We start from the raw sequence: 230,686 nt of genomic DNA, 5'->3' as shown, positions 1-230,686 counted from the left end.
TAGCCGGTCAGCGCTCATTCATTCAGGGCAGGGTCTCGACGCCATAGTGCATGCCGGCGGGCAGAGGAACGACTTCGCCATTGGGCAGACGCCCGACCCAGAAAGGGCCGCGCAGACGCGCCTGACGCACCAGCGGCGCCGGCGGAATATTGTACAGGGTGAAGCTGCGCATGCCAGAGAGCATGGCCTCCGGCAGGTCAGCGGCATTCAGAAAGAAGTCGACAACGTACTCTTGCTCCTGCGGCTCCTGGGTAAGCAGCTGCAGTGGTTGCCAGTCGAGGCGGGCCTTACTCTGAAACTTGCCCAGACGGATGTAGCGCGGCAGTGCGGGAGCCAGCTCTTCCGGCAACAGTGCGTAGAAACGTGCCTGGCTCTCGGCGGCGAGCAGACGGATCTTGCCAGCCTGGGGGAAGTTCATGGCCCGGGCCTTGCGAGAGCGTTCCAGCGCAATGGCATTCTGATCGAAGCGGAAGTAGTAGCTGTCTGACTGGGCGTTGAACTGGCTGAACGCGAAGCGCAGGCGACCAGGCAGAAAAGTCGCCGGCGTCACATAGCGGCCCTGGTGGTTCAGCGGCAGCAGGTCTACTTTATAGCGTGGCGGGCCATTCCAGTTGTAGGGAGAGGCACACCAGCCCAGGGCATAGGTCAGGGCGTAGTTGCCGATCACGGGCTCGGTCTCGTAGAGCTGGCCCACCTCGCGACTGGCAAAAAAGGTATGTTCCAGCAGTGTCAGTTCAACCTGATAGATCGCCAGCGTTGTCATATCATGATTCCTCCTGGGGTGCAGGGGGAAAGGAAGGCGCAGCCAGGCCAGGGTTCCTCTGTCGAGTCGTGTCGCTCAGCTGGGCCGAGCTACATTCCTGGCCGCTATCCTCTTCTTGCGTTTCTGTCCCTTTCCTTCCTTTCCCGCTTCTTATCGAGACTTCAGCCTGTTTCCTGGCGTGCGGAACCCAGAATCTCAGGGAAGAGCCTGGTAGCTCGCTGTGGTCTCCTGAAGGAGCGCCTTGAGACGCTCTGGCTCGCGATAGAGCGTCAGAGTCTCTTCTAGCAATCGCGCCAGAGCTTCCCCGCGCACGACCAGTGGCGGGCGCCCGACCAGGTCGCGCAGCAGGGTATCGGTGGCCTGCTGCACAGCATGCTCGACAAGAGCGTCAGAGAGCGGCACATCCAGCTCCGTACTCCCCTGCGTCTCCAACAGCAGATCATAGACCTCCTGGGTCAGTTCGAGATTCGAAAAGATCTCTGTATCGCTAAATATCATGGCCACGATCATATTGCGTACGCGCCCCTGACGGCTGCTGATTGCCCCGTAGCGGGTGCTGCGCAGGATGTTGCCAAGCACGTATTGGAACTCTCCTGGCGTGAGATCCTTGAGCGTCTCGATATCGAGAAAATGGGTCTCGGGCAAGACGTACTCATCCTCGTTGATGGAGGTCGAGGGCTTCCCATCAAAGGGGTTGCGCATCGTCCCGTTGTCGAAGGTAGCGTTGAAAGTGCGCTTGCTGGTGACCTGGTGGGCCGGAGCCAGGGAGTAGGCATCGTCGGTCATGACGCGACTCTTCTGGGCACCGCCACCGCCAGCGGCGTAGCCATAGACCATGCAGTCGATGCACTTGCCACAGGGGGCATTGGTATTCAGCGCGCACGGGCGCTGCTCTCGCCCCACTGTCACTGCCCCCAACAGCTCGTACTCGCGCAGCAGCTCGCGCCCAACACGGCGCTCCACCGCGGTCTGTTTGCGCTTGCTGATGACCACGCGCTGGATCGGTTCGCGTGTGCTCTCCCGGCGACCAGCAGTCACCAGCTCCTTGACAAGACCCTCTCCACTGCCTTCCGTGCGGAAGATGGTCTCTGACTCAGTCTTGCGGATCAGGATCACGCTGATATAGCGGCCATGCGGGAAGTTATCATAGCGCTCCAGCAGATAGTCACGGTACTGATTGAGGACGGTGAACGTTGTAGTGACACTCATGGATACGCAACATCCTTTCTTATGAAATGTATCTTATGGATTGTATCTCTACTCTTGCACTCTTCTGGCTGTTCAAGGGGTGAGGGCGCTGAGGGAAGCGCTCAGGCCTGGCCTGGCCTGCTGGACCCTGTGCGAGCTAGTCCGCGAGGGAGCCGGTTGCCGCTTCTTCCTCGGACTCCTCCATTTCAGCAGCCTCAAGCTGCGCAAACGCCTCATCCTCTGAGGCTGCCCGCTTCCTCTCCATGAAGACGCGCGCCAGCTCCTGACGCACATAAACCAGGTAGGCGCTGCGCAGCGAGCGCTCACGCTGGAGCAGTTTCCCTGTATGGTTGTCAAGGGCCTGCTTGAGCACTTTCTCAAAAAACAGGTCGACGTACTCATAGATCGCTGCCTCCGAGACCCGGGCTCGAATGCGCTTGAGGTGGTCGAAGATCAGGCCTTTGCTGCTATCGCGGGCAAACTCCAGCTCCTTTGGATAGCGTCCCAGTTCGGCCAGAATGATGTCCAGGGGTTTCAGGAGCGAATTGCGCTTGAATGAACGGCTACGAATGGCTTGCCTGGCCGCGTGGACGGCCACCTCTTTGAGTGCCTGGGCCAGAAGGTCCCCTCCGGCCTGATGAGGGCTTGCCTGGGAAGGTGTGGACGTCACAATGAACCTCCTCTTGTTGTAATCTGGGCTATGAACAAGCGACAGACAGACGGGTGCGTTAGCCGATCGCCTCCGCAGCCCCGAGCAGCTGCTCCAGCAGCGGGGCGACCTGATAGCTGAGCTTTAAGACATACCGCTCCTTGCCGGCTTTCTCCTCGATCAGGCGGTCAACCTCGTGGTAGAGCATCAGAGGGTCATGAGCTGCCGCCGCAACGAGGTCGTAGAGCACCGCCACGGTCGACGGAGCATGCGGTTGCAGGACAAGAATCAGCTTGTGCAGCAAGGCAAGACGACGACAGAGGGCCTGGACCTGGGGACGAGTCAATACCTGCTCTGGTAGCAGCCAGGTGAGGGCCTGGGGCACTCCCTCAGCCATGAACGCTACCGGCTCCGACCCGATTGTTTCCTGTTCCAGGTTAAGCAGCGGCGTCGGCAGGCGCGAAAGGAGTACGCGGCAATCAAACCAGGCGGCCAGCAAGAGAGCTTTCTCCAGAGCGACCAGGTATTGGCGACCATATCCTTGCTGGTTGATCGTCAGCGGCAGCACTGGTGTGGGACTGAGAGCCTCTTCGTAGCGCGGAATAACCAGTCCTTCGCGTCCAGCTACGCGATAGCGTAGCTGTTGCAGAAATCGGCCATCAGCCAGCCGCTGCCACTGCTCCGCGTCGCGCGTGTCTGGGTCGATTGCTCCCAGGTCTTCCTCCCTGACACTCTCGATGGTCTGCCACCAGGCTTGCAGCAGCGGCCCAGGGAAGAAGCTGTACGGGAACAGGTGGAGATAGAACGTTTGAAACTCACTCCCTTGCTTATCGCGGTGCGACGGCCAGGCCAGCTTTTCCAGGAGGAACTGCAGCCGGCAGATGGGACAAATATTGCGCTTCGGTTCGCGCGGGCTTCCGCCCTCCAGCCGGTTCGAGAACTGCTGCACCCCGATACTGGGCGGCACCTGCAGGGCCATCCATTCCTCGGCGGGCAAGGGACTGCTACAATAGCTGCATTGCCGGTTGGCGTGGCGCGGGTCGGCATAGTGGCGTAGATTTGCCTGAAAGTCGACTGGCTGCTGCAGCTCGCCGCTGACCAGGTCCCAGAAACTCAGATGGCGATCCAGGTAGTCGAGTAGCGCCTCCTCCTGGGACGCCAGCGACAGGTCCCCCCCCTCTGCAGTCCCTGCTGGGTCCTGCTGGTCCCTGCTCTCCACTGACTGGGAGGAGGCGGGCTGTCTCTGCTCCCGTTTGCCACGGCCTGCGCGTGGTGGTGCAGCTTGCTGAGCCTGCTTTTCCAGACGGGCGAGATCGGCGAGGGCCGCGGCCTCCATCTCAGGAAGCTCGAAGGCCGGCAGGTCGCGAGCCATGACATAGCCTCGCCGATAGGAATTGACCAGCGCGTAGAGATCCTGTCGCTCTTCAGGCACTCCAAAGAGACGTGCCGCGCGCTGCCAGGCGTCATCGTGCAGGCGCTTCAGCTCTTCTCCTCGATGGGCTTCAAGAAAGTTCCGGTAGGCCATGAGGAACTCGCCCCGCTTGAATGCCTCGGAATCGACAGGCAACAGATGCTGCTCTGCCAGCAACGCTTGACACTGGGCTTGCAACAGCGGCTTCGCCGCTGCCTGCGGAGAGGCGAGGAAGGTTTGCAGGTCCTCACGCGCCGCCGCTTCGCGCTCCTGGCGCCAGTCTTCCCGGTATTGCTTGCGCATGACCACCTTGGTGATACACCCAAAGATCCGCTCGATAGAGGCCCCACTGTCGAGCGCTGCCTTGTCGACGTTGATCCCCGAGGGCCGCGCCTTGATGAACTCTGTCAGGCCTTCCTGCTGCATCTCTGCCAGCCTGCCAATCACTCGCCGGGTCAGCTCACGCTGCTGCTTGCGCGTCCAGGTAAAAGGGATGGCGCGGTTGAGCAGGTAGTCGACGCCCTCGGCATGGAAGAGCAGGGGAATGCAGCTTTGCGGCCCATACTGTTCCTGGAGGAAATGGACGACCTGGTTATGGATCGTATTGGAAAGCAGGCCACGCTGTTCGGCCAGGCGATGGCTAATAAAGCGGTACCGCTGCTGGCCCCCGCTGAGGTGAAGGCCCTCGTTCAGCCGCTCAAGAGCCTTCTGATGAATATGGCGCTCCTGATGGCTGGTCTGGTCTGAGCTGTGAGACAGATCCAGTACATCCGCTGTGCGCAGCAGCGCTCTGAGCGGCCCTTCAAGACGGGACCGGGGAAGACGACATTGTTGCGCAAAGGAGAAAGAGAACTGGGAATTCTGAGGCGCCTGGTCCTGATGGCTATCGACCAGGAATTTGATGTCCCGCAGATAGTCCCGCCACTGTGGGAAAAAGCGGTCCGCTTGCAGGGCCTCTAGCTCGCTGGCCAGGTGCTCCAGTGTAGCCGCGTTGGCATAGCGGATAGCTTTTCCACTGCTGTCCTTACTGTAAGCTGGCAGCTTATTGATGTCATGGAGAGTCATGGCCAGGAGAAGACAGCGCAGCTCAGTGGCATTCAACCCAAAGAGAGGCTGGAGTCGCTCAATGATTGCTGCTCCATTGAGCACATGCAGCCAGAGACTTTCCCCTTGCTTACTGCCCGTCTGGATGATCTCCTGGTAGTGGCGTAGTCCTTCGTCAGCGATGCACTGCAGGTACTGCTGAAAGACCTGCTCTGGGTCATCGCCCCGGTAGGTCAGGCCCAGTACCGACCAGGATGGAGAGGTGTCAGAGGCCGGAGCCATCTCAATTCATCCCCCTTTCCAGAGAAAGATTTCAATACAGGAGAGTCGACCATCGCTCCCACAAGGGCAGCCTCTCCCTCACTGCTCGTCAGAGGTGAGAGGTGGTTATATAGTAACAGGTCGATACGACATATTCTGTCGTATCAATCTGTTGCTGTACAACAACATAGATGGAAGGTGAAGGGACCGGAGGCGAAGGAGATTGGGGCGGGAGAACGGGCCTTCCTTATCGCACCTCCTCTGGCTCGTGCAAGCCGAGTCCATAGAGCTTGCCCATCTTGCTGACGACCCTGCGCATCTCCTCTCGCAGCGACGCTGGCTCAACCAGCTCCGCTCTCTCCCCGTAGCGTAACAACTGCTGGATCACCCGCCACCCGCTGTACGCTGTGGCCCGGATGAGTATCCAGCGTTCCTCTTGCCCTTGCTCGTTCATGCGCATCTCCTCTCGCTCAACCATTTGCGACAGCCAGCGCTGGCTCAGGCCAGGCTCAGCGATCCTCGCGTCCAGCCAGAAGCGGAAGGTCAGCACGTGGCGAGGCCGTGTCCTGCCAGTGAGCTGCGGCTCAATCTGCAGCGACTGCTCCTGAATGCGATCGATGCGGAACTCCAGAAATCGCCCGCGCTCGGGATGATAGGCAACCAGATAGAAATGCCCCTCCATCTGGATCACATAGGCGGGTTCAAGATGCTGATGGGTGACCTCTTTGCCCGAGAGAGGCCGATAGGTAAAGCGGATGTGCTGGCGCTGCTGTATCGCTCGCGTAATCTTCCTGATCAGCTCCTGATAGGGCAGATAGTCCATCACAGGGGCCAGATTAAAGTAGACATAGGGGGTGCGGGCCCACTGTTGGAAGCGCTGCTGCTGCCGTGGTGGCAGTTGCTGGGCGAGCCGCTCGATGAGTGCCTGCACCTCATCCGCAAACGGGTGGCGCGGCTGGGGCTGTGGCAGCGCTTGCGTCGGGTCTGGAGGAGCCAGGCGATAGGGGTCCGTGAACATCGAGGCCAGGAAAGCTAGACATTCCACCTCTGTATCCGACAGGGACCAGAAGGGAGCCAAGCCCTGATCATCCTTGAGGACATAGCGTGCCGGGAGCCTCCCCCGCCGCTCCCGAACCAGCACCACGCCAACCGCTTCCAGGATCGCCAGATCTCGCTCTAGCATGCGATGGGCCCCGCGGAGCCGTGCATCATCACTGGCCTCCTCCCGATCTATGCCATAGTGCTGCCCCAGGCTGGAGAAAATTTGCTCGCGTGTGCAAGGCCCTTGTCGCAGCAGTGCCAGCAGGCGCAGAAGCCGCTCGAACCGGAGGACGGCAAGCCTTTCCTCTGATGAAAAAGGTTCAGCGTGTTGGAAACCGGCCATGCACTGCTTTCCCTCCATCAAGGCAAGAAAGATGTTTTTTACCATAGGGCTTTTGTGCGCCCGCTGTCAAGGTGTCGGGTCACTCTTCTGTCTTATGAGCAATGCTGCTGCTGCCGCTGGTGCCGTTCGCTTTGTGGATCTTGGTACCCGGCTTCTCATGCGGCGATCCTCGCAAGGCTTCCCTGGTCGTAGGAAGACCACAGTGGCTGGTATCAAAGCCGCATAGAAGGAAGCGGTCACTAATGACTGCTTTGCAAGCCCGCTGAGGGATTGGAACGGATCGACAGTGGCATCAAACAGGGGAGTGGCTGTAGCTTCAAACTGTCACTCAAACTGTCACAGAGCAAACAGACCACTCCGAAGGCAGCTCAGGAGTGGTCTGAGAATGGTGGAGATGGGGGAGAGTCGAACTCCCCGTCCAGGCAACCCTGTTAAAGGATATCCTACAGGCTTAGTCGGTGTATTGCTATGCGCAGAGGACTCCCACCGACAGGATTCCTCAGCGCTGGCCCTCTGGTCTTAGATGCCGCTTAGAGGGCGATCACCGGCACCGCAGCCCGTGTCGTCGGCGCCCACATCTGACCCCACAGGCGAAAGTCAGAGGGACGACGCTCGCCTAATTAAGCGGCGAGAGCGTAGGAGTAATTTGCCTTGTTGGCAGTTATTTTTTTGCCGGTTGTTTAACGAGAGAGCACACCGGCACCTCGGCCTGCAATCCTTTCAACAGCTTGTCTGTCGAAACCCGTCATCCCCATGATATGGTCGATTGCCCAGGGTAAGGGCAACCACCCCTGATCGCCAGCGCCAGACAGGTCTGGCCAGTCCAAGGCAATCAAGGGCAGGATCAGATGAGCTGCCACTCTCTTGTGGCCTTCTTATCTTACCACACCATATAACGTCCAGCAAGGGGAGAATTATTTCAGGCGCTCCAAGAAACGTTGGAGATGGACAATAAAACGCTCGTGGATGCCTTCCCCGATTTTCTTCTCCTCGTCATAAGCCTCAACCCTGAACACCAGGCGCCGCCCGTCCACCTCAATCAGCTCGGCAGTAGCATGAACACGCTGGCCGATCGGCGTCGCCGCCAGATGTCGCACATCAACACGTGTCCCCACCGAAACATAACCCTCCTCTAGAAAATCAGCTACCGCCCGCCAGGCTGCATTCTCCATCAAGGCGATCATCATTGGCGTTGCAAAAACCTCGACACCTCCCGCTCCAACAGCGGCAGCCGTGTTCTCATGAACAACCGTCGTGCTCGCCTCACCTTTCAGCCCTGGTTGTAAGCTCATAACGCTCCCATCCCTTTCTTGTAGTCTTTAATGAGAAGCACCAATGCAGACGACCCTTTCCATGTGGCTGGTGCCTCTCATTGATGTTTGTCTGCGGGCTGCCTGCTGGATAAGGCAAAGGCAGTCCGCAGTTCTTCTCGCACACTAGTTGGAAACGACTGCTCTCCCTGGAGCAGCTCCTGTCCCGGCCTGGCCTATTGACAGGCTCTGTGCCTGCCGTGCCTGGATCTCCCGGGCACGGGCACGCAGCTCAAGCGCTCGACTGACCTGGCGCGTCTGCTGCAGAAGCAAGGCGTAGTTTTCCAGAAAACGCGCGTACGTCGGATGATTCTTTCCGAAGACCCGTTCGCCAATCTCCAACGCCCGCTTGAAGAGCGCCCGCGCCGGACCGTACTTGTGCAAAGCTGTATAGAGAGTCGCCAGATTATTGAGATTGATCGCTAAGGCCGGATGGTCAGCCCCCAACATCCTCTCGCGAATCTGCAGAGCGCTCTGATAGAGTGGCTCCGCCCGCTCATACTCGCCGCGATCATGGTAGAGCATCGCCAGATTTTCCAGGCAACTCGCCGTATAGGGATGCTCATCGCCGACCAGCTGCCGATAGATCGCCAGCGCTCGCTGATAGAGCAGCTCGGCCTGCCCATAACGCCCAGTCTCGCGATAGAGCAAAGCTAGATTATTCAATGTCGTCGCCAGGTCTAACTGCTCGGCGAGCGGCAGACCCTCATGAATCGCCAGCGCCTTGAGATAGCACTGCTCAGCCTGCTCGTGATGCCTCTGGGCATGATAGAGGCTGCCCAGAGCGCTCAGCGTCTGCGCCACTGCTGGATGCTCGCCCCCCAGCAGATGCTCCCGCATGCGCAACGCCCGTTGATAGAGCAACTCAGCCTGCTCATAGCGTCCCTGTGCCCGGTAGAGTGTTGCCAACTCGTGGTACAGCGTGGCCAGCAGAGGATGCTCAGGCGCCAGCTCTTGCTGCCAGCTCTCCAACACTTGCAGGAAAAGCGATTCGGCTCGCTCGAAATCACGCCGATCCCGGTAGAGCAAGGCCAGCCGATAGAGAGCACGGGTCAGTCCCTGGTGGTCGTTCCCTGCCTGCCGCTCTTCAATAGCGACTACTCGCCAATACAGCGCTTCAGCCTCGGGAGATCGTCCCTGCTCCTCGTAGAAAAGCCCAAGGTTGTAGAGGCTGGCACTCAACTCAGGGTGTTCTGGCCCAAGCTGCTGCTCACGGATGAGTAGGGCCCGACGTAAGAGCGGCTCTGCCTCGCGGTAGGCTACACAACGCTGCAGGTAATAACCGGTCTGCTCCAGGAGACGCGCAGCGTCAGGACTGACCAGCTGCCACTCAGCGACCCAACGAGCACAGGTAAGCAAGTGCGGCAGATAGGCCCGGCAGAGAGCCATAGGGGTTGCTGTCTCGCTCTGACAGGCGCTCTCTACCAGGCGAATAGTCTGCTCCGCCCACAGTAGACACGATTCTCTACTCAGACGCTGACGAACAAAGGCGCTGACCAGGCGATGAAGAACCAGTGACCCTCGGCTGTAGTCGACCAGCGCGAAACGACGTAACTCATGGATCAGTCTGAGCAGGTCGAAGTGCTCCAGGAGAAGCTGACCCAGGCTCTCCCCTAATTCACTGCCGCCGCTCACCAACAGCTCAAGGGGGAGATGATCGGGCTGCAGGAAGGAGCAGAGACGCAATAACTCAGCGGCGCTTGGACTGATGCGTTCGGCCCGTGAGAGACTGATATGCAACACGGCTGCCAGCGGCTCAAAGAGACTGTCGACCTGATGAGTGGCCGACCGGATACTCCGCTGAAGCTCAACACTGGCCTGCTTGTAGAGGTTCAGATAACTGCTGAGGCTACATTGCTCTGTCTCGATATAAGCTCCCGCCAGAGCAAGAGCCAGTGGATAAGCCCGGAGCACAGCCACCACCTCGTCGGCCCGGCTGGCCTCTGCTGGAGGAGCCTGCTCCAGCGTTGCCTCCACCGGCAGCAAGCCAGCGGCGCGCAACAAGAGAAGGGCAGCTTCCTCCGCCGTCAGCACAGGGAGCGTCACTTGCATAGCCTTGGGCAGAGCTAGTGGCTGACGAGCCAGCAGAATCTGATGACCACGGGCTCCCACGGGCAGCAAATCGCGGATCGTCTCACCATCCGCCACATTATCCAGAATGAGCAGCCAGCCTGACTGCTTTTCTAGCCAGCGGCGCACCGCCAGAGCGACCAGATATTGATTAGGAAGCACTCGCTCTGGCAACTCGAGCACCTCAGCAATACGTGCCAACTCATGAATGAGTAGCTGACGACTGGCAGCATTGACCCAGAGCACAGCCTCATACTCGTGGCCGTACCGATAAGCATATTCAAGAGCCAACTGCGTCTTCCCGCTGCCGGCTGGTCCGCTCACCACTTGTGGTGGAGTAACCGCGCTGGCCTTGTTGCTAATAGGCATGTCGTGCAGATAGGCTAACAACGAGGAGCGACCAGTGAAGAGCGGGTTCCGTCGATAGGGTACCAGCCAGAGTGAGGGCGAAGAAGAGGAAGAGGCCGCTATCGCTGGCTCAACTGGCGGGGTCGGTGGTGGAGGTAGCGGAATGGCCGCAGTAGAGATGGCGCTCGCACTCGCAGCAGCAGCGAGCCAGGTCCCTAACTCCGCAATCACCTGCTGCCAGGCCGCTTCACGGTCCTCCCAGGCGCTAATGGCCACGCCATTCGTCGGCAGAACCGCTAAATCGGCCAGTGGCGTGTCCTCTCGCTCGGTTGGCCGCACGAGCACGGGAATCACCCGTGCCAGGCCAGCGTTATGACGTTGGAGAGCCACTTTCAGCTCTGCACTGTAGCAGTAGGCAGAGTGCACAAAGTCGGGGCTTACTAACAGGAGAATGAGTTGCGCTCGTTCCAGGGCAGAACTGATCTCACCGCTTTCTTGCCAGGAAAGACCCTGGCCCGTAGCACGCTCCTCCCAATCAGCAATGAGACCTTGCCAGCGGAGTTGGTAGAGATGATTGATAAGTTCGTTACGCGCGGCTTCGTCTTTGAAGGTGTAGGCCAGGAAGACCTTCACTGCCATGTTCTGGCTCCTTGCGTATGAGTGAGACAAGGGCAGTTCCTTGCCCTACCGCCGGGAAGCACAAGGTTCTTCGCTGTCTGGCGAACGGATCAAAAGGATGAACGCCCCTTCGAGCGAAACACGAAGGTAACGTGCATCTTGTACAGTGGCTACGCATCTAGTATACACTCAGTGAGAGCAAGGTCGCAATAAATGAGGCGAGGAATCCGACATGTTCCATGCTCGCTATCGGCTTCAGAGCTGATACAGCCTATCTGCTTCGCAAGAGAAATTTATTTAAACAGAGTGTAACACTTTATATGGAGTGCTGTATGGTAAGTGCAGTTCAACGTATTGCCCATCGTGGTGGGGCGCAGCTGGCGCCCGAGAACACCCTGGCGGCCTTCCGACAGGCCTTAGTCTTGCCTGTGGATGCCATTGAGTTGGACGTGCAGATGAGCCGCGATGGCCATCTTATCGTCTTCCATGACGCCACAGTCGAGCGACTCACTGATGGTCGAGGAAACATTCTTGATCTAGACTTTGCCTATCTGCGCAGTCTCAACGCTGCGGCTCACTTTCCGGGGGGCTGGCCGGAGCCGCAACGGATTCCCACCCTGCGCGAGGTCCTTGACCTCGTCAAAGGACAACGACGCGTCTGGATTGAAATCAAGCCGAGCCAGCGTGGAAGCGTCTATGGACGCTACCCGGGCATTGCCGAAGCGGTCGTCGAAGAGCTACGGCGTGCGGACATGGTCGGCCAGGCCGTAGTAATCTCCTTTGACTGGTATCTCTTGCCAGAAGTGAAGCGACGAGAGCCGAGACTAGAGACGGGAGCGGTCCTCTCCGAAGACATCTGGGACCCCCAGGCTGGGCAGGCCCTTGATACCCTGGTAGAGCAGGTCCGTGAGTTGGGCTGTAGCTGGCTGGATGCGGATGAGACCCTTTTCCTGCCGCAACTGCCTGCCCTTGTCCATGGTTGCGGCCTCAAACTTGGCGTCTGGACAGTGAACAGTCTCGAACGCTTGCGGGAGCTGGCGGCGAGCGGTGTTGATGCTTTGACCAGTGATCGGCCCACTCTCTTCTCTGCTTTATCGTAGCCCCACGCCGTGCACGGGTTGTCGAGCACGGCGCAGCTATGTGCCCTCCAGGGGGGAGGCGTGTCCTTTCTTAACAGCCATTCGTTCTAGATCCCTAGAATGAGATGGTTCCCCCACACGTAAAGGTACCATCGGCTACTGTCAGGGAAGGACAGTATGCTATAATAGGCCGGCGCACGGAGAGCAGGCATCAGCCTAAACTCAGGGTTTTGTGGAGTCCCAAGAGTATGCAGCAGATGGAAATGTCATCGCTAGCTATTCCCCAACGAGCGGATACCGCTGTCACTGCCACTGCTGACAGGGAGAAGAGGCAGGGCGTGGGGATCTCGGTCGTGATCCCGGTCATGAACGAGCAGGAGAATATTCGACCCCTCTTCGAGCGACTGATCGCCCAGCTTGAAGAGCTCGGTCAGTCTTATGAGGTGATCTTTGTCGATGATGGCAGTACCGATAATACCTTTGGCGAGGTGAAGGCCCTGCACGATGAGCATCCCGGTATCGTGCGTGTCATTCGCTTCCGCAAGAATTTCGGCAAAACGCCAGCGCTGGTGGCGGGCTTTAGCCGCTGTCGGGGAAAGATTGTCTTTACGATGGATGGCGATCTCCAGGACGACCCTGCCGAGATCCCGCGCTTCCTGGAGAAACTTGAGGAGGGCTATGATCTGGTCTCCGGTTGGAAGTATCCGCGCCTCGATCCGATTACTAAAACCTTCCCCTCGCGCGTCTTCAATGCTCTGGTCAGAACGCTGACTGGTGTCCCGCTGCACGATATCAATAATGGCTTTAAGGCCTATCGGCGCGAGGTCATCGATGATGCCCATCTCAAGCTCTATGGCGAGTTCCACCGCTTTGTCCCAGTCATGGCCCAGTGGCGCGGCTACCGCGTGACCGAGATCAAAGTTCGCCATCACCCCCGTCGCTTCGGCGTCTCGAAGTTTGGGGCCCGACGCTTCGCTCGCGGGTTGATCGATCTGCTCAATGTGCTCTTCCTGACCACCTTTCTGCGTACGCCTTTACGCTTCTTTGGCCCCTTCGGTTTCTGGACGTTCCTGCTCGGGCTGCTGATCGATGCCTGGGTGGTGATTCGTAGCCGCCTGCTCGAGAATCAGCCTATTCATACGCAGCCAATGCTCTTCGTTGGCATTCTGCTCATGATCTTCGGGGTCCAGTTCGTTCTGGTGGGCCTGCAGAGCGAGATGATCCGCCATTATGCCTTCCAACCAGGGGAGGAGTATAGTATTAAGCAGGAAATCGATGTCCAATGAGCAGAGCGGTCCTTATACGCTGGGTCAAGGTCCTGGTGCGCTTCGGTCTACCAGCGTTGGTGCTGGTCTTCTTCGCTCTCCAGGTGAAGAATAACTGGAGCGCCCTGGCCTCCCATCACTTTGAGTGGAATCCGGTCCTCCTGGGCCTGGCCTTCCTGGGCTTTGTGCTACAGGAGCTGTCTTTCGGGCTGATCTGGAAAAATGTCCTGGCTCGCCTCGGCTACCGCTTGCCCCTGGGCGCCAGCCTGCGCATCTATCTGGGTTCCGAGTTTGTACGCTATATCCCCGGCAACGTCTGGCATGTGCTGACACGGATTCTCTGGGTCGGTAAGTATGGCGTGCCGCGTTCACTGGCCTTCACTAGCATGGTGGTTGAGCTGGTGACGAAGCTGGCAACCGCCGCTTTCATCTTCGCGCTCAGCCTGCTTTTCTGGCGCGATGTCCATGCACTAGGCTCAACCCAGGGCCTCTTCTTTCTAACCTTCAGTGCCGTCGCTATGCTGGCGGTGCTGATTGGACTGCATCCGCGTATCCTCGGGGGTCTGCTCAATCTGGCTCTACGTCTACTCAGACGAGAGCCGGTGAGACTGGCTCTGCGCTACCGTGATATTTTGTTGGTCTCCTTCTTCTGGTGCCTGAGCTGGTTGATCGCCGGCCTGGCTTTCTATGGACTGGTGCTGGCCTTGTGGCCGACGACCCCTCTGGGGGCCCTGCCGATCTGCATCGGCATATACGCGCTCGGTTGGGATATCGGCTTCATCTCCTTTATCACGCCTAGCGGCTTAGGCTTCCGCGAGGGGGCCATTGCTCTGCTCTTCGCTTTCTCACTGCCCGCTTTGCCTGCGGCCCTCGGCTATGTAATAGCCCTGCTCTCGCGCCTGGTCTCAACGCTGGCCGAGCTACTCTGCGTCAGCGTGGCTTATCTCGGCGGCCTGCGCCAGATACGCCAGATTCGTGCTGAGCAGGCGGCAGAGCAGGCAGAGAGGCAAGGTGCAGAACCATTTGGCGAGCACCTGGCCGCCCCAAAGGATGAGACAGTATCTCCGCCTTTGACAGTGACAGTCGGTTATGAAGAGCAGAGAGAGCGAGAGGCTCAGATCCCACAGGCGGCAGTCTCTGAGGAGACGGTCGCTTCCCATGATGGAGGGAGGGGATATGAAAACTAGCTCTGCCCTGCGTAAGTGGCTGGCTGTCTGCTGGAATCGCCTCTATCTCTATCCTCCACCTGAGCCGCTGCCGCGTCGACGCTCCTTCTGGGTAGCGATGGCTTTGGTGGCTGGGGCGACTCTCCTCTTTTCTGCCTTCTTCATCTGGTATTTGACGATCCGTCAGGATGCTTTCCAGACCAACGCCGAAGATCTGGGGATTATGGATCAGGCGGTCTGGTCGATTTTGCATAGCGGGATTCCCCACCAAACGATTTGCAATATTGTCAGTGATACAAATTGCTATAGCAGCAACGGGATTAGTCGCTTCGCCATCCACTTTGAGCCGATCCTCTTTCCTGTAGCTCTGTTCTATCTACTCTGGGCGACGCCGAAGACGCTGCTCGTGCTGCAGACACTGGTGGTGGCCACCGGCGCCTTCCCCGCTTTTTGGCTGGCGCGCCTGCGCTTGCGCAACGAATGGATCGCTGTCGGTTTTGCTCTGCTTTATCTGTTGCACCCTCTCCAGAACCTGGCCTTGCTCAATGACTTCCATGCCGTTACCTTCACCTCCGCCCTGCTGCTGTTTGTGCTCTATTTTATGTACACAGGGCAGACGGTATGGACCTTCGTCTTCGCGGTTCTGGCGATGGCCTGTAAGGAGGAAATTCCTGTCCTGGTGGCCCTCTTCGGCCTGTGGTCGCTCCCCTTCCAGCGGCGCTGGCGCTCTGGCCTCGGTCTGGTGCTGCTGGCTCTCGTCTGGATCGGGCTGGAGCTGGTGATTACGCGCCTCGCTGGGGGGCCGTTGTTGGCCTCGCGCTACGCTCATCTCGGCAATGGGCCGCTCGATATTGCGAAGAATATCTTGCTTCACCCGCTCACTATTCTGAAACAATATGTCTTCGAGCAACAGCATTTCTTCTATTTACGTCAGGTGCTTAGCCCCACTGGCTATTTGCCGCTGCTGGCCCCCTGGGTATTGGTGCTGGCTGTGCCGACGCTGGCGCTCAATTTGCTCAGCTCGAAGCCCGATATGTATAGCGGTCTTTATCACTACAATGCCGAGATTGTCCCCGTGCTGATCTTCGCGAGTATCGAGGCGGTAGTGGTTATTGGTTGGGCAGCTCAGTGGCTGCTGCGCTGGGGGCGCGCCCTCTGGAAGGGAGCGCCGGCTGCCTGGGAGAGCCGGCGCTCGCGCCTGCCCACTCGTGGAATGCTGACAGGTCTGTCGCGCTTGCCTGGTTCTCTCAGCTGGGGCCAGCTCATCTTGCTGACGTTGCTCATGATCTATTTGCTTGCCTCGGTGACGCGGGCCGATGATGCTCATGGGACGATGCCCTTCTCGCCAGGTTTCAAATGGCCAGTGATCAATGCCCACACCCAGCTCGCTGAGCGCTTCATTCAGATGATCCCGCCCTCGGCCTCCGTCTCGGCCCAGTCGGCTCTGGTCCCTCATATCAGCCATCGGCAGCGCATCTATCTCTTCCCTTATCAGGATCAAGAGGCCGATTATATCTTTCTTGATGTGACGAGCGATATGTATCCGCTCTTCCTGAACAGCTATAGCGCTGAGGTCAAGAAGGTTCTCTTCAGTGGGCAATACGGTATTGTGGCCGCTCAGGATGGCTATCTACTGCTAAAACGCGGCCTTCCGGCTCCGGGCATCTCGCCCGTCTCCCCAGTGCAGAGCGGACCAGAGGCTCTACCCGCTCTGCCCACCGCTTTCTGCTCCTTCCAGTGGGTTACGGAGCAGCAGGTAGAGCACCCGATCACGGCAACCTTCAGGAAGAGTAACAGTGCTCAGCCTTTGGTTGATGTGGTTGGTTACAGTACGCCGACACCAGCGACAATCGATGGCGGAACCTATCTGCAGTTCACGTTCTATCTGCGGGCCAGAAGCACCTCGCTGCCCGCGCTCAATCCCCTGGTCTTGCTCAGAGATAGCGCTGGTCATGAGCACCTGTTGTCGCAGGATTTCCCTGGCTTCGCTTTTTGCCCAACAACGACCTGGCGGCCTGGCCAAATCTACATGCTGAAGACTCTGGCTTTCAGCCTGGGCTCTGTCCACGTCGCTCCCGGGCTAGCCCATATTTCTATTGCGCTTGTACCTGTGAGCCGTTCGGGCAGTACAATGATGGATGTGCAGGCCAGACTGCCTGTGCAGCTGCAAAGTGCATCCGGGGCAGTGAGGGCGATACCGGATGCACGGGAGCTACAGTTGACGAGCGTGTTTGTTCGCTAACTTCAGAGGCGCCGCTGAGTGCGCGTAGAAAGGGTTTGTGGCATGGGAGTTTTGCTTGGTCAACTCCCGCTAGCAGAGCTGGGACGCTTAAAAGCTGAGCTGGCGGAGACCTTGATCGCTAACTTCTGCTACCCGCGATTTTACGATTATCGAACCGAGTCCCTGCGCATGCGCCCGGTCGATAGCGCGAAGCGCAAGGAGGTCTGGCTCTATTTGAGCGCGGTCGATTTCACGGCCTGGAACCGCGTGGACGTGATGTCGCCGGAGCTGCAGACCTATATTGAGCGCCTCTTTATCCATTTCGTCCAGCGGAATCGGGCGTTTTTTGGTAATCAGGGGCGGAAGCGCATGGCCGATGTGCGCATGCTAATTACGACCTCTGCTCAGGCAGTGGCCGAAGGACTCCGCGCCCATCTGGCCAGTCCCCAGAAGAAACGGTCGACCTTTGGCAGCCCACGGCCAGTCCCTTCTTGGGCCACGACCCACGCCACTCCTCTTCCCGAGTTGGGTTGGGAGCAGATTAGTCAATCAACGCTCTTGTTGCAGCAACAGCTGCAGGAGCTGCGCGGAGAGGCAGGCAGCTATGAAGGCCGCCAGGTGGGCGCCAGCTTGCCCCCAGGCCCAGGGAGACCGGCTATACCTCTGCCAGCGACTCCCACCGCCTCGGGAGCATTGGCCCCTGGCCGCGCGCCAGCCCCAGCTGAGGAGCGCTCGTCCGCTGCCGCCTCCGCCGCGCCTGTTTCGGCACCTCCGACGCGGCGTGTTCCTCCTATTCCCTCGCGCGCGCTGCCCGGCTCCCCTTCCACTCCTGCGGCAGCAGGCCCCCAGGCCGCGCCCGTGCGTCGTCCTTCCGGGAAGCTTCCTCAACCTGGGCCTGCTCCTCAGCCGGCAGAGACCTCCTCAGCCCAGGCTGCTGCCTCGTCAACCGCTCCGGTGCCGGTCCAGCCTCGCTCACCCGCAGGCTCTCAGGCTGGCGGACGCGCTCCCGCTCCAGCAGAGGGAACGCCGCTGCCGGCCAATGAGGATGTGACCATCTTTGAAGAGATGCGCCAGCAGCTGGTGCTCTGGTTGCGCCTGGAGGCGGTGCGCTTGGGTTTGGATATTTCTGGACAAAGTCCTTCTCAGTTGATCGAATTGCTGCGGCGCCAGGATGGCTTTGAACAGACGCGCCTGCAGGTTATTTCTAGCTTGCTGAATTTGATCACTCAAGTGCTTAAAAATGGCAAGGCCAGCCCGATGGATTATAAGCAGGGACTGATGTTCTTCCTCATGCATACACGCCAATTGCGCCCCTGATATCTCTACTGTCTGTGCATTGCCTCTGGAGTCCTGTCCCCTCTCTAGAGGCAATGCATTCTTCTGCTTGAAGCTCTATTTATGCTAGGGTGCTGCCTTTCTCCTTGTTTTAGGGGAAAATGCTCCTTCTTCTGAAAACAGGGCCTCCATAAAAATTTCGTTAAGAATCTTCCCTACAGGAATATTTATGTTTTTTACACCTTCCCGCTCCCATGAGGCTATGGTATAACACGTATAGTAATACGGGGATTTTTATGGCCTGGAGATACATCTTCTTGAGCGCGTACGCGCTCTGCTAACTGGCAAGAGGAACGAACGCTTCCTGAAATGGAGGCGGGTGGCTCTTGTTAGGAGGGACCCTGGAGGGAGTGTTATGCCTCATGGCTAAAGGTCGTGACAAGACTGCTGATAGCCTTCTACCTGTGTTGGAATTCTTCCGGACGAGGCAGCAGACTGGGCTGCTGAGCGTGGAGCGCCTGCGCAATGGACAGCTGGAGGAAGGGGAGATCTATTTGCGCGCTGGCCGTCCCGTCTATGCCGCTGCCGGTCAACTCGCCGGCCAGGATGCGCTCAATCTCCTGCTGACCTGGAGCCCTATCCGCTTCGCCTTTTTCCCGGATGCTCCTTATCCGATGCGCTCCGATAGCTCCTCTCTGCCCGCAGCGCGCCTCACTCCTTTGCTACCCGGGGTGGCGCGCAGCGAGAGCGATCCTCAGCTCCCTCTGGCGCCGGAGAAGGTCAACGACGATGCGGCTGGCTATATTGGTATATCTACATATGGTAGCAGCTATAAGCCCGGCCTCGAATGGCTGGTGCCGCGGCGCCTGAGCAACGATCTGAGCGTCTTATCGCTGCTGAGTCGGCGACAGCGCTCGGTCTATCTGCTTGTCGATGGACGGCGCACGGTTGCTGATCTTGCCCGTTGTACCAAGAAGAGCGTGCAGGAGATTGAACGTATCCTTATCGAGCTTCAAGAGCAAGGTCTCGTGGCTATCTGAGCCAGCGGAGAGCGAACGAGCAAGCTCACCTGAGACAAGGCTGCAGTTGCCTTGCCTGGGCGTTGTCCAGCGACTGCCTGATCCGCCCGCCGGTTCACTGCCTGGCGAGGCGGTCAGGTCTGGTCAGGCTGCTGTGGTCATCATCGGTAGTAGTTCGCTCAGCTGCTGCAGCCAATTGGTACCCAGCAGGCGGCGTGGAATGCGGATAACCCCTTGCTGGACGCGAGCCTCGTTACGGAAGCGATGGTAGAGGGCCACGCGGTTCGGAATCACCGAACGTCTGACGGTAACTACCAGCTCATTGTTTTTGAGCGAGATGGCCTCAATGCCCTGGTGGGCTGCCTCGATCTTGAGCCGGATGAGGGTGAGCAAGTTCTGTACTGGGGGCGGGGGGGCCCCAAAGCGGTCGGTCAACTCGGCAGCGATGGCCTCCACCTGCTCATGGGTGGTGAGATTGGCCAGGCGCTGGTAGAAATTGACCTTCAGGGTGCGGTCCCCAATATACTCATCCGGCAAATAGGCATCGAGCGGCAGGTCAATGGTGACCCCGGGCATGCTCGTCTCCTCTTTCTGACCCTGCAGTTCCTGCACCGCCTCAGCCAGCAACTTGCAATAGAGATCGAAGCCCACTGAGTTCATGAAGCCCGACTGTTCTGCCCCGAGCAGATTGCCCGCGCCGCGCAGCTCCAGGTCCTTCATGGCGATGCGGAAGCCGGCTCCCAGTTCTGTGGCTTCAAAGATGGCGCGGAGCCGCTTCTCCTGCAGCGGTGTCAGGCGGGCTTCCTTGTTGTAGAGAAAGTAGGCATACGCCTGCTGGGCTGAACGCCCCACGCGACCTCGCAGCTGGTAGAGCTGTGCCAGCCCGAAATGGGCGGCGTTGTTGACAATGATGGTGTTAGCATTGGGAATATCCAGCCCGTTTTCGATGATAGTTGTGGAGACCAACACGTCGTACTCGCCGTTAGCGAAGCCCAGCATGATCCGCTCCAACTGCTCCTCGTTCATCTGCCCATGAGCTACGGCGATACGGGCTTCGGGCACAAGCTGCTGCAGCTTTTGCGCCAGCATTTGAATACCAGCGACGCGATTATGCACGAAGAAGACCTGACCTCCGCGGTCAAGCTCGCGCAGGATGACCTCGCGGATCAGCCCTTCGTCATATTCCCGAATGGCTGTTCGGATGGGCAGGCGTTCCTGGGGGGGGGTCTCGATGACGCTCATATCGCGCAGGTTAACCAGGGCCATGTGCAGTGTGCGAGGAATCGGCGTGGCCGTCATGGTCAACACATCGACCTCGGTGCGTAGCTGCTTGAGTCGCTCCTTGTGCATGACCCCGAAGCGCTGCTCCTCGTCGATGATGAGCAGCCCGAGCTGGAAGAAGACAACGTCCTTCTGCAGTAAGCGGTGGGTGCCGATAATGATGTCGATCTTCCCCAGGGCAAGGTCTTCCAGAATCCGCTTCTGCTCCTTCTCGGAGCGGAAACGGCTTAGTAGCTCGACGCGCACAGGATAGGGCTTGAGCCGCTCTTTGAAGGTATTGTAGTGCTGGAGGGCGAGGACGGTAGTGGGCACAAGAACTGCCACCTGGCGCTGATCCAGCACGGCCTTGAAGGCGGCTCGCAGCGCAACTTCGGTCTTCCCATAACCCACATCGCCGCACACCAGGCGATCCATCGGCCTGGGACGCTCCATATCGGCCTTAACTTCTTCAATGGCGCGCGCCTGGTCAAGCGTCTCCTCGTAAGGGAAGGCATCCTCCAGCTCTTTCAACCACGGCTGTTCAGAGTCGGGAGGAAAGGCATGGCCCTCGGTGGTCTCGCGCAGACTGTAAAGACGCAGTAGCTCACGCGCAACGTCCTGGACGCTCTCTTTGACCCGCGCTTTGGCCCGCGTCCATTCGGTGCTGCCTAGCTTGCTGAGAGCCGGCACAGCCTCTCCCATACCGATATAGCGTGTCACACGGTCAAGCTGGTCCGTAGGGATGTAGAGCTTGTCGTTGCCGGCGTAGCGGATGAGCAGATACTCGCGCTCGACGCCGGTCAGGTTCATTCTGACCAGGCCTTCGAAGCGCCCGATGCCGTGCTCCTGGTGGACGACATAGTCGCCGGGATTCAGCTCGGTCAGGAAAGAGGCTGGCGTGACGGGTCGGCGTCGCTGGGCCGGGCGGCGCTTGGACCAGCCAAAGACCTCCGCGTCAGAGTAGACATTGAGGCCCAAAGCGCGCGACTGCCAACCCTCTGCCAGATGCCCCTGGATGAGGGTAAGACTGCCCTCGGCGGGCAGCTCTTTGATGCTGCTGCCGGGACTGACGTGAATCGGCCCCTCTTCGTCGGTGCTGGCCTCGTCGGCAAAGACCTCAGCGAGGCGACGTGCCTGGGCTGTGACGATCACAACGCGCTCGCGCCTGGCCAGCGCTTTACGGCAGTCGTGGACGAAGGCCCGGATGCGTCCACCGTAGGAATTCGCGCTGCTGCACGTCGGCAACAGCGGCTCTTGACCGGGCGCAGAGGCTCCATCGGGATCGTGCTCCCCTGTGGCGGCAAGGATGCCAGCGAAATGGAGCTGACGGCGCTGCTGCAGACGTGGACTCAGCTCCTCCCAGGAGAAGTGCGCCGGTCGCAGATGGGCCGGGTTCTCGCGCTCCGCTTCCAGGCGCGCCTTCATCTCCTGAGCCTGGGCATCGAGGTCGCGGATACGATTCTGAATATGCTCAGGCTCGTTGAGGATAACAAGGGCATCCTTGGGAAGGTAGTCGAGCAGCGTCACCGGCTCGTGTAAGTAGGGCAGATAGAAAGCGATGTCCTCGAAAGAACGACTCTGGCGCAGCAGTTCCAGGTCACGGCGCCAGCGTTCCTCTGCGTCGCGATGGAGGATGCGCAGATCGAGCTTCTCTAGCTCGCGGGCCGCCTGTGCTCCGCGCGTTGGCAGAGCCTCGCGTGCTGGCCCAATCAGACAGCTCATGAGTGGATTGAGCGAGCGCTGGGTCTCTGGGTCGAAGGTCCGCAGCGACTCGACTTGATCGCCAAAGAACTCGACACGCACCGGTCGGCTCAGCGTGGGAGGGAAAAGGTCAACAATACCCCCACGATGACTGAATTGACCCGGCTCCTCAACCTCGGCTACTGGCTCATAGCCTAGATTATAGAGGTGCTCCAGCAACAGCGGGAGATCCAGTTCCTCGCCCTGCTGCAGCTCATAGAGGGTGCGACTCAGCTCATGAGGCGGCATCAGCGGCTGTGTCAAAGCCCTCGCTGCGCAGACGAGCAACTGTTGCGGCTCGCGTCGCAGCAGGCCGATGAGGGCTTGCATGCGTTTCTGAAGCGTCTCGGCGTCGCTAAGCAAACGCTCGTATGGCAGGGCGGTGCGCCCCGGAAAGTAGAGGACCTGGCTACCCTCCGGGGCGAACATGGCCAGACTCTCTGCCATCTGCCGCGCCCCTTCTTCTTCGTCTGTGACGATCAGCAGCGGCTGCTCGTATGCTGCCGCCAGCGCAGCGATAACGAAAGGACGAGCCGGTTCTGTAATTGCGTCAAGAACCGGCAGCCCTTCAGCAGCACGCAGCCTTCTGAGTAGTCGTTTGAAATCGGTTCTCTGGGTGAGCAGTGATAATAAGCCTTGGAGTGTCAATCTTGCCTCACAACACCAGCTAAGATTTCTTGGTGTGACTGGTTTCTTCTGCTATGCTGTTGTACTATTGCTGTACTCTATCAGATTTGCTTGTTTGCTGGCTGGCTGAGGGCTTAGCTCAGCGGGTGCGGCATACTGAGGTGTCCTGCTCCTCTGGCACTGGCTGGCCCGACAAAGGGAGCAGGCCCATGCGGCGATCCTCAGTCTAGCACAGCGGGCCTCTCCTGTCGAGAGAGCAGGTCTTCCCATCAGAGTTAGCTGTGTGGGCCGAGAAGCATTGCTACCCCACTGAGCCTGTGATCCCTCGTGACCTGACGACTGCCGGCGCCGGCCAGCCTCTTCCCCACCGTCCCGGCAGACACGACGTGCCAACCCAGGCCGAGGTCTGGCTTGGCAATGAGGATTGATCGCTCCTGTCTTTCTTATAGTTTATCTTATCATAAGCAGGCTCAGCCTGGCAAAAAGGAGTGGAGGCGCTTACTGAGCCTTGGGTGCCTCTGGTTGGCGGCTGCGCACGCGGGCATAGGCCCGTCCAATGGCGGCACGCAGGCGTTGGGCCGAAGCTTGCAGCGCCTCATCGCTATCGTGGCCAAAGCCACCGGAGCGGGGGGTCCCTCCGATTTCCAGGATAGCAGGGCCAGCAAAGCCGCGTGCGAGCAGCTCTTCGCAGTAGCCCTCAATATCCAGGGTTCCCAGACCCAAAGGCAGGTGATAATTCAACTGTGGCAATGGCGTATCCGAGACATGGATCAGGATCATCCGTGGAGTCAGCGCCAGGTAGTCAGGCAGGGCTTCAGGAAGGGTATGATTGATGTCCCAGACAAAGCCCAGCTCGGGCACTTGCTCCAGCAACCAGGCGCAACGATCCGGTCTGGCGAAGGGAGCAGCCGCAGGCTCGTTGTGCTCGATTCCCAGCAAGAAAGGTGGAGACTGAGAGGTAGCCAGGGCCAGGGCCTCCTGGAGAGCGGGGGCAAGACGTTCTTCCAGAGCCTGGAGGGCATCAGGGTTGGCGGGCGAGGCCGTCAGATGAAAATGGACGCGACTACAGGGTAAACGGCGGATCGCTGGGAGATTGGCCGCCAGTACTGTGGCCAGGGTTGCCCCGCTTGGCGTGGTTCCTGCTGCAGTCAGCGAGAGAGTGATCTCCAAGGCACAGGCCAGGCCAGACCCCTGTAGGGCCGCCGCGACTGTCTCAAAGGAATCTCCCAGCGTCTGCTCGCTAAGCCCTGTTTCTGAACCACGGAGCTGCAGCCACTGGAAGCCACAGGAGCGAGCAAAGGCGATCTCCTCGCGCAGTGGACGCCAGTGGCTGGGGAAAAGGCGGGCTACCATGCCGATCTGGATCGGAGGACGGCGGGTTTGTTGGCGCTGACGTTGTTCCTCTGCGCGGCGCCGGGCCTCTGGGTCACTGTTCACCACGCTCATGGCGGTCTCCAGGCCGCGCATGAGCACCAGCTCGATAGCTGCCACGGCCTCGTCTTCCGCTCGTTCCAGCTGGCCGCGCTCTGCGGCAGGAGGAACCCCCAGCACATAATCGATCACACTCATCCGTGGGTGGGTCGGGCGTCCGATACCAACGCGCAGGCGTGGGAACTGATCACTATGCAAATGATGAACGATGCTCTCCAGGCCATTGTGACCGCCAGTGCTGCCCCGGGCGCGCAGGCGCAATCGTCCGACGGGGAGATCGAGATCATCGCAGACGACCAGGATATCCTGGGGAGAAAGCCGATACCAGCGGGCAAGCCCACCCACGGCCTCGCCGCTGAGATTCATATAGGTCAGGGGCTTCACCAGAACGACCTTCTCTCCCCCAAACGAGCCGCTAGCCAACAAGGCCCGATTGCGCTCTTCGCTCCAGCGCCAACCCAGCTTCTGAGCCAGCTTCTCAACGACACGGAAGCCGACGTTGTGACGCGTCGGCGCATATTGAGGGCCAGGGTTGCCCAGTCCAACAATCAACTTCATTTATTGCTGATTCAGAGACCTGTTATCTATTTTTAGGGAAAAGACGAAAAGAGATCTATAGCCGAGCTAACGACCGTAGGCCAGACGTATAGCCAGATACTGAGGCAAGCCGGCCCTAATGATTTTCTCCTGTGTCTTCTTGATATCGTAGGGCACTCGGTAGAACTCAAAGCCGGCTTCTGTGTCATAGATCATGAAAGCGGCGCGTGGATCACCATCGCGTGGCTGTCCCACTCCGCCGGGATTAATAATCGCCCGATAGCCGGCAGGCGGGTCCCAGTGGCCTTCTGGCGGAGTCAGCATTTCGTTGGTGACCTTGATCATGCTCTGGCTGAGGCCAAGCAAAGCCAGCAATTCCTCGATCTCACTGTTGAGGCGATCCTCGGCGCTGAGGATCTCCTCCTCGGAAGTCCGCGCTTCGATCGCCTCAAGCGCTGCCACAATATCGGCGTACTCACCTTCCTGCTCCGGCTCGTTGGCCTCGGTTCTGGGCGTCTCTTCGTCGGCAGAGACCTGCTCGACATTGGCAGCTTCTCTGGTTGTCGCTGGGGCAACCGTCTTTGTCGCTGCTCCTTGCAGCTCTTCAGCGGCCTCCTCCGTCGGTTCAGGACGCTCGCCTTCGCCCAGACTGGCAGAAGCAGACTGCTCTGAGCCTGAATCACCCATGCTGCCCTCATCGGCCTCGGCGGCAGTCGCTGCAAAAGCCGTTTCCTGCGCGCGTTCCCCAGAAGCGCCGGAGCTGCTGGCCTTGTTAACGCCCATCGGCTGCTGGAAGATCACTGGAATATGGGTATGGCCCACAAAGCAAAAGCGGCTGCTAAAATACTGGAAGCTACGCTCAGCCAGCACCTCGGAGGTCAGGTACTCCCAGAGGGGACCGTAAGGACTCCCGTGCACGAGTGTCACGTCGCCGATATCAAGACGCTCGGGGAGGTTAGCCAAAAACTCACGATGCTCTTCCGTCAGCTGCTGAGCAGTCCACTCGGCGGAGATGCGCGCGGCGGCGCTAAAGTCGTCAAGATCGATCTTGTTGACCGCCGCCCAGTCGTGGTTGCCCGCGATGATCACATCAGTACGCTCGCGCAGCAAAGAGATACAGGCATTGGGGTCGGGGCCATAGCCAACCAGGTCCCCCAGGAACCAGATCTGATCGATGGGTTTCTCTTTAGAGATCTCATCGATCTTGGCGAGCACTGCTTCCAGTGCTTCCAGGTTCGCATGTATATCGCTGAAAACGGCGTAACGCATTGCTGTCCTTTGTGCCAAAGGTTAGTGCGAGCATGGTCAGGTCGTAAAGCTTATTCTATCATGTTTACGTCCACCTGACCAGTACGTCTTGCCGCCAAGATGGGCCAGAATCCGGCATCATATAACGGACCTGGCAGAAGCTACCAGATGCGCACAAGATCTGCCGTGGCCAGCCTCGCCGGGCATCCTCAAAGCTAGATAGGAGGTGGGGCCGAGGGGCCGGGAGGCGCGACGGGAAGCGAGAAACCCCAGTCGAGCAGGCGGCGGGCGTCCTGAAAGCGAGCTTCAGGGCTAGGGGTATCGAGCACGACGCCGATCAGGTGATGGCCGTTGCGCGTAGCCGAAAAGACCAGGCAGTAGCCGGCCTCTCCCGTAAAACCCGTCTTGATGCCTGTCGCTCCTGAATACGTGCTCAGCAACTCGTTCGTCGAGGTCCAGACGTGGGCCGCATGAGTAGCGGTTGCTGGCACGGAATAGACGCGGGTGCCCACAATCTGGGCGAAGAGCGGGATGCTCATGGCATAGCGGGCCAGGCGCACCAGGTCGAAAGCCGTAGTGTAGTGGCCTGGCGCCGGTAGCCCATCCGGGTTTGCGTAATGTGTCTGGAACAGGTGCAGTCGCAGGGCATAGAGGTTCATGAGGGCCACAAACTTCGCCGTTGAGCCGGACAGCCCATCGGCAATCGCAATGGCCGCGTCATCGCCCGAAGGTAGAAGCAGCGCGTAGAGCAGGTCGCGCAGCGTCAACTGTTCTCCCACCTGTAAGCCTGCGTTGCTCCCATCATTATCGCGGGCCTCATTTACTGCGTCGGCGCCGACCGTAATCTCCTGATCGAGGTTGCCGATTTGCAAAGCGATGACCGCTGTCATAATCTTCGTTGTGCTGGCCATAGGGCGCGGCACCTCACCGTTGATATCGGCCAGAATGCGATCGCTATCGGCGTCCAGCAGCATAGCCTCGGCGGCGGTCAGCGAGGGGGGTGAGCCGCGAGGAGTCAACACGGGGGCCAGGGTTGGCCGTGGTGTTGGCGAGAGCGAAGACGACCCTACAGTTGGGGTCTCCGTCATGCTGGGACCGCCTGCCAGCCCGGTCCCCCAAGGGGTAAAAACCAGCAAAGAAGCCCCGATAGCGATGAAGGCGGCCAGGGCCAGAAGTAGCGCTGCCAGCATACGGCTGACCAGCGGTGGCAGGCTTGGAAAAGCAGAGCGGGGACGATGCTGCTCTTGTGGCAAGGACAGACTCTCCTTCCTCGGTTCCGTCCACAGCAGGTAGAGGGATAGCCAGATGAGAGGCAGACAGACAGTCGCTTGCCCGGCCCGACTTGTTCAGGCGAAGCAAGCTCTCTGGGCTGCTCTCTTCCTCTACACTACAGGGCCGGGCGCTGGATATGATAGTCCGTTACACGCTGGAAAGCATCAGCCACGCGCAGAATCGTCGCCTCGGCAAAGGCGTTGCCGAGAATCTGCAGCCCTACGGGCAGGCCCTCGCTGAAGCCACTGGGAATCGAAATGCCGCAGATCCCGGCCAGATTCGCCGGGATAGTGAAGACATCGTTCAGGTACATCTGGTAGGGATCTGATAGCTTCTCCCCCAGCCTAAAAGCCACCGTTGGTGAGGCGGGGCTGACCAGCACGTCGCACTGCTCGAAAGCACGCTCGAAGTCCTGTGCGATGAGCGCCCGCACCTTCTGAGCCTGTTTATAGTAGGCATCGTAGTAGCCGGCGGAGAGCACATATGTTCCCAGCATGATACGGCGCTTGACCTCTGGCCCAAAGCCATATTGACGTGTCTTATCAAGAGCCTCCCACATATCGCTGGTGTCGCGATAGGAGTAGCCGTACTTTACGCCATCGTAGCGAGCCAGATTGGCGCTTGCCTCGGCTGGGGCGATGATGTAGTAGGCGGCGACCCCATAGCGGGTATGAGGCAGTGAGACCTCGCGGATCTCGGCCCCCAGCTCGCGCAAACGATTGACCGCCTCCTGGCCAACGCGCGCCACGCCTGGGTCCATACCAGGAGCTTCCCAGTACTCGACAGGCACACCGATACGGAGGCCGCGGATCTCGCCCGTTAGCTCCGCCGTATAGTCCGGTACAGGAGTGGCTGAGCAGGTGGAATCACGTGGATCGGGGCCGGCGATGGCCTGCAGTAGCAGAGCGGCATCGCGGGCTGTACGCGCGAAGGGGCCGATCTGGTCCAGCGAGGAAGCGAAAGCAACCAGGCCAAAGCGGGAGACGCGACCGTACGTTGGCTTCAGCCCTACCACGTTGCAGAGCGCTGCTGGCTGACGAATCGAGCCGCCAGTGTCGCTGCCCAGCGCTCCCGGAGCCATGCCCGCGGCCACGGCAGCAGCCGAGCCGCCGCTGCTGCCGCCGGGAGTGCGTTCCAGGTCCCAGGGGTTATGCGTGGGGAAAAAAGCCGAGTGCTCGGTCGAAGATCCCATGGCGAACTCGTCCATATTGGTTTTCCCAAGCATCACCGCTCCTGCGGCCTGGAGGCGCTCCATCACCGTTGCATTAAAAGGAGGGCGGAAATGCTCCAGCATGCGTGAGCTGCAGGTTGTTGGGATATCCTTGGTGCAGATCACGTCCTTAATGGCCAGCGGGATGCCTGTGAGAGGGGTCACCTGCTCGCCGCGCTGCAGGCGCTGGTCGGCCTCCTGGGCTTGCTGGAGCGCCAGGTCTGCTGTCACCAGAGTAAAGGCCCGGATGCGCCCATCGAGGGCCTCAATCCGCTCCAAAAAAGCGCGTGTCAGCTCAACAGAAGAAATCTGGCGCTGGCGCAGCAGCGTCGCCGCTTCACTCAGCGTTAGCTCATGCAAAGCGCTCATCGGCTAGGACTCCTCCAACACAGCGTTCACCTTCAGACATTGCTCCTCCTGGTCGGGGGCATTGGCCAGGAGCACTTGCGGGGGATAGGAGGGAGCAGGCTCATCCTCACGCATCACGTTCGTGAGACGTGAAGCATGGGCCAGGGGAGAGACTCCGCTCACGTCTGCCTCGCGCAGAATAGCCATATGCTCCAGAATGCTGGAGAGCTGTTGGCGAAAAAGCTCAACCTCCTCGTCGCTCAGGCCGAGTCGTGCCAGCTGGGCAATGTGGAGTACCGTTTCTCGATCGATCAAAACCCCGAGCCTCCTTCACTCTGACTAACCTGTTGATCGCTGTTGTCCTCTCTTTTTATACAGTGGAAGCTCAAATGAGCCAGAATAGAGACGCTTGACGAACCAGAATCTGCAATAAGCGTCAAAAACGCTCTCAGCAAGACAGTGCAGGGTGAAACTGCGCTGCCAATGGAACAGCAGAGTAGCAAATAAGTGAGCTACCAGCGGATATGGAAGCCACTCAGTGGCTCACTGGGCTGGCGCCAGTCGACGCGGACCTCATGGACCTCAGCGGCGGAAGGACCACGGTGCAGCAGAGTCAGCAACCGTTCCAGAGCGGCGCGTGGCCCTTGCGCCAGCACCTCCACGCTGCCATCGGCCAGGTTGCGCACGTAGCCGCGCAGACCCAGGGCCGTAGCGTGATGCATGACAAACTGGCGGAAGCCAACCCCCTGGACATATCCCAGGACGCGGGCGTAGAGTTCTTGCCTCTCGTTGTCCTGTTGCATGGCTTTCATGATACCATACTCACCCTTGTGAGGATAGTCCTTTCTTTTAGGAGCAGGACGGATGGCTTAGCTCGGACTGGCTGGAGGGCAGCGGCGAACAGAGGGGAACCTCCTGATGCTCTCGCCTGCCTCCCGTCTCCTCTGCCAGACGAAGGAGGAGGGGCCATTCCTTCAGCCAAAATTCAGCAATCTTTGCTAGACTGGCAGCAGATTGCGATCGTTGCTCCACTGTCAACGTTATTATAGAAGAAAAACGGAGGCAGACGCTGTAGCGATCACCAGTGCTCAGCCCGCGCCATAGGAGAAGGGTAGGAGAGGCTGGCGTCCAGGGCAAACTGGTATCATCCAGGCGGGCAGTGTGGTACACTAAAGCAGGTTGAGCTGTTCCTGGATTCGGGCCTCCGCGACCTGATCGGAGAGTAGAGCATGCAGTCTGTACAGGATCTCGCTGCTGCTGTTCAGCGAGTGATTCGCAACGTTGAGAGCGTCATTGTTGGTAAAGCCGAAGCTGTCACCTTCACCCTGATCGCCGTCATCTGTCGGGGCCATGTCTTGATTGAAGATGTGCCGGGCGTGGGCAAAACGGTCCTGACCAAGTCCATTGCGCGCTCGATTGGCTGTAGCTTTAAGCGCATCCAGTTTACCCCTGATCTTCTGCCAAGCGATATCACCGGTGTCTCAATCTACAACCAGAAGACGGGCAATTTCGAGTTTCGCCCTGGGCCGATTATGGCGCAGATTGTGCTGGCCGACGAGGTGAACCGCGCAACACCCAAGACCCAGTCGGCTCTGCTGGAAGCGATGGAGGAGTCGCAAGTCACCGTCGATGGCCGGAGCTATCCCTTGCCTGAGCCATTCATGGTCATGGCTACCCAGAACCCCATCGAATACGAAGGAACTTTCCCCTTGCCCGAGGCCCAGCTCGATCGCTTTATGATGAATATCAGCCTGGGCTATCCTTCCCCTGCCGATGAGATCAATATCCTCAATAGCCAGCAAGACCATCATCCTCTTGAGGATCTGCAGCAGATCATGACGGCGGAGGAACTGCTAGAGATACAGAAGCAGATTCGAGCTATTCATGTTGACCAGTCTATTCGTGAGTACATTGTGGCCATCACCAACGCCACGCGCCATCATGGTAACATTTATCTCGGAGCCAGCCCGCGCGGCTCGCTAGCGCTCTTCCGCGCTGCGCAAGCGCTGGCGGCCATTCGCGGGCGTAGCTACGTGATCCCTGACGATGTCAAGATGATGGTCAAACCAACGCTGGCGCATCGAATCATCGTCACCCCGGCGGCCCGCGTGCGCTCGGTCACCTCCTCGGCCATTCTGGACGAGATTCTGCAGACGGTGCCGGTCCCGGGCGCCTGGGTCGGAGGAGGAAAGGCGCGCTGAGCCATGCGGAGCTGGCAGACCGTTTTTCTGGTGCTCTTGATTGTGGTGACGGGCTTTCTGGCCATCAGTAGCGGCTGGAAGGCGCTCTATGTGGTCACCTATGTATTGCTGGCCGTCTTTCTGCTCTCACTGCTGTGGGCCCATTACAGTCTGCGCGGATTGGTCTTTCATCGCGCGGCCCCTTTTGGGCGCGTCCAGGTGGGTGATACCTTCGACGAGCGCCTGATGTTAGATAATGTCAGCATCTTTCCCAAACTCTGGGTGCAGATCGTCGATGGCTCCACGCTGCCTGGCCATCGCGCCGGTTATGTCGCCAGCATGGGCGGACGCAAGCGCGCGCTCTGGCGGGCCCGTACGGTCTGTCGGCGCCGGGGTCGCTACCAGCTTGGCCCCGTGATCGCCAGCAGTGGCGATCCCTTCGGCCTCTTCCGGCGTCATCGTCTGCTCTCGCCGGCCTATGAGATTCTCGTTCTGCCGCGCGTCATTCCTCTGGCAGGCTTTGCCTTTTTTACTGGTGGTCTGCCTGGTAAAGGGCGCAGTACCCGTCGCGCGCTCCATACGACAACGAACGCTACCACTATCCGCGAATACGCCAGCGGCGATTCGCTCAACCGCATTCACTGGCCTTCAACGGCACATTATAATAAACTGATGGTCAAGGAATTCGATCTTGATCCAGCAATGGATGCCTGGATCTTCCTTGATCTCCATCAGGCAGTGCAGGCGGGCGAGGGAGAAGAATCGACAGAAGAATATGGCATTACGATCGCAGCCTCGCTCGCCGTCTATCTGCTGCGTCAGGACCTGTCTCTGGGCCTGATTGTCAACGGCGAGCGTCGAGAGTTTCTGGCACTGGATCGCGGCGAGCGCCAGATCGAGCGTGTGCTGGAGCTGCTGGCGGTGGTCAGAGCAGGATCTGGACCGGACTTGAAGGAGGCGTTGGCGCTGGATGCCCTGCATTTTGGTCGCAATACAGCGGCCATTGTGATTACCCCGTCAACCTCACGCGACTGGCACGAAGGGTTAAGGCATTTGCGCCGCCGTGGGGTCCAGGTGGCGGTAATCGGACTGGAGGCCGCTTCTTTTGATGGACGACCCGTCGATGAAGATACGTGGGCCTTGCTGGAAGGCGAGGGCGTTCCCGTGCTGCGCGTCAGGCGGGGCGACTCGCTAGCAGAGGCGCTCGAACGCGGCCCGAGCGTGCGCTCTCTCCAATGGAGGTCTTGATATGGGCCAGGCCACTGCTGATCGTTTCTCTCGGCTGTTCTCGGAGCCTGAACTCCGCCCCAAGGGGGCAGGTTCACCAGCCCCAAACCCGGATAAGCCAGGGCTGAGCTGGTCCTCGCTCAAGGAGTTGTTCCATCTCGAAGAAGGCTACTTCTCGCTCGTGCTGGTGACCATCGTCGTCTATAGCACCATCTGGTCGGTGCAGGTGGCTGGCTGGGTAGCCCATCTGGAGGTGCTCACCCTGACGACCGCACTTGGCCTGCTGCTCGGCTTGTTGGCCGGGCGCCAACGTTGGCTCCCTCCCTGGCTCGTTCTGCCGCTGGCCCTGGTGCTCGGTCTGCTCATCGCCTACTGGCAGACCGCAACTGCCGACTTCAACGGTAGCTTTCCTCTCTTCTTCAGCGCCCTGCGGGCCTGGGTGGCGATCGCTCTGGCTGGGGGTACGAGTAGTGACGATTCGATCTTTCTCTTCCTGATCACCGCTCTCAGCTTCTGGCTGGCCTACGCCAGTGTCTGGCTGGTCTATCGCACTCGTGTGCCACTGCTGATGATCCTGCTCAACGGAGCGGTGTTGCTCATTAATCTCAGCAATGTACCTGTTGGCTATCTGATCTTTCTCTTTGTCTTTTTGTGTGCCTCACTGCTGCTCCTGCTCCGCTTTTCGCTCTTTGAGTCGATGCGCCGCTGGAAGCGACTGGGTCTGCGCTGCGCCGACGACTTGGGCTGGGACTTCATGCAGGCCGGCCTGCTGGTTTCGCTGGCGGTGGTGATTCTCTCCTGGATTCTGCCGGGCAGCTATGTCAATGCTGATGCCGCTCAGATCTGGGATCTTGACAGCAATCCCTGGGTGCAGGTTGAGAATGCCTGGGACCGTCTTGTCGCTGTCAATGGGGGAGTAATTCCATCGAATCGCGGCAACTTCACTAATTCGCTGGTGCTGGGTGGTAATCCGCATCTGAACAATGACATCGTTTTCCGCATCACGAGCAGCGAGGGAGGGCAATATATTGCCTCGCTCGCCTATGACACCTACGATGGGCGTGGCTGGTCGACCAGTCCCACCTACAGTATCTCGCTGCCGAAGGGCCAGCAGATTCCGCCCGAGGGCACGCCTGTCCATGCCGTGACGCTGCAGATCACCGTCGTCAATCCTCCGGGTGAGCAGCAGCCCTACCTCTTCACGCCCTGGCAGGCGGGCCAGCTTGACCAGCCTGCGGTTGTGCTCGTGAGCAAAAGCACTACCAGCATCGTGGCCGTGCTGCGCAAAGGGTCCAAGCTGGCGGCAGGTGATCATTACACGGTCCAGTCGTATGTCTCCTCAGCGGATGTCAAGACCCTGGAGTCGGTCCCTTTCCCTTCCGCAGCTCCCAAGCTGCCGCCCAACTATGAGGGCCCTCTCCCCACCGATTATTATGATCCCGCCATCCTGCAGACCTATCTGCAGTTGCCTCCCCATCTTGATCCCAATATTCGCATCCTGGCCGAGCGACTGACCGCCGGCGCTCACACGATGTACGACAAGGCAGTGGCTTTAGAAAACTACTTCCGTGGCTATACCTACTCAGTCGATGTCCAGCTGCCTCCCGGCGATGAGCCGGTCTCCTGGCTGCTCTTCCGCAGCGGTCACCGGGCGTTCTGTAATTACTTTGCGACGGCGATGGCGGTAATGGCGCGCGAACTTGGGATGCCGGCGCGAGTGGTGACTGGCTATGCGCCGGGCACCTACGATCCTTCTACCCATCAATGGGTGGTGCGTGGTACTCAGGCCCATGCCTGGACGCAGATCTACTTCGCTGGCTATGGCTGGATCAATTTCGAGCCTTCTCCGGGATTTCCGGCCTTCACCCGCCCGCTTCCCAATCAGTACAGCTCGTCAGATAGTGGCTCGACGATCACCCCTGGTCAGGGCATTTCGCCCAGCGCCACGACGCCACGGCGTCTCCCGCTGCCGAATGATGAAACCGGGGCAACGGGGGGCAGCTCCCAGGGGAGCGGTCTGAGCTGGCAGCAGTCATTGAGCTACTTCACTCTGAGCGTGATCTTTGCTCTCGCCTGCCTGTTGATGCTCTTCGCCATCTGGTGGCGGCGGCTCTTCCGTCACTTGCGTCTGACAGCCCAAATCTACGGACGCATCTGTCTATTGGCGAGCTGGGCCGGCTTCACTCCCCGTCGCGCCGAGACGCCTCACGAATATATCCAGCGTCTCAGTGACGTGGCTCCCGAGCAGGCGCCGCTCTTGCAGCGTCTGGGGGATCTCTACGTGCGCGATCTGTGGGCGCCCCCGGGTAGCCCTGAGCACCCAGCCAGCTCGGGCGAAATGCGCGAAGCGCCAGCCCTCTGGCGGCAGATTGAGCCGCGTCTCTTCCTTTACCTCCTGCGTCATCCCTATGTGCTGGTCAGGGCGCCTGTGCACTTTATCCGTTGGCTCTGGGAACACCTGCGCCGTCTATGGCGCAGAGGTCGCTCATTCGATTTGCCAGCGCCAACCGCCCTGGAAGATCTCTGACGCTTGTGAACGAAGTGAGAGAGAAGGCTCAGTCGGAGCCAGGGAGCACTTGACCTGCTCTCCCTCTTCCGTTAAACTGTACTATGCCACCTTGGAACTTTCCCAGGCCAGGGTGGCATGTGCCCTTTAAGCTGATCCTTATGGAGTGATGCGATGATTGATCGTGTTGTGCTGGAACAGGATCGGGAGATGCTGGCCAGCATCCGGGAACGGCCTCTGGAGATCCCCGATGCCTATCCGGTGAAGCTGCAGGTGCTCGACCTGGCTCGCCACGTGGTCGTCGCCCCGGATGGAAAGCGCTACGTGCTGGCGACCTTCGATGATCGCCGCCTGGGCCGCGGCTTTGTTACAGCTGTCTATCCTCAGCAGAACGGTTATCTCACCCTCTATCGGTTGGTGATCTACGAGCATAGTAGCAATACCCCGCAAGAGGCGATTGAGTGCCATAAACGGCTGGCAAAGATCATCCAGCAAGGGCAACTGATACAGTTTGTGAAACAGGCGAAAGCCGAGACTAAAACCGAAGTGAAGGCCGGGCTGGGTAGTCGTTAGCCCGGCCTTCGCTCCTCTTAAGCTGATCTTCCCTCGCTCTATTGACCAGCGTTGATCTTCCCTTGACAAAGGAGTTTTTTTACCGTATACTCGTTCTAGACCTTTTCTAAAAAGTAATCATTCACTTGAGGTCCTGTGGCCCCGTGCCGCTGCTTCGGGGCCTTTGGTGTCCCCATCTGGGGCGAAAAAACAGTCGCTGCGCTTAGCGCAAGCCCAAGGATAGGGAGGTGAGCTAATGGTAAGCAATCGTGTGCTCCTGGCCTCTTGGCCTCTCCAGCAGGAGAGGAGCAGGGGGATTGTTTTGCCATTCGCTATCTCTGCCCTTTCCAAAGGCTACGCTGGCCTTTCTTCGCTGTTACTCACTACTCCATGCCTGGTTGACTCGGGGATCAGTGGGCCCATTTGCGGGGAGTCGCCGCCTGTTTTACACCTGGCGCCTGATGTGTGACAAAAGCGCCAGGTGCTGAAGAGCGATCTCTCGACCGTGGGCACTGAGACAGCAACCTTCAGTCCCACGGTTTTTTGTCGCCTTTTTCCTGGTCGGGCGATGACATCCATTCTGTTCCCTGGGTTGCAGCAGCCTTGGAGTACTGAGACTGAGAAGCCTCGGAAAAACCGGGCCGAGTTCGCTTCCGTCGGCCAAGAAACTCCACTATTCACCTGCTCGACATGCCTGTCCGCTCATCTGACCCGGCGCTAGCTAACGGGCTGGCTGGCTGACCTGCCCGGTTTGAAGCCTGTCATGGCCTTGTCATACGACTCGCCCTGAACTGTGTGCTTCCAAGGCGGGTGGAGCTGTTCTTTAGGGCAGATGGAAGACCGGTCGAGTGATCGTGGTAAGAGGCCCCGGCTGGTAGTATCTTTCCGATCGACCGTTCTGGTTTCTCTCCACGCTGGAGAGCAGCGTGGACCGGACGGGGACAGCCAAGACGATGCTCACAAGCAAAGGAGGTTTACTGCATGGCGATACAGCGCCTGCTCCCAACATTATCTACACCGACGTTGGCAGATCACCAAGAGGAGCAAGATGCTGTTCTTGTTGAGGAGGTCACGAAAGTCTTTATGAAGTCTCGTCCGTGGCTGCCCTGGCAGAAGGGAAAAGATGCGCGCACGGTGCGGGCGGTGGATCGGGTGAGCTTGCGGGTTAAGCGTCGCGAAATCATCGGCATTCTCGGCTCAAATGGCTCGGGCAAATCCACACTGATTCGCATTCTCTCCACGCTGCTCATTCCTGATAGCGGGCGGGTCACGATCTTTGGCTACGACGTCGTGCGGGACGAGGCCATCGTGCGCCGCCTGATCAACCGCGTAAGTGTTGAGGCTTCCTTCTTCAAGAAGCTCTCACCGATGGAGAACCTGATCTATGCGGCGCGTCTCTACAACCTGCCAGGGCGTCTGGCGCGCGAGCGAATTGTCTCTATCCTGGAGCGCCTGGGAATCGGGGCCGCGCGCATTAGACAGCCGCTGGAAGATATGTCGCGCGGTATGCAGCAAAAAGTCGCTATTGCCCGCGCTTTTCTGACGGCTCCCGTGCTGCTGCTCCTGGATGAACCGACGACCGGCCTTGATCCTCGCTCAAAACTGGATGTGCAAACCTTTGTTCGCGAGCTTCGTGAGGTTCACGATGCAACAATCCTTCTGACGACCCATGATCTGGAAGAGGCTGAGGCTCTCTGCGATCGTGTCGCGATTATCGATCAGGGACGTATTGTGGCGCTAGGTTCGGTTGACGAGCTGAAACAGGAAGTGATGCGCCAGCTGGGACTGTCCGTACCCGCGAGCATGCATCAGGTGTTCATGCACTATACAGCCAGCCATCGTATCACGGAAGAGGATATTCTTCGCTACGGCAGTTGGGAAAAAGCCTTTGAGGCTTTGGAAGCTATGCGTGAAGAGGAGGAATAAAAAGGACGTTATGATGTTTACTGCTTTAGTGCACCGAGGACGGGCAACCTACGCTTTCTTTGAGCGCAACTGGAACCTGACCAGGCGCTACTGGGCCTGGGAAATTGTTTGGTTGCTCTACAACATCGTCAACGCTCTCAGCGTGACCTTCATCGGAGCCGCTGCTGAGCAGATTACCGGGGCAAAGGTCAAGTTCGACACCAACTCACTGCTGTTGGTACTCGTGATCGGCACCTCGGTCTGGTCCTATCTCAGTGTAACCTTCGACGGCGTAACTGACATTATCAATATGGAGCGCTGGGAGGGCACTATCGAATATACCTTTATGGCTCCCATCTCGCGCTTTACCCATATGGTCGGGAGCTGTCTTTACGCTGTTGCTCATGGACTACTCTTTACGCTGATACAGCTGCTGGTCATTGCAGCTTTCTTCCATATCGATCTAAGCCATGCTAATTACCTGACGGCACTCTTTTTGCTGTTGCTGGGTAGCATCTCATTTATCGGCTTTGGCATCGGAGCAGCGATTCTACCGCTGTTGTACACGGAGAAGGGCATGCAGATGTCGTTCATCGTCAAAGCCGTTCTGTTGCTGGTCTCGGGGGTCTACTATCCTATCTCAGTGCTGCCGGGCTGGATGCAGCCGCTGGCGCGTATTTCGCCAGCTACTTATGTGCTGGAGGGCCTGCGCGAAGCGATCATGCAGGGCCGGCCTCTCTGGTCTCCTGAGATCTGGAGCTGTACCTGGCCCCTGATCCTGACGGGTCTGATTAGTGTGCCAGCGAGTGTCTACGCTTTTAGCCTGGCGGAACGCTATGCTAAGCGAACGGGGAAGCTGAAAAGGAATGGCTGAGGCCCAGGCCCCGGCCCTGGCTGCTCTGGTGAAGGTCTGTCGCGTGGCTGACAGGCCGGAGAGCTAACCGGCGAACGGGCTGGGGCTGGGCCGTTTATTGCCGTGGTTTCCCCTTCCAGAGGAGGACAACGGATGGCTGTTTACTTGCGCGATCTCTCGGCGCGCTCTCCGACAGCCGCGGACCTGCCGGCTGTCAAAGAACTGTTTGCCATCTGTGCACGGGTTGAAGGGGAGCAGGAGGGTCATGAGGAAGATGGAGATCTCAGTGCAAGCTGGCAGCGGATGGATTTCCTGCTGAGCAGTGATGCCTGGTTAATTCTGACGCGTCAGGGCCAGGTAGTGGGCTATGGCGCTGTTTGGGCTGTCGCCGTCGCCGGGGCTGAGTTGGCGCAAGGGAGCAATTGGGCTTTCTGCGTCCGCGTTCACCCGGCCTATCGAGGCCGAGGCATTGGCACGCTCTTGCTGCGCCTGGCGGAACAGCGTGCGCGTGCCGCCCTGGAGAACGTTGTCGTCAGAGAGCGCGGCTGCGCCCTGCTCACAACGACGGTGGCCTATAGCAACCGATCCGCCCGAGCCTTGTTGGAACGTGAAGGCTACCAGTTAGAGAGGAGCTTTTGGTACATTGTCATTGAGGGTCAGACGCAAACAGCCTGGTCTGAGCGAGGGCGCCTGACGCTGGAACTGGAGTTGGAAGAGGAGGAACGCTCAGCTCCCGGTTCCAGAGGCCCGGCGCGGCTGTTAGCACCTGCTGGGAGAACGATGGTGCGCCACTACTGCTGCTATGAAAAACAGCTATTGCCGGGAGCGCTCAGTCTTCAGCAGGCAGAGCAGCATAAAGCCTAATACTGCTTCTAACTGATAGCCAGGGTCAGCCTCTTTTACCTTGCTCGTCTGGGACTCCACCGCGCGTGGCGAGTGAGGACTGAGGCTGACCTGCTTGGTTTCTGGAGGGATAGAGGGAGGGGGGAGTGCGTTACTTTCTTTCTGCCTCTCCCGTCCTGATGATAGAGAGCTGTTCGGGGGAACTATTTCATCAGGGAGAGAGAGGATTATCATTGATGCCACTACTGGCTCTTTCTCTGAGCAGTGCTTCTGATCATCAAGGATTGCGTATATTGTTGCTGGTGCTCCTTATTGTTGCAGTCGTCCTGCTGATCGTTGGAGGGATTATTGCCGTTTGGACCTTGCGCAGCTATCGCAAGGCCACAGCAGCAGGCCACTATGGCCTCTCAGGCGAAGGTGAGGGTCAGGCAGCGCGCTTCTAGGCATGGAGGAGGCTGAACAGGTCAGGCTGGCTGTGAAGACTAACGGCGACCTCGCTGAGGAAGAGGGGGCAAAGCAGGCGGTGAGGAAGCTGACCTACGTGCGACGATCTGGCGAGATAGGCAGGTAGGTTGGCTGGAACTTGAGGGGGCGATATGGTGCGGCGATCGGCCATCCCGCTTATTGTGGGAACCTTTCTCTTGCGCGTCAATACTGGTGCTGGGGGAATCGTCCTGGGGCTATTCCTGGCCCGCCTGGCTATTCATGCAGGGCATCACATTACGGCTATTCAGGTGGGGCTGCTGGCTGTCGTCTATTATGCTACTGAGCTGACGCTCGCGCCGTTCATGGGAGCGTTGAGCGATCGCTGGGGACGGCGCCTTTTTATGGTCCTGGGCCCCCTACTGGGCGTGCTGGGGATGCTGCTGATACCGCTGACACCTATGGCCTCGCCGTTGCCCTTCTTGCTGACCTTGCAGGTGCTTGCGGGCCTGGCGACAGCGATGATCACCCCGTCAGTCTTGGGCTATCTGGCCGATTTGACCAGGCGGAATGAGCAAGGACGCATGCGGGTCATGGGCTTCTATGAGCTGGCGACCAGTGGCGGGATAGCAGCCGGGGTCGTCGTAGGCGGCTTTGCCTGGGACCGCTTTGGTTCCTGGGCTTTTGCTCTGTTAGCCCTCTTCTATGCCTTGGTGACGCTCTGCATGTTCCTGGCTCCTCGTGTTACCCAGGTGACTGAACACACTGGCCCGGCGCTGCTGATGAGACGTTATCTGGCAATCTTGCACAAGCCGCGCCTCTTTATCTTTATTCCAGCCTGGATCTGTATTAGTGCCCTGCTGGGTATCTGGGTCAGCTCACAGCTGCCTTTCTTACTCTCCCGCCCTGGACGCATGGGTGATCAGCTCTTAATGGGCATCATGAGCGGACCTGGTGGCGGTGGGCGCCTGAGCCTGGTCCTGGGTAGCTATGTCCTCTTCTTCGGTCTCTCACTGCTCTTCTGGGCCTGTTTCCTTGCCCATCTGCCCCGCCTGATGATGATGCTCACTTCCGTAGCGGGTCTCTATGTGGGCGTGATGGCCCTCTGGGGCATGAATCACCGTCTCGGAGGTGATTTGGCTCCAGGGATCTGGATTCCTGTGCTCCTGCTAGGAATCTTTGCTGAAAGCAGCTTTGCCCCTTCTGCCCTGGCCTATCTGGCCGATCTCACTGAGGAGAGCGCGATGGATCGCGGTCTGCTGATGGGCCTCTATTCGGTCTTTCTTGGCCTGGGCCAGTTGCTAGGCAATGGCCTGGCTGGTCTCTTCGCCCATCGTCTTGGCTTTGATGGCCTGATTTGCCTGACAGCCATCCTTGGCCTGGTCGCACTGCTCTCACTCCTGACGCTCCTCCGTCTCGAACAACATTACGCTGCTAAGGCCAGAGAGACAGGCGAAGCCTCAGTGGCCGAGCGCTCACACATCGCTTCTTTTTAGTTTTAGTTAGTCCGAGAGGCGAGCTGGCAAACTAGCCAGTATGCTCGTCGTGGGTGCCCTTCTCCTCGCTTGGGAAGATATAGAAGGTGCTCAAGACGCGGGCCACCGCGCGCTGTTCCTGCCTTTCGTCGCTCTGATGATAGACCGTAGCCTCCAGCACCGCCGTGGTCCGGCCCTGATGGATGATGGCAGCCTCCGCCAGCAATTGCCCATTGCGCACGGCGCGGAGATAGTTGATCTTGGCCTCGATCGTCCCGGTATGTGTCCCTGGCGGATAGGAGGCCAGGAGGGCCATAGCCATAGCTGTATCGGCCAATGAAAAGATCACGCCGCCGTGCACCAATCCCTGGGGGTGCATCAGCCGCTCATCGACTGTCAGGCGCACTCGCCCACGCCCTGGCTCCGCCGCCTCTACGCGCATGCCCAGAAGCTGGCCGAAGCCCGGGCGCTGGTTGATCTGTTCTACAAAATGATGAATTTGCTCCACTTGCTTTTCCTGGTCCATTGGCGACTTGTTCCTCTACTTACGAAGAAAGCGAGATGAGGATCAGCTTGTGATTGCGCCGCTCGCCTGGGTTGGGCGGCGAAGCATCAGCTTCAGCGGCGACGCAGAGCGCGCTCCATCTCGCGACGGGCATCGCGCTCGGCAATGGCCTCCCGCTTGTCGTAGAGCTTGCGCCCGCGGCAAAGGCCCAGCTCAATCTTGGCGAGACCGTCTTTGAGATAGAGCTTCAGAGGGATCAGTGTCATCCCTTTCTGGCTGACCTTGCCGAGAAGCTGGTTGATCTCGCGGCGGTGCAGCAGCAGCTTGCGAGGGCGCAGCGGGTCATGGTTGTGGATGTTTCCATGCTCGTAGGGAGAGATATGCATATTTTCCAACCACAGCTCGCCGTTTCTGCCGATGGCGTACGCGCCGCGGAGATTGACCTTGCCAGCGCGAATCGACTTAATCTCGGTGCCAGCCAGGGCGATCCCGGCCTCTACCGTGCGCTCCACATCGTAGTCATGGTAAGCCTGGCGATTGACAGCGATGACCTGAATTGGCTGGCCGTCGCCCTGTACCGGCTTTTTCGTTGTCGCCTGCTTTGCTAGCTGCTTCGTCATAGGACCTCCTCCGAGTGCCAGCTCCCCTTGACACACAGACAAAAGCTGTCTACTAGTATAACAGCAATGTCGTTCAGGAACATCTTCACAGCGACCCCGCACGGAGATGAACGCGGAGTGAGGGGCGAGCGGCTCGGCTGCCTTGACTGAGCCGTCAGAGAGCCAGCAGCACAGCCGGTCTGCCGGGCGCGGCCCCCAGGTGAGGAAGAGTATACATGCAGAAACCGAGAAGGTCAATTTTTTATGCGCTAGGCCAGGTGACCGTTCGGGCACGCTGGCTGATCCTCCTGCTCTGGTTACTTCTGGCTCTCGTGGCTCTACCCTTTGCACCACGGGCCAGCCAGGTGCTTCAGCCGGGGGGATTGCTCAGCCCTGATGCTGAGTCGCAGCGAGCGCTCGATCTGCTCACCAGCAAGCTCCATCTCAATCCGACGGTTGTCCAAGTGATTTTCACTAGCCAGCGCTATCGTGTGGACAGCCCGCAATTCGTCCAGCAGATGCAGCAAGCACTCGCCGAGGTACGGAGCTGGTCTGAAGTGGCGAGCGTTGTCACCTACCTGGATAATCCGCGGCAGATCTCGCTCGATCGTCATGGCGCCTATGCCAATGTCATGCTCAAGACTGATCCCGACAGCGCGCCGCGCCTCTTGCCCGAGCTGGAGCGCAGGCTGAGGGCGCAGCCGGATCTGGAAATTCACGTTGGCGGCAGCCCCGTCTTCTACGAAGATATTCAGTTTGTCAGCGAGCGTGATCTGCGACGAGCCGAGCTGCTGGCCTTTCCTTTTGCTCTCATTGCCCTGCTCCTGGTCTTCCGCTCTGTCATTGCCGCGCTCTTACCCACCATCATTGGTGGCGGAGCGGTGGTCGTGGCGCTGGCCATTATCTTTGGGCTGGGGCATGTCACCCCGCTGTCGATCTTTGTTTTGAACATTACCACTCTGTTCGGCCTCGGGCTGGGGGTTGACTATTCCCTCTTCATGGTCAGCCGCTTTCGCGAAGAGTTAGCGCGTGGTCGGAAGCCAGGTGAGGCGGTGGCCGTTACCGTGGCCACCGCTGGGCGAGCTGTAACCTTCTCCGGTTTTACCGTCTCCATTGGCCTCTTCGGACTGACGTTCTTCCGCATTAACATGCTGCGCTCGGTTGGTCTGGGGGGTATGCTGGTGGTCATGCTCTGCGTAGTGGCGGCCCTGACCCTGCTGCCGGCCATGCTGGCCATTCTGGGGACGCGCGTCAACGCTCTGCCCGTGCGCCTCTCCTGGCTGTGGGGCTGGTGGCGTCAGCGGCGGGCTGCTCATGTAGATGCAGCGACAGAAGAAGTGGCTCTGGCTGGGGCACGCAGCGCCCTCATTCAGCCACATCAGGGATTCTGGTATCGGCTATCGCATCTGGTCATGCGCTATCCGCTACGCTTCTTCTTCCCGGTCTTAGTGCTGCTGGTGGCCCTCGGGTTACCCTTCCTGGCGGTCCGCTTTTCGGCGCCGGGGGCCTCGATCCTGCCCCAAGATGTCCCGTCGCGCGTCTCCTATGATCTCTTGATCTCGCGTTTCAACGCGCGCGAGACGACGCCCATTCTACTGGCCGTTCAGATGCAAGGCGACGTGCTGACGCCCAACAATATTGCCTTGCTCTATCGCTATGTCCAGCGGCTAGAAGCTGATCCGCGCGTGGCCCGCGTCGACAGTATCGTGAGCGCTGATCCTCGTCTGACTTTACAGGAATATGAGCTACTCTATACCCACCCACAACTCATTGCTGATCCCTATTTATCCGGTCTGCTCAAATCCTCGGTCGCGGGCAACCTGGCAATGGTCACTGTCATCAGTAAGTATGACATGCTCTCGGAGCAGTCAGAGGAGCTGGTGCTGACCATTCGTAACACGCCTCCGGGGCCGGGCATGCATGTGCTTGTTGCCGGAGGGAGCGCCAGCAACATCGACTACGTCGAGGCCCTCTATGGGGATTTCCCGAAGGCGGCGCTGATTGTAGCGGGCATCACCTATGTCGTGCTCCTGCTGCTCTTCCGCTCGCTGCTGCTGCCGCTCAAGGCCATTCTTATGAATACACTATCGATCCTGGCTAGCTATGGAGCGCTGGTTGTCATCTTCCAGGAGGGCTTCTTGCATCAGCTGCTGGGCTTCACACCCCTGGGCTTCGTCGAAGCTTCCAGTCCCATTCTCCTCTTCTGCTCGCTCTTTGGCCTCTCGATGGATTATGAGGTCTTTCTACTCTCCCGGGTGCAAGAAGCCTACTGGGAGAGCGGAGACAATACCCAGGCGGTGGCCCTTGGCCTGCAACGCAGTGGGGGAATCATCACCAGCGCAGCTGCCATTGTTGTGGTGGTCAGTGCCTGCTTTGCCACTGCCGATATGATCCTCGTGAAGGCTCTCGGGTTGGGCATGGCCCTGGCTGTCATCTGCGATGCCACGCTCGTGCGAGGTTTGCTTGTGCCAGCGACCATGCGGCTCTTGGGCAATCTCAACTGGTGGCTGCCATTTGTCGGGGTCCAACGCCGGCCTACCCTCCTGGCTGAGGAGGAAGCAGGCCGCCACGAGGTCAGCAGTGAGGGAGGGACGTTAGTGAGCAGTGAGGGAGAGCAGCCTGCTCATCCCCGGTCCCAGCAAGGAGGAAGGCTATAATGAGCACGCTGCATAGGAGAGGCTGCCGTCTTGGACAGCTGCTCTATCTTCTGCTGGCGCTGCTGGCCGGACTGAGCGGCTTGAGCGCCTGCGCCTTTCCGGGCATTCCGGCTACCTCAGCGCAGCTGCCGCTGGTGCCTGTCACCGCCCAGGCGACGCCTTTGCCTCCCATTCGTCTACCCCAGGACGAGGCCCCGCATAAGGACCTCACCGAGTGGTGGTACTATACTGGCCACCTCCAGGCCCGCGCCAACGACGGGCGTCTCCTGCACTATGGCTTCGAGCTGGTCTTTTTCCAAGTACTGCGTAGCGACTTGCCGCCTGTCTACGCAGCTCATTTCGCCATCAGCGACATCTCCCGTGGTCAGTTTCACTTTGCGCAGCAGCGCGTGCTGCAACTTGATCCTTCATCTGCAGGAGCGAGCAGCCAGGGAGGCTTCCAGCTCCAGGTCGGCCCCTGGCACATGCAGGGGCGCAATGGGAAAGATCAACTGGCAGCTGTCATGCCAGACTATGCCCTGCAGTTGCAGCTCCAGGCGCTCAAATCAGCTGTCTTGCATAATGGCAACGGGCTGATCACCTATGGTCTGGCAGGCTTCTCCTACTATTACTCGCGCACTCGTTTAGCCGTCAGCGGCCTCCTGGTTGATCATGGCCAGACCCTGACTGTCACGGGATTGGCCTGGATGGACCACCAATGGGGAAACTTCCTCACTCTGGCCGGCGGCGGCTGGGACTGGTTCAGTTTGCAGCTCAATGATAATAGCGAGCTGATGCTCTATCTGATCCGTGATGCTAGCAAGCGGGTTATCTCCACCTATGTGAGCTTCATCGATCCCAGTGGTCAGGACCACCTCTTGCCGGCCAGTGCGCTGCGCGTTCAAACCCTGGCAACCTGGCTGAGTCCGGTGACCCATGCCCGCTATCCTTCTGGCTGGCGGATCGTCATCAGCGATGGACGCTTCTCTGCCCAGCTCACTCTTCAGCCAGAGCTGAAAGATCAAGAGCTGGTGACCTACCAGTCGACTGGCAACGCCTATTGGGAGGGGGCCGTGAGCATTCAGGGTCAGAGCGCAGGCCATGCCGTCGACGGAGAAGGCTATGTTGAACTGACCGGCTATGCTGCTGCGTAATCCCTTGGGGAGGCGAGAGTGCGCCTGTCTTGACGGACGGTGCGATGGTCGAGCGGATCGATCGATCCGCTTAACCGCGCCTGTTGGTGGTCTTGCCGCCCGTCTGATAATAGAGTAGACTTCTGCGGAGAGCCGGAGCCGGGCCAGAATGCTCTATAAAAAACCGTTCGGTCGGCTTGAAAACAGTTCCGGTAGTACCTTCGGGCCAGAGGGGGCCGCATCACCAGCTCAACAGAAGCAGAGTAAGGCGATCAATGCGGATGAATTTGCCGACTACTTGTGTCATCCTTTTGTGTTATACTGCTGATGATTGTGTAGAGAAAAAACTCCAGGCTAACTGTTCAAGAGGTGGTAGCCCGGTTCATTGTTGGGGGGAACAATGAAAGCAGGGACGCGCGTCTCCACGCTAGATGAATCTGCTATCGTCGAGCGTGTGTTTCGCATTATTGCGAGCGTGCGTGGCTCGAAACCCGACTATACCAGGCTTGCGGCAGAGCTGACGCCGACCATCCCATTTGACGTTTTTGGCGTAGTCCTTCTAAGGCATGACCGTCAAGCTGTGCGCGTGACAGTCTGCTGGCGAGGAGAGGGCGATGCTTGGCAGGCGCGCCATCATCAGCACCCGTTACCCGAATCGCGGGCGGAGCAGGTGCTGAGACACCCCATTATGCTCGTCGAGAACTATCCGCAGGGAGCGGATGGACCGCCGGCGAAGGTAGGGGATGCCCTCAGCGGCCACCCGCAGCTGCGCTCGGCTGCCATTGTGCCATTAGTAGTCGAAGATCGTGTGCTGGGCACTTTGGAGCTGGGAAGCTGTCAGCTGGGTACCTATGATGATCCCTCGCTGCGTCGTCTGCTGGAAGCGGTAGGGCGGGTCCTGGCGGCTGCGATCGAAGGGGTGCAGGTAGGCGGCAGCGCCCAGATTCAGGACCGGCAGCGGGAAGCGCTCAAAGCCGTCTCCAATGCGCTGGCTTCGACGATGGATCTGGCCACCATCTTTCAGCGCATCGTCAACGGTATTGCCGAGGCGCTGCGCGTCTGGTCAGCGATTGTCACCCTCGACCGCCCGGGCCAGAGGGGGGGCTTACGCCTCGAAGCTCAGGCTGGTCTGGAGGCCCACACCCTCGCGCGTATTATCGAGAAAGGGCAGGCTCTCAGCGAGCAGTGCATCATTGGCTACAGCCTGCTTCATCGCCAGCCGCAGTTTTCGAATGACATCGGCAATGACTCGCGTTTCCCAGCCAGCCAGCCTCTCTATAGCCAGCTCAAGATTCGCTCTATCTTTGTCCATCCGCTGGTCACTGACTCCACCGTTTACGGAGCCTTACTGCTCTGCTCTGAAGAACCGGGTGGTTTTACACCACTCAAAGTAGACATCCTCTCACTCTTTGCGAGTCAGGCCACTATCGCCATTCACAATGGTATGCTGCTCGAAGCGGTACGGCGGCAGCAACGCTTTCGAGAGATCATTGCGCGACTCGAAGCGACTCAAAGACAATGGGGCAAAGAAGAGGAGGAGCAGCTACTGGAGCAGGTACGTAGCGAATTTGAGCAGACCTTTGGCATCAGCTTTATGAGCCTTCTGCGCTTCATTGCCGACTATCTGCTGACCTGTCCTGAGCAGAACCTGCAGACTCTGATGAACGCCGTGCGTCAGCGCAGGCAGGCTGTTGGGACTCCCCAGGCGTTGTCTGATAAGCAGATTGTAGATGTGGCAGAGACAAAGGTCGTTACTCCGGCGCAAGATTCCAGCGCCGCCCTACTCACGCGCGGCGCCGAGGAAGCGCTTGAGCGGGCCAGCATACTGAGTGAACTGAGCCGCCTGGTCCAGCTTCATGAGCACCTGCCGGGTCATCTTACTGATGCCTGGTTTGCTGTGGATCTCAGCGGGCGCTGCATCTACATGAATCCAGCGGCGGAGAGCCTGTGTGGCGTTCGCCTGCAAGCCGGAGATAGTCGGCGACTCGCTGAAATTTTCTCAACCCTGCTCATCCTTGCGCGCAATCGTGAGCAACTGGAGCAATACCTCGGCCAGTTTACCCAGGAACAGGCACGGACCTGGGAGCTACGCTGTGCCTTTGCCAGCGAACCACTCCATGGGCAGGCGGCCACCAGAGCGGCAGACGGTGACGAGAACAGGCGACACGAGCGGCGAGGGGGGGCCGGCCAGGACGACACGAGCCTCGATCGCCATTATCTCTTCACCCGTCATCCTGTCAAAGACCAGCATGGCCAGCTCAAAGCCTACGCGCTCCAAGCCCACGATATCACCGAGCAGGTGCGCGACGAAAAGAACAAATTGGCCCTGCTCTCCTCGGTCTCGCACGACCTGCGCACGCCCCTCACATCCATCAAAGCGGCCATCACCGGGCTACTGGAGCCAGGCATTGTCTGGGATGAAGAGACGCGGCGTGAAATTCTGCGCGAGGTTGATACCGAGACCGATCATCTGACCGTGCTCATCAACGCGCTGATCGAGATGTCGCGTATTGAGATGGGGGCTCTCACCCTTGAGAAAGAGTGGTGCGACATGGGTGAGCTGCTCAACAGCGCCCTCCTGCGCCTAGAGCGCAGCTTGGGAAGAAAGCTCAACATTCGCCCATATCTGCAGCCTCCATTGCCGCTGCTTGTCCACGCTGATTACGCACAGATGGAGCGCGTCTTTTATAATCTGTTGGAGAACGCTCTGCGTCATAACCGATCGAACGAGGAGATTGCTGTCAAACTCGAGATCGTTGACGGCGTACTGCACGGTCGCCTCCTCGCTCATGGCTATCAGCTGCCGGAAGGAGAACGTGAGCGTATCTTCAAAACCTTTTATAGTGTTGACCCCCAGGGAAATGGCCTGAGTCTGGCCATCTGCCGAGGCATCATCGAGGCGCATGGAGGGCGGATCTGGATAGAGTCCTCCGTGGGAGGAGGAGCCATCTTTGTCTTTGCCCTGCCAGTCTGCTCCTGTGGGCCCGCTCCCGGCCCGGCCCACAGCCTGCCTTCGCCCGCTGCACGGTTGTCGGAGGAACAAGAATGAGATCCCGAGGCAAGCGCATCTTAGTTGTCGATGACGAACTCTCAATTCAGCGTATTTTGCGCAGAAACCTGCTCATGAGCGGCTATGAAGTGTTAGTGGCCGACAACGGAGAAGAAGCGCTCAATGCTGTGCGCCAGCATGAACCTGACCTGATCCTACTCGACCTCTGCCTGCCGGGGAGCATCGACGGCCTGGAAGTCTGTGAGCAAGTTCGCCGCCAGAGTCAGGTGCCCATCATTGTCCTCTCAGCCAGGACTGAAGAGAAGCAGAAAGTCCGCGCCCTGGATCTGGGGGCGGATGATTATCTGACCAAGCCCTTTAGTAACGCCGAGCTGTTAGCGCGCGTGCGGGCTTGCCTGCGCCGTGCTGCCAGTGGTGGAGGGGGCAGGCAGCAAGAAGAAGCGCAGGTCTTGCGCAGCAGCGATGGCTATTTGGTTATGGACGTCGAGCGCCGTTATGTGCGGGCGGGTGATCGTGAGGTTCGCCTCACCCCAACAGAATTTGAGCTATTGCGGCAACTGATGCTGCACGCTGGCAAGGTCCTGACCCATCGCACCTTGCTGCGAGCGGTATGGGGGCCTGAGTACGGAGAAGAGGCGGACTATCTGCGCGTCTATGTGCGGCAACTACGGCGCAAAGTCGAGCAAGAACCCTCGCGCCCGCGCTATATCCTCACCGAGCCTGGGGTTGGCTATGTTTTCCAGGCGGATGGGAGGCGTGATCAACAGCCGACTGCTGCCTCTAGCGTGAGCAACGTTGCCCCGGCAGAGGAATAATTAATGGGATTTTAATGCTAACAAGGCTGTCCTATATGGCGAATTGAGCCGGCTTGCTGTACACTGTTATTCGGAAGAATGGGAGTTCTTTACTATATTACCGGTATTTCTTGACAGAGGCAAAGCGAGCAGGCATGCTATGGCTAGAGCGATGGTGCGGCCAAGGCCGCTCAGAGTCCTCATTGTGGGGCAGCAGGAAAGTCTGAACACCATCTTAGAAAGGCATCTGCGCCAGCGCGGCTATGAAGTCCGAGTCCTGCTGCGTGGGGGAGAGATAGACCTGGGGAGTTGGGTAGGAGACGTCCTGTTATATGACATGGATGGAGATAGGGAGGGAGCGGGGGAGAGAGAGGGGGAGAAGCTGCTGCAGCCTCCAAGAAGCTGGCCGGAAGCTCGCTTTACTGTGATCATGGGAAGCAGCTCCGTCTCGCGAGATCGGCTAGAGGAGCTAGGCGTTGTAGCCTTTTTGCTCAAGCCCTTTGACGTAGGACGGCTGTTACGCTACCTCGGTACCCTGCAGCGGCTGGTTCAGACGAGCGAAGAACGAGGCGAGTCTTTCATCAGGGGCAGGCAAGGAGCTGAGGGCAACCGGGCACGGGTGCTGATTGTCGACGACGACGTTGACGTTGCTCAGACGATTCAGCAATCCCTCAAGGCCGTTGCTGACTACGAGCTAGCGGTGGCCCACGATGGATTAGAGGCGCTGGAGCGTTGTGTTGAGTGGCGACCGCATTGCGTAGTTGCTGACCTGATCATGCCCTGGATGAATGGCTATCAAATGATGCGCTGTCTGAAGCGCAGTGCGCTGCCCAGTCCGCCGGCCTTTGTGCTGATGAGTGCCCTGACGCCGCGGCAACTGGAGCGCAGACCCTATCTACGAGAAGAGAAGTCGGTGGTCTACGTCGAGAAGCCCTTCTTTGTCGAGCACCTGCAGGCAGCGATTGAGCAGGCGCTGCAGAAACTGGCACCGGCAACGCGACCACTTGCATAGAGAAGAAAAGGAAGAAGAGAAGAATGGAGCAGCAAGATCGTATTATGGATGGTGACCTGCAGACGCTGGGTCTGCAGTCCATTCTCAAGATGCTTGCCCTCAGCGGTAAGACAGGCACGCTGTTTGTCCATTCCGGTCCTGAGACACTTTCGATCGCCCTGCGCAAGGGCCAGATTGTGGCTTTGCGCGAAGAGGGTGCTCCCCAGCTTGATCTGCTCACCATGCTCTGCCTGCTCAATCGGCTCGATCCACGCAGGGCGCAGATGATTCGCGAGCTGGCGCGAGGTGATATGCAAGTGGCACTGGCGCTGCTGGTTGAACGAGGCTGGATGAGCGCTGAGGAGATGCAGCGCCGGCTGGAGTTTGCCGTGACCCAGTCGATCAGCCACGCCTTACGCTGGGCCGAGGGGCGTTTCTCCTTTCATCGGCGCCTGCTGGCGATCGAGAGCCGCATGCAGCCGCTCGACATCGACTCAGTCCTGCTAGAGGCCCTGCGCCAGGCCGATGAGTGGGAGGAGATGGGTGAGCTGCACTTGACGCGCGCCAGCGTAGCGCGTTGGCTGCCAGAAGTCAAAAACAGCAACGACCTGCGCAGCCTGGGGCTGAGCCAGGAGTATATCGAGGTGCTCTCGCTCTGTAACGGCGAGATCCCCCTGCAGGCCATCTCCCTGGCGCTGATGATGCCGGAGGCGCGAGTCGCCCGTCTCATGGCTCGCCTGCTGGAGCTGGGATTGATCGAGTTAGTGGACACCGAGCTGGAGAAAGCCCTCCAGCATGACCTGCACGATCTCCTGATTCGCTGCCAGCACACGCTCTGGCAGCAGCGCAAGAATGTCAGCCCTGAGCTGCACCTGCTGAATCTCATTCGTGTGCTGGTTGAATGCATCAATGGTCTACTGGTGCATCACGGACGCTTTGCCAGGAGCCTGCGCGGGAGGGGGCATGTGCCCACGGGTGAAATCATCCGCTATCTTGAGCGTACCTTCTCGCAGCCCTTGCAGCTCCTGGCCAAGCAGTATTATCCCATTCTAGAGACAGCCAGCTTTGTCGATGGGCAGCTTGACTGTGGTGATATCCTGACCCTGGACAAGCTGGTCAAAGGTGAGCAGCTAGAAGAATTTTATTGGGAGGCGGTCGTGGGGTTGTCGGCGTTCTTGCGAATGGTTTTTACCGCCGTCTTGCAAGATGAAGTCGGCAATTCGCACACGAGACAGCAGCTCAACGTTGCCTGGAAGGCCTTTCTGACCGAGATCGATGCTGAGATCCAGGAGTATCAGAAGGTCAGAGCCTATCGCAACGTCCAGCGAACCAGGGGGCGTGAGTTTCAGCCGCAACCGCCACGTCGAGGGGAGGAGGGACAATGGCAAGGGTTCCCGGAGAGCGGTAGCGCCTACGGGTGGCCTGAGACGCGAAGGAGGTCGATCTAAGCATGTCAGCAGTACCGACGGTACTGGTTGTAGATGATAGCCCTACCGTGCGCAAGATTGTGCAGATGACCCTGCAGCGTGAAAATATCCGTGTCATTGCCGCGGGCGATGGGCTGAGCGCCCTCACCTCGGTAGCGGACGAAATGCCGGCACTGATTCTCCTGGATGTACAGCTGCCCCGCATGGACGGGTACCAAATTTGCCAGATCATACGAAAAAACTTGCAGTTTAGACAGATACCTATTATTATGCTCAGTGGGAAAGATGGTTTGTTCGACAAGATGCGCGGTCGCCTAGCCGGCTCTACCGAGTACATCACAAAGCCCTTCGATTCTGCCGAGCTGGTCCAAACGGTCAAGAAGCATCTGGTCAACTGGCAGGAGCGTGTTCCTCCGCGCTACGAAGGTATGCGCCCGCGGCTGCGTCGCCGCGGTTAGGGATGAGACGCTTCTCTCGGTGATCTGGGCCTGTCTAAGAGGGTGCTGGACCAGCTTCGACGGTAGGGCAGGGCAGGGTAGGGCAGTGAGGCCAACCAGGGGAAGGAGAAGACGCTCTGATCGACGTCTCGGGTCAAGTCAAGTCGAGTCACTACGGGAGGAGAGTGGGATCTGTTGAGGCAAGTGGTGAGACAGAAGAGGGGGCAGAGAAGGAAGGCTGAAGGGGGAGGGGAAGGACTGCCCGGCGGCGGTCCAGAACTCGGCAAGACGCAGTGTGAGAGGACCGAGCGGTCAGCGCGCATTACAGACTTGCCTCCCTATCTGATCTGCCAGTTCGCTGGCCAGGCCCACCAACAGCATAGTGGTGCTCCGCTTATTCCATAACGTAGCTCTGGCCCGCTGTCAGATCCAGGTCAGAACACAGCCCAAGCCTGCTTAGGGATTGCGACACGCACGTGACTGGCCTTTCTTTCCTAAAAAGCTAATGTTTTGACTCTGGAGAAGTTACAACAAGAGGTATAGGGGAAATGCCAGGGCAGAAGGTGCTCGTTGTAGATGACAGCTGGACTGAACTCACGATGATCGCAACCCCACTGCGCAACAGTGGCTTCGAAGTGGTGACAGCGGTCGACGGTGACGAGGCTGTGGAGAAAGTCTTTAAGGAGCGTCCACAGTGCATCGTCCTGGATGTGGTCCTGCCTAAGCAGAGCGGGTTTCAGCTGTGCCGCAAGCTCAAATCATCGGAGCTGAGTCGGCATATCCCGATTATCTTGCTGACAAGCAAGAATACACCCCTCGATCGCTCCTGGGGCCTGCGGCAGGGCGCTGATCTATACATGACCAAGCCCTTTAACGAGGAAGAACTGGTGGCCAATGTGCGCCGGCTCCTGTAGCCTAGCCAGCCTCAGCCAGCGACCCTAGACAGGCGAGGCAAGGGGGACACAGCCCGATGTGCGACCAGAAGCTGGGAGTAATCCTGTGGCAAGCGATGACCTGAACATGTTGCAACGCGCTCTCCTGGCTCAGCAGCAACGGGGAGCGCATCCTCCGGCATGGGGGGCCTCGGCGTTGCAGCCTGAGCAAGTGCGGACCAATACGGCAGCTGCTCCCGGTGTACCCACTGAGGTACCCGGCGAGCAGTACCTTGCTTTTACTCTGCTCGACCTGGAGTTTGCTTTCAAGGCGGAGTACATTCAAAGCGTGGAGCGCCTGCTCGACGTGACCCCGGTCCCGAATGTTGCTCCCTGGGTCCGGGGGGTGATCAATCTCCGCGGCTCCATCGCTTCCGTGGTGGATTTGCGCACCTTCCTGGAAAGGGAGCCGCTACCCTATAATCCACGCACTCGCCTGCTATCGGTGCAATATAATGAGATGGTGATTTGTCTGGTGGTGGATAGCGTCAGCGAGATGCTCCCCATTCCTGACAACGTTATCGCCAGTGTGAGCACACGCCAGACCAATATTCCACAGTGGGTTGCTCCCTATGCCGCCGGAACGGCAGTGCTCGGTAAACGTGTCATCATCTTGCTCGATGCCGCACGTTTGCTGTTCTCGGAAAAGATGCAACATTACGAAGCTCTGGATTAGGATAGGACGAACAGTGCAGCCATTGTTCTGTATTTTCTATAGAGGAGGTCTGGCGGATGAACCCGGATCGTAATCGAGGTGGGATGACGGTAAGCGGCCTGATGAATTTGGGGTTGGCCGTCTCCGCCATTATCCCGGCCTTCCTGCTCATCCTGGTGGGCATCTACGCCCGGCTGAGCATGCCCACCGCCGATACGTCGGTCCTGATCGTCGTGGTCATCATCTGCGCTATCGTTGCTCTTTTGGCGGTGGTCATCACCAATTACCTGGTCAATAGCCGTATCAAGGACCGCTTCCTGGCCCTGGCCGATGTCTGCCACGATTTCGCCGGGGGAGATCGCCGGGTGCGTGCCCAGGTAGATGGCGATGATGAGTTTGCTCGCCTGGTCGCTTCGGTGAATACTGTGCTTGATCAGCAGAGTGCGCAGGCGAACAGTGCCTCTGGCCTCGGCTCCGGCAGCGACGCCGCCGCTCTGCAGGCCCAGATCGAGAAGCTGCTCCAGGAGGTGAGCGCCGTCGGCGATGGTGACCTGCGCGTCCAGGCCGAGGTGACTCCCGATACGCTCGGCGTGCTCGCCGATTCGTTCAACTATATGATCGAGGAGCTGGCCAAGGTGGTCGGTCGAGTGCAGAGCACGGCCATGCAGGTGACCAATGCCACTCGTCGTATTCTGGATCGCGCCGCCGAGCTGGCCCAGGCCTCCGAGATGCAGGTGCAGCAGATCTCGCAGACTACTGAGGCAGTCGAGGCCCTGGCCATCTTCATCCAAAATGTGGCTCGCAATGCTCAGTTGAGCCATGAGGCCGCTCAGGAGGCTTTGCGCAATGCCCAAAGCGGTCAGGAAGCTGTGCGTCAAACGATCGAGGGCATGATGCTGATCCGCGAGAACGTCCAGGAGACGGCCAAGAAGATTAAGCGCCTGGGCGAGCGCTCGAACGAGATCGGCGAAATTGTACGTATCATTGAGGATATCGCTGATCAGACAAACCTGCTCGCACTCAACGCCGCCATTCAGTCGGCAATGGCTGGCGAGCATGGCCGCGGCTTCGCTGTGGTGGCCGATGAGATCCGCCTCCTGGCCGAGCGCTCGACGGAGTCGACAAAGCGGATCGCCACCCTGGTCAAGAGTATCCAGGGCGATACCTATGAGGCGGTGGTGGCAATGGAAGATAGTACGCAGGAGGTGGTCAAGGGGTCTCAGCTCGCCGATGAGGCTGGACGCGCCCTGAACTCGATCTATAGCGCTGTGGAGCGCCAGGCCCAGATGATCGAGAGTATTGCCCGCGCTGCTAATGAGCAGACCAGTGTGTCAGAGGCGGTGGCGGTGGCTATGAGCCAGATCTCCGAAATCACTCGCCAGACCAACGCTGGTACACAGGAAGCCGCCGCTAGCGTGAGCTACCTGGCCGAGCTGGCCGATCAGCTCCGCGCTTCGGTCTCGACTTTCCGCTTGCCCGACCATGTGCTGGAGTCGATCAATAGCAGTATGGCTACTGGCCCAGGGGCTGTGCCCGGCCTGCCTGCCGGTGGCGATCAGTTCTATGCCTCCTCGGGCGGCGACGGCTGGATGCAGCCGCAGCAGCAGAGCTACGGCGGTAATTTCCCACCGCTCCCTGAGCCGGAAAGCGCTGGCCTGGTGGCGATGTCTTCGCCCGTGGCGCAAAATCAGCATCAGGCTCAGTTCGGCTTCCCTGCCGCTCCGCAGGAGTTCGGCGCTGTCCCTGGCTTCTCCGACATGGGCTCCTTCGGCAGTACCGGTCAGCAGGATTTCGGAGCTGCTTTCGGCTCAAGTCCCGCTCCCTCCTTTAACCAGGAGTTCGGCGCCTCGGCTTTCTCTAACTCCCAACCTTTCGAGGCTCAGCGCGCCTTCGGCTCCTTTGATCCCTTTGCTAACCAGGGCTTCTCTGGTCCGCAGGGGCAGTCGGCTTTCTCACAGCAGCCTTTCGCCAATCCCCCCGCATCGGGGGCAGGTTTCGGCAGCTCAGGCCAGGGAGCGGTCCCCTACTCTGGTGGCGGTCAGTTTGGTTCAGTGCCTCCGCAGACCTTCGGAGCACCACCTCAGTCGGGTCAGGGACAGGGACCACAGCAGCGTCAGCCCTGGACCCCGCCAGGAGCAGCTCCTCAGCAATCGCCGCATCAGCAGCCGGGTCAGTCGCCGTTCCCAAAACCAGAACAGACGCCTTTCCCGCGAGGCAATAACGGGCAGTTCGGCCAGTAGCCGTTGCACCATCAGCATCAGGCGAAGACGGAAGGGAGGGGCGCCCAGGGCTTCGACCAGGGGGCGAGGTCGGGCCAGCGCCCCCCGCCGCGTTTCTACGTTTCGCGCCTCGGCATCCCGCGAAACCGAGTTCGATCGACTAGAATAAGTGGGTGCGTGCAGCATGTCAAATACATTTGATAAACTGTCAGTGCTCGATTCGTTTATCGAAGAGGTGAAGAGCTACCTGCCAGAGATCGAGGCGAACCTTGACCGCCTGGCTCAGTCTCCCGGCGACATGGATGCTCTCGAAGAGACCTATCGTCGCACGCATACAATCGGCGGCTCAGCCTCGATGATGGATTTCCCCGGCCTGGCCCATGTGGCTCATGGCATGGAGGATATTCTGGGGGATGTGCTCGATGGCCTGACTACCCTCGATGAGCCTACGCTGGCCCTGCTGCGTCGTTCTCTGCGACGCCTGCATGTGCTGATCGATGGAATTCGCGATAATTCCGTCAACCAGGATGCCATTATTGCTGAAGACGATGCCGACTATAGTCGCTATCGCGCCCTCCAGGAGGCCGCTGGGAAGGTTGTTCCGGGTTCGCCAGATCTGGCCTCTACTCCCTCCCAGCCATTGGATCATCAATCCCCACAATCGGTCGCCCCAGAGCACTACGCACACGAGTACCAGGGCTATCATACGGATAGACCAGGCTACCAGGGTCAGCCCCAGCAGGACTATCATGATTCTCCACGCTCCCACGCTCCCACGCCGCCTTCTCAGCACTACGGTTTCCAGGAGGATGGCCTGGGCTTAGGCGAGTCCTATGCGTATCAGCAGCAGTCGGTATCCGCCTCTTCTCCTCAGTCGACTCCTTTACCCGAATCGCCCTATCCGCCTGCTACCGGACAGGAGGGTTTACTCCCTTCCTTCGATGAGATGCTGGCTGCCTTCCGCACGCCCAGTACTCCGGCCGATGAGGAACCACTCTGGCCGGAAGATCCTGTTCCGCTCTCTCAGCAGTCACCCGAAACGCCAGCTTCTCCTGCCTCGCCCTCCGCGCCGGCGGCCCCGAGCGCCTTGGATATGTTAGCTGCCAGCTTCCGCAGCTCCGAGGGAACTCCTTCGTCGACTGGCTCTCCTCCTGGTGAGGAACAGTCACGTTCGCCTCGCGCCCCCTCGCCGTTGGAAGAGCTGGTCAGTCGCTTTACTGCCCCTCAGCCCGAAGCTCGGGGCCAGGCCACTGCTGCTGATGCAGACCTGGGCGCTCTCCCGGATTGGTCGCAGTCGCAGCCGCTTGCTCCCCATACACAGTTTGTCCAGCCGCTACAACCGCTGCGCTCACTGTCAGCGCAGCCGTTGCAAGCACCGTCGGGCTGGTCGCAGCCCGGATCACCCCAGTCTGAGCAGCCTTCGGGCCTGACCGAGGAAGGGCTTGTCTTGCCGGCCTCTGCCTCGCGGCTCTATAGCGATCTGCGCCAGGAAACCCTCTCGCTTGAAGAGCAAGTCAATACGTTGCATACCCTGCTGACCCAACTGCAGCAGGCTGTGAGCATCATCGAGGAGCAGCGCAGCGAGTTCCGCGGCTTCCTTGATGGCTCGAAAGATGCTCTGGAGCGGATGGAAGACTGGGCAGGCCAGGCGATGGGTCTCAATCTGCGTAAGAGCCCCGAGAAGGTACGCCGTTATCTGCCGCTCTCAGTGATGTGGGTGGTTAATACCAAGCTCAAGAAGGTGCTAGAGCTGCTCTCGCGCATCACAAGCGGTGTTGAGGCGACCGATGAACAGATCCAGACAACGCTGCACCAGCTCCGCAGCTCGGTTGAGGCGTGCGGCGACTTGTTGGAGCGCTTGCCTCAGACACTGGCCAATCAAGAGCCGGGTTGGACGCCCTGGCAGGTGCAGGTCGCTCGCGATGTGAGTGGAGTGCGCGAGCGCGTGACCTTTGAGCGCCAGGGAGATCTGGCAGCCTTGCGCGCTGAGCTAGAGGCAAAGATCCGTGAAGAGCTGCGCCGTGAGTATGAGCAGCGTCCTCTCTCTCTGGCTGCGCGCATGGAGCTGGAGCGCCAGATCCGTGAGGAGGTGCGCCAGGAATTTGAACGCCAGCGTCAACTTCAGCATGAGATCGTTGGACCTGATGGGCAGGAGAGTTACGAGGAGCTGGTCAAGCGGCTGCGTAATGAGATTGAGATTGAGGTGCGCCGTGAGTTTCTGGCTCAGCTGACAGGGAACGCCGATCTGGAGACGGCTGCCAACTTGCAGCAACCACCGTCGGGTAGCGGGCCGCTGCCTGCGTTGGAGATCCCGCGGGCTCAGGTCAATCCTCCGCCCGTGGTTGCACCGCCACCGCCACCTTCACCTGTGCCTGCTCCTTCCGTATCGTCAGCAAGCGGTGGCTCGGCGGTCAGTGAGGGCACTGACTTTGGCGAGGAGGCCGCTGAAATCTTCCGATTGGAGGCGGAGGAGCATCTGCAGACGATCAGTATGAATGTGGCCGCTCTGGAGAAGTCGCCCGAGGATCGAGATATTCTCCAGAGTATCCGACGCGCGACCCATACCCTTAAAGGAGCGGCGGGCATGATGGGCTTCCGCCTTATCGCGGACCTCTGCCACGTCTCCGAGGATCTGCTCGATAGCATCATGGAAGGTCGGATCGCTATCACCCCGCCTGTAATCGGCATCATTCTCGATACAGCGGAGACCCTTGATCGCCTCATCAATAACCGGGGTGAGGATCGCGCAACTCTGGAAGCGGCTGTGGCGGCTATGCGAGCACGCTACGCTGAGCTGCTTGGTGAGCAGCAGCTCTCGCCTCTGCCCGCTGAAGAGGAGCTGGAGAGCCTCCTCGAGAGCAGCGAAGGCCCTGAGAGCTCGACCTTCTCTCGTACCGTGTCCGAGGCCGCTTCCTCTGCCGGCGAATTGCTGATGCAACGTTCGCCAGCTGCTGAGTTGAGCGTGCGTGTGCGTCTCCAGAAACTGGATGAGCTGGTGAATCTCTTCGGCGAATTGCTGGTCAACCGCAGTGCTCTTGAAGAGCATATCCAGCGCCTGATGCGCCTGGTGGCCGATGTGAGCATGAGTAGTGAGCGCCTGCGCGATGTGGGTCAGAAGCTAGAGAGCCGCTTTGAGGCGGCAACCTTGCCCAGTGGGCGCGTGGTCCAGGTTCCCCCTGGCACGGGCAATGGCGCCTCTCGCTTGCCGGCTCTTCAGGCCGGACGTCCTGCTCCCACCGGCAACGGCGAGCCGGCACACCTGGCCGAGTTCGATGAGCTGGAGCTGGACCGCTATACGGAATTCCATCAGCTCACCCGCGGTCTCAGCGAGGGCGTCTCGGACATGATTACCCTGAGCAGCGAGATGGAGGCGGTCATCCGCGAGTGCGAGAGCATTTTCGCCCGTGAAAGCCGTCTAAGCACCACCTTCCAGGATCGCCTGATGAAGACGCGCCTGGTGCCGCTTTCGTCGATGATCCCACGCCTCTATCGCGCGGTCCGCTCCGTCGCGCTCAAGCAGCATAAGGAGATCAACTTTGTGACCGAAGGCGAGGATACTGAAGTTGATCGCACGGTCTATGAGGAGATCGCCGGTCCGCTGCTGCACCTGATGCGCAACGCTGTCAATCATGCCATCGAGGAGCCAGAGGTACGTGTGCGCAAGGGTAAACCGGCGGCAGGCCTCGTCAAGCTCTCGGCCTCCTACGAGGGCAATCAGGTAGTGATTACGGTGCGCGACGATGGGACCGGTATCGATCCCGAGAGGGTGCGTCAAGCAGCCATTGCCCGTGGACTGATCCGGCCCGATCAGGTTCTCTCACCCAGCGACGTCATCGATCTGATCTTCCGCCCCGGCTTCTCGACCGCTGAGGTGGTCAGTGAGGAAAGTGGGCGTGGCGTGGGCCTGGATGTGGTACGCGATAGCATTTCACGTCTGCGGGCCACGCTAGAGGTCGATTCGACGCCGGGCCAGGGGACAGCCTTCACCATGAAGTTCCCCACCAGTCTGGCCATTCAAAGCGTGATGATGGTCCGCGTCGGCGACCAGCAGTATGCTGTCCCAACAACGCTGGTCGAGGCCATTGGCCGGCTCGATACCTTTAAGCGCACAACTCACGGCGGGCGCCCGGCGGTCGTGGTGCAGAACGATGTCTATCCACTCAGCCAGCTTGCTCACTATCTCAAGCTGCCCGCCGGTGAAATCGATGAGCGCTCTCCGCTGCTCCTGGTGAATACGGGTCGTCATCGTGTAGCGCTGGTGGTGGACGAAGTCAGGACCCGCATGGATGTGGTAATGAAGAACCTGGGTCCCCATCTGCGTCATGTACATGGAATCGCTGGCGGCACCGTGCTCGGCAACGGGCGTGTGATTCTGATCCTGGAGCTGAACGAGCTGCTCTCGGTACAGCGCCGCGGCACGGGAGCCATCGCGGGCACCCTGTCGCAACCGCAGGAGAGTCTGGCAGTTGCTGCGACCGCGCAAGCTCAGATGCCGGCCTCGCTGGCTGCGGCGGCCACAACAGTGACTGTCAATACCGGGGTGCTACCTGCGGTACGCCCGCCGGCAACTCCGCTCCCCTCGCAGCGCGTGGAGCGCGGCAGGCATGTGCTGGTGGTGGACGATAGCCCGAGTGTGCGCCGCGTGGTAAGTAATATGCTCAAGCAACACGGCTGGGAGGTCCAGACGGCTCGTGATGGCGTCGAAGCTCTGGAGCTGATCTCTACTCAGCCACCGGCAGCAGTCCTACTCGATATCGAGATGCCGCGCATGGATGGCTACGAGCTGATGGCCACTGTCCGCTCACAAGAGCAGTATCGCACCTTGCCGCTGGTGGTCCTGACCTCACGCGCCGCCTCGAAGCATAAGCAGCGCGCCATGCAGCTTGGGGCCAGCGCCTACATTGTCAAACCCTATCAGGATGAGGAGCTAATCTCGACGCTGAATCGCCTCGTCTATGGCGCCAGTGCCTAGATCAGCGGGCAGCAGGGCCGGGCCGATCAGCGGGTGGTAGGCAGGTGCTCAGCTGCTGCGTCGCTCGTAGCCGCGACGCGGCTAATGACCTCGCTCCTGCGCATAGCGTAACGGCGCATGGCCCGGCCTGATCGGCCTGTGGGAATGAAGCCAGGAATCATAAAGCGAGCAATGGGTGTAGAACGAGCGGTCACGCGCTGGTATGTGCAACGTCAGCGGCTGCTCACCGAGATTGCAAGTCTTGAGCAGGCACTTGTTGAGCAAGAGCAGAGGGAGCAGCCGCCAGAAGGAGCGGAACAGGGAGAGGAGCAGCGGCAGCGGCTTCTTGCCCGTCTAGAGGAGATGCGAGCGCGCCTGCAACACCTGGGACCCTGTCCGAAACCAATGATGGGCTAGGGAGCAATAAGCCGCTGCAGATGGTGGCCTATCCCGGCGGGGAGCTGTCTGAGAGTGCTCGCCGCCCCTGGGCCACAGGTGGCTCTGTGCCATCTGCCGCCTGTCCTCTCTTATCTGCTTCTCTCGTTGGCCAGCTCGCCTGCAAGTCTGGGCTGGCTAGTGTCTGGCCGCCTGTTCCCCTCGCTTAGACTGGCTATGCCTGAGCAAGGTAAAGGCGACCAGACAACCGAAAAATAAGGAAGGAAGGCAGGGTAGGATAACCCCGCCGTCGATCAGGATGAGGTCGCCGTGACTGCCTCGGCGATCAGACGCCCCATCTCCTCGGTCCCGACGATGGTTTTCCCCGCTTCCTGCAGGTCTTCGGTACGATAGCCGGCATCGATCACCTGCTCAACAGCGCGCTCGACCGCCTGAGCCTCTGCCTCCAGGCTCAAGGAGTGCCGCAGCAGCATCGCCAGCGAGAGGATCGAGGCGATCGGATTGGCCTTATTCTGGCCAGCGATATCGGGGGCCGAGCCGTGAATTGGCTCATAGAGGCCGAAGGTACCATGCGCTGTCTGTCGCGTCCCCAGACTTGCCGACGGAAGCATGCCCATCGAGCCAGCCAGCATCGAGGCCTCATCAGTCAAAATATCACCGAACATATTTTCTGTCACAATCACATCAAAGCTGGCTGGACGACGGATCAAATGCATCGCGCAGGCGTCAACCAGCAAATGCTCAAAAGTGATGTCGGGATAGTCAGCGGCGACGCGCTCAGCCACGCGACGCCAGAGGCGAGAAGAGCTGAGTACATTGGCCTTATCGACCGAGGTCACCTTCTTTTTGGTACGACCTCGGGCCAACTCGAAGGCCGTGCGTACGATGCGTTCAATCTCCCCCTCGCTGTAGAGCAGAGTATCGATAGCCTCCAGGCCGTGTGGGGTCTGGCGGATCTCGCTAGGCTTGCCGAAATAGATGCCGCCCGTGAGTTCACGCACAACCAGCAGGTCGGTCCCCTCAAGGATCGAAGGCTTCAGCGTTGAGGCATTCAGCAGCGCCTTAAACGGACGCACCGGGCGCAGATTCGCAAACAACTCCAGCTCTTTACGCAGGCGGAAGAGGGCGCGCTCAGGCTGGACCTTGGAGTTAGGGCCTTCGTAGCGAGAGACGCCTCCCACAGCGCCGAACAGGATGGCATCACTCTCTTGACAGAGGGCCATCGTCGCATCGGAAATAGCATCGCCCTCGGCCTCGATAGCGGCGGCTCCGACGAGGGCTTGCGTTGTCTGGAAAGTGTGGCCAAAGCGGGCACCGACCCGTTCCAGCACACGCAGAGCCTGGGTGGTCACCTCGGGGCCAATGCCGTCGCCTGGCAGGACGGCGATCTTGTAGGTACCCAATGCAGGAATCCTCCCTGTACGATCTTAAGCCTTGACCTCCAACTTGAGGTGAACCTACGTAGGGATAGGTTCGCTATCCGCTGGATGGACAGTGCCATGATAGCCGATTCGAGACGGCAAGGCAAGGCAAGGTAAAGCAGGCAGAGCGAGGGCCGCTTAGGGTGACAAGAGCTGGGTGGACGCTGGCGAGGAGGGGAGCGCCAGGGGGAGAGAGCGGCTGCGGAGGCCGCTCCGCGGCGGCGCCCTTTTCTGGCGTCAATGGGTGAAACGTGCTATAATAAACTGCGGACCACAAGGCCAGGAGAAGCATCGCCCCTCCGAGCGGGGAATCCCTGTTCCAGTTCCGAGAGAGCAAGTCGCCTCATCTTTGGCGAGGGGCAATCAGTAGAGGAGCAATCATCTTATGAGTAATACGACGAGCCAGCAAGCGGGGGAGAGAGCCGCAGTGCCTGGAACGCGGCGCAAGCCCGTTCCCATTGCGATGGCGACTGGCCCCCACGAATATACGCCAGGTGATCAAGAGCTACCAGTGGCGATTACCAGTCTAGCCGATATGCTTCAATGGGCTCAGAACTGGGCGCGCTCGCGCTCGGTGTGGCCGCTGGGCTATGGTCTGGCCTGCTGTGCCATCGAAATGATGGCGAGCGCGCAGTCGCACTATGATCTGGCCCGTTTTGGCTCGGAAGTCTTCCGTTCCAGCCCACGTCAGGCTGACCTGATGATTGTCGCCGGCACGGTCTCGGTCAAAATGGCGCCGCGCCTGCGTCTGCTCTGGGAGCAGATGCCCGAACCGAAGTGGGTCATCAGCATGGGGCAGTGCGCCAACTCGGGCGGTGAGTTCTACGATAGTTACTACACCGTTCAGGGCGTTGATACCATTGTGCCGGTTGATGTCTACGTGCCCGGTTGTCCGCCGCGGCCAGAGGCGCTGATCGAAGGGCTGCTCAAGCTGCGCGAGAAGATTCTCAAGCAGGGCCTGAAGGTGCGCGGTGAGAAGGAAGGCGAGGTGTAGCCCATGCGTGGCATCCTGCAGGGAATGGGGCTGACCTTCAGCCACCTCTTCCGGCCCAAGGTGACACGGCTCTATCCTTATGAGAAGCCTAAATTGCCGCCGCGAAGCCGCGGGCTGATCCAGTTGATTGCTGAAGAGGGACTTAAGACCGAGCTAAATCTGAAGTGCGAGGCCTGCTTGCTCTGCGAGAAGGCCTGTCCGCCGCGCGCCATCACGATCGAGTACGAGCCGCTGCACCGTTGGAAGGAACGGCCCTGGTTCCGTTCCTACATTCGTGAGGGCGCTGAGAAATTCACTTCGCGCAAGATTCCCGAAGCGACTGGCATCTCGAAAGCCGGTTTCTATACGCCGCGCATCTCTGAGTATGCCACAGCCTATCCCAATCGCCCAGTCGCGCCGTGTGTGGCGATGCCAGTTAAAGATCATCTGGAGCCGGAGATTGATCTGAGCAAGGTGGATGAGTTGCTGGAGCAGTGGCCGCATGAAGCGGCGGCCCTGCCGGCCCTGTTGGATGCCGTCATGGACCATTACGGCTATCTGCCGCTGCAGGCCGCCAAGCGCATCGTCCAGGCGCGCGGTGTCGATCTCAGCGATATCTTTGGGATCGCGACGCTCAGCCCGAAGTTCAAGCCGGCGCCGGCAGTCAAGGGGATCACGCGCGATGATCAGCCCGAGCGCGGGCTGGCACCTGATAAGCGTGGGGTGTGGGGAAATATTCATCATGTGAGGCAGCCAGATGCCTGAGTTCGATTCGGCCTATCGCGTTCTGCGACGGCGCGGCGAGCCTGATCTGCGCTCGCTCCAGAGCTACCGGCAGCAGGGAGGCTATAGCGCGCTCGAACGCGCTTTGCATGATCAGACGCCTGAGCAGGTGATCCAGTTGGTGAGCGAGGCCCGCCTGCGCGGGCGCGGTGGCGCTGGACGCCTGACGGGCGAGAAGTGGCGTATTGTGCGCCGTCAGCAGGAATCGCCCAAATACGTCATTTGCAATGCCTACGATGCCGATCCGCGCTCGTGGGCAGCGCGCTCTTTGTTGGAGCGCAATCCACATCAGATAATCGAAGGAATCCTTTTGGCCGCCTATGCCGTTGGGGCAACGGAGGCCTATTTGATGACGCGCAGCCTCTTCCGCGAGGGAATCGAGGCAGTGCAGCAGGCGCTCAATGAAGCGTTGGAGGCCGGGTTAGTAGGCCGTTCGATCCTTGGGACGACCTTCCACTGTACGATCAACGTCGTGGGGTTCGACATCGGCTTCATTGGGGGCGAAGAGACAGTCCAGATTGCTGTTATCAAGGGCCGGCGCGGGATGCCGGAGCAGCGTCCACCCTATCCAGCCGTCTATGGACTGTGGGACAAGCCGACGGCCATCAACTCACTGGAGACGCTGGCCAATGTTCCTCTGATTGTACGCGACGGCCCCGAGGCTTTCCGACGTCTGGGTAGCGAGACGACGCCTGGCACGAAGGTGCTGACCATCTACGATGCGGTCCCCGATGCCGAGCCACGGGTAGTCGAGGTCCCGTTTGGCAGCAGTCTGCGCGAGATCCTGCGCCATGCTGGCCTGAACCATCCAGACAGCGAGCTGCGCGCTGTCGTCGTTGGCGGTGCTGAGGGTGGGGCTTTACCGGTCAGCCTGCTCGATCTGCCTTTTGACTTTGATCCCCTGGAGGAGGCCGGCGCCATTGTCGGATCTGGCGTCATCGAGCTTCTGCCCGCTCAGACCTGCATGGTGGCCTGGGCGATGGAGCGCACACGCTATCTGAGCAACGAGTCGTGTGGCAAGTGTGTGCCCTGCCGCATCGGGGTCAAGCGCATGACGGGCATCCTCGAAGGCGTTATCAGCGACCTGGGCGTGCGCTCGGATCTCGATCTGCTGGATGAGCTGGCCGGCTATGTCCCCGATGGCTCTCTCTGTGGCTTCGGCATCCAGGCCCCCAATGCGTATAAGACGGCCCGCCGCTATTGGCCAGAGCATTTCCAGATGCATATTGAAGAGCAACAGTGTCCAACGGGGACCTGTGTGCCGGTGCGCTCCCATCGCTTCGTCACCAAGCACGTGCTGCCCTAAAAAACACAAGAGCACCCACGGCTGTCAGATCTGACGGCTCAACGGTCGGTCACACGGTCAGTCAAACAGTCGGTGTCTGGGACGCAAAGCGGCGTTCTGCCTCTGTTCTGCGCGCTGATCCAGCGTGCCAGGCACGTCGTGAGACTGCTCACTCGAAAAGAGGCATATTCGTCATGGCACTATCAATCAGAGATCGCTTCACGCCGCTTGCTCAGGATGGGCATAATGGAATAGTGCGCAACGAGGTGGGCCAGCCCAGCTTCACGCTGACCATCGACGGCAAGGTTGTGCGCGCGTACGAGAATCAGACGATCCTGAGCGTGGCGGAGGAGAATGGCATCGAGATCCCTAACCTGTGTAACGATGAGAAGCTGGAGCCGACCTCGGCCTGCCGCATGTGCCTGGTGCATATCGAGGGCTACGATCGGCCCCTGCCTTCCTGTAATACGCCTGCACAGCCCGGGATGGTGGTGCGCACTCAGTCGGATGAGCTGTTTCACATCCGGCGTACCAACCTGGAGATGATCCTCTCGGACCATAATGCCTACTGTCAGCCACCCTGCCAGGTCGATTGCCCGACCCACATCGATATCCCGGGCTATCTAGAGTTGATCGCGAAGGGATCGATGAAAGAGGCGGCGCGCCTGGTGAAGGAGGTTCTGCCCTTCCCCTATATCCTGGGCCTGACCTGCCCAGCGCCCTGTCAGAAGGCCTGTCGGCGTGCCCTGGTCGATGAGGAGATCGCCATCTGTCGCATGCACGGCCATGCAGCAGAAACCTGCCTGCTTGATCCGCCGGTACCCTTTGTCAAGGACCCGCCGACGGGCAAGAAGGTGGCGATCGTTGGCGCTGGCCCCGCTGGCCTGACCTGTGCCTACTATCTGGCTCTCAAGGGCCACTACTGCAAGATCTTCGATATGCAGCCGCAGCCCGGTGGGATGCTGCGCTACGGCATCCCTGAGTATCGCCTGCAGAAGGATATGATGGACCGTGAGCTGAACCATGTCTGGGAGCTGGGGGTCGATCTGCAGTGCAATGTCAAGCTGGGCCGCGACTTCACGATCGATGATCTCTTTGCCCAGGGCTTTGACGCCGTCTTCCTGGCCATCGGGGCCTGGACGAGCAACCCGCTGGGAGCACCGGGCGAAGATGCAGAAGGCGTGGTCAATGCCATTGCCTTCCTCGGGGAGAAGGTCGAAGGCAAGCCCGTGCCCGTCAAAGAAGGAGCTGAGGTGATCGTCCTCGGCGGCGGCTTCACTACCTTTGATTGTACGCGCACATCGCTGCGCCTGGGTGCCAAGGTCCATACGGCCTATCGCCGCTCGATCAAAGAGATGACAGCCACGATGGAAGAGATCGAGGACGCCGAGGCCGAAGGGACTGAGCTGCTCTTCTATGAGCAGGCAACGCGCGTCATTACCGATGAACATAATCGCGTCACAGGCCTGGAGTTTATTAAGAACCGCCTGGGAGAGCCTGATGCCAGCGGACGCCGTCGCCCGGTCCCAATTCCTGGCTCTGAGCATGTCATTCCTTGCGATACCATTATCCCTGCCTATGGCCAGAAGCCTGATCGCTCGGTGCTCGATGAAACGTCGGGTGTCAAGTGGACCAAGTGGGGCACAATCCAGACCAACCCCTATAATCTGATGACCGATCGCCGTGGGGTCTTTGCAGGAGGCGATGCCCAGATGGGCGCGCGCACCATCATCGAGTGTGTTGCTCAGGGCAAGCTGGCGGCTCGCTCGATCCACGCCTATCTGAATGGCGAGGATATGAATGAGGTGGCGCGTCGCCTGGAGCTGGAGGAGCGCAAGCCTGACCTCTTCGATATCGTGCCCTACAAGCCCGTCGAGCCGAAGGTCAAGATGCCCATGCTCCCCTATGAGGAGCGCAAGCGCAACTTCCGCATCATCGAGATGGGCTATCTGGAGGAGCAGGCCAAGCGCGAGGCCGCTCGCTGTCTGCAGTGCGCCTGCCCGGCTGCCGGTCAGTGCGACCTGCAGCGCTACAGCATCGAGCACGGCCTGGTCGATAACCGCTTCCACGATGGCGAGCCGAGCGATTATCACGATTACGACGTCGACCTCTCGCACAGCTTCATCCTGCGCGATCCCAATAAGTGCATCAACTGCACGCAGTGCGTACGTGTCTGCCATGACGTGATCGGTCCCGACTGCTACGGCATGTTCGGCAAGGGCTTCGATACGATCGTCTCGACGCCCTTCAACGTCAGTCTGCACGATACCGACTGCGTCTCTTGCGGTGCCTGTGTGCAGGTCTGCCCGACTGGCTCGCTAATGATGGCTGAGCGCAAGCTGACACGCTACTCATTCGCACTGGATCGCTGCATCTTCTGTGGCGACTGCGTGGAGGTCTGCCCGCATGGCGCGCTGGGCGAGACGCCGAACTTTGAACTCTCCTTCTTCAACCGCTTCGGCCCCGATGTGACCCTGGAGAAGGAGGATCTGGCCCTCGCTCCGAACTACCTGGTGCGTCAGCGCCTGCCACGTGATAAAAAAGAGACGCCGATGATGAGTCCGTTGGTGCGTCCGCTGCCGCCGCGCAGCATCCGCGAGTAGCTGGCCCATACCCTCTGCGCGGCTGGGCACGAGTCGACCGGGAGCTTTCTTTCCTCCCCTCGCCCGATGCCGGCCTGGCCCGGTTATTCCGGCACGCAGCAGACCTTACCTTTGCTGGACCGTCCGCCAGTTTAGCTTGCCGCTGGCGGACGGCCTTTTTTCTGGGGAAAGAGAGTTTGATACGCTGCACCATCGTTCGTCATATACAGTGATAAGCGTACAAATTGTGGATTTTTAAGTATAAAAATGGCTCTACTTTTTGTACGCTTCACTGTAGGGAGGCGACCATGTTCACCGGGAAGCAGCTCAGAGAATATCGGCGCCGACGGCACCTGACTCAGAAGCAGCTGGGGAAAGCCGTCTGTATGAGCCGCGATGCGATTGCCAAGATTGAACTCTATAACCGTGTCATCAGCGACATCCAGACCCTGAAGGCGCTGCAGAAAGCCCTGAATATTCCCTACGACGTGATCGGCTTTATTCCCATCGACTGAGTGGGCACAGGCGTGGACCAGCTTCTCGCCCGGTTCACGCCTGTGGTCCGGTCCGCACTGTCTGGATCTTCTCCTGATGCTGGCTCTTCCTTCTCTCTGTTAGCCTCTGTATCGCTGGAGTCTGGCAGGTAGCGAGAGGTGAGCTGGTCAGGTCTGCCCATGCTGATCTATCTGGCCTGAGAAATAGAGCTGCTTCAGAAACGCGGTGAATTCGTGCATCTCCTGGCGGTACTCCTCCAGCTTCTGGCGCTGAAGCTCACGGGGAGCTTCAAGGTAGAGGTCAATGGCCCCCTGGCTCTGCAGACGCGTATAGAGACCCGGCGCCAGAATCAGGCGGCGGTCAAAAGGAACCATTCTCCCTTCATAAAACTGATTGAGGTACCTGACGAGCCTGGTGCGTAGAGGAATCTGCCAGATGAGCAGCTGCCGCTGGGCCTCACGCATCCGGCGGGCCAGTTCATAGACCTGGCTTTGGACCTCTGCCAGGAGACTCTCCTCGCAATGCTCCTGCTCGCGCAGCGCTGAGAGATGCTGATGAGCCAGGCTCACTTTCAGGACCAGCTCTTGCTCTTCCTGAACCAGCGCTTTAAATTCTGAATCCTGGGGACCGATGTCAACCCAAGGAAGCAGCAAGCCACGCCTCTCGTCAAGGTGACCGCCACAGGACATGATAGTCGGGAGTCCTACGGCATTGAGCGTCACAACCGTCTCGAAGATCTCCTCATCGATGCCTTTTCCCAGACGATCGGTGACTCCTGAAAAATGTGTCACCAGTGCTTCCCATTGCTCTAGCACCGTTCTCCTCCTTGAAAAGAGAATACAGTGACATTGATTTGATTCTAATCGACAAGTAAATAATCAATTGTTATGATTTTTATATTAATGACATGTGCCATAGATTCCCATAAAATAGGAAAAAAAGTAACTTATCCATTTAGATGAGAAATTGTTACACTTTGTCCAGAAAACATCACCAGGAATAACCAGAAGGGAAGGTGAAAGGTATCCTGGTGGTGTCACAATCTTCACTGACTGCGGGCGCTCTTAGCTCAATAGAACAGGACAGGAGGAAATATGTACGACTCGGATGACCGTCTAAGCTGTATGCGCAACGGCGAAGAGGATGTATGCAACATGTGTGGGGGCTTCGGCTACCTGGACCCTCTCAAGCGGCAGGTTTGCCCTGATTGTCAGGGAACGGGCCGTGTCTCGATCTACCTTCCCAGTTAGCGGCTGATCCTCACCGCCGTCGATCTCTCCAGGGGCGGGCAGATTGGAGCGCTGGCCGTATCTGCCCGCCTTAGCTGGCCGGTCTTGCTCTGACTGGCGATGCGGGCTAGAATAGACACAGGTGCCGCGCTGCTGCGCTGCGCCTCCCGCACACAAGCTCGTACCCAAGGAGAGAGAATGGCGAGAGAACGCAAGCTGCAGTTCCCCGAGGGCTTCCTCTGGGGCACGGCCTCATCGGCTCATCAGTGTGAGGGTGGCAATGTCAACAACCAGTGGTATCGCTGGGAGCAGCAGGGGCGTACCCTGACAGGCGAGCGCAGTGCAGTAGCCGCCAACTGGTGGCAACAAGCCGAGCGCGATTTCGAGCTGGCCGAGCAGATGGAAAACAACGCTCTGCGCCTGAGCCTGGAGTGGAGCCGCATCGAACCGGAAGAAGGACGCTGGGACGAGAGCGCTCTGGAGCGCTATCGTGTTCTCCTGAGTGACCTGCGCCGGCGTCATATGACCCCCCTGGTGACGCTGCATCACTTTACCGATCCGCTCTGGTTCGCCGATCGCGACGGCTTTGCCCGCGAGGAGAATATCCGCTATTTCGTGCGCTTTGTCCGTTTTGTGGTAGAGCATCTGCGCGACCTTTGCTCGTTCTGGTTGACGATCAACGAGCCGAACGTCTACGCCTTTCTGGGCTATCTCACTGGCGAGTTCCCGCCTGGTGAACAGAGTGCGCTCCGCGCTTTGCACGTCTTGCGCAATCTAATGGCAGCCCATGTGCAGGCTTTCTATGCTATTCGCGAATTGCAGCCCGAGGGGCAGATCGGCTATTGCCTTAATTATCGTCTCTTAGAGGCTGCTTGTTCCTATTCTCCTCTCGATCGAGTAGTAGCTGGTCTGCAAGATACCTTCTTCAACTGGCTGGCGCTGAAACTGGCTGAGGGTGAGCGTTTGCCGCTCCCGCTCAGGTTCGTCCTGTCGACGGTGCCGCGAGCGGCGGGTGCGCGTGACTATCACGGCGTCAACTACTATACTCGCGATCTTGTCGCTTTTGACCCGCGACGACCGGGCGAACTTTTTGGCCGGCGCTTTCCGCGTCCAGGAGCACCGATGCAGGACCCTGGGCGTGGTGGCTACTTCGGCGAAGTCTATCCCGAGGGTCTCTATCGCGTACTCCATTTGGTTTATCGCAGCACACGAGGCAATAAGCCGCTGTATGTTACCGAGCATGGCCTCAATGATGTCGAGGATCGCCTCCGTCCGCGGGCCATTTTGGAGCATCTGGCCATGCTCCATCGTGCTATTCGTGAAGGGCTGCCAGTGCGTGGCTATTTTCACTGGACGCTGGTTGATAACTTCGAATGGAACGAGGGCTGGAGTGCCCACTTTGGTCTGGTCGAGCTGAACCCACGAACCCAAGAGCGGCGTCCACGTCCCAGCGCCAGCATGTTCGGGGAGATCTGCCGGGCCAATGCCATCACTGAAAGCATCGTCGAGCGCTATGCCCCCGAGGCGGCAGCTACGATCTTTGGTCCGGTCACTGCCGCGGGCTCGGGAGCGCGCGTGCTGATCTGAGCGGGTCGCTGCCTGACTTGGGGAGCGGGGCCTTAGCTCTCGCTCAGCAATGCCCGGCGCAATAGCGGGTCGGGACAGAGGTGCGGGAATCGGCGGCTGTAGCAGACCATGCAGTAGTCGCCGACCAGCTCCTCATCTTCACCTGTGCCATAGTAGGTAATGGTATGGGGCGGACAGGCGTAGTGCCCGCAGGGGCGGAGCTCCGCCTGGTCACGATGTGGCAAGCTGTGGGGAAACTGCTCGATATAGCACTCGTGTTGTGTGCTCATCACTCTCTTACCTCACTAGAATGAGCTTCTTACCCGAGGGCGCGGCTGGTAGCCTTCGGCTCTTTCATATTACCAGAAAGTCTGCCGTCGTCCAGGCGCCTTGCCTGGTTATGTCAGCTCATGCTACACTCTTTTGTGGCGAAGGCTGGCAGCTCGCCAGTTTTCTATCAAGCTGCCAGCGTTGGGAAGGTACGCGAGGAATGCGATGATGAAAAGCGAACTTATCTCTGAACTGCTCAAATTCCGCTTCGGCAGCAAAGTCTTTTGCTCCGATGGAGAATATGGCGTACTTGATGAAGTTGTCGTTGAGCCGGCCCGGCGCACCGTCACCCATGTAGGGGTTAGTCGAGGCCTCTTCGTCAAGAAGCGCTTCTATCTCTCCTTCAGTCGGGTCGGCGAGGCTTCTAGCGATGGCGTGAGGTTGACCACCAGTCTGGCCACCCTGGAGCAAGAGGCAGTTGCCTCGCCGGGCGGGGTGCGTCTCTCAGGGCGCAGTCTCGTCGAGGCACCGGCTGCTGGTCAGCGTGGTACCCTGCTCTTGCTGGCTGTCCAGCCTGGCAGCGGCGAGATTGCCTATGTGGTGGCCCATAATCTACCTGGTGGACAGGATACCCTCTTCCGCGTTGAGACGATTACTGAGCTGGCCAGTGGAGTGGTGCGTCTCAATCTCTCTGCAGAGGCCCTCAAAGGGCTGCCGCCCTATCGACCCGATCGCGACTTGCAGCGTGAGGTCGAGGCTGTCCTGTTCGACCTCTATCCGCTGCACGTTGACCTGCAAGGGATCTCGGCGCGCGTCCTGGATGGCGTCCTGTATCTGGACGGCAACATCTCCAGTACCCTGCGTGCCGACCTGGTCGAGCGCCAGGTCATGGGGGTACCGGGCCTGCTGGAGATCAAAAACAATTTGATAGCCGACGATACACTCGCCAGCGAAGTCGCGCTGGCTTTGGGGCGTGATCCGCGCACGCGCGGCCTCCCCATCGGGGTCTACCCGCGGCTGGGCGTCGTGCGGCTCAGTGGAGCGGTGCGCACGGAAGAGCAGAAGCGCATTGCGGCGGAGATCGCGCGCTCGGTGCCTGGCGTCCGACGGGTACTCAACGAGCTAACGGTCAATCCCACAGCCGGGCGTCTACCTGTCATGGCCTCCACTGGAGCGGAGGAAGAGGATCTGGTACCAGGTGGGCGCTATGTGCGTCATACAAAGTAAGCTGCTGTTCACTTGAAACGGCATCTGCATCATTGTGACCGTGGCCCGCTTGCGCTTCGCTTCGCCCAGGTCAGGATGGCACTCTCCTCTCCTGATGCCCTGGCGAGCAAGCAGGAGTGATTGGAAAGCTCGCCTAGCCAAGGTCTGCGGGCGGGTGGCAGAGGCTGCAGCGGGCCGACCTTGCTTTGCTTGATCCTTCCGCGTCGATTGCCGAAATCCTCCACTTCGTTCGGAACTTTCCCCTGTAAGGAGATCCTCGCTCAGTGAGCGGTATCCCACTAGAAGAACAATATACTTGCCCTTGACTGAGCTGAGCTGGAAGAAATGCATGCATATGGCAGAGGATGCGATGAAAGAGCAAGAATGGTTGTACCCGGGGGAGTCTTTGTCAGAGTCGCAGGATCATCGACCGTCGGATGGGCCAGCTCTGAGCTGGCGCCGGGAGCTAAAAAGTAAGGAGATTGCTGTTCTGGGGCTAGAAAAGCTCTGGCGTCAGCTGAACCTGACCGGTCCCATGTTAATCTTCCATTCTCCTTTTGTATCAACATCATCTTTTCTTTTATACTTTGAGCATCATCCACTGCTACTTGATCGTCTCGTGGCGGCAGGCCAAAGGCGCAAGCGTCCGCGCTTTGGTCAACTCAGCGGTTGGCGTTCGCTGCCGGCTCCTGACCTCGCCTGGGGTCTCACTGTCTCGGCTAGAGCTGAATGCTTGTTCAAGTCTGACCTGACACATCGCGCCGAGCTGGGCGACCGAGGAACGCAGCCAGCGTCTCTCTACGGTTGGAAGCTCTACCAGTTTGCCAGCGGCTGGACGGCACTTTCTGTCTATTATACGGAAGAGGACTACGACAACGTAGCTTTCACTGCCGTGCCCCAGGGTCGTCAGGATGAGTGGCTGGCTTTTCTAGATCTTCTTGTGGAGACCTACAAGCAGCATCTCCATCAGCATGGACGCGGCAGCATTGAGATCGTGGGGACAGCGACGAAGCCGCGGGATCTCATCACGGTGATTCGGCAGGCCTCATGGAATGATGTGGTCTTGCCAGAGGCGACCCGTGCACTCGTGGAAGCCCAGCGACGCATCTTTGATCCCGCCATCCTGCGGCACTATGCCGCCCTGAGAGTGCCCCGTCTCCGCAAAGTCCTCCTGGTCGGACCGCCTGGGACGGGGAAAACCACGCTCCTCAAGGCTGAGGGGGCCTATCATGCTCGCCGCGGGGGGCGCGTGCTCTATGTCACGCCTTCGACCAGCAATTACGACGGGGGCAGTTCTTGGAACATGCTTTCGACGGCTTTGCAAACGGCGGCTGACAGCCGCTTACCGACGCTGGTACTGGTGGAAGACTTCGAAGCCTTCGTCTCTGATCCGAAAGAGCAGCAAATCATACTCAATACGCTCGATGGGGTGGCAACGCCTGATAATCCTGCCGGTACCTTGCTGCTGGCGACAAGCAATAACCCGGAGCAAATTGATCCACGCATTCGTGATCGTCCAGGGCGCATCGACGCGCTCATCGAGCTGAGGCCAGTCCAGGATGAACAGCTGGCTGTGCGCTTCCTTCAGCACCTGCTAGGAGCTGGCTACCGTGAGGAAGAACATGCGCCCGTAGCCTCGCAGCTCCTGGGACAGCCTGGCAGTCACCTGCGCGAAGTCTGCCTGACTGCCGCCCTGCACGCATTGGATGAGAATCGCACGGCAGTCCTGGCCAAAGACCTCCTCTGGGCCCATGAGGTCATTTTGAACGGAAGGGCTGCCGCGGCTCAGAGCGAGCGCTTTGCCCCCCCGCCACCACGGCGTCGCGGCAGCTACTTCGGCAAGCGCTAGCTAAGGCAAGTGGAAGGAGACAGGGGCTACCCCAGCCCAGCAGGCGGTGCTCTCCCGGTCTCCTCCACACTAGCTGTGACCCTCAAGCTGTGGCCTGCTGCAGAGCCTGATCCAGATCGTGCATAATATCCTCGGCGTCTTCGATCCCCACTGAAAGGCGCACACAGCCCTCGGTGATACCGGCCTGTTGTAATTCGGCGCGCGAGAGATCACGATGGGAAGAGATAGGCGGATAACTCACCAGCGTGTGGACATCTCCGAGGGAGGTAGCAGGGGCACAGAGCTGCAGGCTGTCCATGAAGCGAAAAGCGGCGGCGCGGGTCTGTTGTTTCAGCTCGAACGAGAGCAAACCGCCGAAGCGCCCGGGAGCAAGCAAGCGTCGAGCCTGCTCGTGTTGCGGATGCTCGGGCAAGCCTGGGTAGTGGACGCGAGCCACTGCTGGATGATCACGCAAGAAATGAGCGATGCGCAGCGCATTCTCACAGTGGCGTTCCATGCGCAGCGCCAGCGTCTTCACGCCGCGCAAGATCAAGTATGACTCAAAGGGACTCAGCATTGCACCCAGCAAGGAAGCGTAGGAGCGCAGCGACTGCAGCAGGCTCTCGCGGGCGCTCACAACCAGGCCGCCGGTGCTATCGCCGTGTCCGCCGAGATATTTCGTCGCGCTATGGATCACCAGATCAAAACCGTGCTCGATCGGGCGGAGCAGACAGGGGGTCGTAAAGGTGCTATCGACCAAAGTCACGGCTCCCACCTCGCGGGCGGCGGAGCTGATAGCATCGAGATCGGTGACCTTCACCAGGGGATTCGAAATCGTCTCGACAAAGACAATATCGGGCTGCTCGCTGCGGATGCGCTCCGCTGCAGAGGCACAGCAGAGGTCGCAGAGCACGATCTCCACACCCTGGGGAGCAAAGACCTGACGCAGGAGAGCGATCGTCTGGCCATAGAGATCCTGAGCTGCCAGAATCTTCGCACCTGGTGCCGCACCCGCGGCCAGCAGCGCGGCATGGATGGCTGCCATGCCTGAGCCGAAAGCCACAGCTCCCACTCCTCCTTCAGCGCGAGCCAGCACCTCTTCCAACTGCGTTGCATTCGGATTTCCCTGACGCGCATAGACAAAAGAGCGCTTCTCTCCCGGGGCTGGGCTCTTGAAAGCCTGGTCCAGACGCTCCATATTGCCGTGCAAATAGGTCGTGCTTGCATAGATGGGCTGGACGATTGATACATGGGCAGGCCCTTCGTTCCAGCGCTGCCTGCCGTCCTGTACCAGCTGCGTCTCCAATTTCCAGGCGGCTGAAGAATGGTGATCTGCCAAGGTCATCCCCCTCTCTGGAGTGAAATGAGAGCCCGTCCCAGGTCTCCCAGCGCGAGCGAGGCATAGGCGTAGAGCCAGGGGAGCCAGGCGGGCACACCGAGTAGCTCGGCGTTCTGCGGAAAAGAGAAGATCCCAGCGTTCACCAGGATCATCTCAATCAGCGTCCCCGTAATCGCCACCACGGCGGAGAAGATCAGGTTTTGCCAGCTTCGCCCGGCTAGCAGCCAGAAATTGAGGTAGAGTAGGCCCAACAGGCCGCAGCGGGCGAGAGGAGCGAGTGGTATAGCCCCCAACAGGTAGGCTAGACACAGCCAGCCGAGAGCGGCGATGCTCGTTGAGAGACGACGCGTGGTCCTCAAATGAGCCAGGAGAGGGTCTAGCAGGGGATGAGAAAGACCAATAGCGACGGCGGCACTGCCGGTGAGCAGCGGCACCCACCAGGGCAAACCGAAGAGCGTGGGGCCGGCGACCACAGCTGTGCTGTAACGCTTTAGCCCCTGGTGGACGTAGAAGGCATCAAGTGCACTTCCACCAGTGGCTCCCAGGAGGAAGAGCAGGACTGCAGCCCGGCCCCACGTGCTCGTATCCATTGCTGGCTCACTCAACCTTCCCGGTCCGCCACTGGCTAGGGACAGCACAGGCGGTTTAGATAGCGCAAACACGACAGCAGCTCGCTGAGAGGCGGGAGCGCCTGCTCGTCTGTGCTGACCCACTGCTGATAGAGTTCGCCGTAGCGGTCAGCCAACAGCAGGCTGGGATTGAGTGCGCGCTGAGTGGCCTCCCACTGCGTCAGGCGAGCAATGACCTTCCCTGTAGGATCAGCGAGCAGTGGAAAGGGGAGCTGCAGACTGGCCTGGGCCTCCGCATTCCGCGCCAGGTGGTCCGGGCTGATAGCCAGTAGGCTGCAATGCTCCTCGCGCAGTACTGGCTCTGCCTCTGCGAACTGCTTCAAGAAGAGACGTGGGCTCGGCAGCTCGACACTGCGTACAATCAGCAGCAAGAGGTGATCTCGCTGCTTGTAGTCATGGGGACCCCGGAGGACCCCAGCGGGGTCTGGAAGCGCGAAGCTCGGGAGCATCTCACGCGCCGTCAGCTTCGCCACAGCGGCCAGCGCTGGCTGCACGCATGAGACGGAAGAGGACAATGACTCATCCATAACGCTCTCCACTTTCTCTTACTCTCTCTACTGTTTTGAGGAGTGCCAGCCAGCCTCTTGCCTCACCAGCTTGGCAACCAGTGCTCCCCGGTTGACCAGACGAACCGAATTGGCAGGCCGGACTCTCTCACTCCCTTCAGGGGCTGAAGGGCCAGCTGGCTGCCTCCATGCTCGTAGTTCGCAGCTTCTGCCCGCAGCAGCTTTCCCTCAATCAAAGGAAGCCCAGCGTAGCGGACGAGAGCCTCCTCTCAAGAGATTATCGCACAGGCGCAGCATTCTGGCTAGAAAACAATCGTGCGATTCTTATACACGAGCACACGATCCTCACTGTGCAAACGTACGGCCTCGGCCAGCACGCGTCGCTCTACGTCACGCCCCTTGCGGATCAGGTCTTCGATACTATCGCGATGGTTGCAGTGGATCACATCCTGAGCGATAATCGGCCCCTCATCCAGCTCCTCCGTCACATAGTGAGCGGTCGCCCCGATGATCTTTACCCCTCGCTCGAAAGCTCTCTCATAAGGCCGGGCTCCTGTGAATGCTGGCAGGAAGCTGTGATGAATATTGATAATGCGCTGAGGATAGGCTTGCACGAAGAACGGCTCCAGGATCTGCATGTAGCGCGCCAGAATCAAAAAATCAACCTTACCTTCCAGGAACTCTAGCATGCGCTGCTGATCAGCGGCACGGCTCTCTGGCCGAATCGGAAAATGATAGTAGGGGAGCTGGTACATACGTGCCAGTGGCTCCAGATCGGGATGATTGCTGATGATACAGGGAATATCAATCACCAGCTCTCCATTGCGCCACCGCCAGAGCAGATCGACCAGGCAGTGATCCAGACGCGACACCAGAATAGCCGCCCGTTTGCGGTTGCGCGAATAATGGACGCTCCACTGCATGCCAAAGCGCGCAGCGATTGGCTGAAAAGCGTCGATCAGCTCGCGCTCGTTTAACTGGAAACCCTCTTCCGAAAAGCTGATACGCATAAAGAACGTACCGTTTTGGCGAGCCGTTGCGTATTGATCCGATTCGACGATGTTGCCCTGGTGCTCAAAGATGAACTGCGAGACAGCCGCCACGATACCTGGCCGGTCGAGGCAAGAGATCAAGAGCGTAATAACATGATCCTGTTGCATAGAACCCCTCTTCCCAAAAAAGCATCAGCAGGCAGGTCGCAAGCCCGCGAGAGAGAGGGAGCAGAAGCCCTGGCGCGGCGCTGGCATCGGTGCCGCTTCCCCCCTCGCAGGCTATCTCTGCCGTAGTATAGCAGTAATGGCGGCAAAGCAAAATGTTCACGGGAAAGAAGCCTCCCTTGACAGCTCTGGGTTACTGGTGCTATCATACTTACATAAGTAAAGTACCATACTTTATCTTAGCAAGGATATTACGGAAGCACTGAAGGAGGAAAGTGAGAAGTGACCTGGCAGATTGATCCTGCCCATTCGCGTGTCGCTTTTGCGGTGCGGCACATGATGGTCAGCACAGTACGCGGATCATTCAAAGTTTTTAGCGGCGAGGTAGAATACGACGAGCAGAATCCCGCGAATTCGAAGATTACGGCTCAGGCAGAGGCTGCCAGCATCGACACCGGTCAGGCGGATCGTGACCAGCACCTGCGCAGCGCAGATTTCTTTGACGTCGAGAAGTATCCGACCATTACCTTTGTCAGCACCAGGATCGAGCCACTGGGTGGCAACCAATACCGTGTCACAGGCGATCTAACCATGCACGGTGTTACCCGTCCCGTGACCTTCACTGGAGAATTTAATGGTCCAATCGTCGATGCCTTCGGGCTGCGTCGCGCTGGTATCCTGGCCTCGACCACCATCAGCCGCAAGGATTTTGGCCTGACCTGGAACCGGGCTATTGAGAGCGGTGGAGTAATTGTCGACGATCAGGTCAAGATCGAGATCGAGCTGGAGATTACCGAGAAAGTACCTGCTACCTCTAATGCCTGAGTCTTCTCGATAGATTGATCTATATCCAAAATCACAGATCCTGTTGATAGTTCATAGGTTGCTATCAGCAGGATCTGTGATTTTGGAATCCGCTGCTGCTCCTTTTGTTCCCCTGTCTGAGGCGGATCATTTGAGGGTTGGCAAGACCAGGCGTTCCAGAGCTTGCGCCACTCCATCGTGAGCGTTATCGCTGGTTACATAGTCAGCAACCGCCTGTACTTCGGGGGGAGCGTTGCCCATAGCGATACTCAAACCGGCGAAGCGCAGCATTTCCATATCATTGTAGTGATCGCCGATGGCCACAATTTCGGCTGGAGCTACTCCTAGCAAGTGAGCGACCTGGCGCAACGCTTGCCCTTTACTGGCCTCGGGATGCAACAACTCTAGCAAATCACGCGTCGACTGCGTCACGTGTAACGCCTTGCCAAACTGCTCCTGGAGCTGCCGGCGCTTGGCTGGCAGTGTCTCTGGCGAGCCGACGGCGGCGATCTTGATACAGGGACGGGGGTAGAGCGTGGTCACATCATCGACCTCGATCGCCGGTGGCAGCGGAGGGCGGTACCAATCGCGGGCCCGCGGCGTATGGCGATCGACGTAGACGCCTTCCGGTGTATGATAGGCGCGGTAGAGGCCCAGAGAGCGAGCTGCCTCCAGGACGGGTAAAATATACTCCCTGGGTAAAAAGCGTTCGGAAAGTACCGAACCGCTGACGATATCGACGATCAGGGCCCCATTTTCCAGAATCTGAGGGCCGCTCAGCGGCAGGCCGGCGCAGACATGGCGCAGCACGGCCTGCATCTGCCCGGTGGTAATCGTAATCGCCATACCGGCGGCGCGGGCGGCCTCCAGAGCTTGGCGCGCTCGCGGCGTCACCTGTTTCTCTGGGAAGGGAGTCAGCAGTGTCCCATCGAGATCGATAGCCAGGAGACGATAACGTTGCATCTTAGTTACCAGAGCAATTCCATCTCGCGCGTTATTGGAACAAAGCCTTCGCTGGCGTAAAGCGGGCGACCGGCGGCAGTCGCGCGCAACCAGAGGCGGCGCGCGGGGGTTTGCTGGCGGGTATAGGCCACGATCTGGCGTAGAATAGCTCTTGCCAGACCCTGGCCCCGCCAGGCTGGTAGCGTATACATATTAAGAACATAGCCCTCCAGACCGGCCTCATTCTCGGGCGAGGGTGGGCGATGTAAAAAGACCAGGCCGCCAGTAGCCGCGATTGTCCGCTGCTCGTCGACCTCAGCGACCCAGGCTAGAAATTCCTCCCGTGGCAGCGCCCGGCGAAGATAAGAGTCTGTCAGCTCGTGGAGCAGTCGCTCCTGCTGCTCGTCAACGACCTTGCCCGTCTCCCGCAGCAGGGCCAGGCGGAGCGCCGTCAAGGTGGCGATATCGGCACTGGTGGCACGGCGTATGAGGGGCATAGACTTCACGTTACTCCTTGCCAGGTTCAGCAGCGGCCAGAGGCTGTTTTATCGTGGCAGACTCCGGCCTACAGCTTAGCTTATCACCTGCGTCGGTGAGCTTGCAAACGATTGGTCCTGTGTGTCACACTTACAGAAGTACAGTACCGGTGACAAAGTGAGTCGGCAAATTGAGTTTCTGGAAGGAGAGCACTATGAAGATTGGCATTGGACTGCCGGCCTCGATCCCGGGGGTTGATCCTGGCCTCTTGCTAGAGTGGGCGCAGCGTGCCGAGCAGGGACCGTTTGTCTCCCTGGGCCTGATTGACCGGCTGGTCTATCCCAATCTAGAGCCGATGATCACGCTGGGAGCCGTGGCGGCGGTCACTTCGCGCATTCGCCTGATGACGACTGTCCTTCTTGCGCCGCTGCGCAATACAGCTATGCTGGCCAAAGAAGCAGCGACCCTGGACGCCTTTTCGCGTGGGCGTCTGACGCTGGGGCTTGGCATCGGTGCCCGTGAAGACGATTTTCTCGCCGCAGGGGTACCGTTCCATCGTCGCGGCAAGATCTTCGATGAGCAACTTGCCCTTATGAAGCGCATCTGGTCCGGCGAGCCACTGAGCGCAGCGGTAGGCCCCATTGGCCCCAAGCCGTTCCGCCCCGGAGGACCTGAGGTCCTGCTCGGTGGCTACTCGCCAGCGGCGATCCGGCGCCTGGCCAACTGGGGCGATGGCTTTATTGCCGGTGGCAGCGCTCCCGACCAGGCTGCCCAATTCTTCCAGCTGGCCAGACAGGTTTGGCAGGAGGCGGGTAGACCTGGCAGGCCACGCCTCGTCGGCTCGGTATACTACGGTTTGGGCGAGCGGGCGGTGGAAAAAGCTGACGCCTACCTCAGCCATTACTATGCCTTTGCTGGCCCTCGTGCCCATCAGATGGCGCAGATGATCCCCACCACGCCGGAGGCTATTCGCCAGACCGTGCAGACCTTCTCTGAGGCAGGTGCTGACGAGTTAATGCTGTGGGCTACCATACCTGAACTGGAACAGGTTGATCTCCTGGCCGAGGCAATCGCGGGGCTGCAGCTCTGACCAGATCTGCTGACTGGCTGACTGGCTGACTGGCTGACTGACTGGCTGATTGGTTGGCTGCTGGCCAGTCAGCAGACCTGCCATCTGCTTCTTTTCAGATTCTGGCGGCTGCTCTTCAATTTGCTCCCTCTCCCCCTGGTGATAGCCTGTTTGCCTGCAGGCGCGTCCTCAGCTGGTGCCCTCCTCCTGAAAGTCCTGGTCAAAAGAAAAGGAGGTGCCGCCACGCTCTCTGGTGTGGTATAGTTGTTGCAAGCGCCGTGTAGTTTGTGCAAAGGCTGAGAGCAAAGGAGGGCAGCCATGCCTATTTGCCCAATCTGCGATGATACCGGCCTGCAGAATTCGGATTCGGCTCACCCCCAGTTTTGCTACTGCTCGGCTGGTAAGCAGGCGCGCAAGGAGTGGGAGGCAGCTCAGGCAGGTCGAGGCCAGGGAGCGCAAGCGAATCAAAGAGAGCAGGATCAGCGTCAGAAGCAACAGCAGAAAACCAGCTTTATTGATATTGAGCGGCTTGAAGAGGTCAACGCCAGTGTTGATGCCATGCGTGCTTCCTTGATTGGGTCGCTGGCAAGCGAGGCGGCCCAGTCGCTCAAGCTACCTGCGGTGCAGCTGCTCTATCAGGTGGCTCATCCTGGCCACGAGGTGACGGTCTATGAGGCCACCCAGCTCTATGAGCTGGCGAAGGCTCTGGAGAGCTTCTTCACTGCAGTGGCACCGATCGGGCGCAAGGTGCGCTGAGCGAAGCGTGCGGCCCGATAGCACAAACGGGTAGCGGCATTGACAGCCGTAAATCCTCTCCTCTATACTCTCGACAAGTGTACCCTGCACGAATTTTGTGTGGGGTCCAGTGTGAAGAAAGTTTGCTTTTTATTTCATATTATTTCGCGAAAGGTGTCCTTCCTCTGCGCGCGCTCTCATGAGAAAGAGGGACTGCTAGGTGCAGTTGCGCGGTTGCCTGCCTGGCTTTCCAGCTCTCTTCTTCTCGGAGAGGGTGGGGTAGCAAGGGGCGCCGGTGTTAAGTGCCTTATTTCTGGTTGTGTCGGGGAAGAATTCTGCTGCAGCTGGCGCTCTCTTGAATAGACTCCCGTTCAGGGATTGGAACTTGGAACAGGGATTGGAAAAGAAGAGCAAGCGAGCAAGCAAGCTGGGCGCACCTCTCAAGCCCGTTCTGGGATTAGAAATGAGGAGGAAGAGTCCATGATATGTCCTCGTTGTGGCAACGAGTGGGATGCAAGCAAAGGCCCCTGCACCCGCTGTGGCCTGGTCATTCGCCTGCCGGGCCTATCTGGGGGGGCATCGGTGTCAGGGTGGTCGGCATCTTCCCCTGTCCAACAGCAGAAATCTTCTAATGCTGCCGATCTCCAGCAGCAACGTTCAGGCCCGCTATCTGGCTTCCCTCCAGGGCCTTCGTCTATGCGGAGTGGAGCGCTCAACAGCCCGGGGGCCGGGGGTGGTGTGCGTACGGGGTCGTCGACGACGGGTACAGGTGCGCGTTCACCTTTTGGAACTTCGGGTCCTCTCTCCAGCTCCTTTGGTGCTGGTAGCGGTTCGGGCCTGGGGACAGGTTCCCTGGACTCGACAACTCGCCGCGCCGGGCCTGGTCCTGCCGGCTCGCAGGTGAGCAGGCCTCTCTCGCAGCCAGGAATAGCAGGCTCCGATGCTGCGGCAAATAGAAACCTGGCTTCTCCCAATCAGCAGCGTTCCCCGCTGGGATCTTCGCCGTCCATGCGCAGGGAAGCTGCGGGCGACTCTTCCCTTCCTTCGCCTTCGCGCCCAGGCGTGCCCTCGCGGGCTCAGGTTCCCACTCGTCCCAGTCGCGCGAGCGGTGCTCTGCCACAAGATCTCTCGCGCTCGCAGAGTCCGCTCCGGGTTAGTCGTCTAGTGACTGATCCTTTAGCGCGCGAAACACCGGTGCCTCCGACTTTTCCTTCGACGCCGACACCGGCAGTGAACACCGCGACTCCTTTCCCGGCTTCGATGCCGTCTTCGACCACCAATCCCAGTAGCAGTGGAATCTTGGGAGGCGCGCTGCGGCCCTTGATGCCGGGGGCGATGCTCAGGGGTGGGCGCTATCGTCTTCAGGAACTGCTGGAGCGGCAGGAGTGGCTCAATGGCGTCTTCGAGGCTACGTGGAGTGGTCAGGATGCCCAGCGAGCCGGGGCGCAGGTGATTATCTGTGAGCTGGTCATTCCCGAAAGCTCCTCTGCTGCTGTGCAGTCGATGTTGCGTACGGCCACAATGACGCTCTCGTCCATTGGACGACATCCTCGGGTGCCAGCCTTGTTAGATGCCTTCAGTGATCAAGGGCGTAGCTTTTTTGTCTTCGAGATGGTCGAGGGCGAGAGCCTGTTAGCGCGTCTGCGCCGCAGCGGGCGTGCGTTGCCAGAGCAGGAAGTGGTTGAATGTTGCTTGCAGATTGTGGATGTTCTGGAGACGATGGCTCAGCAAACACCCCCGCTGGTGCATGGCCTGATCCGCCCTGAGCATATCGTTGTGACGCGTTCTGGCTCTCAGTACCTGCTGACAAACTTTTCGATTGTGCTGGCCGGCGGCGCTACCCAGTTTATTTCCGGGCTGGATCGCTCTCGTCTCTCTCCTTATCTGCCTCCAGAATTCATGCGCGGGGCAGTGGATAGCCGCACCGACCTCTACTCGTTACTGGCAACGGCCTATCATTTGGTGACGGGCAGTCCTCCAACGGCGATGAGCGGTAGCATCGCGCCAGCTCAGCGGCTCAATCCTTTGGTCAGCTCAGAGTTCGAGGCTATTCTATCGAAAGGCTTGCGTCCTATTGCAAGTCAGCGCTATCAGAGTCCCGCCGAGCTCCGCCACGATCTATTAGCGCTGCGCTCGGCGATTGGGGGGGCTGACTCTGTTGTCGAACAATGGCCCGAGCAGTCGATTCCACTCTCACCACGCCCGGCTTCGACGCTTGCCTCGACCTCTACTCAGGCGCCCGCCTCTCCGTCGCCGGTGCCTGATAGTGTGGCTCAAGCCTTGCCGTTGATGCTGGGGGCGGTGCTGGAAGAAGAAGAGCAGCGTCTGCTCTTGCCGCGACCCGAGGACCTGCCTCCGATGCGTGAGAGCAACGACACACTCAATGCAGCCCTGTGGGTGGCTGGCATTCTGGTAGCACTGATTGCCGTGGTCATCTTCGCGCGCGGGCTGTTCTAAGGACGAGCTGATCACTCAGCTGCCTCTCGTGGGTAGAGGATGCATGTGGACTCGTTGTTTCAGCCCCCTCGCGCTCCGCGCTCCAATAGCGACGATGGCAAGGAGTTGCTCTGGCTGGCTGGAAAGAAGGAGAAGAGAGAGTCAACAGGCCTGTCGTTGACGATCTGCTCTTCTTCCGTAGAGTTCCCTACATCGCGAGCCGACGCGCTTTCCAAGGCTTTTCTCTAAGGGAGTTCTCTCAGGCTGGCTAGCAGGCAGGAGGACCTGTAAAGGAGGCTGACCGGACTGGCGTAGCCTGTTCTATTCTGTCCTGTCCTGTCCTGTCCTGTCCTGTTGCCTGGTTCCATGCCTGGAGGTGGCCAGGAGGCGCGTGATGGTGACAATCCGTCCTGGCGCACCGCCGAGGCCGATGGATGGCTCCAGCTCCGCTTTAGCTTGAGGATGCTAGCTCAAGCCCAGGTCGGTCAGCGTGGGAGCACAGCAACCTGGTCTGTCTTTCCTCTCTCAGGGGGCGGTCAGCCTCAGCGCTTGCGCAGGACAACGAAGTCAATCAGTTCATCGAGGACGTCGCGGTCCGATGAAGGAGGAAAGTGATACAGAGCCTCACGCGCCCGCGCCGCATAGCGATAGGCATCTTCGAAGGAGCGTTCAATTCCACTGCCACGGGCGACCCACTCGACGATTTCACGGATCTGTTCCTCGCTCCCTCCCTCGCCTGAAAGCAGAAGCTGGACCTGTTGATGATGACCATTGTGGGGCTGGCTCTGTAGAGCATAGATGAGCGGAAGCGTCACCAGACCCTGACGCAGATCGTTCCCCGCGGGCTTGCCGATTGTAGTCTGATCTTCAGTGTAATCCAGCACGTCATCAATGATCTGGAAAGCAATACCAAGATTGATTCCGTACTCGTGTAAATGCTGAATCTCTTCGTCCGAGGCCTCGCTGAGGATCGCGCCACCTTTGCAACAGGCCGCGATCAGACAGGCTGTTTTATGGCTGATCTTCTCGTAGTAGCCCTGGACGGTGAGATCCAGGCGACGAGCGCTGAGTATCTCCATGATGGTGCCTTCACAGACAGTGGCGACTGTATCGGAAAAGAGATGATTAATACGATTATCTTCGATATCAGCGATCAGGCCAGCAGTTTTAGCAAAATAGTAGTCACCAAGTAAAATCGCGATGTGATCGCCCCAGAGAGCATTGACTGTCGGTTGACCACGTCGGGTGTGGGCTCCGTCGACAATGTCATCATGAATAAGCGTCGCCAGGTGAACCATCTCGAAGGCGACGCTTAGGGGCAACAGCTTCTCAAAGCGATAGACCTTCAGTTTCCCCGAGAGCAGCGTGAGTGCCGTTCTCAAGCGTTTACCTGGTGAAGAGAGAGCGTGCATAGAAGCCGAATTCAGAATCGGGAGACCAGATCTGGCACGCTCCTGGAATACTTTATCTACTTCGTCAAGATCAGCCTGGATACCCGCAAAAAGGCGGCTTAAGGTGGCTGTATCGTTCATATGATGTGCGGCGTGGAGGCCCCGGGCTGGCTGGCTTAGACCTGGCGGCTGCGCTATGCACGACTGTACTTTGCTGCGCACTTCAGCCTGGGGAAACGCCGTCCTCCTTTCTTCCTGGTCTTGGCGAGCGACAGCAAGGTAGAACCCTTCCTGTAGAAGGAGGGGCTCATCACCTTCGGCAGGCGAACAGAGACCCTGCATGGCCTCCGTTGCCACATCTGACGAGCTAGAGCTAGCCCTGACGTTCAAGTGCGGGCCAAGCTGGCCCTGAGACAGTGCGAACAGAGTAGTATTGCGCCGGGCGGGTCAGGATCAGGTGGCCTCTCGTCTTCCCCCGTTTCAGCCAGAGCGAGAGGCTGGCCAGGTCCCTGGCTGGAGGATGCAGGGTAAGAGAGGAGAGCCTCTATGCATGCGGTTCCTTCCTCCTGTGATGCTCCTCAGTTTAGCGAGAATACGCGAAAGAACAAGTTCCTGCCAGCTTTGCCTACTGTCTTCCATCACAGGGATGTGACGAGTATCTCAACATACACACAGGGGCGGGAAGAAACCACGCCCCTGTGTGTACCTCCCTTCAGATTATAGCATGCCTTATCCACGATCCTGCTCGGGCTCGGGTGCCTTCGTCGCTCATGGCCCTCGCTACTGCCCCCCCTCATGGCCGTCAAACCGTTCTCGCTCGCTTGTCGCGCCCGCTGCGACCAGATAACGGTGGCGCTCCGCTGTTGGGGCGTCTGTCTGGCAGCCATTGGCTGGCATCGGGAATTCGGATACCCACGTCAGGTCAGATCTGGGCCGCTTGTAAGAGGAGACGAAGCTCCTGCTGGGCGTGTAACATGCTGACCGCCTGAGTGTGAGGCGACCACCCTGTCGAGTGCGAGCGAGCGCACCGATCTCTGGTGGTTGACGCAGGGCCGCTGCAGGCTGGCGGTCCAACTTGCTGGCGGGCAGGTAGAGCAAGATGGACGGTGCCAGAGCCATGAGACTGGGTGGCACTTTGAGCCTGGGCGAGATGCTCTCTGCTCATCAAAGGCCGGGACAGAAGAGAGGGCTAGTCCTCTTGCTGTTGTGGCGCGCTGGTGCGGTCTGGCGTCTCTGGCCCTGTCGGATGATCATCGGTCTGAGAGGGGCCAGGAAGGTCGGGCGCTACTGATTGAGAAAAGGTGGAATACCCCTCAGCCGACGATGCTGGCTGATGGCCATTGAGCGAGAGATGCCCGAGCAGCTGATCGGTTTCTTGCGATACCTCCTCCCAGAAGGCTTTATCGCGCTGTTTGCTATGGTTCTTCTTCTCTTTTTCGGCCTTCCCGCGCTCGCGAGCGGCGCGTGTGTTGCCAGATGAAGGACGAAAGCCGTTTACAGAAGCAGGCGGATGGCGGTGTCCAGGGCCTGGATAGGGGGCGTCGTATTCATAGACGCCGTTGTGCTTGCCGCCACCTTTAAATGGCTCGATATCTGTTCCATAGGGCGAGCCATGCTGCCTGCGCTGGGGAGGAGGTGCGCCCCGCAGGCGATATTGCTCCCGGTGGGGTTTGCCTGACTGCCAGCGGCTGTTGCCGTTAGAGAAAGAAGGCCCTCCCAGCTCTCGCTCGTACGAGCGCGGTCCCTGCTGCGCACGAGGGCCGGGACCACCACGTCCCATATTCCCAGTCCCGGCCATACGACCCTGGGATCGTCGATTCTGCTGGCCTTGAGGTGAGCGGTTCTGCGGCGGCGTCCAGGAATTGCTGGACCGATAGGGCGGGGTGCTGGTCGACTGGAAGTAAGAAGGCCCATAAAGGTCCGCACGCGGCTGATAATCTGGATGGTGCAGGCGGGCACCCATCTGCCAGGCCCGGTCGACAATCTCACGGTTCAAACGAGGGCGCTTCGGGCGGGCAGACCGCTCCGGGTTGTATCTGCCGTTGGCTGACGACTGGTTGCGAGCGGAAAAGCGAAAAGTATCTCTTCGCCTGTTTTCGAATTCTCTGGTCATATGTCCTTTCTGCTCGTCCCATTGAGGGGTAGAGTAATCACGAGGTAGACGGTGCAGCCAGGAAAGGAGAATTCCTACGTGCTCGTCTCTTTGAGCGTGGCTTGAAGCGTAGGCTGCCTGTCCTGGTGCAACCTTACATCGGCAAACGTACCTGCTTCATGGTTGGCGTGCGTTACACGCTATGTTAGTGGTGTTGTGGAGGGACCTTGCTCTCTGTGACTCAGTATACCACACTACGCCATGACCTGTCTGTCCTCCCTCGCTGATCGACTGCCTGTGGACGACATCGATGGCCGGCGACACGCGGGCTGACTTCCCTGACCGGACCTAGGCCGAGCGGGTGGCCGCTCTGTGGCTATGCTGCTCGCTGGGCTTGGAAGCCTGTGGAAGAGGCCGTGGCCGGAAGCGGTCCCTGCTGCAGCGGCACCCCACTGTAGGTCAGGTCCTGGCTACCATACATGGCCAGCACCCCCTGGTTCAGCTCATCCGGCAGGAGTGCGCGGAGCATTACCGTATAATATAACCCTGTTGCTGGCTCGTAAAATTCCCCACTCAGCTTTCCGTGTAGCAGATTGCCGATGGTGCGGCTCTGCTCGGGCGTGAGAAGCAAGGCTCGCTGGGGCGTTGTGAAGGTCAGACAGCCGGAATCGGCGTTCGGTCCTGTGATGTCCTGGGGCACCGGACCGCATTCGAACTGGGCGAGCTGACGCAGAGTAAAGTCGGGTACGTCCCAGGTGGGGATCGACTGACTCAGATTGGGACTGAAGTCCTGGCGAACCAGCAGCGCTTTGCGCGTGGTGTCATAAGCTGTCGTCGATCCCTGGCTCACCGCTTCATTGATCGTCGTGAGTGCCTCGCCCAGGCGCTGGTACTCGTTGAGATCCTGCTGGCTCTCCTGACGTTGCCCAAAGATACTGTAGAGAAACTGGTAATGCTGGTTGTTCACGTTGAATTGGAGCAGGATCGCATCCTGATCGGGTATCTCGTAGAACTGCTGACGCTGGAAACTTAGCAGCCCGTAGCTGTTAACCAGCGTATGGAGCAGTTGGCTGAGTTGCTCCTGGCTAAGATGCCCCTCACGCATCTGCAGGCCGGGGCCGAGAATATAGCTACCATCGCCGTAAATGCTCAGCTGAGGACTGAGATCGAGTGTGCCCTGATGGCCCCCACCGCGGAAAGTTCGCAGCAAGACGGTCTCGGCACTGCTATCGTAGATAATAGTGCCGTTATCAAGCTGGCGTAAGTGAGCCTGGCCTGCTACTGGCTGGCTCGTGTCGGATTCGCAGGCTGTTAGCAGGGCCAGTAACACGAGCAGGAGCACAAAGATAGGCTTGCTCCCCGGCCACGATCCTGTCTGCCTGCGCCAGCAGCGATACCGGTCTGAACGGTGCTCATCAAGATAGCGCCTCTGCCCTGGGGAGGTACAGGCTACTCTCCTCGCCTCTTCCCTGGTTGGGAGGCCAAAGCCCTGCTCACGGTTCTCTCCGTTCATCTCTCCTCCCATGCTCTTAGCCTTGCTGGTTCTTGTCTATTAGTAGATGCTGCCTGGGGATCTACTCGGGTAGCTGAGCAGAAAACCGGTAGCCGATCATCTTATAGATCAGACGTGCGGCCAGAAAATCCGCGCGGATCTGGCCGGGGATGGGGCAAAGCTCGACCACATCCTGGGCTACTACGGTGGTACGCTGGTAGATCTCGCGCAGCAGTTCCAGTGCCTGATACCAGCTCAATCCGCCTGGCTCTGGGGTGCCTACAGCGGGCATCTCAGCAGGATCGAGGGCATCCAGATCGAAGGTTACATAGGTGTGCTCGCTCAGTCGCTCCCAGGGGATGTGTGCCTGCCCACGAGCGAAGTCGCGCGCCCAGACAATGGCTGCATCGGCTCCACTACGGAGAAAGTCCATCTCCTCGGCACTGATGCTGCGAATACCGATTTCCAGTACCGGGATACCCAGCTCTAACACGCGCCTGGCGATGCAGGCATGTGAGAGGGGAGATCCCTCGTATTCAGCGCGGAGGTCGCCGTGGGCGTCAATATGAATAACTGTCAGGTCGGGGAAAAACTCGCGTGCCACGGCAACCGGTTCAAGAGAAAGCGAATGCTCGCCGCCGATCAGCAGAGGGAACTGGCCCCGCTCTAGAACCTCACGCACTGCCTGGCCTGTCAGCTTCAGAGCGCTTGCATGGTCCAATCCCCGGTAGTCCAGGGCCGGGCGGGTGTAGATGCCCACCTCCTCAAGCGGGCTGCACTCTAGCTCCTCGTCATAGAGTTCCAGCTGACTAGAGGCATTAAGGATAGCCTGGGGACCGTGACGTGTCCCTTGCATATATGAGACGGTATATTCAAGCGGCGCCGGAATGATGGTCACCCGGGCCTTGTCGGGATGGCTGTACTGTGGCTCGTCCAGAAATTGCCTGATGATATGCTCTCTCATGAGAAGCAAGCAACCTCCTCTTACATCTACGCACCGCCTTGTACTCTACCACAACCTGCCCTGCCTGCCCAGCTCTCAGGACTCTTCTCTAGGCGTTTCGGGAGAGGTTCCTGGCCTCCACTCCAGGCTCGCTCGCCTGTGGGTGGGGGGCCCCTTGGGAGGAAGAGGAACTTCTCTCCACGAGCTGGCCTTGCCTTCTCTGCCTTGTCAGGGAACGGTGAGGCTGAAGCGCGTGATAGAAAAGCGTGCGTTGGGGCCGGTCAGCAGAAGGCCTGCTTTCCCCCCGCTGTAGCCGCCACGGTCGCTCACGCTGTGCGTTGGGGCGTTGAAGTCCAGGGGAACAGCGTTGATGCGGGCTGTGAAGGTGTCTCCCCGGACGCTGATTTCTAGGGTGTCAGGGGCATGTGGGCGAGGGGGGTAGGTGCCGCTCACCAGGACTAAGGGAGTACCGGGCTGGGCTGCGTGGGCATCGAACTTCCAGAGAGCGTAGTGACCAGCACCGTCGATCACCAGGGCATAGCAGGAAACATAGTTTCCTTCGGGATGGAGGCGGAAAGCAATGCCATACCAATTCTCCTCCTCGCCGGCCAGGCGCTGCATTTGAGCCTGTAATGTAAAACTGGCTGGCAGGCTCCCTACGGCCTGGGGGTAGGGGAAATAGTAGGTGGCTGGCGGCGTCCAGTCGATGGTGATCAGGTACTGGCCGTTGCCGATGGCTGTACTGAGGGCAGGAGCACTCTCGGTCCAGCGCTGTTGATTGTTCTGGAACGTATCCGTAAAGGGCCGGGCTACGGCCTCGGATGTGGAGCCAGATGTGTTCAGGAACCTCAGCCAGCTGCTCAGCGGGCTTTGCATGAGCGTAGTGGCGATGAGGAGGAGAAGAACCAGCCCGCCGAGGGCAAAGGAAAGCCAGCGGCGTTCCCAGATTTGTCTTCTAAGAGAAGCGGGCAGTGTCTGGGAGTGTGTGCCAGTGCCTATGCTGGCCCTACCAGGTCTGAGCACTGAGGTGAGAGCAGAGGTCGCAGCGGGCGGTGTCTCTGTGTGGCTCGGGGCTGTGGTGATCTGGGCTGGAGCCGCTGAGCTGTCCTCCGGGGCTGCTGCAAGCTCAAGAGCACTGGCTCTGCCTGGCTGAGCAAGCATCCGGCCTGAGTCCTGGTCTCGCGGTGAGGGATAGATAGCCTCGCTCTCTCGCGACAGCAGCAGGTCCAGGGCCTGGGCCAGTTCTGCTGCTGACTGAAAACGTTCATCGGGGGCCTTGGCCAGGGCACGGGCGGTCATGCGCGCCAGCTTCTCCGAGACCGCCGGATTGATGGTACGAGCGTCGGGGGCTGTGCGATAGACATGTTGATAGAGCAGCCCGACAGCACTGTCGGCCTCGAAAGGGGGATGCCCTGTCAGCATCTGAAAAAGAACCACCCCCAGGGCATAAATGTCCGTGCGCTCATCGACTGGGAGCCGCTTGATCTGTTCTGGGGCCATATAGGCCGCCGTACCAATTAGCTCGCCGGCGCTGGTGAGTTGCAGATGCTCCAGCTCTGGCTGGGTCGGCTCGCCTTCTTCCTCGCTCTCATCGGGTAGTGGCAGCCTGTCTCTTCGGACTGCCGGGCTAGCGCGCCGATCGAGCAATTTAGCGATTCCGAAGTCGGAGAGCAGAATCTCGCGCTGCGGGCCGCTGCTCAAGAGCATGTTCTGGGGTTTCACGTCACGATGGACGATCCCGCGTTCGTGAGCCAGATGCAAAGCGCGGGCCAGGTCTCGGGCATAGCGTATGGCCAGCTTCTGGTCAAGCGGACGACGATTGCGCAGGAGGTCGCGCAAGGTACCACCGCCAACGTATTGCATGACCAGGTAAGGGATGGTCCCAAGCCTGCCAAGGTCCGCTTCGCCGAAGTCGTAGACGGCCACAATGTGAGGGTGCTCCAGGCTTGCGATCAGTTGGGCCTCCCGCTCAAAGCGGGCGGCGAAGCCAGGGCGCGCCGCTACCTCTGGGCGAATGATCTTGATGGCCACATCGCGCCGCAGCCGTGAATGGTAGGCCTTATAGACCCGCGCCATTGCTCCTTCGCCGAGCTTGCGCTGAATCAGATAGGCACCAAGCCGCTGCCCGATCAGTGCGTCACTATCCATCACTTTTTCTGCTTTTGCTAGAAAAATTGCTCCTTACTGTCATACTCAACGGCCATTGTGACCCGTTTGTGGGCTGACCACGAGGCTGAGGGTCACCGTCTACGGTCTCTCCCTGCTCTGCTTGCCTGTATCAAGAAGCAATAGGGGAACAGCTCCAGGTGACTTCGACGCTATTGGCTGGTCCCTCGAAGAGCAGCACGGCGGAAGAGGGACAGGCCTTGCCAGGAATCGTCACCTGGATCGACACCGTCTGCCCGGGAGGCAGGGTGCCTGCTGCAGGCGTGAACGTGATGCCGCTGACGCCGCTGCTAGAGCTGCTCCAGTTCAGTGCAGCAACGTTCTGGCTTGCCGCCCCAATAGTTACCGGGCACAGCCAGCTTGTCTCTGAGCTGGTGAACTGACAATCTTTATCTGCCTGGAGCATGCCTGACTGTGGCGTTTCCAGAATCAGTGTCGGGGGAGGCTGGACCGTCAGCGTCACCGGAATAGTCACCTGGCTCTGCCCGCTGCTCAGAAGAATCTTCCCCTGGTAGCTTCCCGCTGAGAGGTTGGTTTGCAGGCTGTTCACCGTGACCGTGATCGAGCTGGAGCGGTTCGCGCTGAGCGTGCCGCTATTGCTGCTGAGATGTAACCAGACTTGTTTTGTTTCCAGTTGCAGGGCTGCTGACCAGCTTTCCAGGCCGCTGCAGCTCTGGATGGTCAGGGTCTGAGGAGCCGGGTCGCTGGTGGAGGCCACAGCAGTGAAGCTGAGCGAGGTAGGAGAGGCGCTCAGGCACGAGTTGACCACAATAAGCGTTACTTGGAGGAGCAGGGCGGGATGGCCAGCATCGTCGCTGAAGCTAATCTCAGTACTGTAACGCCCTGCTGCCAGGGTACCGACGCTTGCGCTGAGACTAACCTGCTCTTCGCCGGGCGCAGCCAGCAGACCCGAGGTTGCGCTCAGGGAGAGCCAGGGTGATTGCTTACTGTCCCAGCTGGCTGTCCAGCCGACTGCACCGCTGCCGGAAGCGCAGAGGGTGATGCTCTGCTCAATTGGCGTACTATAGCCGACACTCAGCGGGCCGAATGTCACCGCTGAGGGATTAACGCAGCTCAACCCTCCAGTGGGTGGGGGGGACGTGGGTGTGGCGGTTGCCGTGGCTGTAGGCGTTGGCGAGCTGCTCGGGCTGACCTCCACTGTTGGCGTTGGGCTGGCGGTCGCTGAAGGGGTCGGCGACGTGGCTCTCACGATCGTAAAGGTCAGGCTTGCGCTACGCGATGTCAAAGCCTCTTTGGCCTGGATCGAGTGCTGGCCCAGAGGCCAAGCTGGATCAATGATCAGCGTGGCATCGAAGGTTCCGTCTCCCCGGACCTGCAGGCTATTCCCCTCCAGCGTTTGCCAGGCCAGCGTCACCGGATTGAACAGCTCAGCCGCGACTGCCCCCGGTTGTTGCTGCTGCGGGGCTAGGGCGCTGCTGAAGTGCAGAGGAAGATGGTGATCAAGCGTTAGAGTCACCGTGCTGCCGGGCAAGAAATGGGAGCCGTGCAAGTGCAGAGAACCGCCCGGGGTTACGGTCGAGCTGCCGGAGAGTACAGCGAGCGTAGGCGACCAGATGGTAAAGGCCGCAGCCACGGTGCTGCTCATGATCAGCAATGCTGCGCAGAAAGCGACCAGAGCGAGTGTCAACCATGCCGGTGGCCCGCTGCTTGGGCGAGTGAGCGGCTGCCAGGGACGACGAGAGGCTGATGGACTGGCAACAGGGTACGCTGGGGGCTGCTCAGCCAGCTCCCGAAAGCTGGTAACCTCCTCGCCGTGACCCGAAGCTTTGGGGCCGTGAGGAGGTCTACCGCGCACATAGGGTACAGGGGCTGGAGGATTGCCCTGGACATGGGGCGCTTGACTTGCCGCCAGCTGCACCCCTCCAGGCAAAGGCAGGATCCAGGCTCGACGGCGCCGAGTCTCTTCCTCCTCCTCCTGCGCAGCCCGGTTGTCCTGTTGAGCGACAGACGTGGCCTCTACAGAAGGAGAATGGTAAGGTCCTCCCGCCCCGTCCCCCGGGATAGCGGAAGGCGACTCTGGGATCGTCTGCCACCAGTCTGAGACCGTCTCATCCTCTGAAGGGCTGGGTGGGGATGCGAGATCCAGCTCCTGCTCCGCTGGCAGTGGTAACGTTGCTTCGTCGGACTCCTCATCACCTTCACTGGCGGGGGTCCAAACTGAACCAGACGCGGCGCTAGACGGCTGCTGACTGAACATGCTGTCCCGGGCCGGGAGTAGTTGAGTTGGCTCCTCTGTGGGCAGAGAAAGCCCACAGTGTCCACAGGATCTGGCATCATCTGGCAGCTTCGTGCCACAATAGTTGCAGGCGCGCATAGCGATCCTCCTGCGCAGCGTAATCGCTCTCTTGCTTGGAGAAACTGTGTCTAGTCTACCATAGTCCGTCGTAAATAGGGAGTCTGCAAATTCTTCCTGAGAAATCTGCGGCAGTCGATGGGAAACACCACGAGAAGAACATCGCAGCGCCAGCTTGCTCTCTGGCCTTCAGAAGTGCTCTGGCAGTGCAGAAGTGTGCGTCTATTCAACTGAGTGCGTGTTACGAAATATTCACCGAACGTGAGGAAAGGAGTCTAGAAAGGGGATGTGGACGAGAAATGTGCGATTGCAAGAGCAGGCGGAGCAACTCAGTAGCGGTCGCCAGGACCTGATGACCGCTATTGAGGAAGCCTGTGACTGGGTGGAGCGGGCCGAACCCGCGCTGGCCGCTCTCTTGCCCGAAGAGGGAAGGCGCGAGCGGCTGTGCAAAGAGGCGTTAAGCCTGCAACGGCGTTATCCTGATCCAGCAGATCGCCCGCCGCTCTATGGGGTCCTGTTCGCCGTCAAGGACCTCTTTCATGTGCATGGCTTTCCAACACGGGCCGGTTCCCAGCTGCCGGCGGAGGTTCTGAGCGGGCCGCAAGCCAGCAGCGTGACCCTGCTCCGCGAGGCGGGGGCGCTCGTGTTGGGCAAGGCCGTCAGTGCTGAATTTGCCTATTTCGAGCCGGGACCAACGCGCAACCCGGTGAATCCTCTTCATACGCCGGGTGGCTCGAGCAGTGGTTCGGCGGCTGCGGTAGCCGCCGGCTACTGTCCGCTGGCTCTTGGAACCCAGACCATCGGCTCAGTCCTGCGTCCAGCGGCCTTTTGTGGCATTGTGGGCTTCAAACCCACCTTCGGACGCATCTCTGCTGATGGTCTGATTCTCTGTGCCCCTTCTCTCGATACTGTGGGCCTATTTACCCAGGACATCGCGGGAATGATGCAAGTGGCCTCCCTGCTCTGTCGCGGCTGGCGTGGTTGCCCTTCGCTACCCCCGCCAGTGCTGGGTGTGCCCGAGGGTCCCTATCTTGACCAGACCTCGCCGGAGGGGCGGCGAGCCTTTGAGGAGCAGCTCGCGCGACTCCAGCGGGCGGGCTATTGCCTCAAACGTGTACCTGCCTTACCGGATATTGCCTCTATCAATCAGCGCCATTTGCGTCTGGTCCATGCTGAGATGGCGCGAGTGCATGCGCGCTGGTTCGAGCGTTTTGCGGCCCTCTACCGTCCGCTGACGGCGGCGGCCATTCGCGAAGGGATGACGATCGGCGTTCAGGAGATTGTAGAGGTGCGGGCTGGGCGGGAGATCTTGCGAACCCAGGTGCAGGCCCTGATGGAGCGTGAGGGCATCGATCTCTGGCTGGCCCCGGCGGCTCCTGGCCCGGCTCCCCAGAGCCTGCAGACAACTGGCAGCGGCCTCATGAACTTACCCTGGACTCAGGCCGGCCTGCCTGCTCTGAGCCTGCCAGCAGGTCGGGCTGAGAACGGGCTACCACTCGGCCTGCAGTGTGTAGCCGGCTGGATGCGTGATGAGGAGTTGCTGGCCTGGGCCGCTGCGTTGGAGATTGCCCTCGCTGAGCAAGCCTGAGTGTGTCTGCTCCTTTCTACTCAGGCCACCAGCTCTCGGACCTGCGGACCAGCACAGACAAGAGGTCTCGGGCAAAGCGGTTGGCTGGACTGGCAGGCCTCCCTTGGCTCATGGGCCGCTTAGGGCACAGCCACCGCTCTGGTTGTTCCATTCTTCCTGTACGAGGTAGCGATGGCTGTTCCAGATCACATTGCCCCCATCAGCGCCTGTCGGCCCAAACTCCCACGAGCACTTATCTCCGATTTCACTCCCCTGGCTATCGTACCAGGCATTGAGCAGGGGATCAGTGGCCCCTTCCATCTGCTCATGGGAGGCTACATTGATGCTGCTGTCTGCGTCGCTATCGTGGTTAGGTGAGGAAGGGACGCCACAGGCCTCGGGATCGCTCCCTGTATAGGGAATGACGGCGTAGATGATCTCCTTGTCAAAGTAGCCGTGATAGGCACAGAAGCTAGAGAAGCTACAGTAGCTGTCATAACAGATGTTCTCTCCACGAGCCGTAAAAACAAAGAACATATGGGAAAGCGAAGCGCTCCAGCCTTGCATCTGCAGCGCGCGTCTGACCTCGTCCTGGATTTGGGCGTCGCTCAGTGTCGAGTTCGGGTATGGACGGCGGTCGATCCAGGAGCCGCCGAAGCTGGCGCCAGTCGGCGCCTGACCGCTGCTATCGCTGTATTGTACGTTATTATGATAGAGCGCTGAAGTGCCTACATCCTGGAAGTAGCGTTCGATCAGCTGATGATAGCTCGCGCTTACCTGAGAGCCTGGTGGTTCCCAGAAGATAGCGTAGGCGGTCATCGCGCGGCTCATCACTGGACCGTTATGGTAAAGTAGGTTCTGGCCGGCGGTTTGCGGCCTGGTGACCTGGACGGAGCGTATCTTCAAAGGATGCCAGCCACTGAGAGGATGAGCGGCACTGAGGCCAGGGTGACCCCAGGGAGCGATCGGCCACAAGAAGCTGACACTCAAGCAGATTCCCAGCAGGCCACAGGCCCCGAGCAGCCTGACCAGGTGGAGTCGCAAAGAACGCCGAATTGGGAGATATGGTATAGTGCTAGCGAACAACATTGTTCCTCCTCTTCCTGCTGCAACGGAGGTGGGATAGCTTCGCCGTTTAAGCCCTTACGAGTGACCTGGCAAATGAGTGAGCGAGCGCTGCCTAGGGAGTGAGTATAGCCTGGGAAGCTGCGTGACTGCTTCGTCTGGCCTTCCTGCTCTGGCAGCGGAGTCTCTCGGCTGGCGCCCATCTTCCCTATACATGGCACTCTTAGACAAGATTGGCGTTGGGCGAGCACCTCTCATCAGGTGAAAGGCCCGGCGGGGTGATCTGCAGAGGAGTGAAGGGGTGGACGTCTCTTCTCAGTAGAAGCTTTGTTGTAGAAAGCCGTAATCAATCTCATCAGCGGTACAGGTAAGCAGATATGCTGAATCGTCTCCTGGAGCGAAGCCCGTGAGCTGCTCTCTCACCGGAGGGCGAGCTGGAGCAGCTCAACAGGGCCGCTGATCGCTGGCCAGGCGAGATTGGTTGTCCATCCGCATTTCCCGCCAATGAGGTAGGCATGGTCATTGAGCTAGAGACCCGCATCGCTGAGGTCACAGTCTATGGAGATCGAGCCCTTGTTAAGCGGCAGGGAAGCCTCTCCCTGGAGGCGGGCGAGCATGAGCTGCGCATCAACTATCTGCCGCCTTTCCTCAAGGACTCGCTGCGAGCCAGCGGCAGGGGACCGGCAGGAACGCGCCTGCTCGGAGTTGAGGCGACCACCGCTTTTCTAGCCCGCCCTCCCGAGCAAGAGCTGCTGCGCTTGCAGACCGCCTGCGATCTGTTAGGGCGCAAGATTCAGCTCCTACAAACCCGCCAGCAGGCGCTTGAGCAGCGTCGACGCTGGGTCCAGGCTTTGGGAGAGCAAGCACCGGCGCTCATTCAGGGGCTGACCCAGGGACGCTTGCAGCCGGGCGATTACCAGCATTTTTTTGCCGCTCTGCTGGAGCAGATGCTGCAGGATGCCGAGGCTTCCCAGGATGTGGCTGTCCAGTTAGACCAGCTGCAAAAAGAGTGGCAGGCTAAGAAGCGTGAACTGGAGCAGAAACGTCTGCACAGCGATCCTGACCGCCTGGCCGTGCTTGTAACCGTGGAGCTACCACGTGCTGGTGAGCTGATACTGGAACTAAGCTATCTCATCGAAGGGGCGGCCTGGCGTCCCAGCTACGATGCCCGTCTCTCCTTCAGCGGCCACGATGGTGCTAAGGGCGATGTTGGTCAGGAGAGCAGTGTTGATCTCGCCTGCATCGGCCTGGTAGAACAGCACACCGGTGAAGATTGGAACGAGGTAGCGCTGGCGCTCTCTACAGCGCGCCCAGCGCAAGCGACGGTTTTGCCCGAACTGGAACCCTGGTATCTGGATACCTTCCAGCCAGTGTTATCGCCCCGAGCCTTGACTAGGAGATCTCCTCAGTTACCTGCCGTGCCTGGCCAGTGGCAGCCGCAGGTCATGCTGGCGGCCCCGCTGAGTGCCTTGCCAGAGCCAGCTCCGACCGTGGAGGGGCAGGTCAATGAGGAGGCTCTGGCCAGTGAAGAGGCCGTCGAGTCAAGCGCCGAGATTGAGCAGCGAGCTACTGCCCTGGTCTATCGCTGTGGGCGCTCTGTTAACATTCCCTCCGACGGCTCGCCCCATCGGACGCTTATTGCCCAATATCAGCTCCCCTGCCGACTCGAAGTAGTCGCAATCCCGGCCCTGGAGGAAGTGGCCCATCTGCGTGCCACGGTGGAGAACAGCAGCGGCGGTCTCCTGCTCAAAGGCAAGGCCAACATCTTCGTCGATCAGGAGTATGTCGGTACCACCGAGATCGACCTCACGGCTCCCGGCCAAACCTTTCGCCTCTTCCTTGGCCTCGATGACTCTGTGCGCATTCGACGTGAGCTGGTCGAGCGGACAGTTGAACAGGGCAGTCGCTTGCAGGGGAACCTGCGGCGCATCACCTACGCTTACCGCATCACAGTGGAGAACTTTGCTCGGGGTGAACGCCGCATCATCATTATGGACCGTGCACCCGTCTCACGCCATGAGCGCATCAAAGTGCGTATTGTCTCGCTGTTGCCCGAGCCGCAGGAACGCAGCAAGCTGGAGCAGCTGACCTGGCAGTTTACCTTGCCCGCTGGCGGGAAGCAGCAGATTGAGGAGCGTTTCGTCGTCGAGCATCCGCGCGATTTCCGCGTCAGCGGTCTGCCTTGAGACTCGTCTTGGAGATTCCGGGCGGGAGCCGCTTTTGCGGGGAGGAGTGTGCACTTTACAGATACAGTGCTGCACTTGGGCAATATAGCACGCAAGGAAAAATGTTATAATAACACAGGGTTGCACTATCTGAAGAACCCGATCGGCTCCCCTGTCTGCCGGAGTGCTCACTGGGGGGTTCTCCCTGGGTCACCCTGGAGATGATCATCGGGCCGAAAGGAGTCCACATGCGCGAACTGATTACCCTGCGTATCAATGGTGAACGCTATGAGGTGGCGGTGTTGCCTCATCGGACCTTGCTAGAGGTCCTGCGTGAGGATCTCGGGCTGACCGGTACCAAACATGGCTGCGAGCTAGGCGAGTGCGGCGCCTGCACCGTGCTCCTCGACGGCGTGCCGGTTCTCTCCTGCCTGACCCTGCCGCTGGAGGTTCAAGACTGTGAGATTACGACGATTGAAGGACTGGAGGAGCAGGGCAGGCTCCACCCGCTGCAAGAGACCTTCGCCGAGCTGGGAGCGGCTCAATGTGGCTACTGTACTCCCGGGATGCTACTCTCTGCTGTAGCCCTTCTCCGTCAGAATCCCCATCCAACGCGCGAAGAGATCAAACAGGCGCTGTCCGGGAACCTCTGCCGCTGCACCGGATACACGAAGATCTACGAGGCGGTCGAAGCAGCGGCGGAGCGTCTCTCTGCTGCCCGCCAAGGTGAGCGGCAGCCCAATGCTGCCCTCCAGCCCTGAAAAGGCATCCTGGGCAGAGAGATCGACAGCGATCCTATCCGTATCGTCCGCTCAGCTCAGCACCGGTACACAAGAGAGAGGAGAAGCTATGGACGAATGGCGGCGTCTGCAACCACGCAAAGCAGGTCCCTACAAAGTGGTAGGTAAGCCCTTGCCCAAAGTTGATGCCTATAGCACTGTGACCGGGCGGGCTATCTATGCCGATGACATCATACTCCCGCGGATGCTCTACGGGGGCCTCCTGCGCTCGCCTCATCCCCATGCGCGCATTATCTCCATCAATACGCGTAGAGCGCGGGAGCTGCCGGGTGTGCTCGCCGTTATTACGGGTGAAGATCTGCCGCGCAAATACGGTATTTTGCCTTCCAGCCAGGACGAAACGGCCTTAGCCATCGACAAAGTGCGTTACGTTGGCGATCCAGTGGCTGCCGTGGCCGCCGTTGACCCGGACACGCTGGAGCAAGCCCTGAGCCTGATCGAAGTTGAATACGAAGTCTTGCCGGCGCTGATGAGCATCGAGGAGGCTCTGGCGCGCCCTGACGTCAAGATCCACGAGGAGACGCGCAACGGTAACATCCACAAAGCCGTCTCTTATGAATTTGGCGATATCGAGGCTGGCTTTGCTGCCGCCGACTATGTGCGAGAAGACTGGTTCTACTACGAGGGCAACAATCACGTTCCGATCGAGACCCACGCCTGTGTCGCGCGCTGGGAGCCGGACCCCCATAATCCCATCGGGGGGAAGCTCACCCTCTGGTCCTCAACCCAGACCCCTCACTATGTTCATCGCGAAGTCAGCAAGGTCCTGGGTATCCCGCCCTCCCATCTGCGCGTTATTGCTCCCCACGTAGGAGGTGGCTTCGGTGGCAAGAGTGATCCCTTCTCGCATGAGATTTGTGCCTGTGAGCTAGCGCGTCGCACTGGGCGGCCTGTCAAAATCACCTGTACGCGCGAAGAAGTTTTTCTCATCCATCGAGGGCGCCATCCTGTCAAGATGTGGATCAAGACCGGAGTCAAGCGCGACGGGACAATCACCGCCATGCATTTTCGCTCCTTCCTGGATGGCGGGGCCTATGGCTCGTACGGCGTGGCCACCACCTACTATACAGGCGCTCTCCAGCCGGTCACTTATGCCCTTCCTGCCTACAAATTTGAGGGCATGCGTGTTTTCACGAACAAGCCGCCCTGTGGCCCTAAGCGTGGTCACGGCACACCCCAGCCGCGCTTCGCTGTCGAGGTTCACCTCGACAAAATCGCTGCTGATCTGGGAGTTGATCCGATCGAACTGCGCAAGCGCAATCTGGTTCGGCCCTACAGTCGAACCATCAATGGTCTGCGCATTACGAGCTGTGCCCTGGAGGAATGTCTGGATCAGGTCGTCGCTCGCTCCGGTTGGCGCGAGTTTCATGCGGCGCGTCTGGCGCGCGAGGCTGAGGCTACACGCCAGTCCTCACCGGTCCGGCGTGGCATGGGACTGGCTCTTTCCACCTACATCTGTGGGGCCGGCAAGCCGATCTACTGGAATGATATGCCCCATTCCGCTGTCCAGATCCGTCTCGATCGTGGCGGAGGGGTCACCGTCTACTGCGGTGCCACCGACATCGGCCAGGGCTCGACCTCAGTGCTCGCCTACATCGTAGCTGAGGAACTGGGAATTGAGCCGGAGCGCATCCACCTGGAGACCGCCGATACGACCTTAACCCCGGTTGACCTTGGCTCCTACTCCAGTCGTGTCACCTTCATGGCGGGTAACGCCGCTATTCAGGCGGCCCGGCGCCTGAAGGAGCTGCTACACAGCGTTGCGGCTGAGCGGCTGCGCCTGCCGCCCGACCGTCTGGAGAGCGGCGACGGCTTCATTTACTGTGTTGACGATCCACAGGTGGCCCTCTCCTTTGAGCAGGCAGTGCAGCTGGCCGAAGCTCGCTACGGGGCCCTGGTTGCAGCAGGCTCCTATGCGCCTCCAGAGGACATTCATGGTGACTTCAAGGGGGCTGGGGTTGGTCCTTCGCCGGCCTACTCATACTCGGCCTGTGTCGCTCTGGTGGGAGTTGACATCGAAACGGGCGAGGTCAAGGTTGAAAAGCTCTGGCTCGCCCATGATGTGGGCCAGGCGATTAACCCCTTGCTCGTAGCCGGCCAGGTCGAAGGAAGCGCCTATATGGGCTATGGTGAGGCTCTCATGGAGCAGCAGATCTTTCGCAAAGGGCGGCACAAGATCCCGTCGATCCTGGATTACAAGATCCCCACTACTCTCGATACCCCGGAGATCGAGACGATTCTGGTTGGCCGGCCTGACGATGAAGGCCCCTTTGGGGGAAAAGAGGCCGGACAGGGGCCGCTACTGCCCGTCATCCCGGCTATTGCCAATGCCATCTATAACGCCGTTGGCATTCGTATTGATGAAGTGCCGATTACACCAGATAAGGTTTTGCGCGCCCTCAAAGCAGCTCGTAGCGAACCTGGCGAGCGTCCGCTGCCCCCCCCACGTGTCACGCCTATCGTTCTGAATGAGCTATGGCCCGCGCGGCTCATTCGCTGGTCTCCAGAGCAGCGGGAGCCGCGGCCCGATCCAACGAACGGCCACCATCAGCATCCGAGGCAGGGAGAGAGTGCTCCTCATGGGGCGGCTTCCACCTCCTCCCAGCTTCCGCAGAAAGGAGGAACTGCCTGAATGCTACGCCTGCCTCCTTTTCGCTATCTGGCACCACGCACGCTCAGCGAGGCAACGCGACTCCTGGCTGAGGAAGGACCCCAGGCCATGCCCGTGGCTGGCGGAACTGATTTGCTGCCGAATATGAAGCGTCGCCAGTTTACGCCTGCGGTCCTTGTTGGACTGCGCCGCCTGCGCGAGCTGAAGGGGATCGGTGGCTCACCAGATGTGGGCGTGCGCATCGGTGCAGGTGAGACCCTGACAAGCGTTAGTAACCATCCACTCATTCGTGCCCACTATCCTGCCCTGGCCCTGGCTGCCGCGGCGGTCTCTACACCTCAGTTGCGCAATGCTGGCACCATTGGCGGCAATATCTTGCTGGATACGCGCTGTAACTATTATAATCAAACTGAATTCTGGCGCCATTCCATCGGCTATTGCATGAAGCGCGATGGCAGCATCTGCCTTGTCGCTCCGGGCAGTCCGCGCTGCTGGGCCATCTCCTCGGCGGATACGGCGCCCGTGCTTGTGGCCCTGCAAGCGCGGGTACGCCTGGTCAGTGTACGTGGCGAGCGCGAGATACCGATTCAGGAGCTGTTCTACGACGATGGCATGCGGCCTTATACCCGTGAGGCCGATGAGATCTTGCAGGAGATCTGGCTGCCACCCGCACTTGGCTGGCGCAGTACCTATCTCAAGCTACGCCGACGTGGCTCCTTTGACTTCCCCATTCTAGGTGTGGCCGTGGCCCTGCGTCGTGAGCCGGATGGTCGCATAGGCGATGCTCGCATTACGCTGGGCGCTGTTGCCTCCCATCCCGTCGAGGCTGAAGAGGCAATGGCGCGCCTGCGAGGACAGCAGCCCACGCCTACCTTGTTGCAGGAAGTAGCGACCCTGGCGGCGAAGCGTGCCAGGCCACTGGACAACGCGGATTTGACAATCACCTATCGCAAACAGCTCACACCGGTCTATGTTCGACGAGCTCTCGACCTGCTGGTAGAGGCAGAACAGGGCAGCGGAGCTGAGTAGGCTGGGACCGATCTTGAAGCGCTCCGCCGCTGCCCAGGCGTGTTACTGCATGAGAAGGCTCCGCCCGTCTGCCCGGTAGGTCGGAAAGAGAGGGCTGTCCTTTGTCTGCCATCTGCGGGCGCCTGGCTCTCTCAATGTGCCGGGCTGTCTGACCCTGCCCGGGCGCAGGCCAGGCTCCCCGTGAGAGAGATCTACTTGCTGCAACCACACGTACAGGACAGGCAAGGAAGAAAGACAGAAGAATGAGCAAAAAGCCGCAAGGAGAAGAGTAAGGGATATGGCGTGCTTTCCCGCCCGCCGGGCAGCTCGGGGCCGGGAGTGAAAGGACGTGATCCATGCCTCAATCGAATCATCCACGGCTGGAGACTGCTTCGCGTTCACTGATCGAAGCGCGGCAATTGGCCCGGCTCCAGCTAGGGCTTACGCGCATTTTACCGCGCAACAGTTTTTACGAACGAAAATTGTTGGCGAATGGCCAGTCGCTCTCGCTAACACGGCTGCGCGATCTATCGCTCTTGCCCTTTACAACCAAACAGGAGCTGCTCGCTGATCAGGAGCGGCATCCGCTCTATGGCGAGAACATGACCTACGCGCTGAGCGAGTACGTGCGTTATCATCAGACATCGGGCACAACTGGACGCCCCTTGCGCGTCCTCGATACGGCGGAAAGCTGGAAGTGGTGGGCCGACTGCTGGAAGACGGTCTATCAAGCGGCGGGCGTCACCCGCGATGATGTGATCTTTATCGCCTTTGGTTTCGGACCCTTCATCGGCTTCTGGGCGGCCTATGAAGGGGCCAAAAATCTGGGGGCCCTGGTGGTGCCTGGCGGCGGGATGGACTCGCTGCAGCGGCTACGAATGATGCAGGACGTCCAGGCGAGCGTCCTGGTCTGCACGCCGAGCTATGCCCTGCGCCTGGCGGAGGTGGCCCGGCAGGAGGGCTTTGACCTGCAGAAGCTCAAGGTGCGCATTACAATCCATGCGGGCGAGCCGGGGGCCTCGATTCCGGCCACGCGTCGGCGCATTGAAGAGGCTTGGGGAGCCAAAGCCTACGACCATGCCGGCATGTCCGAAATGGGTGCCTACGGCTTTACCTGCGAGCGGCAACACGGCCTGCATGTCAATGAAGGTGAATTCATCGCTGAAATTCTGGACCCTCGCTCAGGCCAGCCCGTGCCGGTGGGCGAAGTTGGTGAGCTGGTGCTGACCAACCTGGGACGTTGGGGTAACCCGGCCCTGCGCTATCGTACCGGTGACCTGGTGCGCAATGGCGGTTATAGCTGCCCCTGTGGCCGGGCCTTCCTGCTGCTGCCCGGCGGAATCTTGGGGCGCATCGATGATATGCTCATCGTGCGCGGCGTCAATATCTATCCGTCGGCCATCGCCGATGTCTTGCACCGCTTCCCCGAGGTGGCCGAGTATCGCATTATCGTCACCAGCAATGGGCCACTGGATGAGATCGCGCTCCAGGTCGAGTGCCCTCCCTCGTTGGTCGGCGAGATTCAAGAGGCTCTGCGCGCCTCCTTCGGCTTGCGTATTCCAGTCGAGGCCGTCGCCGAGGGAAGCTTACCGCGCTTCGAGCTAAAGGCGAAGCGCGTGGAGGATCGTCGCCGGCGAATGCTCTAGCCCGGTCCCTCCCCTGGTGCGTCGCTTGCATCACTAGCCGGATAGAGTGTATAATGAAAAAATTTGTAAAGAATGCGCTTTGGCTCGCCATGCAAGGAGGAGATCCATGACCAGGAATGTTGTGTCCCTCGGGCAAACGCTTCCACCAGAGGAAGTTGGGCGCCGGTTACGCTTCGCCGCCAACGGGCTGGAGATCGTTCCCAACCCGCCGCGTGTCGGTGAGACAGTCTCGATCCGTCTTCTCTTGTGTAACGAAGCAAGAGAGCCGCTCACGGTGCAGAAGGCCACGCCGCGGATCTACTCCTTCGGCATGGGCTCCCGCGAGCACGAGAGCCTGCCAGCATTGGGGCCTGTGACGTTACCAGCTGATCCCGCCCATATCGAGGCCCTCAGCTGGCAATGGCTCCCAAGCGCTGGCGGTCACCGTTGTCTGCGCGTCTCTCTTGAGATCGAGCAGTGGCCAGAGCCCTGGGTTGTCGGCTGCAATTTGAATGTCATCAACGCCACTGCCGATGCTTATCGCTGGGCGGTGCCGTTTCGACTGGGGAATCCCACGGAGAAAACTCAGCCCCTGCGCTTGCGTCTGGACCTCCACGGCGCCGGCCTGGGAGATGAGACCTTCCGGGCCTGGGTCGAGCTGCCACAGGACGGCAGTCGCCTGGTTCCCGGGCAACCCCTCTGGTTGCGGCCCCATGAGGAACGCGGGGCTCTTCTCGTGATTCGGGCCCATCGCTTTGCGACAGAGGCTTTTAAGCTGGTCAGTGATGTTGAGGCCTGGCTTGGTGATACATTTCTGGATGGCATTCGCGTCATCGTCCGGCGCAGTGCGCCAGTTGCTCCATTCGCTTCTCTTGGGGCACGGCAGCCAGAGGAATCGCTCCTGGTCAGCGTGCCCGTGGGGCTGAAAGACAGCGAGGCTTAGCCCGGCAGTGCCCAGGGCGGCAGGCTCTCCGCTCCGCCCTGGCATTCGCTGCTTGACCGGTGGCATATCCAGCGCACCCAGGCTACTGGAGCCGTGGCCTGCCTGGGGTCACCGGTCCTATCTGTCTTCCCTGGCCCCGGCGCCTGGTCTAGCGATGTCCTGATCTGCCTTCTTATTCTCGCAGGGCCAGGGTCTGGAAGGGAAGGAAGGCGTGACGTCCTCTCGGGCCACTACGGACCGTCGGATGAATGGCGTGGGATTCACCTGCCCGCCTCTCCGTCTATCTGTTCGTCGGCCCGCCTGCTCAGTCAGGACCAGAGACGAAACAGCGCTCTGTGCATTCTCTCAGGAAGAGAGGCCTATGCAAAGCGAGCTACACTCAGCGGAAGCGCCGGTGAAATGGGGGATACTTGGCGCGGCCAGCGTTGCCCTCAAGCGCGTCATTCCCGCTATTCAAGCGGCCAGTAATGCCCAACTGGTGGCCATTGCCAGTCGCGAACCGGACCGTGTTCGCCTGCAGCTGTCTGCTCCCCCAGCCGTACGCATCTATAGTGATTATGAGAGCCTGCTGGCAGACGAAGGAGTAGAGGCAGTCTATGTGCCCTTACCCAATAGCATGCATGCGGAGTGGAGCATGCGAGCCTTGAAGGCCGGCAAGCATGTCCTCTGCGAGAAGCCGTTGGCTCTCACCGTTGAGCAAGGGCTGAGCATGCTCCAGACGGCCCGTGCCCAGGGGCGACTGCTCATGGAAGCCTTCATGTATCGCTTCCATCCGCAGATGCTCTGGGTCATGGAGCAAATCAGCGAGGGCCTCATTGGGGCCGTCAAGCTTGTGCGTTCCTCCTTCTATTTCGACCTGCGCAGCCGTCCCCAGGACATTCGCCTACAAACTACCCTTGGGGGCGGCTCGCTCGTTGATGTGGGCTGCTACTCACTTAATCTCTGTCGTGCCATCTATGGTCGGGCCCCACTGGCTGTCGGGGCCCGTGTCTATGCCCCGGCTCGCGGGGAAGTTGAGCGTGCCGTGGTGGCCTTCCTCGATTTCGGAGAAGGGCGCTTCGCTCTCATCGACAGCAGCTTTGAACTGCCTACCCGTCAGCTTGCTGAGATTATCGGAGAGAATGGGACCCTTCTGCTCAATGGCCCATTCACACCCGGGCAGATAGAGACCACTGTGACCCTCACCATTGGCGAGCAGATTATCGTGCGTCGCTTCCCGCCCAGCGATCCTTATCGTCTCGAGATCGAGCATTTTGGAAGCTGCCTGCGCACCGGGCGCCCGCCCTTGCTGCAGCTTGAGGAATCGCTAGAAAACCTTGCCACCGTCGAGGCCATCTATCGCTCCGCTGGCTATCAGTGGCCGCCTGGCTGAAGCTGGCGAAGAGTGCTGGCCTGGCCTCCTCGCGGCTCGGGCTTCGCCCTCCCGCAATGAGGTGCTGACATGTGATATGATGCTCTCGACAGAGCAAGCCTGCTCAGGTCTATTCTGATAGAAGGGACGAGCAAGCGTGAGTCGTGTTGAATTTGGTTTGATGCTTCAAATGATGCAGCCGCCCCCCCCTAGGTCCAGATGAGCTATGGGACTATAATCAGCGACTGATTCAGGCAGCAGAAGGGTTCAGCACCATCTGGGTAGAGGATCATTTTGACTGGGGAGAAGCAGCCGTCATGGAATGCTTCTCGACCATGTGTTATGTAGCGGCAAGCTATCCCCACCTCAAAGTCGGCTCACTGGTCCTTGGCCAGGGGTACCGCAATCCGGCGCTGCTGGCTAAAATGGCCGCCAATCTGCAACTCATGTCCGGCGGGCGGCTGATCCTCGGCCTTGGCGCCGGCTGGCAGGAACATGAATATCGCTCCTACGGCTATCACTTCCCCAGTGTCAAAGAGCGGATGGAGCAGCTGGAAGAGGCGCTTCAAATCATGCGGCTCTTGTGGCAGGGGGGGCCAGCCACTTTTAACGGGAAGCACTATCATATCGAAGCGGCGCACTGCCTGCCGGTCCCGCAGCCGTCGATCCCCCTCCTCATTGGTGGCGGGGGTGAGCAGCGCACCCTGGCCATTACCGCGCACTATGCCGACCTCTGGAACTTCAATTCCTGCACGCTCGAAGAATACAGCCGCAAACTGAGCATATTACGTCAGCACTGCCAGCGACTCGGGCGCAATCCAGCTGAGATCACCCTGACCTATCTCAGCACCGCCAGTGTTGCCGATGATCCCGCCCTAGTCGTACGCGACCCCAAAAAGCACTTCATTGCTGGCAGCCCCACCGAGGTCATTCGGGAACTGGAGCAGTTCATTGAAGTCGGTGTCTCCCACTTTATCTTCCGCTTCCTGGACATTCCCTCACTAGAGCGCTTCGTGCGTAGTGTCTTGCCCCATTTCCGCTAAGGCGAAGAGCACGTTCAACGCAGTGCACAGCGCAGATCAGAACGATGAGGCTGGTCCCGCTGCCCTGCCCTGGGGCAACGCCACCTGTGTGTCCGGATGCCAGCAGGGTGGGACCGGCCTCTCTCCAGACCAGGCCTTCGGGGAAGGAAGGCCTGGGCCGCAGCCTAGCGCACCAGCTCAGCAGAAGAGGGCTTCAGTACCTCAGCCCGAGGCAAGGCCCGCGAAAGGACCACGCCCGTGTTCAGTCCGACAGTGTGCAGGCCGCCGAAGAAACGAGCATGTTCCATCTTAATACACTTATTCTGCACGAAGATCAAGCCAGCCTCTTGAGCCAGGCGTCCGGCCTCATCGTTGCGGATACCGAGCTGAAGCCAGAGCACCTTGGCCCCGATGCGAATCGCCTCCTCAGCAATAGGCAGAACATCCTCGGGCTTGCGGAAGACATCCACTATCTCAATCGTTTCACCGGCCTCCTTGGCCTCCGTCAGCGAAGCATAGACCCGCTGTCCGAGGATCGTCTGCCCGGCGTAGCGCGGATTCACCAGAATGATATGATAGCCCTCGGCCTGCAGATAAATGGCCACAAAATGGCTCGGGCGATAGGGATCAGCCGAGATGCCGACAATGGCCACATGGCGATACGTCTGAAGGAGCTTCAGACGATCGTACATATCAGGAGCATACTGCATCATAGAACGCTCGACCTCATCCTTCTTAAGACAATTGCGACTCAGACCATCTTTGTCCACCTCGCCGCGGTGAAGCGCAGAGAGCCACGGGGCAAAGCGTAGGCAAGGCCCCGCCCTTTATTGTACTGCAGAGCGAGGAGAGACTGCAGCCATCTCACCATCCTCCATCTCCCCTGACGCCTCCCCGCGTGAGGGCTGCCGAACGCCGCAGCACATGTGATACGATACTACAGAATAGTCAGCCAGCCGCCCGGCCCGGCAAGCGACCATCTCTGTGCTCCTGGCCGGCCTGCCTGACGATGGTGAGCGCACCACAGCACACAGCCAAAAAGGAGCCTAGCCTACACCAGAGAAGAGGGGAATAGAGGATGCCAGAAATCGACGGCGATCATATCTTCGGCTTCAACACTCTATCGGTCCATGCTGGTCAGCGGCCTGATCCAACCACCGGGGCCAGGGCAGTACCCATTTATCAAACGACCTCCTTTGTCTTTGATGACACTGATCATGCGGCCCATCTCTTTGCCTTGCAGCGCTTCGGCAACATCTACACGCGCATCATGAATCCCACCACGGCGGCCTTTGAAGAGCGCATCGCCGCCCTGGAGGGAGGCACTGGGGCTGTCGCCACCGCCTCGGGTATGGCGGCCCAGATGGTCACCATGCTAACGCTTCTGCGACCTGGCGACGAGCTGGTCTCATCCAGCAGCCTTTACGGAGGCACACACACCCAGTTTGACATCACCCTGCGCACCTGGGGGATCAATACCATCTTTGTTGACAGCAGCGACCCTGAAAACTACCGGCGCGCCATCACTCCGCGCACACGCGCACTCTATGGGGAGACCATCGGCAACCCGCGGGGGGATGTCCTCGACATCAAGGCTGTTGCCGAGATTGCCCACGAAGCTGGCCTGCCGCTTATCATCGATAATACCTTTGCTACACCCTATCTCTGCCGTCCCTTCGAGCACGGCGCCGACATCGTAGTGCATTCGGCCACCAAATTCATCGGTGGTCATGGTAACTCGATTGCCGGCGTCCTTGTCGAATCCGGGAAATTCCCCTGGGATAACGGAAAATTCCCGCACATCGTTGATCCGTCGCCGGGCTATCATGGTGTCCGCTTCTACGAGACCTTCGGCGACTTCGCTTTCGTCATGAAGGCTCGCTGTGAGACCCTGCGTGACACCGGCCCCTGCTTGAGTCCCTTCAATGCCTTCCTGCTGCTGCAGGGCCTGGAGACGCTCTCGTTGCGCATGGAACGGCACTGCCAGAACGCGCTTCAGGTCGCTCAGTTCCTCAAAGAACATCCGGCAGTCAGCTGGGTTAACTATCCAGGCTTGCCCGATAGTCCTTACTATGAGCTGGCCAGGCGCTATTTGCCACGCGGTGCCGGTGCCATCTTTACCTTTGGCGTCAAAGGGGGCTACGAGGCCGGCAAGGCCGTTATCAACAATGTCCGCCTCTTCTCCCACCTGGCCAACGTCGGTGACACGCGCAGCCTGATCATTCACCCGGCCAGCACCACCCATCAGCAGCTCTCCGAAGAGGATCAGCTAGCGGGTGGAGTGACGCCGGATATGATCCGCGTCTCCATCGGCATCGAGGATATCGAAGATATCCTGTGGGACCTGGATCGCGCCCTGCATGCTGCCATGAAAGTGGCCTGATCTCGTCAAGAGCTGACGTGGCGACGGTCTGGCAGCCGAGGCTTGCCTCTGGCCCCGGTAAACAACGCCAGCCTACGCGCTGTTTACCGGGGCGCTCTTCTCTCCTCTAGAGAGCTGTCTCTCCTTTTCTCTCTCCTGCCCCTGGACCATCCACGCTTCAACCAGAGCTGTCTCTCCTGTATCCCCTCTTATTAATATCTATATATTTAGATCACTCAACATTACAATGTATTCATAAATTATCACAATGCAGATTCTTTATTGACATCGATGGGAAAGCGTGTTATATTTTTCCACGCTTCGATAGGAGAAGGTACTCGGTTGAGTGCCTTCAGGAGTATCGTGCAGCCCATTCCACCTGGAGTGAGAGTAGGAAGGGACTGCGCACCATCTTACAGGTGTCAAGTGGAGGAAGGCATTGCGAAGAAAAGCTTCCTTGATTTTGGCGGCATGTGTACCGTTGGCGCTTGTGATAGCGTTGTTGAGTCTGGGTCTATCGCAGCTTGTTGGGGCGCGTGCCTGGCATACGAGCTGTAAGTCAACGGGTTTTAGCTGGCATGGAGTCACCCTGACGGCGGCGCTGGTCAATCCCTCGACCACGGTCACAGGGGTCGTCAACGCGACGGGCTGTGACGTTGGAGTCTTTTTCAGCAGCGGTGTGACTGGTTCCATTGTCAATGCAGATATTTATGGTGCGCTGGACTTCGGTGTTCTGAATGTTGGTGCGAACGTGACGATCAAGCAGTCGCGCATTCATGACATTGGCGATGTCCATCTGAGCAACATTCACGTTGGGGTAGGCATCTATTTCGCCAATGATAGCCACGCCTGTGGCACCATCGAAGGCAACACCATCACGCACTATCTGCGCTCGGGTGTCATCATTGCCGGACCATCGGACAGCGCCGTCATTAGCAACAATACCTTGATTGGCCTGGGTCCGATTTCCTTTGTGGCTCAGACAGGCATCCAGATCGTGGGTGGAGCCCATGTCTCCCTGAGTGGCAATCATATTACTGCCAATATTTATGTTGGCAGCCAGCCGGGGGTGGCGGCTGGCATCGCGGTAGTCGGTGGCTCCTGCTATGGCCTACCGCTGACGCTGGGCCTGCAGCTAAAGTCGAATGTCCTGCAGGATAACGATATTGGCATCTGGATCTCCGAGCTGAGCATTGGTGCGCGCCAGGGTCTCTGTGTCTCGGCCCGCACAGCTACTCATATTGTCCTGCTCAGCAACACTATTAGCAATGCGCGCATTCTCAACGTTAGCGGCGCGGAGGGCCAGTCCTACCAGGCCGGTATTACCATTCAGGGCAGCGGCGTCAGCATCGTCAGCAATACGATCTGTGGCGCCGGTTATCTGACCGCTGCCCGCGCCACTGTTGCGGGCTACATTTACCCGATCGATCTGGTGCTGGCCACTGATCTCAAGCTGAGTGGCAATACAGCCTGCGGTGGCTCCGCCCTCGATCTCTCGCTTGGTCTGGGCACGACCACTGACATTCAGAGCCATTTGCTGGTGGCCTTGGTGCTCTGACCCTAGTTCGATAGAGGCAAAGGGCGCCGGGGATTTCCTGACGGTTGGACCCAACCGCTGCGGCCTCCGTCAGGTCTCTTGCCCCTTTGCCTCGCTCTCCCGGCTCCTCTCAGGCTTGCCTGAGAGCCTGCGAGCAACACCAGACAGAGCAGGAACTCATCTGAACACGCGCTAGACGGACGGCATCAAGAGGTATCCAAGGGAACCGGAGGAAGAGCAGCAACCCCAGTCGAAGGAAGTGAAGAAGCATGGCCCATCAAGCCCAGCGGCCCCGCTAGCTTCTCAAAGATCCTCCTGGTTCTCTGGTGGCCTTGTCGTCTCATTGCCTCCATCGGTGACAGGCGGTGCGCTCCGTCCCAATAGCTTACTTCCCTCGTGCTATCCGGCCTAACGAGTGCACCGCCTGCTCTTCTCCCGCCTTCACTTTACGCCTTACCTCTGCGCCTGCTTACTCTCCTCTCGTCGCTCCCATGACAGGCAGGCAGAGTTTGTGCTACACTGTGGGCGGACTGTTTTTTGGTAAGTAGCTGCTTTTTATCCAGGAGGCAGGGCAAAACCGGAGCTGATCTCTGTGGTTTTCTCTTCCCTGGCCTGCCTCTGAGCAGAGTGAGCGAGTGAGTGACCGATGACACAGACAGCTGACAGATCGGCTGAATACAGAGCCATAGGCAAGCCCTATCAGCGCCCAGACGCGCCCGCCAAAGTCACCGGGCAGGCGCGCTATGCTGGCGATATTCCTGTGCCGGGCAAGCTGCTCTATGCGCGACCCGTACTCAGTCCGTATGCTCATGCCCGCATTGTCAATATCAATACCAGCCAGGCGCTGGCTGTGCCTGGTGTACGCGCTATCTATACTGGTGAGACGTTGCCACTAGAGGGTTATAATCCGGGTGAGCGTACCAAATCGCCCCTGGCGCGCCGGGAAGTGCTTTGGGCCGGTCAGCCCGTAGCCCTCGTCCTGGCGGAGAGTGAGGCCGCCGCCGCCGATGGAGCTGCAGCGATCGAGGTCGACTATGAGCCGCTACCGGTGGTAGTTGATCCGTTAGCGGCGATGGAGCCAGGCGCTCCCCTGGCGCGTCTGCTAGAGAAGAAGCAGGCAGGGGAGATCGCCGGTGGAGAGGCCCATGCGGCTGTGGCCGGAGGAGAAGAGGAAGACGGGCAAGAGAGCCGGCCTCTTTCTGAGAACGTCAGTGACAGGAGCCACCTGCGGCAAGGTGATATCGAGGTCGGCTGGCGTGAGGCCGAGGTAGTAGTTGAGCGGCGCTATCGGACCAGCGTGGTGCATCAATCCTACCTGGAGCCGCAATCGATTACGGTCATGCCCTCCCCCGATGGAGCGCAGTACACCGTCTGGGCCAGCGCCCAGGGCCTCTTTACCACTCGTACGGAGATCGCTGAGGCTCTCAATCTGCCCGAGCGCCAGATCCATGTTGAGTCAGTCCCGATCGGGGGCGCCTTTGGAGGCAAATTTACCTTGCTGGAGCCGCTCGTAGTCGCTGCAGCCCGTGCCAGTCGGCGACCGGTGCGCCTCGTTTTCACGCGTAGCGAGGACCTCTTAGCGGCCAATCCTGCGCCCCAGGCCATCATTACTGTCAGGCTCGGAGCCAGGCGCGATGGCACGCTCGTCGCCCTCCAAGGCGAGGTCATTTTCGATAGTGGGGCCTATGCCGGAGCTGCTGCCGGCCTGGCTGGCTTTATTCTGGCCAGCACCTACCGCTGTCCCAATATCGATATCCGCTGTTATGAAGTACTGACCAACAAGGTTGGCGTTGGGGCCTATCGAGCTCCCGGGGCGCCCCAGGCGACTTTCGCCCTGGAGTCGACTGTCGACGAGCTGTGCAGTGAGCTGGGCATGGACCCGCTAGAGTTTCGCCTCAAGAACTGTCTGCGCGAAGGAGACCCCGCGCTGGATCGTCGGCGTCCCCGTTGGCCACGTATTGGGCTGCTAGACTGTCTGGAGAAGGTGCGAGAGCATCCTCTCTGGGCGCAGCGTCAGGAGCTGTTAACTCCGCCGCCCGAGCTAAGCGGCTGGAAGGTTGGTATTGGTCTGGCGGTCGGCGGCTGGCCAGGCGGTACCGAGCCAGCGGCGGCAGCCTGCCGACTCGACCGCGATGGACGCCTCACAGTGATCGTTGGCACCGTCGATCTGACCGGTACCGACTCGGCGCTGACCCTGATCGCCGCTGAAGGGCTGGGTGTCTCGCCCGAGCTGGTGCAGATCGAACATGGCAGCTCCGACAACGTGCCTCACAGCGGCAGTACCGGCGGCAGCAAGATCACCTATACGATGGGGCCGGCTGTACTAGCCGCCGTGCGTGACGCCCGTCAGCAAATCCTGGAGGTAGCTGCCGAGCTGCTGGAGGCCGCCGTTGAGGACCTGGAGATCGAGCGAGACCGCGTTGTGGTGCGAGGTGTGCCCGATCGCTCTGTTGCTCTCCAGAAGATCGGTCAAGTCACCACAGCTTTTGGCAGCCGCTATCAGCCGATCTATGGCCGTGGGCGCTCGGCCCTCGGCTCCTCGCCCATGTACGCGGCCCATGTCGCGCGCGTCGCCGTTGACCCTGAAACGGGCGAAGTGCGTGTCCTCGACTATCTGGCGGCCCAGGATGTGGGTTTCGCCATTAACCCTGCTGAGATCGAAGGCCAGATTCATGGCGGAGTCACCCAGGGTATCGGCTGGGCCCTCTTTGAGGGGTTCGTCTACGACGAGCATGGGCAGCTTCTCACCGCCACGCTCATGGATTATGCTCTGCCCCATAGCACCGATGTTCCAACCATCACCCCTCTGCTCGTCGAGGTCCCATCCGAGCATGGTCCTTTCGGTGCTAAAGGGGTAGGCGAGCCTCCAGTGGTTCCTGTAGCTGCGGCCATCGCCAACGCTGTCAAGGCAGCTCTCGGGGTGCGCCTGACTCGCCTGCCTATGACGCCCGAGCGCGTTCTGCGAGCGCTCCAGCAACAGGGCCAGGCGCACTGAAGGAGTAAGGGTAAATAGCAAACGCGTTGCTGGCCCTGCGCCAGCGAACGCCGGTGGCTTTTCGCTCTACCAGGGAGCTTCACTCTCCCTGGTAGAGCCAGAGCGGTGCTAGCCGACGGTAAGAGGAATAAATGGCCTGGCTCTGGCTGTTCTTAAAAATAAGAATGTCGTGAAAAGGCTGACCCCTCCTCACTGATTAGCTCTTCCTTGACAGATCAAAAGAGCGCGTGATAGTCTGTCTTTAGCACGACGCGACAAACTCGATGAACATAGTCAACAATCGAAAGGTGTAGAGCGATGGGCGAAGCGTCCAGGGAAATCATGCGGCGCGCCCGCGAGCTAGTGCCGGAGTGGACGCCCGACCAGGTTCATGAGGCTCTCAAACGCAAGGGGGAGGGAGCGCAGGACCTGGTTCTGGTTGACGTGCGTGAGAAACACGAGTGGAACGAGGGCTACATTCCCGGTGCGCTGCACGTGCCGCGTGGCTATCTAGAGCTACAGATTGAAGAGGCGGTACCTGATAAGACAAAGCCGGTGGTGCTCTACTGCGCTGGCGGTGTGCGCTCGCTCATGGCGGGAGCCACCCTCAAGCAGATGGGCTACCAAAACGTCATCTCAATGGCGGGCGGCTTTGGCCAATGGCGTGCCCGTGGCTATGAAGTGGCGCAGCCGCGTACGCTGGGGGAGGCGCAGCGCAAGCGCTACAGCCGCCACCTGCTCATCCCCGAGGTCGGTGAAGCGGGGCAGTTAAAGCTGCTCGACTCGCGCGTCCTCTTGCTAGGTGCGGGTGGTCTTGGCTCACCGGCGGCCTATTATCTGGCGGCGGCGGGGGTTGGCACCATTGGGGTCATCGACTCCGATGTCGTTGATGAGAGCAACCTCCAGCGTCAGATCCTGCACAACGTCAGCCGTATTGGCAAGTACAAGGCTGAGTCGGCGCGCGAGACCATTGAGGCGCTCAACCCTGATGTCAAGGTTATCACCTACGTTGACCGCCTCGATGAGACCAACGTGGCGCGCATCATCGCCGACTACGATGTCATTATCGACGGCACCGACAACTTCCCGACGCGCTACCTGCTCAACGATGCCTCGATCATTGCCAACAAGCCGGTAGTGCACGGAAGCGTCTTCCGCTTCGAAGGCCAGGTCACTGTCTTCAAGCCGCACGAGGGGCCGTGCTATCGCTGCCTCTATCCAGAGCCACCTCCGGCGGCCCTGGCTCCTAGCTGCGCCGAGGCTGGAGTGCTTGGCGTACTGCCCGGCGTAATCGGTCTGCTGCAGGCCGTCGAGACCATCAAGCTCCTGTTGGGTATTGGAGAGCCGCTGGTCGGGCGACTGCTGACCTACGATGCCCTCGCTGGAGAGTTCAGCGAGCTGAAGCTCTATCGTGATCCGCAGTGCCCAGCTTGTGGCGAGAATGCCCATCCTGAAAACTTGCCAACCTACGCTGACGTTTGCGCCCTCTCGGCCTGATGTCATGCCGGCAGGGAAGCGGTCAGCTTAGGAGGTGGCTCATTGGCTGCCGGTGGCGGGACAGTGGATCGTGTCCTCACCGTGGCTATCTTGCACCGATCCTACCATGATAGGAACAGGCCGGTGCTGGCGCAGGCGAGTACGTTGCGAGGTGAATCGGCTCGCCCGCGCTAGCATCGCCAGGCAGGCGTGATTGCTCAGCTGACTGACTGAGCGAGTGGTGTGTGGTAGAAGTTGTAGCAGTATCTAAAGAGGAGTAGGAAGAGAACTATGGCGACAGTGCGTCTCGCCCCAGTGCTGCGCGCAGCAGCGGGGGGTGCCAAGCAAGTCAGCGCCCAAGGCAACACACTAGCGGAAGTCCTGGCGGACCTCTATCGGCAGTATCCTGCCCTCAAAGAGCAGATTCAGCCCGAGGAAGAGTTAAGCCGCTTTGTCAACGTCTATGTCAATGATCAAGACGTGCGCTACCTCCAGGGCCTGCAGACAGCAGTAGGTCCCAATGACACGGTGATTCTGCTGCCCGCAATGGCTGGCGGAGGCCAGGAGTAGGGAATGCCATCATGCGCTATAGCAGCATACTGGAGACCATTGGCAATACGCCGCTGGTAGAGCTGAAAAGCTTCAGCCCACGACCCGGGGTGCAGATCTTCGCCAAGCTGGAGGGAGTCAATCCTTCTGGCAGCATTAAGGACCGCATCGCCAAGCGCATGATCGAGGAGGCTGAGGCTAGCGGCAAGCTGGCGCCAGGATCGATCCTGCTGGAGCCAACGAGTGGCAATACTGGCATTGCGCTGGCGATGATTGCGCGAGTCAAAGGGTACAAGTTCGTTGCGGTGATGCCCGATAATGTGACGCGCGAGCGTCGCCAGTTGCTGGAACTCTATGGCGCGGACATCATCTTCTCGGACGGGACTCAAGGAAGCAATGGCGCCGTGCGCCTGGCGCAGGAGCTGGCACGCAAAGATGAGCGTTACGTAATGCTCTATCAGTACGGCAACGCGGCCAATCCTGACGCCCACTACTACAGCACCGCCGTGGAGATCATCAATGATCTCCCCGACCTCGATGTCTTCGTGGCCGGCCTGGGTACCGGGGGAACCCTCACTGGCAACGCGCGTCGCCTCAAGGAGCACAACCCGGCCATCCGCGTCGTTGCTGCCGAGCCGATGCAAGGCGACAGTGTTCAGGGCCTGCGCAGCCTCGAAGACGGCTTTGTGCCGCCTGTGCTGGACCTGTCCCTCCTCGACGCGCGTATCCTGGTCTCGGGCATCGACGCCATCCGGCGCACGCGCCAGCTCAAGGACCAGGAGGGTATCTTCGCTGGCCCTTCCTGCGGCGCTGCCCTGCATGCAGCCCTGCGCGTCGCTTCCAGTATGGAGCGGGGGAAGATCGTAGTCATTCTCGCAGACGGTGGCTGGAAATATCTCAGTGAAGATCTGTGGACGCGCGACCTGAGCGCGCTGGAGGATGAGCTGGAGAATAAACTCTTATGGTAGCAGAAGCCTTTGTTGTGCGTATCCCTCGTACAATGTACTCGGAGATGGTGGCGCATGTCACCGCCGGCTATCCTAATGAGGCCTGCGGTCTGCTGGCGAGCAAGGATGGTCGGGTGGTGAAAAACTACCCGACCCCCAATGCTGCTGAGCACCCAGATGATTTCTCCGAGATTTCTCCCCAGGACCTGCTGCGCATCGCTAACGACATCGACACCTACGATGGTGAGATGTTCGCCTACTACCATTCTCATCCACGTAGCGAGGCCTATCCCTCAGCTCGTGATATCGAGTGGGCCAGGCGTAACGGCCTCTACTACATTATCTTTTCATTGCAATACCATCCTGAGCCACCTTACGCACGTGTCTTCTCCATCCAAGCAGATGGGAGTGTCAGTGAGGGCAAACTGGAGCTAACCGATTGAAGTGAGGCCGGCGAGCAGAAGGGGCTGGCTGATGGCTCTGTCCCGGTGGCTCCCTGCTCCACTCTCCCGCTGCCGTGCCCACTCGCCGCCCGAGGCCGACTAAAGCGGGAGACGCCCAACCTGGGCGAAGAAACGCTCTAGCTTGCGAGGATCAAGGCGGCCCTCGGTGCGTACCGAACTGCAGAGATCGAGGCCGAAAGGAGCAACCTCCTCAATAGCAGCGCGGGCGTTCTCGGCACTGATGCCACCCGCCAGAAAGACCGGAATAGGAACGGTCTCACGAATGCGCCGGCTGATCTTCCAGTCGTGCACCTGGCCGGTGCCGCCTAGGATTTTGACTGGCAGATCGGGTTGACCTGAGTCGAGCAGCAAGGCATCCACAAAAGGAGCAACCTCCAGAGCTTCCTCCACCGACCCCGGGCCACGCACATGGATCACCTGGACCAAGGCAATGCCGGGCAGGGCCGCGCGCAGGCGCTGATGGCTTCCCGGCGGCAGGCGATCGACTAGCTGCAGCGTATTGGTGCGGCAGCGGTGCTGCTGCTCGATGATCGCCTCGACATCCTGCAGGCTGGTCAACAGGAAAGAGGCGATCGGCGGCGGAATGGTCTCGGCGATCTCCGCGATTAGCTCCTCCGCAATGACCCCTGGCCCACTTGGCATCTGCGAAACCAGGCCCAGGGCATCGGCGCCGTAGCGGATCGCCAGCTGCGCTTCCTCCTTGCTGCTGATACAACAGATCTTCACTCGTGGCCTTGAGACTGCTTCCATTACTGGTACTCCTTATCTATCTGGGTGCTCCCCCCTCAGGAAGGGCAAGGCTGAGAGCATGGTACCCTACTCTCTTCCTTGCTTTCGTTTGGACCCGAACCCGGTCAAGCGTTACCGAAGAAAAGAGCTGCCAGGAAGACAAGGATACCGCTACCAATGACCTGAACAATAGAGACTAGCCATTTTGTACCGAAGTAGCGGTGACGGATAGCGGCAATAGCCAGCAGCTCAGCAGCGACCACCAGGTAAGCGGTAGCCAAGGCGAGCTGCAGATGAGTGATCAAGAAGGGCAGCGTGTGGAGCGAGCCGCCCACAAACGTCATCAGACCTGTGATAGCCCCGCGGATGATAGGGCTGCCTCGCCCGGTCAGCACGCCGTCATCCGAAAGCGCCTCTGAGAAAGCCATGCTGATCCCGGCACCGGTAGCTGCAGCCAGACCAACCAGGAATGCTGTAAAAGGGCGGTGAGTAGCGAAGGCCGTAGCGAAGATGGGGGCCAGCGTAGAAACCGATCCATCCATCAGCCCGGCCAGACCAGGCTGGACCACGCGCAGCAAGAAGTGGCGCGAATCTGTATTATTAGTGGCGATCCCTCGTAGGATCTCGGCCAGCTCGATCTTCAGCCGCTCTAACTCCGATGAAGGTCGTTGCTTTAAAGCCTCTTCCATCTCTGCTGGTAGATCTTCCTGCGCGGTCGTCGCCGCGCCCGCTTGTCGTGTCTCGGTCTCCGGCTTTTGTGGCATAAAAAGACTCCCCTACCGTGCCTGTAGTCTGCTTGTCCGATTACCTGCGAGCGAGGCAATCCTCTCAACCTTCCACTGATTCCACCTGCTGCAGTCGCTGACGGCAGGCAGTGCATAGGCCATAGAGCCTGACCTCATGCGAGTGCAGCTCTATACCCGCGGCCTGTGCTGCCGAGCGAAGCGCCTCCTCTGAGAGACGCACCTCGACAGGCAGATCGAGAAGAGCGCCGCAAGCCGTGCAGATTGCGTGGTCGTGGCGCTCGATGTGCCCATCGTACCGACAGGCCTCGTCACTACGCCCCAACTCGCGAATCAGCCCTTGCTGCGCCAGGCTGTGCAGAATACGGTAGACACTCGCCACCCCGATGCGGGGGCGCACTTTGCGCACAGCCTCGTAAACCTCCAGGGCAGTCGGGTGATTATGGCTGCGGCGCACAACCTCCAGAACTGCCTGGGCATTGGCGTTCAACGTTTCTTTCATTGGCGCCTAATTCTCTCGGACCCCGATATTAGGGTCACCTAATAATGATAATCATTATCAATCTGCTATCAGAATTATATGTCCTGCCTGGAGGCTTTGTCAAGGGGGGCAGGGGCTAGCAGACCTGGGGGCAGATGGAGAGGGAAGCTGAAGAGGGGGTTCGAGAGCTGAGTAACGGGAGGGGTGCCTGCTCCCGCCTAAGTCAACCACGACTGGCAGCGCGGCGGATTGGAGGGCAAGCCGCGCCAGGAGAAAGTATGTGGGGAGCAGGCACCCCTGGTCCAGCCAGCATCGGCCTCAACTTTCAATCAACAGATGCCTCTTTAGCGATGTGAAGGGCGTAAAGCGGCCACCAGCATCGCTGCCAGGCTCAGAACGAACGACACCAAAAACGCTGAGTGCAAGCCGTGCATAAAGGTGGCCAGGGCTGAGGGAAACTGGCCCATACCACCGCCATAGATAAAGACCTGCATGACCGCTCCCATTGGCACCCCCTTCAGAGCCAGCGGGAAGACAATAGCAATACTGAGCATCTGACCAGTATTATTGAGCATTCCCAGCAGTCCCGAGGCGGCGCCGCGCTGATGGGGTGGCACCGAACTCATAATCGCGTTCGTATTGGGTGAGACAAAGAAACCCGAGCCTCCTCCCATCATAGCCATATAGAGCGAAAGCAGCCAGAACGGTGTCGTAGGCGTAATGGTCGTCAAACCCAGCAGGCCCAGAGCCGAGATGGCCAGACCGATGGGAGTTAGAATACGGGATCCAATGTGGTCCGAGAGACGGCCACTCAGCGGGCCGATAATCATAAAAGCAGCCCCGAAGGGAGCAAGCATCAGCCCGGCAGTCAGCGGATCTTTCCCATAGGGTCCCTGGAGAAAGAAGATCAACAGGAAGAGCACCGCGCCACGGGCGATTCCATTCAGCAAGCCACTCAGACTCGCCATCGCAAAGAGGCGCTCGCGAAAGAGCTGTAGCTGTACGATAGGTGCTTTGATGCGTGGCTCAATTATAGCGAACAGAAGCATGCTCAACAGGCCCACTATCAGAATAGCCACAGTTGCCGACTCGCCCAGCAGCGGGAAAGCCACCATTGTCAGAGCCAGCAAGGTCCCAGAGAGGCCCAGAGCAAGCGTCAGACCACCAACCCAATCGATAGGGGTCTGGCGAGCCGGGCGTACTGGCTCGCGCAAGCGCCAGATTCCCCAGAGCGTGCCGAAGGTCGCCAGAGGCACATTAAAAAGGAATACCCAGCGCCAGGACCACTCGGTGAGAAGGCCGCCGATAATGGGGCCGATCAAGAAGCCTGCGGCCCCGGCGATCTGATTGATACCCAGACCCAGGCCGACCTCTCCCTTGCGAAAGGCATCGGTGACAATCGCCGTACTATTGGTCATCAGCAAGGCAGCTCCGAGGCCCTGGATCAGACGTCCTGCCACCAGATCGATGCCGTGCAAGGCTGGCTGGGCCAGACCAGCGACCAGCGAGCCCAGGGCGAAGAGCAGAAAACCGCTATTGTAGAGGCGTTTGCGGCCCCAAATATCGGCCAGGCGGCCAACGATGGGGGTCAACACAGTCAATATCAGCAAATACCCCATCAATGTCCACATAATCGTGAAGAACGAGGCCTGCAGCTCGACCAGAATCGCCGGCAGAGCGATCAGCAAGGCCGAGCCTTGAATAGAAGCCAGCAAGGCCCCTACTGTGGTTACCGAGAGTGCCGTCCAGCGATAGCCATCGCCTCCGCCTGTCAGCTCTCTCTCATCAGCAGCTCCAGCTTGCTCAGAGGCATCAGAGGTCTCTTGCGTCACCGGCGTCAAAGAAGACTCCGAAGAAGTCTGCATAGTAAAACCTTTCTACTCTCCTTTTACGTGATATGTATGGACAATAAAAGAGGGGAAACAGCGTGCAGGGAGCAAAGGCGATGGAAGCGAAGCGGTGCGGAGCGAATAGGCGCCTTCAGCGGCCACTCATCAGCCTTCGATGAGGTGACGTAAGGCGGGAAGCGCGGCGACAAGGTGCTCGCGCTCAGTCTCGCTCAGACGGGCCAGACGGCGCTCCAGCGAAGCCAGGCGGCCACGGTCATAGAGTTGGACCAGGTGTTGGGCGCGTGCTGTTGGCTTCACCCAGACCGTACGCCAGTCGGCCTCATCGCGACTCCGTTCCAGATAGCCCTGAGCCTGCAAGCGTTTCACCATTGCCGTCACCGTTGAAGGCGTCACCCCGAGCTGGCGGGCCAGCTCCTGCATCATGCAGCACTTGCGCTCGATCAGAATGCGCAGCAGGCTCAGCTGTCCGCTAGTGGTACGGATCTCGGAGAGATCCTCGCGGTCAGGCTCAGCCAGGATTTCGGAATTGAGCGCATCGGTGTGCATCTGGCGCAGCACCTTGGGGACAATATCCAGCAGCTCCATTGCCAGCGCTGCGCTATCATCCAGCGAATCCGGTCGCATGGTCGCTCCTTACTCACTTTGACAATCTAATTATATGATAGGCAAACTAGCGAGGCAAGTAAAGGGAAGAAGGCCGCGCCTGGCGGCCTTACGGAAGAGTCCAGTAGCAATTTTGCCTGAACTATGCTAGAATCGCCCATAAGACAGAGACCAGGAAAACCATCGCAGGCAAGGAGAACGGCATTTGACAACGCACGAGAAACGGTACGTTATTATTGGGAACGGGATCGCCGGCACCACAGCCGCCGAGACCTTACGCAAGCTTGATCCAAACTGCAGCATTCATCTGATTACCAACGAGCCTTACCCTCTCTACAACCGTGTTTCATTGCCGCGTTTCCTGCAAGGGGTGCTGCCCGAGCAAAAGGTAATGATGCGTGACTTTGCCTGGCATGAGCAGCGCCGCATCTCTCTGCTGACCGAGACCCTTGTGACCGAGGTCAACACGGACGAGCGGATTGTAGTGACTGAACGCGGGCAACATTTCCCCTACGATGCGCTTCTCATTGCCAGCGGGGGCTGGGCCAAGCCGCTGCAGGTGCCGGGAGCAGCTGGCACGAAGCACATCTACAACTTTGTCACCCTGGATGACACGAAGACTATTATAGCGCGCATCCTCGAATCGCGCACGGCCCTGGCCTACGGAGGCAGCTTCATCTCCTATGAACTGTGTGACGGTTTTGCCATGCGCAAGCTAGAGACCACCTGGCTTATGCGTGGTCCGTACTGGTTGCGCAATTGTCTTGATCCCGAGGGGGGCGAGATCGTCGATGCCATTGCCAGGCGTTTTGGCGTCAATGTCATCCACGGCGACGAAATCGCTGAGGTTGTTGCGCGCGACGGAGTACCGGCCTATGTCAAGACGAAGCAGGGGCGTGAGATCCAGGCGGACATCATCGGCGTAGGGCTTGGGATTACGCTCAACACCGCTTTCCTCAAAGGCACCCCCATTGAGGTTCGCACTGGGGTTGTAGTGAACGAGTATCTAGAGACGAATGTGCCGCATGTCTATGCTGCCGGCGACGTTGCCGAGTTTTACGATCCGACGATTGGCCGTCACCATACGATGGGGACCTGGGATAATGCTTTGGCGCATGGGCGCATCGCCGCTATCAACATGGCTGGAGGCCATGAGCCATACGTTGATGTGCCCACGTATACAAGCCCGCTCTTTGATGTCAACATTGCCGTCATTGGCACAGCTGAGTCCAACAATCCAGAGCTGGAAAGCATCTCGTTGCGCGAGCCTGGCGAAAAAGGCCATGAGAACTACCGCAAGCTATTCCTGCGCGAGAACAGGCTGGTTGGGGCGATCATGATTGGTAGCCCCAAAGGACGCAGAAAGCTGGTCGAACTGATCAAAAACCAGCAGCTGCTGGCCAGTCCCACCGAGCGGGAGGCCGTTCTGGCCCTGAAATAGCACTCCTTTTGGGCTATCGCGCTTGACGAAAGCGGGCTGGTAAGATACCGTAGCTACCATCAAGTACCGTCAGACCCGCCAACTCGGGCAGGTCGTGATGCTGCGCCGGAGCGAGCATATGCAGGAGGGAGTTTGTGGCCGTTTTCTGTCCGCATTGTGGCAAAGCCTTGCCCAGGGAAAATGCACGCTTCTGCAATAACTGTGGCAGATTTCTACCCGCGACAAAGCAGGTGACTCCTTCCACTTCCGTCAGCGGGGAGCCGCCCTCTGCAGGGCATCTGGTAACTCAGGAGCCTGCTGGGAAGGCGCCGGCTCCTAACGATGTGCATCTGCCGCCTCCCTGGCTAGACCAGTTAGATCGGGAGGTAGCTAGCCGCCGCTGGCGGGCGCCGCGCCGCGACTCGTTCGAGCGCTTGCCCGACCTGCCCGGGGAAACGGAGAGTTCCTTTCAGAGTTCTTCTTCTACAGCTAACTCTCCAGATCAGGGATCTGCTGCTTCGTGGTCAGCCCAGCTGGCTACCTCTCGGCCTGCCTCTCCTTCTGGCGAGCAGGAATCAAGCGCTGCCGAGGATATGGGAGAGCAGTCCGAGACCGCGGCGGTGGCAGAGGCCTGGCGCCGGGCCTGGTTAGCTGATGCACCGACCTCGACAGTACCCGCCGCTCGTTCGGAAGAGACTCCGACAGAGGAAGCTGGCCAGTTGCTCCCCTCCTCTTCTCCAGAGGGGGGGCTATGCTCAGGGCGCTCACTCTCTCCGCGTGAGTTGCATGTGCGCGTCTGGGAAGAGAATGAGACCCTGATCATGCCGCAGCCAGGGGAAGCAAGCGAGGCTGAGATCCGGCAGCTCTCGGGGCAGACGCCGGTTGAGGAAGGCTGGTCTCAGGCTCAGGTCGAGGACGCTTCATCTTCCCTCTCCTATGAGGACATGCCCACGCAGGGGCATCTCTTAGGAATAGAGCTGCCGCGCTCGGAGCGTGTGCGCCCCGGTGAGCAACCTGATCAGCGTCACGAGGCTGTCGGCGATCTACCTACCATGCCGCTCAAGGCCAGTCCCGGGCCTGGGCTGGTCATTGAACGCGCCTCGACGCCGCGTCCCAGCCGTTGGCAGGAGCACGAGCTGGGCAGGGAGCGTGGCATGTCCTTTGCTGGGCAGGCCAGTTCTCCCACGCGCTCGGGAGACATCGAGGAGCTGGATACCATGCGCCTGGCAGCGCAGCCTCCTGCCGGGCCTAGGGTGACCGCTGGCCCGTGGCGCTCTCAGCCTGTCACCCCGCTGCCGGCATCCGCGCTCGCGCCCTCTAGTGGGTCGCCTCCCTCGTTACCGGGAAGAGGGGAGCCTCCCCTTTTTGGCGCTCCAGCCACGAGGGCTGGAGCAGGAACGTCTCCCTCCAGACCTCCCGAGGTCGCCAGCTGGGGGGCCGACAAGGTTGAGCAGGCGTCGCGTCTGGCTAATCCTTCTCTCCGCCAGTGGGAAGCCGAGGAAACAGCTGCTCTGCCCCAGGTCGAAAAGCCCAGCTTATCGCCAGCTGCCCGGTCAACTGCCACTGAGAATCAAACCTCCCGACGGCGTAAGCGCCCGCTGGCTGTTGTGGCATTAATCCTGGCTTTGCTCCTCATCGGTGGTGGCTTGACTGCTTGGGTGGTCGTTTATCAGCCGTTCAATGTCCCGCTCATTACCCAGCCTCTGCAGGCGTTTAGCGATCAACGTCTGGGAGTGGCGCTCTCATACCCGCAGGGGTGGAGCTATCAGCTGGATTACCAGCAGGGCAAGGTCACTTTTAGCGATAGCAGCCAGACCGGACAGATGATTCTCCTGGTGGCCCCCGCTGGTGATCAGGACCCGGCCCATTATCTCCAGAAAGAGGCAAACCAGGTAGGCCTGACAGGTGCCAAATCGGCAGACCCTCTGACTTTTGGCGGTGTGAGCTGGCAACAGCTGCGAGGAACAGTCACCATCGCAGGGGCCAGCTACACGGAGGTCCTGCTGGTCACGAGTCGCTCCGGCCACCTCTACACCTTTATGCAGCTGGCATATCAAAAGATCTACACAGATGAGGAGAGGCAAGTCTTTGCGCCGGCACGAGCCTCCTTCCGCTTCCTCAGCTGAAGCGCAAGCCAACCTGAGCGACGAAACTGGGAAGGCTGGCATCGCGTGGAAGAAGTGATCTGTGTATCCCCTATCGCGACGGAACTATGTTATAATGTGCGCGATATCCGGTGCAGGCCTCTCCCCCAGGGGAGAGGTGCCGGAGGACGGGATAGCTTCCCATCCTTCACGATTGACGGACAGTGTGGCGTAGATCTGGTGATCAGAAAGGAGGGCGCGGCGGTCAAGCCCAGCTGCCGCGCAGACCTGGCAGGCTTATGGAAGACATTCGCTTCGAACGACACTTCCGCACACCCTACTCAGAAGGCTATTACATCATGCAGGGTAATAGCCTGCAGAACAGCACGCGCCTTGGTACCATTGACATTCACTTTACCACAACGGCAGTGCATGGTACCTTGATCCTTGAACGCGAGCTGGAGGAGGCTGAGCTGACCAAACTGATCGAGCAGATCGACGAAGACCTGGTCCTTTCCGCAGATATGCCGCGCGACGACTTTCTGGTGAGCGTCTACGTTGGCAGAGATGTCGGCTTCTACAGCGACGAGTATTTCGCTGGAGAGAGCGGGCGAGAGGCTGACCTCAGCGATGAGGATGAGGTGTGATGTGGTTACACCCTCTCTCATCCTCGCCCCAGCCAACGAAGGAGGCTCACTCCGCGGCCAGGCCGAGAGGTCTCGCTGGCTGGCGGGCAGGCGGAAGTGACGCACCGCCCGGCTAGTCTTCCAGCAAGCCGCGCCGCATTGCGTACTTGACCAGCTCGGCGCGGCTATGGAGATTCAATTTATCCATAATGTGTGTGCGGTGCGTGTCGACCGTCTTGGGGCTGATAACCAGGCGTTCGGCGATTTTTGTGTTGGTATAACCCTCAGCCACCAGTTTCAGAATCTCCCGCTCTCGCTCAGTGAGGCTCTCGTAGCTGTCCTTCTCCTCACCGGCACGTACTCGCTGGAGATAGTCGCCCACCATGACCGACTGAGCCACCGGCGAGAGATAGACCTGACCATTCTGGATGACGTGCAGCGCTGAGATCAGATCGGTATCGGCGGCCTCCTTGAGCATGTAGCCAGAGGCGCCTGCCCGCAGCGCCTGAAAGATATATTCGTCGTTCTCGTGCATCGTCAGGATGAGCACCTTGGTCTCGGGGACCTGCTTCTTGATCTGCCGTGTGGCCTCGATCCCGCTCATGTCGGGCATGGTGATATCCATGAGCACGATATCGGGTTGGAGGCGAAGCGCTTCCTGGAGAGCCTGGCGGCCATCCTGCGCTTCGCCAACCACCTCCATATCGGGTTGAGCATTGAGCATCATCTTCAGGCCAGCGCGCAGGATCGTGTGGTCATCGGCCAGGAGAATACGAATCTTCTGCACGGCTTTGGTTGCCTCAGCTGTACTCGTCATCGTCATACCTTCACCGGACCTCCGCGCGGTTGCTTCTCCGAAGGGGTCAGCTCAGCGTAGGGAACGGACTCGCTATCACTCTGGCGCAGGGGCAAGCGTACCTCGATAGTGGTGCCAGCGCCAGGACGGGACTTGATGTCCAGCGACCCATCGAGGAGAACGGCCCGTTCCTGCATGCCAGCCAGGCCCAGGCCGCGCTCCTGGCCTGGCGTCTTCATCAAGGCCTCGACATCGAAGCCGCAGCCATTATCGCTGATCGTTGCGTGGACCGCTCCTTCCTCCTCCCGCAGGGCGATAGAGACCTTCGTCGCATTGGCGTGACGGGCGGTATTGGTCAGAGCCTCCTGCACAATGCGATAAAGGACAGTCTCCATCTCGGCGGGCAGTCGCCCCTTAAAGCCTGTGGCTGAAAACTCTACCTCGATGGAGCACTTCTGTTGATATTCTTTAATATACCAGCGCAGCGCCGGCAGCAAGCCCAAGTCATCGAGGGCACTGGGACGCAGATCGATGCTCAAGTTGCGGATAGCCCGTAGCGTTTGATGGGCCAGATTGCGTGTATCGGCGATACGTTCGCGGGCCTCGGGGCTGGTCACCGACTTCTCCAGGATCGCCAGGCTGATGAGCAGCGAGGTGAGCATCTGGCTGGTTTCGTCGTGCAACTCGCGAGCAATGCGTTTGCGCTCCTGCTCCTGAGCATTGATGATCTGCGTTGAACGCAGGCGCGACGCCTCGTCAATGGCCTCCAGCATGACGTTGAAGGTCGCAGCGAGCTGGTCGGCTTGAGGATCAAGCCCGGTCAGAGGAGCGCGCAGCGAACGCTCGCCCTTCTGGACACGGCTCATAACCTTGCCCAGGTCCATCAGGGGCCGGAAAGCGATCTGCAGCAGCAAGAAATTCAAGGCCACGCTCACCAGCCAGCCCACCGTAATAAAAATGATCAGCGAGGTAGGCGTTGCCAGCCCCTGCCGGCTATCATTCAAATGGGAGGCCAGCCAGGTGCCGCCGGTAGCGCCGACAAAGATAATCAAGCTATTGGCAATCAGAACTTTATAGAAGATAGGCAGGCTAAGTAGGGGCCTGAGCAAGCGCGGCCAGCTTTGCACCCCCGACCCGGCCAGTGTAGTCTTGCGCTCCATAGCTCTCGAACCTCTCTACGCTTAGCGAAGAGGAGCCTCCCTCCCCTTTAATTGTAGCGTTGGGGGGCTTGCCTGTCAAACGAGCGCAGGCAAAATCGCACCTACCATCTCCTATTGCCCGTGTTGGCTATACTATTAGTAGTTTTGATATGATATATTGATAGTGTATAGGTAGAGAAAATAAAAATGGTAGAGCGACCTCCTCACCCAAGTCTCTTCTCTATTCCTCCAGACTGCCGCGGCCAGCAGCCATCTGGAGACCTGGTGGGTCGTGAGGGGAGGCGTGCGTAGAGTGCCGGGCAGAATCAGGTATTTACCTGATGTTCTCCTCGGGTCCCCGTGCTATAATCTCCCGGGCGGCTGAGAACCTCCATGCTGGCCTTTCTCCTCAGAAGAGGTGTATTACAGGGTAAAACGGGCGTTGCCTTCCCTGAGAACAGGCAGAGCTGGGGTTGCCTGGCTAAGAAGGCTGAGGCAAAGAGGTGGACCGCGTGGCCTCCCAGGCGCGAGCGGAAGGGTGCTTGGCCAGGGGGCCGGCTGATAAAATCAGGTAAACACCTGATGCTCTCTTCAGGAGATCTCTGTAATCTAACAATGAGGGGCAGAGAAAGAGCGGGCTGCTCCTTTGAGCGCACCGAGGGCTGCTAAGGGAGAGGAGCAAAGCCCATCAGCCTGGCCTTACCCGTCTGGCGCAGCTGTGGCCTCCTCTTATTAGAAGAGAATAGGCAGAGAAAGGGGAGGGGGTGGAAGCGAGGCAGGACCCTGTTGGGAAGGGGTACTCAGGGAGAGAGCCGGTGTGGTATAATCTGCCACGCAGCTGAGCGCCCATCTCCCGTTTCGTTGCTGCTAACCAGCCGAGAAGGAATTGCTGGACAAAAGCAGGCAAGGAGCGAACCTATGAGCGGCAGCTCAGATGGTCGTCACGCTCGCTGAGGGATGAGAACAGGAGGAACTGTGTGTGAGTTCACTACCTGAAAAGAAGAGCTTGCTCGACATCATCACGCAGAAGATAGTGACGAGCCAGCTCTGGCGATCGATATTCCGCCACGGCTATCCGGACACCCCACTCAACCAGTCACTGGTGATGATGGGGAACGTCTTCCTACATCTGCACCCGGTGAAGGTGAGCCGCCAGGCGATGAAGATCACCTATACCTGGTGTATGGGGGGGATCTCCTTCTTCCTCTTCCTGGTGCTGACCCTGACCGGGGTTTTTCTCATGTTTTATTATGTTCCTGAGACCCACACGGCCTATCAGAACATCAACCAGCTCAGCAGCGCGGTCTCCTTTGGCCATCTGGTGCGCAACATGCACCGCTGGGCGGCCCACCTGATGGTCGTCTCCGTGACCCTGCACATGATCCGTGTCTTCTATCATGGCGCCTACAAGCCGCCGCGCGAGTTCAACTGGGTTGTGGGCGTGGGCCTCTTCTTCTGTACTCTCTTCTTGAGTTTTACTGGCTATTTGCTTCCGTGGGACCAGATTGCTCTGTGGGCTATTACGGTGGGAACCAACCTGGCCCCGTACACCCCGATTTTGGGACAGCCGGTCTATCAGGTGCTGGTAGGTGGTCCCGCGGTTGGTCAGGCAACCCTGATTCGCTTCTATGTGGGGCATGTAATCTTGCTGCCGCTGGCCACGGCGATTCTGCTGGCGGTACACTTCTGGCGCATCCGTAAGGATGGAGGAGCGGCTGGGCCACCGCCGCCGCCGCGGCGCGAGCTGGAGGCTCGTCTGGCAGAGGCTGAGCAAGGGCTGGCGCCCACGGCTGCGCGTTAGTTCGCCCTTTATAGCCGCTAACCGGGCGAGGGAGTGGCCTGAGCGGGAGGAACCGGGAGGGCACTGGAGAAGCTCTCCTTCGCAGGCGAGGCTCTTCCTTGCAGGATAGCCCACTCGCTCAGGAATGGGAAGCGGGGATGAGAAAAAGAAGCCGTTGCTGTCTCTGGCTGCTCACCAGGCCGGCCAGGCTGGTCTGGCCTGGTCAGGAGAAGCTGGCTCAGGGATTAGAACGAAGATGAGAGGATAGACCAATGGCAATCGAACAGGAGCCAAAGGTACAGACGCAAGCAGCGGCGACCCAGCGACGCTATCGTACGCTGGCGGTAGTAAGGCAGGAGGCCATCACGCGCGTTGAGAAACCGCTGGAGGACTCGGTCTTTGTCTGGCCTCATTTGCTGGTGCGAGAGTTCTTTGCCTCCACCATCGTGATGGTCATGCTAACCCTGCTCTCGGTGGCAATCGACGCGCCGCTGCGGGAGCCGGCGAACCCCAACGTTACGCCGAACCCGGCCAAGGCTCCCTGGTACTTCCTGGGCTTGCAGGAGCTGCTGCACTACTTTCCACCAACGACTGCCGGTGTGCTCATCCCGGGGCTGGTGCTGGTCGGCCTGGCCTGCCTGCCCTACGTGGATCGCAATCCCAGCCGTGCTTACGCAGACCGTAAGATCGCCATTGTGACCTTCACAATGTTTGTGGTCTTCTGGGCCTGTGTGACTCTGGCCGGGAGTTTCTTCCGTGGCCCCGGCTGGGTGTGGTACTGGCCCTGGCAGGGTCTTTTCTTCGACCTGTAAGGGAACTCTGGGAAAACGGAAGGAAAGGATCTGTTCTTTATGAGTATGGATTTCCCGCCGCGGGATGTAGATAGGCCACCCTTGACACCGCAGCAGTACGAGGTGCTCCACGGCGGCGGCGCAGAGGCTGCCGAGATTGCCCGGCAACGCCTCTCGCGCCGGCGCTTTCTGCGCCGCGCCACGCTGGCTGTCTGGGGCCTCTCGGCGACTACTGCGGTGGCCGGGGCGCTGAATATGCTCTATCCGAATCTGGCTGGCCAGTTCGGCTCGGCCCTCAATGTGGGCAATAAGAGCGATTTTCCTGCCGCCAAGCCGTCCGAGGCGAAGCTGGATCAGGCCGCTGTCTTTTATCGCCAGGAGGCCAAGACCTATGTGGTCCATCTCGCCAAGGATACGCCTTTGTTGCTCTCTGGCCAGGCGCTAAGCGATCAGCTGGATTCGGAGTGGATTGTTAAGGATAGCGATGGCTCGTACTGGGTAGCGCTCTATCAGCGTTGCGTCCATCTGGGCTGCACGGTGCCATTCCGTGATGACTGTGTGAGCTTTAAGTGCCCGTGCCACGGCTCCCATTATAATGTTGATGGCGAGTTCCTCGATGGCCCGGCACCCCGCAGCCTGGATCGCTTCCGCATTCTCTTCCAGGGTGAGAGCGTGATCGTGGACACGTCTCAGCTGAACAATAAGGTTCAGCACCCCGATGCGTCCACCCGCCTGATCCCCGAGCCGACGATTGCCTGCGCCTGATGCTCGCCTTCTCTTCTCCGGCTCCTGGACGGGTAGACAGGGGCAGCGTCCAGAGAGAGCAGGCCACCAGAGATGCTCTGGCAGCAGCTCCAGTCCCGCTCTTTCCGGCACGATGCCTGTCCGGCCCCGCTCTCCGCTGGTTTCTGCCCATGTTCGCAGGCCATCTGCTTCCCGTGCAGGTTCCTGGCTGGAGGTAAGAGAAGGAACACTAGGGAAAATCTTGGAAAGGTAGCGCGTATGATCAATCCTGTCCAGGCAGCTATAGGCATTGTCGTGCTGCTGGTGACCGTTGGCGGCCTGCTCTATCTCTTTTACTCACGCACCAATGCGGTTGAGAAGAGCGGCTATGGGGCGCTGATCATGCTCTCCCTGATCACGCTGATGATCCCTGTCTTTTGGATCATGGAGAGCAATGGCGAGGCGATGGCTAAGGTCCAGCAGCATCAAACCGCTCTGGAGCGCGGAGCTGAGCTATATGCTCAGTACTGCTTCCAATGTCATGGCACCAAAGGCCAGGGCCGTGTCGGCCCCAGCCTGAACAATAATCCCCAGGTCAATAAGTTGAGCGATAATGACCTGCTGCGCATTATCAGCGCAGGTATCTATAATACAAGTACTAATCAGCTCAACGTGGCGATCATGCCGGCCTGGAGCGAGGATTATGGCGGCCCGCTGACCAACATCGATATCCAGTATCTCTTTGAGCTGATTCGCTCATCCGATCCAGATTATCTGAAGGCCAATGGTCTGCCAGCAGGCAATGGCTTCGACCAGGTGCCGGCGCTGATCCAGAAGAATAACCCTACGGCCTATCAGACAGCGGTCGCTCAGGAGAGTAGCGGTCAGTTCGGCAATCCGGTCGATCTGACTTCCAAGAAGAATGTCACGATCGATATCGTGACCGCCCCCAGTGGGGCAAGCTGCTCGCCGGCCTGCTATGACCCGATCTATGTGAAGGTGAAGGTGGGGACCACCATTACCTGGGTGAATAAGGATACTCAGGCTCATACGGTCACGGCTCTCCAGACCGAGGATCTGAACAATAAGAAGATCGCCTCAAATATCTTCGACTCCGGCCTGTCAAAGCCGATCTTGACCAATGGTACCTTCACCTACACCGTGACAATGGCGGCCTATAATTTGAATAAGGACCATAAGGTCTACTACTATTGCCAGTATCATCCAAGCATGGTAGCGGTTCTGCTGATCGTGCCCTGATCAGAGGCCGCTTGCTAAAAGCGCGACCTGCTTGGTTTGGCTGCCGGCTGCGTGCCATGCCTGCTGACTCTTCTCGCGCTGCTCCGTCGAGCTGGGCAGGGAAGAGGAGAGAGCCCGGGCAGGGTACTGGCAACCATATGGATACTGGAGTCTGTGTGGACGCCCTGCCTCAGTGCAGATAAGCGTCAAAGCGTCTTTCGCCGCGCAAGAAACTGACTGACTGGCCAGGAGATCACCAGCCGGGAGGGCAGGCAGACAAAGAGTTAGCTGCTCTCGGGGCGTTCTCCTGGCATGTGGATCTACAAGACCATGCCTGGAGGTGCCGACCTGTCGTAGACTGGTGAGAGGCCGGGCAAGGTTTACTGCTACGGCGAAAGACGCGGTGATCAGAGCGGGGCTTCGTGCCCCATATCAAGCATGTCGCCGCAACTGTTTGTGGTACATGTCGTTGAAAGGGCTGGCAACTATGCAGAGAGTTCAACCACGGGAGCTGCCTGAGCGCATGTCGTGGGCACGTGCCCTGATCTTTGGTGTCGGCTTCTTCTTCATTACGGCCTTGCTGATCGGGCAGCTTCCGGGCTATATTTTCGATGAGCTGACGGCTTCCACCCTGCAGGGCATGGAGCAAGGCTCGCTTGCCCTCGGTCTGGTCTGCCTGCTCGGCTTCTTCATCGTTGAGGTTATAGTCCTGCTCTTTGACCCCAAGCCGGTGCTGCCGCCCATGCTCTTCATCGGCCTGGGTCTGGTGCTCTTCGTAGGGGGGCTGGCGCTGCTCCTCTGGGCGGTGCTTACCCCGGTGACGGCGGGGGGGGTCACGACTAACAGCCAGTACTTTCCATCAGCGAACTTCTTCTGGAACCCGCTCCTCGATGGAAATGTGCTCTGGTTGGAGCCGGGGGCTGTTGATTTTGTGCTGATCGCCGTTGTGCTCCTCATCGCCGGAGCTGCTGCCATGTTCTACGGTAGTCTGGCGCTCAAGGAGCAGAGCGATCCGGATCGCAGTGATCCGGGGACCACACCGACGATTCGTGGCCTCACGGTGCTAGGTAGCGTGGTCCTCTTTGCCTACATGCTCTTCTCGATGCTGGTTGATCCCAATGCCCTGGCGGCCCGCATCAACCCGGCCTGCCCCACGGCGATCGACCTGGCAAAGGGCTGTGGGATGATCACCGGCCTTTTCGTGGTGAACGCCATCGAGGGCACGCTGCTGGCCATTGCTGTGGCTGCAACTTTGGGAGCTTTTGCCCTGCGCCTCCATTACCTGATGCGCCCAGTGCGCAAGCGTGTGATGGCGCCTTTTTATGCAGTGGGGGTCAATCTCCTGCCCTTCGGCCTGGCCTTCCTGCTGCTCTGGTTCTTCCTCTATCCTTTGCTCGACTGGATTCACAGCTGGTCGTTGGCGGGCCTCGGAGACTGGCTGACGGTATGTGCCCGTAAGTCGGTGGTGCCCGGTTCCTGCACCTTCTCCCAGCAGGCTGGTTACATTGTCGATGCCTTCTTGACGATGAACTTCTTTGTCCTGCTGATGGCAGCTATCCGCGTCTGGCGCACCAACCGTAACATGGTAATCATTGGAAGCTTCTGGGTAGCGGCGGTTCTGGGGTTGGCGACCCTGGTGACCCACTTGCATCCTGAAGAGGCGCTGATCGCGCTGCTCCTCTGTGGCGGCACGCTGGTCATGGTCACGATCTGGACGAGTGTGGCGCGGCGCGAGTTCGCCGTGGTGGGCGAGCGCAATCTCGGCTGTCTCGGTCAGTGGCTCGTGGTGGGGACCTGTCTCTTCGTCTATATTGCCGCCTTTGCCTTCTTCTCCATCCCGGGCTTCCGTGAAACAGAGCCGAATATTACCTTTACGCCGGGCCTACTGATTCCCGGCAAGGGCGCGCCTGATGCTATCATTGTCTTCATCCTGATGGGCTTGCTCGCTGCTCTTCAGTTCTACTTCCTGGTGCGTAATCGCTATAAGGTGTAGTCTGATCAAGAAAGGCAGCGAAAAGCTGCTGGGGCAGGAAAAGAGCGGCTCAGCGCTCTCTGAAGCGTCGCAAGGCTGGCTGGTATCCGCAAAGTGAGGAGACGGACCAGACCACGGCCTGCGGCGCTCTCTTTTTGGGCGCGGAATGATGTATAATGGGGGACAGATTGTGAAAACGGGAAGACCAGGTAGGCAGTATGCAGTGTGAGAGTCCGCTCAAGATTTTAATTCTCGCCGCGGAAATCGTGCCCTTTGTCAAGGTCGGCGGCCTGGCGGATGTTGTAGGGGCCCTCCCCAAGGCCCTGCAGGCCCTGGGGCATGATGTACGCCTGGCCATGCCGCGCTATCGCCAGGTTGATCCTGAGCGCTTTCAGCTCACGCCGGCGCTCGATAGCATCACGGTGGATATGAATAAGTTCCAGGCAAAGGTGAGCGTGCGCCGGGGCACGATCGGTAACGATATTCCTGTCTACATGATCGATGCTCCCCGCTTTTTTGAACGCGAGAATGTCTATGGCTACACCGACGATGGCGAGCGCTTCATTTTGTTCTGTCGCGCTGCCCTCGAAGCCATGCGCGCGCTCGACTGGTCACCCGATATTATTCACTGCAACGACTGGCACACCGGCATTGTGCCGAATTGGATGCACACTATCTATCGCCATGACCCCTTTTATGGGGGGGCCGCCACCGTCTATACTATCCATAATCTGGCTTATCACGGTATCTTTGGCTATCGCATCCTCGAAGTGGCTGGGGTGGCGGCCAATGGCTTTCTCTATCCGCAGATTGCGGAGCTGGCGAACGTGGTCGATATCATGGGGCGCGGGATCCTCTTCGCCGATGCCATTACCACAGTCAGTGAGCGTTACGCTCAAGAGATTCTGACGCCCGCCTTTGGCGAGAAGCTCGATCATTTACTTCGTTCGCGCAAGGATCGACTCTTCGGCATCCTAAATGGTATTGACTATGAAGAGTGGAATCCTGCCAATGATCGCTACATTGCTGCCACCTTCGATTCTAATACACTAGAGCGGCGGGCGGAGAACAAGCGAGCGCTTCAGCAACAGGCGCACTTGCCCATACGCCCCGACGTCCCCCTGCTGGCGATGATCTCGCGCCTGACCGATCAGAAGGGCTTCGATCTCCTGGCTCAAATTGCCCATCCACTGCTGGCTCAAGGGGTGCAGTTCGTGGTCCTGGGGATCGGTGATCCGCACTATCAGGAGCTCTTCCAAAGCCTAGAGCAGCAGTATCCAGAGCAGGTAGCCAGCTTCTTCACCTTCAATACGGAGTTAGCTCATCGCATCTATAGTGGCAGCGATATGTTCCTGATGCCCTCGCGTTTCGAACCGTGTGGCCTGGGACAGATGATCGCGATGCGCTATGGCAGCGTGCCCATTGTGCATAGTGTGGGAGGCCTGGCCGATACGGTGCATGAGTATGACCCGCGCAGCGGCGAGGGAAACGGCTTTACTTTTACGCGTTATGACCCCTGGGAGCTGTTTGCCGCTATTGTGCGAGCGCTGGAGTTGTATCGCTTCCCGGACATCTGGCGCGATCTCCAGCGTCGCGGAATGGCTGCTGACTACTCCTGGCATGCTTCCGCTGTGCGCTATGTCGATGTCTATCGCAATGCGCTCGCCTTTCATCAGCAGGGCAAGTAGAGAGGCGTTGGCGCAGGTGGGGCTCCGACAGTCGGTGAGTGATGGGAGAGACCAGGGTGAGAGGGGAGCGCGGGGGGATATAGGCGAGGCGTTGGCCGGATGGGCAGACGGGGAAGGAAAATGGTTGCGCAGCGAAGGCTTCAGGATCTGGCCTCTGAAAGATGGGCCGGACTGCGGGCGAGTGCAGGACGAGGTGAGTGGTCACCCGATGGTGCAGCGCGGCTCAAATCTGACGCAGGCTCAGCCAGACGCAGGTCCCTTTACCGGGCTGGCCTGTGCTTTCCAGCCAAATCTCTCCCCCCATCTCTTCAAGCAGTCGTTTGCTGAGATAGAGGCCAAGACCCTTCCCCTGGGGAGCCAGATGCAGAGCGCTCTCCAGACGCTGAAACGGCTGAAAGAGTCGTTGCTGCTCCTCGGGTGGGATACCGATGCCCTCGTCCTGGATAGCGAGGTAGATGCGCCGCCCCTGCTGATCTTCTGCGTCGGAGAGCAGCGGGGCGCTGGCTGGCCTGGCGGTAGTGAGAGTAATCCGCAGGCGGCTACCGGGATTGGAGTAGGAAAGAGCATTATTAACTAGATTGCGCAGCACCTGACGCAGTTGCAGGGGCTGGGCTATTACGTCGCAGTTGCTCATCTGCAACTCAAGCGTCCGCTGTTCGAATTGCAGACGGGGAGCAAAGGAGGCCAGCACAGAGAGGACTGCTTCTTTGAGGTCAAGACGCTCGGCCCCGTTCTGCTCGCCAGCTCGCTGAGGCAGAATAATTGAATCCAGGATAAAGGTGGCTTCATCACAGGCGTGATTGATTTGTTGAAGATATTGATCCCAAACTTCTCCTGGAATTTGCTCGCGGTAACAACGCAGCAGCTCGGCATAGCCCTTGATGGCAGCAAGTGGCGTTCTGACCTCGTGATTGAGGATGAGCAGTAGTTGTTCGCGGTTCTTTTGATCCTCGATAAGCTGCTCGTTTTGCTGGCGGAGTTGCCGACCTTCCTGGTCGATCTGGCGTACCTCGCTGGTGATCTTGAGGAATGCGCAGCCGACAATGAAGATCTGAGCGGTTACCAGGACAAGACTGCTGTAGATCACAGCGTTGGCCGAACCCAAAAGGCGTGGTAGCATTATCAAGCTGGCGAGGTTGAGCAACCCAATGGTTACCAGGACCCCGCACAGGAGGCGCAGGCAAGTGCGAAGCATCGTCATGTAATTCTTCACCTTTAAGACCCCTTCGCAGAAAGCTCAGAACGAGTTACCTGTCTTGTTCTAGGAAAACGAAGATGGTCTCTTGCCAATCTCTTAATTATACCCTTGGGTCTGGCCAAAGTCGAAAAAAGCCTTGCTATCTGCCTCATCTCAGGCTGAGGGAAGCGGGTGCTGGTCGCGAGCCAGGCCAGGCTGTGCACTGTCACTGGCGAGGCCGTTTGCAACAACAAGGAGGGTAAATGATAGGCTATCTGGATTGCTATTCGGGGATAAGTGGCAACATGTTCTTGGGGGCGATGCTTGATGCGGGGCTCTCGTGGAGTGACCTGCAGGAGATGTTGGCGCTGCTGCCGGTGGAAGGCTACCGGCTACGCCGGGAGCCAGTAGAGCAGGGGGGAATCAACGGTCAACGCTTCGAAGTGATCTTAGAGAACCCTCATCAGCCAGAGCGGCATTGGTCTGAGATCCGTCAGCTTGTGGAGGATGCTCCCTTGCCCGGTCGGGTTCGTGAGCGGGCCCTGGCAATCTTTCGCACGCTGGCGGAAGCAGAGGCAAGCGTACACGGCGTAGCGCCTGAAGAAGTGCATTTTCACGAAGTGGGTGCTGTTGATGCTATTATCGACATTGTTGGAGCGGCGATCGCCGTTGAAGCGCTCGGCATCAAGCAGCTCTATGCTTCGCCTCTACCGCTCACCAGTGGCATGGTTAAGACGGCGCATGGGCTGTTGCCTGTTCCAGCTCCGGCCACCTTAGAGATTCTGCGTCGCGTGGCGGCCCCGTGGCGTCCCTGCCCGGCAGAGGGAGAGCTAGTCACCCCAACCGGGGCGGCGATCCTCGCTACGCTCGCGCGCTTTGAGCTGCCCGCCATCCGTATCGAACGGGTGGGCTATGGCTTTGGCCATCGTCAGCTCCCCTGGCCGAATTGTCTACGCCTTTGTCTCGGCATGGCTGAGCGCGTAGACGGTACTGTGGGAGAAGAATTAGATCGTGATTGGGTGACCCTTATCGAGAGCAACCTGGATAATACGACGCCCGAGCTGTTAGGGGCCTTGATGGACGAGCTGCTAGCTGCGGGGGCGCTTGATGTGACTTTCTCGCCTCTGCAGATGAAGAAGAATCGTCCCGCTACCCTACTGAGCGTCCTGGCGCGTCCGGAGCAGAGCGAGGAGCTGGCGAGGCTGATCCTGCGCTCCTCGGGAACACTCGGCGTGCGCTTGCAGCAGATGCAGCGTCTCAAGGCTCAGCGCCAGCAGGAAGAGCTGCTCACCCCGCTAGGACCGGTGACGATCAAGGTCAAACGTCTGGGTGAGCGCGTGGTGAGTGCCGCGCCAGAGTACGAGAGCTGTCGTCGTCTGGCTCAAGAACGCGGACTACCCCTGAGCACGGTTTATGAGCTTGTAGAGCAGTGTCTGAACGCGACCCTCTACAGTCGAGGTCAGACGCAGATGCAAACAGATGGCTTGGCCTTGACGGTGGACTCCCCTCTGACGGAAAGAGAAGGTGAGCATTAGCCAGGATAGGAGAAGGAGAAGAAGGGGCAGTTTATGAATGTAGAGAAACAGAGATCGTTCTACCAGAGGCAACAGCGGCAAGAAGGATCAGAGAGTGAAGGTGAGCGGGGCAAGGGGGGGTACGACGAGCGGCGCTTTCGAGACTTTGTTGAGGACCAGATTCGCGAGGCCCAGGAGCGGGGCGTGTTTGATCATCTGCCGGGCATGGGCAAGCCGTTGCAGCTGGATGAGAATCCCTATGCGCGGGAGAAAGAGCTGGCCTATCATCTGCTCAAGAGCAATGGCTTCGCTCCCCAGGAGATCGAGCTGGCAAAGGAGATTCGCGGCGAGCTGCAGCAGGCAGAGGCCAGACTGGCCAGATTGCGCGAGCGACGTCAGCGACTGGCCAGACGCCGTGTCCCTCCTTTCCCCAGCGAGAAACGGGCTTTCAACGCCGCTCTGGCTCAGGCGTTGCGCGACTACGAGGCAACCCTGCGTGAACTCAATCGCAAGATCCTTACCCTCAGCCTGATGGTACCGCCGGCCATGCATATGAATATGGTCGACGTCGATAGCAAGGTCCAGGTGTTCCGCGAAAGCTGCCCGCCATTCCCCCTCTGAAGCTCTACTGAGCCGCGGTATGATCTCACACTCATTCCTGGGCTTTGGAGGAAGCGGCGAGCGCCTCTAGAACCTGGCTTGTAAGGCTTGGGTGTCCTGTCTGAAGCGCGAGCAACCGGGAGATGGCAGGATAGTCGATTGTGGGGAAGATGTGGAAAGGCCAAAAGCCGACTTCCGGGCAGGCCCTGACCCTCTCCTTCCTTTCTCCCTTCCTCTGCTCGCTGTTTCTCGCCACTGTTCACGGACTGGCCATCTGTCTGCTACAGGTAAGAGAGTAAGCAAATACTCCTAATCATAGGACCGGCATAGCAGTCCTGCTCAAGACTGAGTAGACTGCCTATCGGAGGGGTTAGGGATGGATTCCCTCGGGAGCCTGTGGGGGCTTTCTGGCTCCAGTCCAAAGCGAGGGAACCTCCACTTTGAGGCTTACTGATGCCCGGTTGGCTCAAGGGAGCAGGGAAAGATCTCTTCCCTCCTTATTATAGTATCGAGCCGGCTCAGAGAAGAGAAGGGGCGTGTCGCGGACAGGTGGCCTGCCGGCGGCTCCCTATCCAGCACGCCCCTGTGATTGCCAGCAACGCGATGCCTGGAGACGTTTTGCATGGAGGTGTGACATTGGCAACGCAAGATGAACTGGTACGGAAAGGGCTGCTTGAGGGAGATATAGATGTTGATCAAGCCAACGTTGACAAACTGCACAAGAACGTCATTGGCCTGCCAGGCGTGCTCTACTTCTGCATTGCCGGCTCGGCTCCCATCTCGGCCATGCTCTTCAACGTGCCCCCCATAGCCCAGCAGGCTGGGGCTGCTTCCCCGCTGGTCTTTCTGCTCTCGGGGATTGGACTCCTATTGCTGGGGGTCTCCATTGTTTATCTCTCGCGCCGGTTGACCTCGGCGGGAGGCTTTTACACCTGGGTCAGTCACAGCTTGGGGAAAGGTACCGCCTTCCAGGCGGGCTGGCTCATGATGGGCGGCTACGCCCTCTTTGAAGCGGCCTTAATGGGGGCCTTTGGCTCCTACACCAACAGCTCATTTGCCACCTATCTGCATCTTAATCTTCCGGGTGGATGGGTTAGCTGGGCGCTCATTGGCACGCTCCTCATTTTTCTCCTCTCCTACTTTGACGTTAAGTGGTCGGTCTTTGCTATGGCGCCTTTCCTGATCCTGGAGATCAGCGTGCTCGTGATCCTCGACCTGGTGGTCTGCCTGCGAGGCGGAGCGAGCGGACATGACCTGCTACATACCTTCAGCGCGGCGGGGGCGGATCTTAAAGGAGCGGCGCCAGGTGGCGTGCTCGGCATTGGTATCGGCATGGCACTGGGGGTCTGGTCCTGGGTGGGCTTCGAGGCTGGAGCTGTCTACGGGGAAGAAGCACGCAACCCGCGCCTGGCGGTACCGGTGGCGATCTTCAGTGTGGTAGCTTTCCTGATCATCCTTTATGTCTGGACGTCCTACTCAGCCACCATCGGCTACGGCTGGCAGCACGCTGTTGATCAGTTTGCCGCCAATCCCAGCACTGCCTATTACACCCTGGCCACCGAGTACGTTGGCGGCTGGTTGCAGGCCCTCATGATCATTGCTATCAGCACCAGTGCCCTGGCCTGCGGTCTCGCCTTCCACAATGGCATGGTGCGCTACCTCTACGCTATGGGACGGGAAGGCATCCTGCCACCGCTCTTTGGCAAGACTCACCCTCGCTATCGCAGTCCCCATATGGCCATTGTGGCTCAGTCGCTCTTTACCTGTCTGCTGATTGCCTTTTTCGCCCTGGTGACGCAGAAGCCAGGGACGAATAGCTATGGCTTTGGCCTGCCGGGCAATGGCTATCAACAGGTAGACGGGCTAGCCCCTTATGCCTGGCTCGCGACGGCTGGGACAATTGCCTTCATTATTGTCTACATCATGGTCAACCTGGCGGCCCCTCTCTTCGCCTGGCGTTTTGACCGCTCCAGCTTTGGGATCATGCGCCATGTCGTAACACCGCTGCTCAGCTCGATGGTCCTGCTGGTCCCGCTGGCTTCCTTCATCATGCCTGCTATCCCAGGTCCCATTGGCTCCTTCTTCACAACGCTGGGTTTTGCTCCCACTCCCTTCCCGACCAATATCCTGCCCCTGTTCGTGCTGGCCTGGATCATCTGCGGCCTGCTGTATGCGAATTATCTGGCGCGCAGCGACCCGGAGCGCTATGAGAAGATGGGGCGAATCGTGCGCGGGGATGTCGCCTAACCCGCAGGTGAACCTGGGAGGCGTCCCTGCCTACGTCTACGAACCTTAACCCGTCCTGCGCCTCCTCTTCAGGGCCAGGAGAGCGAGCGGACTGCGCACAAGCAACCAGGCTCTCCTGGCCCGCCCTCTTACACTTCAATCTCAATAAATATAATATCTTCTATTTATAGCTAAATGTGGCCAATCTTGTATTATTTTCTTGCAAAAAGCAGATAAAGCAGTAAACTCAGCTTAGAGAACAGCCGACCCATCACCGGCTAGCCGGGCGAGAGGAAGAAAAGCGGATCAGAGGCAGTGGAGTCGCTGCGGCGCAGGTGGGAAGGTTCAGGTCAGGGGGAGGAAACTCATGGCGCTCTACTCGGAGAGGAGCAAGTGGCACAGTGCTCAAGAGCCGCTGGCCTCAGAAGAATACGTGGTCAAGGCCATGCCGGCAGTGTTAGGCACCGTTGAAATGACCGCCTTTTTTATCGTCATTGTCTTCTTCATTACCAATGCCAACACAGCGAGTACAGCGGGGCCAGCGGCGCTCACCTATCTGGTGGTGGGAGCCATTGTCTTCTTTCTACCCAGCGTTATTGCTACTGCCCAGTTGGGGGTGATGTTCCCGTACGAGGGTTCACTCTATAACTGGACCCACAAAGCTTTTGGGGGCTATTGGAGCTTCTTCGCGGCTTTTTGTGCCTGGTTCCCGGGCGTTCTGGTGATGGTCAGCGCAGCAGATAATGTTCTGGCCTTTATTCAGGGACTTAATCGCCAGTGGGTGATGCAGCCCTGGCAGCAAGGGCTGGTCATCATCGGCACGCTGGCGCTGGCCGGCCTTCTAGCGCTCCAGCGCTTTCGGACGGTAGCGAATGTGATCCTGGTAGCGGCGAGTGCTATTGTAGGGGCGCTGGTCATCCTGGGGGGAGCGGCGACCTGGTGGCTGCTCAGTGGGCATGCTCCTCTGAGCGACTTTGGGGAGGTAGAGGCCTGGCTGCCGACCCTCGCTCCGCATGGAGGGAACATTGCCACCTTTGGTCTAGTCATACTGGCCTATCTCGGGGCCGAGACGCCGCTCAACATGGCCGGAGAACTCAAGCACCGGCGGGTGATAACGCGCCATCTCTGCTGGGGGCCGCTTGTCGTCCTGCTCGGCTATTTGATTGCGACGACAGCTCTGCTCATCGTCGAGGGGCCGACCAGTGGGGCCCTGCTGCCGGCATTGGTAGCCACGGTTGATCTCAGCCTTGGCAAAATGGCTGGCAATCTTATGGCTGTTTGCCTGATCATCTTTTTTTTCGCGGCCATTGTGGCCTACAACTGCAGCTATGCTCGCCTGCTGCTGGTGGCGGGGATTGATCAGCGGCTTCCTGCTGGGGTGGGACGCCTGAGCCGCAGCCGGATTCCAGCCAGGGCCATTCTCTTCCAGACACTCATGGCTATCATACTCGCCGCCCTTATCTTCATTGTGGCCCCGCTAGTAGTGCACGTCGGCTCTCCTGTCGACCTGACCACTGAAGTCTACAATGTGATGCTGGCCTCGTCGACTCTGGTCTGGGCCACCTCTGCCTCATTTCTCTTTGCCAACCTGATCATGCTGGCCTTGCGCAATCGCGAGGCCTTCCACGCTCAGCTGATCTTACCGGCGCCGGTCCTCTGGGGAAGCGTGGTGCTCGGCCTCCTCTCGTCGCTTTTTGCTGTTGTCGATTCTCTTATTTTCTCCTGGATTCCGGCGCTTATTCCTAATGGCAGCTGGTGGTACATTATTGGGGGGGTAACCTGCTTCTGTCTCATTATCGCTGCTATCGGCAGCATGTTCGCAGCCAGTGAGGCCGACTGGCAGGGCTTGAACGGTGAGTGATTGGCCGCGTGGGGAGGATAAAGGGTCAGTGTGGAGGGGCAAAACAAAGGTCAATTATTGAAAGCAGTGCAGAGGGCGAACCGAGAAGAAGAAGGACTTAAGCGCCTCTTAAGTCCGTAGGTCTCTCCGCTCGGCGACCTGGCTGGTGTGGCCTGCAGCGATCGGGGGAGGCAGGTTTCCAGCGAAGGGAGAGAAGAGGGACAATTACGCTGTAGAATGAGGAGTGGAGGCAATAGAGGGAGATACCAGGAAAGGGCTGAAGAAAGAGCCGGTGGTCGGACTCGAACCGACGGCCTGCGCATTACGAGGGCGCTGCTCTACCACTGAGCTACACCGGCTGGAATTGGGTTGGCTAAACGACTCCAGTGCTCTCACACTGGTTACACCGGTGCGAGGGCTAGCCACCTGGGCTGTTTACCGCGTTTAATTATACTCCTCGTCTAGAGCGGCTGTCAAGCATCAGTTCTGGTACAGAGGCCAGGAGCGTCGTGGGCGCAGGAGAGTGGCTGAAAGTGGTGTGGAGATATATTCTGGCAGAACTGCTATCCGCATCGACCGGCGTGGGCGTCTTCATTTCCGGGATGCAGGCGGCCCGCGAGGTCAGAAGAGGATCGGGGCAAAGAGGAATGGTAAGGTTTGGTGCCTGAGCATCTTGTGCGGGCCGTCTGGGCAGGGTCGGGATGAGCGAGGGCAAAAATAGTACTCTCTGAAAGAGCCGTGCCTCTGAGGGGGCTGATGCGTCTCTATCGAAGGGGGCGAGTAGTGCTATTCTGTCGAGATGGTTGTCGCTTTTGCCAAGAGTAGTTGCAGGCTGACCTATGAAGGAAAGCAAGACAGTGCTCATTATAGATGATGATCGTGACGTCAGCGAGCTGTTACAAATGGTTATTCTAGAACGTACGGACTATCGCCCGTTGTGGATAGGCGAAAGCGAGCTGACGCTGTATGCGGCTCCGCACGTCAGGCCGGCACTGATCCTGTTAGACTATTGGCTACCGCGTATGCATGGTCTGGAACTCTATGATCGTCTGCAAGAGATTGAGACCATGCGCAACGTGCCCACCGTGCTTATCACAGCCTGGAGTGACCTGCCGCTTGAAGAGCTACGCCGTCGCGGTATCTATCTGTTGCGTAAGCCTTTTGATCTAGAGGAGCTCCTCCAGCTAATGGCGGTGCTGCTACCTGGTACGGTGCCTCCCGTGTCTTGAAAACCAGAACAAAAAGCTCGACCAGGGCTGGATCAAACTGGGTGCCGGCATGGCGCCGAAGCTCCGTCAGGGCCTGGAGGGGGGGGGCGTGGCACCTGGTAGCTGCGTCCGCTGGTCATGACGGCAAAAGCATCGCTGATCGCAATCAGACGAGCCCCGAGAGGAATCGCCTCGCCGGCCAGCCCGGTCGGATAGCCGTGACCATCCCAGCGCTCGTGATGGTGGTAGACAGCGCGTACCATGACCTGGGGGGCTTGCAGACGGCTCAGGAGTAACGCTCCTTTCAAACAGTGAGTGCGAATCTGGGCAAATTCCTCTGCGGTCAACGCTGTTGCCTTATGCAGGAGCTGTCTGGGCAGCGCCACTTTGCCAAGATCATGGAAGAGGGCTGCCAGCTCGATCAGGATACTCTCATGTACCGACAGGCGGAGAGCCTGTAGGAGCGGGGCTGTAAGCAAGTAGACATGTAGCGAGTGGTGATAGAGCTGCCCGTCGTATTCGCGCAGTGATCGAAGGAGATGAGCAAAGCCGCCAGCCAGGAGCGGTGGCTCCTGCTGAGCGGAATCTGTCAACACAGGTGTTGTCTCCACTGGCTCTGGTTTCGATCCTATCAGCAAGGTTTCTTGAACGGTTGTCCGGTTGGCCCGCCGCTGCTGCCAGCCAGAACGAACCATTGCTGACGCTGACTGTCTCGCTTCTCCGCCAGCAGCGTTGCTGCCGTTTGAGTTGTACCTCATCATCTCTTATCCAGGTCAGTCTGGCAGGCTTTCCTTCGCTTGTCTAGGCGTTTGCCCCTCTAAGAGAGATACGTTTCAGCCAGCGAAAAAGTTGAAGGCGGCGATGGATATAGCCACCAGCGGTCCCACGAGGTTGGTGGCAAGGCGCTCAATGGCCTTTTCTCCTCTCGACAAGGTGGCCCCGGTATGGTAATATGGGATCAAATTTGAAACTATCCGCCTGGGACAAGGAGCGAACGGGCCTGAGAAGGTCTTGCCTGCGCAGGAAATCAGGGTGAAGGGAAGCAGTTCCCGTTAACGGCTTCTGACGAGACCAGTGCTCCCACCTGCGTCTGCTCCGCAATGATCTAAAGTCGATGAAGCAACGCGAGACGAGCGACCAACCCACTCAAGAGCCAAGGCGCTTGCTGCTAGCGACTACGAATCGCGATAAGCTGGAGGAACTGCGCACGCTTTTCAAGGGCCTGCCTTTTCATGTAGTCTCCCCAGTAGACGTCGGTCTTACGCTGGAGGTGGAGGAGACCGGGCAAACGTTCTGTGAGAATGCCGAGCTAAAAGCGCGGGCCTACGCAAAAGCTTCAGGTCTGCTGGCGCTGGCTGATGACTCGGGCCTGGAGATCGATGCCCTGGGCGGTGCGCCCGGTATCTATTCGGCTCGTTTCATGGGGCGGGAGACGCCTTACGAGGAGCGCTTCCGGTTTATCTTGCAGCGTCTGCAGGGGCTTCCGCCAGAGCAGCGCACAGCACGTTTCCGCTGCTGCATGGCCATTGCAGAGCCTTGGGGCTACTGTCGCGCGGTCGAAGGGGTCGTAGAAGGCCGGATCGCCGAGGAGCCGCGCGGCAGCAACGGTTTTGGCTACGATCCAATTTTCCTCGTTCCTGAACTTGGTAAGACCACAGCCGAGCTGTCCCCGGAGGAAAAGCATCGCATCAGTCACCGGGGAAGGGCAGCGCAACTGGCACGGAGACTGCTCGCAAGCTGGCCTCCCTTCGCTACTTCTGCCGACCTGCTCGACGCTCTGCCTTAGCCTGGCCTTGCGGCTAGGGGAGCAGCGATCACTAACTACGCAAGCAAGCAGCAGGTGAGTGCAAGAGCGAATGAGCAAGCAGGAGAGAAAGATTTCCTATGGGGAAGAAGCCGCCTATCCGGGTCGCGCTTGATCTGGAAACAACCGGCCTGCATGTGGAGCAAGATGCTATCCTTGAAGTGGCTGCGGTCAAGTTCCAGGGCACGACGATCCTCGATCGACTTGAGACGCTGGTGGCGCCGGGGCGTTCCATCCCTTATCGGGTGCAGCGCCTGACAGGGATCACACCGCGGCAGCTGATCGGGGTGCCTTCGTTTGAGGCGATCGCGCGCAAGCTGCAGCAGTTTGTCGGCAGCTTTCCGATTGTTGGGCATAGCATCCCTTTTGATGTCAGCTTCTTACGCCGGCAGGGGTTAGCTTATCATAACCAGCTGATCGATACCTTCGAGCTGGCCTCGGTGCTTCTCCCCTCGCTGCCGAGCTACAGCCTGGGCTATGTGGCGCGCTTTCTGGGGGTGCCCAGCTCCCCAGAGCGCCATCGAGCGATGGCCGATACATTGCTGGCCATGCATGTCTTTCTCGCCCTTTATGAGCGCCTGCAGGCAATTGACCTGGCGGCGCTTGAGGAGCTTGCCCATCTCGATGCTCCACCTGATTGGCCGCTGCTGACCTTCTTCCGCCAGGAATTGCGCGAGCGTCAGCGCGAGCAGGGGCTGCAGCGCGGCCCCATTTGGGGAAGCCTCGGTCTGCATTTCGCCTCCCAGTTGGGCATGGACCCGCGGGTCCTCTCGTTTGCCGTGGCGCGTGCCGGCCCGCCGCTTCCCATATTGACCGCTGAGGCGGAGCGCTCATCCACGCCTTTCCCTGATGATCATCCTCGTTTGCCAGCCCAGTCTCTTGCGTTCTCCGCATCGGAGGCGACGCCTGACCTGCAAATCTTGCTCGAAGCCAGGCGCTCAGAGTGCGAGCGTCAGCGCCTCACTAGCTATGCGGCCTTACAGCACCTGTTGCATGAGACGTTGGCCCGTTGCGAGACAGCCTTAGTCGAGACCACGCTTGGTGGCGATGACTATGTGCCTCTGCTACTTGCGGTTCTTGAATGGCTCAAAGACGCTGCCGGGCAGACGGGAGCGGCCTCATTACCGTTACCGCGTCTGCTGATCAGCTGCGCTTCCACCCAGGCGGCCTATCGCATCAGAGATATCTTGCTACCGCGTCTCCAGGAGCAGCTTGGAGCGCGTTTCGCCCTGGCCTATCTGGCTGAGCGTGATGGCTATCTTTGTCTGCATCGTTGGTTTGGTACCGCCCAGATGCGCGTGGGAGGAGGGCCGCGTTCAGAGGAGGCTCGGGCTTTTGCAAAGTTCACACTGTGGGCGCAAGAGACGCTGACCGGTGAGCGGGGCGAGTTGACACTGTTGCCCCACGAGGTTGCGAGTTGGGAACGCATCTGTTCGGGGGGCGAGCGCCTCGTGGCGAGCGATGAGCGTCTTGGCAGCATCTATGAGCGCTGCGCCTATCGTCGCAAAGGCTACTGCTTCTATCAGCGAGCCGAGGAGCGGGTGCGAGCTGCACAGATTGTGGTGACGACCCATGCGGGACTGCTTGATGATCTCGCTTCTTCCCATTCCCTCTTGTCTGAGATACCGTATCGCCTCATTCTCGACGTTGATCTCCTTGAAGAGGAGTGGGCGCGCCGCTGCGGCGTAGAACTGAGTCATGGACGGTTGCTAACGCTCCTCCAGACGCTCGGCATCGAGCTACCCAATGGGCGTTACCAGGGCCTGCTGGCGCTAGCGGCTCCGGCCTTGCGCGAGGAGGTTCTCCCTTCCGCTGGTGCTCCCCTGAATCTGGCTTCCTCTTCCACGGTCACGCGGGCCGATCTCGATACCCGCTTGCTCTCCTGGTTCCAGGCTCTGCGTCAGGCCTGTGGGGCGGCCAACCACTTTTTCCTGGCGCTGACCCACTTGCTGGATGAGGCCTTGCACGCTCCTGTTGCCAGCCAGAGTTCTCGTCATGATCGTGGACGTTCCCAGGCAGTTCGCACGCAGGGTCAGAGTCCGCGTTTCGCCGAGCGTCTTGATCAAGCCCTGCGCCTCCAGCGTTCCCTGCTAAACCTGGAGAGCTGGGATGAGGCTGCTCATGCCTGGCGTCAGCTGTCGCAGCGCCTACAGACGGTGATCGAGCTTTCTCAGGAAGCTGAACGCTTGCTGCTAACGGGCAGCCGTGGAAGAACGCGCCTGGAGCGGACAGGGTTGTTAAGCGATGCCCTGGCAGCGGAGTTTGCCATGAGCGCTCAGCGGCTGCGGGCTCTCAAAGAGCAGGGGGACCAGGCTTTTGCTCTCACTGAAGGGGAGATGGTCTACTGGTTGCGTGTTCCACCAGCCCCTGTGCATCCACAGCCGCGCGGCTTAGACAGCGCTACGGCGGCCCCAGTAGTGGAGCAGCCGCTGGAGCATGCCCCGGCCATCTACGGTCAGCCAATTCAGGTTGCACCTATGCTAAAGCGATTGCTGTTTCATCCGCAGCGGGCGACCATTTTGGCAGGCGTGGCTTTAGCGGTCGCTGGTGATTTCTCCTTTGTGCGGGGCCGGCTGGCGTTGGAAATGGAGCACTGCCCAGCCTATTCGCTGGAAGGCGATCGTTGTGCGCAGACGCTGCTCTATATCCCCAATGATGTTCCCGAACCCAATATGCCCCAGTATCAGCGGCGTCTCGATGAGGCCATTTTGCAGATGGCCGAAGCCTTAGAGGGCCAGATTCTAGTCTTATTCACCTCACACGCCGCCTTGCGCAACTCCTACTCTTTCATCAAGGCCGCCCTGGAGGCGCGCGATATCCTGCTGCTCGGTCATGGGATCGACGGCTCTCCGCGTCAGCTCTGGCAGATCTTCGCTGAGCAGCCGCGGGTTATGCTCTTTGGAGCAGGAGGCTTCTGGGAAGGTGTTGAAGAGCTACCGACACTGCCCTCCTGCCTGTTTATCACCCGGTTGCCGATGCCTGCCCTCAATGATCCTCCTCTGGCGGCCCGAGCCGAGCAGTATGCTGACCAGCTCCATCAAATGACCGTGCCCGTTGCCGCTCTGCGCCTGCGTCGAACGCTCAATCGCCTGGCCTGGAGCAGTGGTAAGCGCAATAGCGTTATTATCTTTGATCGGCGGCTGATCTCCAAAGAGTATGGGCAGCTTATCCTGCACTCGCTGCCGCGCTGCTCACAGCGGCAGGATAGCGTGACCCAGATGCCCGAAGCCGTTTTGGACTGGCTCACCTCGGATGGCCTCGGCGGTCAGTCAACGCCTGGCTCCGGCGTCGAGCTACCTTGACCCGCATCTGCCCCCTATGGTATCGTACTGGCATTGAAGAATGACGGTGGCGAGCAGCAAGCACGTTGAGAGCGGCATAGTGATGATGAGTGTGGATAAGCGTGGAGCACTGGCGCTCCCACATGGGGCAGTCTCTCTGCCAGCCTTTTTGCCCGACGCGACGCATGGGGTAGTGCGGGCGGTTGACAGCCTTGATCTGGAGCAGTGCGGAGTCCAGGCGCTCGTCATGAATACCTTCCATCTGATGCAGCGCCCTGGGTCCTCTGCGGTGGAGGCCATCGGTGGGTTACATGCGCTCAGTGGCTGGCGGCGCCCGATTGTGACCGATTCGGGCGGCTTTCAAGCCTATTCACTGATTCGCCAGAATGCTCGCTATGGCCATTTGACTGAGAAGGGGCTGGCCTTTCAGCCAGAAGGAGCAACACGGCGTTTCTTGCTCACGCCTGAGAAGAGTATCCAATTGCAGGTGAGCAGCTACGCCAGTGATGTCGTGATCTGCCTGGACGATTGTACGCATGTTGATGAGCCGCCCTTGCGGCAGCGCGAGTCGGTCGAGCGGACGATTGCCTGGGCACGGCGCGGCAAGGCTGAGTTTGTGCGCCTGGTGGAACAGAAGAAGCTGCCGCCCGAGCGGCGTCCGCTGCTGTTTGCGGTTGTACAGGGCGGTGGCGATTTCGCGCTACGCCGCGCCTGTGCGGAGGCGTTGCTGGAGATTGGCTTTGATGGCTTTGGTTTCGGCGGCTGGCCGCTGGATAGCGAGGGCCAGCTGCTGAGCGAGATTGTGGCCTGGACGCGCGAGCTGATTCCGGCGCGTTTTCCCCTGCATGGCCTGGGAATCGGCCATCCCCTGAATGTGGTGGCCTGTGCGCGCATGGGATATGATCTCTTCGACAGTGCGATGCCAACGCGCGACGCGCGCCATGCACGGCTGTACTGCTTTACAGAGGACCCTACCACGAGTAGCCTCGATTCCGATGGGACCTGGTTTAGCTATGTGTACCTCAGCGATGAGCGCCTGCGCCGTGAGCGGCGTCCGGTCTCTGCCTTCTGTGACTGTCTCTGCTGTTCACGCTACAGTCTGGCCTATCTGCATCATCTCTTTAAGGTCAACGATGCCCTCTTCCTGCGCCTGGCAACGATCCATAATCTGCGCTTTATGATGCAGTTGATGCAGCGCCTGGGAATGCTGTTGCATGGTGAGCGAGTGGCAGAGCAACCAGAGCGGCGAGCGGCTCAGCCAGCTGGTTGAGGCGGTGCGGGCGAGCCGCAAGTACCGCTCACTATATACGGGAACAATCGCCGCCGTGGGCGCTCGTGAGCTAGCCCGGCATGTTGATTTGGAGGAGGCGATCAAGGCCACCAAGCGTCGGTTGCATCAGATTGCGGGCATGTATCTGACAGGCCCGGCTCCATATGAGCGCTGGCTGGCGGAGCTTCGCCAGGCGCGCGCGAGCGGTGATGAGGAGGGACTACGCACCATCTGTCGTCGCGCGATGGCCTGGCATGCCTCGACTCGTGAACGGCTCACTGTGCTCACCACTTTTTACGATCGCTTGCTGGCTGATCTGCCTCCTGTGAGGCGTGTGCTGGATGTCGCCTGTGGTTTCCATCCCCTGGCTTTGCCCTGGATGCCTTTCTTCCAAGCCAGCCGGGGTGCCTGCTTCTACTATGCCTGTGATATCTATGAGGATCTGGCAACCTTTCTGCAGGCTGTTTTAGAGATCCTGGGGGTTCCGGGTGAGGCCGCCGTCTGCGATATCGTGCAGGCCCCGCCAGATCTGGCGGTCGATCTGGCCTTTGTCTTGAAAGTCTTGCCGTGCCTGGAGCATATTGAGCCGGAGGCTGGCAGGCACCTCCTGCAGGCCATCCGCGCGCGCTACTTGCTGGTCTCCTTCCCCGGGCAGAGCCTGGGTGGTGGAAAGCGAGGGATGGCGGCTTACTATGAGGCTCGCTTTCGCGCCCTGGTTGCTGATTGCGGCTGGCGACTCGAACGTTTCTCTTTTCCGGGGGAGCTGGTTTTTCGCATCGAGAAAGAGTAAGCCGGCACTAGCCTTGTACGCCTCGCCCGGCGAGCAAGGGAGAAGCAAGCCGGCGTTTTCTTCACTGGTAGAGGAGCTTGTTCCGCATGGTCACATCTTCTTCTGAAGAGGGAAAGCAGGCGACCTCAGCCGCTGTCCGGCTGGTCTACGGCGCCTGTCCTCATGACTGTCCTGACGGATGTGCTTTAGAGACCCTGGTCGACGAGCAGGGAAGGGCGCTGAGTCTCCGCGGGCGAGCCAATCACCCGATTACTCGTGGCTGGCTCTGCGCCAAGGTAAACCGCTATCTGGAGCGCGTCTATCACCCCGAGCGCTTGCGCTATCCGCAGCGTCGTAAGGGACCCAAGGGCAGCGGCTCCTTCAGTCGCATCAGCTGGGAGGAAGCTTTTGCTGAGATCAGCGAGCGCTGGCAACGTATCATCACTGAGCACGGTGCCCAGTGCATCTTGCCTTACAGCTACGCTGGTACGCTGGGATTAGTCAACGGGGCGGTGGCCGACTCGCGCTTCTGGAATCGCCTTGGGGCCTCACGGCTCAAGCGGGCCATCTGCGGTTATGCTGCCGAGGAGGCGGTGCGTCTCACTCTTGGCTGGCGTCTGGCTCCTTCTCCAGAGATGTTGCTGCAGAGCCGGCTGGTCCTCATTTGGGGCAGCAATCCGGCGAGTACTGCCCCGCACATCATGCCTTTCCTGCGTCAGGCGCAGCGCCAGGGGACGCGGGTCATCGTCATTGATCCCGTGCGCACGCTGACGGCGCGTTCTGCCGATCTGCACATCCAGCCGTATCCTGGTACCGATGCAGCTCTGGCTCTGGCCATGATGCACGTCATTGTGAACCGTGGCCTACATAATCAGGCCTGGATCGAGGCCCATACTGTCGGCTGGGAGCAGCTACGTGAGCGCATCATGCGTTATCCGCCTGAGCGAGCGGCGGCGATCACCGGTCTGTCGGTTGAGACCATCACCGAGCTAGCCGTGGCCTATGCTACTACCACGCCCGCTATGCTGCGTGTGACCGACGGAATCAATCGTCACACGAATGGGGGGCAGACGGTTCGCGCGTTGCTCTGTCTCCCCGCCCTGACCGGCCAGTATGGGCTGGCTGGCGGAGGGGTCATGTACAGCACCAGTGATTGGCTGCAGTGGGATGCTGAAGCGGTCAAACACGAGCACGATCCGGCCTGTCCGCCGGCTCCGCGCGTCCTCAACATGAATCGGCTGGGGGCCTTGCTCACTGGTGAGGCTGATCCACCCATCTATGCCCTCTATGTCTACAACGCCAACCCGGTGGCCTCCGCTCCCAACGCTGGTAAGATCGTCGAGGGCCTCCAGCGCGATGACCTCTTTGTCGTGGTTCACGACCTGTTTGAAACCGATACGGCGCGCTACGCCGACATCTTGCTGCCAGCGACCAGCCAGCTTGAGCAGACCGATCTCCACAAAGCCTATGGCCATCTCGCACTGCAATACAATGCTCAGGCCATTGCGCCGCTGGGAGAGGCGCGGAGCAACTGGGATGTCATGCGTGGGCTGGCGCAGGCGATGGGCTTTACAGAATCCTGGCTGCAAGAAGACGCTGAAGCTGTCATTCGGGGAGTGCTGGAAGCCACGGCGGCACGCTCTCCGCTCCTGAAGGACATCACTCTGGAGCGCCTCCAGCGAGAAGGGTGGGTGGCGCTGGCCATCCCCGAAGAGCGACGTATTCCCTTCGCCGATGGACGCTTTGGCACCCCTTCCGGCAAAGTCGAGTTTTACTCGCAGCAAGCGGCAGACCTGGGTTATGATCCCTTGCCCGATTGGGTGCCCGACGTCGAATCGCCGTTTACTGCTGACTCAAACGGCCAGCGTGAGCGCCTCGTGCTGGTCTCGCCGGGAGCGCATCACTTCATCAGCTCCAGTTTCGGCAATGTGGCAACTTTACGTCGTAAAGAAGGCCGCCCCAGCGTGCGTCTGCATCCTGACGAGGCCCGAGCGCGTGGCATTCGAGATGGGCAGCTGGTGCGCCTCTCGAACGAACGCGGGAGCTGCCTGGTCTTTGCCGAGGTAAGCGGTGAGGTGCGTCCCGGCGTGCTGGCGGCCAGCTCCGTCTGGTGGCCGCGCTTCAGTCCCGATGGACGCAATATCAACTGGCTGACCTCCGATCGTCTGGCAGACTTCAATGGCGGCAGCACCTTCCACTCTACGCTCGTTACTATCGAGCCGGTCGCCGAAGCGCCTCAGTCTTTCGACGAGCCGGAGGAGGCCGTCAGGAGCTAACTAACTGAGGTTGGGCGAGAAACGGCGCTGATAGAAGACCTCGTAGAGCACCAGGGCCGTGGCGACCGCCAGGTTGAGCGAATCGCTGCGGCCCGTCATAGCGATGCTGACCATGACGTCGCAGCTAGCCTGCTCAGAGGGAGAGAGGCCTTCGCGCTCGCTACCCATCAGCAGGACCAGGGGCAGCGGATAGCGTAGAGAGCGATAGTCAGTTGCAGCCGCCCCAGAGGTACCGACCACTGTGCAGCCTGTTTGCTTCTTCCAGCGCCAGAACTCTGCCAAACTGGCGCGAATAATCCTCTGAGCAAAGAGGGCACCCATGCTGGCGCGGACGGCATTCGGGTCGTGGGGATCGGCGCAGTGATCGAGCAGCATCACCCCTCGGGCGCCAGCCGCATCAGCGGTGCGCAAGATTGTCCCGATGTTGCCTGGGTCCTGAGCGGCATGCAGCGCTACCCAGTAGTCGCCAGGAGCTGGACGTAGCTCTTCCAGGCGCTGCCAGCGCTGACGGACGACGGCAGCCAGACCCTGGGGACCCTCCTTCTGCGAGAGGCTGTTGAAAACCGCCTCGCTCACCTCCAGTACGGGAATAGCTGCCGCCTGGGCCTGCGCCACCAGGGAACGGGCAAAGTCACTGCGCAGCAGGGAGGGCGCCACTACCAGCGTCTCAACAGGAGCCTCCATCTGGAGCGCCTCCGCCACAAGGCGAATGCCTTCGATGAAGAAGCGGCCACTGCGCTCGCGCTCATGGCGCTGACGCAGGGCACGGATCGCTTTAATGCGTGGATTAGCGGGACTGGCGATCTGCATAAACGAGTCTCGGCCAAGAGAAAGAGAAAAAGCTGTCCTTCTCAGGTCTTGAAGCCTTCCTTCACGACTGCCTGACGGCTGGTGTTGTCATCCTGGCCCCCGTCTATCATACTGTCTCTCAGCCAGAAAGGCAAGCCCGTCCCGCCAAGCCACTCTCGATCGGCCAGAGGAGCCGTTGCCGCCAGAGGCGGAGGCAGCGAACGGCCTCTGGAGCGAGCTGAGTCCTGTATTTGTAAGAAGCTGCTGAGACTGTGCTATAATGAGCTTGACTCGCGGGTCTCATCTCGTCTTCAGGCATGAAGAGGGGAATGCATCGTGTGAAACAGCGATCAACCAGGCAGCAGGAGAACAGCTTAGAGCAACAGCAGCGGGAGCTGCTCCGTCATATTATTGATATCGGTGCCTCATTACGCCTGGGAATGGATACCGATACGCTGCTCCAGCGTGTATCGGAAGCTGCCTGTAAGGCGCTGCGTTTTCGCTATTCGGCGCTCTATCTCAACAACGGGGCCGGTTTTTTTGAGGCGAGGGCCTCGGCTGGCCTCTCGCCGGAGCAGCATCGCTACCTGATCGAGCACCCGTTGCCCGAAGAGGCGCTCAACAAGCTGATCTGCGAGCGCTATCGCATCGGTAACTCCTATTTTGTCCCCAAAGGCGACCCCATTTGGCGCGACGCGACTCTCGCGAGCTTCTTCATCATTGTCGATGATCGCGTTGAGGCTGTGCCCCTGGATTCCACCCCGCTAAGCGAGCCGGACCTGGGCCCTGAGTGGCAGGTTGAAGACTTGCTGATCGTGCCTCTGCGCGGCGCCGATAACTCTCTTCTGGGCTTCCTTACCCCCGATTCACCCCTCAACGGTCTGCGCCCAACGCTGGAGATTCTGGAGCTATTCGAATTGTTTGCCAACCAGGCAGCGATTGTCATCGAAGGTACGAGGCTTTACGAAGAGCTGAAGCGGCACAGTGAAGAGCGGGCGGCTCTCGTGAAGATTGGGAGAGCGCTCTCGGCCCCAGAAGACCCCGGGGACTTGCAGAGCATTTACCAGACCATCTATGAGCAAGTAGCGCCCATGATGCCCGTTGATGCCTTTTATATTGCCCGCTATGTGCGCGATGCCGAGGGTGAGAAGCTGGTGATGGAGTTCTTAATCGATGATGGGGTCAGGTATCCAGCGGTCGAGTTTGGCCTCATTCTACCACAGACGCACGATATCCTCTTTCACGAGCCGGTTGGTCGACTCATAACGACCAGTCATGAATTTCTCGAATTTGCCGGCCTCACAGCGAGTGGCGAGGGAGCGAATCTGCTTGGCAATAACCGACCGGCGGAATCGATACTGTTTGTCCCGCTGCGCTATGGAGAAAAAGTCCTGGGGCTTCTCTCTGTGCAGTCCTATCGTCCTCATGCCTACACCTGGAGGCATCTGGAGCTGCTGAAAGAGATTGGCATTCAGGCGGCCATAGCCATGAACAACGCGCAGCTCTATACAGAATTGCGTGAAGCTCTCAAGCAAGCGCAGGAATCCGAGCGCCTCAAGAATCACTTCCTGATGACTGCCTCACACGAGCTGCGCACCCCGCTGACGGCCATCCAGGGGTATCTAGAACTCCTCGGAGACTTTGGGGAATCCCTGGATGAAGAGGCCAAAGCGCGTTTCGTCAACAATGCGCGCCGGGCTTGTGAGGAGCTAGTCCTGCTGCTTGGCAATGTGATGGATGCCAGCCGCATTGACCAGGATCGTGTCATGCTTAAGATGGAGCCAGTGCAGGTTGTTCGTCCTGTCATGCTGATCCTGGAGATTCTGGAGCCGATCCTGGTGCGTGAGGAGCGGAGCATGTACATTGAAGTACCCGAGGATCTACAGGTGTGGGCTGATGATCTGCGGCTGCGTCAAATCCTCCTCAACATCGTTGGTAATGCGCTCAAATATACCCCAGTGGGGTCGCCTGTTGCCATTCATGCGCGGCGCCTGAGCTGGGAAGAACTCTCTGGCCTCCTCTCTTTGGCGGGGCAGCGCTGTCCGGCCAGGCCGCCGTCGGACGCTTTTGCGTTGATTGCGGTGCGTGACTGGGGACCAGGGATCTCGCGAGCAGATCAGGCGCGTCTCTTTACCAGGTTTATGCGCCTACCCAACGCTCTCAACAGTATGCAGCGCGGTGCAGGGTTAGGGCTATATCTCTGTCGTCAGCTGACCGAGGCGATGGGAGGCTCGATCTGGATGGAGAGCGAGGGGATCACGGGCGAAGGCTCGACCTTCTACATCGCGCTGCCGCTCTATTCTGAGGAAGAGTGTAACAAGGAGTGAGTTGTAGGTGACGAAGGAACTCTCTTTTGCGACAGCCTCTGATCATCAGACGAGCCCAGCCGGCACCATGACCTTAATGACTGCTGCTGGATATAGTCGTGCCGATATTCATATGCATACGAACCTTGGTGACGGTTGGGCCAGTCCGGCTCAGGTCATCAAGGAGGCGCGGCGTCGTGGTCTGCGTCTCATCGCCATTACTGATCACGACCATCTCGAGGGAGCCTGGCGCGTGGCCGAGTTGCTTGCCAGGGAGCAGGCGCTCGGTCCAGACGGCGACGGCCAGGAGGCAGCGACGCCTCTGGAGCTGGTAATCGGGGTTGAGGTTACCACGCGTGATGGCCATCTTCTAGGCCTCTTTGTGGATAAGCCCCCTCGTGCCCAGCGACCGGCGGAAGAGGCCATTGATGAAATCAAGGCCCAGGGAGGGCTGGTTGTCGTGCCCCACCCCTTCGGACGCCTGGTGCCTAGCCTGAGTCGGGCCAGGATCGAAGAATTGCTTAGCAAGGGCTACTGTATCGATGCCCTGGAAATGTACAATCCCTCGCCAGCCAATGCCTCGCAACGCCATATGGTGCGCCTGGCTAACCAGGAGTGGCAGCTTGCCGAGGTGGGTGGCAGCGATGCCCATTTCTGGCAGCACATTGGCGTAGCCTATACCCTCTTTCCTGGGCAGAGCGCGGAGGAACTGCGTCAGGCTATTCTCCTGCGGCGGGCCACACCTGGCGGTCAAGAGGTACCGACGCCGCGCTTGCCACTGGGGGTCTATGTGGCTCAGTGTGCCTGGAGCTGGCTGGTTGATCCCCCACGGCGCGCCTGGAGGGCGCGTCGCAATCACCAGAATCATCGTGGAGTAGTGGTACGGTAAAGATAAGTAGCTGGCTGAGGAGTGATCGATGAATGGGCTGGTGAGGGGCTTCCAGCCCACGCACTCGAGCGGCTCGCCGTCGCGCCGCTCAAGACGCTCAAGGAAGAGCGTTCAGCGCCCATCTTCTTCCTCCTTCCTCGCGCCTCGTCTCTGCTCTTTTTTCGGGTGTGTCGCCTGACCCCCTGGGTGACCTGCCTCCTGGGGCCTCGACTCGCCGATGGCCCTCAGCGGGCGGCATCCCGTCCGGCTGGTAGACTGGGTGGTGGTAGTAGGGAGGGAGAGGCGGCAGCCGCTCCTCTGTCCTCTGGGGAAGATGAATGACCCCTCAACCTATTCAAGTAACATATAATAGAGGGTGATGAACGGCAAGCGGTAGCCGCTACCCTAGAAAGAGAGTAGGCATTCATGAACTTATACGAACAATTGCAGGTCATTCATGAGCGCCTGAACAACATCGGGGCCCATGAAGACAGCATTGCCCTGGTAGAAAAACTGCTCAAGCGAGCCGAACCCACCAGGTATGACCGGACCCAGATCTCGCAGATGCAGGTCTTAAGACACATGCTGCGCATGCCTGATGTCATCGATAATTACGATATCTATAACGATCTACAGGAGCTCATGGGAGAGCACTCCGAGGTCGATCTGATGGCTCGTGAAGAAGCGGCGCCACCGGCGTATGAGGATACAACGCGCCGACCCAAGCCACGCTCCTACTATAAGGCACGCAAGGCCAAGGAGAAGAAAAGCAGCTAGATCTAAGCAATAGTTGCCTCTTCCCCTGGCCGTTTCTCTTCTGGAATGAAGAGCGCAACGGCGGCTAGTCGATAGGGCAATGGAGGCCGGGCGGACCACAGCGAAGAGGAAACGAAGGCCAGGTCCTCGGAAGCTGAGGAGGCAGGGCAGGTTTCCCCCAAAGCGCGAGGAGGGTTGGGTCCTGGTTACCTGCGCTGTGACCTGCAGCGCAGGGCAGCAGGCTGGGACCTGCTGAGAACACTTACGTTTCCGCTGGAGGGAGATGGCCTTGCCCTTCCGAGGTCGGCCTGTCTAGCAAGAGCCGCTGCTTAAGAAGCTGGAGTTGTTGCTCTATTTGCTCGTCCTGATCGAGGCGGGCCAGCTCACGGTCGAGGGGATCGCCGTCAGCGGGTAGAAGCGGAGGAGAGAGGGGGCTGTCCAGCGTGCCCTGTTCGAGGAGCGAGTGTAAAGCGCTGGCGCGGGCCTCCGCGGTCAAGATCTTCTCCTGGGCGCGCTCCAGAGCGAGACGCATTTCCGTCATCTCCGTGCTCAGTCCTGTGAGGGCCTCCTCGATACGGGCCTGGGCCTGAGCGGCGCTATAGCGGGCCTTCAAGACCTCTTTCTGCGAGCGAAAAGCCTCGACCCGCATTCTCAATTGCTGCTCCAGTTCAATCAACTGCTCCTTTTGCGCGCGCACCTGCCCAAGCTGTTGCTCGTAGCTATTGAGCTGATCAAGCAACAGCTCGCGACGCTGTAAGATCGAACGTGCCAGATCCTCACGATTAGCGCGAAGTGCATAAAAAGCCTGCTGCTCATAGCGCTCGGTCTGGCGCTGCAGCTCTGCTTGTTGAAGCTCCAGGCGTCTCTCGCTGGTAGCCACGTCGGCGACGGCGCGGCGGAGCTGTTGAAGCTGCTCCACTTGTTTCTGATAGGAATAATCGAGCACCTGCACCGGGTCCTCCGCTCGCTCAAGGGCGGCCTTGCTGCGGATGCGCAGCAGCAAAGCCAGACGTGAAAGCAAGCCCATGACTGCCTCCTCTCGTGCTGCTTCCTGATAAGGAAGTCCCTGGTGATCGTGCGCTTACTAACCTCTCGTTCCCGCTATTACTGATGGCCTTGCGCCCTACGCGGTGTTACTTCTCTTGCCTGCCGGGTGGGGTAGTGTTGCGCCGCCGGACGTCAAAGCTATTGCCGTCGACATGATATCACAAACGAAGCTGCTGGTTCCCGTCAACCTGGGGCGCAATGCCAGTATATTCCCCCTTGCCCTCTTGACATTTGCGAGAGTGGGGGCTATAATAAATGCCGTCAAGAGTGAAAGGCGGGCTTGGTGTAGCGGTAACATGCAACTTTCCCAAAGTTGAGATCACGGGTTCAAATCCCGTAGCCCGCTCCAGCTTTCTGAGAACGCCCCGCATTGCGGGGCGTTCCTTTTTCTGCTTTCCGCCCCTGCCAGTTCTCCTCAGTGACCGATTCCTGCACCGTCTACCTTCTCCCTGCCACTCCCGGAGGGAGCGGTCCTTACCTGGTCTCCGCTCCCTGTTGGCGGCGCTCCTCCAGAGCGCGCTGCATCTGCTGCATATCGCGGGCTACCGTTCGCAGGCCCAGAAGGCAGATCAAGCCAGCCAGGAGCAGAGCACTGGGGGCGGTACTGAGCAGAGCAAGGTGGAGAGAGCTATGCTCCTTCAGCAAGCCGATCAGAGCAGGAGCTGAGGCATCTCCAAGCAGATGGGCGAGCAGCAGAGCGAGGCCCAGAGCTGTGGCGCGTACTTCTGGTAGCACTACGTCCTGTATGACAGCATTCAATGGGCCGGTACAGAAATTGAGCGCCACGCCGGCCACAAAGAGCATGGCCACAAAGAGGAGCAGCTGGTGGAAGAGGAGGGCTAACAGAGCTAGAGGAGCGCCGATCAGGAAGCCCAGCGTAGCCACCAGCAAACGACCCTGCGCGAAGCGGCGCTGGGCGCGATCTGCCAGCAGGCCGCCGAGCACGGTACCGATCAGACCGCTTCCGACCAAGAGGGCACCCGCCAGCAGCCCGGCCTGGCTCAGAGTGAGGTGGAAATCCAGAAAGAGGTAAGTTGGTAGCCAGGCTGAAGTTCCCCCGATGGTAAAGAAGCTGCAGATGAGGGCGCCCAGGAGCACCCAATAGGTAGGAATACGCAAAATAGCTCGGGCTTGGCGCCAGAAATCGCCGCTCAGACTGGCATGGCCCTCAGCCACTAACGCAGACGAAGAAGCTTCAGATTGTCCCTGAGTCTCATCCTCCTCGAACGAACCGCGCGCAGGCTCATAAAGGCGCCAGGCCAGAAAAGCCACCACCAGCCCGGGCAGCCCAACTACATAGAAAGCCCAGCGCCAGCCGAGTGTGTCGGCGATCAAACCGCCGATCACAAAGCCCAACGCCGAGCCGATCAGGGTTGCCGCTGCCCAGTAGGAGAGCACACGCCCACGCTGAGCGCGCGGGAAATAGTCACCCAGCAGCGAGAGCGAAGCGGGCGCATAGCCAGCCTCACCAATACCGAGGACCGAGCGCGTAATGAAGAGCTGGATGAAATTTCGGGTCAATCCAGTAATAGCAGTGGCGAGGCTCCAGATGCCGACACAGAGACTGACGATGTTCTTGCGTAGCGTGCGGTCGGCCCAGATACCCAGCGGCAAGGTGGTCAGTCCATAGACGAGCAAGAAGGCTGAATTCAGAAGGCCGGCCTCGAAATCGCTGATCTGCAGATCGTGCTGGACGCGGGGGAGAATCGCCGGTAGAATATAGCGATCAGCGTAGTTAAGCATATTAACCACTAACAAAACAGCCAGAGCAAAGCGTGCCTCGGCGCGTGTAGGCCGCCGTAGGCGTTGACCTCTAGAGGCCGGGGTGACGGCGGTCATGTATCAGTGAACTCCTTTCTTCCTCTTGAGAGCGGAATTGTCAAAGAAAGTATGGACGCCTGGTCGATTGCAGTAATAGCTTAGCAAGACAGCGAGCAGTCCAGTCCGGCAAAAAGACAAAAAAGAAAGAAAGAAGAGCAAAGCAGGCGAGAGGACCTCACTACTGCGTGGTGTCCGGGCCGCTGGCGCTCAAACCGCTGGGTTCGCTGCTCTTCCCCTTACCAAAGGCGCTCCAACGGGCGCAGATGGGTGAGGCGCAGGCAGAGGCGCTGGCTTCAACTGAGACAAAGAAATCTTCCCCCTGGACCTCCTACGCGCTCCCCTTGCGTCGAAGAAGGCTATTCGCTTAGATGATACGTTGCCAGACCAACTTTGTTGCAGAGCAAGATAGCTCACCGCTTCGGGCCAGCGCTTGCAACTCTATTGATGGCCCGCTCGTCTTATGGGTGGAGTAAAAAGAGGACATGAAGACCTGGCTTGAGACATGTTTGGGACCATTTCACGATAGGTAAGGAATGGCTTCTTCTGTTGTATACTCTTCAGGAAGAAGAGAGAAAAACAGAGGGGTGCTTCCTGCCATTGGGTACATTGACTGGCTAGCTGGCTGGCATGGTTTGGTCTAAGCAGAAAGGGACAACATGCTAGAGACACTGATCCAGTTCCTGCTCGACAATATTGTTTTCAAGGCTCATCCAATAGTTATCTATAGTATTGTGGCCTTATTTCTCTTTTTAGAAAGCTGCGGAATTCCTGTCATCAACAGTACGCTTTTGCTGCTCACTGGAGCGCTGGTGACGCTCGGCCATCTGGATTTCTGGCCATTGGCCGGAGCTGCCCTGTTGGGGAGCTGTCTGGGGGCCTGCTTGGCCTACTGGATCGGCGAATGGGGAGGGCGTCCGGCGCTGGTGCGGCTGATGAAATTCCTACGTATTGATGAGGGCAAAGCGAATGTGGCAGAGGGTTGGTTTCAGCGTGCGGGGGTCTGGATGATCTTCCTCTCGCGGATCACTCCTTACGTTCGTCCCTTTGCCTGCTTTCTGGCGGGCATATCGCGCCTGAGTTACCGGCGCTTCCTCCTGGCCATGTTTCTCGGCTCCCTGCTCTGGTGTGTGGTGATCATTCGCCTCGGCATGGTTCTTGGAAGGCATTGGCGTTGGGGGGTTGCTCTGATCCAGCAGTATACGCTGCCGGCCTGTCTGATCTTAGTAGCTCTCATGGTGCTCTCGCTGGCCATCAGCCGCCTGCTGCAGCGTCAGCTCAAGCGGCGCTTTCTGCAAGAGCACTCGCGCCAGGGTGAGGAGGCCGAGCGCCAACTGCTCAAAGTCCAATGAGCTGAGGAGCATAGATTTGAAGAAAGAGAAAAGGAAGGCAGTCCCTCCCGCCTCTAAGGCTCTAGCTGAGGCGGAGAAGGACTGCCCTTTGGCGCCTGGGCTTGCGTATCCAGGCGAGCAAGCAAGCCCAATGTCCTGCGGTAGGAATTGCTCCTCAGAGGTTGACCACCGTCAAGCCGAAGATATCGCCCGAGGCGCGGATCTCTTCGAGAGCCCAGTCGGGGATCGGATCATCGACCGAGATAATCATCAGAGCGATGTCGGGTTTGGCGCCGGGGTGACGCGGACGCGGAGCGCGCTCGATTGGTCCGACATCCATATGGCGGATATTGACGCCGGCCTTGCCCAGGATGGTGCCCACGCGTCCGATCATGCCAGGTTGATCGGGATTGCGGCAGAAGAGAATGTAACCCTCGGGCACAAACTCCGTCCAGTAGCGACCGACCCGCACAATACGCGGCTCCCCATGCATGACTGTACCACTGAGCAACTCGACATGCTCAGCCTCGCTCTCGCCCTGACCCGCGAAGGAGGCCCGGCCATTGACATCGAGCACGCGCAGCGTCACCAGGTTAGCAAACTCGCTAGCCGTAGGCGACTTCTGCTCCGTGATCTCCAGGCCGCGTTGCTTCGCTAACAGAGGAGCATTGATCATGTTGACATGGGCATCTGAGATAGGTTCCAGCAAGCCCTTAATGAGAGCAGCCTGGAGCGGACGCAGATCGTAGGCGGTAATCTCGCCGCTGTAAGACAGCTCGATGCGATGGAGCGGACCTGGCTGGAGCTGGGTATAGAGGCGCCCCATTTTCTCCAACAGGGTCATATAGGGCTGGAGGACCTTCAGTGTCTCAGGCAGAATGAGCGGGGCGTTGACCGCGGCGCGAGGGAAGCCACCGCGTAGGACGGTCACAATCTGCTCAGCCACGTCGAGAGCCACGCCGACCTGAGCCTCCTCGGTCGAAGCCCCCAGGTGAGGAGTGGCCACTACCTGCTCGTGACTGACCAGCTCCCTTAGCAGAGCGTGATCGCGGATCGGCTCCTGGCTGAACACGTCGAGCGCGGCCCCGGCCAGGCGCTGCTCTTTGAGCGCCTGCAACAAGGCCTCCTCATCGATGATGCCGCCACGCGCGCAGTTAATCAAGCGAGCGCTGGGCTTCATCAGGCTCAGCTCACGAGCGCCGATCAGACCGCGCGTCCCGGAGGGGCCAGTGGTCAGCGACGTATGGAGCGTGACGAAGTCGGAGCGACGCAGCAGGTCCTCAAGGTTCGTCATCTGCACGCCCAGCTTGCTGGCCTGCTCTGCCGAGACATAGGGATCGAAAGCGATCACCTCCATCTCCAGGCCGCGGGCGCGCTTTGCTACCTCGCTACCGACCTTGCCCAGGCCAATAATACCGAGCACTTTATTGCGGACCTCGCTGCCCAGAAAGCGGCTCTTCTCCCACTTACCGGACTTCATGCTACGGTCGGCAGCGGGAATATGACGTGCCAGGGCCAGCAACATCGCGATTGTATGCTCGGCAGCAGCGATCACGTTGCCCAGGGGGGAATTCACCACCATGATACCGAGGCGTGTCGCTGTCTCTAAATCGATATTATCCACGCCCACCCCGGCGCGGGCCACAATCTTCAGGCGCTTGCCAGCGGCGAGCACCTCGCGAGTCACTTGCGTCTCACTGCGCACGACGAGGGCGGCATAATCGCCAATGATCGAGCATAGCTCAGCGGGAGAGAGGCCCGTACGCACATCGATCGTGGCCTCTGGCAGATGGGTGCGTAGAAAATCGATGCCCTCCTGAGCCACGCGATCAGCAATCAAAATCTTTACGGTCTCTGTTGGCGCAGGCGGCGCAGGCTGTCTATCCTCAGCCATCACCATAGCCTTGCTCCCCCTTCCTGCAGCGGCGTTCAACGGCCCGTGAAGCCGAAAGAGCGCAGGCGCTGCTCCACCTTATCCATAGCCTCGGCCAGATCCTCCTCACGGAAGTAGCCCAGATGGCCGACGCGGAAAATCTTACCCTCCAGGTGCTCCTGGCCGCCACCCAGAACGACGCCATCCTGCTCGCGCAGAGCCTTCATGAAAGCCTTGGTATTGAAGCCCTCTGGCAGGCGGACCGCTGTCACCGTATTTGAAGCGTAGCGTGGATTGGCGAACAATTCGAGGCCCATCTCGCGAGCGCGGCGGCGCACGTACTCACCGGCATGGCGGTGGCGCTCAAAGATTGCCTCGCGACCTTCTTCCAGCATCAGCTCCAGAGCGCGATCGAGGGCATAGAAGACGGAGACTGCCGGTGTCGTTGGGTGCTGGCCAGCCTCCAGCTTCTTGCGCGAGCTGGCCCAATCAAAGTAAAAGCGCGGCAGTTTGGCGCTCTTATTGGCCTGCCAGGCGCGTTCGCTGGCGGCGATCATCATCACTCCGGGGGGAGACATCCAGCCCTTCTGCGAACCCGTAAAGACGACATCGAGGTCCCACAGATCCATTTCCAGCGGGATGCAGCCCAGAGAGCTAACAGCGTCCACGGCGATCAGTGCATCGGGATTGTGACGCCTGATCAGGGAGGCCAGCGTCTGAATATCGTTGGTCACCCCCGTTGACGTCTCATTATGGGTAACCAGCACTCCGCGGTAGGGGGGCAGCGTCTTCAGGCGGCTCTCTACCACATCTGGGTCGGCCCCCTCACCCCAGGGGAACTCGATGCGGCTCACCTGCAGCCCGTAGGTCTCGGCGATGCGGGCGAAGCGATTGCCGAAGGAGCCGATTGTAATCGCCACCACATGGTCGCCCGGAGAGAACAGATTAACAATAGCGCTTTCCTGCCCACCTGTACCGGAGGCGGGATATGTCAAAACGGGAGAGCGCGTCTGGAAAAAGTATTGCAGCCGTGCGGTGACACGGCGCAGAATAGCGGCAAATTCCGGCCCGCGGTGGTTGATCATCGGGCGGGCCATCTCTGCCAGGATCTCATCCGGCACCACAGTGGGGCCGGGGATACGGAGATTCTGCTTAGGGATCGGAGCCCGTGGCTCAACCTGGGGAACGGGGATTGGGTTCTTTTCCTGCTGAACAGTCATGCACACCTCTTCTTCCTGAAACAGGACTCAAAAGCCGAGCCAGCCAGGCGGTACGTGCCATGCCATGTCTTGCCCCGTTGCAATAAGGCGCGGCGGGATAACATCGCTATTACCCGCCGCAGCCGATGGCGCTGGTCTGATGTTTTCCAGTATAGTCCTATTCAGCGAGGATGTCAAACGAGGCGCGCCGTTGCCAGCCTGCCAATGCCCTCCGCTGCGGCATCGCGTCAGGGGGGTGGAGGGCAGGGCGCTGAGGAAGAAAGAAAGAGAAGCTCTTGCTGGCCTGAGTTAGCTGGAGACGCGCCCCTCGCCGATGCGATGCAGTTTGACAAAATTGGTGCGTGCGCGACTGGCTACCGGCAACCCGCCCATAATCACCACATGCTCACCTTCGCCGAGCAGATGGTCGCTCAAGAGGTGCTGCTCAACAGTGGCGATCAGCTCTTCGGTCGTCCCATGCATCTCGATCAGGCGTGGCCAGACGCCCCACCATAGGGCTAGCTGACGATAGACGCGCTCCGAGGGAGTATACGCCAGGATCGGGCGGCGCGGTCGATCTTTAGAGATCAGGCGGGCCGAGTTGCCCGAGCGTGTAAAGACCACAATCGCCCGTACGCTGGCCTCCTCGGAGAGGGCGCGGGCGGCGTGGCTGACGGCATGCTCCTGAGAGAGGCGTTGGCAATGTGGCGGCTGCGCGGTCCGATCGTCGGCCTCTGTCTCCTGAATGATGCGCACCATCATCGCTACTGCCTCCACCGGATAGGAGCCGCTGGCCGTCTCGGCGCTCAACATCACGGCGTCAGTGCCGTCAAGCAGAGCATTAGAGACATCAGCGACCTCTGCGCGTGTCGGCGTAGGATTGGTCACCATCGACTCTAGCATTTGCGTGGCCGTGATCACCGGCAGTCCTAGCTCGTTGCAACGAGTGATAACGCGCTTCTGGATCAGTGGCACCTTCTCTAGCGACATTTCAACCCCGAGATCGCCGCGGGCGACCATCAACCCATCAGCCACCTCTAGAATCTCATCGAGGCGCGCCACGGCCTCTGGCTTCTCCAATTTAACAATCAGAGGAATGTCGCCCATAGCCTGCCGTCTGCCCTCATGGGCAGTGATCTCCGCCTGCAGCTCCTGAAGAAAGCGGCGGGCCTCCAGCACATCCTCTGGCCGGCGCACGAAGCTTAACGCCACATAGTCGACTCCGTATTGGACGCCGAAACGCAGATCAGCGCGATCTTTCTCACTCAGCGCGGGAGCACTGACGGTCACGCCTGGCAAATTCAGGCCTTTGTGCTCCTTGAGTAATCCCCCGTGTACCACCTGACAGCGCACGGAAAGGCCATCGCTGGCGAGCACACGTAACTCCATCAGGCCGTCGTCGAGCAAGATGCGATCGCCGGGCTTGACGTCTTGCGCGAGCAGCCCATACGTAGTGGGTATGACCGGTAGCTCGTCGCTCTGCTCTGAGAGAGGGACGCCTTCACCGTTGGTGGCCGGCGCGCGTGTTGTGATAATCACCTGTCTGCCGGTCTCCAGGCGCAGCGGCTGCCCGCCGGGCAAACTGCCAACGCGGATCTTTGGTCCCTGCAAATCCTGAAGGATGGCCACGGGCCAGCCCAGCCGCGTCGAGATGCGTCGGATGCGCTCGATTACCGCGGCGTGCTCCTCGTGGGTGCCGTGAGAGAAATTGAGTCGGGCGACGTTCATTCCGGCCAGCATCAGCTGCTCCAGACGCTCCTCACTGCTGCTGGCCGGTCCAATGGTACAGACAATCTTTGTACGACGCATGAACAAGCTATGCCCCCTCATACTCTGCATTCGCGCCTCATTATAGCAGAGAGCTTGCGAGCTGAGTGCTTCCTTTCCTGTCCTGCCGGACCCAAATCGATGGACTCGCTCTGGCCCTGACCGGCGTTCTACGTGATCCGAGCCTTGAGCAGGCGTGGAGGCCCACCACTCCATCTGTTGACAAAATTTGTCACCCGTGCTATCCTGATGACGCCATTGGGGCCATGCCCTATGCCTTGTCCAACATCTACCAGGCTATGCCTCGCACGCACAGCGGCGCAGCGTTTGCTCCAGCTCTCTCTTGCTTTGGCGTCGTCTGTGTATGAAGCGCTGTTCTCAGCGAGGCTGGCTGAAGTGAGTGAGGAGGGGACAGCTTGACGGGCGTGGTTCCGTCGAGAAGATCAATGAGGGTGCTAGCTCTACGCAGGCTGGACTGAAACGCGCAATGGCCAGCCCGGGCTAGCGAGAGAGAAAGTACTGTTGAGGACTTTCCCCGTTGGGGAGAGGTGAGAAGAGGGAAGCATGGCTGTTAAGATTCGTTTGATGCGCGTGGGCAAAAAGAAGGCGCCCAGCTATCGCATTGTGGTCGCGAACGCGCCTTCGCCGCGCGATGGGCGCATTATTGAGAATATCGGCTGGTATAATCCGTTGCGCGAACCGGCGGCGGTGCGGATCGATGAGCAGAAGGCGCTACGCTGGCTGCTGCATGGCGCTCAGCCCTCAGAGGCCGTGGTCGCGCTTTTCAAGAGCACTGGAGTCCTGGAGCGCTTCGAGCAGGCGAAGGCAGGTTCTGCTTCCTCTGGTAAGGCAGAGTAGCTAGCTATGGCCGTGAGAAATTCTTCGATGCGCCGCTTGGTGGAATATATTGCGCAGTCGCTGGTGGATAACCCGGCGGCGGTGCAGGTGCGCGAGGTACGCAACGACCGTCAGGCAGTGGTCCTTGAGCTGCGAGTGGCGCCCGAGGACTACGGCAAGGTGATCGGGCGAGAGGGCCGCGTGGCCAAGGCCCTGCGTACGCTGATGCGCGCTATGGGGACGCGCGAAGGCCGCCATACCTCCTTGAAGGTTGTCTAGCCTGGTTTCGCTAACCCTGTTTTTCTCTCGGAAACCCCAATGAGAGAGACTGAGCGGGCAATGACTGCCAGTTCTATTCAAGGCAATATGGAATGGGCGACCGTGGGGCGGGTGATTGCCCCCTTCGGGTTGCGTGGCGAGATCAAGGTGTTGCCGATGAGCGACCTGCCTGATCGTTTTGCGCAGCTGGAGGCTATCTATTGCGGTTCCCCTCCCCGGCGCCATCGCATCGAGCATGTCCGTCCCTACAAGAGCGGCCTCGTTCTGCTGAAGCTGCAGGGCTTCGATTCGCTGACCGCTGCCGAGGCCCTGCGCAACTGCGAGCTGCAGATTCCACTGGCCGAGTTGCCTCCCCTGCCTCCCGATTCCTATTATCAGCATGATATCCTCAACCTGCGTGTCTTTACCCTCGATGGCCAGGAGGTAGGGTCGATCACTGAGATCTGGCTAACCGGTAGCAACGATGTCTACGCCATCCGCATGCCAGATGGCAGGCAAGCCTTAATCCCTGCCGTCAAAGAGGTGATCAAACAGATCGACCTGGTGCGCCGCACCATGTACATCGATCCCCTGCCAGGCATGCTGGATGAGCAAGAAGCCATTATTGATCGCGGTGAATTAGAAGAAGACGTAGATGATGCAAGCGAGGAGCCTGACCTCTAAGAAGCCGCCTGCCTCTCGTTAGTTCCTCTTTCCCTGCTCGGCGCTGACACCTTGCTCGCCTGTAGTTCCGCCGCGGAGACTGAGCGCTAGCGGGTCGCTCTCCTTTAACTCTCCTTCTTGCTCCTTCTCAACTCTTTAGCGGCGTGAACGAGAGCGCGTCGGCGGGCCTGATGAGATCCCGGCTGCCGTAGCGCGGCGCGTTGATTTTCTTATAGTACTGAGTAACAAGCGCTATCCTGGTTGACAGGGGATGACTCACCAGGCCTGAGGCGTGGCTGGTCTAATGATCGCGACCACGCAGGCGGCGAGGATTCACGTGGGGGCGGGGATGAGCAGGCGCTGCAGGGCCAAGGTCATCGGGGGAGGGAGGTCCTGATGACTGGGGACGCTCGTTGACCAGCCAGCTGAGATCGTCGCTGGTGGGGGGAAGGCGATAGGGGCGGCTAGAGGAACGGGCCTCCCGCCCTCGGGCGGCAGCCAGCTCTTCCAGGACCAGCCCGCCTCCGTCTCTGCAGGCGAGCGCCGGAGCCTCCTGAGAGGGCAAGGTAGATGGTTCTCCCTCAGCTCGGTGGGCTGGCAGTGGGGACAGGAACGGTACGGTGCTACCGATGAGGGCTGCATCCCGTCCCAAATGCGCCGGGACAATGCTCAGGGCCTGGACGTGCTGGCCCTCTTCCGCCGCTGGCTGTGCCCCAAATTGGGAGAGGAGCGAGTGGCGCAGATGACTGAGCAGCAGCTCATCAGCGTTGAGCAGGCCATTCCCCAGCACTACAACCTCGGGCGCGAAATGGCGCAGATAATACGCCACTGCAATGCCGAGCCAGTGCCCCACCTCTTGATAAATAGAGAGCGCCAGGCTGTCTCCCCGGGCCGCCTCCTCGGCCAGCAACTGGGCGCTGAAATGCTCGCGATTGCTGAGGCGCTGAATCAGGCTGCTCGACTCACCCTTACGAGCTGCACGTTGGATCAGACGCTGGAGCGCCTCTAGCGAAACCAGGGTACTGATGCAGCCACGGCGCCCACAGCTACAGCGCGGACCAGTGTTGGCCACGGGTAGATGACAGACGTGGCCAGTGCAGTCGCGGGCCGTCGGCTCCGGTTGCCCATCACTGATCAGCGCTGCACCCACAACCGCTTGAACGGTGAGTAGCAAAGCCTGATGCCTGTTCCTGGCGGCACCAAAGGCATATTCACCCAGTGCTGCTGCCTCAACGTCGCTGTGCAGTCGTACGGGTAGGTGGTAGCGTGTTTCGAGCAGATCGCATAGGGGAAAATGATTGAGGGAGGGAAGGAGAGGAATGAGAAAAGGACGGCGGTATGTCTGATCAAGTTTCCCCGGCAAGGCCACGCCAATACCGCGCAGAGCATAACCTGCTCCCTCAGCTCGCTGTATGGCGGCATCTATCGCCCGTAGATATGGCTCCAGCGTGGCTCGTGCCGGCCGCCCGCGCAGCGTTCTGGCTTCGAAGCGCTCCCGGACCTGACCGTTGGCAGAAATAATTGCGATCGTCGCCCGACTGCTTCCAATCTCCACCCCGACCGCCGCGCTCAGCTCTCGCACCATATCCCTGATCCTGCTAGCGGCTTCTGCCCGGGTGACGGCACCCCATCAGAACAGAAGTTCTAGATGTGGTAGACCCGAGCAACATAGACAGAAACAATAACGACAGTTTGTGCAATTCAAAGTATACTCACTGTTGAGAACATTTGTCAAGAGCATCTGTTCGTCTCCAGAAGTGCCTTGAGGCCGAAATCCAGCGAGAGGGAGGGGTGTGTACCCTTCCCTGTCGGGGAGAAGGAAGGAAGGAAGGAAGGAAAAGGAGCCATCTCGCCGGGCTAGCGAGGTGGCTCCCCGCTCCTGACTCCAGGCTGGCGGTCGGCAAAGGTAAGGGCGGACCGCCAGCAGGCAGAACGCAAGCAGGCTTAAGCAATAGCGGCCCAGCCGCGTGCGCGCTCCACCGCATTAAACCAGCGCCGATAGAGTGCCTCGATCGAACCATTGCCACGCGGGCGGTAGACCTTGGCCTCCCGCCAGAGGCGAGCCGTCTCTCTTTCATCGTGCCAGAGGCCTGCCCCGATCCCGGCCAGAAAAGCGGCGCCCAGGGCTGTCGTTTCCTGGACGGCGGCGATGTGTACCTCGACCCCAGTAATATCGGCTAGCGCCTGCATCAGGAAGCTATTGGCCGAGGCGCCGCCGTCGACTTTCAAGCTGCGGATTGGCCGCCCGGTATCTTGAACCATTGCCTGCAGCACGTCGCGAGTACTGAAAGCGATTCCCTCCAGGGTGGCCCGTACCAGATGGGCGCGTGTTGTGCCACGGGTCAGGCCGATAATCGTACCGCGGGCATAACTATCCCAATAGGGAGCCGCCAGGCCGGCCAGAGCTGGCACAAAGAAGACGCCGCCGCTGTCAGGGACCGAGAGGGCCAGCTCCAGCGTCTCCTCGGGGCTGTGCACCAGGCCAATATCGCGCAGCCACTGGATCGCGGCCCCGGCCACGTAGATTCCCCCATCGAGGGCGTAAACGATCTCCTCGCCGCGTGACCAGGCCACTGTCGGGAGCAAGCCGTGGCGTGAAGTTGGCGGTGTCTGGCCAGCGTTGAGCAAGATAAAGGCGCCGGTACCGTAGGTCACCTTGACATCGTTGGGAGCATAGCAGGCTTGACCGAAGAGGGCCGCCTGTTGGTCCACCAGGGAGGCAGTCAGCGGCAAAGGGTGCCCGAAGTGCTCCGCCGAGATCGTACCAAAGAACGAACAGGACGGCTGAATTTCTGGCAAGATCGAGCGAGGGATCTCCAGCAGCGCCAGGATCTCCTCATCCCAGTCGCGCAGACGAGGATTATAGAGCATCGTTCGTGAGGCTGTTGTCTCATCAGTGCGATGCTCGCCCAGCAGACACCACATCAACCAGGCGTCGGTGGTGCCTGCCAGTAGCTCGCCGCGAGCAGCTAGCTCACGTGCCCCGGGGACGTTATCCAGAATCCAGCGGATCTTCGTCGCCGAAAAGTAGGGATCAAGCGGCAATCCGGTGCGTTCGCGAATCAAGCGTTCGGCTCCCTCGCGGCGCAGCTGCTCGCACAGCAGATCGGTGCGGCGGTCTTGCCAGCTAATGGCATTATAGAGCGGTTGTCCGCTGCGCCGGTGCCAGACCACCACCGTCTCGCCCTGATTTGCCAGGCCGCAGGCCAGCAGTGACACCTCGCCGGCGGTCTGCAGAGCCGCGCGGGCATTCGCGATCACACTCTCCAGCAGGTCATAGGGATTCTGCTCCACCCAGCCCGGTTGTGGATAAGTCAGCGGTACCTCACTCGCAGCCTGAGCCAGACAACGAGCTTCGGCATCGAAGACGAGCGCTTTTGTGCGGGTGGTTCCCTGATCGATAGCGAGTATTGCGGGAGCCATCATCCTTGCTCTCCTCCTGTACTGATGCCCTTCCCAACACAGCAAGGCCGGCGGCCTCTCATCGCCTCTGGCCCTGCTCGTGCGCTGCTGATCCCTCAATCACCCGTAGAGAGTAAGCCAGTGCACGAACGGGCCAGAGCAGCGAGCAGGTTGGGTTGGTTGGATAGAGTGCGCCGGCTCTGCTACGTTGTTGACGAGCCTGAGATCTCGGCGGAAGGTGAGGAGTTGCCCAGGGCCCGTACCGTCTCCTCGATCGGCACGGTCTTAAGGACCGCCGGTCGTGCAATCAGCAACCAGACGAAGTAGATCAGGCCGAGCGCGAACATCCCCAGGGTATAGAGCCAGGGAACAGCGAACTGCCTATCGCGGAAGATCAGCAGTTCGAAGACGAGCCAGATGAGAGCCAGAATAATCACCGGCCATTCAAAGACCCCCAGATTGAGACCGCCGGGAATGGAGGGCAGGCGGCGCCGGGCAGCCACATAATAGATCACCGTCAACAAGTAGATGATCGCGGGCAAGAGCGTGGCCGCCGAGAAGAGATTGCTGAGGGTTGTTGTCTGGTTCTGAGCCAGGCCGATGCCGGCGAAGAGGGCCAGGACCAGCTCGCACAGGACAAAGGAAAGCACCGTCGATGGAACTGGTGTGCCCGTATTAGGGTTAACCTGGCGCAGCCAGCGCGAGGCAGGAAAGCGCTCGTCGCGCGACATTGCCCAGATCAGGCGTGTCAGTGTGATAAAGATCACCAGACCGCAGGCAAAGATCGAGAAAGTCACCAGCACCAGGAAAATATCGCCAACGATCGGCCCAAGGATATGGGTAATGATATCGGCCACTGGCGTCGCGGAGCTGGCCAGTGCCTGCAGATTGTCCGAGGCCAGATTGAGGGCGATTAGGAAGGCAAAGCCGACAACGCCGCTCAGCAGAACCGAAGACCACATGGCGAACGGCACCGTACGGTGCGCCTCCTGCGTCTCTTCGGCCAGGTTCGCTGCGGCCTCGAATCCGACAATCGTGAAGGCTCCCAGCAAGAAGGAGAGCATGAAGGGGCCGCTGGAGAAGAGGCCGCCAAAGCTGAAGTAGTTGGCGGCGGGAACGCTGCCTGTGCTGAAGAGATGATCGGGGTGGAGCAGGCCACGGGCACCGCCGACGATCAGTAGCAGCAAGGTCAGGCCCACAATGCCAACCACCTCCGTGCCGACGGCAGTGTTGTTGATGCGCGTCGCCCAGACAGTAGAAAAGAGCACGAGCAGCGTCTGGATGAGAATCACCACCGCGGTGGCGATCCAGGCATTGACCGGCGTCTCTGTATAGCCGAAGAGCGTTGGCAGAACTGTCTGTGCCACCGCATAGTCGACTGCCACCACGTCGACGACCAGAAAGGTGAAGGAGATCCAGCCTGTGAGCCAGCCAATCTTTGGGTTAATCAGACGCGAGGCCCACTGATATGAATAGCCGGCCAGCGGAATGCGAGAGGCCAGCGCCCCGAAAACGAGCGCCACCAGGAGTTGACCGACAATGACCAGTGGCCAGGTCCAGATGCCGCGAGGCCCGCCCCAGTTCAGCACTGAGCCATAGGTGGTGAAGATACCCGTCGTGATCGAGATAAAGGAGAAACCTACAGCGAAGGAAGCGAAGCGCTTCAATTCGCGGCGGAATTCCTGCCGGTAGCCAAACTGTTCGACAAGCTGCTCCTCTGAGATCAGCTTTGGTTGTTCGCTGAGCGACATAGAAGGTGCTCCTTTCTTCGGCAGGGCGGACAGATGCGCATCCTGGATGGGGCGCTGGCTGAGAGGCAAGACCCGTACCAGCCCGGTGGGCGCCACACTCGCTCGCTCGCTCGCTAGTCGGGCTGGTAGCAATCCTCAGCTCAGGGCCTCATGGGCGCGCTCCCCTGCGCAGCAGACCGTGTGATAGCTTCATCCTGTTGAGGAATGAAGGAGTGGTAGACCTGGGCCAACCCGGCCTGGTGGCGGGCAGACCAGGCGAGCAAGAGCCGACTCTAGCGTTGACCAGGTTCCTGGGCCTGGGCTGAGAAGAGCTGAGCAACATTGGCGGCGAACTGTGACGCCAGCCGATTCGCCGTTGCCCGGATGATGGCCTCGCCCAGGCTTGCCAGGCGTCCCAGCATCGAAAGCTCGATCGTGTAACGTACCTCCGTTCCTCCCGTCATAGAGATGGGGATCAGGTCAACCACCAGGTGGGCGCGGAAAGCCCCAGCCATTGCCAGCGGCTCGCCGACCATCTCGGCGACCAGATGGTCCGGCTCACGCGCCTCCAGCAAAGTACCGTGGGCGCGGGCGCGGATGGTCATGAATTGAATCTTGACCGCCAGCAGCGCCTCATAGTGTGTGTCATCCACACGTTGCGCCTGCTCGCAGCCTGGGACGACCCGACAGAGCTGGGTCGGGTCCATAAAGAGCTGCCAGACCTCTTCTCGGGGCGCGCTGACGTTGACCGCTCCGTTGAGCTTCATGATACACCTCCTGGCAGCAGGGCTGCCACCTCTTTCCCCATGCGCACGGAATCCTCATGGTCTAACCCCGGTCTGACCACCGTGCCGATGGCATAGATGCCCGCAATATTCGTGCGGTAGTGAGCATCGACGGCGATGGTGCCAGCAGCAGTCAATGCGACACCGCTGCCCTTCAGCCAGTGCGTGCCGGCCAGCAGGCCAGTGGCGTAGATCAAGGTATCGACCTCGACCTCCACCGACTGCTGATCACAGAGCAAACGCACGGCGGTGAGGCGAGGAAAGCCGCAGATCTCCTCTAAGGTCCCGCAGAGCCTGACCGAGCGACCATTGCCACTGGTGGGAGCTGCTGTGATCACCTCCAGGCCGGCCTCAGCCAGACGCCTGGCCGTGGCCAGGGCGTAGCGCGAATCGCCGTAGACGAGGGCGCGCCGCCCGGGCAGGTACCCTTGAGCCAGCAGCTGCAGAGCCAGTACGGGTGTCATGACTCCCGCTGGGCGCGTCCCTGGAATAGCATCGTGCTCGCGGGGACGCTCCACTCCGCCGCAGGCGATTACCACCTGGCGAGCGCGCAGCTGCATCGTGCCCTGGCGCCGACGGACAACCAGCGTATGGGTCGGCTCTGCATCGTGGGCAGGCAGCAGTCCCACTGCCGTCGTTTGCAGGAGCAAGCTCACTCCCGGGGGAAGCTGGAAATCCCGCAACAGTTCCCACTCTGTTCCAAAGCCGTCGGCTGGCAACAGATAGCGCAGCAACCCGCCCACCTGCTCCTGATAATCAAGCACCACCGTGCGCCCGAGGGCCGCGCCTCCGCTATGCAGCAGGCTCAAGGCACTCAGGCCGGCTCCAACGATAGCCACATCATAATCTCCCTCATGCATGTTTTCCATCAGAAGCATGTCCTCTAAGGTATATACTGACATCTGCACCTTCCTCATCTGCTTCCTTTGCTCCTGCATTTACCCGCACTCCCAGCGATTGGTAGACCAGAGGGTGCTGACCTACTGTCCTCGCTTAGGCCGCTCACCGCTGTGGGCGGGGACGCTCCCAAGGTGCCTCAGACGCTCGACCAGCAAGCGCGAGCCGGGGGCATGCTTCTCCAGAGACAAAGGATCGCGTCCCAGCTCCTGCTGGAACAGTGCGATCAGACGAGGGAGGCAGAGATTGCCCTGGCACTCGCCCAACATTGCGCCCGTCCGTCGCTTCAGGCCATCCAGGGTCTGCGGAGGGAGGGTTGAGCGCAGAGCGGCCAGAATCTCGCCGCGAGTAATCGAACGGCAGAGGCAGACCACCTCGCCATCTTCATGGGTGGCTTCACTCAGCGGCTCCGGTAGCGCCTCGCGGTAGCTGGTACGCAGGCGCAGCCCCAACGTTTCCGCGACCAGCGTTCCAACGTAGTGCCCGATGGCCGGCGAAGCCGACAGACCAGTGGAGCGAATACCAGCCACATGAAGCAGACGCTCACTGACGGTTGAAGGGCGAATGATGTAGTCGCCGGTACTGCTCACGGCGCGCAGGCCGGCGAACTGACGCACGGTGGAGGCCGTAGTCATAGCTGGCACCAGCCTTCCCACACCCTCGCGGATGCGCTGCTGTCCCGCCGTGGTTGTCGCCAGGTCTCTCTTATCGCTGACGTCCTCTGCTGTTGGCCCAAGCAGGACGCCACCGAAAACGATCGGTGTCACCAAAATACCCTTGGAAACCTCGCTCGGCACGGGCAGAATGATCTGGGCAACGCCGTGGTCCTCCTCGGTGATCAGAAACTCACCTTTGCGTGGTGTGAGTTTGAAGGAATGATCACCTGCCAGGCGCGCGACCTCGTCAGCCCACAGTCCAGCAGCATTGACAACGAGAGCTGCCGAAAAGGTTTTGCCGTTTTCCGTGCGCACCCGAAGCCGCCGTCGTCCTACCTCTATAGCGTTCACGCGTTCGCCCAGAAAGAGCTGGGCCCCATTAAGGAGGGCGTGCTCGCAATAGGCGCGTGTCGTCCAAAAAGGATCGATGACCCCTTCACCTTCGACCAAGACACCGCCAACGATGCGCTCGTTGACGTAAGGGGCCGCCTCCAGAATCTCCGCCCGGCTCAACGGCTGCAACGTGATCCCGTTGGCTGCTGCTTTGGGCACAATTTCCCTGGCAATGGTAGCCTGTTCCTGCTCATTGAGGGCTACCATCAGCGCCCCCGTCTGCAGATAGGGAATGTGAAGGCGCGCGATGACCTCCGGCCACAGTTGACGCGCCTCGGCTAGCAAGCGCGCCTCCAGGGTGCCTGGCCTGGCATCGAAGCCAGTGTGCACAATAGCGCTATTGGCCTTACTGGTACCTTCGCAGACGTCAGGGTACTGCTCCAGCAAAGCAATGCTGGCATCGTAACGCGCAAGCTCGCGCAGAATCGCGCAGCCAACCACACCCCCACCGATCACAAGGATATCAACGTCAAGATCTATGCTGGTCATCTCCATATACCTGCCTGATTACCTTCCTCGCTGACGCAGTCCGCCCGGCCTCGCTGAGCACACGCCATCACAACGACAACCAGCGCAGGCCATAAGCCCTCTTTCTCCCCTTCCCCCCGGCTTTCATCCAGGTTGGTGTGATAGTTTATGATATAGTTTTACGGATTAGGCGATGGTTTGTCAACATTTTCTCTCGTCACATTGACACAAAGCCGTCAGGCTGAGGACAAACAAGGCCAAAGTCGGGGAGCAGGGCGCTGGCAGAAAGGTGTGGCTGAGAACGAGAGGTAGAGCAGATGAGACCGCTGGCTCAGGTCAGGCCAGGGAGCGATCGCGGCGAACAGGTTTAGAACATCCTCAAAGGAGGCCTGGCGTGGGGCAGCGGCGCTGGCGTACTGGCCACACAGCTCTGCCGGCGCCGCCTAGAAAGGGCTGACAAAATTGAGGGCCACCAACAGCCCGCAGAGCAGCAGGCAGCAGGCCAGCGCCAGACTATCGGCGCCGGTCCACTGCAAAGCATGCAGCTTACTGCGACGCCAGCCGCGGTAGCCGGCGCGATAGCAACGAGCCTCCATAGCCGTGCTTAACATCTCCACGCGCTGCAGCCCGCTCATAAAGAGCGGCACAATGATCCCACTCAGCGCCCGAATACGCTGCCAGGGGTTGCCGCGTCCGAAGCGCACCCCGCGCGTCGCCTGGGCGATGCTCAAGCGTTCCACCTCCGTAATGAGGAGGGGCACAAACTTCAGAGCAATCACAAAGACCATCACCAGCTCGTGAACCGGCAGCCCGAGGCGACGGAGGGGGCGCAGTAAAGCCTCCGCTCCATCGGCCAGATCGACCAGCGAAGTAGTCAGCATCAGGAGCGAAGTCAAATAGTACAGGAAAATCACTCGCAGATCGACCTGCGTACTGTGAATGAGGCCCTCCCAGGAGATCGTCAACACTCCCCAATGCCAGATCACGCTCGTCGCCTGCGTGCTCGACGTATAGAACAGGACCTGAAAGGCATAGAGTATCACCAGAAAGCTGATGAACATGCGCATACCCTGCAGCACATAGCGCAGAGGCAGGCGAGAGAGCCACTGAAGAAAAAGACAGAAAAATAGACAGAGGGCTAGCGCAGCAAACTGGCTAATATAGGTAAAAGCAGCGACAGCGAGAGCAAAACAGAGAATCTTGGCCCGCGGATCAAGGCGTGTTAGCCGTGAGCCGTTATCGACGTATTGACCGAAGGAGATATGGCGGGAGATCTCGATCATGGTAACCACCTGCTGGCGAGTATCAAGGAGAGGAGAGCTGAGTCTCCTGGCTGGCGGCATGAGGAAGAAAGCGCACCAGCTCCTCTTCAAGCTCATCGAGGGTCAGCACATCGCAACGAAGAGCGGGCCAGAGCGAGCGCAAGCCCAGAGCGATTTGCGTAATCTCGGGCAAGGTAATATCGAGCGCGAGCAGCTCCTCGGCGTGAGCCAGAACCGTACGAGGGCTACCGCTCAGGACCACACGTCCCTCATGGAGGACAATCACCTGATCGGCCAGCATAGCCACATCGGCCAGGCTGCTCGATGTGAGCACAATCGTCAGCCGGCGCTCCGTTTTCAAGCGCTGAAGCAGGGCCAGCAACTCCTGCCGGCCCTGGGGGTCGAGTCCCGCCGTTGGCTCATCGAAGAGGATGGCTTCGGGTTCCAGGGCCAGCACGCCAGCGATCGCCACACGACGCTTCTGTCCGCCGCTCAAGGAGGCGATATAGCGCGTACGGAACTCCTCGTAGGGGAGTCCCACCGCCTCCAGCGATTCCTGGACCAGGTGCCGCGACTGTGCCGGTGCCAGCTTTTTCCGACGAGGCCCGAAGGAGACATCCTTGCCAACCGTCTCCTCAAAGAGCTGGGCCTCGGGCGACTGAAAGACAATACCGACGCGCAAGCGTAGAGCCTCAAGGTCGAAGGGGGCCTGGTGGATATCCTGGCCGCGAAAGAGCACCGAGCCGCGGCTCGGTTGGAACAGGCCCAGGAGCGTCAGCAGCAGCGTCGACTTGCCGGCCTGTGTTGGTCCCACAATAGCGGTAATCTTGCCTTCGGGGATCGTCAGGCTGCAGCCCTTGAGGGCCTCGACCGCAAACGGTGTCCCGCGCATGCGGGTATAGTAGACATCCTTTACTTCAAAGAGCATAAAGCCGCCTTTAGATCATCCAGAGTCAGAATCACCTCCGGGAGCTGCGACCATCCCCTGGCGCGCAAACGTTGGCCGAGCTGCGTAATCAGCGGCAGGCCCAGACCGGCGCGCTCCAGCTCCTCCCGGTGGCGCAGGACGCTGGCTGGCGTCCCGTCCAGCAGCACGCGCCCCCGGTTCATGACAATCACACGATCAAAATCGGCAAGCTCGTACATGTGATGCGTAATATGGAGCACACTGATGCCTCGCTCCCGTGCCAGGCGACGCACCGTCTCAAGCAGCTGCTCGGCGGTGTGTCCAGGGATCATCGTCGTTGGCTCGTCCAGGATCAGGTAGCGGGGGCGCATAGCCAGGACACCGGCCACCGCCAGACGTTGCTTTTGGCCCTGAGAGAGATCGCTCACAGCGTGTCTGGCGTATGGCCGCAGATCAAGCAAATCCAGCATCTCTTCAACGCGCTCCTCAATTTCGAAGCGCGGCAGGCCCAGGTTTTCCGGTCCAAAGGCGATCTCATCGATCACCGTATTGGTGACCAGCTGGTCGTCGGGGTTCTGGAAAACCAGGCCCACGGACTGGCGGATCTGCCAGAGACTCTCGCCGCCGGCGTCCGTGCGCAGGCCATCGACGATCACGCTCCCCCGCTGTGGCAGCACGATAGCCGCCAGCAGGCGGGCCAGGGTACTTTTGCCCGAGCCATTGTGACCGATGAGGGCGATAGTTTCGCCCTCATCGATCCGCAGCGTAACCTCTTCCAGGGCTGGAGCTATGCCCTCTTCAGCCTCGCCACTATAGCGGAACGTAACGTTATTCACCTCGATCATAGCTCAGCGCGTCTGGCTCCTTAGTAAGGCAGGGTATCGCGTGGCCTGGTCTCGCGTGCGCGCGCCAGCCGGCCTCGCACCGCCTCGTAGGAGCGCACGATCAGAGTAATCACGATGGCTGCCGCGATCGCCTCTACCACAGCCTGGGGGATAATCAGCACGATGAAGCCCCAGGGCAAATAGCCGCGTAGGAAACCAAGGCCAAGCACAAAGACCGTATTGGTGGCCGAGCCGATAGCGCCCGCCAGGGCCGAGGCCGCAGTGCGATTCGTGCGCTGCAGGGCAGCAAAGGCCAGCCAGGATGTCAGGCCGATCAGAATGCGTGGCAGGAAAGCGATCAGTGGGTCCTTGAACAGAGGGCTGCCGGCTCGCAGGAAGCTGGTCAGGCCGAAAAAGAAACCCGTGATCATACCGACCAGCGGGCCTTCAAGGACGGAGCCAACGATGACCGGCAGATGCTCCGTCGTGGCGGCCCCCGCCGGCGTTGGCAGAGGAATATAGCCAACGAAAGGAATGTAGGCCATTAAGATGGTCAGACCGGCCAGCACACCGGCAGTGGCGATGCGTCTCGTCGAGAGCGACCAGGGAGATCCCTTCGGAGGTGTGAATTTGCCCTGCGGGCTAAACGTATCATTGCTCAACGCTGGCACTCCTTTGGTCCAGAAGCACTAGCTAGCTCGTTGCGGCTGCACATTGCCTCATCTGCCAGCGCTGGAGGATAGGAGAGCACCCAGGGAAGAGAGGGCCGAAGCCAGCACTGGCCAGGACGCAGCAATGAATCCATCCGCGATGCAAGAAGAAATAGCCAGACTACAAAAAAACCTCCTCTCCTCTTGCGAGAAAGAAGTCAAAGGAGGTTTTTAAATATCTTAAAAAGATTATAATGACAAAGCAAGTGAGCTGTCAAGGAACAGCAGGGCCTGTTGGGCTGCTGCTGTCGGCCTCGGAGCGGCGAGCCAGGTGGGTGATGCCTCCTGGACCGGCGATCAGGGCCTCGGTGGTCATATGCAGAAACAGACCCGTTTCGACCACGCCCACGATGCGCCGAAGCCGGTTCTCCAGCTCGCCCGGATCAGCGATACCATCGGGGAAGTAACAATCCAGTATAAGATTGCCATTGTCTGTATAGAAAGGCTGGCCATCGCGCTGACGCAAACGGGCCTCAGCTCCCAGGGCCTCAAGGCGACGTCTGACAGGAGTCAAAGCGAAGGGCACGGTTTCGATCGGCAGGGGAACATGGAGGCCAAGCAGAGGCACTTGCTTGGTGACATCGGCGATCACAACGAAGCGGCGCGAAGCTGAGGCTACCACCTTTTCGCGGAGCAAAGCTCCGCCGCCGCCCTTGATAAGATGGAGGTGAGGATCAATTTCGTCGGTACCATCGATATCGAGGTCCAGCTCGGGGTAATGATCAAGGTCTGTGAGGGGAATGCCCACTGCGCGCGCCACGGCTTCGGTCCGTTCTGAGGTAGGAACTGCCCCGGCGATCCGCAAGCCTTCCTGCTGGAGCCGGTGCCCCAGAGCGCGGATCATCCACTCGGCGGTAGAGCCGCTACCCAGGCCGATCACCATGCCTGGTTCGATCAGAGCAGCGGCAGCTTCGCCTACCGCCCGCTTCCAGGCTTCTTTTTCTTGCAGTTGTGCGCTTTCGCTTTCCTTCATGCTCTTTTGTCCTCGCTGGTTGCTCACATGGGTTGAGAGAGAGAAGCCAGAGGCAAGGAAATAGGAGCTTCTCTCTTCTTCTATAGCATATCCCAAAGGGTGGACCTCGTGCACACCCGTACCGGGGAGAGCCGTGCGTAGACCGCATCCCCTGATGCTCGCTCCGCTTGCCAGGAGCAAGCATTAGCCAGTCCAGCTGCCTGTGACCAGCTATGGCTAGAAAGGGGGAGAACGTCAACGGCTTCCTCTCTCTTCAAGGGAGGGCGAGAGTAACCTCTCTTGGGGAGAATCTTTTCAAAACTGGCCCCTTTCCAGTACTATGTACCTAAGAGCAGCAGCCGTAGCCATCTCTTTTCTGCCTGCTTTCCAGCCTACTACCAGTGAAGGGCAAGAGTCAACTGCTGCAGTGCTTGATTGAGGTGGAAAGGCTTGTCCGCTTGCCATCCCAGCACTAGCGTGGTATCATCGTGCCGTAGCGAGAGAAGGGAACGAGCGCTGTGTGGTAGGGAGGATCAGCCGCATGAGGTGCCGAAAGCAGGCGCAGCACGAGGATACCGAAAGTGAGCTGTGCGCCTGCTTCTCAAGAATGTGATCAGAGATAGTCAACCCTCACGAGGATGCTGAAAATGTCGGAGCAGTCGCGCGTTCTGGTAGTCACTGATGATGCAGAAGAGGGTCGGGCCATGCTCACGGCCCTGCGCGCTGATGGGTATCTGGTTCAGGGAGTAAGCGGAACTGCCGAGGCTCTTCGCGTGCTCTGGCGCGAGATGCATCATCTGGTGATTGCTGAGCTGAAGCTGGCCAGCGCCGATGATTTTGAACTGGTGCGCTGGTTGCGCCTCTACTATCCACACACTGCGGTGCTCTTATTGACTCCGCCCGAGGCAGGTGAGGAACGAACACAGGCCCTAGAGCGCGGTGTAGCCGCCCTCGTTGATAAGCCCCTCAATCTGGAGCGGCTGAGAATGGAGGTGCGGCGCCTGCTCACCCAGCCGGGCTTTTCTGCAAGCCTGGACTCGTTCGATCTGCTTGATGTCATTCAAATTGTAACGATGAGCCGCAAGAAGATCGCCCTTGTTGTCAGCACAGACCAGGGCGAGCGCGGCCTGTTACGCTTCCAGAATGGGGAGCTGGTGTGGGCTGAGTATGGGGTGCTGTGTGGTGAGGAGGCTTTTTTTGCGCTGGCTGCGCACCGCAATGGGACTGTCTCCTATCAGTCCTGGGAGGGCGAGATTGCTCCGAATGTGGCTCAACCGCTCTCACGTCTGATTCTGCAGGCGCTGCAGTATCGAGCAAAGCAGAGCGGTGAGCTAAGTAGTGCTGCTCTGCCGGTATTTGGATCACAGACGAATAACGAGAAACAGGAACAGAGGTCGCTATCGCTCGAAGAAATTGACGATACGCCCTTTGGCCTGCTGGGGGAGGAAGTGCAGGTCTCAGCGACTCGGGAGGAGATGGGGTCGAGCCGCAGCGGTCCCACCTGGGAAGGGGGAGGGGAGGACGGAGGTCGCGAGTGGTGGATGGCGACAGGCTATATGCCCAGGCTGGGTAGCAGTGAGCAGCGACGAGAGGCAGACCTTCCTCAAAGCAGTGAAAGCAGAGCACTACCGGTGACCGGTCATCTGGCTGCTACCTCCGCCTCGGCCTCTGGCGCCGGCGTCGGGAGCACTGGGAAGATGCCAACACCCAACCGCTTGCAACGCCTGCCCGCCTCTGATTCCCTAGAACTGCCTTCGTGGTTAACAGAGCAGCCGACGCACGCCGAACTACCGCCAGTCATCCCTTCCTCGCGGGCCCCTTTGACCACCGGGCAGTTACCGGTCTTACCGACCCAAAGACAGGGGGCGGCCTTTGGTGAAGGGCGCTCTCCCACGCCTGCTCCTCAAGGCCCTGGCAGCCCTGAGCAGCCCCTGCATCGTCCCCTCTCGACTGATACGGGCATTCGGCTGCGGCGTATTGGGGGCAGTGATGGTCAGCCTTCACTAGCCTACTCCAATCCAGCGAGCGCCATCCCCAGTAGCGGACCACTACAGAGCCTCATGTCGCTTGGGCGAGGGAGTGGGCCCCTTTCGCTCTCGCCTTCCTCTACTCCTGGCGCGCATCAGGAGAGTCCCGCTTTGCCCGAGACAGGTGCTCTGACTGGCCCGCGCCCGGCAGTGGGTCCTGCTGCATCAACCACAGGCAGTATACCGAGCGCTGGCTTTGGACCGCGCAGTGGACCCTTACCGTCTAGCTCGACTAGCCAGGCTGGTCCGGCCAGCGGCCAGAGCGGTCCCTTGCCGCGAGCGGTCCGACGGAACATTAGCGCCATTGTGGCGGCATTGCAGACGCTGGGCTATGCGATTCCTGGTTTTGTGGCCACGGCGGTCCTGAGCATGGAAGGTCAGCCGATTGCTCAGGTTTCGGTCGATGATCTTGACCTCTCGCCGGTGGGTGGCCACCTCAAAGCAACCATTCAGGGCGTTCTCCGCTCGCTGGAGCTAGGTGGCTGGGGTCCCTACGAAGATCTCGTGGTGACAAGCTCAAACCATCGTTTGCTCCTGCGGCTCATCGAAGGAGGAAGCGCCGCCTTTCATGTGCTGGTCACCACGCGCGAGGCCGATCTGAAAGAAAGCATGGAAGTGATGGCCAATGTTGAGGGAGCGATTGCCGCTGCGCTATAATCCAAAAGAACGAAGCCGTGCGTGTCACGATCATGTCTACTGGTAAGAGTCCGACTGGAGAGAAGTACAGCGATGAGTGAAAGCCAGGGCAAATCTCAGAAAACTGAAGAGCAGCGCCGGAGAGATCAATACTCCTTCATCATTGGCATGATCATCGGCATGGTCATCCTCATAGCCTTTACTCTGCTCTTTAGTCACTAGTCATTCGTTGGGCTGCTCTGGGCCGATGCGGACCGGGCAAGGCGGCGAAAGCAGCGCTCACACCGCGCCGGGCAGACTGGGCGCTCGTGCGGACCCGAGTAGCCCCACGTGGCCAGCGACGGCAGACTACCAGAGGCTGAGCGTTTTCATTCGGACGGGTCGTCCTGATGGTGATGGCCTGACTGTAGCGTCTCCAGCAGGAGAGGAAGATCAGTGAGCCTTGTCCTATCCAGGGCGTCGGTTGTGCGCGTCGGAGCTTTGTCAGTGGCTTTGCGCGAACCCAGACGTGTCCTCCCAGAGACAGAGGGGGCTTCCTTCTTTCCTTCCTCCTCATATTCACTCGCAAGGTCGCCAGTATGATTACGTGCCTTTAGCTCACGAAGCTCCTTTTCGATGGCTGCCAGGCCACTATTCTCGCGTAGCATCTGAGGCGGCTGCCGCGAGGAGAGGGAAGGCACAAGGGCCTCGGTGATCGGCGCCTGCTGAGGCTCCAGCGTTCCTTCTGGAGCGGGAGGATGAGAAGGTGATGCAGCCTGCTCCCGCGGGGCTTTTTCTGGCCGACGCCGGGGCTGCTCACCGGGAACCTGCTGCTGGCGCTGTTCTCGACGGCGGTCGATCTCCTGCTGAAGTCGTTGTCGCTCCTCGAGGAGGCGCTGCTGGAGCTGCTCCCGCTGGTGATCGAGGTCTCGCTGACGCCGTTGCTTTTCGTTGAGAACGTGCTGCTGGATACGCTCCTGGTGCTGTCTCATTTCTAGTAGATCGCTAGCAGCCTCCAATTCGCGCAATCGCGATTCGAGCTGCTGGAGGGCATCGCGCATAGTGCGAGCAAGTTGCTCCTGAGTTTGACGCTGTTGCTCATAGCGGAGAGCGAGGCGATTGACCTCATTGTACTGCAAGAGAGCAGAGCGAGCCACCTCTTCGTTCCCCTGCCGGAGGGCCTGCTCAGCCTTCTTGAGCCAAGCTGCGGCCTCCTCTTGTTTCTCGCGCGCCCGGCGCTGGAGCTGGTGTGCGGTGGCGATCGCTGTTGCCACCTGAGTTTTCACCTGCACCAGTTGATTGCGCATATCAAGCTGCAACTGGCGAAGAGACGACTGAGGATCAGGAGCTTTTTCAATGAAAGCATCGATATTGATACGCAGCAGCGTAAGGACACGTTCCAACAGGTTCATTGCACATCCCTTTCCAAAGAAGCGTAGCGGACCGACCGTCAGCGGTTGCAATAGAGCAGGCCAGGGAAAGCGTCGCAGGAAGTGCCCGAGGCGAGGCTTCTCTTCCCGACGCCTTCCCTCCTGCGAGGAGAGCGAGCACTACTGTTCTAGGAACAAGAACCAGAGAGCAACTCGCCAGCCTCGCTTAGCCTGAAGGAACAGACGTTGAAGCACACGAACATGGGTGGTGATGCGTCGAAAGCTCTCATTTCATGCCTGATGGTTACTGACTCCAGAGCGATCAACGCCGGCTTCCGCCTCACTGGCTCGCTCATCGCTGCTGGCAACCTGCTGATCAGTCTGACCTTTGAGCGTAGGAACGCGTGCCATCAGCTCATTGATATGTACACCGCTCAGCAGCTCAAAGAGAGCCGGAATCTGAGCCGCCATATTCATGATATCACCTGTGAGGCGGCTGGCGCCCACACCGTTAGCGCTGTTACCGGTTGAGACAATCGTCACCTTATCGACCTTGCTGAGCGGCTCAGCGATGGCGCGTACGATCTCCGGCATATTGGTCAGCAGCTTATCCAGCACAGCGGCTTGATTGTACTCGTGGTAAGCGGCGGCCTTTACCTTCATGGCCTCGGCCTCGGCTTCACCCTTAGCGCGAATGACCTCGGCTTCCGCCAGACCCTTGGCGCGGATGACCTCGGCCTCCGCCATCCCGCGGGCCCGTGCGGCTTCTGCCTCGCCCATCCCCCGCATGCGCGCCGCGTCAGCCTGACCTTGGGCTTCAAGGATCAGGCGCTGCCGCTCGGCCTCTGCCACTGTCTCGATACGGCGGCGCTCGGCCTCGGCTGCCTTCTGAACGGTCGCCTGTAACTCCAACTCGCGGCGCTGGATTTCGGCCTCCTGCACACGGATCTGCGCGTGCTTCTCGACCTCGGTGACCTTGATAGCCTCCTCGACGACCTGCTGCTGCATGATGTTCGCCTGAATATCGTAAGCCTTATCGGCAGCCGCCTGCTGCTTCTTGACCTCGGCATCGAAGGCTGCCTTCTTGAGCAGCAGATCGCGCTGGTACTCTGCCTGCTTGGCCTGAGACTCGGCCTCGGCCTTCGCGCGCTCCTGATCAGCAAGTGAGCGAGCAATAGCCGCTTCACGCGCCGCCTGCGCCTGCTGGATCTGCGTGTCGCGGGCGGCCAGGGCGGCGGCAATGTCAGCCTGCTTGCGGATCTCCGCGATCTGTGGGCGCCCCATATTGGCGATGTAGTCATTCTTGTCGCGCACGTCCTTGATGGTAAAGGAGATGACCTCCAGGCCCATCTTCTCCATGTCGGCGCTGACCGTCTTGAGCATCTTGGCGCTCACGCTCTCCGGGTCCTTGACCAGATCCTCGACCGTCAGCTGGCCCACAATGCCGCGTAGGTGTCCTTCCATCACCAGGCGGATCAGATTCTCGCGCTCCTGTTGGCTCTTGCTCAGGAACTGCTCCGCCGCCGTCTTAATGCTTTCCTTGTCGGAGCGTACCTTGATCTGGGTAACCGCCTCGACATTGACAGCCACGCCCTGGGACGTATATAGATCCTGAGCTGGTGCTACATCGAACGACATCAATTCAAGAGGAAACTCCTGAGCGCGGCTGATCAGCGGGAAGACGAACTTTGCGCCGCCGGTGACCACATCGGTGCCTCCGGCGCCGTAGATGATCAAAGCCCGGTTTGGCCCGACCTTGCGCAGCATGCTGGCCCAGAGGGCGATAGCGATGATGACCAGTACCACGAGTAGCAAGACGCCGCCGACAACCGGCCCGAGAACGCCTTCGAACATGACAGACACTCCTTACTTACAAGGGTAGCTTTTCCTGCGTGTCAGAGGAGATCTTTGCCAGTAAGCAACTCGGAGCGATCATTTCCGTCCTGATCCTGAAGGAGCGTGCGCAACTGCTCCAACTCTGCCCCAGTTGGCGTACGCAGCGGCTGCTGTCCCGGCTCGCCTTCGAAGAACCGTTCCCAGGTTTCCACCTCGGCGATACCGTGTTCGTAGTGGAGAATGATCACCTCCTGTCCGCGTTCGATAGGCTGACCATCGACGCTACGGGCTGGTACGCTCTTACGCAAACCGCCGGGCGAGACATAGATGACCTCGCCGATGCTATTCTGGCGGATTGGCAAGCTGACCTTACCGATCAGGCCTGTGCGGTCCGAGACATCCTGAATGGTCTCGGCCTCGCTATCTCCGAAGATGCGGAATAGCAGCGCCAGCACCAGCCCGGCCAGTAGCAAGCCTGTGATGAGGGCCAGAAGTAGCGAGAAGAGAACATCCAGATGGGTAGCGTTATGGAAAACATAGCCGAAGAAACCGAATCCGAGGAGGAAGAAAATCACGCTCCAGGGATTGACAAAAGTAAGCAGATGGGAGAACCACAAAGCAGATGTTACCTGAGAGGGCTGAGAGGGCTGACCGCTCGGGCTGGCGTGCCCGGTGTGAGTAGAAGCGGGAGCCTGGCTACCCTGGCTCACCTCGGACACCACGTGGGCCTGAGGATCTGCCGAGCCTGGATGAAGGTGGGGCAGATGCACATGTTGGGCGAGGCCATGCGGACCGGTCGATGCGTGGGAAGCAAGGCCGCCAGCATGATGGGCCAGGCCGTGCCCCAGACCCCCGAGCAGCGCCGAAATGACCAAGAAAAAGGTCCCAAACAGGAAACAACCAATAAAGACGAGCGAAAGCGGATCAGTGGCAATGACCATAACCCGGCTCCTTTGCTGCTGCTGGTGCGCCTCTGCTCCCGGCTCGCACGAGAGCATCGTCGCACGCTCTTCCTTCAGATCCACTGTGTATAGACGCTTCACCTTTGAAGGTGTACAACGCCATGACCCTTTTCCTGTAGTGCTGTCCCCCCAAAAGGAAGGGGCGGGCCCAACCTTGCGAGGGAGCTGATCCTCTGGCCAGTCCAACTGCAACTACGAGGTCACTTCCCGCTCTGTGGAGCCCGTGCTGGGCGCCGTCAGGGTGCGCACGAGCTGCTCTAGCTCGGCCAGGGGCAAGGCCAGCAGCTCACTGAGCAGCGCCAGATAGCGACGCGGGTCCGTTGTGCGCGCCAGGGCAGAGAAAAAACCAGCTACCTCTGGCTCTGTCTGCCACTCTTCTGCGCTAGCCTCCAGCCAGGTAGAGAGGCGATCGCTCTCTTCTGCCACGTCGGTCAACAGGTCGGTGCTGAAGTCGGGTGGGTCGCTCACCAGATAGCCTGGATGCACCTTGAAGAAGCGCGCCAGCAGATCACGGGTAAAGGCTGTCAGGTGGACCCGCTTCCCGCTCTCCAATTGCGAGAGGTAGGCCTGGCTGATGGTCTCACCGAGTTCCTTCTCCATAGCGGCGACGACTTCTGTCTGCGTCATAGGCCGATTGAGGCCGCGTAGCTCTCCTTCCACCTTCCGTAAATGCCTGAGCTTCTCAGCGAGATCCATAGTGCCTCACATAGCTATTTGCTAAATCACCTTTTCTACTATAGCGATCTGCTATCAATATGTCAAGAAAGAGAGAATGAAAAGAAAGCGCCCAAAACCAGCTTGTCGTCTTGGGCCAGCCTGCCTCGCCCTGCCAGCGTCGAGGAGCGACGGCCAGGCTCTCTGGCTGCCTGGTACCTGGTCCTAGAGCAAACTCCTCAGACCCTCAGCGAAGAGCCAGAGACCGAGTGCTATCAGCAGCAAGGCGCTTAAGAAAAGCACCAGATGATAGAGCGGTCCCTGGAGACAATGCCGGCTCCGATTGACAACAAAAGAGATAACGAGCTTGGTGCCAACCAGGAACGCGTAGAAGCCGAGCAGCAGCAAGATGGGACCGCTGGTCCCCTGTTCCTCATAGTTACGGATCAGCAGCTGGGCCCCCACTGTGCCCCAGAAGAGATAGGGATGGGGGTTCAAGGCGTTGGTCACGACAGCACGCCAGAGGACGCTGCTGCTGGCAGCGCCAGCGGGGATAGGGGACGAGAGGGCCTGTGAGGGAGCAGCGCCATGAGCGTAGCGGTAGGCAGTCAAAGCCGTCTCGCAGCCCAGGTAGAGCACAAAAAGGCCCCCGGCCACCGCCAGCCAGCCGAGAGCGCTGGCCGGCAACTGGCTGATCAGCAGGACGGCCAGCACGATAATAGGCAGATCGGTGATGAGCGGAGCCAGTGCCACAAGGTTGCCTGCGCGCCAACCACGCTGCAGCGTCTGCGTGATCAGCAGGCCAAGCATCGGACCCGGGCTGATACCGGCGGTGAAGCCGTAGGAGATGCCCAAGAAGAGAGCGGTTAACATCGGTGGCGCAATAACTGGCACCTCGTTCCCCGTCCGGGTGGCCTCCTGGCCGCTGACCGGTTCGAGGAACAGCGGCCAGTCTGCTTACTGGCTGAGCTTCTCTTTGAGGAAACGCACAGCCAGCGGCCAGGCCTCGGCAGCGGCCTTCTCGTTGCCCATGCCGTGCATTGGGTTCAGGAAGGCATGGCCAGCATCATAGACCTTGACTGTGATGTCCTTGCCCGCCTCCTTGTAGACCTGTTCAACCTTCTCGACCTGCTCCATTGGGATACTGTCGTCGTAGCGGCCATAGATCGCCAGAATGGGTGCAGTCACGTGAGCCACATTCTCGGGCTGGGGATCATAGCCGCCGGCGTAGAAGGGTACAGCCGCAGCCAGATCGGCGTAGCGTTCAGCCACTTTGTAGGTCAGCAAGCCGCCGACGCAGAAGCCAATGAGGCCGAGCTTTTTCGGTTCCACCGAGGGCATGGCCTTCAGGGTCTCCAAAGCTCCGATGATCTCCTTGGTGGCGCGATCCATCTTCTCGTGGATCATTGTCATCATCATCTTGAGCGCATCATTTGGCTCTGTGGCAATTTTGCCGTGGTAGAGATCGGGCACAGCCACAATAAAACCCTCGGTGGCCAGCTTCTGCGCCAGGTCTTGAATGTGGGGCTCAATGCCCCACCATTCCTGAATCATCACAACACCGGGGTGCTTCTGGTCATCGTCCGGCTGGGCCAGGAAGGCGTAGGCGCCGTTGCCATTGACTTTGAGATCTACCAGCGAGGTACGTATGACTGCCATTGCTCCGACTCCTTAAGAAAATAGTGCAGTGCATTTCTGGCCTGCGGTCGCCTCTGCGGTATGCGTTGCGTGCAGGGGTTACCCCTATAATTATATACTAGACTGACCGGCCTGGCGCTGGTAGGGCCTGACAAGGTGGACTATCCTGCATAGTCTGAGGCGTCGGGAGAGGTCTGTCGTTATGAAGAAGGCTGGCCGCAACAATCTTGACTGGAGAAAGCGGAAGCGCATACAATAGCGAAGAGCCTGGCTGACCGCTGGTGCCGCCGGCAGGAGGCTGTATGGCCCCAGTTGATCCGCACGAGGATACTGAAAGGAGGATACTGCAAGAGAATGACAGACGTCTATCATGATCAGCCAGAGCCAGCAACGTCGACGTCGGGGCAGGAGGCCCGAGCGACGCCAGTCTCGGATGAGGAGACGCTCAGTGTGGAGATGAAGCCGCAGGCAGCGTCGGCGGCACAGGAAGAGGGCCAGGCTCTTGCAGCCGAGGAAGGAGCGGCGTCGTCGGCAAGGCCGGCAGAGGCCACGGAGCAGCTTGGCGAGAGTGGGGCAGCGGCGACGGCGACTGATCTGGAAGGGAGAAGAAGGCCGCTGGAGTATGCTGCCACCCCGGAGCATCTGCTTGCGCGTCAGCCACAGCCTCCCCTGGATGTCGAATCGCTGGCGGTCAGGGAGCGCTTGAGCCGGCTCCGTACCGATGTCATGACCCTGCTCACCGATCTGCGCTGGGGGGTCCTCAGTGTGGAGGAGGCAGCCAGGCGCCTGGTGCCTCTACTCGACTTCAGTCCGCTACCCCAGTGGGCGCCAGTGGTCACTGCTCATCTGTATGAAATAGACCGCGCTGGTAGCCTGATACCGGTCTGGCAGGCGCTGATCGCGCGTGGCGACCCAGGCGACCAAGAGCTAGAACAAAGGCCACTTCAGGCCAGTAGTCCGGCGGAGACGCCTCTGGGGAAAGCCCGCCGCCTGGCTGTGCTGATGCTCGGCAGCTATAAAGATACGGAGCTGACGGTCCTCCTCGGGCGTCTGGCCCTTGATCCGCATCTTTCCTTTTATGCCGCGCAGGCCTTGCTGCGACAGAACACTCTCTTGGCGCGTCAAACGCTTATGCGAGCGGCAAAGGAAGCCGAGGGCTGGGCGCGTATAGACCTCATCGAGGCCTGTCTGAAGTTAAAGCAGCCGGGCTTCTTTGACCTCTTGCTGGCCCTGGGTCTGGAGGGCATTCCGGGACTCGAAGCCTATGTGGCTCCCTCGCTCTATCGGGCCATTCCTTTAGAGGCCTATCTTGATCCGCCCCCAGAGGTGACGCTGCCTTCCAGGCTTATCCAGCATGCCGCTCTGGTCTGTTACTATGTCTGTCTTGAAAGCATTCGGAGCGCCAGTGTTCAGTCTGAGCAGCCGCCACTGGTCTTTGAACGTGAGCTACAGCCGTTGGTGCAGGCTCTCTTTGCCAGTGCACGCCGCTATGGAGGCTGGCCGCAGGTCGTGGCGCTGCACCAGTTTGCTCTACTGCTGGGGCGCTACTGGAGTGGTATCGTGCGCGGCCTCATTCGCGAACCGCGGATTATCGATCCCGTTACGAGCTGCCTTCCCCTGATGCCTGAGATCGAGCGCTGGATGAATGGACCGGCACGCGATATTTTGCTGGCGGCCCTCCACGACCGGAATGAGCAAGCCTGGTCGCCGGTTGTGAGGACGCTGCTAGATCTGCGCGAGCTACGGTTGTGTGCGCCCCTGCTGGCCGCCTTGGAAAGAACCAACCGTCTGGAGAGCGCTGAAGAGGCACAGCGCCTGAGCCTGGCCTGTGAAGCTCTGGCCGCTCTTGGAGAAAGACGGGCGCTAGATGTATTTCGTCGCCTCCTCGCAGAAGTTGTTGTTCTCTCGGAGCGCACTGCTCTGGCCCAGCGCGCCGATCCCCTGCCGCCTGAAAATGAGCGTGTGCCGGGCAGTATCCTTGCCGTAGCCGTGCTGCGTTCTCTGGCTCTGCTTGAAGCGCGTGAGTGCCTCGATCTCGCAGTGCAGGCCTGCCGTGACTTCGATCCGGTTGTGCGCGAGGCCGCTTTCATGGCCCTTATGAGACTGGACAGCAGCGGTGAGCAGTGGAGCAGCCGCATGGCTATGCGTGAAGCTCTGAGCGATCCGGCCCCGGCGGTGGCGGCTTTAGCCTGCCGTCTGGCTGCTCAGTATCGCGATCGCGAGTCACTACCGGCTCTGCGCTACTTACTCCAGTCGCGTCCATCTGTGCGTGAAGCTGCCGCGGCAGCGCTTGCCCAGCTGGAGCAGGCTGTGGCCTAGCAAGCCTAGGCCCCGGCCCAAGGCTGGTCTGGTGGGTGGGGGAGAGGGATGAAAGTGCCCTTTCTCTCGCTCTTCTGCCGTCTTGTTTCGTAGCCCCTCTGTATACTATACAATAGGAACCAGAAAACTCTCTTGGCCCGTCAGGGAGCATTACTGTACCTCTCTCGCGGCTCCTTCCTGGCGAGCTTTCTCTCTGTTATCCAGGTAGTGAGGGTCAAACGGAATGAATATGTTGGTGGGGAAGACGCTCGGTGGATATCGTCTCTTACGGCTCCTCGAAAGTGGTGGGATGGGGGATATCTATCTTGCCCAGCATGAACGGATCGGGCGCAAGGTTGCTATTAAGGTCATCTGTAGCGATCTCCGCTCTGCTCCACTCTCTCCCGAGGGTATACAGGCTGCTCGTCGCTTTATCCGCGAAGCGCGTGCTGTCGCTGAGCTGGAACATGAGCATATTTTACCCCTTTATCATTTTGGTGAAGAGACACTGGAGCCGGACTCAACGGTTATTACGTATCTGGTTATGCCCTATCTTTCTGAAGGCTCGCTCTGGAAGTGGCTCCAGCGACGGACGCAGCAGTACGGCTTTAGCTGGCCTATTTCGGCGGAGGAGGCTGGCTACTATCTGCTGCAGGCGGCCTCGGCCCTCCAGTGTGCCCATGATCATGGCATTGTTCACCGTGATATCAAGCCGACGAATTTTTTGATCCGCGTCGATCGCGGCCCGCTCAGTCCTACGGTGGACGCCGAGCGGGCAGCTCTGCTGAATCGCATCTTTCCGCATGGCCGGCCTCATCTCTTGTTGGCTGACTTTGGTCTGGCGACCTTTTACCGCCAGGGCCGTTCGTTTCATCGCTCTGTCGGGACGCCGCTCTATATGGCGCCGGAGCAGTTTGACGATCCCGCCCAGGCTGATGCGGTGGCTGTTGGTCCACCTGCCGACCAGTACGCGCTCGCGGTCATGATCTATCAACTTGTCACAGGACGGGCGGTCTTTGAGGGGACTGCCAGCCAGCTTCTGCATCATCACCATCATACTCCTCCGACGCCTCCCAGCGTCTATAATTCTTCTTTGCCGCGAGAGCTGGATGAGATCTTCCTACGAGCATTAGCCAAGAAGCCCGAGCAGCGCTTTCCAACGATTCTGGCTTTTGCCCAGGCGTACGACGCAGTGATCCAGGCCAGGTTGCAGGCGAGCGCCCAGCTGCATCAGCAGCGCAGCGAGGTGCGAGCGCTGGCGGTGGCGGCCAATCATGCCGCTTGTCTGGCCTTGCCCGGGCCGGTCGAAGAGCGGCTGGTGACGCCGAGGCGCACACCGCAGCCGGAAGAGGTGCCGCTCAAGGCCGCGGCCCAGCTCAGGCGGGCGCAAGAGGAGCGGGAAAGGCGCCAGCGACAGAGGCAGACCCCGACTCCTGCCGCGGTGAAGCAGGCGGGGCAGGAGGGAGCTGCGGAAGAGAGCGAGCCAGCTCCTGCCCCGGAGCCGCTGAGCGAGAGCGAGCGCGGTCTGGAGGTCAAGGCCAAAGCTGTCGCCCGTCCACCTAAGCCGGAGCCGTTCTTACTCACAAGCCGCTTGCTTGTGCTGACGCTGACACTCCTGGCCATAGTGATTCTGCTCGGCGGCCTCCTGCTTTTTTTGCTGCTGCTAGCAGGCCATCTCGGCATCTTCTCCCACACCATGCAGACTGGTGAGCGTCTCTGGTGCTGAGGGCCGTAGTGGCCTGGTTCACGGCGGTCAGGCATGGCAGCCTGACATAGGCTCTTTGACCACAACCCCGGAAACGCTGCTGACGCGGTGTGGTCAGCCGCGCCAGGGCCAGCAAGCACACGATCTGATCAGCGAATGTGCCGCGCACCGGTGGCCAGGGAGGCTTGATTGCCGTCTGGCACAACTAGTGAGGCACAATCGGCAGAACAACATAGGAAGGGTGCTCGCGATTATGGAGAATCGTCTGCTGAGCGAGGATCATCTCGGCGCTAGCCCCCAGTGGCTGGCCGGTATTTGGGTTGCGGTCCCAGCGAGGGAAATTGCTGCTGGTGATATCCAGGCGGATACGGTGGCCTGCTTTAAAGAGATTGCTGGTCGACCACAAATCGATCACGTATTCATAGGCTTTGCCAGGCTCAATCAGCGAAGGGTCGCCACCTCGCGGCGCATGGCGGTAACGGGCCCGGATGATGCCATCGGTCAGGTTCTGGGCGTAGCCATCGGGATGGACGTCGACCAGGCGAGCCACAAAGTCGGTATCGGGAGCGCTGGAGACGGCCCACAAATGAACGCGGATAGGACCGGTGACCTCCAGGTCTGCCTGCAAGGGGGCGCTGGTATAGACCAGGACATCGTGGCGGCTCTCTGTGGGTCGCTGGTCAAAAGGGCCAGCGGGGTACTCGGGGGCCATCAGCAGAGCGCCTCCGCGTGTGAGCACCGGGTTGGCGGGGTCGTAGGTATACCGGTCGGCGCTCTCATCCTCGGGAGGCTCGGTCGAGAGAGTGCCGTCGCCGTGCAGGGTATTGGCGTGGCCCTGGCTATGCAGGTAGTAGCGCGTCTCGACGGCGCGGGCCAGCGGCCACTCCTGCTCGTCGCGCCAGATATTGGCTCCCATCACGAAGATCTTGATGGGAGCCTCCTGGAGGATGCCATTCTCGATGCCCTTGAGCCAATAGTCGAACCAGCGCAACTGATAGGTCATGAAATCCTGCTGCAGATTAATGAATGCAGTGGTCGAGGCGAAGCCAAAAGTCTGCTCACCAACCAGGGTCCCTTGCGAAGTATGGGCCCAGGGACCGATCAGCAGCTTGCTCTGACGGGCCTGGGGGGTGGCGCCGTGCTGACGCATGGCGGTGAAATGCTCCAGCGTATCCTGCAAGAAGATGTCGTACCAGCCGCCACCGTTGAAGGCTGGCACGGTCACACGGTCGTGTTTGCCGCTGATATTCATATATTCGGCGGCGGCGCGCTGCATCGGAAACTCCAGGGCCAGGAAGAACGCGGGTGCAATCTCCTGGGTTTTCAGCGGGCGGAACTCCTTGAGGGGCAACGACCAATAGCCTTCCTTGCCCAGTGCATCCATCTCCTTCGCCCAGAGCGCAATGGCCCGCCCCAGGGCCTGGGGGTCGTTGCGGTACCGGCGCATCAGCACGTCCATACCCATCTGCAGCTGCCAATGGGCCATTGTACCCAGCTCCAGCGCACCGCCCCGGAAGACCACCCCATTAAAGGGGTCGCTCCAGGTGAAGAGCGGAATCATCGTCTTCAGCGCTGGGGGCTGCTCGACCGCTGCCGACCACTGGGTGAAGCCGAAGTAGGAAGCGCCATACATTCCAACCTGCCCGTTGCTATAGGGCAGGCGCGACGCCCATTCAATCGTATCGAAGCCGTCGCGGGCTTCGTTGGCCATCGGCACCCAGTCGCCTTCAGAAGTAAAGCGCCCGCGTGTGTCCTGCACGATGACTACGTAGCCGCGTCTGGCGGCCTGGACAGGGTCCAGAATGGCGCTACCCAGTGGCAGATCCTTGCCGTAGGGCAGGCGTGTCAGCAGCACTGGCCACTGTCCTTCACCAGCCGGTCGGTAGATATTCGCACGCAGCGTCGTCCCATCGCGCATGCGGGCGGGGACATCATAGTCCACGACGACTTGCTGACCCGGTTGCGTTGTCATAGATGCTGAAACTCCTTCTTGCAGATGCCTGGCCTGGCTCTGGCTACCTTGGTGGCGCCTGGCCGGTCAGAGGTGACCAGGCCAGGCCAAACCGGACCTGACGAGGCCCAGCTGGGCCTGAATGATCATGGTGTATGATACAACGTCTCACGAGGAGAATGCCAGTCTTGACACTCCCTCAGCCGTCTGACTATACTGCCACTCATCAATTATGGGACACTCTATTCCGGCAGGCGAACCAGGCAGGCCGGTATAAGGGGGAGACGTATGCGGCATGGAGCGCCCCTGGATGGCGAAAAGACTGTCCAGATTGTCCATCGGATCGCCAGTGTGCTGCGCGCCTTTCATAGTCGCCGTTTGCTAGGGATTACTGACCTGGCCCAGGCGACGGGCCTGCCCAAGTCGACGACGCATCGTTTGGTGACAGCCCTGGTGAATGAGGGTTTACTGATTCAGGATGAAGATACGCATAAATACGGTTTAAGCTTACATGTTACAGCCCTGAGCGCGAGCGTGCTGAGTTCTCATGCAGTACGCAAAGTGGCCCGGCCTATTCTAATGGAGTTGCGCGACCAGACGCGCGAATCGGTCCATCTGGCCGTGCTGGAAGGGATGGAAGTGGTCATTATCGATACAGAGGATTCTTATTTCTTTGTGCGCGTGGTGAACGTGCCGGGCCAGCATCTACCAGCCCATGCGGTCTCAACCGGTAAGGTTTTGCTGGCCTATCAGTGGGAGCATCGCCTCAGCGAGTTGATTGGCCAGATGAAGCTGGAGCGCTACACCGAACGAACGATCACTGATCCCCGGCGCTTCATCGAGGAGCTACGTCAGGTCCGCCTGCAAGGCTATGCCGTCTCGTGTGGTGAGCTGGAGGAAGGAGTCGATGCCGTGGCGGCACCCATTTTTGATCATCTTGGAACAGTGGTAGCCGCTGTCTCGATCGGGGGACCAAGCGAGCGCTTTCATCCACGCCTCTCCGATTTTATTGGGGCGGCGGTGCACGCGGGCCAGCGCATCTCTCAGGCCCTGCGCTATGTAGGCTGGAATTAGAACAAACGACTGGCTGCCTGCTGCCACGAGTCACTGCCTGTCTTCGTCGCTGCTCCAGAGTAAAAACACGCGACGGGCGCTGTCTCCGGCTAGTGGATCGGTCATCCTGCGGTGTCCGTGGTACTATAGTATGCTACAATCAATGCGGGAGGGAAGAGGAAAGCATACTCTACTCGCCCCAGTGCTTAGGCCGCCCCGCCGCTCACGCGGTCTCAGTCACGGCCCTGGGCCAGGTCGCTGGTGGAACGGCCAGCTGGTCGCCCGTCTGGGAGGGCCTTGGCGAGACCAGGAGCGGCGCCTCTGCCCGCTTGCCTGTGAGCCTAACCTGCGAGAACAGAGAACTGGATGCTGGTCCATGCGGAATGTGTTTTGGTTGATGCGTACTCGGGAACACAGACGCCTCAGCGAGGAGTGCCACCAGATGTTGCGAGAGTCTTCAGAGCAGCCAGGGGTCGCCTACTTGGTAATTCATCGCGAGCCGTTGCCAAACAAGCGTGTTGAGCTGTGGAATGAGTGTACAACTATAGGCCGCAGCCGTGACTGCGACATTTTCCTGGAGGATGTCAGCGTCCATCGCCGGCAGGCGAGCATCCTGTATACGCCTCAAGGTTACCTGCTGCGTGATGATCATGGAAGTGGCGATAGCTTTGTGAATGGGCGGCCCGTCAGGCAGGCTCTGCTGCGCGATGGGGACGAGCTACGCTTCGGCAATACTCGCCTCACTTTCTATGCCCATGAGGGCACGCGTCCTTTCCAGCTGGCCTCTTCACGAGGGAAGGAGCTGCATCTGACCAGGCAGCCCGATCCCGCAACCAGCGTGATTGCTCGCCTGGAGCTGGGCAATGTCAGGGGGGTCCCGCGCACCTTCGAGCTATTGCCCGAGATGACCATTGGCCGTAGTCGCGATTGCGATCTCTTTCTGGAAGATCTGACGGTCAGTCGTCTGCATGCCACGATTCGTCAGTTGCCGGATGGGCGCTACGAGCTGGAAGATCGTCGTTCAGCCACCGGCACTTTTGTCAATGGCCAGCGCGTCTCGCGCTGTATCCTCAAGGAAGGGGATGTGATCCAAATCGGCAATCACCGCATCATTTTTCGCCTGGTGCCCCCTTCCTGAGCACGGCTGCAACCGCTCGCAAGTGCTCCTCATAAGGGTCTGGCGCGCCCGCGCCCTGGACTGCAGGCGCTTCGTAGGCGTGAGTCTCCTGGATAAAGCGCAGGACCTCTGGAGGCACATCGCGGGCGTGGACGGTCGGGTTCTGGCGCACGCGCGTCGAGGAGATGTCTCGATAGGCTGGATCAAAGGGCAGGGCCTGGACTGCCTCGGCAAACTGGCGATTCTCGGGCCGCGCCAGAAGAGCATGTAGCTCCTCTTCGCCATTGCTCCCACGCGGAGCTACCAGCAGATGCGCCAGGCGGAAAAGCTGACGCAACGCCGCATCGCGATCGCTATAGTAGCGCGGATCAAAAATTTGCACAATCTTGTCAAAGCCAACCAGAAAGGTAAGGCGGCTGACCTGGGGAAAACTGCGTTGTACGGCCTCTGCCTGCTCAACGTAGAGACCACGGTTAAACAGCAGCAAGCCCACGCTGGGAAGCTCGTGCTGCAGAACTTGCTGCAGTAATACCAGGCGATCAAGCAAGGTTGGGCGCTCGACATGTTCTTTATCAACGATCTGCTTGCTCATGGCGGCATAGACCATAACATCACCTCCTCCCCACTCTTGGGCCTTGTGCAGCAAAGAGAGATGCGCGGTGGTAGGAGGATTGAAGGATGCGGGAAAGACAATGATATGGCCCCGTGGCTCTGGCGAAGGGGGCACGACGATTGCTTTCGGCGGTTCGCGCGGATCGAGCTGATCTAGCAAAGCCTGGAGAGCGCGGTACTGCTCCTGTAGCTCAACTGGTATCTGTCCCATGCGCTGCTCGCTCCTCGTCAACATCTGCTTGATGCTGCTGGGGTATGGCTGCTGGCGGCCAGGGGTATGGCTGCTTCTTCAAGCATAGCATATGCCGGGGAAGACCGAGGGGAGGAAAACCTGCCTGTCTGTCTGCCTGCCGAGGCCCCTAAGCTCAGCTGCTGGCCACGGAGCAGAGACAACCTCGTCCTCGGCAGCCTGGCGAGGTCCGGTCCGGCCACCGTGCAGCAGAAGGGAACCTGGGTGAGCTGGTCACTTCTTCCTAGCGGAGGTGATCGCGGAAGGCAGCGATCTGCGCACTATGTTCGCGCTTGTGACCGTAGTACATATAGACGATCAGGTCATCGAGCGAGTAGGGATCACCATACCAGGGCAGGGTGCCTGTCTGACGGCAGGTTTCCGCTGGAATGCGGGTGATCAGCTCCATCGTCCGCTCATGGGTTGAAACATACTCCTGGAGCACCTCAGCGAAACTGGATGCCTTGCGCATCGCCACCTCGGCCTCATTGAACTGAGGCCCCAGCTCGGTAAAGCGCCCCAGGTAGGGAGTGGGATCGTCTTCGAGGAAAGAGACCAGGACATCGACCAGGACCAGCTCATATGAGGCCAGGTGAGCAATGATATCTTTGACTGACCAGACCCCGCACGCTCCACTTTGCTCACGCGCCGACTCGGGAAAGCCTTCAAGTGTTTTCATGACCGTCAAATGACCGTATTTTAGAACATCGCTTGCATTCATCGTTTCTTCCTCCTCTGCGCTCTGACCGGAGGGAACAGCGTGCCACCCCCACGGTGATGCCACCAGGCCGCTCCTTCCGGCGTCGCGACCGATCGGCGCTTACTCTGGTAACAAGAGGCAGGGGAAGGCGCGGCCACAAACAAGGTCACAACCAAGGCGGTGCCAGCTCAAGGTCATCTCTTGCCCGCCGTATCGAAGCGACCGGGTTATCCTAACCGATAGTGGCGCTGCTTGTAAACCGCAGAAGTACTGGCTGGGGAAGGAGAAGAACAGTCCACTGGGTCGACGGACAGGTTCTCAACTACGAGAGCAGCCAAAGGCCTCGCCGAGCTGCACTCACATGCGAAGCGTCCCTGGCTGCTCTCCACACCTGCAGGGCGGCGATCTCCCCTCAGAAGATGCCTTCGGGCCTGTCGAAGCGTATTCTGCCTGGTCGGCAGGCCGAGCTAATCCTGGATCAAGCGGCGCAGGACTGTGGGCAGAATGCCCCCATTCTTATAGTAGGTAACATCAACCTTGCTATCCAGACGCGCGATGGTCTGGAAAGTAAAGGTCGAGCCGTCCTCACGAGTCACGTGCACCGTGACCTCCTGGCGCGGTTGTAGATCGTGCTCGATGCCCAGGATATCATAGCGCTCATGCCCTGTCAGACCCAGGGACTCCTTGTTCTCGCCAGGGCGGAACTGCAGCGGCAGAATGCCCATACCGACCAGGTTGCTGCGGTGGATACGCTCAAAGCTCTCAGCGATGACCGCGCGAATCCCCAGCAGGAGCGGCCCTTTAGCGGCCCAGTCACGCGACGAGCCTGAGCCATATTCCTTGCCGGCAATGACCAGCAGCGGCACGCCTTCCTCCTGGTAGCGCATAGCCGCATCGTAGATGGTCATCTCCTGACCATCGGGCAGGTGGAGCGTATAGTAACCCTCCTTACCGCCCACCAGGCGATTGCGCAGGCGGATATTGGCGAAGGTACCGCGCACCATCACCTCATGATTCCCACGACGCGCTCCGTACGTATTGAAATCGCGTCGCTCCACACCGCGGGCCAGCAGGTATTTGCCCGCGGGACTCTCGGGCGAGAAGCTACCAGCGGGCGAGATATGGTCGGTCGTAATGGAGTCGTCCAGCATCACCAGCACCCTGGCCCCCTCGATGGCCTGCAGAGGAGGAGGCTCAAGAGCCATGTCCTTAAAGAAAGGCGGCTCCTGGATATAGGTCGAATTCGGGTCCCAATTAAACAGGGGTCCTGTCGCATTGCTGAGCGAGCGCCAGTGTTCGTCGCCCTCGAAGACGTGGCTGTAGTTCTTCTTAAACAGCTCGGGTGAGATTGCGCGGCTTACCACCGCATTGATCTCCTCCTGGCTTGGCCAGATGTCCCGCAGATAGACTGGCTCGCCGTTAGCATCGTAGCCGATAGGGTCCTTCGACAGATCGATGTCGACTGTGCCGGCCAGAGCGTAAGCCACGACCAGCGGCGGTGAGGCCAGGAAGCTTGCGCGCACCTGGGGATGGATGCGGCCCTCGAAGTTGCGGTTGCCCGAAAGCACCGCTGCCACTACCAGGTCATTAGCCTGCACGGCCTCCGCCACCGGCTCCGGCAGAGGGCCACTGTTTCCGATGCAGGTCGTACAGCCGAAGCCCACCAGATGGAAGCGCAGTGCCTCCAGATAGGGGAGCAGGTCAGCGCTCTCCAGGTAGTCAATAACGGCCCGCGAGCCAGGGGCGAGGCTGGTTTTCACGGTCGGCTTCACGCTCAGACCGCGCTCCACGGCATGCTTCGCCAGCAGGCCGGCGGCGACCATCACCGAAGGATTGGAGGTATTCGTACAGCTCGTAATGGCCGCAATAGCGACCGCCCCATCGCTGAGCGTCGTCTGCGTATCGCCAATGCGCACAGTGGCGCTGCGTCGATGACCGTTGCTGCCGATGCGGTCCGCGTAGGTCTCGCGGAAGACCTCTCCCACGCGCGCCAGCGGCACGCGGTCCTGAGGGCGGCGTGGACCAGCCAGGCTGGGCTCGATCGTTGCCAGATCCAGCTCCAGGAGATCGTCGAAAAGCGGCTCTGGGGCATCGTCGCTGCGGAAGAGACCCTGAGCGCGGGTATAGTCTTCGACAAGCTGGACCAGCTCAGGATCGCGCCCTGTATTACGGAGATAGCGCAGCGTCTCCTCATCGACAGGGAAGAGTGTCGCGGTGGCGCCGAACTCCGGCGACATATTGGCGATCGTCGCGCGATCGGCCAGGGAGAGATAGCGCAGGCCAGGCCCGGTGAACTCCACGAACTTACCCACCACGCCGCGCTTGCGCAGCAGCTGGGTGACCGTCAGCACCAGATCGGTAGCGGTGGACCCTTCTGGGAGGGCGCCAAAGATGCGTACCCCGATTACCTCGGGCGTCAGCAGGTAAAGCGGTTGACCCAGCAGCACAGCCTCGGCCTCGATGCCGCCGACGCCCCAGCCGAGTACGCCCAGGCCGTTGACCATCGTCGTATGCGAATCGGTGCCCACCAGCGTATCGGGGAAGGCGAGGCGCTCACCCTGGGCCTCTTTCGTCATCACGACCGAAGCCAGGTACTCCAGGTTGACCTGATGTACGATGCCCGTGCCTGGAGGCACCACCCGGAAATTGCGGAAGGCCTGCTGGGCCCAGCGCAGCAGCGCGTAGCGCTCGCTGTTGCGCTCGTACTCGCGCTCGACGTTGCGCTGGAAGGCCAGCGTTGAGCCGAAGACATCGACCTGCACCGAATGGTCAATGACCAGATCAGCGGGCACCAGCGGATTAATCTTTTGAGGGTCGCCGCCCATGCGCGCGACGGCGGAGCGCATCGCAGCCAGATCGGCGACGGCGGGGACGCCGGTGAAATCCTGCAGCAGCACGCGTGCTGGCATAAAAGGAAACTCCTCATCGCTGCTGGCGGCCTTGCCTGGCTGCCAGCGTGCCAAAGCCAGCACGGTCTCCTCTGTGATCAGCTCGCCATCGTAGTGACGCAGCAGATTCTCCAGTAAGATTTTCACCGTGAAGGGGAGGCGCTCCAATTGGACACCGTGTCTGGCCAGCGCCTCAAGACGGTAATACGTAACAGTGCCATAGTTCCCGCTCAGCTTTGAGCGGGCCTCGAAGGCGTCGCTATAAGTAGCCATGCTCTTCTGTCCTCTATCCTCTCATAGGTTCGCGATCTTGGGGAAAGTACAGAGCTGGTATGGTCGCTAGGGGAGTAAAGCTGAGAGAGAAGCGTAATCGGTAGCAAGTGCGTAGAGTCCGCTCACTCAGGACTGAGGCCACCGCATCTAAGGAACTCCCCTACGCCACTCGGGTTTCCTGTCCGCCAGCGTAGCGATGGGTGACGGCTACAACAGTATTCAGCTTCATTAATTATAATGGATGAGCAAGAGCCACGGCAAGCGTGCGTGAACTCCTAACCTGTATCGTACCATCTCTCAGAAGCAGGTAAATGGGGGAGGTCGTCGCTGCCGCGGAGAGTAGGAAGGGAGAGCTAGAAAGAAAGGGCGAGAGAGGAGAGAGGGAGAAAAGAGGTGGGGGTCCAGGAGGGCCAATGTGTCCGATAGAAGCTTACACAACGAAGAGTGAACACCGCACGGAGAGACAAAGATGCTACTCGTTTCAAAACCCGCAACGGGCACAAAGACCGTTCCGAGCACCGGCGATGAGTCGTCGATAATCTTGGCCCCCGTAGCCAGGTCCCGGTCCCTGGCTAGAGCTTACCGTCGACCCATCGAACCGCAGTAAGCTTCCATCAACACTGGCTGCCTCCCGGACCCCACCCAGTTATTACTATGCGTCATTGGCTGGTAAAAAGCATCAGCAGATGTACCTAATCGTCTTCGAGAAGAAAAGTGAGAAGCGCTTCGCTTTGGGAGAGAAGAACTGATCGGTCTGATCTGAGGTTGAGGGCGGCGGTGGGCCTGCAAGTGGGGCGCTACTGCTGGTCAGTGCCCGGCTGATCAGGGAGCAGAGGGAGCGCCAGGCGGACAGTGCAGCCCTGACCGGGGGCTGACTCGATCGAGAGCGTTGCGCCGACCAAAGCCGCGCGCTCGCGCATTCCAAGCAGACCCAAACCTCCCTGAGAGCCGTGTTCGCGCCCCGTGCCTACCTGTTCAGGAGCGAAGCCCCGGCCGTTGTCGCTCACAGTCACCGTCAGGCAGGCGGGTAAATACGCGACATGCAGCCAGGCCTGACTGGCCTGCGAGTGGCGCCAGACATTCGAGAGTGCCTCCTGAACAATGCGAAAGACGGCAATCTCCGCCTCTGGAGAGGTCGGGCGAGGTTCACCCGAGCAGCTGAAGGTGCAAGGGACGCCGCGCTCAGCGGAACTATCGCTGAGCCACTCCAGGGCCGCGTGCAGGCCCAGATCATCCAACACCGACGGACGCAGATCGCGGCAGGCGCGGCGCACTCCCTCCAGCGTACGATCGGCCAGATTCTGCAGACTGGCGTGCCACTCCAGATCTTTCTCCGGCAGCTGGAGCTGGCGCATGGCGCGTCCCAAACCGTCCAGGCCCAGAGAGAGCGCGATCAACGCCTGGGCGGTATCGTCATGCAGCTCACGGGCCAGACGGCGGCGCTCTTCTTCCTGGACGCGTGTGATCAGAGAGGCGTAGTCGCGTAGCTCATCCTGGCGCCGGCGTGCGCTCCGCAGATCTTCGAGCGTGCGCTGCAGTTCATTGGTCTGAATACTCAAGCGCGTACTGACCAGGGCCAGGTAATAAATAGCGAAGAGCGGCACCAGAAAGAAGAGCCAGGCCAGCTCGGCGGCAGCATCGTCGAAAATATCGACCACGGGCAGCAGCGGGCCTACGCTCAGCACCAGGGCCTGAAAGCGCAGAAACGGGGAGGTCAGATAAGCGCGCCAGGCGGCCCCGGTGGGACGTCCAGACCAACGGAACATCACGGGCAAGGCGATCAGGGCGATGAGGATCATCATGACCACAGCGGCCAGCACGCTGCCGAGCAATTCGTTGGTTTCTGCCAGGCGCCCACTATGTTGAAGGGGTAGATGCGTGTTGCCGGCCACCCAGACATAGACCGAGCCGGCCAGAAAGACGATCAGGCCTGTGCTGGCCAGGCGATAGCAGGCCTCACTCCAGGAGATAAAGCCGCGTGCCAGCGTATAGCTCTGGAGCACCGCCTGGGTGATGATTGCCGTCAGCACTGCGGCGGGCACGCTAATCAGCACGCTGGCGGCCAGATAGAAGGGGGCGGTGATATCGAAGAGAAAGAGCGGGCGCCAGGTGTCCAGGACCTGCTGCTGGGTATTTTTGGGATCGGCCAGCTCGGAGCGCAGCAGACGAAGCAAAGAGAAGCGCCCTAGCAGGGCCAGCAGCGACGTTAAGGCGACCAGGCTATAGATGGCACGTGGGCCGTAAAAGTTAGGGGCTGGTCGATAATTGTGGATAGACCAGAGCAGTAGAGGCAAAGCAATGGCCAGGGAGAGAGCAATTACCAGCAGCCGTAGCGGCGAGAACTGTGCCTGCTTGAGCATGGTTCTCATTGAGTATCGTACGTATCCTGGAGTGAGATCATCCCTCGGCGCAGGGCCTGGAGCACAGCCTCGGTGCGTGAGCCAACCTGCATCTTCTGGAAGATATTGGCCAGGTGACTATGGACGGTGCGGATACTCAGGCCGAGGCGGCGGGCGATCTCCTTATTCGGCAGACCACGAGCGGCCAGGCGCAGCACATCGAACTCGCGTTCGCTGAGCAGATCTGAGGAGCGCTGAGCCGGGTGGCTGCGGTTTGTCAGGCGGCGCATCATTTTCTCCGTCAGCGACGGCTGCAGCACTGACTCGCCTCGGGCCACGGAGCGAATCGCGTTCACCAACTCCTGGCCATGCACATTCTTCAGGAGGAAGCCGGCAGCGCCCGCCTCCAGCAGCGCGATCAGGTACTGTTCATCGTCGTAAGCGGAGAGCACCAGGACAGCGGTTTTGGGGCAGTAGGCCTTGATCTGGCGGGTGGCCTCGATCCCTCCCATACCAGGCATAGCGATGTCCATGATCGCAATATCAGGATTCAGGCGCCGGGCGGCCTCTACCGCCTCCTCTCCGCTTGCCGCCTCGGCCACCACTTCGACATCGCTCTCCGCCTCAAGCAAGCGTCGTGTCCCTTCGCGCACTAGGGCGTGGTCATCGGCGAGCAGCACGCGGATCACTCGCTGCTCTTCGTGCTCGCCATTGACTGCACCAGGGGCGATCTGTGTCGTCATCAGGCTATCGTCCTGCTCTCGTAGCTCGCTGAACACTGTCAAAACCCTCCTGCGGAGCAACTTCCTCGCAGCCAACCAGCATCAGCCAGTGTGAGACTGTTACAGCGTTTTGCTCTTACTATAGAGGATCTCGGCAGGAGAGGACTACAGCAAATCTGCTGAAATCCTTTTCATTATGGCACGGCCTGAGAGGGAAGGCAAGTCCCCCTGAGAGGGGGAGGGACAGGCGAAAATGGCCGCTGGGCAGCGCCCTGGCCGCACTTTGTGGTATCATGAGAAAAGCATGCTGGAACGTTCTCTTGACAGAGCAGGACCCTTTCGTTACAGTAGGTCGCGGGTCCCTATATGCTTGCATGCTGCTGTTCCACCGTTTCTGTGATGTCTACGTGTTTGTATGTATGAGGGAACGTTGTTAAAACGATGTGCTGAGCAGGGAGGAGGCCCATGGGGGGCTGTTTGGACGCCGAAGGTTGTGGTTATCAGAATCCTGATAAAGTGCGTTTTTGCGCCCGATGTGGAATTCCGACCAGAGGCTCATTCCTGCTGGGGCGCTATGAAATTATGGATCTGCTTTCTCGCGACCGTCAGACGGTTACGCTGCAGGCCCTGGATCACCATCGCGGGCTGCCGGTGACGGTGCGTGTGCTGCGCCCGCGCGAGGCAACGGAGCAGGAGCGGGAGGAGTTCCTGCAAGATGCGGAGCTGGCCATGTCGCTCTCTAGCCGGGTCAATGAACCGGGGAGCATTCGCGTGACCGATTATGGCCAGGATGGGCCGGTGGCCTTTCTGGTGAAGACGGAGTTTGATCCGGCGCGTCAGCCCGCTCGCCAGTTTCGTCCCCACATGACGGTGCGTGTGGGGAGCAACCTGTTGTGGTCGGAGGCTGAGGCAGCAGTGCAGGCCGCGGCTGAGGTGAGAGAGGAGGAGGAGGAGAAGAAGGGAGTCGCGGAGGATGAGGTCAGTACTGAGCGCTATCCAGCGCTGCCCCGCCGGGCCGTCCCTCAGCGCCAGACGACTCCGACAGGCGTGCGCGACTGGCTGGCTGAGGCCAACGCGCTCTATGAGCAGCAGCGCTATGAGGAGGCGCTGGCCGCCTACGAGGTGGCCATTCGCTCTCAGGGGAACCCGGTAGAGGCCTGGATCGGCAAGGGGGCCTCGCTCATGCTACTTGGCCGCCCGGAGGAGGCCCTGGCGGCCTATGATTACGCCCTGCGCTTGCGCCCGGATGATCCTGAGCTGTGGAACTCGCGCGCCAGTGTCTTGCATGAGCTGGGCCGCTACGATGAGGAGATGTATTGCTACGATCAGGCGCTGGCCCTCGATCCAAATTCGGCCTTTGCCTGGAGTGGCCGCGGCATGGCGCTGGCTGAGCAGAATCGCCCGGAGGAGGCCCTGCTGGCTTTTGACCGCGCCCTGGTGCTTGATCCCCATCAGAGCGTGATCTGGCAGGCCATGAGCGATACGCTCTATAGCTTGCAGCGCTACGAGGAGGCCCTCATTGCTATCGATCGCGCCCTGGAGTTGGAGAGCCAGCGCGCTTCGTTATGGGATATTAAGGGTAATATTTTGCGTCGCCTGAAGCAGCCCGATCAGGCGCTGCCGCTTCATGAGCGTGCACTGCAGCTGGAGCCGCGTAATGCCCTCTATTATTTTGATAAGGCGAACGACCTGCGCGATCTGCGGCGCTATGCGGAAGCGCTTGCTGCCTACGATGAAGCCCTAGAACTTGATCCTACCCTGGCCGGCGCATGGTATAATCGAGGAAACGTCTTGGCTGCGTTACGCATGTATGAGGATGCCCTTGAATCGTATACCCAGGCGCTGCGCTACGACGATGGCCTGATCTCCGCCTGGTATAACAAGGGGAGCCTCCTCCATGAGCTGGGACGCTATGAAGAAGCCCTGGAAGCTTTTGACCGCGCTTTGGCCCTCGATGCCCACTATATCGCTGCCTGGAACAATAAGGGCTTATCGCTCTTCGCCCTGGGCCGGCTGGAGGAAGCCCTGGCGGCCCTCGATCAGGCGACAGCCTTCGCTCCAGAGGAACCCGATGCCTGGCATAATAAGGCGGTCGTTCTCGAACGCCTGGGACGTAGCGAGGAGGCCCGCTCCTGTCAGGAGTGGGTACGCTCGCTGGAGCAACAGGCGGCGTTGCGCAAGACGTAGATGAGACGCTGAACACGCCGGTGGCTGCGCCCTCTCTCTGGAGAGATGAGCTGCACCTGGTTGTCGATCGCGTTACGGAGAGACTCGGAGAGACTGGAGAGACTGAAAGAGGAGGAGGGCATGCGACGCTGCGCCGACCTGGATGATTGCGGATACGAGAATCGCGAATCTGATCTGTTCTGCCGAGCTTGCGCTCTCCCTCTGTTGGGAACTGCGCTCGCCGGTCGCTATGTGGTTGAGGCTTTGATCAGCAAGGGGGGCTATGCAGCGGTCTTCCGCGGGGTCGATCGCCATTTGTCGCGCTATGTGGCGATCAAGCTCCTCCTGCCAAGCAGGACAACAGCGGGGGAGCGCGAGCATTTTTTGCGCGAAGCGCGGATCGCGGCGGCTCTGGATCATCCCAATATTGCCCCAGTGCTGGACTATGGCCGCGATGGCCCGAGCGTCTTTTTGATTATGCCCCTCTATACTGCGGGTTCACTGCGCACGCGTCTGGCCGGCGCGGGTGGCCCTTTGCCATTCTGGGAGACGGTGCAACATTTTCATCAGTTGGTGTCGGCGCTGCATTATGCTCATACTCGCCCTCGCCCGGTGATTCATCGCGATATCAAACCTGAAAATCTCTTGATCCATCAGGAAGATTATCGCCTGGTGATCACTGACTTCGGCATCGCCCGCGCTCTGGAGCCGGGCGCGCGCGTGGGCATGACGGTCACGGTGCGCGGTACGGTTGGCTATATGGCTCCCGAGCAGGCTCATGGCATTGTTGATCCCCGCAGCGATCAATACGGTTGTGCGGTCGTCCTCTACGAAATGCTTACCGGTTATCATCCCCATGATCCGCTGAGTGGCGTGATTGTGCCTCCTTCTTCGCTGAACCGCGAGCTGGCCCCGGAGCTGGATGAGGTGCTGTTGCGAGCCCTGGCGCCGCGCCCGGAGGAGCGCTACAGCGATATGCTGGAGTTTCAATATGACTTTGACCGGGCTTTGCAGCTCGGCACGGGGACGCGAGCCCTGGTGGTGCGCTCGCGCGAGGCGGTGCGGCTGCCTCCGGCCTCGGGCCCGCGGCGGGCGCTGCCTGCCCAGGTTCAGGCGGCGGCTGCCCTCCAGAGCGAGGCGGAGAGCAACGGGGTGGAGGCCCGGGCCAGTGCTTCATTGCCGGTTCAGCAGCAGACGCGTGTTTCCTCGCGTATCAGCAGCAGCGTGCGTGAGAAGTGTCAAGAGGGGGACCAGCTCTTGCGCCAGCAGCACTATGCGCAGGCGCTGCGAGCCTACGAGGAGGCGCTCCAACTCTCTCCTCGTAACTTCCATGCCTGGAATGGCAAGGGAACGGCGCTCTATAATCAGGGGAATTATCGCAAGGCTTATGAGGCTTTCCAGCGAGCGACGGAGATCGATCCCGAGAGCGCGGTGGTCTGGGTCAGCGCCGGCCTGGCTCTCCATCGGCTGCAGCGCTATCAGCAGGCCCTGGTCCATTTTGAGCGGGCCTTGGCTCTCGACCCTCATTATGTGGCGGCCTGGAATGGGAAGGCGGATGCCCAGCTGGATATGGGTCTGACGACCGAGGCGCTGGCCTCCTATGAGCAGGCTCTGGCCTGCGACCCCAATAGTTTCCATGCCTGGAATGGTTTAGGCAACGCTCGCTCGGCTCTCCACGATTTTGCTGGAGCGGTCGAGGCTTATACGCGGGCGCTCTTGATTAATCCGCGCAGCGCTGTGGCCTGGTGCAATAAGGCGGAGGCTCTTCTGCGCCTCGGCCACCATCGCGCCGCCCTCGATGCTTTGAATGAGGCAACTGAGCTTGATCGCAGTTATGCCCGCGCCTGGATGCTGAAGGCTGAGATCTATGAGCTGCTCGGCCAGTATCAGGAGGCCCAGAAAGCCCGCCGCCGGATGAGGCCCTGGGGACCGTTGAGCTGATTTTGCGCTTTTCCACCTCACCGCGCCGCTTCTATCCGCATTCTTTGCTCACCCTTGCCCCTCTTTGTGTTGTTGCTTCCCTTTCTTCCTCTCAAGTTGTATAGAGATCTTCAGCTTTTTTAGTGAATTATAATAGAGACTAAGGTGATCTGCGATTGCTATCACTTCCTTCCTGGTCGGTGAGGAGGAGACCCCGATGGGAACACGTTTCCGTACCCCCAGGGTGCTGCGCAGAGGCGAGGAGGCGCTAGCCGCTCCCATGCTGATGGTCGGTGTCGATAGAGCCAGACTCTCGAATGAGACCGAGGAGCTGCCCGGGGCGGTTTGCTATGATCTGGCTGAAGAGTATCTGTCGAGGCTGGATGCTTGCTATCAGCGGCTGCGCAAAGAGCATGTCCGCCTGCGCCGGCGCCTGGCTTTGACGCAGCGCCTGGTTGTTGGGGTATTGCCAATGAGCGTACTGTCTCTGGGCATGGCCCTGGCTGGTCTCTTGCTTGCCGTACCGCTGGAATGGAGCATCGGGGCCGCCTCGCTGGCGATTGTACTCGCGCTGCTATTGCTGCGCTTCCATCAGCGCTATCAGCACGAGCTGGAGGAGCATCTGCAGCGTCTGCAAGAGCTGTATGCGGCCTATCTGGAATGTTTTCGCGCCTATGAGGTGGTTGATGCTCAGAAGCGTGGAGAGGCGATTGCTTCTCTACTTGAGTACTGGGTGGGGCCACCTCAGCCCCCTCTCTCGTGTGAGTAGTTAATGCCTCAATTGCTTTTGTGTATAACAAAAAACAATATATGATATGAGTAGTAGGCGATCCTGTGCCGGGTTGGGGGGCTGGTATGCATGATCACTCGGCAGAGCAGGGAGCGAGCGCGTCTGAGGAGGCTGAGGGCACATCGCGCCGGACCAGGCGCCGCCAGACCCGGGCCAAGATGGTTGAATCTCCCTCTGAGCCGCTGGCATACTTTCCCGACCATCTGGCTGATTTCTATCAATTGCTGAAGTCAGACTATGAAGAGCTTCGTCGCGCCAATCGTATCATCTTCTATGAGACCCGAGTGATTGTCTGGCTCTGCGTGATTGTTGCGCTGGTGATTATGTTCAAGGCCTCCGTTGTGGGTGGCTCGATTCTCTCAGTAGCGACATTGCTGGTCAGCCTGATAGGGAAGCTCATCAAAGTCAAGAGTAGTGAGCGGGAGGATCTGGGGAAACGCTTGGAAGCGCTGCGTCTGACAACGCTGGAGATTGAGCGCATCTGTCTCAGTCTACACCTGGCCCGGGCTATTAGCGATCAGCAGCGTCGTGATCGGGTGTTGGAGGAGCTGGCGGAGGAGCGAGGCTTGGCCGGGGAGGAGACGAGGCATGCCCCTTCTTCCAGTTCGCTGCCCAGCGACCAGGAGCATGGGATGCACCAGCTTCCTCCCCAGGAAGGACGGCCCTAGCTGCGGCAAGGAGCAGAGAGTGAACAGCCGCAGCATTCCCCGGATCTCCTTTAAGGACGGGCAAGAGGAGCGAAGGTCGAGTACCCAGGGTGGGCCTTCGCTCCTTGCTTGTCCTGATTGAGGTGTGTGAGGCACCAAGGCGCTCACGGGCGGCTCTTGATCAGGAAGATGGTGGGGCGACGATGGTGTTGCGCAGGAGCCCCAGCCCGGCGATTTCTAGCTCCACGACGTCACCCACGGTCAGCCAGCGATGGCGTTCCTGTCCGAGTTCGAGCAGGCACCCGCCGCCGCAGGTGCCGGAGCCGAGGATGTCGCCAGGACGCAGACGGACGTGCTGAGAGGCGCGCTCGATCATTTGAGGGAAGGTGTAGTAGATCTCCTGGAAGTTGGCTTCGGTCAGGAGGACCCCGTTGACCCGGGCGCGCATGGGCAGAGCAAAGCGCTCGTCGGAGCCGCTGCCGCGACGGTAGGGCTGCAGCTCGTCGGGCGTGACCAGCCAGGGGCCAAAGGAGGTGGCGAAGTCTTTGCCTTTGGCTGGCCCAAGCTGGACGGCCATCTCCTGGAGCTGGAGGTCGCGCGCGCTCCAGTCGTTCATTATCATATAGCCTGCGATGTAGTCCGCGGCCTGCTCGGCGGCGATGTCCTGCCCCTCGCGTCCGATGACGGCGGCCATCTCTAGCTCGTAGTCCAGGGCCTGGCTAAGGCGTGGATAGGGAACGGCCTCCTCGTGTCCGTAGAGGGCCGAGGTGTTGGAGAAATAGAAGACGGGGATCTGGTACCATTGCGGCGGCACTTCCAGACCGCTACGAGCGCGGGCGTTGCGCACGTGGGCCTCGAAGGCGAAGAAGTCACGGATGGTGGGAGGGGTGGGAATGGGCGGGCGCAGGCGGACCTGTGCCAGCGGAAAGGCTAATCCCTCCTGGCTTTGGAGGTGCGCCGGCTCTGTCTGACTGGCCAGGGCGAAGGCGATGCGCAGCCGCTCCCAGGCTGGCGCTCCCTCCTGCAGAAGGGCCAACAGCGTGGAAGGAAGCGGCGCTTCGCTCCCCGGGCTGAGACGGGCAAAGGCGGCCTCGCGCGCTGCGGCCCAGCGACCAAGGGAGGCCAGATCAAGGACAAGGTCGTTGAGCAGCACACCGGCTCGCCCTCCTTCGCGCGGCGTGTTGGCGTCGAGGACATAGGTCACCAATTTCATCGGCTCTTGCCTCCAGAGATCTCGGCTGGTGGGCCGAGTGGGAGAACGGTCGATTGATTCGACGGTTTTGGGTCCTGACAGCTATTGGCTCTTTTCCTGCAGGGCAGCCTCTCTGTCTCCCTCCCTGGCTTGTAGAAGCTGCTGGATCAGAAGGCTGACGAGGAAGGAGAAGAGAGGTGCAGTGCTACACTGGACGCTCGGGATCAAGAAGCCAGTGCTGCCATACTGGCGAAGAGTAAGGGCTTCTCAGGCTGGCTCTGGTCGCCGCTGAATTCGCGGTACATGGCCGCGACATTGGCGACGATGCGCTCGCCATCGGTCCAGGTCGCGTAGCGGTCGAGCGGGATATCGCGCGCGGCCTCCAGGGCCGACAGGCCGGCCTCGTAGCGCTTGCGGGCTTCGTCGTAGAGGTATTGCAGGTAGCCTTTGACCTCGCTGACGCCGCGTTGGTCGGTGATGGGGCCGTGTCCGGGAACGATGATCTCGGGATCAAGCTGCAGGATCAGGTCGCAGGCGCGCAGCCAGTTGGCGGTGGGGCCGGCCCACATGATGGGATGACCACCGATGAAGAGGATGTCGCCGCTGAAGACTACGCGCTCGTCGGGTACGTAGACGATGATGTCGCCACGCGTGTGGGCCGGTCCAACTTCGATCAGGCGCACTTCTTTGCTGCCAACATGCAGCGTCAGCTCGCCGCTGAAGGTGCGCGTCGGCGGGGTCAGGGTGATGTCGCTGAAGTCGAAGGCACCAAAGGCCCGCTGCAGGAAGCGCTGTAGCTGGGGCAGATTGGCTGTCTGGGTGAGTAGGGTGCGCAGGCGCTCTGGCGGGTCCTCTTGCATCTCGATGGCGGCTTGCTCGGAGGCAATGATCTGGGCGTTGGCGACGAGCTGGTTGCCATAGCAGTGGTCGCCGTTGGCATGGGTGTTGACCACGGTACCAATCTCGGCGGCGGCTGGCACGGCCCGCTTCATGGTCTCCAGCATCTGCCCGGTGAGCTTAAGATCGAAGAGGGTGTCGACGAGTAGGGTGGCCTGGCCGTCAACGATCAGTCCGGCGTTGCTCAGACCCCAGGTGCCAGGCGGCTGCAGGTAGGCGTAGAGGTCGTTGCCAAGATCATGTAGTCCGCGGGTGTAGGCAAAGCTTGCCATAGTGTCTCTTTCCTCCCTTGTTGGTCTACTGGCTGGCTAGCGGGCTGGCAATGTGGGGAAGTCAGACCCTGGACACTGCTGGCCCAACATGGGAAATGCGAACTCCCTGATGCTCTCCTTTCTGGTCCTGATACAGTATCGCACGTCTCTCCTGCCTTGACGAGGGGCCACTACGGTCTTCTCGCAGACTGCTCCCCGAGCAGCCTGCCTCTGCAGGTCCGTCGCCTGGCGCTGCCTTTCCTCTCCGCTTCAATAGAGAAGGTCATAATGACCTATCCTTATTGAAGAATTTCAATTTTTATAGGCAAATTTGTGTATCTAACTATTGACTTTCTCCGAAGAATGGAGTATAGTAGGTCACTGTGAGATATGTCTGCGGGGGAAATCAGCCCCCGTAGGCGTGAGGGGACTTGTGAGAGAGAGCTTGACTATCTTGACCGGACTGGGTGAGACAACGCGCGATGAGCGCCGCTGTGGGCGATAGCCAGCTCTCCTGCAGACGTATCCTTTCTTGCCAGAAGGCGGAAAGCGAGGTAAAGGGCATGGTACAAGCAAGTTCGGCGAGCGGAATGAGGCGGGGAGCTAATCCCTGGCTGGCGCTGCTGGCGCTGATGTTCGGCCTCTTTATGGCCCTCCTGGATCTCTCGATTGTGTCGATCGCCTTGCCAGCCATTGTGCAGGATCTGCGTACCGATCTGACGATGGCTGGCTGGGTGCTGGATGCCTATAGTCTGGTGTTTGCGGTGCTGCTGGTGACCGTGGGGCGCCTGGCCGATCTGTTCGGGCGCAAAAAGATCTTTATGGCCGGGATGGCGGTCTTTATGCTGGGGTCGCTGCTCTGTGGCCTGGCCCCTTCAATCGACTGGTTGATCGGCTTTCGGGCCTTGCAGGCTGTGGGGGCGGCAGTGCTGCAGCCGGTCAGCCTGGCCATTCTGATAGCGATCTTTCCCCGTGAGCAGCGGGGCACGGCGGTCGGCCTCTGGGGCGCCGCGGCTGGCCTGGCCACGGCCCTGGGCCCGGTTCTGGGCGGGCTGATTACCCAAACACTGAGCTGGCGCTGGATCTTTTATGTCAATCTGCCTTTCTGTGTAGTGGGGCTGGTCCTGGTCTGGCTCTGGGTGCCGGAGACGCGCGAGGTGCGTCAGGATGGGCGCACCGGACGCCTGGATTGGCCCGGGTTGTTGCTGGTGAGTGTGGCCCTGTTCACGCTGGTGCTGGCGGTGATGCAGGGCAATAGTTGGGGCTGGGGTTCGCTGCCGACGCTGGCGCTGATGGGGCTGGCGCTGGTGGCCCTGGCGAGTTTTGTGGGGGTTGAGCTGCGTGTACGGGAGCCGATGGTCAACCTGCGCCTCTTTGGCATTCGCAGCTTTCTGCTCTCGGATGTGGCGATGCTGCTCTTTGGCATGGCGATGCAGGGGGCCTTTGTGATTGTGGTCTTCTACTTTACGGAGCTGCGCGGCTATGACCAGTTGGGGGCAGCCTATGCCTTGCTGCCTCTGCCGCTGGCGTCGCTGATCCTCTCGCTGCTGATGGGAGCAGTGGGGCATCGCCTGCCGCCTCTCCTGGTGGGTCTGGTGGGCCTGCTGTTGGTGACGCTGGGGTTTGCGCTGCTAGCGCTGATTAGTGCCTCGGCGGGGGCGCTCGACACGGCCTGGCGCCTGGCCTTGATTGGGGTGGGCATGGGTATGTGTTTCCAGAGCTTCCCCGCCTTTGCCCTCAGTGAGGTGCCTCCGGCTCAGCTGGGGGTCGGCAGTGGCATTCTGAATACCTTCCGTCAGGTGGGCTTTGCTCTCGGGGTGGCCGTGCTGATTGCCCTCCTCACTGCCCAGTTGCCACAGCATCTGCAGCAGGCCCGTCAGAGCAGCGTCCAGCTGGTGGAGAGCGATCAGCAGCTGCCTCCAGTCCTGCGCAGCCACCTGGTGACCGCTTTGCAGCAGGCGAATGTAGGCCAGTCTGGCGGTGAGGCTCAGTCGGGATCGGCAACGGTCGATTTGAGGCCGCTGGCCCAGATGGTGCCTCCTGGCCCGCAGCGGGAGGCCCTGCGCAGCCATCTGCAGGCGCTGGGTGGGCGTATTAGCGCCTTGTTCAGCGCTGAGGTGATGAAGGCTTTCGCGGCGACCTGGTGGGCGTCTGCGGCCTTCGCTGCGCTGGGCTGGGTGCTGACGGTGTTGGCGCTCTTGTTGGGATGGGGGCGCTCTCGTCGACAGGTCGCTGCTGATGCTGATCAGGTAGCTGTGGCTGAAGTGGGGGCCGCTCCCTGAGTGGGGGCGGTCTCAGGTGAGGCTGAGGTGGAGGCTGAGACTCGTGGTGAAGGCCAGGCCGGGGAGTCGAGTCTTGCGGCAGGATCTGCGCTAGCGCTGGGCAGGTATGCGGCGACTATATGGCTGCCCTTCCTGTCTGTCTGTCTGTCTGCCTGCCTGCCTGTATCGGCCCTCTGGTCTGGCCCCGGCTCATGGAGAGGCTAGCTGCTGGCCGACGCCTGCGGCTCCTGGCTGGCGCTGAGGTCGCTCTCTGCCTGGTCCTGGCGCTGCAGCTGGCTCTCGTGCAGCTGCTGGACCCAGCGCAGCTCAAGTTTCCATTGCTCGATCCAGTGATACATAACGTTGAGTATATTTTCCAGCTGCTTGGGATCCTGGAGTCCTTCAATTTCGTAGGCTTTCTGGAGGAGATCCTCAGCCTCTTTATAGATGTATGTGATGTGTTGCTCGCAGTAGTCGATGTAGTGCTCGATCAGCTGCAGGCGCTCGGCAAGGGTGAGGAATTCAAAGCCGGCCACTTTGTGGGCAAAGATCTCGCGGTATTCGCCCAGGTTGGAAGTGGTGTCCATCATGAGCTGGTGGAGACGCTGGCGCCCGGCTTCGGTGATGTGGTAAACGCGCGTTTGACGGTCGCCCTGCTGGACGCTCCCGCTCTGCTCAACTTGAATGAGTCCCTGCTGCTCCAACCGGGCCAGCAGCGGGTAGAGTCGTCCGTGACTGAGGGTGGCGTAGGGTCCGATCATGTCGTTGATGATCTTGGCAATCCGATAGCCGTGAGCTGGACTGCGCACCAGGGTGAGGAGAATCAGCAGTTCATATAGCATAAGGACCTCAGCGTCTGGAATGGGTCAGCTGTTCTTCTGTCAGTGTGCAGGCAGGGCAACGCTCCCTTCCTTACAGTATAATAGCAAACAGTGCCCCCTTCTTGATAAGGGTAGGGTCATATAGGGCCGCTCTTGAACTTCCCGCGGCCTGAACTGAGAAGAGCGATTGGCTGGCTCGGCCTGGTGGCCTGCTCTGCCGCCAGACGAAGGAATAGGGTACTCTCTTCCCCCTCTTCCTCCCTTCCCTTTCGCTAAGACGGTGCCCGGATACGAGGAAGCAGAGCGGTTATCACGAGCGGGAAAGGAGTTTTCCTGTGAGCAACGAGGTCTCGCAGCAGTCACGCCCGGCAGCGCTGTCGCCATCCCGGCAATCTCAGTCTCGACGTCCAGTCGGCCCGGGAGAGAGTGCGCGCCTGCGCGAGCTGGGGGAGTTCGATCTGACGCCCGATGGTCGACGCGCGGCTTTTGTGGTACGCGAGCCGGTGCCCGGACTGCCACGCCTCCTGCGACGAATCTGGCTGCAGGAGATTAGTACCAGCGCCGGGTATGAGCCGCGCCCGCTCTCCGCTGGTCTGGATACGGGCGAGCAGTATTGTCCGCGCTGGTCACCAGATGGGCGCCTGCTCGCCTTCCTGGCGAAAGAGAAAGAGAAAAAAGAGGAGGGGAACGGCGATAGAGAACGGCTGGCGCTCTTCGTGATGGCGGCTGAGGGCGGGACGGCCCGCCGCCTCTGTTCGCTGCCGGGCGGCCTGAGTGACCTCGCCTGGTCGCCGGATGGCTCTCGCCTGGCCTTTCTCGGCTATGAACAGCCCGAGCCGGAAGACGATCCGCGCGTTTTTGGCCGCCAGGCCGAACGCTGCCAGCGCCTGTGGACGGTCTACCTCGATGAGGGCGTGCCGCACCCGGTGACGCCCGAGGGGCTGGCGATCTGGGAATATTGCTGGTCACCGGATGGACGCCGCTTCGCCGTCTATTTCTCCGCTGGCCCGGAATTGACCACCTGGTACCGCGGACAGGTCGGTGTTGTCGAGGCCGAGGGCGGCACGGTGCGTCAACTGACAGCTCTGGAGCATCAGGCCAGCGGCCTGACCTGGTCGCCGGATGGGACGCGCCTGGCCTTCGTCTCAGGCGAGTGGAGCGATGTGATCCGCGGGGCCGGCGATCTCTATGTGGTGCCCTTGGAGGGTGGCCCGGCTTGCAACCTGACCCCCGGCGCCGAGGTCAGTGTGGCCTGGTGCCGCTGGTTCCCCGATGGGCGGCGCCTGCTCTATACGGCCTGGAGCGGCCTAAGCCAGCAGATTGGTATCCTGGATGAGGCCAGCGGCAGGCGCCAGGTGGTGGAGGCCGGGGTAGTGCTGCGCGAAGGCTGGCCCTGTCTGGCGACCACGCCAGACCTGCGCTGTTTCCTGACGACGCGCAGCTCACCTGAGCAGCCGCCTGATCTCTACTACGCCGAACTGCTCCCACTGGCGCAGGAGAACCAGCCAGGCCAGGAGTCGGAGGTGCACCTGACCTGGCGACGCCTGACTCGCCTGAACCCGCTGGCCGAAGAGACCTGGCTGCTTCCAGACAGTCAGCGCTTGAGCTACCGCAGCGTTGGTGAGTGGGAGATTGAGGCCCTCTTTACGCCACCGCTGGTGCGCCGCGGCCAGGGGGCGCCGCCGCTGGTCGTCTGGGTGCATGGTGGCCCGACGGGGGCCTTTCTGGAGGGCTTTGAGGATGGCTGGAGCCTGCTGCTGGCCTCCGCCGGCTACGCTGTGCTGCGCCCCAATGTGCGCGGGAGCCTGGGCCGCGGCAGAGCCTTCGCCGAGGCCGTGGTCGGCGATATGGGAGGCGGGGATTTGCAGGATGTGCTGCGAGGCATCGATGAGCTGGTGGCGCGCGGGCTGGTCGACGGTCAGCGCCTGGCGATTGTCGGCTGGAGCTACGGCGGCTTCATGGCGGCCTGGGCCGTGACGCAGACGCAGCGCTTCCGAGCGGCGGTCATGGGCGCCGGGATCTGCGACTGGCACGGCTTCCACGCCCAGACCAATATCCCCGATTTCGATGTGCGCTTTCTGCAGGCCGATCCCCTGACCCAGCCAGAGGTCTACCGCGCCCGCTCGCCGCTCACCTATGCGGCCCAGGTCACAACGCCGACGCTGATCCTGCATGGGGCTGAGGATGATTGTGTGCCGGTCAGCCAGGCCCATGCTTTCTATCGGGCCTTGCGCGAACGCGACGTACCCACCGAGTTGGTGATCTATCCACGCGAGGGGCACGGCCTGCGTGAGCTGGCTCACCAGCGCGATCGCGAGGAGCGTGTCCTGGCCTGGCTCGATCGCTACCTCTGGGAGTGAGGCAGCTAGCGGCGGGAGACCTGCCGCTGGAAGACCTGCCAGGGAGAGAAACGACCTCCTTCCTGCTGCCAGCCAGGCCGTCTCTCCCTGGCCGCTGGCTGGAGATCGCTGGCGGGCCAGGCCAGAAGACCATCGCTCTCTGCTCCGGCCCGGCACTGCTGCCGCCCAGAGCGCACCAGTCGCGACAGGGCAGTGTGCCGGACCAGGTCGCTCCGAGCGGCTGCCTGGTTATGACCCCGCGCCACGCTTCCGGCGTCGGGGCTTTCCTTCTCCTGATTGCTGCAATTCCTTTCCATAACGCTGGCTCGTTATTTGCCCCTGGCTCTCGCCCGAAAGTACCACTGCTCACCTGCTCTGCTGCTCGACTGCTGCTCACCGTGCTACACTGTTCTCTGTCAATCAGCAAAGCAGGCAAGTGTGGAAAGATCAACGTACACGGCAGAGAAAGGAGCGGAGCGAGCGCGATGAGCTTGAGCCTGAATCGGAACGGTCGCGCAAGCCTCATGATGGCCCTCTGTCTCCTGGCCTTCTGTGTGGCCTGCGGCAACGGCAGCGGGTCGGGCGGCCAGCAACAGGGGATAGCACCGGGGACACGGACCATGAGCGACGCCGTGGGCAATCTGGAGCAGCACCCCAGGCCCACCAGTATCGTTATCCCCAGTCAGCGCAGCACGCCGACACCAACACCAACCCCTACGGCGCACAGCGTCAGCAGTACCTCCCATGTCTGCGGCGCGACAGCCCCGGCAACGAGCGGCGCAGCACCCAGCGCCAGCGCGATCGCCACCACCGGTAAGGGTAGCGCTCCCTATGGCCAGCCGCCAGCTCTCACCTCCGAGGAGATCATGCTCACGCAGAAGCTCTTTCAGCAGATCAATCAGGATCGCGCCGCCTGCGGCCTGCCTCCTTTTGTCTGGAATACGACTCTCTCGGGTGGGGCGCGCCTGCATAGCTGGAATATGTATCACTGCGGCTTTAGCCATACCTGTCCCGATGGACTGCCGCAGTGCACGCGCATCGCTAACGAGGGCTTCACTTTCAGCGACTGCGGCGAGAATATCGGTCTGGCTGGCCCCTATCCAACGCCCTGGGGCGGCGCCTACAATATCCAGGCCAGTATGGCCAACGAGCCAGCCACGGGCTGGCACCATATCCACCTCTTCAGTACGACCCTGCACCAGATCGGGATCGGCGTCTACGTGGCCCCCAACGGCTGGATCTGGTTCACCGAGGATATGATCAGCTAGCCGGGACCAGGCAAAGGCTTAGGGCTGTCAACCTCCTCTCCTGGTTCGGACTGCCTTGCTTGTCTGCCGGCCCTCCTTCTCTCCTTGCCCTGCGCCGCTGCCGCTCACCCAGCGGGCCGGGGCTGTGTCTGACGCACCACGGGCGCCCCGCTTGTTGTGAGGGAACATATACTAAAAAGGAAACCCTGGGAGTCATGTGGTGAAGCGGGAGGGAAGGTAGCATGACAGCCGAGGGAGACTTACAGACGCTGGCCTGGCGGCTGGCTCGCCAAGCGCGCGAGCTGGTCGACTGTCAGGCGGCGGGCCTGCTGCTCGGGTGTCCCGATGAGACGGTTCGTCATCCTCTGCTCGATGTCTTTGTCCCTGCCTCTGCTGGCTATGTCGGCTGCTATGGGTGCAGTCAGGAGAGCCTGCGGACGCTGCTGCAGTATGAGCAGGTGCGCGCGCTGCTCGATATCGCCGTTCAGAGCGGGCGCGTGCATTGCTGCGAGGCCGAGCCGGCCCTGCGCTGTCGGACGGCCATCGGCAGTCTGGCGGCGGCTCCGCTGGAGCGCCCGGCGGGCGCCCTGGGGACGCTGCTCCTCTTCGATGAACGACGCTCGGCCTTCGCCGCCGGCGAGAGCCAGCTACTGGCGGCAGTGCTCTCCCGGCTGGCGCGCGCGCTGGAACAGCAGTTACGCCTGCTCTCACAGGCCGCCTGCGCTCCTGCTCCCGGGCAACAGCAGCGCTGCGGGCCGACACTGCAGCTGATGCTGGCCCCCCGAGGGAACGGCGCCGCCGCCAGCGCTGGGGAGCGCCGTGCGCTTTACTGGCCGTCGGAGCTGGATCAGTTGAAGTATGAGTTTATCTCGATGGTCAGCCATGAGCTGCGTACGCCGCTGACGGCCATTAAGGGCTATGCCAGCCTGCTGCAGGCGTACGGCCCCTCCGCTCAGGGACGCAGGAGCAGCGACGGGCTGACCGAGGAACTGCAGCGCCATTACCTCGATGTGATTATGGAGCAGGTCAATCATTTGGAGGCCCTGGCCGGCGACCTGCTCGATGTCTCGCGCATCCATGCCAATCATCTCGATCTGCGCTGTGCCCCGCTGGATATTGCCAGGCTCTGCCGCCGCGCTGTGGAGCTGATCCGCCAGCGCGTCGAGCGCGAAACACCAGGCAAGTATGCTTTCCGCTGCCGCTTTGCTGAGCAGCTTCCTCTGGTCTGGGCCGACGCCGACCGCGTGCAGCAGGTGCTGACGAATCTGCTGGAAAATGCAGTGAAATACTCGCCCGCCGGCGGAATGATCACCATCGAGGCCGGCCTCCAGGCGGCGCGGCGCGAGCGAGCCGTGGCGGCGGGAAGCGCGATGATGGTGATCAGCGTCTGTGATCAGGGGATTGGCATCTCGCCGGAGCAGCAGTCGCGCCTCTTCCGTCCTTTTAGCCGGTTGGAGCAGCCGGGCAACGAGTGCGTGCCGGGGGTGGGTCTGGGCCTCTATATTACGCGCCGGCTGGTTGAGGCGATGGGCGGACGCATCCAGTTGCGCAGTCGCGCCGGCGAGGGGACGCGCGTGACCTTTACGCTGCCGCTGGCGACAGCCCTGCCGGAGGCCACGGCTGGCCGCGCGCGCTAGCTCACCCCGCCGCCGGTCCGTCGCGCTGTGCCCTGCTGGTGCCCGGCCAGGTTGGCAGCGGCCCGGCCCTACTTGCGAAATATAGTCCAGTTTGCTATAGTTTGGCTGGAATGATAGTGAGACTCAACAAGGTAGGGACGAGGCCATGCATATCAGCCTGCTAGAAGATGACTCCGCCATTCAGGAGATGTTACAGCTCGTCCTGCAGGACGAGGGCTACAGTGTAACAATCTACCCTACTGCTGAGGAATGCCTGAACGCGCTCCAGGGTGCCGCGCAGCATCAGGCCCCCTCGCCCGATCTCCTGATCGTTGATTGGCTCTTGCCCGGGCTGGTCTCTGGGATTGAGGTGATCCAACAGGTTCGCCGCCTCCCACAGTATCGCTCGCTCCCCATTATTTTGACGACCGCGGCTACGCTGACCGAGCCGGAAGATGCGGAGTTGCAGGGCTTGCAGGTGACGCTTCTGGAGAAGCCTTTTGCCATCGATGATATGGTCAGGCTGATTCGCGATCTGACGCAGCGCCATAGCCCTTCGGAGCGCTAGGCCCGTGGCCCAGGTGGCTTTGCCAGGTCAGCCCTCCGGCCCGGTGGCTCTCCTCTGTCGCTGCTTGCTGCTTGCTCAGGTCGATAGCCTCCGCGCGGCAGGCTGCAGATTGCTGCTGGCCTCCTCCCGCTAGCGGCCCCGGCCCACCAGGGTCAGGAAAGAGGGGCCTGACCGACCGACTGACTGTGCTCTCCGCCTCGCTGTCAGCTGATACGCTCTGGCTAACCTTAAAGAAAGCTGAAACTTTTTGGTAGGGGCGTATTGTTGACTTGTTCTTCTCCCCATGTGCCTGTTATCCTAACAGTAGGGAATGCACCCCGACTGCTGCAAGGCAGGAAGCAAGCAAGACAGCTGCAGCGGGTTCGCTGTGGTCTGCGTTTGCGTCACTTCAATAGCCACGTTTCACCCAGTTGAAACGCAGAAGACGAAGAAGAAGAAGGAGAGCACAGCATGCAAAATCAGAAAGGTCGTGGTCGCGGTTTCGCATCCATGAGCCCGGAGAAGAAGCGTGAGATTGCCAGCAAGGGCGGCAAGGCGGCCCATGCGCTGGGCACGGCCCACAAGTGGACCAGCGAGGAGGCCCAGGCTGCCGGTCGCAAGGGTGGCTCGATCAGCCGACGGCGCCCGAAGAACGCCCAGACCCAGGCCCAGGCTTAGGCGCGGGCGTTTCTGCGCTCTTGCCTCGTGCGCCGCATTGCTGACGCCGCACGAGGCGGCCTGTGATTGTACTTCAAACTGTTCCTTGGTTGCTAACGCTGGTTGTTTCTACTCAGGTAACGCTACAGAGGCTGGCCGTTCTCCTACGGACAGCCTTTTTTGATGCCTGCAGGCGGCTGGCGGGCGCGCTTGAGAAGAGAGGGCCAGACGGCATGGTGGATGGGAAGCCGCGCGCCGGGCTGAACGGCCTGGGACTGGCCGGGAGTACTTTTTTGAGGGAGCGGTATCTGCCGGGGCGCAGGACTGGTATAATCTCCTCTGTACACGAGAGCTGAGGCGACGAGCACGCCATGCAACAACTGTCGAGAAGGAGGCTCCTATTTCTCAGAGAGCACCACGCCTGGTTGATCCGACGACTGGGATTGCGGTGAGCGAGACGCCGGTGACGACGGAAGCCGCCCGGCTTGAGGCCCCTGATGAGCTGGAGGAGCAGGCGACTGGCTCCGGCTGGTCGCTGGCAGGGCTGCGCTTGCCGATCAGCCTGGCTCGCTTGCGCCCGGGCCGGGGAGTGACTTTACGCCGCTTCTCAGTGGTGGAGGCGGCACTTTTGTTGATGCTGGGAATTCTGGCCTCTAAGGGGTTGGGGGTGGTGCGCCAGGCCCTCTTTAATGCCCTCTTTGGGACGGGGCCGGAGGCCAATGCCTATTATGCTGCTTACCGCCTGCCCGATACGCTCTTCAATCTGGTGGCCGGGGGAGCGCTGACGCAGGCTTTTATTCCGGTCTTTGTCTCCTATCAGCGCCGCGGCGATCAGCGCGAGGCCTGGTATCTGGCCAGCCTGGTCTTTAATGTGCTGCTGGTGGCCCTGACGATGCTGCTCCTGCTGGGTTGCCTTCTGACGCCGGCGTTCGTGGTTCATGTTTTGGTGCCGGGCTATCCGCCAGCGGTGCAGGAGTTGACGATCCGCCTGACGCGCATTATGTTGCTACAGCCGCTGTTGCTGGGCCTGGGGACGATTGTGACGGCGATTTTGAGTAGCCGCGAGCAGTTTTTGCTGCCGGCGCTGGCGACGGCGATCTATAATGTGGGCTTGATTGCGGGCCTGGTGGTGGCGCTGGTGGTGCCAGGGGTGGGGATTTATGGGCCGACGCTGGGGGTGTTGTTGGCTGCGGCTCTGCAGATTGTGGTCCAGTTGCCGGCCCTCTGGCAGCAGGGGGCCCGCTATGTCTTCGCCTGGAATCTGCGCTATCCGGGCTTGCGCGAGGTGATGGCGCTCTTTATTCCGAGCATGCTGGCGGTGGCGGTGGCGTATGTGAGTTCGATTCTGGAGACGACGGTAACCTCCTTTCTGCCGGACCTGGCCAGCCTGGCGGCCTTGCATAATGCCTATATGTTGTTTTATTTGCCGGTGTCGTTGATCGCTCAGGCCATCGGGCAGGCGGCGCTGCCACGCATGGCGCGCCTGGAGCTGGAGGGCCGCTATGCGCGCTTGCGCCGCTTGTTTGTGCAGGTGATCGGGTCGTCGCTGGTGCTGAGTGTCTTGTCGGCGCTGGCCCTGGCCGGGTTGGGGCTGTTGGTGATCGATCTGCTCTTCCGCCACGGGGCCTTTGATGATCATTCGGCCTGGTTGACCAATCTGGCTCTGTTCGGCTATGTGGTGGGTTTGCCAGGGGTGTGTGTCGGCGATGTGGTGGCGCGCAGTTTTTATGCGCTGAAGGATGCGCGGACGCCGCTCTTGACGAATGTCTTTGCGCTGCTGACGCGGGTGGCGCTGATGGTGGGACTCTTCGTCTGGCTATCCGGCGAGCGGCAGATTCTGGCGGTGTCGCTGAGTTTGTCTGGCTCGGCCTCGGCGGAGGCCCTGCTGCTCTGTCTGGTGCTGTGGTGGCGGCTGCGCCAGCGCCAGCGCCGGCAGGTCCAGGGAGTGGGATGCTGAGGCCGGCGCCGCTGGTGGGAGCCGTGCTTGTTGTCGGGTGAGCTGGCTGATTTTACGGCGGGACGGCTCCCTTTTTCTCGCTTGCTGGTGCTTCTCTCCTCCTGACTGTTCTCCTTTCTTTTCTTTTCTTTTCTTTTCTTTGATGTTCCCTTCCCTGTGTTTTGCTCTGGTGGTAGTGATGAGCTACCTCTGCGGTGCTGTGTGCTTTTCCCTGGCTGCTGCGAAGCGACCGACCAGACCCTCCAGGGTCGTCTTCCGGTCGGCATGGGAAAAGAAAGGAGCGGAACCCGATCCCCCTCTGATGAAGCCCTTTTGAGAGCCTCTTTCGAAACTCTCCTCGGTCCCGCCAGAAATGCGGTCAGATTCTGACCGCATTTGGCTGGTTGGCCGCATGTATTACCTGTAAAATATGATAGTCTGTGCTGATGCTTTCTCGAAACTCGCCCCTTGGACGTTGCAAAAAACGAGTTTCGAGAAAGGTCGTGATCCGATAGATTTTTGCGAGGGGGAGCGGGAAAAAACAAGGCTCTCAGAGAGAAAAAATGGGGCCTCGATCGTTATAGACTATGGAAGAAGTATCCCGGGGCCACTTACGTCGGGCACGGTTGCAGAGGGGACGATCCGCACGAGGATACTGAAAGTGGCCAGACGTTCTCGAATCCGTGCCATCTGGTGATTTGGTTGCAGAGGGGACGATCCGCACGAGGATACTGAAAGGCTCGAATCACCTCGGCTTGCTGCTGTAAGGTAGCGTTGCAGAGGGGACGATCCGCACGAGGATACTGAAAGTGTTGACGCTTGCCACAACGTTGTGGCGGTTGAGGGTCTGTTGCAGAGGGGACGATCCGCACGAGGATACTGAAAGGCGCCGCCCTCACATGCGGAGTGGTCAGCCAACTCCGTTGCAGAGGGGACGATCCGCACGAGGATACTGAAAGAACGTCTCGGCTCTCGCGCAAGAAGCGTCAGATGAGTTGCAGAGGGGACGATCCGCACGAGGATACTGAAAGTCGCCGGAAAGAGTGAGCCGGGCCGAGGGAGCGGCTCGTTGCAGAGGGGACGATCCGCACGAGGATACTGAAAGATTGATCCAGCTCTACCAGGTGCCAGCCACTCTGGTCAAGTTGCAGAGGGGACGATCCGCACGAGGATACTGAAAGGTTTTGGATTTTGCCGGAAGAGGTGTGGCGCGAGGCATGGTTGCAGAGGGGACGATCCACACGAGGATACTGAAAGGAGCAGGTGTCGCTGCTCGTGGGCGGCGTAGAGTGGG

172 protein-coding genes, 2 tRNA genes, 1 other RNA gene, 3 pseudogenes and 1 CRISPR repeat array are annotated in these 230,686 nt (G+C 59.9%); of the genes and pseudogenes, 101 read left to right on the top strand and 77 right to left on the bottom strand.

The window, feature by feature from the left end:
- Window positions 1-22: 22 nt before the first annotated feature.
- The 8 genes from cas5d to fxsT all read right to left on the bottom strand — a co-directional run bounded on the left by cas5d (window position 23) and on the right by fxsT (window position 11,067).
- The gene (gene cas5d / locus A4R35_RS08270; RefSeq protein WP_112428317.1) at window positions 23-763 is read right to left on the bottom strand and encodes a type I-D CRISPR-associated protein Cas5/Csc1; all 741 of its coding nucleotides are present in this window, start codon (window positions 761-763) and stop codon (window positions 23-25) included.
- A gap of 195 nt (window positions 764-958) precedes the next feature.
- Complete coding sequence (gene cas7d / locus A4R35_RS08265; protein WP_112428315.1) at window positions 959-1,972, bottom strand: type I-D CRISPR-associated protein Cas7/Csc2; 1,014 nt, start codon at window positions 1,970-1,972, stop codon at window positions 959-961.
- A 136-nt stretch (window positions 1,973-2,108) separates the two neighbouring features.
- Window positions 2,109-2,621 (bottom strand): hypothetical protein, encoded by a 513-nt coding sequence (locus A4R35_RS08260; RefSeq protein ID WP_112428313.1) that lies wholly within the window; start codon window positions 2,619-2,621, stop codon window positions 2,109-2,111.
- 58 nt (window positions 2,622-2,679) lie between these two features.
- On the bottom strand, window positions 2,680-5,337 hold the full coding sequence (gene cas10d, locus A4R35_RS08255; protein WP_112428311.1) for a type I-D CRISPR-associated protein Cas10d/Csc3: 2,658 nt from the start codon (window positions 5,335-5,337) through the stop codon (window positions 2,680-2,682).
- A 226-nt stretch (window positions 5,338-5,563) separates the two neighbouring features.
- A complete protein-coding gene (locus A4R35_RS08250; RefSeq protein ID WP_189361535.1) occupies window positions 5,564-6,700 on the bottom strand; it encodes a helix-turn-helix transcriptional regulator in 1,137 nt (378 codons plus the stop codon).
- A gap of 386 nt (window positions 6,701-7,086) precedes the next feature.
- Window positions 7,087-7,453: a transfer-messenger RNA gene (ssrA, locus tag A4R35_RS08245) on the bottom strand.
- A gap of 161 nt (window positions 7,454-7,614) precedes the next feature.
- Window positions 7,615-7,992, bottom strand: a complete 378-nt coding sequence (locus A4R35_RS08240; protein ID WP_112428307.1) for a thioesterase family protein — start codon at window positions 7,990-7,992, stop codon at window positions 7,615-7,617.
- 144 nt (window positions 7,993-8,136) lie between these two features.
- Window positions 8,137-11,067: an FxSxx-COOH system tetratricopeptide repeat protein gene (gene fxsT / locus A4R35_RS08235; protein WP_112428305.1), complete on the bottom strand. Its 2,931-nt coding sequence runs from the start codon at window positions 11,065-11,067 to the stop codon at window positions 8,137-8,139.
- Between the two features lie 311 nt (window positions 11,068-11,378).
- Between fxsT and A4R35_RS08230 the strand changes: the two genes are divergently transcribed.
- The 6 genes from A4R35_RS08230 (at window position 11,379) to A4R35_RS08205 (ending at window position 19,092) form a co-directional block, all read left to right on the top strand.
- Window positions 11,379-12,146, top strand: a complete 768-nt coding sequence (locus tag A4R35_RS08230) for a glycerophosphodiester phosphodiesterase (protein WP_189361533.1) — start codon at window positions 11,379-11,381, stop codon at window positions 12,144-12,146.
- A gap of 227 nt (window positions 12,147-12,373) precedes the next feature.
- The gene (locus tag A4R35_RS08225) at window positions 12,374-13,411 is read left to right on the top strand and encodes a glycosyltransferase family 2 protein (protein ID WP_112428301.1); all 1,038 of its coding nucleotides are present in this window, start codon (window positions 12,374-12,376) and stop codon (window positions 13,409-13,411) included.
- The gene (locus A4R35_RS08220) at window positions 13,408-14,577 is read left to right on the top strand and encodes a lysylphosphatidylglycerol synthase transmembrane domain-containing protein (RefSeq protein WP_112428299.1); all 1,170 of its coding nucleotides are present in this window, start codon (window positions 13,408-13,410) and stop codon (window positions 14,575-14,577) included. The genes A4R35_RS08225 and A4R35_RS08220 overlap by 4 nt, the downstream gene beginning before the upstream one ends.
- The gene (locus tag A4R35_RS08215) at window positions 14,567-16,798 is read left to right on the top strand and encodes a DUF2079 domain-containing protein (protein WP_189361531.1); all 2,232 of its coding nucleotides are present in this window, start codon (window positions 14,567-14,569) and stop codon (window positions 16,796-16,798) included. The genes A4R35_RS08220 and A4R35_RS08215 overlap by 11 nt, the downstream gene beginning before the upstream one ends.
- Before the next feature lie 42 nt (window positions 16,799-16,840).
- Window positions 16,841-18,094: a hypothetical protein gene (locus A4R35_RS08210; protein WP_112428295.1), complete on the top strand. Its 1,254-nt coding sequence runs from the start codon at window positions 16,841-16,843 to the stop codon at window positions 18,092-18,094.
- A gap of 380 nt (window positions 18,095-18,474) precedes the next feature.
- Window positions 18,475-19,092 (top strand): DUF4388 domain-containing protein, encoded by a 618-nt coding sequence (locus A4R35_RS08205; protein WP_112428293.1) that lies wholly within the window; start codon window positions 18,475-18,477, stop codon window positions 19,090-19,092.
- 123 nt (window positions 19,093-19,215) lie between these two features.
- Here A4R35_RS08205 and mfd read toward each other — a convergent pair whose 3' ends face one another.
- The 7 genes from mfd to A4R35_RS08170 all read right to left on the bottom strand — a co-directional run bounded on the left by mfd (window position 19,216) and on the right by A4R35_RS08170 (window position 29,556).
- A complete protein-coding gene (mfd, locus tag A4R35_RS08200) occupies window positions 19,216-22,518 on the bottom strand; it encodes a transcription-repair coupling factor (RefSeq protein ID WP_112428291.1) in 3,303 nt (1,100 codons plus the stop codon).
- Between the two features lie 678 nt (window positions 22,519-23,196).
- The gene (gene pth / locus A4R35_RS08195) at window positions 23,197-24,687 is read right to left on the bottom strand and encodes an aminoacyl-tRNA hydrolase (RefSeq protein ID WP_112428289.1); all 1,491 of its coding nucleotides are present in this window, start codon (window positions 24,685-24,687) and stop codon (window positions 23,197-23,199) included.
- Between the two features lie 66 nt (window positions 24,688-24,753).
- Window positions 24,754-25,935 (bottom strand): metallophosphoesterase family protein, encoded by a 1,182-nt coding sequence (locus tag A4R35_RS08190; RefSeq protein WP_112428287.1) that lies wholly within the window; start codon window positions 25,933-25,935, stop codon window positions 24,754-24,756.
- A gap of 194 nt (window positions 25,936-26,129) precedes the next feature.
- Window positions 26,130-27,167, bottom strand: a complete 1,038-nt coding sequence (locus A4R35_RS08185) for a D-alanyl-D-alanine carboxypeptidase family protein (RefSeq protein WP_112428285.1) — start codon at window positions 27,165-27,167, stop codon at window positions 26,130-26,132.
- A gap of 134 nt (window positions 27,168-27,301) precedes the next feature.
- Window positions 27,302-28,765, bottom strand: coding sequence for an Asp-tRNA(Asn)/Glu-tRNA(Gln) amidotransferase subunit GatA (gatA, locus tag A4R35_RS08180; protein ID WP_112428283.1), 1,464 nt, complete (start codon window positions 28,763-28,765; stop codon window positions 27,302-27,304).
- Between the two features lie 3 nt (window positions 28,766-28,768).
- Entirely contained in the window at window positions 28,769-29,059 is a 291-nt protein-coding gene (gene gatC / locus A4R35_RS08175) for an Asp-tRNA(Asn)/Glu-tRNA(Gln) amidotransferase subunit GatC (protein ID WP_112428281.1), read from the bottom strand.
- A 197-nt stretch (window positions 29,060-29,256) separates the two neighbouring features.
- Window positions 29,257-29,556 carry an acylphosphatase gene (locus A4R35_RS08170; protein WP_223258250.1) on the bottom strand — a complete coding sequence of 100 codons (300 nt, stop codon included), beginning with the start codon at window positions 29,554-29,556 and terminating at the stop codon, window positions 29,257-29,259.
- A 417-nt stretch (window positions 29,557-29,973) separates the two neighbouring features.
- On the opposite strand from A4R35_RS08170, the gene A4R35_RS08165 reads away from it, so the two are divergent.
- The 9 genes from A4R35_RS08165 (at window position 29,974) to A4R35_RS08130 (ending at window position 40,729) form a co-directional block, all read left to right on the top strand.
- Window positions 29,974-30,945, top strand: a complete 972-nt coding sequence (locus A4R35_RS08165) for an AAA family ATPase (RefSeq protein ID WP_112428279.1) — start codon at window positions 29,974-29,976, stop codon at window positions 30,943-30,945.
- 3 nt (window positions 30,946-30,948) lie between these two features.
- Window positions 30,949-32,172, top strand: coding sequence for a DUF58 domain-containing protein (locus A4R35_RS08160; protein WP_112428277.1), 1,224 nt, complete (start codon window positions 30,949-30,951; stop codon window positions 32,170-32,172).
- Window positions 32,173-32,299: 127 nt separating this feature from the next.
- The gene (locus tag A4R35_RS08155) at window positions 32,300-34,678 is read left to right on the top strand and encodes a transglutaminase TgpA family protein (protein ID WP_189361529.1); all 2,379 of its coding nucleotides are present in this window, start codon (window positions 32,300-32,302) and stop codon (window positions 34,676-34,678) included.
- Between the two features lie 153 nt (window positions 34,679-34,831).
- On the top strand, window positions 34,832-35,230 hold the full coding sequence (locus tag A4R35_RS08150; RefSeq protein WP_112428273.1) for a hypothetical protein: 399 nt from the start codon (window positions 34,832-34,834) through the stop codon (window positions 35,228-35,230).
- A 960-nt stretch (window positions 35,231-36,190) separates the two neighbouring features.
- Entirely contained in the window at window positions 36,191-37,135 is a 945-nt protein-coding gene (locus A4R35_RS08145) for an ABC transporter ATP-binding protein (protein WP_112428271.1), read from the top strand.
- Window positions 37,136-37,145: 10 nt separating this feature from the next.
- Entirely contained in the window at window positions 37,146-37,988 is an 843-nt protein-coding gene (locus tag A4R35_RS08140) for an ABC transporter permease (RefSeq protein ID WP_112428269.1), read from the top strand.
- A 132-nt stretch (window positions 37,989-38,120) separates the two neighbouring features.
- Window positions 38,121-38,831, top strand: a complete 711-nt coding sequence (locus A4R35_RS08135; protein ID WP_112428267.1) for a GNAT family N-acetyltransferase — start codon at window positions 38,121-38,123, stop codon at window positions 38,829-38,831.
- A gap of 215 nt (window positions 38,832-39,046) precedes the next feature.
- On the top strand, window positions 39,047-39,253 hold the full coding sequence (locus A4R35_RS23865) for a hypothetical protein (protein WP_146747145.1): 207 nt from the start codon (window positions 39,047-39,049) through the stop codon (window positions 39,251-39,253).
- Between the two features lie 153 nt (window positions 39,254-39,406).
- Window positions 39,407-40,729: an MFS transporter gene (locus A4R35_RS08130; RefSeq protein ID WP_112428265.1), complete on the top strand. Its 1,323-nt coding sequence runs from the start codon at window positions 39,407-39,409 to the stop codon at window positions 40,727-40,729.
- 31 nt (window positions 40,730-40,760) lie between these two features.
- Here the strand turns inward: A4R35_RS08130 and A4R35_RS08125 are convergent, their stop codons facing one another.
- Window positions 40,761-41,234: a PaaI family thioesterase gene (locus tag A4R35_RS08125; protein WP_112428263.1), complete on the bottom strand. Its 474-nt coding sequence runs from the start codon at window positions 41,232-41,234 to the stop codon at window positions 40,761-40,763.
- 92 nt (window positions 41,235-41,326) lie between these two features.
- Window positions 41,327-41,833 carry an SsrA-binding protein SmpB gene (smpB, locus tag A4R35_RS08120; RefSeq protein WP_112428261.1) on the bottom strand — a complete coding sequence of 169 codons (507 nt, stop codon included), beginning with the start codon at window positions 41,831-41,833 and terminating at the stop codon, window positions 41,327-41,329.
- Window positions 41,834-42,048: 215 nt separating this feature from the next.
- Here smpB and A4R35_RS08115 point away from each other — a divergent pair, with 215 nt between their 5' ends.
- The 12 genes from A4R35_RS08115 to A4R35_RS08060 all read left to right on the top strand — a co-directional run bounded on the left by A4R35_RS08115 (window position 42,049) and on the right by A4R35_RS08060 (window position 61,414).
- Window positions 42,049-44,469, top strand: coding sequence for an MMPL family transporter (locus A4R35_RS08115; protein WP_112428259.1), 2,421 nt, complete (start codon window positions 42,049-42,051; stop codon window positions 44,467-44,469).
- Window positions 44,469-45,602, top strand: a complete 1,134-nt coding sequence (locus A4R35_RS08110) for a lipocalin-like domain-containing protein (RefSeq protein WP_112428257.1) — start codon at window positions 44,469-44,471, stop codon at window positions 45,600-45,602. Before A4R35_RS08115 ends, A4R35_RS08110 begins: the two co-directional genes overlap by 1 nt.
- A 379-nt stretch (window positions 45,603-45,981) precedes the next feature.
- Window positions 45,982-48,630 (top strand): sensor histidine kinase, encoded by a 2,649-nt coding sequence (locus A4R35_RS08105; protein ID WP_112428255.1) that lies wholly within the window; start codon window positions 45,982-45,984, stop codon window positions 48,628-48,630.
- On the top strand, window positions 48,627-49,406 hold the full coding sequence (locus tag A4R35_RS08100) for a response regulator transcription factor (RefSeq protein ID WP_112428253.1): 780 nt from the start codon (window positions 48,627-48,629) through the stop codon (window positions 49,404-49,406). Before A4R35_RS08105 ends, A4R35_RS08100 begins: the two co-directional genes overlap by 4 nt.
- A gap of 139 nt (window positions 49,407-49,545) precedes the next feature.
- Window positions 49,546-50,397 carry a response regulator gene (locus A4R35_RS08095; protein WP_112428251.1) on the top strand — a complete coding sequence of 284 codons (852 nt, stop codon included), beginning with the start codon at window positions 49,546-49,548 and terminating at the stop codon, window positions 50,395-50,397.
- 23 nt (window positions 50,398-50,420) lie between these two features.
- Window positions 50,421-51,824, top strand: coding sequence for a DUF4388 domain-containing protein (locus tag A4R35_RS08090; protein WP_112428249.1), 1,404 nt, complete (start codon window positions 50,421-50,423; stop codon window positions 51,822-51,824).
- A gap of 2 nt (window positions 51,825-51,826) precedes the next feature.
- On the top strand, window positions 51,827-52,261 hold the full coding sequence (locus tag A4R35_RS08085) for a response regulator (RefSeq protein ID WP_052888274.1): 435 nt from the start codon (window positions 51,827-51,829) through the stop codon (window positions 52,259-52,261).
- A 527-nt stretch (window positions 52,262-52,788) separates the two neighbouring features.
- Window positions 52,789-53,154: a response regulator transcription factor gene (locus A4R35_RS08080; protein WP_052888275.1), complete on the top strand. Its 366-nt coding sequence runs from the start codon at window positions 52,789-52,791 to the stop codon at window positions 53,152-53,154.
- A gap of 85 nt (window positions 53,155-53,239) precedes the next feature.
- The gene (locus A4R35_RS08075; RefSeq protein WP_112428246.1) at window positions 53,240-53,848 is read left to right on the top strand and encodes a chemotaxis protein CheW; all 609 of its coding nucleotides are present in this window, start codon (window positions 53,240-53,242) and stop codon (window positions 53,846-53,848) included.
- A 56-nt stretch (window positions 53,849-53,904) separates the two neighbouring features.
- Window positions 53,905-56,067, top strand: a complete 2,163-nt coding sequence (locus A4R35_RS08070; RefSeq protein WP_112428244.1) for a methyl-accepting chemotaxis protein — start codon at window positions 53,905-53,907, stop codon at window positions 56,065-56,067.
- 163 nt (window positions 56,068-56,230) lie between these two features.
- A complete protein-coding gene (locus tag A4R35_RS08065; protein WP_112428242.1) occupies window positions 56,231-61,018 on the top strand; it encodes a response regulator in 4,788 nt (1,595 codons plus the stop codon).
- Between the two features lie 171 nt (window positions 61,019-61,189).
- Window positions 61,190-61,414, top strand: coding sequence for a hypothetical protein (locus A4R35_RS08060; protein ID WP_112428240.1), 225 nt, complete (start codon window positions 61,190-61,192; stop codon window positions 61,412-61,414).
- Window positions 61,415-61,686: 272 nt separating this feature from the next.
- On the opposite strand, the gene leuB is transcribed toward A4R35_RS08060, so the two are convergent.
- A complete protein-coding gene (gene leuB, locus A4R35_RS08055; protein WP_112428238.1) occupies window positions 61,687-62,796 on the bottom strand; it encodes a 3-isopropylmalate dehydrogenase in 1,110 nt (369 codons plus the stop codon).
- 481 nt (window positions 62,797-63,277) lie between these two features.
- On the opposite strand from leuB, the gene A4R35_RS08050 reads away from it, so the two are divergent.
- The 5 genes from A4R35_RS08050 to A4R35_RS08030 all read left to right on the top strand — a co-directional run bounded on the left by A4R35_RS08050 (window position 63,278) and on the right by A4R35_RS08030 (window position 68,952).
- On the top strand, window positions 63,278-63,808 hold the full coding sequence (locus A4R35_RS08050; protein WP_170293117.1) for an NADH-quinone oxidoreductase subunit B: 531 nt from the start codon (window positions 63,278-63,280) through the stop codon (window positions 63,806-63,808).
- A 3-nt stretch (window positions 63,809-63,811) separates the two neighbouring features.
- The gene (locus A4R35_RS08045; protein ID WP_112428234.1) at window positions 63,812-64,552 is read left to right on the top strand and encodes a hypothetical protein; all 741 of its coding nucleotides are present in this window, start codon (window positions 63,812-63,814) and stop codon (window positions 64,550-64,552) included.
- A complete protein-coding gene (locus A4R35_RS08040; RefSeq protein WP_112428232.1) occupies window positions 64,545-65,876 on the top strand; it encodes a complex I 51 kDa subunit family protein in 1,332 nt (443 codons plus the stop codon). The genes A4R35_RS08045 and A4R35_RS08040 overlap by 8 nt, the downstream gene beginning before the upstream one ends.
- Before the next feature lie 173 nt (window positions 65,877-66,049).
- Entirely contained in the window at window positions 66,050-68,458 is a 2,409-nt protein-coding gene (locus tag A4R35_RS08035) for an FAD-dependent oxidoreductase (RefSeq protein WP_112428230.1), read from the top strand.
- A gap of 287 nt (window positions 68,459-68,745) precedes the next feature.
- On the top strand, window positions 68,746-68,952 hold the full coding sequence (locus tag A4R35_RS08030) for a helix-turn-helix transcriptional regulator (RefSeq protein WP_112428228.1): 207 nt from the start codon (window positions 68,746-68,748) through the stop codon (window positions 68,950-68,952).
- Window positions 68,953-69,099: 147 nt separating this feature from the next.
- On the opposite strand, the gene A4R35_RS08025 is transcribed toward A4R35_RS08030, so the two are convergent.
- On the bottom strand, window positions 69,100-69,747 hold the full coding sequence (locus tag A4R35_RS08025) for a hypothetical protein (RefSeq protein ID WP_112428226.1): 648 nt from the start codon (window positions 69,745-69,747) through the stop codon (window positions 69,100-69,102).
- Window positions 69,748-70,026: 279 nt separating this feature from the next.
- Here A4R35_RS08025 and A4R35_RS24205 point away from each other — a divergent pair, with 279 nt between their 5' ends.
- Entirely contained in the window at window positions 70,027-70,182 is a 156-nt protein-coding gene (locus tag A4R35_RS24205; protein ID WP_189361527.1) for a hypothetical protein, read from the top strand.
- 177 nt (window positions 70,183-70,359) lie between these two features.
- Window positions 70,360-71,748 (top strand): glycoside hydrolase family 1 protein, encoded by a 1,389-nt coding sequence (locus tag A4R35_RS08020; protein ID WP_112428224.1) that lies wholly within the window; start codon window positions 70,360-70,362, stop codon window positions 71,746-71,748.
- A 32-nt stretch (window positions 71,749-71,780) separates the two neighbouring features.
- On the opposite strand, the gene A4R35_RS08015 is transcribed toward A4R35_RS08020, so the two are convergent.
- Window positions 71,781-72,017, bottom strand: coding sequence for a hypothetical protein (locus A4R35_RS08015; RefSeq protein ID WP_112428222.1), 237 nt, complete (start codon window positions 72,015-72,017; stop codon window positions 71,781-71,783).
- A gap of 205 nt (window positions 72,018-72,222) precedes the next feature.
- Between A4R35_RS08015 and A4R35_RS08010 the strand changes: the two genes are divergently transcribed.
- Together A4R35_RS08010 and A4R35_RS08005 are read left to right on the top strand one after the other, a co-directional pair.
- The gene (locus A4R35_RS08010) at window positions 72,223-73,224 is read left to right on the top strand and encodes a BON domain-containing protein (protein ID WP_112428219.1); all 1,002 of its coding nucleotides are present in this window, start codon (window positions 72,223-72,225) and stop codon (window positions 73,222-73,224) included.
- A gap of 385 nt (window positions 73,225-73,609) precedes the next feature.
- Entirely contained in the window at window positions 73,610-75,052 is a 1,443-nt protein-coding gene (locus A4R35_RS08005) for an AAA family ATPase (protein ID WP_189361525.1), read from the top strand.
- 82 nt (window positions 75,053-75,134) lie between these two features.
- Here the strand turns inward: A4R35_RS08005 and A4R35_RS08000 are convergent, their stop codons facing one another.
- The 4 genes from A4R35_RS08000 to purU all read right to left on the bottom strand — a co-directional run bounded on the left by A4R35_RS08000 (window position 75,135) and on the right by purU (window position 78,665).
- A complete protein-coding gene (locus tag A4R35_RS08000) occupies window positions 75,135-76,376 on the bottom strand; it encodes a trans-sulfuration enzyme family protein (RefSeq protein ID WP_112428215.1) in 1,242 nt (413 codons plus the stop codon).
- Window positions 76,373-76,960 carry a hypothetical protein gene (locus A4R35_RS07995; protein ID WP_112428213.1) on the bottom strand — a complete coding sequence of 196 codons (588 nt, stop codon included), beginning with the start codon at window positions 76,958-76,960 and terminating at the stop codon, window positions 76,373-76,375. The genes A4R35_RS08000 and A4R35_RS07995 overlap by 4 nt, the downstream gene beginning before the upstream one ends.
- A 35-nt stretch (window positions 76,961-76,995) precedes the next feature.
- Entirely contained in the window at window positions 76,996-77,526 is a 531-nt protein-coding gene (locus A4R35_RS07990) for a peroxiredoxin family protein (RefSeq protein ID WP_112428211.1), read from the bottom strand.
- Between the two features lie 281 nt (window positions 77,527-77,807).
- Window positions 77,808-78,665 (bottom strand): formyltetrahydrofolate deformylase, encoded by an 858-nt coding sequence (gene purU / locus A4R35_RS07985; RefSeq protein WP_112428209.1) that lies wholly within the window; start codon window positions 78,663-78,665, stop codon window positions 77,808-77,810.
- Between the two features lie 279 nt (window positions 78,666-78,944).
- Here purU and A4R35_RS07980 point away from each other — a divergent pair, with 279 nt between their 5' ends.
- On the top strand, window positions 78,945-79,487 hold the full coding sequence (locus A4R35_RS07980) for a YceI family protein (RefSeq protein WP_112428207.1): 543 nt from the start codon (window positions 78,945-78,947) through the stop codon (window positions 79,485-79,487).
- 126 nt (window positions 79,488-79,613) lie between these two features.
- Here the strand turns inward: A4R35_RS07980 and A4R35_RS07975 are convergent, their stop codons facing one another.
- Window positions 79,614-80,429: a Cof-type HAD-IIB family hydrolase gene (locus tag A4R35_RS07975; RefSeq protein ID WP_112428205.1), complete on the bottom strand. Its 816-nt coding sequence runs from the start codon at window positions 80,427-80,429 to the stop codon at window positions 79,614-79,616.
- A 5-nt stretch (window positions 80,430-80,434) separates the two neighbouring features.
- Window positions 80,435-80,905, bottom strand: coding sequence for a GNAT family N-acetyltransferase (locus A4R35_RS07970; RefSeq protein ID WP_112428203.1), 471 nt, complete (start codon window positions 80,903-80,905; stop codon window positions 80,435-80,437).
- Window positions 80,906-81,099: 194 nt separating this feature from the next.
- Here A4R35_RS07970 and A4R35_RS07965 point away from each other — a divergent pair, with 194 nt between their 5' ends.
- The 3 genes from A4R35_RS07965 to A4R35_RS07955 all read left to right on the top strand — a co-directional run bounded on the left by A4R35_RS07965 (window position 81,100) and on the right by A4R35_RS07955 (window position 85,146).
- A complete protein-coding gene (locus A4R35_RS07965; protein WP_112428201.1) occupies window positions 81,100-81,975 on the top strand; it encodes an LLM class flavin-dependent oxidoreductase in 876 nt (291 codons plus the stop codon).
- A gap of 297 nt (window positions 81,976-82,272) precedes the next feature.
- On the top strand, window positions 82,273-82,710 hold the full coding sequence (locus A4R35_RS07960) for a hypothetical protein (protein ID WP_112428199.1): 438 nt from the start codon (window positions 82,273-82,275) through the stop codon (window positions 82,708-82,710).
- Window positions 82,711-83,853: 1,143 nt separating this feature from the next.
- The gene (locus A4R35_RS07955; protein ID WP_189361523.1) at window positions 83,854-85,146 is read left to right on the top strand and encodes a serine/threonine protein kinase; all 1,293 of its coding nucleotides are present in this window, start codon (window positions 83,854-83,856) and stop codon (window positions 85,144-85,146) included.
- Window positions 85,147-85,667: 521 nt separating this feature from the next.
- On the opposite strand, the gene A4R35_RS07950 is transcribed toward A4R35_RS07955, so the two are convergent.
- The 6 genes from A4R35_RS07950 to A4R35_RS07925 all read right to left on the bottom strand — a co-directional run bounded on the left by A4R35_RS07950 (window position 85,668) and on the right by A4R35_RS07925 (window position 95,088).
- A complete protein-coding gene (locus A4R35_RS07950) occupies window positions 85,668-86,657 on the bottom strand; it encodes a polyprenyl synthetase family protein (protein ID WP_223258249.1) in 990 nt (329 codons plus the stop codon).
- A gap of 1,048 nt (window positions 86,658-87,705) precedes the next feature.
- Window positions 87,706-88,629, bottom strand: coding sequence for a hypothetical protein (locus A4R35_RS07945; protein WP_146747144.1), 924 nt, complete (start codon window positions 88,627-88,629; stop codon window positions 87,706-87,708).
- Window positions 88,630-88,984: 355 nt separating this feature from the next.
- The gene (locus A4R35_RS07940; protein ID WP_112428191.1) at window positions 88,985-90,121 is read right to left on the bottom strand and encodes a hypothetical protein; all 1,137 of its coding nucleotides are present in this window, start codon (window positions 90,119-90,121) and stop codon (window positions 88,985-88,987) included.
- 61 nt (window positions 90,122-90,182) lie between these two features.
- Window positions 90,183-91,064 carry an agmatinase gene (gene speB / locus A4R35_RS07935; RefSeq protein ID WP_112428189.1) on the bottom strand — a complete coding sequence of 294 codons (882 nt, stop codon included), beginning with the start codon at window positions 91,062-91,064 and terminating at the stop codon, window positions 90,183-90,185.
- Window positions 91,065-91,271: 207 nt separating this feature from the next.
- A complete protein-coding gene (locus A4R35_RS07930) occupies window positions 91,272-93,191 on the bottom strand; it encodes a serine/threonine-protein kinase (protein WP_112428187.1) in 1,920 nt (639 codons plus the stop codon).
- A gap of 130 nt (window positions 93,192-93,321) precedes the next feature.
- Window positions 93,322-95,088, bottom strand: a complete 1,767-nt coding sequence (locus tag A4R35_RS07925; protein WP_146747143.1) for a BACON domain-containing protein — start codon at window positions 95,086-95,088, stop codon at window positions 93,322-93,324.
- Between the two features lie 721 nt (window positions 95,089-95,809).
- Here A4R35_RS07925 and A4R35_RS07920 point away from each other — a divergent pair.
- The gene (locus A4R35_RS07920) at window positions 95,810-97,111 is read left to right on the top strand and encodes an amidase (RefSeq protein WP_189361519.1); all 1,302 of its coding nucleotides are present in this window, start codon (window positions 95,810-95,812) and stop codon (window positions 97,109-97,111) included.
- 108 nt (window positions 97,112-97,219) lie between these two features.
- Here the strand turns inward: A4R35_RS07920 and A4R35_RS07915 are convergent, their stop codons facing one another.
- Window positions 97,220-98,179, bottom strand: coding sequence for a hypothetical protein (locus A4R35_RS07915; protein ID WP_112428182.1), 960 nt, complete (start codon window positions 98,177-98,179; stop codon window positions 97,220-97,222).
- A 491-nt stretch (window positions 98,180-98,670) separates the two neighbouring features.
- Here A4R35_RS07915 and A4R35_RS07910 point away from each other — a divergent pair, with 491 nt between their 5' ends.
- The 8 genes and pseudogenes from A4R35_RS07910 to A4R35_RS07875 form a co-directional block, all read left to right on the top strand.
- The gene (locus A4R35_RS07910) at window positions 98,671-100,341 is read left to right on the top strand and encodes a mucoidy inhibitor MuiA family protein (protein ID WP_112428180.1); all 1,671 of its coding nucleotides are present in this window, start codon (window positions 98,671-98,673) and stop codon (window positions 100,339-100,341) included.
- Window positions 100,342-100,568: 227 nt separating this feature from the next.
- Window positions 100,569-101,081 carry a (2Fe-2S)-binding protein gene (locus A4R35_RS07905; RefSeq protein ID WP_112428178.1) on the top strand — a complete coding sequence of 171 codons (513 nt, stop codon included), beginning with the start codon at window positions 100,569-100,571 and terminating at the stop codon, window positions 101,079-101,081.
- Between the two features lie 88 nt (window positions 101,082-101,169).
- Window positions 101,170-103,752, top strand: a complete 2,583-nt coding sequence (locus A4R35_RS07900) for a xanthine dehydrogenase family protein molybdopterin-binding subunit (protein ID WP_112428176.1) — start codon at window positions 101,170-101,172, stop codon at window positions 103,750-103,752.
- Window positions 103,753-104,760 (top strand): FAD binding domain-containing protein, encoded by a 1,008-nt coding sequence (locus A4R35_RS07895; RefSeq protein WP_112428174.1) that lies wholly within the window; start codon window positions 103,753-103,755, stop codon window positions 104,758-104,760.
- 335 nt (window positions 104,761-105,095) lie between these two features.
- Complete coding sequence (locus A4R35_RS07890) at window positions 105,096-106,385, top strand: phenylacetate--CoA ligase family protein (RefSeq protein ID WP_112428172.1); 1,290 nt, start codon at window positions 105,096-105,098, stop codon at window positions 106,383-106,385.
- A 106-nt stretch (window positions 106,386-106,491) separates the two neighbouring features.
- Window positions 106,492-107,307, top strand: coding sequence for a hypothetical protein (locus A4R35_RS07885; RefSeq protein ID WP_112428170.1), 816 nt, complete (start codon window positions 106,492-106,494; stop codon window positions 107,305-107,307).
- Between the two features lie 361 nt (window positions 107,308-107,668).
- Window positions 107,669-108,679 (top strand): Gfo/Idh/MocA family protein, encoded by a 1,011-nt coding sequence (locus tag A4R35_RS07880; RefSeq protein WP_189361517.1) that lies wholly within the window; start codon window positions 107,669-107,671, stop codon window positions 108,677-108,679.
- 215 nt (window positions 108,680-108,894) lie between these two features.
- Window positions 108,895-109,701 (top strand): annotated as a pseudogene (locus A4R35_RS07875) (LLM class flavin-dependent oxidoreductase); the annotation flags it as partial.
- Between the two features lie 164 nt (window positions 109,702-109,865).
- Here A4R35_RS07875 and A4R35_RS07870 read toward each other — a convergent pair.
- Entirely contained in the window at window positions 109,866-110,393 is a 528-nt protein-coding gene (locus tag A4R35_RS07870; protein ID WP_223258248.1) for a CoA-binding protein, read from the bottom strand.
- Between the two features lie 365 nt (window positions 110,394-110,758).
- On the opposite strand from A4R35_RS07870, the gene A4R35_RS07865 reads away from it, so the two are divergent.
- The 7 genes from A4R35_RS07865 to A4R35_RS07835 all read left to right on the top strand — a co-directional run bounded on the left by A4R35_RS07865 (window position 110,759) and on the right by A4R35_RS07835 (window position 119,968).
- Window positions 110,759-112,063 (top strand): O-acetylhomoserine aminocarboxypropyltransferase, encoded by a 1,305-nt coding sequence (locus A4R35_RS07865; RefSeq protein ID WP_112428164.1) that lies wholly within the window; start codon window positions 110,759-110,761, stop codon window positions 112,061-112,063.
- Window positions 112,064-112,499: 436 nt separating this feature from the next.
- The gene (locus A4R35_RS07860) at window positions 112,500-113,600 is read left to right on the top strand and encodes a right-handed parallel beta-helix repeat-containing protein (protein WP_189361515.1); all 1,101 of its coding nucleotides are present in this window, start codon (window positions 112,500-112,502) and stop codon (window positions 113,598-113,600) included.
- Window positions 113,601-114,225: 625 nt separating this feature from the next.
- Window positions 114,226-116,574: a xanthine dehydrogenase family protein molybdopterin-binding subunit gene (locus tag A4R35_RS07855; protein ID WP_112428160.1), complete on the top strand. Its 2,349-nt coding sequence runs from the start codon at window positions 114,226-114,228 to the stop codon at window positions 116,572-116,574.
- Window positions 116,575-116,871: 297 nt separating this feature from the next.
- On the top strand, window positions 116,872-118,050 hold the full coding sequence (gene moeB / locus A4R35_RS07850) for a molybdopterin-synthase adenylyltransferase MoeB (RefSeq protein ID WP_112428158.1): 1,179 nt from the start codon (window positions 116,872-116,874) through the stop codon (window positions 118,048-118,050).
- A 270-nt stretch (window positions 118,051-118,320) separates the two neighbouring features.
- Window positions 118,321-118,599, top strand: coding sequence for a MoaD/ThiS family protein (locus A4R35_RS07845; protein ID WP_112428156.1), 279 nt, complete (start codon window positions 118,321-118,323; stop codon window positions 118,597-118,599).
- Between the two features lie 11 nt (window positions 118,600-118,610).
- Window positions 118,611-119,546, top strand: a complete 936-nt coding sequence (locus A4R35_RS07840; protein ID WP_112428154.1) for a PLP-dependent cysteine synthase family protein — start codon at window positions 118,611-118,613, stop codon at window positions 119,544-119,546.
- Window positions 119,540-119,968 (top strand): Mov34/MPN/PAD-1 family protein, encoded by a 429-nt coding sequence (locus A4R35_RS07835; protein ID WP_112428152.1) that lies wholly within the window; start codon window positions 119,540-119,542, stop codon window positions 119,966-119,968. Before A4R35_RS07840 ends, A4R35_RS07835 begins: the two co-directional genes overlap by 7 nt.
- Window positions 119,969-120,067: 99 nt before the next feature.
- On the opposite strand, the gene A4R35_RS07830 is transcribed toward A4R35_RS07835, so the two are convergent.
- The 5 genes from A4R35_RS07830 to A4R35_RS07810 form a co-directional block, all read right to left on the bottom strand.
- Window positions 120,068-120,739, bottom strand: a complete 672-nt coding sequence (locus tag A4R35_RS07830; RefSeq protein WP_112428150.1) for a phosphoribosylanthranilate isomerase — start codon at window positions 120,737-120,739, stop codon at window positions 120,068-120,070.
- A gap of 104 nt (window positions 120,740-120,843) precedes the next feature.
- Window positions 120,844-121,482, bottom strand: a complete 639-nt coding sequence (locus tag A4R35_RS07825; protein ID WP_223258247.1) for a VIT1/CCC1 transporter family protein — start codon at window positions 121,480-121,482, stop codon at window positions 120,844-120,846.
- A 64-nt stretch (window positions 121,483-121,546) separates the two neighbouring features.
- A complete protein-coding gene (locus tag A4R35_RS07820; RefSeq protein WP_112428148.1) occupies window positions 121,547-121,963 on the bottom strand; it encodes a Fur family transcriptional regulator in 417 nt (138 codons plus the stop codon).
- A 323-nt stretch (window positions 121,964-122,286) separates the two neighbouring features.
- On the bottom strand, window positions 122,287-123,807 hold the full coding sequence (locus tag A4R35_RS07815) for an MFS transporter (protein ID WP_112428146.1): 1,521 nt from the start codon (window positions 123,805-123,807) through the stop codon (window positions 122,287-122,289).
- 129 nt (window positions 123,808-123,936) lie between these two features.
- Window positions 123,937-124,416, bottom strand: a complete 480-nt coding sequence (locus tag A4R35_RS07810; RefSeq protein WP_112428144.1) for a MarR family winged helix-turn-helix transcriptional regulator — start codon at window positions 124,414-124,416, stop codon at window positions 123,937-123,939.
- 184 nt (window positions 124,417-124,600) lie between these two features.
- Here A4R35_RS07810 and A4R35_RS07805 point away from each other — a divergent pair, with 184 nt between their 5' ends.
- From A4R35_RS07805 to A4R35_RS07795, 4 genes and pseudogenes are all read left to right on the top strand, one after another.
- Complete coding sequence (locus A4R35_RS07805) at window positions 124,601-125,836, top strand: NAD(P)/FAD-dependent oxidoreductase (protein WP_112428142.1); 1,236 nt, start codon at window positions 124,601-124,603, stop codon at window positions 125,834-125,836.
- A gap of 134 nt (window positions 125,837-125,970) precedes the next feature.
- Window positions 125,971-126,042, top strand: a pseudogene (locus A4R35_RS25250) (zinc-ribbon domain-containing protein); the annotation flags it as partial.
- Between the two features lie 366 nt (window positions 126,043-126,408).
- Window positions 126,409-127,941 carry a hypothetical protein gene (locus tag A4R35_RS07800; protein ID WP_223258521.1) on the top strand — a complete coding sequence of 511 codons (1,533 nt, stop codon included), beginning with the start codon at window positions 126,409-126,411 and terminating at the stop codon, window positions 127,939-127,941.
- A gap of 257 nt (window positions 127,942-128,198) precedes the next feature.
- On the top strand, window positions 128,199-128,546 hold the full coding sequence (locus tag A4R35_RS07795; RefSeq protein WP_146747141.1) for a hypothetical protein: 348 nt from the start codon (window positions 128,199-128,201) through the stop codon (window positions 128,544-128,546).
- A gap of 112 nt (window positions 128,547-128,658) precedes the next feature.
- Here A4R35_RS07795 and A4R35_RS07790 read toward each other — a convergent pair whose 3' ends face one another.
- A complete protein-coding gene (locus A4R35_RS07790; protein ID WP_112428136.1) occupies window positions 128,659-129,342 on the bottom strand; it encodes a response regulator in 684 nt (227 codons plus the stop codon).
- Window positions 129,343-129,344: 2 nt separating this feature from the next.
- A complete protein-coding gene (locus A4R35_RS07785) occupies window positions 129,345-130,481 on the bottom strand; it encodes a HAMP domain-containing sensor histidine kinase (protein ID WP_112428134.1) in 1,137 nt (378 codons plus the stop codon).
- 958 nt (window positions 130,482-131,439) lie between these two features.
- On the opposite strand from A4R35_RS07785, the gene extP reads away from it, so the two are divergent.
- The 6 genes from extP to glgA all read left to right on the top strand — a co-directional run bounded on the left by extP (window position 131,440) and on the right by glgA (window position 138,653).
- Window positions 131,440-132,261, top strand: coding sequence for a selenite/tellurite reduction operon b-type cytochrome ExtP (gene extP, locus A4R35_RS07780; RefSeq protein ID WP_174844052.1), 822 nt, complete (start codon window positions 131,440-131,442; stop codon window positions 132,259-132,261).
- Window positions 132,262-132,512: 251 nt separating this feature from the next.
- Complete coding sequence (locus A4R35_RS07775) at window positions 132,513-133,052, top strand: cytochrome b family protein (protein ID WP_052888330.1); 540 nt, start codon at window positions 132,513-132,515, stop codon at window positions 133,050-133,052.
- A 39-nt stretch (window positions 133,053-133,091) separates the two neighbouring features.
- Window positions 133,092-133,796, top strand: coding sequence for a QcrA and Rieske domain-containing protein (locus A4R35_RS07770; protein WP_112428132.1), 705 nt, complete (start codon window positions 133,092-133,094; stop codon window positions 133,794-133,796).
- 237 nt (window positions 133,797-134,033) lie between these two features.
- Complete coding sequence (locus A4R35_RS07765) at window positions 134,034-135,014, top strand: c-type cytochrome (RefSeq protein ID WP_189361511.1); 981 nt, start codon at window positions 134,034-134,036, stop codon at window positions 135,012-135,014.
- A 466-nt stretch (window positions 135,015-135,480) separates the two neighbouring features.
- Window positions 135,481-136,986 carry a hypothetical protein gene (locus A4R35_RS07760; RefSeq protein WP_146747140.1) on the top strand — a complete coding sequence of 502 codons (1,506 nt, stop codon included), beginning with the start codon at window positions 135,481-135,483 and terminating at the stop codon, window positions 136,984-136,986.
- A 197-nt stretch (window positions 136,987-137,183) separates the two neighbouring features.
- Window positions 137,184-138,653: a glycogen synthase GlgA gene (gene glgA, locus A4R35_RS07755; protein ID WP_112428127.1), complete on the top strand. Its 1,470-nt coding sequence runs from the start codon at window positions 137,184-137,186 to the stop codon at window positions 138,651-138,653.
- A 223-nt stretch (window positions 138,654-138,876) separates the two neighbouring features.
- Here glgA and A4R35_RS07750 read toward each other — a convergent pair whose 3' ends face one another.
- Window positions 138,877-139,854, bottom strand: coding sequence for a sensor histidine kinase (locus A4R35_RS07750; RefSeq protein WP_112428125.1), 978 nt, complete (start codon window positions 139,852-139,854; stop codon window positions 138,877-138,879).
- 239 nt (window positions 139,855-140,093) lie between these two features.
- Here A4R35_RS07750 and larC point away from each other — a divergent pair.
- The 4 genes and pseudogenes from larC to A4R35_RS07730 all read left to right on the top strand — a co-directional run.
- A pseudogene (gene larC / locus A4R35_RS07745) lies at window positions 140,094-141,260 on the top strand (nickel pincer cofactor biosynthesis protein LarC); the annotation flags it as partial.
- A 138-nt stretch (window positions 141,261-141,398) separates the two neighbouring features.
- A complete protein-coding gene (locus A4R35_RS07740; RefSeq protein WP_112428121.1) occupies window positions 141,399-141,965 on the top strand; it encodes a DnaJ family domain-containing protein in 567 nt (188 codons plus the stop codon).
- Between the two features lie 615 nt (window positions 141,966-142,580).
- Complete coding sequence (locus tag A4R35_RS07735) at window positions 142,581-144,191, top strand: APC family permease (protein WP_189361509.1); 1,611 nt, start codon at window positions 142,581-142,583, stop codon at window positions 144,189-144,191.
- 346 nt (window positions 144,192-144,537) lie between these two features.
- On the top strand, window positions 144,538-146,031 hold the full coding sequence (locus A4R35_RS07730) for an APC family permease (protein WP_112428117.1): 1,494 nt from the start codon (window positions 144,538-144,540) through the stop codon (window positions 146,029-146,031).
- A gap of 266 nt (window positions 146,032-146,297) precedes the next feature.
- Here A4R35_RS07730 and A4R35_RS07725 read toward each other — a convergent pair.
- Window positions 146,298-146,369 (bottom strand) — tRNA-Thr (locus tag A4R35_RS07725).
- A 498-nt stretch (window positions 146,370-146,867) separates the two neighbouring features.
- Between A4R35_RS07725 and A4R35_RS07720 the strand changes: the two genes are divergently transcribed.
- Entirely contained in the window at window positions 146,868-147,239 is a 372-nt protein-coding gene (locus A4R35_RS07720; protein ID WP_189361507.1) for a response regulator, read from the top strand.
- 32 nt (window positions 147,240-147,271) lie between these two features.
- Here A4R35_RS07720 and A4R35_RS07715 read toward each other — a convergent pair whose 3' ends face one another.
- Window positions 147,272-147,814 carry an HD-GYP domain-containing protein gene (locus A4R35_RS07715; RefSeq protein ID WP_189361501.1) on the bottom strand — a complete coding sequence of 181 codons (543 nt, stop codon included), beginning with the start codon at window positions 147,812-147,814 and terminating at the stop codon, window positions 147,272-147,274.
- A gap of 518 nt (window positions 147,815-148,332) precedes the next feature.
- Between A4R35_RS07715 and rdgB the strand changes: the two genes are divergently transcribed.
- From rdgB to A4R35_RS07690, 5 genes are all read left to right on the top strand, one after another.
- Window positions 148,333-149,004, top strand: a complete 672-nt coding sequence (rdgB, locus tag A4R35_RS07710) for an RdgB/HAM1 family non-canonical purine NTP pyrophosphatase (protein WP_112428111.1) — start codon at window positions 148,333-148,335, stop codon at window positions 149,002-149,004.
- A 98-nt stretch (window positions 149,005-149,102) separates the two neighbouring features.
- Entirely contained in the window at window positions 149,103-152,324 is a 3,222-nt protein-coding gene (locus A4R35_RS07705) for an exonuclease domain-containing protein (RefSeq protein ID WP_112428109.1), read from the top strand.
- Between the two features lie 46 nt (window positions 152,325-152,370).
- Window positions 152,371-153,573, top strand: coding sequence for a tRNA-ribosyltransferase family protein (locus tag A4R35_RS07700; RefSeq protein WP_223258246.1), 1,203 nt, complete (start codon window positions 152,371-152,373; stop codon window positions 153,571-153,573).
- The gene (locus A4R35_RS07695) at window positions 153,518-154,363 is read left to right on the top strand and encodes a class I SAM-dependent methyltransferase (RefSeq protein ID WP_112428107.1); all 846 of its coding nucleotides are present in this window, start codon (window positions 153,518-153,520) and stop codon (window positions 154,361-154,363) included. Before A4R35_RS07700 ends, A4R35_RS07695 begins: the two co-directional genes overlap by 56 nt.
- An 86-nt stretch (window positions 154,364-154,449) precedes the next feature.
- Entirely contained in the window at window positions 154,450-156,618 is a 2,169-nt protein-coding gene (locus tag A4R35_RS07690; RefSeq protein ID WP_112428105.1) for a molybdopterin-containing oxidoreductase family protein, read from the top strand.
- On the opposite strand, the gene A4R35_RS07685 is transcribed toward A4R35_RS07690, so the two are convergent.
- Window positions 156,619-157,428, bottom strand: coding sequence for a TrmH family RNA methyltransferase (locus A4R35_RS07685; protein ID WP_112428103.1), 810 nt, complete (start codon window positions 157,426-157,428; stop codon window positions 156,619-156,621).
- Between the two features lie 317 nt (window positions 157,429-157,745).
- Between A4R35_RS07685 and A4R35_RS07680 the strand changes: the two genes are divergently transcribed.
- The 3 genes from A4R35_RS07680 to A4R35_RS07670 all read left to right on the top strand — a co-directional run bounded on the left by A4R35_RS07680 (window position 157,746) and on the right by A4R35_RS07670 (window position 161,358).
- The gene (locus A4R35_RS07680) at window positions 157,746-159,734 is read left to right on the top strand and encodes a sensor histidine kinase (protein ID WP_189361499.1); all 1,989 of its coding nucleotides are present in this window, start codon (window positions 157,746-157,748) and stop codon (window positions 159,732-159,734) included.
- Between the two features lie 7 nt (window positions 159,735-159,741).
- Entirely contained in the window at window positions 159,742-160,602 is an 861-nt protein-coding gene (locus A4R35_RS07675; protein ID WP_112428099.1) for a CehA/McbA family metallohydrolase, read from the top strand.
- A gap of 405 nt (window positions 160,603-161,007) precedes the next feature.
- A complete protein-coding gene (locus A4R35_RS07670; RefSeq protein WP_112428097.1) occupies window positions 161,008-161,358 on the top strand; it encodes a hypothetical protein in 351 nt (116 codons plus the stop codon).
- A gap of 241 nt (window positions 161,359-161,599) precedes the next feature.
- On the opposite strand, the gene A4R35_RS07665 is transcribed toward A4R35_RS07670, so the two are convergent.
- The gene (locus A4R35_RS07665; protein WP_112428095.1) at window positions 161,600-162,364 is read right to left on the bottom strand and encodes a PspA/IM30 family protein; all 765 of its coding nucleotides are present in this window, start codon (window positions 162,362-162,364) and stop codon (window positions 161,600-161,602) included.
- Window positions 162,365-162,658: 294 nt separating this feature from the next.
- Between A4R35_RS07665 and A4R35_RS07660 the strand changes: the two genes are divergently transcribed.
- Window positions 162,659-162,733: transfer RNA gene (locus A4R35_RS07660), tRNA-Gly, on the top strand.
- Window positions 162,734-162,858: 125 nt separating this feature from the next.
- Here A4R35_RS07660 and A4R35_RS07655 read toward each other — a convergent pair.
- Complete coding sequence (locus tag A4R35_RS07655) at window positions 162,859-164,223, bottom strand: spinster family MFS transporter (protein WP_112428093.1); 1,365 nt, start codon at window positions 164,221-164,223, stop codon at window positions 162,859-162,861.
- A 638-nt stretch (window positions 164,224-164,861) separates the two neighbouring features.
- Between A4R35_RS07655 and A4R35_RS07650 the strand changes: the two genes are divergently transcribed.
- Window positions 164,862-165,554 carry a DedA family protein gene (locus tag A4R35_RS07650; RefSeq protein ID WP_112428091.1) on the top strand — a complete coding sequence of 231 codons (693 nt, stop codon included), beginning with the start codon at window positions 164,862-164,864 and terminating at the stop codon, window positions 165,552-165,554.
- Window positions 165,555-165,708: 154 nt separating this feature from the next.
- Here A4R35_RS07650 and serA read toward each other — a convergent pair whose 3' ends face one another.
- The 3 genes from serA to pyk form a co-directional block, all read right to left on the bottom strand.
- Complete coding sequence (serA, locus tag A4R35_RS07645) at window positions 165,709-167,433, bottom strand: phosphoglycerate dehydrogenase (RefSeq protein WP_112428089.1); 1,725 nt, start codon at window positions 167,431-167,433, stop codon at window positions 165,709-165,711.
- Window positions 167,434-167,462: 29 nt separating this feature from the next.
- A complete protein-coding gene (locus A4R35_RS07640) occupies window positions 167,463-168,626 on the bottom strand; it encodes a pyridoxal-phosphate-dependent aminotransferase family protein (protein ID WP_112428087.1) in 1,164 nt (387 codons plus the stop codon).
- Window positions 168,627-168,914: 288 nt separating this feature from the next.
- Window positions 168,915-170,414, bottom strand: a complete 1,500-nt coding sequence (gene pyk, locus A4R35_RS07635) for a pyruvate kinase (RefSeq protein ID WP_112434076.1) — start codon at window positions 170,412-170,414, stop codon at window positions 168,915-168,917.
- Window positions 170,415-170,936: 522 nt separating this feature from the next.
- On the opposite strand from pyk, the gene rpsP reads away from it, so the two are divergent.
- Genes rpsP through rimM form a run of 3 tightly spaced genes read left to right on the top strand, consistent with a single transcriptional unit; the run spans window position 170,937 to window position 172,151 of the window.
- Complete coding sequence (gene rpsP / locus A4R35_RS07630) at window positions 170,937-171,230, top strand: 30S ribosomal protein S16 (RefSeq protein WP_112428085.1); 294 nt, start codon at window positions 170,937-170,939, stop codon at window positions 171,228-171,230.
- A gap of 27 nt (window positions 171,231-171,257) precedes the next feature.
- Window positions 171,258-171,488, top strand: coding sequence for a KH domain-containing protein (locus tag A4R35_RS07625; protein WP_069803405.1), 231 nt, complete (start codon window positions 171,258-171,260; stop codon window positions 171,486-171,488).
- 60 nt (window positions 171,489-171,548) lie between these two features.
- Window positions 171,549-172,151 carry a ribosome maturation factor RimM gene (gene rimM, locus A4R35_RS07620; protein WP_189361496.1) on the top strand — a complete coding sequence of 201 codons (603 nt, stop codon included), beginning with the start codon at window positions 171,549-171,551 and terminating at the stop codon, window positions 172,149-172,151.
- 280 nt (window positions 172,152-172,431) lie between these two features.
- Here rimM and A4R35_RS07615 read toward each other — a convergent pair whose 3' ends face one another.
- The 11 genes from A4R35_RS07615 to rpiA form a co-directional block, all read right to left on the bottom strand.
- Complete coding sequence (locus A4R35_RS07615; RefSeq protein WP_112428079.1) at window positions 172,432-173,715, bottom strand: ROK family protein; 1,284 nt, start codon at window positions 173,713-173,715, stop codon at window positions 172,432-172,434.
- 359 nt (window positions 173,716-174,074) lie between these two features.
- Window positions 174,075-175,553, bottom strand: coding sequence for a glycerol kinase GlpK (gene glpK / locus A4R35_RS07610; RefSeq protein WP_112434074.1), 1,479 nt, complete (start codon window positions 175,551-175,553; stop codon window positions 174,075-174,077).
- Window positions 175,554-175,735: 182 nt separating this feature from the next.
- A complete protein-coding gene (locus tag A4R35_RS07605) occupies window positions 175,736-177,283 on the bottom strand; it encodes an amino acid permease (protein WP_112428077.1) in 1,548 nt (515 codons plus the stop codon).
- Between the two features lie 272 nt (window positions 177,284-177,555).
- Window positions 177,556-178,029, bottom strand: a complete 474-nt coding sequence (locus A4R35_RS07600; protein WP_112428075.1) for a CoxG family protein — start codon at window positions 178,027-178,029, stop codon at window positions 177,556-177,558.
- Window positions 178,026-178,949 (bottom strand): NAD(P)/FAD-dependent oxidoreductase, encoded by a 924-nt coding sequence (locus A4R35_RS07595; RefSeq protein WP_189361494.1) that lies wholly within the window; start codon window positions 178,947-178,949, stop codon window positions 178,026-178,028. Before A4R35_RS07595 ends, A4R35_RS07600 begins: the two co-directional genes overlap by 4 nt.
- 78 nt (window positions 178,950-179,027) lie before the next feature.
- Window positions 179,028-180,482 (bottom strand): NAD(P)/FAD-dependent oxidoreductase, encoded by a 1,455-nt coding sequence (locus A4R35_RS07590; protein ID WP_112434072.1) that lies wholly within the window; start codon window positions 180,480-180,482, stop codon window positions 179,028-179,030.
- A gap of 422 nt (window positions 180,483-180,904) precedes the next feature.
- Window positions 180,905-181,744: an energy-coupling factor transporter transmembrane component T family protein gene (locus A4R35_RS07585; RefSeq protein WP_189361492.1), complete on the bottom strand. Its 840-nt coding sequence runs from the start codon at window positions 181,742-181,744 to the stop codon at window positions 180,905-180,907.
- A 22-nt stretch (window positions 181,745-181,766) separates the two neighbouring features.
- Entirely contained in the window at window positions 181,767-182,651 is an 885-nt protein-coding gene (locus A4R35_RS07580) for an ATP-binding cassette domain-containing protein (protein ID WP_112428069.1), read from the bottom strand.
- Complete coding sequence (locus A4R35_RS07575; protein WP_112428067.1) at window positions 182,636-183,475, bottom strand: ATP-binding cassette domain-containing protein; 840 nt, start codon at window positions 183,473-183,475, stop codon at window positions 182,636-182,638. Before A4R35_RS07575 ends, A4R35_RS07580 begins: the two co-directional genes overlap by 16 nt.
- Before the next feature lie 20 nt (window positions 183,476-183,495).
- On the bottom strand, window positions 183,496-184,116 hold the full coding sequence (locus tag A4R35_RS07570) for an ECF transporter S component (protein ID WP_112428065.1): 621 nt from the start codon (window positions 184,114-184,116) through the stop codon (window positions 183,496-183,498).
- 262 nt (window positions 184,117-184,378) lie between these two features.
- Window positions 184,379-185,137, bottom strand: coding sequence for a ribose-5-phosphate isomerase RpiA (rpiA, locus tag A4R35_RS07565; RefSeq protein WP_112428063.1), 759 nt, complete (start codon window positions 185,135-185,137; stop codon window positions 184,379-184,381).
- A 626-nt stretch (window positions 185,138-185,763) separates the two neighbouring features.
- Here rpiA and A4R35_RS07560 point away from each other — a divergent pair.
- Together A4R35_RS07560 and A4R35_RS24965 are read left to right on the top strand one after the other, a co-directional pair.
- Window positions 185,764-187,800 carry a response regulator gene (locus A4R35_RS07560; protein ID WP_189361490.1) on the top strand — a complete coding sequence of 679 codons (2,037 nt, stop codon included), beginning with the start codon at window positions 185,764-185,766 and terminating at the stop codon, window positions 187,798-187,800.
- Window positions 187,801-187,872: 72 nt separating this feature from the next.
- Window positions 187,873-188,001: a hypothetical protein gene (locus tag A4R35_RS24965; RefSeq protein WP_262982320.1), complete on the top strand. Its 129-nt coding sequence runs from the start codon at window positions 187,873-187,875 to the stop codon at window positions 187,999-188,001.
- 146 nt (window positions 188,002-188,147) lie between these two features.
- On the opposite strand, the gene A4R35_RS07555 is transcribed toward A4R35_RS24965, so the two are convergent.
- The 6 genes from A4R35_RS07555 to A4R35_RS07530 all read right to left on the bottom strand — a co-directional run bounded on the left by A4R35_RS07555 (window position 188,148) and on the right by A4R35_RS07530 (window position 194,239).
- On the bottom strand, window positions 188,148-189,170 hold the full coding sequence (locus tag A4R35_RS07555; protein WP_112428059.1) for a PspA/IM30 family protein: 1,023 nt from the start codon (window positions 189,168-189,170) through the stop codon (window positions 188,148-188,150).
- Window positions 189,171-189,419: 249 nt separating this feature from the next.
- Window positions 189,420-190,982: a flotillin family protein gene (locus A4R35_RS07550; RefSeq protein ID WP_112428057.1), complete on the bottom strand. Its 1,563-nt coding sequence runs from the start codon at window positions 190,980-190,982 to the stop codon at window positions 189,420-189,422.
- Window positions 190,983-191,023: 41 nt separating this feature from the next.
- Window positions 191,024-191,905 (bottom strand): hypothetical protein, encoded by an 882-nt coding sequence (locus A4R35_RS07545; RefSeq protein ID WP_112428055.1) that lies wholly within the window; start codon window positions 191,903-191,905, stop codon window positions 191,024-191,026.
- Between the two features lie 213 nt (window positions 191,906-192,118).
- Complete coding sequence (locus tag A4R35_RS07540) at window positions 192,119-192,526, bottom strand: helix-turn-helix domain-containing protein (protein ID WP_146747139.1); 408 nt, start codon at window positions 192,524-192,526, stop codon at window positions 192,119-192,121.
- 279 nt (window positions 192,527-192,805) lie between these two features.
- Window positions 192,806-193,474, bottom strand: coding sequence for a LysE family translocator (locus tag A4R35_RS07535; protein WP_146747138.1), 669 nt, complete (start codon window positions 193,472-193,474; stop codon window positions 192,806-192,808).
- Between the two features lie 63 nt (window positions 193,475-193,537).
- On the bottom strand, window positions 193,538-194,239 hold the full coding sequence (locus A4R35_RS07530) for a dienelactone hydrolase family protein (protein ID WP_112428049.1): 702 nt from the start codon (window positions 194,237-194,239) through the stop codon (window positions 193,538-193,540).
- A 333-nt stretch (window positions 194,240-194,572) separates the two neighbouring features.
- Here A4R35_RS07530 and A4R35_RS07525 point away from each other — a divergent pair, with 333 nt between their 5' ends.
- Both A4R35_RS07525 and A4R35_RS07520 read left to right on the top strand, forming a co-directional pair.
- The gene (locus A4R35_RS07525) at window positions 194,573-196,537 is read left to right on the top strand and encodes a HEAT repeat domain-containing protein (RefSeq protein WP_112428047.1); all 1,965 of its coding nucleotides are present in this window, start codon (window positions 194,573-194,575) and stop codon (window positions 196,535-196,537) included.
- A gap of 223 nt (window positions 196,538-196,760) precedes the next feature.
- Window positions 196,761-198,242: a serine/threonine-protein kinase gene (locus tag A4R35_RS07520; protein WP_112428045.1), complete on the top strand. Its 1,482-nt coding sequence runs from the start codon at window positions 196,761-196,763 to the stop codon at window positions 198,240-198,242.
- Window positions 198,243-198,426: 184 nt separating this feature from the next.
- Here A4R35_RS07520 and A4R35_RS07515 read toward each other — a convergent pair whose 3' ends face one another.
- Window positions 198,427-200,193, bottom strand: a complete 1,767-nt coding sequence (locus A4R35_RS07515) for a CocE/NonD family hydrolase (protein WP_112428043.1) — start codon at window positions 200,191-200,193, stop codon at window positions 198,427-198,429.
- 267 nt (window positions 200,194-200,460) lie between these two features.
- Here A4R35_RS07515 and A4R35_RS07510 point away from each other — a divergent pair, with 267 nt between their 5' ends.
- Both A4R35_RS07510 and A4R35_RS07505 read left to right on the top strand, forming a co-directional pair.
- Entirely contained in the window at window positions 200,461-201,246 is a 786-nt protein-coding gene (locus A4R35_RS07510) for an IclR family transcriptional regulator (protein WP_112428041.1), read from the top strand.
- Between the two features lie 421 nt (window positions 201,247-201,667).
- Complete coding sequence (locus tag A4R35_RS07505; RefSeq protein ID WP_189361488.1) at window positions 201,668-202,363, top strand: FHA domain-containing protein; 696 nt, start codon at window positions 201,668-201,670, stop codon at window positions 202,361-202,363.
- Here the strand turns inward: A4R35_RS07505 and A4R35_RS07500 are convergent.
- From A4R35_RS07500 to A4R35_RS07480, 5 genes are all read right to left on the bottom strand, one after another.
- A complete protein-coding gene (locus A4R35_RS07500; RefSeq protein ID WP_189361486.1) occupies window positions 202,335-203,165 on the bottom strand; it encodes a hypothetical protein in 831 nt (276 codons plus the stop codon). The two genes, A4R35_RS07505 and A4R35_RS07500, sit on opposite strands and share 29 nt — an antisense overlap.
- A gap of 262 nt (window positions 203,166-203,427) precedes the next feature.
- Window positions 203,428-203,904, bottom strand: coding sequence for a DinB family protein (locus tag A4R35_RS07495; RefSeq protein WP_112428035.1), 477 nt, complete (start codon window positions 203,902-203,904; stop codon window positions 203,428-203,430).
- 446 nt (window positions 203,905-204,350) lie between these two features.
- Window positions 204,351-207,044, bottom strand: a complete 2,694-nt coding sequence (gene acnA, locus A4R35_RS07490) for an aconitate hydratase AcnA (protein WP_112428033.1) — start codon at window positions 207,042-207,044, stop codon at window positions 204,351-204,353.
- A gap of 797 nt (window positions 207,045-207,841) precedes the next feature.
- Window positions 207,842-209,404, bottom strand: a complete 1,563-nt coding sequence (locus A4R35_RS07485) for a sensor histidine kinase (protein WP_189361485.1) — start codon at window positions 209,402-209,404, stop codon at window positions 207,842-207,844.
- A 5-nt stretch (window positions 209,405-209,409) separates the two neighbouring features.
- Complete coding sequence (locus A4R35_RS07480) at window positions 209,410-210,126, bottom strand: response regulator (protein ID WP_112434070.1); 717 nt, start codon at window positions 210,124-210,126, stop codon at window positions 209,410-209,412.
- Between the two features lie 561 nt (window positions 210,127-210,687).
- On the opposite strand from A4R35_RS07480, the gene A4R35_RS07475 reads away from it, so the two are divergent.
- The 4 genes from A4R35_RS07475 to A4R35_RS07460 all read left to right on the top strand — a co-directional run bounded on the left by A4R35_RS07475 (window position 210,688) and on the right by A4R35_RS07460 (window position 215,649).
- On the top strand, window positions 210,688-212,292 hold the full coding sequence (locus tag A4R35_RS07475) for a tetratricopeptide repeat protein (RefSeq protein WP_189361483.1): 1,605 nt from the start codon (window positions 210,688-210,690) through the stop codon (window positions 212,290-212,292).
- A 120-nt stretch (window positions 212,293-212,412) separates the two neighbouring features.
- A complete protein-coding gene (locus A4R35_RS07470; protein ID WP_189361481.1) occupies window positions 212,413-214,212 on the top strand; it encodes a protein kinase domain-containing protein in 1,800 nt (599 codons plus the stop codon).
- Window positions 214,213-214,408: 196 nt separating this feature from the next.
- A complete protein-coding gene (locus A4R35_RS07465) occupies window positions 214,409-214,960 on the top strand; it encodes a hypothetical protein (protein ID WP_112428025.1) in 552 nt (183 codons plus the stop codon).
- An 86-nt stretch (window positions 214,961-215,046) separates the two neighbouring features.
- Window positions 215,047-215,649 carry a hypothetical protein gene (locus A4R35_RS07460; RefSeq protein WP_112428023.1) on the top strand — a complete coding sequence of 201 codons (603 nt, stop codon included), beginning with the start codon at window positions 215,047-215,049 and terminating at the stop codon, window positions 215,647-215,649.
- Window positions 215,650-215,809: 160 nt separating this feature from the next.
- Here A4R35_RS07460 and A4R35_RS07455 read toward each other — a convergent pair whose 3' ends face one another.
- A complete protein-coding gene (locus tag A4R35_RS07455; protein WP_112428022.1) occupies window positions 215,810-216,841 on the bottom strand; it encodes a fumarylacetoacetate hydrolase family protein in 1,032 nt (343 codons plus the stop codon).
- 203 nt (window positions 216,842-217,044) lie between these two features.
- The gene (locus A4R35_RS07450; protein ID WP_112428020.1) at window positions 217,045-217,989 is read right to left on the bottom strand and encodes an MBL fold metallo-hydrolase; all 945 of its coding nucleotides are present in this window, start codon (window positions 217,987-217,989) and stop codon (window positions 217,045-217,047) included.
- 542 nt (window positions 217,990-218,531) lie between these two features.
- Between A4R35_RS07450 and A4R35_RS07445 the strand changes: the two genes are divergently transcribed.
- Window positions 218,532-220,250 (top strand): DHA2 family efflux MFS transporter permease subunit, encoded by a 1,719-nt coding sequence (locus A4R35_RS07445; protein WP_189361478.1) that lies wholly within the window; start codon window positions 218,532-218,534, stop codon window positions 220,248-220,250.
- A gap of 200 nt (window positions 220,251-220,450) precedes the next feature.
- Here A4R35_RS07445 and A4R35_RS07440 read toward each other — a convergent pair whose 3' ends face one another.
- Window positions 220,451-221,071 (bottom strand): PadR family transcriptional regulator, encoded by a 621-nt coding sequence (locus A4R35_RS07440; RefSeq protein ID WP_112428016.1) that lies wholly within the window; start codon window positions 221,069-221,071, stop codon window positions 220,451-220,453.
- A 314-nt stretch (window positions 221,072-221,385) separates the two neighbouring features.
- Between A4R35_RS07440 and A4R35_RS07435 the strand changes: the two genes are divergently transcribed.
- Window positions 221,386-223,410 carry a S9 family peptidase gene (locus tag A4R35_RS07435; protein WP_112428014.1) on the top strand — a complete coding sequence of 675 codons (2,025 nt, stop codon included), beginning with the start codon at window positions 221,386-221,388 and terminating at the stop codon, window positions 223,408-223,410.
- A gap of 5 nt (window positions 223,411-223,415) precedes the next feature.
- On the opposite strand, the gene A4R35_RS24200 is transcribed toward A4R35_RS07435, so the two are convergent.
- Window positions 223,416-223,706: a hypothetical protein gene (locus A4R35_RS24200; RefSeq protein WP_189361477.1), complete on the bottom strand. Its 291-nt coding sequence runs from the start codon at window positions 223,704-223,706 to the stop codon at window positions 223,416-223,418.
- A gap of 168 nt (window positions 223,707-223,874) precedes the next feature.
- On the opposite strand from A4R35_RS24200, the gene A4R35_RS07430 reads away from it, so the two are divergent.
- The 5 genes from A4R35_RS07430 to murJ all read left to right on the top strand — a co-directional run bounded on the left by A4R35_RS07430 (window position 223,875) and on the right by murJ (window position 229,413).
- Window positions 223,875-224,657, top strand: a complete 783-nt coding sequence (locus tag A4R35_RS07430; protein ID WP_189361475.1) for a CAP domain-containing protein — start codon at window positions 223,875-223,877, stop codon at window positions 224,655-224,657.
- Window positions 224,658-224,878: 221 nt separating this feature from the next.
- On the top strand, window positions 224,879-226,273 hold the full coding sequence (locus tag A4R35_RS07425) for a sensor histidine kinase (protein ID WP_112428010.1): 1,395 nt from the start codon (window positions 224,879-224,881) through the stop codon (window positions 226,271-226,273).
- Between the two features lie 145 nt (window positions 226,274-226,418).
- Window positions 226,419-226,820, top strand: a complete 402-nt coding sequence (locus A4R35_RS07420) for a response regulator (protein ID WP_112428008.1) — start codon at window positions 226,419-226,421, stop codon at window positions 226,818-226,820.
- Window positions 226,821-227,270: 450 nt separating this feature from the next.
- Window positions 227,271-227,477: a KGG domain-containing protein gene (locus A4R35_RS07415; RefSeq protein WP_052888400.1), complete on the top strand. Its 207-nt coding sequence runs from the start codon at window positions 227,271-227,273 to the stop codon at window positions 227,475-227,477.
- Window positions 227,478-227,904: 427 nt separating this feature from the next.
- Window positions 227,905-229,413, top strand: a complete 1,509-nt coding sequence (gene murJ, locus A4R35_RS07410) for a murein biosynthesis integral membrane protein MurJ (protein WP_112428006.1) — start codon at window positions 227,905-227,907, stop codon at window positions 229,411-229,413.
- Between the two features lie 604 nt (window positions 229,414-230,017).
- Window positions 230,018-230,649: a CRISPR direct-repeat array (repeat unit 37 nt; unit sequence GTTGCAGAGGGGACGATCCGCACGAGGATACTGAAAG).
- Window positions 230,650-230,686: the final 37 nt, after the last annotated feature.

The organism is Thermogemmatispora tikiterensis, assembly GCF_003268475.1.
In the GTDB taxonomy this organism is placed as follows: domain Bacteria; phylum Chloroflexota; class Ktedonobacteria; order Ktedonobacterales; family Ktedonobacteraceae; genus Thermogemmatispora; species Thermogemmatispora tikiterensis.
This window is presented reverse-complemented; position numbering and strand designations above follow the sequence as displayed.

Excerpts from the sequence above, each read along its gene's own strand:
- cas5d (WP_112428317.1), bottom strand. The coding sequence starts at position 763 with ATGACAACGCTGGCGATCTATCAGGTTGAACTGACACTGCTGGAACAT.
- cas7d (WP_112428315.1), bottom strand. The coding sequence starts at position 1,972 with ATGAGTGTCACTACAACGTTCACCGTCCTCAATCAGTACCGTGACTAT.
- cas10d (WP_112428311.1), bottom strand. The coding sequence starts at position 5,337 with ATGGCTCCGGCCTCTGACACCTCTCCATCCTGGTCGGTACTGGGCCTG.
- A4R35_RS08250 (WP_189361535.1), bottom strand. The coding sequence starts at position 6,700 with ATGGCCGGTTTCCAACACGCTGAACCTTTTTCATCAGAGGAAAGGCTT.
- A4R35_RS08240 (WP_112428307.1), bottom strand. The coding sequence starts at position 7,992 with ATGAGCTTACAACCAGGGCTGAAAGGTGAGGCGAGCACGACGGTTGTT.
- fxsT (WP_112428305.1), bottom strand. The coding sequence starts at position 11,067 with ATGGCAGTGAAGGTCTTCCTGGCCTACACCTTCAAAGACGAAGCCGCG.
- A4R35_RS08230 (WP_189361533.1), top strand. The coding sequence starts at position 11,379 with ATGGTAAGTGCAGTTCAACGTATTGCCCATCGTGGTGGGGCGCAGCTG.
- A4R35_RS08225 (WP_112428301.1), top strand. The coding sequence starts at position 12,374 with ATGCAGCAGATGGAAATGTCATCGCTAGCTATTCCCCAACGAGCGGAT.
- A4R35_RS08220 (WP_112428299.1), top strand. The coding sequence starts at position 13,408 with ATGAGCAGAGCGGTCCTTATACGCTGGGTCAAGGTCCTGGTGCGCTTC.
- A4R35_RS08215 (WP_189361531.1), top strand. The coding sequence starts at position 14,567 with ATGAAAACTAGCTCTGCCCTGCGTAAGTGGCTGGCTGTCTGCTGGAAT.
- A4R35_RS08210 (WP_112428295.1), top strand. The coding sequence starts at position 16,841 with ATGGGAGTTTTGCTTGGTCAACTCCCGCTAGCAGAGCTGGGACGCTTA.
- A4R35_RS08205 (WP_112428293.1), top strand. The coding sequence starts at position 18,475 with ATGGCTAAAGGTCGTGACAAGACTGCTGATAGCCTTCTACCTGTGTTG.
- mfd (WP_112428291.1), bottom strand. The coding sequence starts at position 22,518 with ATGGCAGAGAGTCTGGCCATGTTCGCCCCGGAGGGTAGCCAGGTCCTC.
- pth (WP_112428289.1), bottom strand. The coding sequence starts at position 24,687 with ATGAAGTTGATTGTTGGACTGGGCAACCCTGGCCCTCAATATGCGCCG.
- A4R35_RS08190 (WP_112428287.1), bottom strand. The coding sequence starts at position 25,935 with ATGCGTTACGCCGTTTTCAGCGATATACATGCGAACCTGGAAGCACTG.
- gatA (WP_112428283.1), bottom strand. The coding sequence starts at position 28,765 with ATGAGCGCTTTGCATGAGCTAACGCTGAGTGAAGCGGCGACGCTGCTG.
- A4R35_RS08170 (WP_223258250.1), bottom strand. The coding sequence starts at position 29,556 with ATGAAAGCCATGCAACAGGACAACGAGAGGCAAGAACTCTACGCCCGC.
- A4R35_RS08165 (WP_112428279.1), top strand. The coding sequence starts at position 29,974 with ATGCAGTCTGTACAGGATCTCGCTGCTGCTGTTCAGCGAGTGATTCGC.
- A4R35_RS08160 (WP_112428277.1), top strand. The coding sequence starts at position 30,949 with ATGCGGAGCTGGCAGACCGTTTTTCTGGTGCTCTTGATTGTGGTGACG.
- A4R35_RS08150 (WP_112428273.1), top strand. The coding sequence starts at position 34,832 with ATGATTGATCGTGTTGTGCTGGAACAGGATCGGGAGATGCTGGCCAGC.
- A4R35_RS08145 (WP_112428271.1), top strand. The coding sequence starts at position 36,191 with ATGGCGATACAGCGCCTGCTCCCAACATTATCTACACCGACGTTGGCA.
- A4R35_RS08140 (WP_112428269.1), top strand. The coding sequence starts at position 37,146 with ATGATGTTTACTGCTTTAGTGCACCGAGGACGGGCAACCTACGCTTTC.
- A4R35_RS08135 (WP_112428267.1), top strand. The coding sequence starts at position 38,121 with ATGGCTGTTTACTTGCGCGATCTCTCGGCGCGCTCTCCGACAGCCGCG.
- A4R35_RS23865 (WP_146747145.1), top strand. The coding sequence starts at position 39,047 with ATGCCACTACTGGCTCTTTCTCTGAGCAGTGCTTCTGATCATCAAGGA.
- A4R35_RS08130 (WP_112428265.1), top strand. The coding sequence starts at position 39,407 with ATGGTGCGGCGATCGGCCATCCCGCTTATTGTGGGAACCTTTCTCTTG.
- A4R35_RS08125 (WP_112428263.1), bottom strand. The coding sequence starts at position 41,234 with ATGGACCAGGAAAAGCAAGTGGAGCAAATTCATCATTTTGTAGAACAG.
- smpB (WP_112428261.1), bottom strand. The coding sequence starts at position 41,833 with ATGACGAAGCAGCTAGCAAAGCAGGCGACAACGAAAAAGCCGGTACAG.
- A4R35_RS08115 (WP_112428259.1), top strand. The coding sequence starts at position 42,049 with ATGCAGAAACCGAGAAGGTCAATTTTTTATGCGCTAGGCCAGGTGACC.
- A4R35_RS08110 (WP_112428257.1), top strand. The coding sequence starts at position 44,469 with ATGAGCACGCTGCATAGGAGAGGCTGCCGTCTTGGACAGCTGCTCTAT.
- A4R35_RS08105 (WP_112428255.1), top strand. The coding sequence starts at position 45,982 with ATGAAAGCAGGGACGCGCGTCTCCACGCTAGATGAATCTGCTATCGTC.
- A4R35_RS08100 (WP_112428253.1), top strand. The coding sequence starts at position 48,627 with ATGAGATCCCGAGGCAAGCGCATCTTAGTTGTCGATGACGAACTCTCA.
- A4R35_RS08095 (WP_112428251.1), top strand. The coding sequence starts at position 49,546 with ATGGCTAGAGCGATGGTGCGGCCAAGGCCGCTCAGAGTCCTCATTGTG.
- A4R35_RS08090 (WP_112428249.1), top strand. The coding sequence starts at position 50,421 with ATGGAGCAGCAAGATCGTATTATGGATGGTGACCTGCAGACGCTGGGT.
- A4R35_RS08085 (WP_052888274.1), top strand. The coding sequence starts at position 51,827 with ATGTCAGCAGTACCGACGGTACTGGTTGTAGATGATAGCCCTACCGTG.
- A4R35_RS08080 (WP_052888275.1), top strand. The coding sequence starts at position 52,789 with ATGCCAGGGCAGAAGGTGCTCGTTGTAGATGACAGCTGGACTGAACTC.
- A4R35_RS08070 (WP_112428244.1), top strand. The coding sequence starts at position 53,905 with ATGAACCCGGATCGTAATCGAGGTGGGATGACGGTAAGCGGCCTGATG.
- A4R35_RS08065 (WP_112428242.1), top strand. The coding sequence starts at position 56,231 with ATGTCAAATACATTTGATAAACTGTCAGTGCTCGATTCGTTTATCGAA.
- A4R35_RS08060 (WP_112428240.1), top strand. The coding sequence starts at position 61,190 with ATGGGTGTAGAACGAGCGGTCACGCGCTGGTATGTGCAACGTCAGCGG.
- A4R35_RS08050 (WP_170293117.1), top strand. The coding sequence starts at position 63,278 with ATGGCGACTGGCCCCCACGAATATACGCCAGGTGATCAAGAGCTACCA.
- A4R35_RS08045 (WP_112428234.1), top strand. The coding sequence starts at position 63,812 with ATGCGTGGCATCCTGCAGGGAATGGGGCTGACCTTCAGCCACCTCTTC.
- A4R35_RS08040 (WP_112428232.1), top strand. The coding sequence starts at position 64,545 with ATGCCTGAGTTCGATTCGGCCTATCGCGTTCTGCGACGGCGCGGCGAG.
- A4R35_RS08035 (WP_112428230.1), top strand. The coding sequence starts at position 66,050 with ATGGCACTATCAATCAGAGATCGCTTCACGCCGCTTGCTCAGGATGGG.
- A4R35_RS08030 (WP_112428228.1), top strand. The coding sequence starts at position 68,746 with ATGTTCACCGGGAAGCAGCTCAGAGAATATCGGCGCCGACGGCACCTG.
- A4R35_RS24205 (WP_189361527.1), top strand. The coding sequence starts at position 70,027 with ATGTACGACTCGGATGACCGTCTAAGCTGTATGCGCAACGGCGAAGAG.
- A4R35_RS08020 (WP_112428224.1), top strand. The coding sequence starts at position 70,360 with ATGGCGAGAGAACGCAAGCTGCAGTTCCCCGAGGGCTTCCTCTGGGGC.
- A4R35_RS08015 (WP_112428222.1), bottom strand. The coding sequence starts at position 72,017 with ATGAGCACACAACACGAGTGCTATATCGAGCAGTTTCCCCACAGCTTG.
- A4R35_RS08010 (WP_112428219.1), top strand. The coding sequence starts at position 72,223 with ATGATGAAAAGCGAACTTATCTCTGAACTGCTCAAATTCCGCTTCGGC.
- A4R35_RS08000 (WP_112428215.1), bottom strand. The coding sequence starts at position 76,376 with ATGACCTTGGCAGATCACCATTCTTCAGCCGCCTGGAAATTGGAGACG.
- A4R35_RS07995 (WP_112428213.1), bottom strand. The coding sequence starts at position 76,960 with ATGGATACGAGCACGTGGGGCCGGGCTGCAGTCCTGCTCTTCCTCCTG.
- A4R35_RS07990 (WP_112428211.1), bottom strand. The coding sequence starts at position 77,526 with ATGGATGAGTCATTGTCCTCTTCCGTCTCATGCGTGCAGCCAGCGCTG.
- purU (WP_112428209.1), bottom strand. The coding sequence starts at position 78,665 with ATGCAACAGGATCATGTTATTACGCTCTTGATCTCTTGCCTCGACCGG.
- A4R35_RS07975 (WP_112428205.1), bottom strand. The coding sequence starts at position 80,429 with ATGCAACGTTATCGTCTCCTGGCTATCGATCTCGATGGGACACTGCTG.
- A4R35_RS07970 (WP_112428203.1), bottom strand. The coding sequence starts at position 80,905 with ATGCCCCTCATACGCCGTGCCACCAGTGCCGATATCGCCACCTTGACG.
- A4R35_RS07965 (WP_112428201.1), top strand. The coding sequence starts at position 81,100 with ATGAAGATTGGCATTGGACTGCCGGCCTCGATCCCGGGGGTTGATCCT.
- A4R35_RS07960 (WP_112428199.1), top strand. The coding sequence starts at position 82,273 with ATGCCTATTTGCCCAATCTGCGATGATACCGGCCTGCAGAATTCGGAT.
- A4R35_RS07950 (WP_223258249.1), bottom strand. The coding sequence starts at position 86,657 with ATGAACGATACAGCCACCTTAAGCCGCCTTTTTGCGGGTATCCAGGCT.
- A4R35_RS07945 (WP_146747144.1), bottom strand. The coding sequence starts at position 88,629 with ATGACCAGAGAATTCGAAAACAGGCGAAGAGATACTTTTCGCTTTTCC.
- A4R35_RS07940 (WP_112428191.1), bottom strand. The coding sequence starts at position 90,121 with ATGAACGGAGAGAACCGTGAGCAGGGCTTTGGCCTCCCAACCAGGGAA.
- speB (WP_112428189.1), bottom strand. The coding sequence starts at position 91,064 with ATGAGAGAGCATATCATCAGGCAATTTCTGGACGAGCCACAGTACAGC.
- A4R35_RS07930 (WP_112428187.1), bottom strand. The coding sequence starts at position 93,191 with ATGGATAGTGACGCACTGATCGGGCAGCGGCTTGGTGCCTATCTGATT.
- A4R35_RS07920 (WP_189361519.1), top strand. The coding sequence starts at position 95,810 with ATGTGGACGAGAAATGTGCGATTGCAAGAGCAGGCGGAGCAACTCAGT.
- A4R35_RS07915 (WP_112428182.1), bottom strand. The coding sequence starts at position 98,179 with ATGTTGTTCGCTAGCACTATACCATATCTCCCAATTCGGCGTTCTTTG.
- A4R35_RS07910 (WP_112428180.1), top strand. The coding sequence starts at position 98,671 with ATGGTCATTGAGCTAGAGACCCGCATCGCTGAGGTCACAGTCTATGGA.
- A4R35_RS07905 (WP_112428178.1), top strand. The coding sequence starts at position 100,569 with ATGCGCGAACTGATTACCCTGCGTATCAATGGTGAACGCTATGAGGTG.
- A4R35_RS07900 (WP_112428176.1), top strand. The coding sequence starts at position 101,170 with ATGGACGAATGGCGGCGTCTGCAACCACGCAAAGCAGGTCCCTACAAA.
- A4R35_RS07895 (WP_112428174.1), top strand. The coding sequence starts at position 103,753 with ATGCTACGCCTGCCTCCTTTTCGCTATCTGGCACCACGCACGCTCAGC.
- A4R35_RS07890 (WP_112428172.1), top strand. The coding sequence starts at position 105,096 with ATGCCTCAATCGAATCATCCACGGCTGGAGACTGCTTCGCGTTCACTG.
- A4R35_RS07885 (WP_112428170.1), top strand. The coding sequence starts at position 106,492 with ATGACCAGGAATGTTGTGTCCCTCGGGCAAACGCTTCCACCAGAGGAA.
- A4R35_RS07880 (WP_189361517.1), top strand. The coding sequence starts at position 107,669 with ATGCAAAGCGAGCTACACTCAGCGGAAGCGCCGGTGAAATGGGGGATA.
- A4R35_RS07870 (WP_223258248.1), bottom strand. The coding sequence starts at position 110,393 with ATGATGCAGTATGCTCCTGATATGTACGATCGTCTGAAGCTCCTTCAG.
- A4R35_RS07865 (WP_112428164.1), top strand. The coding sequence starts at position 110,759 with ATGCCAGAAATCGACGGCGATCATATCTTCGGCTTCAACACTCTATCG.
- A4R35_RS07855 (WP_112428160.1), top strand. The coding sequence starts at position 114,226 with ATGACACAGACAGCTGACAGATCGGCTGAATACAGAGCCATAGGCAAG.
- moeB (WP_112428158.1), top strand. The coding sequence starts at position 116,872 with ATGGGCGAAGCGTCCAGGGAAATCATGCGGCGCGCCCGCGAGCTAGTG.
- A4R35_RS07845 (WP_112428156.1), top strand. The coding sequence starts at position 118,321 with ATGGCGACAGTGCGTCTCGCCCCAGTGCTGCGCGCAGCAGCGGGGGGT.
- A4R35_RS07840 (WP_112428154.1), top strand. The coding sequence starts at position 118,611 with ATGCGCTATAGCAGCATACTGGAGACCATTGGCAATACGCCGCTGGTA.
- A4R35_RS07835 (WP_112428152.1), top strand. The coding sequence starts at position 119,540 with ATGGTAGCAGAAGCCTTTGTTGTGCGTATCCCTCGTACAATGTACTCG.
- A4R35_RS07830 (WP_112428150.1), bottom strand. The coding sequence starts at position 120,739 with ATGGAAGCAGTCTCAAGGCCACGAGTGAAGATCTGTTGTATCAGCAGC.
- A4R35_RS07825 (WP_223258247.1), bottom strand. The coding sequence starts at position 121,482 with ATGCCACAAAAGCCGGAGACCGAGACACGACAAGCGGGCGCGGCGACG.
- A4R35_RS07820 (WP_112428148.1), bottom strand. The coding sequence starts at position 121,963 with ATGAAAGAAACGTTGAACGCCAATGCCCAGGCAGTTCTGGAGGTTGTG.
- A4R35_RS07815 (WP_112428146.1), bottom strand. The coding sequence starts at position 123,807 with ATGCAGACTTCTTCGGAGTCTTCTTTGACGCCGGTGACGCAAGAGACC.
- A4R35_RS07810 (WP_112428144.1), bottom strand. The coding sequence starts at position 124,416 with ATGCGACCGGATTCGCTGGATGATAGCGCAGCGCTGGCAATGGAGCTG.
- A4R35_RS07800 (WP_223258521.1), top strand. The coding sequence starts at position 126,409 with ATGGGAGAGCAGTCCGAGACCGCGGCGGTGGCAGAGGCCTGGCGCCGG.
- A4R35_RS07795 (WP_146747141.1), top strand. The coding sequence starts at position 128,199 with ATGGAAGACATTCGCTTCGAACGACACTTCCGCACACCCTACTCAGAA.
- A4R35_RS07790 (WP_112428136.1), bottom strand. The coding sequence starts at position 129,342 with ATGACGAGTACAGCTGAGGCAACCAAAGCCGTGCAGAAGATTCGTATT.
- A4R35_RS07785 (WP_112428134.1), bottom strand. The coding sequence starts at position 130,481 with ATGGAGCGCAAGACTACACTGGCCGGGTCGGGGGTGCAAAGCTGGCCG.
- A4R35_RS07775 (WP_052888330.1), top strand. The coding sequence starts at position 132,513 with ATGGCAATCGAACAGGAGCCAAAGGTACAGACGCAAGCAGCGGCGACC.
- A4R35_RS07770 (WP_112428132.1), top strand. The coding sequence starts at position 133,092 with ATGAGTATGGATTTCCCGCCGCGGGATGTAGATAGGCCACCCTTGACA.
- A4R35_RS07765 (WP_189361511.1), top strand. The coding sequence starts at position 134,034 with ATGATCAATCCTGTCCAGGCAGCTATAGGCATTGTCGTGCTGCTGGTG.
- A4R35_RS07760 (WP_146747140.1), top strand. The coding sequence starts at position 135,481 with ATGCAGAGAGTTCAACCACGGGAGCTGCCTGAGCGCATGTCGTGGGCA.
- glgA (WP_112428127.1), top strand. The coding sequence starts at position 137,184 with ATGCAGTGTGAGAGTCCGCTCAAGATTTTAATTCTCGCCGCGGAAATC.
- A4R35_RS07750 (WP_112428125.1), bottom strand. The coding sequence starts at position 139,854 with ATGACGATGCTTCGCACTTGCCTGCGCCTCCTGTGCGGGGTCCTGGTA.
- A4R35_RS07740 (WP_112428121.1), top strand. The coding sequence starts at position 141,399 with ATGAATGTAGAGAAACAGAGATCGTTCTACCAGAGGCAACAGCGGCAA.
- A4R35_RS07730 (WP_112428117.1), top strand. The coding sequence starts at position 144,538 with ATGGCGCTCTACTCGGAGAGGAGCAAGTGGCACAGTGCTCAAGAGCCG.
- rdgB (WP_112428111.1), top strand. The coding sequence starts at position 148,333 with ATGAAGCAACGCGAGACGAGCGACCAACCCACTCAAGAGCCAAGGCGC.
- A4R35_RS07705 (WP_112428109.1), top strand. The coding sequence starts at position 149,103 with ATGGGGAAGAAGCCGCCTATCCGGGTCGCGCTTGATCTGGAAACAACC.
- A4R35_RS07695 (WP_112428107.1), top strand. The coding sequence starts at position 153,518 with ATGGTGAGCGAGTGGCAGAGCAACCAGAGCGGCGAGCGGCTCAGCCAG.
- A4R35_RS07690 (WP_112428105.1), top strand. The coding sequence starts at position 154,450 with ATGGTCACATCTTCTTCTGAAGAGGGAAAGCAGGCGACCTCAGCCGCT.
- A4R35_RS07685 (WP_112428103.1), bottom strand. The coding sequence starts at position 157,428 with ATGCAGATCGCCAGTCCCGCTAATCCACGCATTAAAGCGATCCGTGCC.
- A4R35_RS07670 (WP_112428097.1), top strand. The coding sequence starts at position 161,008 with ATGAACTTATACGAACAATTGCAGGTCATTCATGAGCGCCTGAACAAC.
- A4R35_RS07665 (WP_112428095.1), bottom strand. The coding sequence starts at position 162,364 with ATGGGCTTGCTTTCACGTCTGGCTTTGCTGCTGCGCATCCGCAGCAAG.
- A4R35_RS07655 (WP_112428093.1), bottom strand. The coding sequence starts at position 164,223 with ATGACCGCCGTCACCCCGGCCTCTAGAGGTCAACGCCTACGGCGGCCT.
- A4R35_RS07650 (WP_112428091.1), top strand. The coding sequence starts at position 164,862 with ATGCTAGAGACACTGATCCAGTTCCTGCTCGACAATATTGTTTTCAAG.
- serA (WP_112428089.1), bottom strand. The coding sequence starts at position 167,433 with ATGGTGATGGCTGAGGATAGACAGCCTGCGCCGCCTGCGCCAACAGAG.
- A4R35_RS07640 (WP_112428087.1), bottom strand. The coding sequence starts at position 168,626 with ATGACTGTTCAGCAGGAAAAGAACCCAATCCCCGTTCCCCAGGTTGAG.
- pyk (WP_112434076.1), bottom strand. The coding sequence starts at position 170,414 with ATGCGTCGTACAAAGATTGTCTGTACCATTGGACCGGCCAGCAGCAGT.
- rpsP (WP_112428085.1), top strand. The coding sequence starts at position 170,937 with ATGGCTGTTAAGATTCGTTTGATGCGCGTGGGCAAAAAGAAGGCGCCC.
- A4R35_RS07625 (WP_069803405.1), top strand. The coding sequence starts at position 171,258 with ATGCGCCGCTTGGTGGAATATATTGCGCAGTCGCTGGTGGATAACCCG.
- rimM (WP_189361496.1), top strand. The coding sequence starts at position 171,549 with ATGACTGCCAGTTCTATTCAAGGCAATATGGAATGGGCGACCGTGGGG.
- A4R35_RS07615 (WP_112428079.1), bottom strand. The coding sequence starts at position 173,715 with ATGGTGCGAGAGCTGAGCGCGGCGGTCGGGGTGGAGATTGGAAGCAGT.
- glpK (WP_112434074.1), bottom strand. The coding sequence starts at position 175,553 with ATGGCTCCCGCAATACTCGCTATCGATCAGGGAACCACCCGCACAAAA.
- A4R35_RS07605 (WP_112428077.1), bottom strand. The coding sequence starts at position 177,283 with ATGTCGCTCAGCGAACAACCAAAGCTGATCTCAGAGGAGCAGCTTGTC.
- A4R35_RS07600 (WP_112428075.1), bottom strand. The coding sequence starts at position 178,029 with ATGAAGCTCAACGGAGCGGTCAACGTCAGCGCGCCCCGAGAAGAGGTC.
- A4R35_RS07595 (WP_189361494.1), bottom strand. The coding sequence starts at position 178,949 with ATGTCAGTATATACCTTAGAGGACATGCTTCTGATGGAAAACATGCAT.
- A4R35_RS07590 (WP_112434072.1), bottom strand. The coding sequence starts at position 180,482 with ATGACCAGCATAGATCTTGACGTTGATATCCTTGTGATCGGTGGGGGT.
- A4R35_RS07585 (WP_189361492.1), bottom strand. The coding sequence starts at position 181,744 with ATGATCGAGATCTCCCGCCATATCTCCTTCGGTCAATACGTCGATAAC.
- A4R35_RS07580 (WP_112428069.1), bottom strand. The coding sequence starts at position 182,651 with ATGCTCTTTGAAGTAAAGGATGTCTACTATACCCGCATGCGCGGGACA.
- A4R35_RS07575 (WP_112428067.1), bottom strand. The coding sequence starts at position 183,475 with ATGATCGAGGTGAATAACGTTACGTTCCGCTATAGTGGCGAGGCTGAA.
- rpiA (WP_112428063.1), bottom strand. The coding sequence starts at position 185,137 with ATGAAGGAAAGCGAAAGCGCACAACTGCAAGAAAAAGAAGCCTGGAAG.
- A4R35_RS07560 (WP_189361490.1), top strand. The coding sequence starts at position 185,764 with ATGTCGGAGCAGTCGCGCGTTCTGGTAGTCACTGATGATGCAGAAGAG.
- A4R35_RS24965 (WP_262982320.1), top strand. The coding sequence starts at position 187,873 with ATGAGTGAAAGCCAGGGCAAATCTCAGAAAACTGAAGAGCAGCGCCGG.
- A4R35_RS07555 (WP_112428059.1), bottom strand. The coding sequence starts at position 189,170 with ATGAACCTGTTGGAACGTGTCCTTACGCTGCTGCGTATCAATATCGAT.
- A4R35_RS07550 (WP_112428057.1), bottom strand. The coding sequence starts at position 190,982 with ATGTTCGAAGGCGTTCTCGGGCCGGTTGTCGGCGGCGTCTTGCTACTC.
- A4R35_RS07545 (WP_112428055.1), bottom strand. The coding sequence starts at position 191,905 with ATGGTCATTGCCACTGATCCGCTTTCGCTCGTCTTTATTGGTTGTTTC.
- A4R35_RS07540 (WP_146747139.1), bottom strand. The coding sequence starts at position 192,526 with ATGGAGAAGGAACTCGGTGAGACCATCAGCCAGGCCTACCTCTCGCAA.
- A4R35_RS07530 (WP_112428049.1), bottom strand. The coding sequence starts at position 194,239 with ATGGCAGTCATACGTACCTCGCTGGTAGATCTCAAAGTCAATGGCAAC.
- A4R35_RS07525 (WP_112428047.1), top strand. The coding sequence starts at position 194,573 with ATGACAGACGTCTATCATGATCAGCCAGAGCCAGCAACGTCGACGTCG.
- A4R35_RS07520 (WP_112428045.1), top strand. The coding sequence starts at position 196,761 with ATGAATATGTTGGTGGGGAAGACGCTCGGTGGATATCGTCTCTTACGG.
- A4R35_RS07515 (WP_112428043.1), bottom strand. The coding sequence starts at position 200,193 with ATGACAACGCAACCGGGTCAGCAAGTCGTCGTGGACTATGATGTCCCC.
- A4R35_RS07510 (WP_112428041.1), top strand. The coding sequence starts at position 200,461 with ATGCGGCATGGAGCGCCCCTGGATGGCGAAAAGACTGTCCAGATTGTC.
- A4R35_RS07505 (WP_189361488.1), top strand. The coding sequence starts at position 201,668 with ATGTTGCGAGAGTCTTCAGAGCAGCCAGGGGTCGCCTACTTGGTAATT.
- A4R35_RS07500 (WP_189361486.1), bottom strand. The coding sequence starts at position 203,165 with ATGGGACAGATACCAGTTGAGCTACAGGAGCAGTACCGCGCTCTCCAG.
- A4R35_RS07495 (WP_112428035.1), bottom strand. The coding sequence starts at position 203,904 with ATGAATGCAAGCGATGTTCTAAAATACGGTCATTTGACGGTCATGAAA.
- acnA (WP_112428033.1), bottom strand. The coding sequence starts at position 207,044 with ATGGCTACTTATAGCGACGCCTTCGAGGCCCGCTCAAAGCTGAGCGGG.
- A4R35_RS07485 (WP_189361485.1), bottom strand. The coding sequence starts at position 209,404 with ATGCTCAAGCAGGCACAGTTCTCGCCGCTACGGCTGCTGGTAATTGCT.
- A4R35_RS07480 (WP_112434070.1), bottom strand. The coding sequence starts at position 210,126 with ATGACGACACAGATCGCCCCTGGTGCAGTCAATGGCGAGCACGAAGAG.
- A4R35_RS07475 (WP_189361483.1), top strand. The coding sequence starts at position 210,688 with ATGGATCTGCTTTCTCGCGACCGTCAGACGGTTACGCTGCAGGCCCTG.
- A4R35_RS07470 (WP_189361481.1), top strand. The coding sequence starts at position 212,413 with ATGCGACGCTGCGCCGACCTGGATGATTGCGGATACGAGAATCGCGAA.
- A4R35_RS07465 (WP_112428025.1), top strand. The coding sequence starts at position 214,409 with ATGGGAACACGTTTCCGTACCCCCAGGGTGCTGCGCAGAGGCGAGGAG.
- A4R35_RS07460 (WP_112428023.1), top strand. The coding sequence starts at position 215,047 with ATGCATGATCACTCGGCAGAGCAGGGAGCGAGCGCGTCTGAGGAGGCT.
- A4R35_RS07455 (WP_112428022.1), bottom strand. The coding sequence starts at position 216,841 with ATGAAATTGGTGACCTATGTCCTCGACGCCAACACGCCGCGCGAAGGA.
- A4R35_RS07450 (WP_112428020.1), bottom strand. The coding sequence starts at position 217,989 with ATGGCAAGCTTTGCCTACACCCGCGGACTACATGATCTTGGCAACGAC.
- A4R35_RS07445 (WP_189361478.1), top strand. The coding sequence starts at position 218,532 with ATGGTACAAGCAAGTTCGGCGAGCGGAATGAGGCGGGGAGCTAATCCC.
- A4R35_RS07440 (WP_112428016.1), bottom strand. The coding sequence starts at position 221,071 with ATGCTATATGAACTGCTGATTCTCCTCACCCTGGTGCGCAGTCCAGCT.
- A4R35_RS24200 (WP_189361477.1), bottom strand. The coding sequence starts at position 223,706 with ATGGAAAGGAATTGCAGCAATCAGGAGAAGGAAAGCCCCGACGCCGGA.
- A4R35_RS07430 (WP_189361475.1), top strand. The coding sequence starts at position 223,875 with ATGAGCTTGAGCCTGAATCGGAACGGTCGCGCAAGCCTCATGATGGCC.
- A4R35_RS07425 (WP_112428010.1), top strand. The coding sequence starts at position 224,879 with ATGACAGCCGAGGGAGACTTACAGACGCTGGCCTGGCGGCTGGCTCGC.
- A4R35_RS07420 (WP_112428008.1), top strand. The coding sequence starts at position 226,419 with ATGCATATCAGCCTGCTAGAAGATGACTCCGCCATTCAGGAGATGTTA.
- A4R35_RS07415 (WP_052888400.1), top strand. The coding sequence starts at position 227,271 with ATGCAAAATCAGAAAGGTCGTGGTCGCGGTTTCGCATCCATGAGCCCG.